At 66.2% G+C, this 230,686-nt stretch carries 198 protein-coding genes, 5 tRNA genes and 3 pseudogenes (1 of these 206 cut by a window edge); 86 read left to right on the top strand and 120 right to left on the bottom strand.

Annotated elements, in window-relative coordinates; all coding sequences use genetic code 11:
• The 3 genes in view from BXU08_RS01025 to BXU08_RS01015 are tightly spaced (each overlapping or abutting the next) and all read left to right on the top strand, a layout consistent with a single transcriptional unit that may run on beyond the window.
• Positions 1–457, top strand: partial view of an ABC transporter ATP-binding protein gene (locus tag BXU08_RS01025; protein ID WP_077511866.1) — the 3' portion only. Its footprint begins 251 nt before the window's first position; 457 of the gene's 708 nt are visible here — the last part of the coding sequence; the start codon falls outside the window, past its left edge; it ends in the stop codon at positions 455–457.
• Positions 454–1,614 carry an ABC transporter permease gene (locus BXU08_RS01020; RefSeq protein ID WP_077507809.1) on the top strand — a complete coding sequence of 387 codons (1,161 nt, stop codon included), beginning with the start codon at positions 454–456 and terminating at the stop codon, positions 1,612–1,614. Before BXU08_RS01025 ends, BXU08_RS01020 begins: the two co-directional genes overlap by 4 nt.
• Positions 1,614–2,795, top strand: coding sequence for an ABC transporter permease (locus BXU08_RS01015; protein WP_077507806.1), 1,182 nt, complete (start codon positions 1,614–1,616; stop codon positions 2,793–2,795). The genes BXU08_RS01020 and BXU08_RS01015 overlap by 1 nt, the downstream gene beginning before the upstream one ends.
• 24 nt (positions 2,796–2,819) lie before the next feature.
• On the opposite strand, the gene BXU08_RS01010 is transcribed toward BXU08_RS01015, so the two are convergent.
• Positions 2,820–2,909, bottom strand: a tRNA-Ser gene (locus tag BXU08_RS01010).
• Positions 2,910–3,044: 135 nt separating this feature from the next.
• Between BXU08_RS01010 and hspQ the strand changes: the two genes are divergently transcribed.
• The gene (gene hspQ, locus BXU08_RS01005) at positions 3,045–3,425 is read left to right on the top strand and encodes a heat shock protein HspQ (RefSeq protein WP_077507803.1); all 381 of its coding nucleotides are present in this window, start codon (positions 3,045–3,047) and stop codon (positions 3,423–3,425) included.
• A 336-nt stretch (positions 3,426–3,761) separates the two neighbouring features.
• On the opposite strand, the gene BXU08_RS01000 is transcribed toward hspQ, so the two are convergent.
• Entirely contained in the window at positions 3,762–6,347 is a 2,586-nt protein-coding gene (locus BXU08_RS01000; RefSeq protein ID WP_077507800.1) for a TonB-dependent siderophore receptor, read from the bottom strand.
• 258 nt (positions 6,348–6,605) lie between these two features.
• Between BXU08_RS01000 and rplU the strand changes: the two genes are divergently transcribed.
• The 4 genes from rplU (at position 6,606) to BXU08_RS00980 (ending at position 8,755) form a co-directional block, all read left to right on the top strand.
• Entirely contained in the window at positions 6,606–6,989 is a 384-nt protein-coding gene (gene rplU, locus BXU08_RS00995; RefSeq protein ID WP_077507797.1) for a 50S ribosomal protein L21, read from the top strand.
• Positions 6,990–7,014: 25 nt separating this feature from the next.
• Positions 7,015–7,284, top strand: coding sequence for a 50S ribosomal protein L27 (gene rpmA, locus BXU08_RS00990; protein ID WP_077507794.1), 270 nt, complete (start codon positions 7,015–7,017; stop codon positions 7,282–7,284).
• Between the two features lie 174 nt (positions 7,285–7,458).
• Positions 7,459–8,016, top strand: coding sequence for a GNAT family N-acetyltransferase (locus BXU08_RS00985; RefSeq protein ID WP_171982371.1), 558 nt, complete (start codon positions 7,459–7,461; stop codon positions 8,014–8,016).
• Between the two features lie 148 nt (positions 8,017–8,164).
• Entirely contained in the window at positions 8,165–8,755 is a 591-nt protein-coding gene (locus BXU08_RS00980; RefSeq protein WP_077507791.1) for a TetR/AcrR family transcriptional regulator, read from the top strand.
• Here the strand turns inward: BXU08_RS00980 and BXU08_RS00975 are convergent.
• The 9 genes from BXU08_RS00975 to BXU08_RS00930 form a co-directional block, all read right to left on the bottom strand.
• Positions 8,752–10,728, bottom strand: a complete 1,977-nt coding sequence (locus tag BXU08_RS00975) for an ATP-binding protein (RefSeq protein ID WP_077507788.1) — start codon at positions 10,726–10,728, stop codon at positions 8,752–8,754. The genes BXU08_RS00980 and BXU08_RS00975 overlap by 4 nt on opposite strands.
• Positions 10,729–10,778: 50 nt before the next feature.
• Positions 10,779–12,041, bottom strand: coding sequence for an aminotransferase class I/II-fold pyridoxal phosphate-dependent enzyme (locus BXU08_RS00970; RefSeq protein WP_077507785.1), 1,263 nt, complete (start codon positions 12,039–12,041; stop codon positions 10,779–10,781).
• 105 nt (positions 12,042–12,146) lie between these two features.
• A complete protein-coding gene (locus tag BXU08_RS00965) occupies positions 12,147–12,389 on the bottom strand; it encodes an acyl carrier protein (RefSeq protein ID WP_077507783.1) in 243 nt (80 codons plus the stop codon).
• 1,481 nt (positions 12,390–13,870) lie between these two features.
• Entirely contained in the window at positions 13,871–14,458 is a 588-nt protein-coding gene (locus BXU08_RS00955; protein WP_077507779.1) for a DUF4304 domain-containing protein, read from the bottom strand.
• Positions 14,459–14,526: 68 nt separating this feature from the next.
• Positions 14,527–14,603 (bottom strand) — tRNA-Arg (locus BXU08_RS00950).
• 34 nt (positions 14,604–14,637) lie between these two features.
• Positions 14,638–15,096, bottom strand: a complete 459-nt coding sequence (locus BXU08_RS00945) for a DUF1178 family protein (RefSeq protein ID WP_077507776.1) — start codon at positions 15,094–15,096, stop codon at positions 14,638–14,640.
• Entirely contained in the window at positions 15,093–15,935 is an 843-nt protein-coding gene (locus tag BXU08_RS00940; protein WP_077507773.1) for a carbon-nitrogen hydrolase family protein, read from the bottom strand. The genes BXU08_RS00945 and BXU08_RS00940 overlap by 4 nt, the downstream gene beginning before the upstream one ends.
• Positions 15,932–16,189 carry a glutaredoxin 3 gene (gene grxC, locus BXU08_RS00935; protein WP_077507771.1) on the bottom strand — a complete coding sequence of 86 codons (258 nt, stop codon included), beginning with the start codon at positions 16,187–16,189 and terminating at the stop codon, positions 15,932–15,934. The genes BXU08_RS00940 and grxC overlap by 4 nt, the downstream gene beginning before the upstream one ends.
• Positions 16,190–16,224: 35 nt before the next feature.
• Complete coding sequence (locus BXU08_RS00930; protein ID WP_077507768.1) at positions 16,225–16,956, bottom strand: ComF family protein; 732 nt, start codon at positions 16,954–16,956, stop codon at positions 16,225–16,227.
• A gap of 43 nt (positions 16,957–16,999) precedes the next feature.
• Here BXU08_RS00930 and BXU08_RS00925 point away from each other — a divergent pair, with 43 nt between their 5' ends.
• The gene (locus tag BXU08_RS00925) at positions 17,000–17,851 is read left to right on the top strand and encodes a class I SAM-dependent methyltransferase (protein ID WP_253190463.1); all 852 of its coding nucleotides are present in this window, start codon (positions 17,000–17,002) and stop codon (positions 17,849–17,851) included.
• Here BXU08_RS00925 and BXU08_RS00920 read toward each other — a convergent pair.
• On the bottom strand, positions 17,848–18,261 hold the full coding sequence (locus BXU08_RS00920) for a (deoxy)nucleoside triphosphate pyrophosphohydrolase (RefSeq protein WP_150125367.1): 414 nt from the start codon (positions 18,259–18,261) through the stop codon (positions 17,848–17,850). The genes BXU08_RS00925 and BXU08_RS00920 overlap by 4 nt on opposite strands.
• 56 nt (positions 18,262–18,317) lie before the next feature.
• Here BXU08_RS00920 and BXU08_RS00915 point away from each other — a divergent pair, with 56 nt between their 5' ends.
• Positions 18,318–18,500: a Flp family type IVb pilin gene (locus BXU08_RS00915; RefSeq protein ID WP_077507760.1), complete on the top strand. Its 183-nt coding sequence runs from the start codon at positions 18,318–18,320 to the stop codon at positions 18,498–18,500.
• Positions 18,501–18,632: 132 nt separating this feature from the next.
• Positions 18,633–18,800, top strand: a complete 168-nt coding sequence (locus tag BXU08_RS00910) for a Flp family type IVb pilin (RefSeq protein ID WP_077507757.1) — start codon at positions 18,633–18,635, stop codon at positions 18,798–18,800.
• A gap of 84 nt (positions 18,801–18,884) precedes the next feature.
• Here the strand turns inward: BXU08_RS00910 and BXU08_RS00905 are convergent, their stop codons facing one another.
• From BXU08_RS00905 to BXU08_RS19680, 4 genes and pseudogenes are all read right to left on the bottom strand, one after another.
• Entirely contained in the window at positions 18,885–19,832 is a 948-nt protein-coding gene (locus BXU08_RS00905) for an acetyl-CoA carboxylase carboxyltransferase subunit alpha (protein ID WP_077507754.1), read from the bottom strand.
• A gap of 174 nt (positions 19,833–20,006) precedes the next feature.
• A pseudogene (locus tag BXU08_RS00900) lies at positions 20,007–20,860 on the bottom strand (tyrosine-type recombinase/integrase).
• Between the two features lie 41 nt (positions 20,861–20,901).
• Positions 20,902–22,683 (bottom strand): hypothetical protein, encoded by a 1,782-nt coding sequence (locus tag BXU08_RS00895; RefSeq protein WP_253190462.1) that lies wholly within the window; start codon positions 22,681–22,683, stop codon positions 20,902–20,904.
• Entirely contained in the window at positions 22,664–22,801 is a 138-nt protein-coding gene (locus tag BXU08_RS19680) for a hypothetical protein (RefSeq protein WP_171982370.1), read from the bottom strand. Before BXU08_RS19680 ends, BXU08_RS00895 begins: the two co-directional genes overlap by 20 nt.
• Before the next feature lie 72 nt (positions 22,802–22,873).
• Between BXU08_RS19680 and BXU08_RS00890 the strand changes: the two genes are divergently transcribed.
• From BXU08_RS00890 to BXU08_RS00875, 4 genes are all read left to right on the top strand, one after another.
• Positions 22,874–23,413 (top strand): shikimate kinase, encoded by a 540-nt coding sequence (locus tag BXU08_RS00890; protein WP_077507748.1) that lies wholly within the window; start codon positions 22,874–22,876, stop codon positions 23,411–23,413.
• Positions 23,410–24,498, top strand: a complete 1,089-nt coding sequence (gene aroB / locus BXU08_RS00885; RefSeq protein ID WP_077507745.1) for a 3-dehydroquinate synthase — start codon at positions 23,410–23,412, stop codon at positions 24,496–24,498. The genes BXU08_RS00890 and aroB overlap by 4 nt, the downstream gene beginning before the upstream one ends.
• Before the next feature lie 129 nt (positions 24,499–24,627).
• Complete coding sequence (locus BXU08_RS00880) at positions 24,628–26,514, top strand: M1 family metallopeptidase (protein WP_077507742.1); 1,887 nt, start codon at positions 24,628–24,630, stop codon at positions 26,512–26,514.
• 74 nt (positions 26,515–26,588) lie between these two features.
• Positions 26,589–27,851: an EAL domain-containing protein gene (locus tag BXU08_RS00875; protein WP_077507739.1), complete on the top strand. Its 1,263-nt coding sequence runs from the start codon at positions 26,589–26,591 to the stop codon at positions 27,849–27,851.
• On the opposite strand, the gene BXU08_RS00870 is transcribed toward BXU08_RS00875, so the two are convergent.
• From BXU08_RS00870 to radA, 9 genes are all read right to left on the bottom strand, one after another.
• The gene (locus BXU08_RS00870; RefSeq protein WP_077507736.1) at positions 27,848–28,099 is read right to left on the bottom strand and encodes a DUF6894 family protein; all 252 of its coding nucleotides are present in this window, start codon (positions 28,097–28,099) and stop codon (positions 27,848–27,850) included. The genes BXU08_RS00875 and BXU08_RS00870 overlap by 4 nt on opposite strands.
• 134 nt (positions 28,100–28,233) lie before the next feature.
• Positions 28,234–28,566 carry a DUF423 domain-containing protein gene (locus tag BXU08_RS00865; RefSeq protein WP_376787783.1) on the bottom strand — a complete coding sequence of 111 codons (333 nt, stop codon included), beginning with the start codon at positions 28,564–28,566 and terminating at the stop codon, positions 28,234–28,236.
• 2 nt (positions 28,567–28,568) lie between these two features.
• Positions 28,569–28,946, bottom strand: coding sequence for a diacylglycerol kinase (locus BXU08_RS00860; RefSeq protein WP_216352890.1), 378 nt, complete (start codon positions 28,944–28,946; stop codon positions 28,569–28,571).
• Positions 28,943–30,724, bottom strand: a complete 1,782-nt coding sequence (locus BXU08_RS00855; RefSeq protein WP_077507727.1) for a cation:proton antiporter — start codon at positions 30,722–30,724, stop codon at positions 28,943–28,945. Before BXU08_RS00855 ends, BXU08_RS00860 begins: the two co-directional genes overlap by 4 nt.
• Positions 30,724–31,149 carry an iron-sulfur cluster assembly scaffold protein gene (locus BXU08_RS00850; protein WP_077507724.1) on the bottom strand — a complete coding sequence of 142 codons (426 nt, stop codon included), beginning with the start codon at positions 31,147–31,149 and terminating at the stop codon, positions 30,724–30,726. The genes BXU08_RS00855 and BXU08_RS00850 overlap by 1 nt, the downstream gene beginning before the upstream one ends.
• Positions 31,150–31,229: 80 nt before the next feature.
• Positions 31,230–31,796: a CvpA family protein gene (locus tag BXU08_RS00845; protein ID WP_077507722.1), complete on the bottom strand. Its 567-nt coding sequence runs from the start codon at positions 31,794–31,796 to the stop codon at positions 31,230–31,232.
• A gap of 94 nt (positions 31,797–31,890) precedes the next feature.
• Positions 31,891–32,454 (bottom strand): lipocalin family protein, encoded by a 564-nt coding sequence (locus tag BXU08_RS00840; RefSeq protein WP_077507720.1) that lies wholly within the window; start codon positions 32,452–32,454, stop codon positions 31,891–31,893.
• A 57-nt stretch (positions 32,455–32,511) separates the two neighbouring features.
• A complete protein-coding gene (locus BXU08_RS00835; RefSeq protein WP_077507718.1) occupies positions 32,512–32,859 on the bottom strand; it encodes a hypothetical protein in 348 nt (115 codons plus the stop codon).
• Positions 32,860–32,904: 45 nt separating this feature from the next.
• A complete protein-coding gene (radA, locus tag BXU08_RS00830; RefSeq protein WP_077507716.1) occupies positions 32,905–34,272 on the bottom strand; it encodes a DNA repair protein RadA in 1,368 nt (455 codons plus the stop codon).
• A gap of 43 nt (positions 34,273–34,315) precedes the next feature.
• Between radA and BXU08_RS00825 the strand changes: the two genes are divergently transcribed.
• From BXU08_RS00825 to BXU08_RS00815, 3 genes are all read left to right on the top strand, one after another.
• Positions 34,316–36,763, top strand: a complete 2,448-nt coding sequence (locus tag BXU08_RS00825) for an ATP-binding protein (protein WP_077507714.1) — start codon at positions 34,316–34,318, stop codon at positions 36,761–36,763.
• Between the two features lie 38 nt (positions 36,764–36,801).
• Positions 36,802–37,950 carry a glycosyltransferase family 1 protein gene (locus BXU08_RS00820; protein ID WP_077507712.1) on the top strand — a complete coding sequence of 383 codons (1,149 nt, stop codon included), beginning with the start codon at positions 36,802–36,804 and terminating at the stop codon, positions 37,948–37,950.
• A gap of 137 nt (positions 37,951–38,087) precedes the next feature.
• On the top strand, positions 38,088–41,315 hold the full coding sequence (locus BXU08_RS00815; RefSeq protein ID WP_077507710.1) for a DUF3857 domain-containing protein: 3,228 nt from the start codon (positions 38,088–38,090) through the stop codon (positions 41,313–41,315).
• 3 nt (positions 41,316–41,318) lie between these two features.
• Here BXU08_RS00815 and BXU08_RS00810 read toward each other — a convergent pair whose 3' ends face one another.
• From BXU08_RS00810 to ubiM, 3 genes are all read right to left on the bottom strand, one after another.
• Positions 41,319–41,642 (bottom strand): DUF2218 domain-containing protein, encoded by a 324-nt coding sequence (locus BXU08_RS00810; RefSeq protein ID WP_077511862.1) that lies wholly within the window; start codon positions 41,640–41,642, stop codon positions 41,319–41,321.
• A gap of 64 nt (positions 41,643–41,706) precedes the next feature.
• Positions 41,707–42,318 (bottom strand): PadR family transcriptional regulator, encoded by a 612-nt coding sequence (locus BXU08_RS00805; protein WP_077507708.1) that lies wholly within the window; start codon positions 42,316–42,318, stop codon positions 41,707–41,709.
• Positions 42,319–42,400: 82 nt separating this feature from the next.
• Positions 42,401–43,570: a 5-demethoxyubiquinol-8 5-hydroxylase UbiM gene (gene ubiM / locus BXU08_RS00800; protein WP_150125366.1), complete on the bottom strand. Its 1,170-nt coding sequence runs from the start codon at positions 43,568–43,570 to the stop codon at positions 42,401–42,403.
• A gap of 97 nt (positions 43,571–43,667) precedes the next feature.
• Here ubiM and BXU08_RS00795 point away from each other — a divergent pair, with 97 nt between their 5' ends.
• The 4 genes from BXU08_RS00795 (at position 43,668) to BXU08_RS00780 (ending at position 46,308) form a co-directional block, all read left to right on the top strand.
• Positions 43,668–44,987, top strand: a complete 1,320-nt coding sequence (locus BXU08_RS00795; protein ID WP_077507706.1) for a replication-associated recombination protein A — start codon at positions 43,668–43,670, stop codon at positions 44,985–44,987.
• The gene (locus tag BXU08_RS00790; protein WP_150125365.1) at positions 44,980–45,327 is read left to right on the top strand and encodes a hypothetical protein; all 348 of its coding nucleotides are present in this window, start codon (positions 44,980–44,982) and stop codon (positions 45,325–45,327) included. The genes BXU08_RS00795 and BXU08_RS00790 overlap by 8 nt, the downstream gene beginning before the upstream one ends.
• A 23-nt stretch (positions 45,328–45,350) precedes the next feature.
• A complete protein-coding gene (locus BXU08_RS00785) occupies positions 45,351–46,214 on the top strand; it encodes a hypothetical protein (RefSeq protein WP_077507702.1) in 864 nt (287 codons plus the stop codon).
• Positions 46,215–46,232: 18 nt separating this feature from the next.
• Positions 46,233–46,308, top strand: a tRNA-Thr gene (locus BXU08_RS00780).
• Here the strand turns inward: BXU08_RS00780 and BXU08_RS00775 are convergent.
• On the bottom strand, positions 46,309–46,638 hold the full coding sequence (locus tag BXU08_RS00775; RefSeq protein WP_077507700.1) for a DUF962 domain-containing protein: 330 nt from the start codon (positions 46,636–46,638) through the stop codon (positions 46,309–46,311). It abuts the tRNA gene before it with no gap.
• On the opposite strand from BXU08_RS00775, the gene BXU08_RS00770 reads away from it, so the two are divergent.
• Entirely contained in the window at positions 46,625–47,158 is a 534-nt protein-coding gene (locus BXU08_RS00770) for a DNA-deoxyinosine glycosylase (RefSeq protein WP_253190461.1), read from the top strand. The genes BXU08_RS00775 and BXU08_RS00770 overlap by 14 nt on opposite strands.
• Before the next feature lie 10 nt (positions 47,159–47,168).
• Here the strand turns inward: BXU08_RS00770 and BXU08_RS00765 are convergent, their stop codons facing one another.
• Entirely contained in the window at positions 47,169–47,648 is a 480-nt protein-coding gene (locus tag BXU08_RS00765; RefSeq protein WP_077507694.1) for a hypothetical protein, read from the bottom strand.
• Between the two features lie 203 nt (positions 47,649–47,851).
• Here BXU08_RS00765 and BXU08_RS00760 point away from each other — a divergent pair, with 203 nt between their 5' ends.
• From BXU08_RS00760 to aat, 4 genes are all read left to right on the top strand, one after another.
• Positions 47,852–49,141: a type VI secretion protein ImpB gene (locus BXU08_RS00760; RefSeq protein ID WP_077507691.1), complete on the top strand. Its 1,290-nt coding sequence runs from the start codon at positions 47,852–47,854 to the stop codon at positions 49,139–49,141.
• Between the two features lie 114 nt (positions 49,142–49,255).
• On the top strand, positions 49,256–49,639 hold the full coding sequence (locus BXU08_RS00755; protein ID WP_077507688.1) for a hypothetical protein: 384 nt from the start codon (positions 49,256–49,258) through the stop codon (positions 49,637–49,639).
• 86 nt (positions 49,640–49,725) lie between these two features.
• Positions 49,726–50,457 carry a ParA family protein gene (locus tag BXU08_RS00750; protein WP_077507686.1) on the top strand — a complete coding sequence of 244 codons (732 nt, stop codon included), beginning with the start codon at positions 49,726–49,728 and terminating at the stop codon, positions 50,455–50,457.
• 7 nt (positions 50,458–50,464) lie between these two features.
• Positions 50,465–51,211 carry a leucyl/phenylalanyl-tRNA--protein transferase gene (gene aat, locus BXU08_RS00745; RefSeq protein ID WP_077507683.1) on the top strand — a complete coding sequence of 249 codons (747 nt, stop codon included), beginning with the start codon at positions 50,465–50,467 and terminating at the stop codon, positions 51,209–51,211.
• A gap of 35 nt (positions 51,212–51,246) precedes the next feature.
• Here aat and BXU08_RS20245 read toward each other — a convergent pair.
• The 5 genes and pseudogenes from BXU08_RS20245 to BXU08_RS00720 all read right to left on the bottom strand — a co-directional run.
• A pseudogene (locus BXU08_RS20245) lies at positions 51,247–51,480 on the bottom strand (DUF2155 domain-containing protein); the annotation flags it as partial.
• Positions 51,481–51,668: 188 nt separating this feature from the next.
• Positions 51,669–52,061 carry an NADH:ubiquinone oxidoreductase subunit NDUFA12 gene (locus BXU08_RS00735; protein WP_077507680.1) on the bottom strand — a complete coding sequence of 131 codons (393 nt, stop codon included), beginning with the start codon at positions 52,059–52,061 and terminating at the stop codon, positions 51,669–51,671.
• A gap of 51 nt (positions 52,062–52,112) precedes the next feature.
• Entirely contained in the window at positions 52,113–52,616 is a 504-nt protein-coding gene (locus BXU08_RS00730; RefSeq protein ID WP_077507677.1) for a DUF192 domain-containing protein, read from the bottom strand.
• A gap of 4 nt (positions 52,617–52,620) precedes the next feature.
• Positions 52,621–53,205 (bottom strand): cold-shock protein, encoded by a 585-nt coding sequence (locus BXU08_RS00725; RefSeq protein ID WP_077507674.1) that lies wholly within the window; start codon positions 53,203–53,205, stop codon positions 52,621–52,623.
• Between the two features lie 85 nt (positions 53,206–53,290).
• The gene (locus BXU08_RS00720; protein ID WP_077507672.1) at positions 53,291–53,839 is read right to left on the bottom strand and encodes a regulatory protein RecX; all 549 of its coding nucleotides are present in this window, start codon (positions 53,837–53,839) and stop codon (positions 53,291–53,293) included.
• 122 nt (positions 53,840–53,961) lie between these two features.
• On the opposite strand from BXU08_RS00720, the gene BXU08_RS00715 reads away from it, so the two are divergent.
• A complete protein-coding gene (locus BXU08_RS00715) occupies positions 53,962–55,734 on the top strand; it encodes a fatty acyl-AMP ligase (RefSeq protein WP_077507669.1) in 1,773 nt (590 codons plus the stop codon).
• A 128-nt stretch (positions 55,735–55,862) separates the two neighbouring features.
• Positions 55,863–58,220: a bifunctional diguanylate cyclase/phosphodiesterase gene (locus tag BXU08_RS00710; protein ID WP_077507666.1), complete on the top strand. Its 2,358-nt coding sequence runs from the start codon at positions 55,863–55,865 to the stop codon at positions 58,218–58,220.
• Between the two features lie 52 nt (positions 58,221–58,272).
• Here the strand turns inward: BXU08_RS00710 and BXU08_RS00705 are convergent, their stop codons facing one another.
• The 3 genes from BXU08_RS00705 to BXU08_RS00695 form a co-directional block, all read right to left on the bottom strand.
• The gene (locus tag BXU08_RS00705; protein ID WP_171982369.1) at positions 58,273–59,220 is read right to left on the bottom strand and encodes a hypothetical protein; all 948 of its coding nucleotides are present in this window, start codon (positions 59,218–59,220) and stop codon (positions 58,273–58,275) included.
• 158 nt (positions 59,221–59,378) lie between these two features.
• A tRNA-Trp gene (locus BXU08_RS00700) sits at positions 59,379–59,455 on the bottom strand.
• A 172-nt stretch (positions 59,456–59,627) separates the two neighbouring features.
• Positions 59,628–60,953 (bottom strand): S8/S53 family peptidase, encoded by a 1,326-nt coding sequence (locus BXU08_RS00695; protein WP_171982368.1) that lies wholly within the window; start codon positions 60,951–60,953, stop codon positions 59,628–59,630.
• A 203-nt stretch (positions 60,954–61,156) separates the two neighbouring features.
• Here BXU08_RS00695 and BXU08_RS00690 point away from each other — a divergent pair, with 203 nt between their 5' ends.
• From BXU08_RS00690 to BXU08_RS00680, 3 genes are all read left to right on the top strand, one after another.
• The gene (locus BXU08_RS00690; RefSeq protein ID WP_077507658.1) at positions 61,157–62,830 is read left to right on the top strand and encodes a toll/interleukin-1 receptor domain-containing protein; all 1,674 of its coding nucleotides are present in this window, start codon (positions 61,157–61,159) and stop codon (positions 62,828–62,830) included.
• Complete coding sequence (locus BXU08_RS00685; protein WP_077507656.1) at positions 62,766–63,392, top strand: nucleotide synthetase; 627 nt, start codon at positions 62,766–62,768, stop codon at positions 63,390–63,392. Before BXU08_RS00690 ends, BXU08_RS00685 begins: the two co-directional genes overlap by 65 nt.
• Before the next feature lie 413 nt (positions 63,393–63,805).
• Positions 63,806–64,861 (top strand): matrixin family metalloprotease, encoded by a 1,056-nt coding sequence (locus tag BXU08_RS00680; RefSeq protein WP_077507653.1) that lies wholly within the window; start codon positions 63,806–63,808, stop codon positions 64,859–64,861.
• 84 nt (positions 64,862–64,945) lie between these two features.
• Here the strand turns inward: BXU08_RS00680 and BXU08_RS00675 are convergent, their stop codons facing one another.
• Together BXU08_RS00675 and BXU08_RS00670 are read right to left on the bottom strand one after the other, a co-directional pair.
• On the bottom strand, positions 64,946–65,320 hold the full coding sequence (locus tag BXU08_RS00675; RefSeq protein WP_077507644.1) for an ammonium transporter: 375 nt from the start codon (positions 65,318–65,320) through the stop codon (positions 64,946–64,948).
• Positions 65,317–65,613, bottom strand: coding sequence for an autorepressor SdpR family transcription factor (locus BXU08_RS00670; RefSeq protein WP_077507641.1), 297 nt, complete (start codon positions 65,611–65,613; stop codon positions 65,317–65,319). Before BXU08_RS00670 ends, BXU08_RS00675 begins: the two co-directional genes overlap by 4 nt.
• Positions 65,614–65,753: 140 nt before the next feature.
• Between BXU08_RS00670 and BXU08_RS00665 the strand changes: the two genes are divergently transcribed.
• The 5 genes from BXU08_RS00665 (at position 65,754) to BXU08_RS20430 (ending at position 70,906) form a co-directional block, all read left to right on the top strand.
• Positions 65,754–66,332 (top strand): YqaA family protein, encoded by a 579-nt coding sequence (locus BXU08_RS00665; RefSeq protein ID WP_077507638.1) that lies wholly within the window; start codon positions 65,754–65,756, stop codon positions 66,330–66,332.
• 95 nt (positions 66,333–66,427) lie between these two features.
• Positions 66,428–66,679, top strand: coding sequence for a hypothetical protein (locus BXU08_RS00660; protein ID WP_077507635.1), 252 nt, complete (start codon positions 66,428–66,430; stop codon positions 66,677–66,679).
• 256 nt (positions 66,680–66,935) lie between these two features.
• The gene (gene secE, locus BXU08_RS00655; protein WP_077507632.1) at positions 66,936–67,133 is read left to right on the top strand and encodes a preprotein translocase subunit SecE; all 198 of its coding nucleotides are present in this window, start codon (positions 66,936–66,938) and stop codon (positions 67,131–67,133) included.
• A gap of 13 nt (positions 67,134–67,146) precedes the next feature.
• Complete coding sequence (nusG, locus tag BXU08_RS00650; RefSeq protein ID WP_077507629.1) at positions 67,147–67,686, top strand: transcription termination/antitermination protein NusG; 540 nt, start codon at positions 67,147–67,149, stop codon at positions 67,684–67,686.
• A gap of 193 nt (positions 67,687–67,879) precedes the next feature.
• Entirely contained in the window at positions 67,880–70,906 is a 3,027-nt protein-coding gene (locus BXU08_RS20430; protein WP_077507626.1) for a calcium-binding protein, read from the top strand.
• A gap of 179 nt (positions 70,907–71,085) precedes the next feature.
• Here the strand turns inward: BXU08_RS20430 and BXU08_RS00640 are convergent, their stop codons facing one another.
• Complete coding sequence (locus BXU08_RS00640) at positions 71,086–71,355, bottom strand: hypothetical protein (protein ID WP_150125363.1); 270 nt, start codon at positions 71,353–71,355, stop codon at positions 71,086–71,088.
• A gap of 46 nt (positions 71,356–71,401) precedes the next feature.
• A complete protein-coding gene (locus BXU08_RS00635; protein WP_077507620.1) occupies positions 71,402–71,644 on the bottom strand; it encodes a hypothetical protein in 243 nt (80 codons plus the stop codon).
• Between the two features lie 256 nt (positions 71,645–71,900).
• Here BXU08_RS00635 and rplK point away from each other — a divergent pair, with 256 nt between their 5' ends.
• The 4 genes from rplK (at position 71,901) to BXU08_RS00615 (ending at position 74,748) form a co-directional block, all read left to right on the top strand.
• The gene (gene rplK, locus BXU08_RS00630) at positions 71,901–72,332 is read left to right on the top strand and encodes a 50S ribosomal protein L11 (protein WP_077507618.1); all 432 of its coding nucleotides are present in this window, start codon (positions 71,901–71,903) and stop codon (positions 72,330–72,332) included.
• A 4-nt stretch (positions 72,333–72,336) separates the two neighbouring features.
• On the top strand, positions 72,337–73,029 hold the full coding sequence (rplA, locus tag BXU08_RS00625; protein ID WP_077507615.1) for a 50S ribosomal protein L1: 693 nt from the start codon (positions 72,337–72,339) through the stop codon (positions 73,027–73,029).
• Between the two features lie 155 nt (positions 73,030–73,184).
• Positions 73,185–73,850 (top strand): PilZ domain-containing protein, encoded by a 666-nt coding sequence (locus BXU08_RS00620; RefSeq protein WP_077507612.1) that lies wholly within the window; start codon positions 73,185–73,187, stop codon positions 73,848–73,850.
• A 94-nt stretch (positions 73,851–73,944) separates the two neighbouring features.
• Entirely contained in the window at positions 73,945–74,748 is an 804-nt protein-coding gene (locus tag BXU08_RS00615) for a DUF1206 domain-containing protein (protein WP_077507609.1), read from the top strand.
• A 270-nt stretch (positions 74,749–75,018) separates the two neighbouring features.
• On the opposite strand, the gene BXU08_RS00610 is transcribed toward BXU08_RS00615, so the two are convergent.
• Positions 75,019–75,546 carry a L,D-transpeptidase family protein gene (locus BXU08_RS00610; RefSeq protein ID WP_077507606.1) on the bottom strand — a complete coding sequence of 176 codons (528 nt, stop codon included), beginning with the start codon at positions 75,544–75,546 and terminating at the stop codon, positions 75,019–75,021.
• Positions 75,547–75,679: 133 nt separating this feature from the next.
• Here BXU08_RS00610 and BXU08_RS00605 point away from each other — a divergent pair, with 133 nt between their 5' ends.
• The 5 genes from BXU08_RS00605 (at position 75,680) to BXU08_RS00585 (ending at position 79,707) form a co-directional block, all read left to right on the top strand.
• Positions 75,680–76,906 carry a polysaccharide lyase family 1 protein gene (locus tag BXU08_RS00605; RefSeq protein WP_150125362.1) on the top strand — a complete coding sequence of 409 codons (1,227 nt, stop codon included), beginning with the start codon at positions 75,680–75,682 and terminating at the stop codon, positions 76,904–76,906.
• A 72-nt stretch (positions 76,907–76,978) separates the two neighbouring features.
• Entirely contained in the window at positions 76,979–77,251 is a 273-nt protein-coding gene (locus BXU08_RS00600) for a hypothetical protein (RefSeq protein WP_077507603.1), read from the top strand.
• Between the two features lie 281 nt (positions 77,252–77,532).
• Positions 77,533–78,048, top strand: coding sequence for a 50S ribosomal protein L10 (rplJ, locus tag BXU08_RS00595; RefSeq protein WP_077507600.1), 516 nt, complete (start codon positions 77,533–77,535; stop codon positions 78,046–78,048).
• A 57-nt stretch (positions 78,049–78,105) separates the two neighbouring features.
• The gene (rplL, locus tag BXU08_RS00590; RefSeq protein ID WP_077507598.1) at positions 78,106–78,480 is read left to right on the top strand and encodes a 50S ribosomal protein L7/L12; all 375 of its coding nucleotides are present in this window, start codon (positions 78,106–78,108) and stop codon (positions 78,478–78,480) included.
• A gap of 294 nt (positions 78,481–78,774) precedes the next feature.
• Positions 78,775–79,707 carry a DUF808 domain-containing protein gene (locus tag BXU08_RS00585; protein WP_077507595.1) on the top strand — a complete coding sequence of 311 codons (933 nt, stop codon included), beginning with the start codon at positions 78,775–78,777 and terminating at the stop codon, positions 79,705–79,707.
• Between the two features lie 13 nt (positions 79,708–79,720).
• On the opposite strand, the gene BXU08_RS00580 is transcribed toward BXU08_RS00585, so the two are convergent.
• The 6 genes from BXU08_RS00580 to BXU08_RS00550 form a co-directional block, all read right to left on the bottom strand.
• Positions 79,721–80,842: a hypothetical protein gene (locus BXU08_RS00580; RefSeq protein WP_150125361.1), complete on the bottom strand. Its 1,122-nt coding sequence runs from the start codon at positions 80,840–80,842 to the stop codon at positions 79,721–79,723.
• Between the two features lie 187 nt (positions 80,843–81,029).
• A complete protein-coding gene (locus tag BXU08_RS00570) occupies positions 81,030–83,111 on the bottom strand; it encodes a TonB-dependent receptor domain-containing protein (RefSeq protein WP_150125597.1) in 2,082 nt (693 codons plus the stop codon).
• Between the two features lie 373 nt (positions 83,112–83,484).
• On the bottom strand, positions 83,485–84,894 hold the full coding sequence (locus BXU08_RS00565) for a pitrilysin family protein (protein WP_171982367.1): 1,410 nt from the start codon (positions 84,892–84,894) through the stop codon (positions 83,485–83,487).
• Between the two features lies 1 nt (position 84,895).
• Complete coding sequence (locus BXU08_RS00560) at positions 84,896–86,293, bottom strand: pitrilysin family protein (protein ID WP_077507583.1); 1,398 nt, start codon at positions 86,291–86,293, stop codon at positions 84,896–84,898.
• Between the two features lie 70 nt (positions 86,294–86,363).
• The gene (locus BXU08_RS19435; protein ID WP_216352889.1) at positions 86,364–87,245 is read right to left on the bottom strand and encodes an energy transducer TonB; all 882 of its coding nucleotides are present in this window, start codon (positions 87,243–87,245) and stop codon (positions 86,364–86,366) included.
• An 80-nt stretch (positions 87,246–87,325) separates the two neighbouring features.
• Positions 87,326–87,799 (bottom strand): nuclear transport factor 2 family protein, encoded by a 474-nt coding sequence (locus BXU08_RS00550; protein ID WP_171982366.1) that lies wholly within the window; start codon positions 87,797–87,799, stop codon positions 87,326–87,328.
• A 119-nt stretch (positions 87,800–87,918) separates the two neighbouring features.
• Between BXU08_RS00550 and BXU08_RS00545 the strand changes: the two genes are divergently transcribed.
• On the top strand, positions 87,919–88,608 hold the full coding sequence (locus BXU08_RS00545) for a hypothetical protein (RefSeq protein WP_077507577.1): 690 nt from the start codon (positions 87,919–87,921) through the stop codon (positions 88,606–88,608).
• A 44-nt stretch (positions 88,609–88,652) separates the two neighbouring features.
• Here BXU08_RS00545 and BXU08_RS00540 read toward each other — a convergent pair whose 3' ends face one another.
• The 13 genes and pseudogenes from BXU08_RS00540 to BXU08_RS00480 all read right to left on the bottom strand — a co-directional run bounded on the left by BXU08_RS00540 (position 88,653) and on the right by BXU08_RS00480 (position 106,749).
• Positions 88,653–89,159, bottom strand: coding sequence for a hypothetical protein (locus BXU08_RS00540; RefSeq protein WP_150125360.1), 507 nt, complete (start codon positions 89,157–89,159; stop codon positions 88,653–88,655).
• Between the two features lie 246 nt (positions 89,160–89,405).
• Entirely contained in the window at positions 89,406–90,695 is a 1,290-nt protein-coding gene (locus BXU08_RS19675; RefSeq protein WP_077507571.1) for a hypothetical protein, read from the bottom strand.
• Positions 90,696–90,812: 117 nt separating this feature from the next.
• The gene (locus BXU08_RS00530; RefSeq protein ID WP_077507569.1) at positions 90,813–91,775 is read right to left on the bottom strand and encodes an alpha/beta hydrolase; all 963 of its coding nucleotides are present in this window, start codon (positions 91,773–91,775) and stop codon (positions 90,813–90,815) included.
• Positions 91,776–91,779: 4 nt separating this feature from the next.
• Positions 91,780–93,120, bottom strand: coding sequence for a methyl-accepting chemotaxis protein (locus BXU08_RS00525; RefSeq protein WP_077507566.1), 1,341 nt, complete (start codon positions 93,118–93,120; stop codon positions 91,780–91,782).
• A 35-nt stretch (positions 93,121–93,155) separates the two neighbouring features.
• Complete coding sequence (locus BXU08_RS00520) at positions 93,156–94,163, bottom strand: sugar kinase (protein ID WP_077507563.1); 1,008 nt, start codon at positions 94,161–94,163, stop codon at positions 93,156–93,158.
• 157 nt (positions 94,164–94,320) lie between these two features.
• Complete coding sequence (gene kduD, locus BXU08_RS00515) at positions 94,321–95,076, bottom strand: 2-dehydro-3-deoxy-D-gluconate 5-dehydrogenase KduD (protein ID WP_077507560.1); 756 nt, start codon at positions 95,074–95,076, stop codon at positions 94,321–94,323.
• A gap of 160 nt (positions 95,077–95,236) precedes the next feature.
• Positions 95,237–96,076 carry a 5-dehydro-4-deoxy-D-glucuronate isomerase gene (kduI, locus tag BXU08_RS00510; protein WP_077507557.1) on the bottom strand — a complete coding sequence of 280 codons (840 nt, stop codon included), beginning with the start codon at positions 96,074–96,076 and terminating at the stop codon, positions 95,237–95,239.
• A gap of 22 nt (positions 96,077–96,098) precedes the next feature.
• Entirely contained in the window at positions 96,099–97,547 is a 1,449-nt protein-coding gene (gene uxaC, locus BXU08_RS00505; RefSeq protein WP_077507554.1) for a glucuronate isomerase, read from the bottom strand.
• 249 nt (positions 97,548–97,796) lie between these two features.
• Positions 97,797–99,110: pseudogene (locus BXU08_RS00500) on the bottom strand (MFS transporter); the annotation flags it as partial.
• 108 nt (positions 99,111–99,218) lie between these two features.
• The gene (locus BXU08_RS00495; protein ID WP_077507549.1) at positions 99,219–100,502 is read right to left on the bottom strand and encodes a DUF885 family protein; all 1,284 of its coding nucleotides are present in this window, start codon (positions 100,500–100,502) and stop codon (positions 99,219–99,221) included.
• Positions 100,499–104,278, bottom strand: a complete 3,780-nt coding sequence (locus BXU08_RS00490) for a LamG-like jellyroll fold domain-containing protein (RefSeq protein ID WP_077507546.1) — start codon at positions 104,276–104,278, stop codon at positions 100,499–100,501. The genes BXU08_RS00495 and BXU08_RS00490 overlap by 4 nt, the downstream gene beginning before the upstream one ends.
• Positions 104,279–104,362: 84 nt before the next feature.
• Positions 104,363–105,154 (bottom strand): 2-keto-4-pentenoate hydratase, encoded by a 792-nt coding sequence (locus BXU08_RS00485; protein ID WP_077507544.1) that lies wholly within the window; start codon positions 105,152–105,154, stop codon positions 104,363–104,365.
• A gap of 113 nt (positions 105,155–105,267) precedes the next feature.
• Complete coding sequence (locus tag BXU08_RS00480) at positions 105,268–106,749, bottom strand: UxaA family hydrolase (RefSeq protein WP_077507541.1); 1,482 nt, start codon at positions 106,747–106,749, stop codon at positions 105,268–105,270.
• 129 nt (positions 106,750–106,878) lie between these two features.
• Here BXU08_RS00480 and BXU08_RS00475 point away from each other — a divergent pair, with 129 nt between their 5' ends.
• Positions 106,879–108,426 (top strand): carboxylesterase/lipase family protein, encoded by a 1,548-nt coding sequence (locus tag BXU08_RS00475; protein ID WP_077507538.1) that lies wholly within the window; start codon positions 106,879–106,881, stop codon positions 108,424–108,426.
• A 25-nt stretch (positions 108,427–108,451) separates the two neighbouring features.
• Entirely contained in the window at positions 108,452–109,441 is a 990-nt protein-coding gene (locus BXU08_RS00470) for an alpha/beta hydrolase (RefSeq protein ID WP_077507535.1), read from the top strand.
• Positions 109,442–109,556: 115 nt separating this feature from the next.
• Here the strand turns inward: BXU08_RS00470 and BXU08_RS00465 are convergent, their stop codons facing one another.
• From BXU08_RS00465 to BXU08_RS00455, 3 genes are all read right to left on the bottom strand, one after another.
• Positions 109,557–112,466, bottom strand: coding sequence for a TonB-dependent receptor (locus BXU08_RS00465; RefSeq protein ID WP_216352888.1), 2,910 nt, complete (start codon positions 112,464–112,466; stop codon positions 109,557–109,559).
• 786 nt (positions 112,467–113,252) lie between these two features.
• On the bottom strand, positions 113,253–114,560 hold the full coding sequence (locus tag BXU08_RS00460) for a polysaccharide lyase family 1 protein (RefSeq protein WP_077507532.1): 1,308 nt from the start codon (positions 114,558–114,560) through the stop codon (positions 113,253–113,255).
• Positions 114,557–115,993, bottom strand: coding sequence for a glycoside hydrolase family 28 protein (locus BXU08_RS00455; RefSeq protein WP_077507530.1), 1,437 nt, complete (start codon positions 115,991–115,993; stop codon positions 114,557–114,559). The genes BXU08_RS00460 and BXU08_RS00455 overlap by 4 nt, the downstream gene beginning before the upstream one ends.
• Before the next feature lie 178 nt (positions 115,994–116,171).
• Here BXU08_RS00455 and BXU08_RS00450 point away from each other — a divergent pair, with 178 nt between their 5' ends.
• Complete coding sequence (locus BXU08_RS00450) at positions 116,172–117,200, top strand: LacI family DNA-binding transcriptional regulator (RefSeq protein ID WP_077507527.1); 1,029 nt, start codon at positions 116,172–116,174, stop codon at positions 117,198–117,200.
• Between the two features lie 131 nt (positions 117,201–117,331).
• Here BXU08_RS00450 and BXU08_RS00445 read toward each other — a convergent pair whose 3' ends face one another.
• Entirely contained in the window at positions 117,332–118,162 is an 831-nt protein-coding gene (locus tag BXU08_RS00445; RefSeq protein WP_077507524.1) for a hypothetical protein, read from the bottom strand.
• Positions 118,163–118,347: 185 nt separating this feature from the next.
• On the opposite strand from BXU08_RS00445, the gene galU reads away from it, so the two are divergent.
• The 3 genes from galU to BXU08_RS00430 all read left to right on the top strand — a co-directional run bounded on the left by galU (position 118,348) and on the right by BXU08_RS00430 (position 122,112).
• Complete coding sequence (galU, locus tag BXU08_RS00440; protein ID WP_077507521.1) at positions 118,348–119,241, top strand: UTP--glucose-1-phosphate uridylyltransferase GalU; 894 nt, start codon at positions 118,348–118,350, stop codon at positions 119,239–119,241.
• A 26-nt stretch (positions 119,242–119,267) separates the two neighbouring features.
• The gene (locus tag BXU08_RS00435; protein WP_077507518.1) at positions 119,268–120,611 is read left to right on the top strand and encodes a UDP-glucose/GDP-mannose dehydrogenase family protein; all 1,344 of its coding nucleotides are present in this window, start codon (positions 119,268–119,270) and stop codon (positions 120,609–120,611) included.
• A gap of 136 nt (positions 120,612–120,747) precedes the next feature.
• Entirely contained in the window at positions 120,748–122,112 is a 1,365-nt protein-coding gene (locus BXU08_RS00430; protein WP_171982365.1) for a family 16 glycosylhydrolase, read from the top strand.
• Here the strand turns inward: BXU08_RS00430 and BXU08_RS00425 are convergent.
• The 18 genes from BXU08_RS00425 to BXU08_RS00340 all read right to left on the bottom strand — a co-directional run bounded on the left by BXU08_RS00425 (position 122,084) and on the right by BXU08_RS00340 (position 140,398).
• Positions 122,084–123,019 (bottom strand): glycosyltransferase family 2 protein, encoded by a 936-nt coding sequence (locus tag BXU08_RS00425; RefSeq protein WP_077507515.1) that lies wholly within the window; start codon positions 123,017–123,019, stop codon positions 122,084–122,086. The two genes, BXU08_RS00430 and BXU08_RS00425, sit on opposite strands and share 29 nt — an antisense overlap.
• Positions 123,020–123,021: 2 nt before the next feature.
• Positions 123,022–124,110, bottom strand: coding sequence for an acyltransferase (locus tag BXU08_RS00420; RefSeq protein ID WP_077507512.1), 1,089 nt, complete (start codon positions 124,108–124,110; stop codon positions 123,022–123,024).
• Positions 124,107–125,267 carry an endo-1,4-beta-xylanase gene (locus BXU08_RS00415; RefSeq protein ID WP_077507509.1) on the bottom strand — a complete coding sequence of 387 codons (1,161 nt, stop codon included), beginning with the start codon at positions 125,265–125,267 and terminating at the stop codon, positions 124,107–124,109. The genes BXU08_RS00420 and BXU08_RS00415 overlap by 4 nt, the downstream gene beginning before the upstream one ends.
• Entirely contained in the window at positions 125,264–126,196 is a 933-nt protein-coding gene (locus tag BXU08_RS00410) for a glycosyltransferase family 2 protein (protein WP_253190457.1), read from the bottom strand. The genes BXU08_RS00415 and BXU08_RS00410 overlap by 4 nt, the downstream gene beginning before the upstream one ends.
• A gap of 27 nt (positions 126,197–126,223) precedes the next feature.
• Positions 126,224–127,171: a glycosyltransferase family 2 protein gene (locus tag BXU08_RS00405; RefSeq protein WP_077507504.1), complete on the bottom strand. Its 948-nt coding sequence runs from the start codon at positions 127,169–127,171 to the stop codon at positions 126,224–126,226.
• Complete coding sequence (locus tag BXU08_RS00400) at positions 127,168–128,094, bottom strand: glycosyltransferase family 2 protein (protein WP_077507501.1); 927 nt, start codon at positions 128,092–128,094, stop codon at positions 127,168–127,170. Before BXU08_RS00400 ends, BXU08_RS00405 begins: the two co-directional genes overlap by 4 nt.
• Complete coding sequence (locus BXU08_RS00395; RefSeq protein ID WP_376787766.1) at positions 128,091–129,482, bottom strand: O-antigen ligase family protein; 1,392 nt, start codon at positions 129,480–129,482, stop codon at positions 128,091–128,093. The genes BXU08_RS00400 and BXU08_RS00395 overlap by 4 nt, the downstream gene beginning before the upstream one ends.
• Positions 129,479–130,750 carry a polysaccharide biosynthesis protein gene (locus tag BXU08_RS00390; RefSeq protein WP_077507498.1) on the bottom strand — a complete coding sequence of 424 codons (1,272 nt, stop codon included), beginning with the start codon at positions 130,748–130,750 and terminating at the stop codon, positions 129,479–129,481. The genes BXU08_RS00395 and BXU08_RS00390 overlap by 4 nt, the downstream gene beginning before the upstream one ends.
• The gene (locus tag BXU08_RS00385) at positions 130,743–131,552 is read right to left on the bottom strand and encodes a WecB/TagA/CpsF family glycosyltransferase (protein WP_077507495.1); all 810 of its coding nucleotides are present in this window, start codon (positions 131,550–131,552) and stop codon (positions 130,743–130,745) included. Before BXU08_RS00385 ends, BXU08_RS00390 begins: the two co-directional genes overlap by 8 nt.
• Before the next feature lie 11 nt (positions 131,553–131,563).
• A complete protein-coding gene (locus BXU08_RS00380; RefSeq protein WP_077507493.1) occupies positions 131,564–132,313 on the bottom strand; it encodes a hypothetical protein in 750 nt (249 codons plus the stop codon).
• Positions 132,310–133,671 (bottom strand): GNVR domain-containing protein, encoded by a 1,362-nt coding sequence (locus tag BXU08_RS00375; RefSeq protein ID WP_077507490.1) that lies wholly within the window; start codon positions 133,669–133,671, stop codon positions 132,310–132,312. Before BXU08_RS00375 ends, BXU08_RS00380 begins: the two co-directional genes overlap by 4 nt.
• Complete coding sequence (locus BXU08_RS00370) at positions 133,668–134,996, bottom strand: ATP-binding protein (RefSeq protein WP_077507487.1); 1,329 nt, start codon at positions 134,994–134,996, stop codon at positions 133,668–133,670. The genes BXU08_RS00375 and BXU08_RS00370 overlap by 4 nt, the downstream gene beginning before the upstream one ends.
• A 26-nt stretch (positions 134,997–135,022) precedes the next feature.
• Positions 135,023–135,874 carry a polysaccharide biosynthesis/export family protein gene (locus BXU08_RS00365; RefSeq protein ID WP_077507484.1) on the bottom strand — a complete coding sequence of 284 codons (852 nt, stop codon included), beginning with the start codon at positions 135,872–135,874 and terminating at the stop codon, positions 135,023–135,025.
• A 4-nt stretch (positions 135,875–135,878) separates the two neighbouring features.
• Entirely contained in the window at positions 135,879–137,003 is a 1,125-nt protein-coding gene (locus BXU08_RS00360; RefSeq protein ID WP_253190456.1) for an outer membrane beta-barrel protein, read from the bottom strand.
• A 295-nt stretch (positions 137,004–137,298) separates the two neighbouring features.
• Complete coding sequence (locus BXU08_RS00355) at positions 137,299–137,493, bottom strand: hypothetical protein (protein ID WP_077507481.1); 195 nt, start codon at positions 137,491–137,493, stop codon at positions 137,299–137,301.
• Positions 137,494–137,598: 105 nt separating this feature from the next.
• Positions 137,599–138,990 carry a sugar transferase gene (locus tag BXU08_RS20425; RefSeq protein ID WP_077507478.1) on the bottom strand — a complete coding sequence of 464 codons (1,392 nt, stop codon included), beginning with the start codon at positions 138,988–138,990 and terminating at the stop codon, positions 137,599–137,601.
• 259 nt (positions 138,991–139,249) lie between these two features.
• Positions 139,250–139,471, bottom strand: a complete 222-nt coding sequence (locus BXU08_RS00345) for a hypothetical protein (protein ID WP_077507475.1) — start codon at positions 139,469–139,471, stop codon at positions 139,250–139,252.
• 174 nt (positions 139,472–139,645) lie between these two features.
• The gene (locus BXU08_RS00340) at positions 139,646–140,398 is read right to left on the bottom strand and encodes a TylF/MycF/NovP-related O-methyltransferase (protein ID WP_077507472.1); all 753 of its coding nucleotides are present in this window, start codon (positions 140,396–140,398) and stop codon (positions 139,646–139,648) included.
• A gap of 49 nt (positions 140,399–140,447) precedes the next feature.
• Between BXU08_RS00340 and BXU08_RS00335 the strand changes: the two genes are divergently transcribed.
• A complete protein-coding gene (locus tag BXU08_RS00335; RefSeq protein ID WP_077507470.1) occupies positions 140,448–141,314 on the top strand; it encodes a polysaccharide pyruvyl transferase family protein in 867 nt (288 codons plus the stop codon).
• On the opposite strand, the gene BXU08_RS00330 is transcribed toward BXU08_RS00335, so the two are convergent.
• A complete protein-coding gene (locus BXU08_RS00330; protein WP_077507467.1) occupies positions 141,292–142,065 on the bottom strand; it encodes a 2OG-Fe(II) oxygenase in 774 nt (257 codons plus the stop codon). The two genes, BXU08_RS00335 and BXU08_RS00330, sit on opposite strands and share 23 nt — an antisense overlap.
• 138 nt (positions 142,066–142,203) lie before the next feature.
• Between BXU08_RS00330 and BXU08_RS19670 the strand changes: the two genes are divergently transcribed.
• Genes BXU08_RS19670 through BXU08_RS00320 form a run of 3 tightly spaced genes read left to right on the top strand, consistent with a single transcriptional unit; the run spans position 142,204 to position 145,513 of the window.
• A complete protein-coding gene (locus BXU08_RS19670) occupies positions 142,204–143,001 on the top strand; it encodes a hypothetical protein (protein WP_171982364.1) in 798 nt (265 codons plus the stop codon).
• Complete coding sequence (locus tag BXU08_RS00325) at positions 143,001–144,038, top strand: glycosyltransferase family 2 protein (protein WP_171982363.1); 1,038 nt, start codon at positions 143,001–143,003, stop codon at positions 144,036–144,038. The genes BXU08_RS19670 and BXU08_RS00325 overlap by 1 nt, the downstream gene beginning before the upstream one ends.
• Positions 144,035–145,513 (top strand): lipopolysaccharide biosynthesis protein, encoded by a 1,479-nt coding sequence (locus tag BXU08_RS00320; RefSeq protein WP_171982362.1) that lies wholly within the window; start codon positions 144,035–144,037, stop codon positions 145,511–145,513. Before BXU08_RS00325 ends, BXU08_RS00320 begins: the two co-directional genes overlap by 4 nt.
• Before the next feature lie 57 nt (positions 145,514–145,570).
• Here the strand turns inward: BXU08_RS00320 and BXU08_RS00315 are convergent.
• Together BXU08_RS00315 and BXU08_RS00310 are read right to left on the bottom strand one after the other, a co-directional pair.
• A tRNA-Leu gene (locus tag BXU08_RS00315) sits at positions 145,571–145,657 on the bottom strand.
• Positions 145,658–145,834: 177 nt separating this feature from the next.
• A complete protein-coding gene (locus BXU08_RS00310) occupies positions 145,835–151,045 on the bottom strand; it encodes an autotransporter domain-containing protein (RefSeq protein ID WP_150125357.1) in 5,211 nt (1,736 codons plus the stop codon).
• Positions 151,046–151,324: 279 nt separating this feature from the next.
• Here BXU08_RS00310 and BXU08_RS00305 point away from each other — a divergent pair, with 279 nt between their 5' ends.
• On the top strand, positions 151,325–152,212 hold the full coding sequence (locus BXU08_RS00305; RefSeq protein WP_077507457.1) for a helix-turn-helix transcriptional regulator: 888 nt from the start codon (positions 151,325–151,327) through the stop codon (positions 152,210–152,212).
• Between the two features lie 53 nt (positions 152,213–152,265).
• Here the strand turns inward: BXU08_RS00305 and BXU08_RS00300 are convergent, their stop codons facing one another.
• The 3 genes from BXU08_RS00300 to BXU08_RS00290 all read right to left on the bottom strand — a co-directional run bounded on the left by BXU08_RS00300 (position 152,266) and on the right by BXU08_RS00290 (position 159,181).
• Positions 152,266–153,777 (bottom strand): chemotaxis protein CheW, encoded by a 1,512-nt coding sequence (locus tag BXU08_RS00300; protein ID WP_077507454.1) that lies wholly within the window; start codon positions 153,775–153,777, stop codon positions 152,266–152,268.
• Complete coding sequence (locus tag BXU08_RS00295; protein ID WP_077511844.1) at positions 153,774–156,236, bottom strand: PAS domain-containing methyl-accepting chemotaxis protein; 2,463 nt, start codon at positions 156,234–156,236, stop codon at positions 153,774–153,776. The genes BXU08_RS00300 and BXU08_RS00295 overlap by 4 nt, the downstream gene beginning before the upstream one ends.
• A 176-nt stretch (positions 156,237–156,412) precedes the next feature.
• A complete protein-coding gene (locus BXU08_RS00290) occupies positions 156,413–159,181 on the bottom strand; it encodes a TonB-dependent receptor (RefSeq protein WP_077507452.1) in 2,769 nt (922 codons plus the stop codon).
• A gap of 197 nt (positions 159,182–159,378) precedes the next feature.
• Between BXU08_RS00290 and BXU08_RS00285 the strand changes: the two genes are divergently transcribed.
• Complete coding sequence (locus tag BXU08_RS00285; protein WP_077507450.1) at positions 159,379–162,051, top strand: glycosyl hydrolase; 2,673 nt, start codon at positions 159,379–159,381, stop codon at positions 162,049–162,051.
• 117 nt (positions 162,052–162,168) lie between these two features.
• Entirely contained in the window at positions 162,169–163,500 is a 1,332-nt protein-coding gene (locus BXU08_RS00280) for a glycoside hydrolase family 105 protein (protein WP_216352887.1), read from the top strand.
• 3 nt (positions 163,501–163,503) lie between these two features.
• Here BXU08_RS00280 and BXU08_RS00275 read toward each other — a convergent pair whose 3' ends face one another.
• Complete coding sequence (locus BXU08_RS00275; protein ID WP_077507448.1) at positions 163,504–164,400, bottom strand: AraC family transcriptional regulator; 897 nt, start codon at positions 164,398–164,400, stop codon at positions 163,504–163,506.
• A 141-nt stretch (positions 164,401–164,541) separates the two neighbouring features.
• On the opposite strand from BXU08_RS00275, the gene BXU08_RS00270 reads away from it, so the two are divergent.
• Positions 164,542–165,267: an SDR family oxidoreductase gene (locus BXU08_RS00270; RefSeq protein WP_077507446.1), complete on the top strand. Its 726-nt coding sequence runs from the start codon at positions 164,542–164,544 to the stop codon at positions 165,265–165,267.
• Between the two features lie 7 nt (positions 165,268–165,274).
• Here BXU08_RS00270 and BXU08_RS00265 read toward each other — a convergent pair whose 3' ends face one another.
• The 5 genes from BXU08_RS00265 to BXU08_RS00245 form a co-directional block, all read right to left on the bottom strand.
• Positions 165,275–166,327, bottom strand: coding sequence for a fatty acid desaturase (locus BXU08_RS00265; RefSeq protein WP_077507444.1), 1,053 nt, complete (start codon positions 166,325–166,327; stop codon positions 165,275–165,277).
• 301 nt (positions 166,328–166,628) lie between these two features.
• A complete protein-coding gene (gene paoC / locus BXU08_RS00260; protein WP_077507442.1) occupies positions 166,629–168,824 on the bottom strand; it encodes an aldehyde oxidoreductase molybdenum-binding subunit PaoC in 2,196 nt (731 codons plus the stop codon).
• Positions 168,825–168,827: 3 nt separating this feature from the next.
• The gene (locus BXU08_RS00255) at positions 168,828–169,778 is read right to left on the bottom strand and encodes a xanthine dehydrogenase family protein subunit M (protein ID WP_077507440.1); all 951 of its coding nucleotides are present in this window, start codon (positions 169,776–169,778) and stop codon (positions 168,828–168,830) included.
• Positions 169,775–170,407, bottom strand: a complete 633-nt coding sequence (gene paoA, locus BXU08_RS00250) for an aldehyde dehydrogenase iron-sulfur subunit PaoA (RefSeq protein ID WP_077507438.1) — start codon at positions 170,405–170,407, stop codon at positions 169,775–169,777. The genes BXU08_RS00255 and paoA overlap by 4 nt, the downstream gene beginning before the upstream one ends.
• Before the next feature lie 194 nt (positions 170,408–170,601).
• Positions 170,602–173,424: a TonB-dependent receptor domain-containing protein gene (locus tag BXU08_RS00245; RefSeq protein ID WP_253190455.1), complete on the bottom strand. Its 2,823-nt coding sequence runs from the start codon at positions 173,422–173,424 to the stop codon at positions 170,602–170,604.
• Between the two features lie 426 nt (positions 173,425–173,850).
• Between BXU08_RS00245 and BXU08_RS00240 the strand changes: the two genes are divergently transcribed.
• The 3 genes from BXU08_RS00240 to BXU08_RS00230 all read left to right on the top strand — a co-directional run bounded on the left by BXU08_RS00240 (position 173,851) and on the right by BXU08_RS00230 (position 177,820).
• Complete coding sequence (locus BXU08_RS00240) at positions 173,851–176,625, top strand: TonB-dependent receptor (RefSeq protein WP_077507434.1); 2,775 nt, start codon at positions 173,851–173,853, stop codon at positions 176,623–176,625.
• Between the two features lie 80 nt (positions 176,626–176,705).
• A complete protein-coding gene (locus BXU08_RS00235) occupies positions 176,706–177,275 on the top strand; it encodes a hypothetical protein (protein WP_077507431.1) in 570 nt (189 codons plus the stop codon).
• Positions 177,272–177,820: a hypothetical protein gene (locus BXU08_RS00230; RefSeq protein WP_077507428.1), complete on the top strand. Its 549-nt coding sequence runs from the start codon at positions 177,272–177,274 to the stop codon at positions 177,818–177,820. Before BXU08_RS00235 ends, BXU08_RS00230 begins: the two co-directional genes overlap by 4 nt.
• 34 nt (positions 177,821–177,854) lie before the next feature.
• On the opposite strand, the gene BXU08_RS00225 is transcribed toward BXU08_RS00230, so the two are convergent.
• The 5 genes from BXU08_RS00225 to BXU08_RS00205 all read right to left on the bottom strand — a co-directional run bounded on the left by BXU08_RS00225 (position 177,855) and on the right by BXU08_RS00205 (position 183,491).
• Positions 177,855–179,366 (bottom strand): glycoside hydrolase family 27 protein, encoded by a 1,512-nt coding sequence (locus BXU08_RS00225; RefSeq protein WP_077507426.1) that lies wholly within the window; start codon positions 179,364–179,366, stop codon positions 177,855–177,857.
• 48 nt (positions 179,367–179,414) lie between these two features.
• Entirely contained in the window at positions 179,415–180,830 is a 1,416-nt protein-coding gene (locus tag BXU08_RS00220; protein ID WP_077507423.1) for an amino acid permease, read from the bottom strand.
• Between the two features lie 27 nt (positions 180,831–180,857).
• Positions 180,858–181,508: a GntR family transcriptional regulator gene (locus BXU08_RS00215; RefSeq protein ID WP_077507420.1), complete on the bottom strand. Its 651-nt coding sequence runs from the start codon at positions 181,506–181,508 to the stop codon at positions 180,858–180,860.
• Between the two features lie 61 nt (positions 181,509–181,569).
• Positions 181,570–182,568, bottom strand: coding sequence for a 4-hydroxyproline epimerase (locus tag BXU08_RS00210; RefSeq protein WP_077507418.1), 999 nt, complete (start codon positions 182,566–182,568; stop codon positions 181,570–181,572).
• 8 nt (positions 182,569–182,576) lie between these two features.
• Positions 182,577–183,491, bottom strand: coding sequence for a dihydrodipicolinate synthase family protein (locus BXU08_RS00205; RefSeq protein WP_077507415.1), 915 nt, complete (start codon positions 183,489–183,491; stop codon positions 182,577–182,579).
• A 70-nt stretch (positions 183,492–183,561) separates the two neighbouring features.
• On the opposite strand from BXU08_RS00205, the gene BXU08_RS00200 reads away from it, so the two are divergent.
• Genes BXU08_RS00200 through BXU08_RS00190 form a run of 3 tightly spaced genes read left to right on the top strand, consistent with a single transcriptional unit; the run spans position 183,562 to position 186,838 of the window.
• The gene (locus BXU08_RS00200) at positions 183,562–184,791 is read left to right on the top strand and encodes an FAD-binding oxidoreductase (protein ID WP_150125355.1); all 1,230 of its coding nucleotides are present in this window, start codon (positions 183,562–183,564) and stop codon (positions 184,789–184,791) included.
• The gene (locus BXU08_RS00195; protein WP_077507409.1) at positions 184,788–185,966 is read left to right on the top strand and encodes a Xaa-Pro peptidase family protein; all 1,179 of its coding nucleotides are present in this window, start codon (positions 184,788–184,790) and stop codon (positions 185,964–185,966) included. Before BXU08_RS00200 ends, BXU08_RS00195 begins: the two co-directional genes overlap by 4 nt.
• On the top strand, positions 185,963–186,838 hold the full coding sequence (locus tag BXU08_RS00190) for a glycoside hydrolase (protein WP_253190454.1): 876 nt from the start codon (positions 185,963–185,965) through the stop codon (positions 186,836–186,838). The genes BXU08_RS00195 and BXU08_RS00190 overlap by 4 nt, the downstream gene beginning before the upstream one ends.
• Before the next feature lie 43 nt (positions 186,839–186,881).
• Here BXU08_RS00190 and BXU08_RS00185 read toward each other — a convergent pair whose 3' ends face one another.
• From BXU08_RS00185 to BXU08_RS00160, 6 genes are all read right to left on the bottom strand, one after another.
• Positions 186,882–188,429: a family 43 glycosylhydrolase gene (locus BXU08_RS00185; RefSeq protein ID WP_077507406.1), complete on the bottom strand. Its 1,548-nt coding sequence runs from the start codon at positions 188,427–188,429 to the stop codon at positions 186,882–186,884.
• Between the two features lies 1 nt (position 188,430).
• Positions 188,431–190,197 carry a DUF885 family protein gene (locus tag BXU08_RS00180; RefSeq protein ID WP_077507403.1) on the bottom strand — a complete coding sequence of 589 codons (1,767 nt, stop codon included), beginning with the start codon at positions 190,195–190,197 and terminating at the stop codon, positions 188,431–188,433.
• Positions 190,198–190,199: 2 nt separating this feature from the next.
• A complete protein-coding gene (locus tag BXU08_RS00175) occupies positions 190,200–191,222 on the bottom strand; it encodes an Ldh family oxidoreductase (RefSeq protein WP_253190453.1) in 1,023 nt (340 codons plus the stop codon).
• Positions 191,219–193,603: a glycoside hydrolase family 127 protein gene (locus tag BXU08_RS00170; RefSeq protein WP_366926571.1), complete on the bottom strand. Its 2,385-nt coding sequence runs from the start codon at positions 193,601–193,603 to the stop codon at positions 191,219–191,221. Before BXU08_RS00170 ends, BXU08_RS00175 begins: the two co-directional genes overlap by 4 nt.
• A gap of 102 nt (positions 193,604–193,705) precedes the next feature.
• Positions 193,706–194,065, bottom strand: a complete 360-nt coding sequence (locus BXU08_RS00165; RefSeq protein WP_077507397.1) for a hypothetical protein — start codon at positions 194,063–194,065, stop codon at positions 193,706–193,708.
• Positions 194,062–194,793: a FadR/GntR family transcriptional regulator gene (locus BXU08_RS00160; protein WP_253190452.1), complete on the bottom strand. Its 732-nt coding sequence runs from the start codon at positions 194,791–194,793 to the stop codon at positions 194,062–194,064. The genes BXU08_RS00165 and BXU08_RS00160 overlap by 4 nt, the downstream gene beginning before the upstream one ends.
• Positions 194,794–194,959: 166 nt before the next feature.
• On the opposite strand from BXU08_RS00160, the gene BXU08_RS00155 reads away from it, so the two are divergent.
• The 4 genes from BXU08_RS00155 to BXU08_RS00140 are packed head-to-tail and all read left to right on the top strand — an operon-like array spanning position 194,960 to position 203,263.
• Positions 194,960–197,350 carry a DPP IV N-terminal domain-containing protein gene (locus tag BXU08_RS00155; protein ID WP_077507391.1) on the top strand — a complete coding sequence of 797 codons (2,391 nt, stop codon included), beginning with the start codon at positions 194,960–194,962 and terminating at the stop codon, positions 197,348–197,350.
• Between the two features lie 8 nt (positions 197,351–197,358).
• Positions 197,359–200,100 (top strand): DUF5695 domain-containing protein, encoded by a 2,742-nt coding sequence (locus BXU08_RS00150; RefSeq protein WP_077507388.1) that lies wholly within the window; start codon positions 197,359–197,361, stop codon positions 200,098–200,100.
• Positions 200,100–201,911 carry an Svx/AvrXca family virulence/avirulence protein gene (locus BXU08_RS00145; protein ID WP_077507385.1) on the top strand — a complete coding sequence of 604 codons (1,812 nt, stop codon included), beginning with the start codon at positions 200,100–200,102 and terminating at the stop codon, positions 201,909–201,911. The genes BXU08_RS00150 and BXU08_RS00145 overlap by 1 nt, the downstream gene beginning before the upstream one ends.
• A complete protein-coding gene (locus BXU08_RS00140; protein WP_171982361.1) occupies positions 201,908–203,263 on the top strand; it encodes a peptide MFS transporter in 1,356 nt (451 codons plus the stop codon). Before BXU08_RS00145 ends, BXU08_RS00140 begins: the two co-directional genes overlap by 4 nt.
• Before the next feature lie 12 nt (positions 203,264–203,275).
• Here BXU08_RS00140 and BXU08_RS00135 read toward each other — a convergent pair whose 3' ends face one another.
• Complete coding sequence (locus BXU08_RS00135; RefSeq protein ID WP_376787782.1) at positions 203,276–204,262, bottom strand: family 43 glycosylhydrolase; 987 nt, start codon at positions 204,260–204,262, stop codon at positions 203,276–203,278.
• 2 nt (positions 204,263–204,264) lie between these two features.
• Positions 204,265–205,263, bottom strand: coding sequence for a glycosyl hydrolase family 43 (locus BXU08_RS00130; protein WP_366926585.1), 999 nt, complete (start codon positions 205,261–205,263; stop codon positions 204,265–204,267).
• 299 nt (positions 205,264–205,562) lie between these two features.
• Between BXU08_RS00130 and BXU08_RS00125 the strand changes: the two genes are divergently transcribed.
• Positions 205,563–205,973 carry an endonuclease domain-containing protein gene (locus tag BXU08_RS00125; RefSeq protein ID WP_077507375.1) on the top strand — a complete coding sequence of 137 codons (411 nt, stop codon included), beginning with the start codon at positions 205,563–205,565 and terminating at the stop codon, positions 205,971–205,973.
• Positions 205,974–206,157: 184 nt separating this feature from the next.
• Here BXU08_RS00125 and BXU08_RS00120 read toward each other — a convergent pair whose 3' ends face one another.
• A complete protein-coding gene (locus BXU08_RS00120; protein WP_077507372.1) occupies positions 206,158–207,666 on the bottom strand; it encodes a YifB family Mg chelatase-like AAA ATPase in 1,509 nt (502 codons plus the stop codon).
• 122 nt (positions 207,667–207,788) lie between these two features.
• Between BXU08_RS00120 and BXU08_RS00115 the strand changes: the two genes are divergently transcribed.
• The 6 genes from BXU08_RS00115 to yihA all read left to right on the top strand — a co-directional run bounded on the left by BXU08_RS00115 (position 207,789) and on the right by yihA (position 211,266).
• A complete protein-coding gene (locus BXU08_RS00115; protein ID WP_077507369.1) occupies positions 207,789–208,115 on the top strand; it encodes a hypothetical protein in 327 nt (108 codons plus the stop codon).
• A gap of 87 nt (positions 208,116–208,202) precedes the next feature.
• Positions 208,203–208,337 (top strand): 50S ribosomal protein L34, encoded by a 135-nt coding sequence (gene rpmH / locus BXU08_RS00110; protein ID WP_029724273.1) that lies wholly within the window; start codon positions 208,203–208,205, stop codon positions 208,335–208,337.
• A 71-nt stretch (positions 208,338–208,408) separates the two neighbouring features.
• A complete protein-coding gene (gene rnpA, locus BXU08_RS00105) occupies positions 208,409–208,675 on the top strand; it encodes a ribonuclease P protein component (protein WP_253190451.1) in 267 nt (88 codons plus the stop codon).
• Positions 208,672–208,884 carry a membrane protein insertion efficiency factor YidD gene (gene yidD / locus BXU08_RS00100; protein ID WP_077511836.1) on the top strand — a complete coding sequence of 71 codons (213 nt, stop codon included), beginning with the start codon at positions 208,672–208,674 and terminating at the stop codon, positions 208,882–208,884. Before rnpA ends, yidD begins: the two co-directional genes overlap by 4 nt.
• A gap of 22 nt (positions 208,885–208,906) precedes the next feature.
• Positions 208,907–210,625, top strand: coding sequence for a membrane protein insertase YidC (gene yidC, locus BXU08_RS00095; RefSeq protein WP_150125353.1), 1,719 nt, complete (start codon positions 208,907–208,909; stop codon positions 210,623–210,625).
• Positions 210,622–211,266 (top strand): ribosome biogenesis GTP-binding protein YihA/YsxC, encoded by a 645-nt coding sequence (yihA, locus tag BXU08_RS00090; RefSeq protein WP_253190450.1) that lies wholly within the window; start codon positions 210,622–210,624, stop codon positions 211,264–211,266. The genes yidC and yihA overlap by 4 nt, the downstream gene beginning before the upstream one ends.
• Position 211,267: 1 nt before the next feature.
• On the opposite strand, the gene BXU08_RS00085 is transcribed toward yihA, so the two are convergent.
• A complete protein-coding gene (locus BXU08_RS00085; protein WP_150125352.1) occupies positions 211,268–211,834 on the bottom strand; it encodes a hypothetical protein in 567 nt (188 codons plus the stop codon).
• Positions 211,835–212,188: 354 nt separating this feature from the next.
• Here BXU08_RS00085 and BXU08_RS00080 point away from each other — a divergent pair, with 354 nt between their 5' ends.
• Positions 212,189–213,790: a methyl-accepting chemotaxis protein gene (locus BXU08_RS00080; RefSeq protein ID WP_077507358.1), complete on the top strand. Its 1,602-nt coding sequence runs from the start codon at positions 212,189–212,191 to the stop codon at positions 213,788–213,790.
• Positions 213,791–213,803: 13 nt separating this feature from the next.
• Here BXU08_RS00080 and BXU08_RS00075 read toward each other — a convergent pair whose 3' ends face one another.
• Positions 213,804–215,732, bottom strand: coding sequence for a S9 family peptidase (locus BXU08_RS00075; protein WP_077507355.1), 1,929 nt, complete (start codon positions 215,730–215,732; stop codon positions 213,804–213,806).
• A 106-nt stretch (positions 215,733–215,838) separates the two neighbouring features.
• On the opposite strand from BXU08_RS00075, the gene BXU08_RS00070 reads away from it, so the two are divergent.
• Positions 215,839–216,507: a glutathione S-transferase gene (locus BXU08_RS00070; protein ID WP_077511834.1), complete on the top strand. Its 669-nt coding sequence runs from the start codon at positions 215,839–215,841 to the stop codon at positions 216,505–216,507.
• A 4-nt stretch (positions 216,508–216,511) separates the two neighbouring features.
• Here BXU08_RS00070 and BXU08_RS19665 read toward each other — a convergent pair whose 3' ends face one another.
• On the bottom strand, positions 216,512–216,649 hold the full coding sequence (locus tag BXU08_RS19665) for a hypothetical protein (RefSeq protein ID WP_171982360.1): 138 nt from the start codon (positions 216,647–216,649) through the stop codon (positions 216,512–216,514).
• A 120-nt stretch (positions 216,650–216,769) separates the two neighbouring features.
• On the bottom strand, positions 216,770–217,231 hold the full coding sequence (locus tag BXU08_RS00065; protein ID WP_077507352.1) for a cupin domain-containing protein: 462 nt from the start codon (positions 217,229–217,231) through the stop codon (positions 216,770–216,772).
• Here BXU08_RS00065 and dapE point away from each other — a divergent pair.
• Positions 217,231–218,379, top strand: coding sequence for a succinyl-diaminopimelate desuccinylase (gene dapE, locus BXU08_RS00060; protein WP_077507349.1), 1,149 nt, complete (start codon positions 217,231–217,233; stop codon positions 218,377–218,379). The genes BXU08_RS00065 and dapE overlap by 1 nt on opposite strands.
• Here the strand turns inward: dapE and BXU08_RS00055 are convergent.
• From BXU08_RS00055 to BXU08_RS00040, 4 genes are read right to left on the bottom strand one after another with little or no spacing between them, the layout of a single operon-like run.
• Positions 218,376–220,049, bottom strand: a complete 1,674-nt coding sequence (locus BXU08_RS00055) for a bifunctional diguanylate cyclase/phosphodiesterase (RefSeq protein WP_077507347.1) — start codon at positions 220,047–220,049, stop codon at positions 218,376–218,378. The two genes, dapE and BXU08_RS00055, sit on opposite strands and share 4 nt — an antisense overlap.
• 54 nt (positions 220,050–220,103) lie before the next feature.
• The gene (locus BXU08_RS20565; protein ID WP_077507344.1) at positions 220,104–220,802 is read right to left on the bottom strand and encodes a Smr/MutS family protein; all 699 of its coding nucleotides are present in this window, start codon (positions 220,800–220,802) and stop codon (positions 220,104–220,106) included.
• On the bottom strand, positions 220,742–222,046 hold the full coding sequence (locus tag BXU08_RS00045) for a murein transglycosylase A (RefSeq protein WP_077507341.1): 1,305 nt from the start codon (positions 222,044–222,046) through the stop codon (positions 220,742–220,744). Before BXU08_RS00045 ends, BXU08_RS20565 begins: the two co-directional genes overlap by 61 nt.
• Before the next feature lie 10 nt (positions 222,047–222,056).
• Positions 222,057–222,701 carry a Tim44/TimA family putative adaptor protein gene (locus BXU08_RS00040; protein ID WP_150125351.1) on the bottom strand — a complete coding sequence of 215 codons (645 nt, stop codon included), beginning with the start codon at positions 222,699–222,701 and terminating at the stop codon, positions 222,057–222,059.
• Between the two features lie 166 nt (positions 222,702–222,867).
• Between BXU08_RS00040 and secB the strand changes: the two genes are divergently transcribed.
• Both secB and murJ read left to right on the top strand, forming a co-directional pair.
• Positions 222,868–223,377 (top strand): protein-export chaperone SecB, encoded by a 510-nt coding sequence (secB, locus tag BXU08_RS00035; protein ID WP_077507335.1) that lies wholly within the window; start codon positions 222,868–222,870, stop codon positions 223,375–223,377.
• A gap of 153 nt (positions 223,378–223,530) precedes the next feature.
• The gene (murJ, locus tag BXU08_RS00030) at positions 223,531–225,093 is read left to right on the top strand and encodes a murein biosynthesis integral membrane protein MurJ (protein WP_077507332.1); all 1,563 of its coding nucleotides are present in this window, start codon (positions 223,531–223,533) and stop codon (positions 225,091–225,093) included.
• On the opposite strand, the gene BXU08_RS00025 is transcribed toward murJ, so the two are convergent.
• Positions 225,090–225,497, bottom strand: a complete 408-nt coding sequence (locus BXU08_RS00025) for a hypothetical protein (RefSeq protein WP_171982359.1) — start codon at positions 225,495–225,497, stop codon at positions 225,090–225,092. The two genes, murJ and BXU08_RS00025, sit on opposite strands and share 4 nt — an antisense overlap.
• 231 nt (positions 225,498–225,728) lie before the next feature.
• On the opposite strand from BXU08_RS00025, the gene trpS reads away from it, so the two are divergent.
• The 3 genes from trpS (at position 225,729) to BXU08_RS00010 (ending at position 228,754) form a co-directional block, all read left to right on the top strand.
• Entirely contained in the window at positions 225,729–226,718 is a 990-nt protein-coding gene (gene trpS / locus BXU08_RS00020; protein WP_077507327.1) for a tryptophan--tRNA ligase, read from the top strand.
• A gap of 78 nt (positions 226,719–226,796) precedes the next feature.
• Entirely contained in the window at positions 226,797–227,618 is an 822-nt protein-coding gene (locus tag BXU08_RS00015; RefSeq protein WP_077507324.1) for a ThuA domain-containing protein, read from the top strand.
• Positions 227,619–227,716: 98 nt separating this feature from the next.
• Positions 227,717–228,754, top strand: a complete 1,038-nt coding sequence (locus BXU08_RS00010) for a CAP domain-containing protein (RefSeq protein ID WP_077507321.1) — start codon at positions 227,717–227,719, stop codon at positions 228,752–228,754.
• Between the two features lie 155 nt (positions 228,755–228,909).
• Here the strand turns inward: BXU08_RS00010 and dnaA are convergent, their stop codons facing one another.
• Positions 228,910–230,247, bottom strand: a complete 1,338-nt coding sequence (dnaA, locus tag BXU08_RS00005; RefSeq protein WP_216352917.1) for a chromosomal replication initiator protein DnaA — start codon at positions 230,245–230,247, stop codon at positions 228,910–228,912.
• Between the last annotated feature and the right edge of the window lie 439 nt (positions 230,248–230,686).

Here is a 230,686-nt window from a genome sequence, read left to right as displayed (position 1 = left end):
GACACTGACGCAGTGGCGGGCGAACACGCTTGGCTTCATCTTCCAGTTCTACAACCTGATGCCGATGCTCACCGCGGCGCAGAATGTCGAGCTGCCGCTGCTGCTTCACAAGATGAGCGCGAAGGAGCGCCGCCGCCGCGTCGAGACCGCCCTCGATGTCGTCGGTCTGGCCGACCGCGCCAAGCACCGCCCGCGCGAGCTTTCCGGCGGACAGCAGCAGCGCGTCGCAATTGCCCGCGCGCTGGTCGCCGATCCCAAGCTGATCCTCGCCGACGAGCCCACCGGCGACCTCGATCGGCCCAGCGCGGATTCGGTGCTCGAGATCCTGCGGCTGCTCGCCGACGAGCTCGGCAAGACGATCGTGATGGTCACCCACGATCCCGTCGCCGCGCGTGCCGCCGACACCGTGCTCCACCTCGAAAAGGGACGCTTCGTCGACGAAGCGATCGCGGCATGAGGGAGACCACGCTCGTCCGGCGCAACGCGCTGCGCAATCCGGTCCGCATGTTCCTGATGGTGGCATGCATCGCCATCGCCTTTCTGATCTTTGGCGTGCTGAGCGCGGTCGCCACCGCGTTCCGGCTGGAGGACCAGCCCGGCGCGCAGGAGCGGATGATGGTGGTCAACCGCAACGGTTTCCAGCAGACGCTGCCGATCGCCTATGCCCGCGACGTCGCCCGGCAGGCCAATGTCGCCACCTCGAGCCCGGTGCGCATGGCGCTCGTCTATTGGCGCGAGCCCAAGGACATCGTCTCGGCCGTGATGGTCGAACCCGAGACCTATCTGGGCATGTCGAAGGATGTGGTGACCGTCACCGACGAGGACCGCGCGCGCTTTGTCGGCACGCGGGACGGCCTGCTGGTCGGCCGCGCGCTGGCCGATCGCTATGGCTGGAAGCGCGGCGACCAGGTTACGCTGCAAAGTTTCAATGATTTGCGCGAAGACGGCACGCGGGCGTGGCGCTTCACGGTCGCCGCAATCTACACCTCCACCCAGCCCGGCGGCAGCGAACTCGGCATGGCGGGTCATTTCGCCTATTTCAACGAAGCGCTGCTCACCGGGCGCGACCGGATCAACTGGATCCTTGTCACGGGCCGCGACCTGACCGCCAACGATGCGATGGCGCGCACGATCGACGCCGGCTACGCCAATTCGGCGGCCGCGACGCGCACCCAGAGCGAAGCCGCGCTCGGCCGCGCCTTCCTGTCGCAGATCGGCGACCTGATGCTGATCGTCCGCCTGATCGTCGGCGCGGCGTTCGTCGTGATCCTGTGCGTCGTCGGCAACACGCTGATCTTTATGGTAGGCGAGCGGACCGGCGAAATCGGCGTGCTCAAGACGCTCGGCTTCTCGCGACTGCGCGTCGCGCGGATTTTCGCCGGCGAAGTCGCGCTGATCACCCTCGCCGGCGCCGTCGCCGGGATGAGCGCCGCCGCGTTGATCGTCTCCGCCATCGGCGTTGCACTCAAGGACATGCTGCCGGGACTTGCGATGGGCCCGGCGACCCTCGCCATGGCGGCGGGGCTTGCGGCGCTGCTGATCCTGCTGACCGGCATCCTACCGGTACTCAAGGCAAGCCGCGTCAACATCGTCGAAGCATTGGGGAGGAAGTGATGTTCAGCAGCGTCAAACAGATCGGCGCAGTGGCGCGCATCGCGCTGCTCGGGCTGCCGTCGCGTGCGCGCATGTCCTCCGCCACAGTGCTGAGCATCGCGCTCGCCACGCTGGTCCTGCTCGGCTTCCTGGCGATGGCATCGGGCTTCCGCTCAACGGTCGCGGGCACGGGATCGGACCAGAGCGCGATCATCCTTGCCGAAGGATCGGCGTCCGAGTTCAACAGCGCGATCGACACCGCACGGCTCGCCAGGCTCGACAACGCACCCGGGATCGCAGTCGACAAGAACGGGCCGCTGCTCTCGGCCGAGAGCTTCGCGATGATCAGCGCAGTCGAGGACGGTGGCAGCGAATCGAGCGTGACGCTGCGCGGCATGGGGCCACAGGGTCTGGCGGTGCGCCCGCTGGCCCGCCTGGCGAGCGGGCGCATGTTCGTGGCAGGACGCAACGAACTGGTGGTCGGCAGCGCGATCGCAGCGCGTTACCGCGACTTCAAGCCCGGCGCGAGCATCCGGGTGGCGGGTATGGACTGGCGCGTGGTCGGCGTGTTCGAAGCGGGCGGTTCGGCGATGGAATCCGAAGTCTGGGCCGATCGCAAGCTGGTCGGCCAGTTCTTCGGTTCCAGCGCCGCGGTGCAATCGGTGCGCGCGCGCCTGACCGATCCTTCCGCGCTCGCCGGTCTCCAAAGCTATATCGCCGCCGATACCAGCCTGAAGCTGGTGGCCCGCTCCGAGCGCGAATATTTCGCCCGCCAGGCCAAGAACATGGGCAAGCTCATCCTGTTCGTCGGCTGGCCGCTGGGCATCGCGATGGCTATCGGCGCGCTCGCCGGCGCGCTCAACACGATGTTCACGTCGGTATCGACGCGCTCCACCGAGATCGCGACCTTGCGCATCCTCGGCTTTCGCGGCCCTTCGATCTTCGTGAGCACAATGGCCGAGGCCGTGCTTCTGGTGCTGCTCGGCGCGGGGCTCGGCGTCGTACTGGCCGGCATCTTCCTGCAGGGCCGCAGCGCAAGCACGATCGGCGGCAACCTCACCCAGGTGATGTTCAAGTTCGATCTCACTGCGCACGACATCGTCCAGGCAGTGACGCTGGCTATGATCGTCGGGGTGCTGGGCGGCGCGGTGCCGGCATGGCGCGCGGCGCGGCGGCCGCTGGTCAATGCAGCAGCGGGATGAGCCGATGAGAAGCTGAAGGGTAAGTGGCGGAGAGGGTGGGATTCGAACCCACGGTACCCGTGAGGGCACGCCGCATTTCGAGTGCGGTACATTCGACCACTCTGCCACCTCTCCGCGAGGTCTTAAGATGCCGATAGTCGGGACGTCCCAACATCGGCACCGGTCGATGAGGGCGGGCCATTAGCGCAATGAATCGGGGGCTGCAAGCGCAGTGCTTGTACCTAGCCGCTTAAGCATTAGATTATCGATATGCCGCGTACCGCAGTTCCCCCGCTCCCCCTCGAAGCCGCTGTCCCGATGCCGCCGGTCTCCTCCGCGCGCTTTGCGATCGGCGAGGTGGTGCGCCATCGCATGTTCGATTTCCGCGGCGTGGTGTTCGACGTGGACCCCGTCTTCGCCAATTCGGACGAATGGTATGATTCGATCCCCGAGGACGTGCGCCCGCGCAAGGACCAGCCCTTCTACCATCTCCTCGCCGAAAACGACGAGTCGAGCTACATCGCCTATGTCAGCCAGCAGAACCTGGTCGTCGACGATAGCGACGAGCCGGTCGATCACCCGGCGATCGGCGGGCTGTTCGAGCGCTATGCCGGCGGCCGCTACAAGCTGAAGGCATCGCACCGGCACTGATATCCGGGCTGCGCTTTCTGCGCTCCCGTCTCGTTTCCGGGAACGGTCGGATCCTCGCCGCAGGCTTTGGCGCGCATTTTGCGAAGGCAGAGGTCACATTGTCGCCATGTTCCAGCGGCGACCGGGCCCTGCGGAAAATCGCAAAGGTTGAGCCAGCGCGAGTTTGCGTTCTGGTCGGGATCGACGCTTTCAAAGAGCCAACGGCCAAGTGCCCCGAGCGTCGGATCTCAGCGGTTTAAATCCTACATTCCAAGCGGTTTATCGGGCCGCAGTTAGGCGACCTCAGCCACCGGAAAAACGTAGCCCCCTCCCGCGAACGGGAGGGGGCTATTCGGATCAGAAGCTGAACGCGATCCGCGAATAGACGAAGCGTCCGTTGAAGCCGAACGGTGAGAAGGACGAGTACGGCAGGAAGTAATTGTTGTTGCCGTACACACCGCCGGCCGGCGCCTTGGTCGGATAGACGTCGAACAGATTGTCCGCGCCTACCGCCAGCGAGACGCCGGGCAGCGCCTGGACGCGCAGTTCGACATCGGTGATCCACTTGGGCTCGAGCCAATAGTCTGCGACGCCCTGCCCCGCCGGGATCGTCAGGTCGGTCGAGCTTCCGGTCGAGAGCACCCGGCCGTAGCGGTTGGTGCGGACGGTGAGGCCTACCGGCTCCAGATCCCAGTCGATCGACGCGTTGATCTTGTCGCGCGGCTGGCCGTCGGTGAGGCGCAGCGATTCAGAGCGGCCGAACACGATCAGCCCGGGCAGCGACGGCAGCGAGGCTCGCTCGAGGATCTTGGTGCTGTTGTGGTTGTAGCCGGCCGAAAGCGTGAACTTGCCCGCGCCGAAATCGGGAACGCGATAGCTGGCGATGACATCGACGCCTTCGGTCCGCGTATCGACGCCGTTCACGAAGAACCGCGCCGAAGTCGCGTTAGTGATTCCCGCCCCGGTGAGCAGTGCCACCACCGCCGCGCCGCTCAGCGATTCGCTCAGCACCACGCGGTCGCGAATCTTGATGTTGTAATAGTCGGCAGTGACCGTGAGCCCGGGAATGGCCGAAAACACCACGCCCGCACCCAAATTGGTCGATTTCTCGGGCTCGAGCGGCTTGGCGCCGAGCGCTTGGGATACCGGATCGGAAACCGCGAAGGTGCCCGTCTCGATCAGATTGCCGCCCGTAAACACCGTCGAGGTCGCCGTGAAATATTGCTGGGCCAGGCTCGGCGCGCGGAAGCCGGTCGACGCCGAACCGCGGATCGCGACGCCCTTCACCGGTTCGAGCCGCGCGGCGATCTTGCCGTTCCAGGTGTCGCCGAAGTCCGAATAATGCTCGTAGCGGCCTGCCGCCTGCAGCGAGAAGAAATCGGTCACATCGGCATCAGCTTCGACATAGCCTGCATAGCTGTCGCGCGAGACATCGGTGGCGTTGTTAGGACGGAATCCCGGAAACACCTGCGATCCCCCCGCCGCGTTAAACGGCGCGGCCGAGAACGGCCCGTTGATGTAGCTGGCGACGTCGCCGGCGACGATCTTGTAGTTCTCGTTGCGATATTCGCCGCCGAACGCGATGCCGAACGACTGCAACCCGGCAAAGTCGAACTTCCGGCTGAGATCGAGATTGACCACCGTCTGGCCCGAGCGGAGCCCGCCCGCGTCGAACGTGCGCGGGCTGTTCGCGCCGCCCAGCGAGACGTTGACGCTGTTGGTCACGCCGTAGTTGAGCTCGTTCGAGCCGTAGACCACCGACAAGTCGCCGGTGAACCCGCCGATATCGCCGCGCACGCCCACCGCGCCCGAAACGTCCTCGATCTCGGTGGTGATGTAGGGGAGATACCCGTCGGCATAGAGCGGCACGAACGTCGTGGTCGATGCCGACCAGTCGCGGTTGCGGACGTCGTTGGCGCGGCGATAGAAGCCGCCGCCCGATGCGTCGCGGATCCCATAGCTGCCGAACGCATAGAGCTCGAAGCCATTGCCCAGCTCGTAGCCGGCATTGGCAAAGAGATTGTAATCGATCGCCTCGCCATCGCCGTAGCGGTGCGTGAAGCGGTCGATCGAGAGTTCGCGCGGATCGCCGACGGAGAGATACTGGCGGCGCGGATCGGCGCCCGAGCGGTTGGTCGCATCACGGTCCCGGAACTGTGCGGTGAGGTTGAGATAGCCGCCCGCCCCCACCGGCAGGCCGAAATTGGTCGCCAGGGTCAGCGTGTCGCCGTCGTGACGCTCGCGCTCGCCGCCGGTGTTGAGCTGGAGAAGGTCGTTGGTCACGCCGCCCGGGGTCAGCACGGTCGGGATACCGCCGGTATTGGCGACGCCGGTCACGTCCGAAACGCCGTCCATCGACGTGACATACTTGCCGAAGGTCACGCTGGCGCGGGTGCCTTCGCTGCGCCGCAGCTGGAGGTTGATCACGCCGGCGATCGCGTCCGATCCATAGAGCGACGAGGCGCCGTCGCGCAGAATCTCGACTCGGTCGATCGCGATCGCGGGGATCTGGTTGAGATCGACAGCCGACGAGCCGCGGCCGACCGAACCGTTGAGGTTGAGCAATGCCGACTGGTGGCGGCGCTTGCCGTTGACCAGTACCAGTACCTGATCGGGCGCTAGGCCGCGCAAGGTCGCGGGACGCTGCGAATCGGTGCCGTCGACCAGCGAAGGCTGCGGAAAGTTGAACGACGGGACGAGATCGCGAAGCACCTTATTGGTTTCGGTCGCGCCAGACTTGGTCAGCGCATCGCCGCCGATCACATCGACGGGAACCGGGCTGCTGGCGACGCTGCGCTCGGCGACTCGCGAGCCGGTGACGACGATGTCCTCGGCGGCCACCTCTTCCACCGGGTCGACCGGATCGGCGGTCTGCGCCGCGGCGGAAGTTGCGAAGGCGACGAGGGAAACGCCGGCGAGAAATGGGGAAATCTTTGCAAACATGGGCTTCTCTCCTGGGAGCCTCAGGTACGTCCTGCCCTGATCTGCGAAGGATGCAGCCGAACCCGCCCGGAACGAAAGCGAAACCTCCTCTGGATCGGTATAGATTTCCTTCTTGCCGCGGGGTGGTCATATTCGACGCCCGGCGTGTCGAGAATCGCGCAACGGCGGTTGACTTCCGGGACGTCCTCCCTTAGCTGCGCCCTTCCTCCTGCCGAGGCGATCCTTGGCGGGCACATGCTTTTGTTAGAGAAGAGACCCATGTTCGCTATCGTGCGCACGGGCGGCAAGCAGTATCGCGTCGCCGCTGGAGACAAGATTGTCGTCGAGAAGCTCGATGGCGAAGCCGGTTCGTCGATCACGCTGGGCGACGTTCTGCTCGCCGGCGAGGGCAGCGAACTGAAGTCGGTGGAGGGCCTCACGGTCGCCGCCGAGATCGTCGCGCAGGCGAAGGGCGACAAGGTCATCGTCTTCAAGAAGCGCCGTCGGCATAACTATCGCCGTAAGAACGGCCATCGCCAGAACCATACCATCCTGAAGATCACCGCGATCGGTGCACAGGAAGAGAAGAAGAAGGCCGCGCCCAAGGCAAAGAAGGCCGACGCTGCTCCCGCCACGGCGGAAGCTCCGGCTGCCGAAGCCTGATCGCGAGACACGAGGAGTATAGCAAATGGCACATAAGAAAGCAGGCGGCTCTTCGCGCAACGGTCGCGATTCGGCAGGCCGTCGTCTCGGCGTCAAGAAGTTCGGCAGCGAAGCTGTGATCGCGGGCAACATCATCGTGCGCCAGCGCGGCACCAAGATCTATCCGGGCGTGAACGTGGGCATGGGCAAGGACCATACGCTTTTCGCGCTTACCGACGGCCGCGTGTCGTTCAAGGTCGGCAAGCTGGGCCGTAAATTCTGCTCGGTAGACCTTATTGCGGAAGCAGCCGAATAACATCGGGTAACCGGACGGGTTGCCCACCAGGGTGACCCGGGTCCGACAAACGGACCAGCTGAAAAGGGAGACGGGTCACCCCGGCTCCCTTTTTCTTTGCTCCCACGAAATGCGACTGCAAACTGACTGTCACATAGACACGTCAGGGGCACCGCAAGACCGAGGAGACTGGTCATGTTCGTGCGAACACAAAGACTGACGTTACGGCCCGCATGGCGCGAGGACGCCCCCGAGCTCGCCCGCGCCATCGGGCATGAATCCGTGGTGCGCAATCTCGCCCGCGCGCCCTGGCCCTATACCGATGAAGCCGCGGAGAGCTTTGCCGCCAGTTTCGAGGACCCTGCCGAGCTCAAGCTCCTGATGTTCGAGCACCAGGGCGGCGCGGTACGGCTGATCGGATGCATCGGCATAGGGCCGTTTCAGGACGAGCCGCACGACCTGGGCTATTGGCTCACGCCCGATGCCTGGGGACGCGGCTATGCCACCGAAGCCGGTGCGGCGGTGCTGCGCACGGCGCGGGCGATGGGCATCCGCCGCGTCGCCGCGGGACATTATCTCGACAACCCCGCTTCGGGCAGGGTGCTGCGCAAGCTCGGCTTCCGCCCCACCGGGCGCGTCGAGCCGGTTTATTCGCGCGGCCGCGGCGAAGCCGTCCCTTCCGCGCGCTTCGAGATCGACCTCAACGGGACCGAGACCGTCGATAATGATCCTCTAGCCCGAATGGCGGCGTGATTCGCACACGCCGCCATTCGCGCCGCCGTCCTGCATCCTTTCGCATCGGATAGTCCCGATCGCGGAAACCGTTACGCATTCGCCACTTCCGTAGCGGCGCGTCCTCCCCTAAGCCGGGCACTCCCCAGGCAAGAGTAACCTTCCGTCGATGTCAGCCACTGGCCGCAAGCGCCTGTCTCCCGAAGAATCGCGCGACGCCGCGCTTGAGGCTGCCCGCGCGCTGCTGCTCGAAACCGGGCCCCAGGCCGTCACGCTCAAGGCCGTCGCCGCGCGCATCGGCCGTACGCACGCCAATCTCCTCCATCATTTCGGCTCGGCCGCGGGGCTGCAAAAGGCGCTCGTCGCCAGCATCGCCGACACCGTCACTGCCGAGATCGGCGCCGCGGTGCTGCGCACCCGTACCCATGAGGACCATGATCCGCGCGAAGTGGTCGACCTGACGTTCGACGCCTTCGGCAAGGGCGGTGCCGGGGCGCTGGCAAGCTGGATGATCCTCAACGGCAATGAGGATGCGCTGGATCCGATCCTCGAGGCGATCCACCGGCTGGTCGATGAGATCAGCGTTGATGCGGAAGTCGATCCCCAGCTCCTGCGCGAGGAGACGCTGCAGCTCACCCTGATGGCGCTGGGCGACGCGTTGCTGGGTGGCCCGATGGCGCGGGCGATCGACTTGCCGCGCGACCGCGCCCGCGAGATTGCCGTCGCGCAACTGCGCCATTCGGTAGCGAAGACCGGCTAGGCGGCCTGCTGGGCGGTGCGGCGGGCCTCATATTCCACTGCTTCGTCCACTGCGCGAGCCAGCGACGCCATGGTGAAGGGCTTGCGCAGCACGGCGCGCCCCCCGAACAGCTCGGCATCGGCCTCTCCTGCAAAGCCGGTGACGAACAGCACTGCCACCCCGTCGAGCCGCTCGCCCAGTCCGGCGATCATCTCGGGACCGGTCTGCCCGGGCATCAGCACATCGGAAATGACCAAGTCGAGTGTCGGCATGGTGGAAACCTTTGCCGGCGCGGCGAGCGGATCGGGGCACGACGTCACCCGATGCCCCAATTCCTCCAGCGCCCCCACGGTAGCCCCCAGCACGCGCGGATCGTCCTCGACGACGAGGATGTCGAACGCGCGGGCTGGCGGCGCGACCTCGGCAGCCGCGGCAACCAGAGCCGGCGCTTCGGCCGCCGCGCTCCCGGGTTCGCCGATATGGCGCGGCAGATAGACCTTTACCGTGGTGCCCGCGCCCGGCGCGGTATCGATTGCGATCTCGCCGCCCGACTGGCGGACGAAGCCGAAGATCTGGCTGAGCCCCAGCCCGGTGCCCTTGCCCACCGGCTTGGTAGTGAAGAACGGCTCGAACACGCGATCGGCGACGTCCTGCGACATGCCGCAGCCGGTGTCGGTCACGCTGATCGTGACATAATCGCCTGCCGGACATTCGCCGACTTCGTTCTCGGCCAGCGTGGCGCCGCCGGTAGCAATGGTGAGCGTCCCCCGCCCTTCCATCGCGTCGCGCGCATTGACCGCGAGGTTGAGCAGCGCATTCTCGAGCTGATGGCGATCCACCCACACCGTCCATTTCTGGTCGGCATCCTGCGTGCGCACTTCGATCGTGTCGCCAAGCGTCCGGTCGAGCAGGTCGGACATTCCGCCGATCAGCCCGCCCGCTTCCACCGCTTCGGGAAGCAGCGGCTCGGAGCGCGAGAAGGCGAGCAGCCGCCTGGTCAGCGCGGCGGCGCGATTGGCGCCCTCCATCGCATTCTCGATATGCTGCTGCGCATCGGGGCCGCGAGTGTGCAGATGCCGCTTGGCGAGTTCGAGACCGCCGAGAACGACCGCCAGCATATTGTTGAAATCATGCGCGATGCCGCCGGTCAGCTGACCCACCGCTTCCATCTTCTGGACCTGGCGCAGCTGCGCTTCGGCCTGGGCGCGCTCATGCGCCTCGGCGCGCAGGTCCGCAGTCGCGGCATCGACCGCGAGCTGGAGCTCGGCCGCACGCTCGCGCTGCGCGGTGGCCTCGGCATCGGCGGCGGCGCGCTCGCCCTCCGCTGCGATCGCCAGCCAGCCGAGCAGCACTGCGCCGACCACGATCATCACGCCGAACACCGTCAGGATCCGCGACGCGAAGCTCGAATTGTCGATCAGCTCGCCTGCCGAACGCGTCCGGTCGCGCAGGAGCACGCGCTCGGCATCGACGATGCGCGTCAGCAGCGTCTCGACATTCTGCCGCGCAGCGCTCTGCCGCACGCGATAATAGCTGCCCCATGCGTCGTTATGGCGCTTGTAGGTCGAATACAGCGCCGTCTCGGCCAGCTCCTTGCCCCGCGCCTCGAATGCGCGCTGCAGCTGCGCGATCTGCGCCTGCTGGCGCGGACTGTCGCGCGTGAGCTGCTGGAGCCGGCTGAGCTGCTCGGTGGCGCGGCCCCATTGCGATGAATATTGCTGGCCCAGCGTCTTGTCGGCGCTGACGACATAGCGCCCCAGCGCGGCCTCGGCAGCGGAGACGGCGTTCGACAGCTGGTTGGCGCGGATCACGACTTCGAACGTGTGCTGCTGCAGCGCGACGGCGCGGTCACGCGCCTGATCGGTGCGCGCCTGGAGCACGATGATCGCAGTGAGCACGCCCAGTCCGAGCAGCGCCAGCATGCCGAGCAGCAGGAGGCGCCAGTTCGTCACCCGACGAACCCGCTCCAAGACGATACCCTGCCCCTCACTCATATATTGAATTTAGGGCGTCGGAGCGTCGGAAGGAAGCCGTTCCTTTCAGTTCAGCCGATCACGCCCACAGCTCGGCCCGCAGCCCGGAACATTTCGAGGATTTGGGCGATCTGCGCGGCCGTATGCTCTGCGCAAAGCGAGCAGCGCAGCAGGTACGTTCCCGCTGGCGTCGCCGGCGGACGGGCCATGTTGACGTAGAGTCCGCCGTCCAGCAGCGCCTGCCACATCGCCACGGCCTGGGTCTGGTCCTCCAGGATCACGGCGATGATCGCGCTGTCGGGATTCTCGGTGCCGAGACGGAAGCCCATCTCCTTGAGCCCGCCGTGCAGCGTCCGGGCATTTTCCCACAGATGCGCGCGCTTGTTGTGCGCAAACTGGAGCTTGCGGATCGACGCCGCCGCGGTGGCGACCACCGAAGGCGGCAGCGAGGCGGTGAAGATATAGGGACGGCACGCCAGCCGGATCGCTTCGAACTTGGGATGGTTCGAAACGCAGAAGCCGCCGACGGTGCCGACCGACTTGGAGAAGGTGCCGACGATGAAATCGACATCACCTTCGCAACCCTGCGCCTCATAGACGCCGCGGCCATTGGGGCCGAAAAAGCCCATCGAATGCGCCTCGTCGCTCAGCACCATCGCGCCGTGCTTCTTGGCGACTGCGACCATCTCCTTGAGCGGCGCGATGTCGCCGAGCATCGAATATACGCCCTCCAGCACGACCAGCTTGCCCGCTTCCCTGGGAAGCCGGCCCAGCCGCTTGTCGAGGTCCTCGATGTCGTTGTGGCGGAAGCGGACGATGTCGGCATAGCCCTGCTTGCAGCCGTCATAGATCGAGGCATGGCTGTCGGCGTCGAGGATGACGTAGTCGCCCTTCCCCGCCAGCGTGCTGATCATGCCGAGATTGGCCATATAGCCGGTCGAGAAGACGATCGCGCCCGACACGCCGTAGAAATCGCGCAGCGCCTGCTCGACTTCCATATGGTCGCGGAACGTGCCGTTGAGCATGCGGCTGCCGTTGGTGCCCGAGCCGAACTGGTCGAGCGCGTCCTTGCCGGCCTGGATCACGTCCGGATCGAAGGTCATGCCCATATAGTTGTAGGTGCCGAGCAGGATCGTGTCCTTGCCCGCGATCACCGCCTCGGTCGGCGACTTCACCTGTTCCATCACGATCGCGAACGGATCGGTGACGCCGCTGTCGAGCAGCGCCTGGCGCTCGGCGATGAGCCCGTCGAACTTGGACATCAAGTCGCGCTCGGGGGTGACGGCTTCCGGGTGCTCGGGGAGCGCATCGGCGGTCTGGGGGGCGTCGGTCATTTCATTGTGTCCCTAGGTCCGTTCGTGCCGACCCTGTCGAAGCACCGACCTTCTCTCGCAAAGGAAGGCGCCCTTCGACAGGTTCAGGGCGAACGGGGAAATAGCTCAGCCCTTCAGCTTCTGCACCGCATCGACGAGCTGGCCGATCGTCTCGATCTCGGCCTGCATGTTCATCGTGATGAGGATGTCGAACTCGTCCTCGATCGCCGCGACGAAATCCATCACGGTCAGGCTATCCCATTCGAGGTCGCCCGCGAAGGTCGTGGTCTCGGCCAGCGCCACGCCCTTCTTGTTGAAGGGCTCGATCTGGGCAGTGACGGTCTGGAAGATGTCGGCGCGGTCGCTCACGGTCGTTCCTCGGCAAGTGAAGCATGTCGCCTGCCAAGCAAATGCGGCGGGCGTGGGGCGCGCCTATAGCAGCCCTTGCGGACGTTGCCATGCCGGGATTGGCGGCAGGCGGCGGCGCGGTGGTGACCGGGGAGACCCCCCGCGCGAAATCTACGACAATCGCGTAGCTCGGCTACTGCCGGAAACCTCGCACGCATTCCTGCGTCGTCTCGCGCCTCTAGTCCAACCCGCACCGGGCGGGCATCCTGCCGCAACCTCTTAGATTGGGAACGTCCGCTATTGGGTGGGAAGCTGCCCGACGGGATCTGGGTACCGATCAGCGAATTGCTGCCCGTTACACGCAGAAATATCGCCGGCTCAAATCGTCGAATTGCGAAGATTCGGAAAGGATGCCAGCAACGGCCGATCGGGGGCGCAGCGGCGGCGTAAAAGCTGTCGGAGTGCCGGCATTGGAGGTGTGGCATGAAGCCAGCAGTTCTTTTAGCGTGCGCCACTATCCTGACGCTCATTCCAGAAAAACCACATGCACAAACGGCGCAGCAACTGCGTTCTGAAGGGGAGTTCGTTCGGACTCTGATTCGAGCGCAGGACGCTAATGACTGTCACTTAGCCCTTCGCCTAATCGATAAGCGCGAAATCGTTATTCGATCGCAGTTTAAAGAGTTTAGCCAAAAGAGTGATCGTCGCACCTTCGCATTGGACAGGGAGAGGATGTACTTACTTGAGCAAATTCGCGGCTTGGAAAACCGGCGAGCCGTTACGAGCAGAGAATGTGTATAGGCGCCCGCGTCCGCTTCCGGGTCTCGCGCTGGCCAACCTGATTGGCCGCAACTGGGGCGTTTCCCGCCAGTCAGCTTTCGCGCGCCGCTTAGTCGGTCGCGAATGTCCGAGAATGGGTGGTTAACGGACGTCACTGCAGTGCGACTTGATCATAATATCGACTGCGGGATCGAGGGCGACGCGCCTTGCCCTCGCTTGGGCCGGAATCGAGCATAGGAGGCCGTAGCTGATGTCATCGCCAATCACGCCATTGCCGGAACGATACGCTGGATCACCGCCCCAATAATGGTCGTCTAAAATCAGAACAGCTATTTTCCCGTCACGATATTCCGCGATAAAAGCGTTGGCTTCCCATCGGTTATCTCGCGGAACGACGGTTCCGAAAGGGAGGTCTTTCTGCTCTCGAAGGGGCTGAAGCACATCCGCATTAATCGCTTTGTCGTGCGAAGTTCGCGTCACATCCAAATAAAATAGGACCGCACCGGTCAGCAGCGCCCCGACCAAGAGCCAAGGGAGTAGTTTCCGAGCGAGTCGATACATCGCGCCAGCTAGCCGGCTCGCAGGTAAGTCCGCTAGTGGGGCGTTTCTGCCGGTCCGCTTTCGTACGCCGCTTAGTCGGTCGCGAATGTCCGAGAATGGGTGGGAAGCGGTCCGGCAGCTTTAAGGGCAGGAACATACGAGAGCGGACTAGGGATAGGTGGTCAGTTTGCGCCCTCTAGCAACGATAGGTTTCTAACGCGCTGTCCCTCGGTGAGGCCGGGTGAGTTACCTCTTTTCCACATAGCGATCAGGGCGTTGTCACTTTGGTGCTGGTCCAGGAACGGCACCGCGCAGGTTTCGATAAGGTTTGTGACCTCATTCTCGATAGCCGACACCGGCTCGTTTGATGTGACAGTCCACCACCGGTCTTCGCCATAGGCCAAGGTACCAATTCGTTCCCGAAGTGGAGCTTCCCAAACAGTTTGCTTCGATGGCAGCTTTTCGGGATCCCATCTGGACAAAAGCTTAGATGAAATCACTCCAAGGTTGATCGTGAATTTGAGAGCTTGGGCGGAATTGTCGGTGCTCTTCTGGAAGTCTATAATGGCGATATTGTCGTCATATTTCCGACGAAACGACGTTCCACGTTTGGTGAACCCAGCCGCCTTCAGAGTGGTCGACGTGGCAGCAAGGACCTGTTTAAATTTACTTTCCACATCTGACAAAGTCAAATTGTTCCACCGTAACGACCGCTTTCGAGCGTAATGCATTCTAGCTTGAACGTCCGCAAGGGGGGCGTTAGCGGACATGCCGCGCTGCTGATAATCAGATCGTCTAACCTAAGCCAGAAAATGGCCATTTTCCGCCAACGCGCTTGTGGTGACCCGGAGAGGATTCGAACCTCCGACCTCTCGATTAGGAATCGCTTGCTCTATCCTGCTGAGCTACCGGGCCACGCCGCCGCTGGTACTCAGCGCCGCGGACAGGGTCAATTGCACTGCTCGGGCGGCACGATCGGCACGAGCAGGGGCGCGACGGGTACGCCTTCTTCGGCGAGTTCTTCCGCCTGCTCGCGCGTGGCCTGGCCGTGGATCTGGACGACGGGTTCGTCGCCGAGATGCATCGCGCGGGCCTTGTCGGTGAACGCAGTGCCCACCCATTGCGAGGTTTCGAGCGCCTTGGCCTGCGCCGAGGCCAGCATCTCCATCGCGGCTTTTATCACTTCGGGCGGCGGCATGGTGCCCGGAGCGGCGGGCGCTGGAGCCTTGGCGCGCTGGTTGCCCTTGGCGGCCAGATTGGGCGCCATCACTGCCTTGGCGACATCGCCGTTCCCGCAGATCGGGCAAGCCACCAGCCCGGCCGCGCGCTGCGCTTCCCACGCGGCGCTCGATCCGAACCACGCCTCGAACACATGCCCGCCGCCGCATTTGAGATCGAAGACGATCACAGTGCTTCCACGGCGGGTATCGCGCGGCGATGGCGGAGCACCGGCACCCGGCTGCGTGCCGCGTCAAGCCGCTTGGGTTCGATCTCGGCGAAATCTACGCCGGCGGGATCGCCCATGTCGAGCAGCGTCTCGCCCCAGGGATCGACGACGAGCGAATGGCCATAGGTTGCGCGCCCGTCCTCGTGGGTGCCGGTCTGCGCCGCCGCAATGACGAACGCCGCCGCCTCGATCGCCCGCGCGCGCAGCAGCACATGCCAATGCGCCGCACCGGTCGGGCGGGTGAATGCCGCGGGCACTGCGAGGATCGTCGCTCCTGCATCGCTCAGCGAGCGGAACAGGTCGGGAAAGCGCAGGTCATAGCAGATCGCCAGCCCCAGCACGCCCAGCGGAGTCTGCACCGTCACGGCGCGCTCGCCGGGGGCATAGCTGTTCGATTCGCGCCAGCTCTCACCGGTCGGCAAGTCGACGTCGAACAAGTGCATCTTGTCGTAGCGCGCCCGGATGGTGCCCGAATCGTCGATCACGAAGCCGCGATTGGCGAGCTTGCCGTCCTCGCGCAGCACGCCGAGGCTTCCGAGATGCACCCAGATGCCGTGCTTCGCCGCGGCGTCGCGCACGCTCGCCAGCACGCGATCCTGGTCCTCATGCGCCAGCGATCCCGCCGCGCGATCGCGGTCGCGGTCCAGCAGGCCGGACATTTCGGGAGTGAACAGCATCGCCGCCCCGCCGGCCCTGGCCTTTGCGATGCCCTCTACCAGAGTGCGCGCATTGGCGGCGGGGTCGATCCCGCTGGTCATTTGGAGCAGCGCGGCTCTCTCGACGGAACTCGCGGGCCTCATGCGGCGAGCAATGGGTCCAGACCGCCCTGGCGATCGAGTGCCGCGAGATCGTCTGATCCGCCGATATGCTTGTCGTCGATGAAGACTTGCGGAACGGTGGTGCGGCCATTGGCGCGCTGAATCATCTCGGGCCGGCGCGGGCCGCCCATCGTGATGTCGATCTCCTCATACTCGGCTCCCTTGGAGTCGAGCAGCGCCTTGGCGCGGGTGCAATAGGGGCAGAATGCCTTGGTGTAGATTTCGATCTTGGCCATGTCGTCTCTCGGGTTGTGGGTCTCGCCCGCGCTTGTCAATCCAGCGTTTCGCCTTCCAGAACGCGCGCCCAGCACAGAAGGATCACTTTCGCCGCGCCGCCGCGCTTGAGCACCCGCGCGCAGGCCGCCGCGGTCGCGCCGCTGGTGTGGACGTCGTCGACCAGCACCACTGCCTTGCCGGCAAGCTTGGCCTTGGCGTTCCCGGTCAGCGCAAACGCGCCCGCGACGGCCTTGGCGCGGCCGCGTGGTCCCAGCCCGCGCAGCACCGGCGTCGCCTTCACGCGCCGCAGCAGCTCGGCGTCGAGCGCAACGCCCTGCGCCCGCGACAGCGCGCCCGCGATCACCGCCGCCTGGTTGAACCCGCGCGACCAGATCCGCCAGCGATGCAAAGGAACCGGGACCAGCAGCTCGGCATCGTCGGGCATCAGCCGCGTCATCGCGTGCGCCATGGTCTGCGCGCAGGCGAGCCGTCCCGAATATTTGAGCTTGAGCGCCACTTCGCGCGCGACATCGCCATAGGCCACCGCAGCGCGGACGCCGTCATGCGGCGGCGGCTTGGCAAGGCATTCGCCGCATAGCGCGCCCTCGCCGCGGTCATAGTCGAACGGCAGCTGGCATCCCGCGCACCAGGGCGGGCCGAGGAAGCGCAACCGTCCCCAGCACGCCGCGCAGAAGCGGTGGTCGGCCGCGGTCACTTCGCCGCAGCCGGGGCAGCGCGGCGGCAGCGCGAAGTCGGCCAGCCGGGCGAGGGAAGCGAGCGCAGCCATACGCATCCTTGTCGCGGGCGCAGCCACGCTGCACAAGCCGCGCGTGCCCGACTCCGAAAACGCCTCCGAAATCTTTGCGCGCGCCACGCGCCGCCGCCGCCGCGATCGCGCCGCGCCCGGCTATGCCGGCTTCGCGTTCCTGCGCGAACATATGCTCGACGGGCTGCTCGAACGGCTCGATGCCGTGAACCGCGAGTTCCGCGACGTGCTCGACCTGGGCAGCTTTACCGGCGATCTCGAAATCCCCGGGGCGCGCGTCGCGCATCTCGATGCCGGCTTCGGCTTCGCGCATGCAGCCGGCGGGGTGCAGGGCGACGAGGACCGCCTGCCCTTCGCCGATGCATCGTTCGACCTGGTGGTGTCGGTGGGCGTGCTCGACCAGGTCAACGACGTGCCCGGCGCGCTTGCGCTCGCCCGCCGCGTGCTGCGTCCCGACGGGCTGTTCCTCGCCGCATTCGCGGGCGCGGGCACGCTCGCCACGCTGCGCGGCTGCATGCGCGAAGCCGAGAGCGACCGCCCGGTCGCGCGCTTCCATCCCCAGATCGACGTCCGCGCCGGCGGCGATCTCCTCGCCCGCGCCGGCTTCGCGCTGCCCGTCGCCGATGTCGAGACGCTGGTGGTGCGCTATGCCGGCCTGCCCAATCTGCTGCGCGACCTGCGCGGCATGGCGGCAACCAATTTGCTGCCCGACCCCGCGCCGCTCACCCGCGATACGCTGGTCCGCGCCTCCGCCGCATTCGCCGATCGCGCCGAGCCTGACGGCCGCACCCCCGAACGCTTCGAGATCGTCTATCTCACCGGCTGGGCACCCGATCCCTCGCAGCCCAAGCCTGCCCGCCGCGGCAGCGCCACTGCCTCGCTCGCCGACGCGCTCAAGCCCAGGCGCCCGGACTAGAGCAGCCGCTCCAGCGCATCGACCAGCGGCACGTCCGCCGGCGGCATTGCCAGCGCGCGCATTTCGGCGGGCTTGACCCATTGCAAAGCGCTGGCGTGGCGCGGTTCGGGCACGCCGGCCCATTGGCGCGCGACGTACAACAGCAACAGCAGGTGCCGCCCGCCCAGCCCTTCGCTGGCGAACGCCGCAGGGACCAGCGCGTCTGGCGCAACCTCGATCCCCAGCTCCTCGCCAAGCTCGCGCACCAGCGCCGCTTCGGGCACTTCGCCCGGCTCGACCTTTCCGCCGGGAAACTCCCACAAATCCGCCATCGGCTTGCCCGGCGGGCGCTGCTGGACCAGCACCCGGCCCTCGCCATCGACCAGCGCGACGGCGACGACCAGCAATAGTCCGGAGTGGGCTTTCGACACTTCGTTAACTCTCCTTGGGTATCTCCGGCAAATCCTGTGGGGGAGAAGCCGGCATCATGCGAGGCCTTATGAAGTCGTTCCACCGCCTGCTTCGCGATTCGAAGGCGGCGACCGCAATCGAATATGGCCTGATCTGTGCGTTGATCGTGCTCGCCATCATGGCAGCACTGGTAGCGCTCGGAAGTGTGACCGCGGACATGTGGAACAATGTCAGCACCAAGGTCCAAGCCGCACGCTGATCAAGGTTAATAGCTAAGTAATACTACGATTTAGCCGTTTATTTACTTCCCTTCCGTAGGACTGTTGTTGCCGTACCGGGTAACCGGATCGGCCGGGTGAATGAAGTACTTCTTGAACGTTGGAGACCGGTTATGCAGAAGATTCGCAACTTCGTTAAGAATTCCAAGGGCGCCACCGCGATCGAGTACGGCCTGATTGCCGCTCTCATCGCCGTCGCCGCGATTGCCGCGATGCAGGGTCTGGGCAACCAGCTCAACAAGACCTTCGGCAACGTCACGTCGAACATGAAGGCGACCTAAGTCTCTTCGACTTAACGCTACGAGAAGGGCGGCGGAACCGAGGTTCCGCCGCCCTTTTTCGTTACTCGCCGGAACGGTGAGGTTTCAGATCCGGCCCATCGCGAGGAACTTGGCGCGCCGGGCCTGACGAAGCCCCTCGGGCGACAGGCCGTCGAGCCCGTCGAGCGCCGCTTCCACGGCATCGCCCAGCGCCTTCACCGCCGCAGCGGCATCGCGATGTGCGCCGCCCAGCGGCTCGGGAATGATCCCGTCGATCACCTTGAGCTCCTTGAGATGCTGCGCCGTGACCTTCATCGCCTCGGCGGCGTCGGGCGCCTTGTCGGCGGTGCGCCACAGGATCGACGCGCAACCTTCGGGGGAGATCACCGAATAGACTGCGTGCTCCATCATCAGCACCTGGTTGCCCGCCGCGAGCGCCACTGCGCCGCCCGAACCGCCTTCGCCCAGGATCGTCGCGACCAAAGGCACGCCGAGATTGAGGCACTGCTCGGTCGAGCGGGCGATCGCTTCGGCCTGGCCGCGCTCTTCGGCCTGCACGCCCGGGAATGCGCCCGAGGTGTCAACCAATGTCAGTACCGGAATCCGGAACTTGTCGGCCAGCCGCATCAGCCGGATCGCCTTGCGATAGCCCTCGGGCTTGCCCATCCCGAAATTATGCTTGAGCCGGCTCGCGGTGTCGTCGCCCTTTTCATGGCCGATCACCATCACCCGGCGGCCGCGAAAGCGCCCCAGCCCGCCGATGATCGCATTGTCGTCGGCAAAGGCACGGTCGCCGCCCAGCGGCATGAAATCCTCGATCAGGCCCGCGACATAATGCTTGAAGTGCGGCCGCTCGGGGTGCCGCGCGACCTGCGTCTTCTGCCACGGGGTAAGCTTGGCATAGGTGTCCAGCAGCAGCCGTTCGGCCTTGGCCTGGAGCGGCGTGATCTCCGCCTGGATATCCACCGATCCGCCCTCGGCGGTACGGCGCAGTTCGTCGATCCGGCTCTGCAGCTCGGCGATCGGTTTCTCGAAGTCGAGGAAGGTTGCCATCGGTGGCGGTTAGGACGCGCCGCGCTTTGCGTCAACGATCCCGGCGCATCCTCCCCCGCCAGGGGGAAGTGGCGCCGAAGGTGACGCAGGGGGAGGTAAGCGACCCACTAGCGCAGGACTTCCTCCCCCTCCCTCAGGCTATGCCTGCCACCCCCCCTGGCGGGGGAGGATCAGTCATTTTCGCAGCGCCTCCCCCAGGGGATGCCGCTGGTTGACCAGATCGACCAGGCGCTTGCTGTCGACATGCGTGTAGATCTCGGTCGTGGCGATGTCGGCATGCCCCAGCATCGCCTGCAGCGCGCGCAGGTCGGCTCCGCCTTCCAGCAGATGCGTGGCGAAGGCATGCCGCAAGACGTGCGGGCTCACGCGATCGGGGGGATCCCCGCCTCGGCCGCCAGCGCGCGGACCAGCTGGTAGAGCCGCATCCGGGACAGGTGCGCCTTGCCCGAAGGAAACAGCCAGGGCCGCCCGACCGCGACATGCTCGCGCCACGCCGCCACGGCCGCCCGTGCCCGGTCCGATATCGGCACCAGCCGCTCGCGCCCACCCTTGCCCTTGAGGATCAGATAGGGCCGGTCGGGCGCCACGGCGTTGCGCGGCAGCGACACCAGTTCGGTCGCACGCAGCCCCGAGCCGTAGAGCAGCTCGATCAGCGCCGCGAGCCGCAGGTCTAGCGGATCGGCGGGCACCCGCGCCTGCCGCGCCGCGATCACGGCGAACATCGCGTCGATATTCTCGATGCTCAGTACTTTGGGAAGCGCGCGTGCCGTGCCCGGCCGCGGCAGCGCCGCGCTCGGATCGTCGGCGCGCAATCCCTCGTCCGCCAGGAACGCGAAGAAGCGCCGCAGCGCCGCTGCCTTGCGCGCCACCGTCGATCGCGCCAGCGCCTGCCATTCGCCCGCCAGCCGCTGGATCTCGGCCGCGCCCGCTTCGCCCAGCGCGCCTTCCAGCATTTCGGAGGCGAGCCGCAGATCGGTGCCATAGGCCGCGATCGTGTTCGCCGCCGCGCCCGCTTCGGCCTGCATCATCTCCAGAAAGCGCTCGATCAGCGCGCGGTCGGCAAACCCGGTCAAGCCGCCCGCGTTACCGCCTCGACGGCGATCATCCGCGCATAATGGACCATTCCCGCCGCGCGCATCGCCGCGACGATATGGAACAGCGCCTCGGGCGCGACATAGTCCCAATTGGCCGATTGCATGCCTACGCCCGCGAGCAGCGCCACCGTCGCCGCGTCGCCGCGCTCGCCCGCGGCATCGATCGCCTGGGTCCACGCATTGATGCCACCGATCTGCACTTCAAGCGTCGCAGCGGCGCTCTGTGCCTCGCCTGCGCTCAACCGGCCGAGCCCCGCGAGCCCGGCGAGCAGCATCTGCGCCTTGCGCCGCGATCCGCTATCCGAAAAGCCGGTGACGTCGCCGGCGGCAACGCCGGCGCCCGCCGGATCGGCGAGCGCAAGCAGCGCCCATGCCTCGCTCCCGCGCGCGACCACCGGCCGCCATTCCAGCGCCGCCGCCTCATAGCCCGACGACAGCATCGACGCGATCAGCCGGTCGGCATCCTCGACCTTGTCGCTTGCCGGAATCCACGATGCCGCACGCGCGGTCAGGATCAGCCGGGCATAGCGCGTCCGCGGCGTGCTTGCGCCATCCCACAAGGTACGCAGCGCCTTGACCCGGCTGCCGACATTGCCGTCGGTATAGGCCGTGCGCAGGTCGCGTGCGATTGTCTGGCCGGGGCCCGAATCGCCGCTCTGCTCGATCTCCGAATAGAGATCGACCAGCCCGGCGTTGGAGAACACGCCCGCCGTCGCGGCAAGCTCGGCCGCGGCGGCACGCGCCGCCGGATCGATATTGGGTGCCAGCGCCTGCCAATAGCGCACCTGCGGCGCGGCGGTCTGGTACAGGTCGGCGGGCACTTCCACGCCGGTCGCGGTGGCAAGGCCCCAGCGCCACGCCGTCAGATGGCTCACCGGGTTCCACTCGATGGTTACCGCACGGCGCCCCTGCGCCCCCGTGCCGATCACCTTTTCGGCAAGCAGATTGTCGATATCCGACGGGCTCGTCCCCGAACGCGCCCGATCGAACAGCTGCCCGGCCTCATTGGGCTTGCCGGCAAGGCCCAGGCACATCGCCTGCGCCAGCGCCCAGCCGCGTTGCGTGACTATCGCAGCGCCTTTGTCGGCGATCGGGCAGAGCGCCGCGGGATCGCCGGTCGCCAGCGCAGTCTGCATCGCCACCTGGTAGAGCCAGGTCGTGTAATTGTCGGTATCGACGTCGTTGATCACCGCCCGCGCGGCATTGGCTTCGCCCATCCGCAGCAGCGCCCAGGCGCGCTCGGCGGCGAAGTCCGCGCCGTTGACGCCCGCCGGCGTATCGAGCGGCGACATCAGTGCGCGCCGCAGCACGATCGACGCCCAGCGCGACGCGATCGGCGCGCGCATCCGGCGCATCAGCACCTGCAGGAAGCGCCCGTCGGCAGCCCCGAACGAATCGGCCGGGAACGCCGCATTGCCCGATGCGACCACGCCGACCTTGTCGAGCGAATGCCTGGCGAATTCGGGTAGTTCGTATCTCGACAGGTCCACGGCGACCTGTTGCTGCACCTCGTCGGACACATTGCCGAGGGCCGCGTCGGCGGGAAGCGCCACGCCGTCTACCGGCGCAAGTGGCTCGGCCGCGCGCGTCGGCGCGGCGGACGGCCCGGGTGCCGGCGCGGGCGTCGGCGCGGGATCGTCGAACCCGGGCGGCAGCAGCGATTCGGGCGTGTCCTGCCCCAGCGCGGGCATTCCCACGCCGGCCAGCAGCAGCGCCGCGAACCCGATCCGCGAACGCTTAGTTCGTGAGGTTATCAAGCGGGACCACCTTTTCCATGCGGACCGGTTCCTGCTCGGTGCTGCGCGTCGAGAGGAGCACGATTCCCCCGATCAGCACGAGGACGACGACAATGATCACGACGAGAAAACGGGACATGGAAAGGTCCGTAAATGAGAAATGCGCGGGCCTTTTGCCCGAGACCCGCCCTCGCTGTATAGCCCCCCGACGATGTTGCAAGCGCACGCCCATGACTGGCCCTGGAAGGGCAAGCCGATCGTGCTCATCGGGTTGATGGGCGCCGGCAAGACCACTGTGGGCCGCCGCCTCGCCCAGCGCATGCGGCTGCCCTTCGTCGATGCCGATCACGAGATCGAGGCGGCGGCGGGCATGACCATCTCCGATATTTTCGAAAAGTTCGGCGAACCCTATTTTCGCGACGGGGAGCGCCGCGTCATCGCGCGGCTGATCGACGGCACGCCCAAGGTAATCGCGACCGGTGGCGGCGCGTTCCTCAACGAAGAGACGCGCGGGCTGATCCTCGACCAGGCGATCGCGATCTGGCTCGATGCCGAGCCCGCAGTGCTCGCCGACCGCGTTCGCCGGCGCGACACCCGCCCCTTGCTGCGCGGCCGCGACCCCGAGGACATCCTCACCGAATTGGCGGCGATTAGAAATCCTTTCTATGCCCTCGCGCCGATCCGGGTGCAGAGCATCGCGGCGCCGCACGACGCCACCGTCGACGAAATCCTGAAGGCTATCCGCACTTGAACACCGTCCCCGTCGCATTGGGCGACCGCAGCTACGACGTCCGCATCGAAGCCGGGCTGCTCGCCCGCGCCGGCGAAGCGCTCGCGCCCTTCGACAAGGGCCGCCGCTTCGTCATCGTCACCGACGAGAATTTGCGCGATCATCTGGCGACGCTCCAGGCGAGCCTCGGCGCGGCCAGCGAGGCGATCGTCTTGCCCGCGGGCGAATCGACCAAGAGCTGGGGCCAGCTCGAATCGCTCACCGATCGCCTGCTCGATCTCGGCGTCGAGCGCAGCGACCATGTCATTGCCCTTGGCGGCGGCGTGATCGGCGACCTCGTCGGCTTCGCCGCGTCGATCCTCAAGCGCGGCTGCAACTTCGTCCAGATTCCCACCACCCTGCTCGCGCAGGTCGACAGCTCGGTCGGCGGCAAGACCGCGATCAACAGTCGCGCTGGAAAGAACCTCGTCGGCGCCTTCCACCAGCCCAGCGTCGTGCTGATCGACCCGCAGGTGCTCGACACGCTGCCCGCCCGCCAGCTCCGCGCCGGCTATGCCGAGGTCGTCAAATACGGCCTGATCGACGATTTCGCCTTTTTCGAATGGTGTGAAGCGAACGCCGCCGCATTGCTCGCCGGCGACGCGCAGGCGCGGGAACATGCCATCGCCCATTCGGTCGCCGCCAAGGCGCGCATCGTCGGCGAGGACGAGCGCGAGACCACCGGCAAGCGCGCGCTGCTCAATCTGGGCCATACCTTCGGCCACGCGCTCGAAGCCGACACGGGCTTCTCGGACAAGCTGCTCCACGGCGAAGGCGTCGCCGCGGGCATGGCGCTGGCCTTCGCCTATTCGGCGCGCCGCGGCCTGTGCACCGCGCAGGATGCCGAGCGCGTCGCCGCGCATCTCCGCGCAGTCGGCCTCCCCGACGGCCTCGCCGCCGCCGGCATCACCGCATCTGGCGCCGCGCTGGTCGGGCACATGCTCCACGACAAGAAGATGGCTGCCGGCACCCTGCCCTTCCTCCTCGCCCGCGGCATCGGCCAGACCTTCCTCGACAAGACCGTCGACCTGAAGGATGTCGAGGCGTTCCTCGACGAGCAGCGCTAGAAGAACCTGCGCGCCGACCTTCGCCGGGGAACCGCCGTTCGACATGCCCGGATCAAATTCCAATCTCTCTGTTTCGGGTAGGAGCCCGACTCAGTTGCCGTTCAGCCGCGTTCGGCATAGCAGCGCGTCATGCGCATCCTCACCACTGCCCTCGCCACTGCTTCGCTGATGGCCCTCGCCGCCCCCGCTGCCGCGCAGCAGGCCAAGCCCGCCCCGATCCTGGCCACGCCCGAGGCGAAGGACGTGTGGACCCATGCCCGCCCCGAAATCGCGCGCGTGACGCATGTCAGCCTCGATCTCACGGCCGATTTCGCCGCCAAGACCATGGCCGGCAAGGCGACGCTCGACGTGCTCGCCGCCAAGGGCGCCCGGGAGATCGTCCTCGACGTCGATGACATCGCCGTCACCGCGATCACCGACGAACGCGGGCGGAAGCTCCCCTTCACCGTCGGCCCGCGCAATGCCGAACTCGGCTCGGCGCTCACCGTCCAGCTGAACGGCGCCAAGCGCATCACCGTCGCCTACGCCAGCAAGCCGGGCGCCAGCGCGCTGCAATGGCTCGCGCCCCAGCTCACCGCGGGCAAGGCCAAGCCCTATCTGTTCAGCCAGGGCCAGCCGATCAACAACCGCAGCTGGATCCCCACGCAGGACAGCCCCGGCATCCGCCAGACCTGGGACGCGAAGATCACCGTTCCCGCCGATCTGGTCGCCGTGATGAGCGGCGAGCGGCGCGACGGCGCCAAGGGCGTTCCGGCCGCGAACGGCATGCACAGCTTCCGCTTCGCGATGGACAAGCCGGTGCCGCCCTATCTGATCGCGCTCGCGGTCGGCGACCTCGCCTTCAAGGCCACCGGCCCGCGCTCGGGCGTGTGGACCGAACCCAGCATGCTCGAAGGCGCCGCCTATGAAGTCGGCGATGTCGAGAAGATGATCGACGCCGCGCAGGCACTCTACGGGCCCTATCGCTGGGGCCGCTACGACATGCTCGTATTGCCGCCCAGCTTCCCGTTCGGGGGGATGGAGAACCCGACCCTCACTTTCCTGACCCCGACGATCGTCACCGGCGACCGCTCGAACACCGATGTCGTCGCGCACGAGCTGGCGCATAGCTGGTCGGGCAACCTCGTCACCAATGCGACCTGGTCGGACAACTGGCTCAACGAAGGTTTCACCACCTATTTCGAGAACCGCATCATGGAGGCGGTGTACGGCGCCGAGCGCGCCGCGATGTACGCCGATCTCGACTGGGATGGCCTGAACAGCGACATCACCGATGCGGGCGGCCAGGCCGCGCCGACCACCCGGCTCCACGGCGATCCCGGCGCCACCGCGGGCCAGCTCGACTATTTCAAGGGCTCGACCTTCCTGCGCACGATCGAGCAGGCCGTCGGCCGCCCGGCGTTCGACGCCTATCTGCGCTCCTATTTCGATCGCCACGCCTTCCAGCCGCAGACCAGCGCGGGCTTCCTTGCCGATATCCGCAAGAATCTGATCAAGGGCGACAAGGCGCTCGAAGCGAAGCTCCAGCTGGATCGCTGGACCTACCAGCCCGGCCTCCCCGAAAACGCGGTTCACGTCACGTCGGCCACACTCGCGCGGGTCGATGCCCAGATCGCCGCGGTCAAGGCTGGCGGGCCGGTCTCGGCGGTCGATCCCAAGGGCTGGGCCACCCAGCAATGGCTCCGCTTCCTCAATGGCCTGCCGCGCCAGCAAACCCCGGCGCGCCTCAAGGAGCTCGACGAAACGCTCGGCCTGTCGGGCTCGACCAACGCCTATGTCCGCTCGGCCTGGGCTGAACTCGCTATCGCCAATCGCTACGATCCCGCGCTCCCCTCGATCCGCGCCTTCGTGTCGAGCATCGGCCGCGGCCTGCTCATCCGCCCGGTCTATGAGGGCCTGATGAAGCAAGGCGACTGGGGCCAGCCGATCGCGAAACGCTTCTTCGAGGAGGCGCGCCCGACCTATCACCCGGTCACCGCCGCGCAGGTCGCCAAGATCGTCGGTGCCGGCGGCTAGTCAAACGCAACCTCGATCAGACTATCTTTACCTCGCGCGTTCTAAAATGCTCCTGGGCATGGGGGCGACGAGCGATGACGATAGGCGGCGAACTGTCCGGGATTGCGGGCCCTTCCAGCTTCCGCGACCTGTTCGCGGCGGGCTGCGCGGTTGTCGAGGATGGCGTGGTCGCCCGCGCGCTTCAGGCAGTGCGCGAGCATCTCGGCCTCCAGGTCGCCTATGTCTCCGAATTCGTCGGCAACCAGTCGATCTTCCGCGTCGTCGATGCGCCGGGGCTGGAGGCGCTTGCCAAGCCCGGCGACTGCTATTCGCTCGATGACGTCTATTGCCGTCACATTCTGGCGGGCCGGCTGCCCGAGTTGATCCCCGACACCGCCGCGGAGCCGATCGCCATGGCGCTGCCGATGACCGCCGCGGTGCCGATCGGCGCGCATGTAAGCGTGCCGCTGCGCCTGTCGAACGGCGATGTCTATGGCATGTTCTGCTGCCTTGGACCTCAGGCCGATCCCAGCCTCAATGCCCGCGACCTCGGCATGATGAAGGCGTTCGCCGAGATCGCGGTGTTCGAGATCGAGCGCGACATGGTCGCCACTGCCGAGGCGCGCGCACGTCAGGCCCGGATCGAGCAGGTGCTCGCCCAGGACGATCTCAACATCGTCTACCAGCCGATCTGGAGCCTCAGCCGCAACACACCCGCCGGCTATGAAGCGCTCGCCCGATTCACCGCCGAGCCGCTCCGCGCGCCCGATATGTGGTTTGCCGAAGCCGCGCAGGCCGGCCTGGGCGTCGAGCTGGAAATCCTGGCGATCCGCCGCGCGCTGCCCGGCCTCGTCGCGTTTCCGCACGATGCCTATCTTTCCGTCAACGCCAGCCCTGCAACGGTGCTCAGCGGCCGGCTGGCCGATGTGTTCGCCGGCCATCCGATCCACCGTATCGTCCTCGAGATCACCGAGCATGATGCCATCACCGACATCGCGGCACTGCTCGAAATGCTCAAGCCGCTGCGCGCGCTTGGCCTGCGCCTTGCGGTCGACGATGCGGGCGCGGGCTATGCCGGGCTCCAGCAGATCCTCCAGATGCGGCCCGACCTGATCAAGCTCGACCGTTTCCTGATCCGCGACATCCAGAACGATCCCGGCCGCCGCGCGCTCGCCGCGGCGCTGGGCGCCTTCGCTCGCGAGACCGCCGCGCACCTCGTCGCCGAAGGTGTCGAGACCGAAGCCGAGCTGGCAATGCTCCGTGCGCTCGGCGTCGATCTCATCCAGGGCTATCTGCTCGGCCGCCCCCAGCCCCTCACGGCGCTGGACCTGACCGGGCTGTGCACCGCGCGTGCCTAGGCGCCCAGCTGCCGCCCCGCCGCGCTGACGCTTGCGAAGGCGAAGAGCTGGAACAGCAGCAGCCGGTCTGTGCTCAACACTTCGACGCGCACGTCATTCCCCGCCCAGATGCTCGCCGGGCTCCAGCGCAGCAAATCGGCCAACAACCCCATTGCTCGCTCGCGCGCGGCATCCAGGTCGGCAAGATCCTCGGTGGTCGGCGCGATGTCGTTCGCGCCGTCATGGATTTCGAAATAATAGAGCGGCATCGGATCTCACACAGGATACTCGCGCAAAGATGCGCACCCGTTCCTAAGACGTGCGAAAGTCCCCAATGCGACACTGAGCCGCTAAATAATCCGAATAATCGTACAATTTTATTGTGCGGACAGTCCGTCAGCGCTCAACCTTGCTTGCGCGCTGCCACCACCGCGAGCCACAGCCAGCCGAGGATCATTCCTACGCCCCCGATCGGGGTGACCGCACCCAGCCAGCGCGGCAGGCCAAGCGCCATCAGGTACAGCGTCCCGGCGAACACCGCCGCGCCGCCGACGAACAGCCAGGCCGGCCCCTTCGCGCCCATCCGCACCGCGACCAGCGCCGCCACCGCATGGATCAGCTGATACTGCCCGCCGGTGCGCAGCCATTCCGCCGCCTGCCCGTCCACGCCATGCGCCCCGAACGCGCCTGCCGCTACTGCCAATGCACCGGACAGCGCGGCAAAGATCGTCACCAGTCTCACAATCCGATCTCCGTCAGGAATCGCGGCCCGGTCTCCACCACCATCGCCACCGCCACCACGACCGCGGCGATGCTGATCGCCAGCACTGCACCGGCCAGCATGTCCTTCGCCACCTTGACCGCAGGATGAATGCCCGGGTGGAGCAAGTCGATCACGGCCTCCATCGCCGAATTGAGCAGCTCGAGCGCGAGCACCAGCGCACAGGTCACTGCGACGAGCCCCCACCAGACCGGTGCTGGCCTCAGCACGATCAGCGCCAGCAGCGCGCACCCCGCCAGCGCGGTCTGCGTGCGAAAGCTCGCCTCGCGCGCCCAGCCGGTGCGAATGCCTTCCAGCGCAAAGCCCATGCGGTCGCGGAAAGGCCGGTTCTTCACCGGTTTGCGAGATCCGCTTCGGTCGCCGCGGCCTGCGCCGCCTGGCTGAACATCCCGTCGATCCCCGCGCGCAGGTCGCCGGTCTCCTTCTGGACCTTGAGCCGCTCGTAATCGCGGCGGCGATATTCGGCCTCGGTCTTGTCGATCTCCTGCTCGTTGACGCCGATCGCGCCCATCGCCCGGCGCGCCATCACGATCGCGCTTTCCAGCAGCTCGCGCACTGCGCCGGCGATCGGCGCCCCCTTCATCCGCATCACCGAACGGCGATCATAGGCGCGCACGAAGATCGTCGCGTCGGGAAAGGCGTGGTGGATCGCCTCCAGCTGCTCTGTGTCCATGCCGTCGCCATCCTGGCAGAACAGCAGCAGCTCGGCATCGGCGGCACCGGCCAGCCGCAGCAGGTCCAGCCGCGTGCCGTCGCCATAATAGACCTTCATCCCGAAATCGCCGGCGGTCTGGATCATCTCGACATCGGTATCGATCAGCGTCACCGGCACGCCCTGCCCGATCAGCATCTGCGCCACGGTCTGACCGAACCGGCCATAGCCGACGACGACGGCATTGGCGCCGTCCTGGCGCGGCCCGTCGAGCCCGTCGGCGCTCAACGCGGGCTCGGCGCGCAGCCGTTGGGTGATCATCATCAGGAACGGCGTGGTCGCCATCGAAAGCGTGACGATCGCGCCGAACAGGCTCGCCGCCTCGGGCAGGATCAGTTGGGCGTTCTGCGCCTGGGCGAACAGCACGAAGCCGAATTCGCCGCCCTGGCTGAGCAACAGCCCGACTGCGAGCGCCTGCCGCCACGCCATGCGGAACATGCGGGCCAGCAGCGTGATGATCGCCGCCTTGGTCGCAACCAGCGCCAGCGCCATGCCGAGCACGAACAGCGGCCGCTCGGCGATCGCCGTCAAGTCGAGCGCCATGCCGACCGCGAGGAAGAACAGCCCGAGCAGGATTGATCGGAACGGCTCGACATCGGCTTCAATCTCATGGCGATATGGCGTGTCGGCCAGCATCACGCCGGCGATGAACGCGCCCAGCGCAGTCGAAAGCCCCAGCGTCTCCATCAACGCGGCGCTGGCGATCACGGCGAACAGCCCGGCGAAAACGAACATCTCGCGCTCGCCCAGATTGCCGATCAGCTTGAAAAGGGGCCGCAGCAGGAAGCGCCCGGCAAGGATCAGCCCGACCACCGCGACCACCGTATAGAGCCCCAGCAGCCAGCCCGGCGGGCCCGCGGCGTCCTCGGGATTGCGCGACAGCGCCGCGATGATCGTGATCAGCGGAACGATCGACAGGTCCTGGAACAGCAGGTTCGAAAAGGTCCGCTCGCCGATCGGTGTGCGCATCCGCCCCTGCGACTGCAGCATCGGCAGCACCTGCGCAGTCGACGACAGTGCCAGCGGCAGGCCGAGCGCGAGCGCCGCGGCGATGGTCGCATTGGTGGTCATCCCAACGATCAGCGCGATGGCGAGCCCGCACAACGTGACCTGCAGCAGGCCGAAGCCGAAAATGTCGTGCCGCATCCGCCACAGCCGGCTGGGGCTCAATTCGAGCCCGACCAGGAACAGCAGCAGCGCGATGCCGAATTCGGCGAAGCCCATCTTGCCCTCGGCATCGCCGACCAGCCCGAGCACCTGCGGCCCGACGATCGCCCCGGCGACAAGATAGCCCAGCGTCGCACCCAGCCCGAGCCGGCGGAAGATCAGCACGAAGACCAATGCGAAGCCGAGCAGGATCACGCCGTCGCGCAGCAGCGACAGGTCGCCATGGCCCTCCATCAGCGCGCCGCCCCGGCCGCGGCTTCCGCCGCCGCTTCGAACGCGAGCCGGATCGAGGCATGCCGCCCGCGATGCTCGAGGGCGGGCGCGAATATCTCCAGCCCCGGCCAGTCGGGCGGCGTCGGGCGCTCGCCCGCAAGCCAGGCGGCCAGCGCGTCGCGCGCCGCGGCGATCTCGTCCGCGCTGCGCCCGATCACATGCGCGCCCATCAGCGATGCCGATGCCTGGCCGAGCGCGCACGCCCGCACCAGCATCCCCACGGCCGAAACGCGGCCCGCGTCATCCAGGTCGATATCCACGGTCACACGGCTCCCGCACACCGGCGAACGCTTCTCGACCGACGCCATCGGCGCCACGAGCCGCTCGTGAAAGGGGATCTCGGCGGCGAGCCGCAGGATTTGCGTATTGTACAGGGGCGCGTTCATTTCGCCTCCGACTTAAGGGACCCACGCCAAGGATGCGACCCCTTCCGACAAAATCCGCACACGCGTACGCGCAGCAGCCGTTACCTGGCAGGCGCCCCGCTCGCATTCCGCACGGGTTCGCTCTCATTGCCGCCGAACACCGGCTCGCCCTTGCGCCGCCGGTCGACGAAATCCGCCACCGTCGCACTCGATTTGTCGAGCAGCGGATAGGTGGTCGAACGCGTGATCCAGTCGGGCCGCCCGGTCGGGCCGCCGCCGACCGTGTCGAACACCAGCACCAGCAGCAGGAAGCCGATGCTCACCAGCACCAGCCCCTTCAATGCCCCGAAGCCGAACCCCAGCGCGCGGTCGATCGGGCCCAGGAAGCTGTCGCGCATCCGCGAGCCGATCGTGTTCGCCACCAGTCGTCCGCCGAAATAGGTCACGCCCGAGAGGATCGCGAACGCCAGCACCGCGCCGCCCTGCGCAGTGCCGACTGCGCCGGACATCGCCTCGGCCAGCGGCGAATGGAACAGCTTGAGCGCCAGCACCACTGCGAGCCACGCGCCCAGCGCCAGCACCTCGGTCACGAACCCGCGGATGAACCCCAGCACCGCCGCCCCGCCGATCGCGAGCAGCACGACGATATCGAGTCCAGTCAAAGCCATGGAACGCGTCCCTCCCGCGGCCCTGATAATCGCCTGCCGAGCCCCGCGATAGGCACCAAATCCCGATCGGATGCCATGAGGTCAGTCCGCGGGATCACTCCTGCCGCGTCACCCGCAGCGCCCAGCGATCATAGCCCAACGCCTCGACGCGCCTGAGCAGCGCCTCGGCCACCGCGGGCGCCGGTTTCGCGTCGCGGCTCAGCAGCCAGAGATAGCGCCCGCTCGGCTCGCCGACGATCGACCAGTCATAGTCGTCACCATGGTCGAGCACCCAATAGTCCCCGGTGTAGAGCGGCCCGAAGAACGAGACCTTGAGCTTGGCGTTGGTCGCATCGTCGACGACGATCGCGCGGCCTTCGACGGCACTGCGCTCGCCTTGCGGCCCGCCCTGGCAGCCGCTGTTGAAGACGCCGATCTTGCCGTCTTCGCGCAGCGTATATTCCGCGGTGACGGCGTCGAGCCCCTTCTGGAAACGGTTCTCGTGCCGCGCCAGTTCATACCATTTGCCGAGATAGCGAGTGAGATCCACCGGCTTGGCCGGCTCGGGCACATCCGGATTGATCACCGGCGGCCGAGTGGCGCGCGAATAGAGGAACAGGCCACCCAAGGCGGCAGCGGCGACGCCGGTGGCGATCGAAAGCGCAGTCGATTGCTTCATGCCGCCATAGTGCGATGCCCGGCGCCGAATTGACAGCCCCTGCGCGCGCGACGCGTCTCAGCCCTTGTCCGCGGCAGCGATCCGATCGAGCCACGCCTGCGCCTGCTTGGGCTCGCCCACGGCCTGCGGGCTCGGCTTGCCGCGCGAGGCGAGGAATTGCTGTTGCAGCTCGAACGGCGGCAGGCCCAGCCGCTCCCTGGCGTCGTCGATCGCATCCCCGATCTCGCCAAGCGTCTCGATCACCGGTGCGATCGCGGCACGCATCTGCCGATCGCCATTGTGATCGAACAGGCCCCATTTGCCCGAGGCCGCGACGCGCAACGCATCGGTCAGCGCGGCTGTATATTCCGCTTCGAGTTCCACACGCCGCGCGTCGAGGCGTTCAAGTCGATCTGCTTTGGCCATCCGCCGATCTAACCCCGTCGTTTCCGCCGTCAATTATCGCGTCGATCACCGCCCGAGCAGATGGTCCACGAACGCCGCAAGGTTCTTGAACCCGGCGAGTTGCAGCCCGCCGGTATCGGCCTGCGCCGCCGGCGCCAGAGCGCGCCCGAACCCGAGCTTGGCCGCCTCGCGACAGCGCAGCGCGCCATGCGCGACTGGACGCACCTCGCCCGACAGCGCGATCTCGCCGAACGCCACGGCATCCGCCGCCAGCGGCCGCTCGGCCAGCGCCGAGACCAGCGCCGCCGCCACCGCGAGATCGGCCGCGGGATCCTGCACGCGATAGCCGCCCGAGACATTGAGATAGACTTCGCACGACGAGAAGCTGAGCCCGCAGCGCGCCTCCAGCACCGCCAGCACCATCGCCAGCCGCCCCGAATCCCAGCCGACCACCGCGCGCCGCGGCGTCGCCCCGCTCGCCAGCCGCACGGTCAGCGCCTGCACTTCGACCAGCACCGGCCGTGTCCCTTCCAGCGCCGGGAACACGATCGTGCCGGTCACGCTCTCGTCGCGCTGGGTGAGGAACAGCGACGAAGGATTGCCGACTTCACTCAGCCCTTCGGTCTGCATCGCGAACACGCCGATCTCGTCGGTCCCGCCGAAGCGGTTCTTCACTGCGCGCAGGATACGATATTGATGGCTGCGCTCGCCCTCGAACGCCAGCACGGTATCGACCATGTGCTCGAGCACGCGCGGCCCCGCGATGCTGCCGTCCTTGGTCACGTGGCCGACCAGCACCAGCGCCGTACCGCGCTCCTTGGCGAAGCGGATCAGTTCCTGCGAACTCGCGCGCACCTGGCTCACCGTCCCCGGCGCGCCTTCGATCAGGTCCGAATGCATCGTCTGGATCGAATCGATCACCAGCAGCGCCGGCGCCGGCCCCTCGCCAAGCGTCGTCAATATGTCGCGCACCGATGTCGCCGCGGCCAGCTGCACCGGCGCATTGCCCAGCCCCAGCCGACGCGCGCGCAGCCGCACCTGGTCCGCCGCTTCCTCGCCCGAGACATAGGCCACGCTCAGTCCGCGCAGCGCGATCTTGGCGGCCGCCTGGAGCAGCAGGGTCGATTTTCCGATCCCCGGATCGCCGCCGATCAGCGTTGCCGAGGCATGGACGAAACCGCCGCCGAGCGCCCGATCGAGCTCGGCGATCCCGGTCTCCATCCGCTCGGGCAGCGCGATGTCGGTATCGAGCCCGACCAGCTGGATCGCCCGCCCGCCCGACTGGAGATTATGCTTGGCCTGGAAGGGCGTCACCACCCCGCCGCCATCCTCGATCAGCGTGTTCCAGTCGCCGCAATCGGCGCATTGCCCCGCCCATTGCGAGGATACCGAACCACAGGCCTGACACACATATCGCTTCTTCGGCTTCGCCATGAAGGTGGTTTAGCGCGCAAGGAACAGAAAGGGAACCGCCCACTTGGGCCTGCACGCCCTCTATAATGTGCAGATGGTTTGGCGCGCGATCCGGATGGTCCTGCTCGCCGTGGGATTGATGCTCGCTCCCGCGGCGCTGGCGCGCGCCCCGGATACACCCGCCACCCTGATCGCCGCGGCCAAGCAGGATATGATGGTCAATCCGCGCGCCGCGTTGCGCGATGCCGACGGCGCCCGGCGACTACTCGCGGGCAGTAGCGGCGATGCAGCCGACCTTAGTCGTGCGACTGCCGATTGGCTGCGCGCCGAAGCGCTGTCGCGGCTCGACGAGAATGCCCGGGCCATGCCGATCGCGGCAGCCGCGCTCGACACCGTGGGCCAGCGCTGGCCGCATACCAAACTGCATGCCGATCTGTGGATGACCAGTGGCGGCATCGCCAAGGAGCAGAACCGGATGGGCGACGCGCTCGCCGCGTTCCAGCGTGCGCACAACCTCTTCCGCGACCTCGGCGAGGCGCGCAGCCAGACGATCGCGCTGCTGATGCTCGCCACGCTCTATCAGGACGGCAGCGACCAGCAGACGGCGCTGCGCTATTTCCGCGAGGCGATCGAAGCGCTGCACGACAAGGACCGCAATCTGCTGGTCTCGATCCGCAACAATGTCGGCAACACCTATGATGCGCTAAAACGCTATGACGATGCGGCGCGCGAATATGGCGAGGCGCTGAAGATCGCGCGCCTGATGCATTCGCCAGCCGTGATGGCGCCGGTGATGACCAACGTCGCGCGTATCAACATCGCGCAGGGCAAGCTCGCCGCCGCCGACCGCATGCTGGCCGAAGCCTTCGCCGTCGCGCGCGCCGGCCATGTAAGCGAGCGTTCGATACTCGTCGTCTCCGCCCGTCTGGCACTCGTGCGCCACGATCCGCACCGCGCCGCGGCTTTGCTCGACCGCGTATTCGCCGGCGTGGACGTCGCGACCACCCCGTCCGCGCTGGGCGAGGCGCATCGCGTCGCAACCGAAGCCTATCGGCAAGTCGGCCGCCTTGACGACGCACTCGCGCATCTCGCCGCGCTGAAGCGGATTGATGACAAGGCCGCGCAGCTCGCCACCGACACCGGCAACGCGCTGATGGCGGCGCGCTTCGATTCATCCAACAAGGCGCTTCAGATCGCCAAGCTGCGTGCCGACGAGGCGCAGCGCCGCGCCGAGCTTGCGCGCACCCGGTCCTTCCTGCTGGGAGGCGCCCTGTTCGTGGTAATTGCAGGCGCCGGGCTGCTTGGCTTCGGCCTTGTCCAGATCCGCCGCAGCCGCAATCAGGTCCGCGCCGCCAATGTGGATCTGGAAGCGTCCAACCTCGCGCTCGCCCGCGCGCTCAAGGCCAAATCCGATTTCCTCGCGACCACCAGCCACGAATTCCGCACCCCGCTGAACGGTATCCTCGGCATGACCCAGGTGCTGCTCGCCGATACCGACCTGCCCGAGCGCGCGCTCGGCCGCCTCGCGATCCTCCAGGATGCGGGCAAGGCGATGCAGACCCTGGTCGAGGACGTGCTCGACATCGCGATGCTCGATACCGGCAAGGTCCGCCTCGCCAACGCGCCGTTCGACTTGCGCGCGCTGCTGGGAACGCTCGCCGATCACTGGCAAGTCGAAGCCGATACGAAGCAGCTCGCCTTCGGGCGCGACCTCGCTTCATGCCCGGGCGTGATCGAAGGCGACGCCCACCGCATCGCGCAGGTCATCGGGCATCTGCTATCCAACGCCGTCAAGTTCACGCCCGCGGGCACCGTCTCGCTCGCCGTGCGGGCCGATGGCGACAAGATCGAGATCGCCGTTGCCGATACCGGGATCGGCATTCCGGCGGATCAGCACGCGCTGGTGTTCGAGAAATTCCATCAGGTCGATGCCGGCACTTCGCGGCGGTTCGGCGGAGTCGGCGTCGGCCTCACGGTCGCGCGCAACCTTGCCGCAGCTATGGACGGATCGATCGCACTCGAAAGCGCGCCGGGACGCGGCACGATCTTCCGTTTCCGCCTGCCGCTTCGCGAAGCCGCCGCGCCTTCGCGCGGGCCGGCAAACGGTGTCCGCCTCGCCGACGCGTCGCTGTTGCTGGTCGAGCCCAATCGCCTCGCACAGAGCGTCACGGTGCATGGCCTCAAGCCGCTTGCCGCGATGGTCGAGGCCGTTGCCGACCTCGCTGCCGCGCACGCGCGGCTTGCGCGAGGCGGCGTCCACCATCTCATCGTCCAGGCCGAATCCGCCACGCGGGCGCCCGATCCGCAGGAAGCGCTGCGAGCCCTTGCCGCCGCCGCCGCCCGCGCCGGCGCCACCACGACGATCCTGTTCGCCCCCGCCGACTTCGCCGAAGTCGCGTTGCAGGCCACCGGCGCCGCGCGGCTGCTTGCCAAGCCCGTCGCCATCCCCGCGCTCGCTGCCGCATTGGCGCCCGATGTCGCCGCGCCCGAACGAGCAGTGCGCGCCGCATAGTTGCCCGCTGCTCGCGCCGCGGCTAAGCCCGCCGCCTCATGCAACCTTTCAACCTCCGCGTCGCCATGTTCAGCGGCAATTACAATTACGTCCGCGACGGCGCGAACCAGGCGCTCAACATGCTCGCCGGCCATTTGCTGCGTCAGGGCGTCACGCTGCGGGTCTATTCGCCGACCACCGATACGCCTGCCTTCCCGCCCACCGGCGACCTGGTCAGCGTTCCCGCGCTTCCCGTCCCGGGCGGGCGTGCCGAATACAAGTTCGCCTGGCATCTGCCGCGCACGACGCGCGAAGACCTCGCCACCTTCAAGCCCAATCTCGTCCATGTCTCGGCACCCGAAGTGCTCGGCCACCGCGCCGTCAGCTGGGCGCGCGACAACGGCATCGCCACCGTCGCCTCGCTCCACACCCGCTTCGAGACCTATCCCGCCTATTACGGCATCGGCTTTCTCGCGCCGCTGATGATCAAGGGGCTGACCCGCTTCTACAACCGCGTCGATCAGGTCGTCACGCCCGGCGAGTCCACCGCCGAGCTCCTGCGCGAATGGGGCGTCACCAAGCCGATCCGCATCTGGTCGCGCGGTGTGGACCATGCCCGCTTCAACCCCGCGCGCCGCGATCTCGAATGGCGCCGCAGCCTCGGCATCGCCGATGATGAATTCGCTCTCGGCTTCCTCGGCCGGCTGGTGCTTGAGAAGGGCCTCGACATCTTCGCCGACGTTTGCGCCGCACTGCGCGAGCGCGGCGTCCGCCACCGGGTGCTGGTGATCGGCGACGGCCCCGCGCGCGACTGGTTCGCCGAGCGCGTTCCCGACGCGGCGTTCGCGGGCTTCCAGCGCGGCGACGATCTTGGCCGTGCCGTCGCCTCGATGGACGTGCTGTTCAATCCGTCGGTCACCGAGACCTTCGGCAATGTGACGCTGGAGGCAATGGCCTGCGGCGTGCCCGTCGTGGCGGCGCGCGCCACCGGCGCCGTCGATCTGATCGAGGACGGCGTAAACGGCTTCCTTGTCCCCCCTCGCGACTGCGAAGCCTATGCCGACGCGATCTCCCGTCTCGTCGCCGATCCCGCGCTTCACAAGGCGCAGGGAGCCGCCGGCTACGCCAAGGCGCAGGCCTACCAATGGGATGCAATCAACCAGAAAGTGCTCGACACCTATCTGGAGGTGATGGCGCGCCGCGGCTGAAGCCTGCGAACGGACGCCGGCGTGGTCGACACACGGACAACGATCTTTTGATGCAATGATCGAATCCCGCGGTTAAGCTCCCGCAAAACAGGGGGGAAATCGTGCGGAAGCTGCTCGTCGCATTTCTGGCGTCAACTATGATCACGCCTGCCGCATACGCAGGCGACAAGCCGGTGATCGGCCCGGTGCCCGCCTGGGTGAAACCGGTCGCCCTGCCGCCGGCGCCGGCCAAGCCCGACGATGCCGCGATCCGGATGCTGTTGTGGGACCAGCAGGTTACGCTGGAAGCCGGCCGCCAGACGATCTACTCCGAAGTCGCGGTCAAGATCCAGACGCCGCAGGGGCTCGCCGCGGGGAACATCTCCTTCCCCTGGCGGCCGGACACCGACGAGCTGACGGTGCACAAGCTGACGATCCGGCGCGGCGACAAGGTGATCGACGTGCTGGCATCGGGCCAGACGTTCACCGTGCTGCGGCGTGAAACCAACCTGGAAAGCGCGACGCTCGACGGCATGCTGACTGCCAACATCCAGCCCGAGGGGCTGCAGGTCGGCGACATCATCGAATTCGCGACGTCGCTCTCGTCGAGCGATCCCGTGCTGGACGGCCATGTCGAGCATCTCGTCGGCGGATGGAACGGCATGACCGTCGATCGGCTGCACCTGCGCATCGAGTGGCCATCCAGCCTGCCGCTGCAGCTGCGGCAGACCGCGGGCCTTCCCGCGCTCAAGCCCATCCAGTCGGGCAATCGCAAGACAGTGGAATTCTCCGTCGATGGGGTCCAGCCGGTCGAACCGCCCAAATACGCGCCGTCGCGCTATGCACTGGGCGCGACGGTCGAGACCACCGATTTCCGCTCCTGGGCGGACATGGGCGGGCTCTTGGCGCCGCTCTATCAAAAGGCCGCGGCCTTGCCGGCGCAAAGCCCGCTGCGGGCCGAGCTGGACCGTATCCTCGCCGCATCCCCGGATCCGAAGCGCCGCGCCGAAGCGGCACTTTCGCTGGTCCAGGACCGGGTCCGCTACGTCGCGCTGGCAATGGGCACCGGCGGACTGGTTCCGGCGGACGCGGATGTCACCTGGGGACGCCGCTACGGCGACTGCAAGGGCAAGACGGCGCTGCTCCTCGCGCTCCTGCGCGAAATGGGCATCGAGGCCGAGCCGGTCGCAGTCAGCACCACCTTCGGCGACGGGCTCGACGCGCGCCTGCCGATGGTCGGGCTGTTCAATCACGTGCTGGTTCGCACGGTAATCGGGGGCAAGACTTATTGGCTCGACGGAACCCGCACCGGCGATGCCAGCCTCGACCGCCTGGCGGTGCCCGATTTCGGCTGGGGCCTGCCGCTCACCGCGAAGGGCGCGGCGCTGGTCCGCATGCAGCCGCAGCCGCTCGACAAGCCCGGCCACGAGACCGTGATCCGCATCGACGCGCGCGCGGGCCTCACCGTCCCGGCGCCGACCACCATCGAAACGGTGATGCGCGGCGATTCGGCAACGGCCGCCAATCTCGGCCTCGCCAACCTGACCGGCGAGGCACGCGAGCGGGCACTGCGCGACTATTGGAAAGGCGAGTACGATTTCATCGAAGCCAGGACGGTGTCAGCGGCCTTCGATCCTGCGACCGGCGAGCAGCGCCTGTCGCTGACGGGCATGGCGCGAATGGACTGGAGCAGCGGCTGGTATCTGACCGACGGAACCTCGGTCGGCTACAAGGCCGATTTCAGCCGCGATCCGGGGCCGGACAGCGACGCGCCGTTCGCCGTCGCCTACCCCTATTATACCCGCGTCTCCGAAACTATCCTGCTGCCCCCCGGCTTCGACAAGGCCAAGGCGGGCACGCACGGCGACATCGACCAGACGGTCGCGGGAATCGAATATCGCCGCCACAGCAAGCTCGTCGACAACGCCTTCACGATCGAGAAGACCGAGCGGGCCATCGCGCCGGAATTCCCGGCCCGCGACGCCCCTGCCGCGCAAAAGACGTTGCGGGAGCTGGCCGGAAAGGCCGTCTATCTGCAGCGGCCCGCCCGGTATCGCCCGACTGACCAGGAAATCGCGCAGATGCTCGAAACCCTGCCCACCACGGCGCAGGGTTTTCTCGACCGCGGCGCCCTGCTGCTCGACCGCGAACGATTTGACGAAGCGATCGCCGATTTCGATCGTGCGCTGGCACTCGATCCGAAGAATGCCTGGGCGATGGCCGATCGCGGTATCGCGCGCGTCTGGAAAGAGGAATACCCGGCCGCGACCAAGGACATCGACGCCGCCTTCGCGCTGGATCCGCGCAATCCGGTCGCCTTACGCGCCCGCGGGTTGATGGCCGCTCGCAATGGCGCTGCCAAGGACGCAGTCGCGGCGTTCACCACTGCGCTCGACGTCGATCCCGGCGATGCCTTCTCGCTCGGCCACCGTTCCCTGGCACATCGTGCGGCGCACGACGACGAGGCGGCGTTGCGCGACTCCGCCGCGGCATTGAAGCTGATGCCGACCTGGTCGGAGCTCTATCTGATGCGCGCCAATATCTTTCGCGGCCAGGGGAAGCGCGAAGAAGCGTTGGCGGAGGCCACCGCAATCGTCGCGGCGCTTCCCAACGAACCCTGGGCGCATGTCGCGGCCGCCAATATCTACAATGCCTTCGACAAGCCCGACGATGCGATGCGCGCCTATGATCGCGCGCTGGCGATCAAGCCCGAAGCCTATGTCTATCTCAATCGCTCCGGCATCCGTCCCAAGGAAGACAAGGCAGGCCGCCAACAGGATATCGACGCCGCACTTCGGCTGGAGCCAGAAATGGTCGATGCGCTGGTCGGCAAGGCCGAGTTCCAGGCGGACAATGGCGATTATCCCGGCGCGATCGCGACCTATTCGAAGGCGCTCGCCAAGATGCCGGACAGCCCGGGTCTGCTGGCCCAGCGCGGGATCGCCTATATCCATGCCGGCGACAAGGTGCGCGCCGACAAGGATCTGGCTGCCGCCACCGCCAAGGCTACCAAGCCGGTGGAACTGAACAATTTGTGCTGGGCCAAGGCGACCGAGGGGCTGGTGCTGGAAAGCGCGCTGGCGGATTGCAATGCCGCGCTGGCAAAGGAACCCGACGCCGCCGGATTCCTCGACAGCCGCGCGCTGGTGTATCTGCGCCTGGGCCGCGTCGACGAGGCGATCGCCGACTACGATCGCGCATTGGCCAAGGTGCCGAGCCTGACGTCTTCGCTTTTTGGCCGGGCACTCGCCTGGTCGCGAAAAGGCGACAAGGCCAAGGCGGACGCCGACGCCGCCGCGGCAGTCCGCAACGAAGCCGGGGTCCGCGAGCGTTTCAAACGCTACGGGCTCGAGCTTCCGTCCGTCGGCACCGCCAACGCCAAATAGCGTTCAGCGCCAGTCGAACCCGAGCGGCGCCTCGCGGAAGGCGAAGCGGTCGAGGTGCCGGGCGACGGCGCCCTTCAGCCCTTCGAGCTGTTCGTCCGAGGAGGCGTCGATCCGCACGTCGAGCCCGGTCTCGGCGACGTTGAACGTCACCACTGCATCGCCGGGGTGATCGGCTCCGCGCGCATCCCTGGGGAAGATCACCGTCCCGTTCTCGGGAGTGAACTCCACCTGGAGGTTGTGCTCCCAGTGCTTGCAAAGCTGCTGGAGATATTTGCTGGCGCTCGCAGTGGGCACCAGCGCCGAAGCCGTCGCGGTCGTGATCGTCATATCCAGTTCCTTCCCCTGCGGCGCCAGTCCCAGCCGGCGCCGCAGCATCTCCAGTCGCGGCATGTCAGAGCCGCTCGATCTTCCGCGCCGCTTCGTCGAGGATCGCGGCGACTTCGTGCAACGTCTCGGGATCAACTTCCGAGCCGGCAAGTCGCTCCTGCAGCACGGCGCGCAAATTGCCCATCGCACGGCGAATCGGGCCGCCGCTGGTGCGGGCATGCTGCTCGCCGAGCTCGGCGAGCCGCTGGAACAGCGCCGCGACTTCTTCCGCCTTCCCGGCCAGTTCGGCCGAGCCGGCCTCGGTGATGGCGAACGCCTTGCGCGCGCCTTCGGCCCTGGCCTCGACCAGCGCCATGTCTTCGAGCATCGTCAGCGTCGGGTAGATTACCCCGGGGCTAGGCGCATAGGCTCCGCCCGAGCGCTCTTCGATCTCGCGGATCAGGTCGTAGCCGTGGCGCGGCTGCTCCTCGATCAGCTTGAGCAGGACGAGCCGAAGCTCGCCCCCGTCGAACATCCGCCGTCCGCGTCCGCCGCCCCGACCGCCTTCTCGACCGTCGTGCATGCCCCAACCGCCGCGACCGCCGCCAAAGCCGCGCCCCCAGCCACCGGGACGGCCATGGCGTCCGCCGCCACAATCACGCCCGCCGCGCGGGCCGTGGTGAAATCCAAATCGCATCTTAAATCCTTCTAGTGTGCGTTTCGATGGCTCTAAGATATATCTTGAAACAACACACGCAAGCCCCCGCGCCCAAGAAAATTCAGCGCGCCATCAGCACCCGCCGGATTCCGGGACGCACGAAGGGAAGCGTTGCCCCCAATCGCAGCCCGGCATGCCGCATCACTCGCGCCGGCATCGCCTCGTCGGTGTAGAGCCGCACCAGCAGATTGGTGCCGGCATAGAGCGGCCAGCACGCCGCGCGATGCTTGTGTTCATAGGCGCGCAGCAGCGGCGTCGCGCCCGGATCGCGCCCGCGCCGCGCCGCCTGGCGGACCAGCCGCGCCAGCAGGTCCTGCCCGCGCAGCCCAAGGTTGAAGCCATGCGCCGTCACCGGATGCATCCCCACCGCCGCATCGCCGATCAGCGCGGCGCGCGTTGCCGCGAAGTGCCGCGACCAGCTCGTCACCAGCGGATAGGCGGCCCGCGCACCCGCGACCTCTATCGGTCCCAGCGACCGCCCGAATCGCGCACCCAGCTCCCTGTCGAGCGCAGCGTCATCCATTGCCATCAGGCGGTCGATCGCCGCGCTGGGCAGCGTCAGCACCGCCGATGATATCCCCTCGCCCAGCGGCAGCATCGCCATCGTCTGGTGGTGATCGAACCATTCGGTGGCGATCCCGTCATGCGGGCGCGGATGCCGAACCCGGCACACCAGCATCGATCGCCCGAGCCGGTTGATCTCCGCCGGGATACCGAGCGCATCGCGCAGCGCCGACAGCCGCGAATCCGCCGCCACCAGCAACCGCGTCCGCAGCATCACGCCGTCGCTCAGCACCACCTCCGCCGCCGCGCGCCCGGTCCGCGCCTGCACGACGCCTACGCCTGTCAGGATGCGCAACCCCGCCTGCCCGCGCACCGCATCGAACAGTGCCGCGCGGATGCAATGATTGGGCACCAGCCAGCCCAGCGGCCCCTCGCCGTCCGCATCGAAGTCGAGCGCGAACGGCGAACCGCCGTTTAATACGCGCGCTGCCCGCAGCGGCGAGATCTCCGCCGCCGGGAGTCGCGCCCACGCGTCCAGTGCCTTGAGGATAGCCACCGACCCATGCGTCAGCGCAATCTCGCGTCCGTCGAAGCGCGGCTCGGTCAACGCCGCCAGCGGCTGGCGCTCGACCATGACGATATCGAGCCCGCAATCGCGAAGCGATCGCGCCAGCGCCAGTCCGGCCGGCCCAGCGCCCACGATCACCACGTCGCAATCCACGCGCATTCTCCTTCACGCGCATCTTGCACGCCGATGCTTCGGGCGTGTTGCGCACGGTCAAAGCGGGTGCAAATCGCCGCCCGACCGCCTATCTGGAAATGCCATGGCCGACCTTTTCGCCACCCACGAACAATCCGGCCCGGTCGAGGTGCCCACCAGCGGCCCGCTCGCCGATCGCCTGCGTCCCCAGCAACTCGACCAGGTCGTCGGCCAGGAGCATCTCACCGGTCCCGAAGGCGCGATCGGCCGGATGGTCGCAGCGGGCAAGTTGAGCTCGATCATCCTGTGGGGCCCGCCGGGCACCGGCAAGACCACGATCGCGCGGCTGCTCGCCGATGCCGTGGGCTTGCGTTTCGTCGCAATCTCGGCGGTGTTCTCGGGCGTCGCGGACTTGAAGAAGGTCTTTGCCGAGGCGCGCGAATATGCCCGGATGGGCCGCAAGACGCTGTTGTTCGTGGACGAGATCCATCGCTTCAACCGCGCCCAGCAGGACGGCTTCCTGCCCTATGTCGAGGACGGCACCGTCACCTTGGTCGGCGCGACCACCGAGAATCCGTCGTTCGAGCTAAACGCTGCATTGCTCAGCCGCGCACAGGTGCTCATCCTCCACCGCCTCGACCACAAGGCGCTGTGCAAGCTGCTCGATCGCGGCGAGGAACTCGAGGAACGTCCGCTCCCGCTTACGCCCGAGGCGCGCGACGCACTGGTCGCCAGCGCCGACGGCGACGGCCGCTTCCTGCTCAACCAGGCCGAGACTCTTTTCTCCGTGAGCTTCGAAGCGCCGCTCACCCCGGCCGCGCTCGGCGACTTCCTCCAGCGCCGCGTCGCAGTCTACGACAAGGACCGCGAGGGCCACTACAACCTCATCTCGGCGCTGCATAAATCGATCCGCGGCAGCGATCCGCAGGCGGCGCTTTACTATCTCGCGCGCATGCTCACCGCCGGCGAGGAGCCGCTCTACGTGCTGCGTCGCCTCACGCGCGCCGCGGTCGAGGATATCGGCCTCGCCGACCCGCAGGCGCTGGTCCAGTGCATTGCCGCCAAGGACACCTACGACTTTCTCGGCAGTCCGGAGGGCGAACTCGCCATCGCCCAGGCCTGCCTCTATCTCGCCACCGCACCCAAATCGAACGCGGCATACAAGGCGCAAAAGGCCGCATGGCGCAGCGCCAAGGAAACCGGCTCGCTGATGCCGCCCCAGAACATCCTCAATGCCCCCACCAAGCTGATGAAGCAGATCGGCTATGGCCAGGGCTATACCTATGATCACGATGCCGAGGGCGGCTTTTCGGGCGACAATTACTGGCCTGACGAGATGACCCCGCAGACCTTCTACACGCCCACCGAGCGCGGCATGGAAAAGCGCATCGCCGAGCGCATGGCGTGGTGGGACGAGATGCGCGAGAAGCGCCGCGATGGATGACTGGCAAGACGCCTGTGCCTTTGCCCGGACCTTGCCCGACGTGGCGATGGAAAGCTGGTGGGGCACGCCTTGTCCCAAGATCAACGCCAAGGGCCTGATGTCGCCGGGCCGCGAAAAAGGCAGCTTCGCGCTGATGGTCACGCAGCCGGAAAAAGAACTCCTGTTCGAAACCGACCCGGAGACTTTCTGGCAGACCGATCACTACGCCAATTATCCGATGCTCCTCGTCCGCTACGGCACCGGCAGCCGCGAACGCGTCGAGCTCTACATCCAGCGCGCCTGGTGGGACCGCGCCAAAAAGCCCCAGCGTGTGGCGGCGGGCATGGCAGAGCGGCCGTGAGCTTTCCTGGCGGGCGAGGAGAGATGCAGCCCTTCACCGATTTCATCGCGATCGACTGGTCGGGCCAGGCAGTCGAGCGGCCCGCCGGGCTCGCAGTCGCGCACGCCCGCGCCGGCATCACGGCACCCGAGCTCATCGATCGCCGCTGGTCGCGCCTCGACCTCCTCGTCTGGCTCGAGCAGCTCGCCGCCAACGGCACCCGCGCGCTGATCGGGCTCGACCTCTCCCCCGCTTTCCCCTTCCACGACGAAGGCGCCTATTTCCCCGGCTGGGAGGCCTCGCCGCCTGACGGTCCGGCATTGTGGAAGCTCGTCGACGCGATCTGCGCCGAAGACCCGCATCTCGCTGCGACCAGCTTCGTCAACCATGCGCAGGCCCGCCGCCATTTCCGCCAGCGCGGCGATTGCGGCGACCTGTTCCCGCCCGGCCGCGGCCGCTTCCGGGTCTGCGAGCACGGCCAGGAGGCGATGCGGCTCTCGCCCTATAGCTGCTTCAACCTCGTCGGCGCCTCGCAAGTCGGCAAATCGAGCCTTACCGGCATGCGCGTGCTCCACAAATTGCGCGGCAAGCTCGGTTTATGGCCCTTCGATCCCGTCCCCGACACCGGCCCCGTGCTCGTCGAAATCTACACCTCCCTAGCGGCACGCCGCGCCGGCATGCGCAAGGGCATTTCGAAGATCCGCGACGCGGCCACGCTCGATACGATGCTCGCCGCATTCGGCTCGGAACTGCATCAGCCCTTGCTGCGCTACGACGACCACGCCACCGACGCGATCCTCTCCGCCGCCTGGCTGCGCGTCGCCGCAGTGCAGCCCGAACTATGGTCGCCGGCACTGCTCACGCCCGAATTGGCACGCACCGAGGGCTGGACCTTCGGCGTGCCGTGAAGCTAAGGGAGCGGCGGAGCCGGCTTAGCTCAGTTGGTAGAGCGCCAGTTTTGTAAACTGGATGTCGCGGGTTCGATTCCTGCAGCCGGCACCATCATCCTCGCACTTCGGCGCGATCGAGATGAGGCCCCAGCCGGCCGCTCAGCCACAGGAAGAACATCCGGTAATCGGACCATAGCGACCATAGCGGATAAGTGAATGTCGCCGGCCGGTTCTTCTCGACCCCAAAATGCGCGCCCCACGCAAAGCCATACCCGGCAAGCGGCACCAGCAGCCACCACCAGCCGCCCCAGGCCAAAGCAAGCGCCACGAATACGAGGGTCAACGCGGTCCCGGCATAGTGTAGCCGGCGCGTCTCGGGCTTGGCGTGCTCGCGCAGGTAATGGGGCCAGAAATCGGCGTAGCGGGTGATGGTGCGCGCCATCCCGCCAAGCTATCGCACCACAATGGAGCCGCGCAAGCATTCCTTCCCGCCGGTAATCGACGGCCACGTCCGCCTGCTCGTGCTCGGCTCGCTGCCCGGCGAACGCTCGCTCGCCGAACGCCGCTATTATGCCCACCCGCAGAACCAGTTCTGGCGGCTGATTTCCCCCGCCGCCGGCCGCGATCTCGCCGCGCTGCCCTATGAAGAACGCCTGCGGTGCATCCTTTCCGCGCATATCGGGCTGTGGGATGTCGTCGCCAGCGCCACGCGTCCGGGTAGCACCGACGCGGCAATGCGCGATATCGAAGGGCACGACATCGCCGCGCTCGCCGCTACCCTGCCCGATCTCCGCGCGATCGCCTTTAACGGCGGCACCGCGCTTCGCCACGGTACGAAGCAGCTGGGCACGACCGCGGCTCGCTACAAAATCGTCGCGCTTCCCTCCAGCAGCCCGCTCCACACCATCGGCTTCGACGCCAAGCTGCCCGCCTGGGAGGCGCTGGCGCAATATCGCGCCTGAGCCCCGGGGCCTATCGCGCCGGATGATCCTTCGGCTTATCCTTCTGCCACGCCCAGGCGGTCTGCATCGCGCAGCCGGCCAGCGTGCGGGTGCCGATCTTCGCCTCGGCGCGCAGCGGCGCGGCCGCATTCCCGCTGCCGCAGCTTCCCTCGGTCAGCGTGATCGTGACCGGCTCGCCTTCGGGGGTCTGGGTGGTGAGCGTGGCGTGGTCGCCGTCGCGCTTGAGCGAGGCGGGATAGAGATCGATCGCGGCGCCCGGTTTCGCCGAAGCGGCATAGGTGATCGTGCCGGGCGCCAGATACAGGTCCCAATAGGGCGACGTGCCCCGCGCGCGGATGGGCTTGTTGAGATTGATTCCGCCCAGGCTCGGTGCGGGCGTCGGTGTCGGTGTCGGTGTCGCGACGATGTTGGCAACAGGTTCCTCGCCGCCGCACCCGGCCAGCGCCAATATCAGTCCCGCCATCACCAGCCGTTGCATGCGCTTTTCCATCGGCATGTCCTGCGGAACCTAAGCGGTGCTGGTCAAGTCGATTTCCTGCAGCGGCATGTTCTGCTATTGTTCTTTTTGTGAGTCGCAATAGTCCCATCGCCGCGCCCGGCGCCTTTTCACGCAACGCGACAATCGATCCGGACGCCACAACATTCGCTCAGGTTCGCCGCGAAAAAGGTGAAACCGGGCCAGGCATTTCCAACATGCTCGCCTTCCCGCCGCGGCCGCTGCGCTGGCTGTTCCTCGATCTCAACAGCTATTTCGCCAGCGTCGAGCAGCAGCTCGATCCGGCATTGCGCGGGCGTCCGGTCATCGTCGCGCCGGTCGACGCCGATACCACCGTCGCGATCGCCGCCTCGGTAGAGGCTAAGCGCTACGGCATCACCACCGGCACCCCGGTGTGGGAGGCGAAGCGCAAATGCCGCGACATTTTAATTGCTCCGGCGCGGCACGAAAAATATGTCGAGTTCCACGAGGCGATCGTCGCCGAGATCTGGAAGCATATCCCGGTCACCCATGTCTGCAGCATCGACGAAGTCGCCTGCCGGTTGCTCGATAACGAGAATTCGCCCGAAGCCGCGATGGCGCTGGCCAAGCGGATCAAGGCCGCGATCCGCGCCAATGTCGGCGAATGCCTGACCAGTTCGGTCGGCATCGCCCCCAACCGCCTGCTCGCCAAGCTCGCCTCGGACCTGCAAAAGCCCGACGGTCTGGTGGTGTTCATCGCCGACCAGTTGCCGCACGGCCTGTACGATCTTAAGCTGCGCGAGATCGCCGGGATCGGTGCCAAGATGGAACGGCGGCTCGCGCAGGATGGCGTCCTCGACATCCGCCAGCTCTGCGAGCGCCGCCCGCGCGACGCCGGCACTGCGTGGGGCGGCACCAATGGCGACCGGCTCTGGTATCTGCTCCACGGCGTCGAGCTTCCTGAAAAGCCCACACAGAGCCGGACGATCGGCCACAGCCATGTCCTCTCCCCAAGCAAGCGCGGGCTCGAGCCGACCAGGCTCACCGCACGCCGCCTTGCGCTCAAGGCGGCGAGCCGCTTGCGGCGCAAGGGCTATCGCAGCCGGCTGCTCGTGCTCCACGGCAAGTTCGAGGACGACAAGTCCAGCTGGCGCGCCGCGATCAAGCTGCCCAGCACGCAGGACAGCTTCGTCATCCTCGCGGCGCTCGATTCGCTCTTCCCGCGCCTTGCCGAGGCCGGGCGGCAGCGCGTCGGCGGGTTTCGTCTGCGCATGGTCGGGGTAACGCTGGGCGAGATCGAGACCGTCGAAGGCGAACAGGGATCGCTGTTCGCCGCGCTCAATCCGGACGATCCGCTGGCACGCGAGACCCGCACGCTCTCGCTCAGCCGAGCAATGGACCGGATCAACGAAAAGTTCGGGCGCCACGCCGTCAGCGTCGGGCCGCTGAACGGCGGCCGGATCGATGCAGTGGGCACCAAGATCGCCTTCGGGAGAATCCCTGATCTCGACGAGTTCCACGAATGAGGGTCACATGGGGGAAACATTCGGAGTGTTACGCTGCGGCGCAGCACAATAATGTGACCTTGTATCACGAATCGCTTGACGATTCTTGCCACCTGTTCGAAAGCACGACCCGCTATGAAGAACCCCTCCCTTATCGCCACCGCCGCCGTTGCGCTCCTGTCGCTCGCAGCATGTCAGAACAAGCCCGAGGAAGTCAGCAGCACCGCGCCGGACCCGATGGCGTCGCAGCTTGCCAATGCGGCCCCCGTCGAACTCCCGCCCGCGATCGCCGAAAGCGTTACGCTGCGTTGCGGCGACAACAGCCTCGTCTATCTCGATTTCTTCCAGGGCAACAAGCAGGTCCAGCTCAAGACCGAGAAGACCGGTCCCGCCACGATGCTCAAGGCTGCCGAAGCCGGCCAGCCTTTCGAAGCCGAAGGTGGCTACAAGCTGACCGGCACGTCGAAGAACGTCGACGTCACGCTTCCGGGCAAGCCTGCCAAGAACTGCCACGCCTGATCCGCGGCGATTTCCATTTCCAAGGGCCGGCGGGGCTTCCCCGCCGGCCCTTTTTCATGCCAGCCTGACCGCGCAACGGAGGATTCGTGACCACGATCGCGATCTACAGCCTCAAGGGCGGCGTCGGTAAGACGACGATGGCGGTCAACCTGGCATGGGCCGCGGCAGCCCTTTCGTCGCGCCGCACCCTGCTCTGGGATCTGGATCCCCAGGCGGCGGCGACCTTTCTGCTCGGCGGCGAAGACTCCAGCCGCCACGAAGCGCAGGCAGTCTTCACGCGCGATGTCGCCCCGGCCAAGCTCGCCCGGCATACCGGTTTCGATCGGCTCGATTTGATCGCCGCCGACGTCTCGCTGCGCGCGCTCGACCGCATTTTCCATGAACTCGACAAGAAAAAGCGCCTCGCCAAGCTGATCGAGGAGCTTGCCGCGTCCTATGACCGCGTGCTGCTTGATTGCCCGCCTGGACTCACCGAGACCAGCGAGCAGGTGATGCGCGCAGCCAACCTGATTGTCGTTCCCGTCATCCCGTCACCGCTCGCGATGCGCGCCTTCGCCGAAGTCGAGAGCCACCTCGCGCGGCGCGGCGGCAAGGCCCCGCTGATGCCGGTCTTTTCGATGGCCGATCGGCGCCGCAAGCTGCACGCCGATACGCTGGCCGCGCGCCCCGACTGGCCGGTGATCCCGATGGCCAGCATCGTCGAGGCGATGACCGAGCGCCGCGCGCCGCTCGGCGCCTTCGCATCGCGCCACCCCAGCGCGCGCGCCTTCGCAACTTTGTGGCAGGCGATCGAACGCCGGCTGGCTTCCGCGCGTTGAGGCGCCGATGAGCCATCCGCTTCCGCCCCAGCTGGATCTCGATCCCGATCTCGTCCTGCGCGCCTATGCGATGGGCGTGTTCCCGATGGCCGACCACCGGCTGGCGTCGAGCGTCTATTGGGTCGAGCCCAAGCTGCGCGGCATCCTGCCGCTCGACGCCTTCCATCTCTCGCGCTCGCTCCGTAAGACGCTGCTCGCGGATCGTTTCCGCGTGACCGTGGACACCGAGTTCGAGCGCATCGTCCAGCTATGCGCCGAATCCGCCGCGGATCGGCCGGACACTTGGATCAACGGCCCGATCGAGCGCGTATTCATAGAGCTTCACCGCCGTGGCTTCGCCCATTCGATCGAGTGCTGGGACGGCAATCGCCTGGCCGGCGGCCTTTACGGCCTCGCGCTGGGCCATGCCTTTTTCGGCGAGTCGATGGTCACGCGCGTGCGCGACGCATCGAAAGTGGCATTCGCCCATCTCGTCGCGCGCCTGAAAGCGGGGCGCTTCTCGCTGCTCGATTGCCAGTTCCAAACCGAACACCTCGCCACGCTCGGCGCAGTCGAAGTGTCGCGCGACGATTATGTCGCGTTGCTGGGTGCCGCGCTCGGCGATTCGACAGCGGGGCTCTCGGTCGGCGTGCCTTCCGTCGAAGGCGATTTCTTCGCGCTCGAACGCTCGCCCGAACCGGCGCTAGGCGCCGGCACGGTGTCGGGACCGCTGTCGCGGAAAGTCATTGCGCAGCTCTTGGGCCACACATCGTAGATCGGGTGCTGGACGACATTGAGCGCCGGCCGCTCCTTGTAGAGCCAGCCCGAAAATACTCGCCGCCAGCTCTTGTCGAGCTGCAGCACGTCGAGCTGCACGAACGCGCCGGTCAGCTGATCCGCTTCCCAGGGTGCGGTCTTGTCGCAGGCGCGCAGCCGGACGATGACGTCGCCGATCCGCGCCGCTTGGCCGGGCTTGAGCTTGAACTCGCGCGCCTCGCCGTTGCGCTTGTTGAGCAGGCCGAGCACTGCCTCGCGCTCGTTCATCGGCGTCGCCGCGGCATTGAGTACGCTGGTGTCGGGGCCCACCGCCACCACTTCCGCGCCACTCGATGCATTGGACGAATCGGTGGTGATGACGAGATCGTCGGCGCTGTTGTTGCCGGCCTCCCCGCCGCTTTTGCATGCGCCGAGCCCGAGCAGCAGCAATGCCGCCGCCGTTGCGGCGCCATGCCTCATGCTTCGGGGGTCCAGGCCTCGTAGTCGCCGGTGGAGCGGGCCCGCTGGCCGCCGGCCTCGAGCGCGCCGGGCGGCCGGTATGCCAGCGCCGTGCCGGTCTGGTTGGGCTCAGCCACCTTTTCCCACACGCGCGGCGCAGGCAGCGCCTGATCGGGCGCGGCGTCGATCTGATGATGCAGCCAACTGAACCATTCGGGCGGGACGCGGCTGGCGTCGTTCGAGCCGTTGTAGATCACCCAGCGGCGCGGGATGCCGTTGGGATCCTTGCCGCCTTCCCAATAGACATTGCCGAGCGAATCCTCGCCCAGCCTGGTCTTGCCGCGAAGGCCGAACCACGTGCCGAGGGTGGCGCCGTTCCACCAGGTGAAGGGATTGCGATTCAGGCTCATGCGCGCCCGATTAGCCCCGCCGACGGACGGAGGCAATCGAATCCGCGCTCCTCATCGGCCCCGGCCCGCCCAGCTGACCTTGTCGCCGGCGGCGATGCCCAGTTCGCGCGCCTTGCCGCCGTTGATCTCCAGCACCGCGTTGACCGGCTCGCCCGATTTCGACGATTCCTCCGAATAGGGTGAGGTATTCTCGGCGATCGCGGCGATCGTGCCGTCGGGGCGGATGAAGATGATGTCGAGCGTGGTGGGCGTGTTCTTCATCCAGAAGCTCGCCTCGCGTGGCCCGCCGCCTGCCGCCGGATAGGGCGTGAAGATCATCCCCCCGTCCGCCGGAATGTTGGTGCGGAACATCAGGCCGCGTTCCTGCTCCGCAGTTGTGCGGGCGACCTCGACATTGAACTGCCTGGGACCGCTTTTGGCGTGGACGGTCACCACCATCTTGGCCGGCACACTCTGTTCGGCCAGTGCGCTGGGACCTATGTCACCGTTGCAAGCACCCGAGACGAGCAACGCCGCTGCGGCGAATGCCGCGCGAACTTCACGCCGGAAAATCATCGTCTCAGTCGGTCCTTTCGACCGCCACTGCCAGCGGACCCTTGTCGCCTTCGACGATGCGCGCCTTGAGCGGCTGGCCCGGTTCGACTTCATCGATCTCGGCGCGGCGCAGCGTTTCCATATGGACGAATATATCCGCGGAGTCGGCGTCGCGCACCAGAAATCCATAGCCCTTGAGGCGATTGAACCATTTGACCGAAACCGATTCGAACGGGCCGGCATCATCGATCAGGCGAACCCTGTCGACGCGGTCGGCCGGGCGCTTCGGCGCCTCAATAGCCTCACTGAGGTCAATCGATCGAATTTCTTTGGCCTGGAGCCCGCGTTGGCGATTTACGGCAACGCATTCGACTCGCGCGCCTTCGGGAAGGCTCCGCCTTCCGTGCTCCTGCAGCACGGTGAAATGAATCAATATGTCGCCGGCCTCGCTGTCGTCAGCGACGAGAAACCCAAACCCCCGGGTTACGTCGAACCACTTTACGACACCGCAATAAACCTGGCCTTCAAACGCCGTTTCCGCCCTGAAACCCTCATCCCCCAGCGGTGCGACTGCATCGTCGCGAGGCGCAAGCTGTTGTTCAGCACGCATTATCCTAGTCCCCCAAGGGGCCGTATTTAACACAGCATTTTCTAAATGTGGAATTCCTTTGTTAGATTCGGTCTTTAAGGATTAATTATAACTGGTCCCACTCAGGGACGATCAGCGCCTCGGGGTCGTCGCCAGGAGCCATGCGGACGATCCTGCGCGCCAGATCAAGGGCGTGTCCAGCACGCAGCATCGCCGCGAGATGCTTCTCCTGAACCGGCCGCTCGGCGGTTTCGCGCGCGAAGGGGCCGATTCGCTTGCGCTTGGCAAAGGCGATCGCGCTGGCGACGGAGCCCGCCTTCACGCCGGGCGTCACAGCCTCCAAGTCCTCGGATTCGATCCCCGCATGCCGAAGCGCTTCGCCGATGCGCCGCGCGCCGAGCCCCCTGCGGCCCATGGCGTTCGCCTTGGATTCGGCAAACAGGCGATCGTCGATATAGCCTCGATCGGCCATGCGCTGCGCGAGATCTGCCAGGTCGGGCGTGGCGTCCCCGCTCCACCCGCGTTCACGGATTTTGCGCCTGAGATAATCGGCCAGCCGACCCCGCGTCGTTGCGTAGCGCTCGACATATCGCAGTGCGAAACGCTCCAGATCGGCAGGGCTCAAGGGGGTGGGCGGATGCCGGGGGCGGGTCATGCGCCATGATTGTGCCACACTGGCAACCGATTTTGAACGCCAGTGCGTAGCAGAGCCGTCCGCATTTAGTATGCGTTGTGGGGCACAACGGCCTGTCAGCTCACAGGGGCACGAGACAAAGAATGGTATTGGACGAAACGGGATCGCACGCGGGTATCATGGAGGCGGAAAAACCCGTCCCTACCCCGACCAATGATGATTTGCCGCGCCGCCTGGCCGATTTCGCCACCTTGGGCGACGCGCTGGACTATGCGGCACAAGGCGTTCGCGGGCTGAACTTTCACGATGCGCGGGGCAACCTGACGCAGCCCTATCCATTCGCCGAGCTGCGGCGAGACGCAATCTCGCAGGCCTATCGCCTGATCGCGGCCGGCGTGAAGCCCGAGGACCGCATCGCGCTGATCGCGGAGACGGGGGCCGAGTTCGCGTCGCTGTTCTTCGGCGTCGTCTATGCCGGCGCCTGGCCGGTGCCGCTGCCGCTGCCGACCAGCTTCGGCGGTGCCCAATCCTATATCGACCAGCTTCGCGTCCAGCTCGAAAGCTGCGACCCGACCATGCTGATCTACCCGCCCGAGATCGGCGCGATGTGCGCCGAAGCTGCGCGGATCACCAACGTGCAGGGAATCGACTGGTCCGAATTCGGCGAGCGCGCCGCGCCGGAGATCGCGCTTCCCGAGGCCGAGACCTCCGACATCGCATATCTCCAATATTCGAGCGGCTCGACACGCTTCCCGCACGGCGTTGCGATCACGCATCATGCGCTGCTCAACAATCTGTCGGCGCACAGCCATGGCATGCGACTGCAGGACAGCGACCGCTGCATCTCCTGGCTGCCCTGGTATCATGACATGGGTCTGGTCGGCTGCTTCCTGTCGGTCGTCGCCAATCAGGTCTCGACCGATTATCTGAAGACCGAGGATTTCGCGCGGCGCCCGCTGGCTTGGCTCGACCTCATCAGCCGCAACCAGGGCACCACCCTCTCCTATTCGCCGACCTTCGGCTACGACATATGCGCGCGCCGCATGTCGAGCCAGACCAAGGCGAGCGATCGTTTCGATCTGTCGCGCTGGCGCGTGGCGGGCAACGGTGCCGACATGATCCGCCCCGACGTGATGCAGTCGTTCGTCGATGCGTTCGCGGATGCCGGGTTCAAGGCCAGCGCGTTCCTGCCGAGCTATGGCCTTGCCGAAGCGACGCTGGCGGTTTCGATCATGCCCCCGGGCGAAGGCATCGTCGTCGAACTGGTCGAGGAGACCCAGCTTTCGGGCGGCGACGTCGCACGTGAGGACCGTCCACAGCGCTTCCGCGCGATCGTCAATTGCGGCAAGCCGGTGAAGGACATGGAAGTCCAGATCCGCGAGGAAGACGGCACGCCGCTCCCCGAAAAGGCAATTGGCAAGGTTTGGTGCCGCGGCCCATCGGTGATGGTCGGCTATTTCCGCGATCCCGAATCGACTGCCGCCTGCATGGCCGATGGCTGGCTCGACACCGGCGACATGGGATATTTGTCGGAAGGCTATGTCTATATCGTCGGTCGGGCGAAGGACATGATCATTGTCAACGGCCGCAATCACTGGCCGCAGGACATCGAATGGGCAGTCGAGCAGCTCCCGGGCTTCAAGCAGGGCGACATCGCCGCCTTCGCGATCACCACTCCGGGTGGCGAGGAGACGCCGGCGGTACTCGTCCAGTGCCGCACCTCGGACGAGAATGAGCGCATCCGCCTGCGTGACGAGATCCGCGAACGCGTGCGTTCGGTCACCGGCATGAACTGCGTGATCGAGCTCGTTCCGCCTCGCACGCTGCCGCGCACCAGCTCGGGCAAGCTGAGCCGGGCAAAAGCGCGCAACCTCTATCTGAACGGCGAGATCAAGCCCTACGACCTTGCTGCCTGAGACATTGCGGGCGGACCGGGCGATCCGGTCCACCCGCGCCCGGCCTGATCCGGCCGGCTGCGTAAATTTCGTCCGTTTCGGTCTCGGGCCTAACCACTCGCTAACCTCCCTTCGGCTATCCCGTCGGGGTGACCAGCCAGACGATTTCCCAATTTGCCAGGCCGCGCATCGACGCGCGCGCGCTTCTTGGCCTCTACGATCCGGCGGACGGCATCGACTGGGGCCCGATTCGCGCCGCGCAGCTGCATGCCGGCAGCCAGCTGGCATTGTTCATGCTCACCGCCAATGTCGTCGGCGCCTCGCTCGTCACGATGCTCCTCGCGCCGGCGGTGCCGCTCTGGCAGCTCGCCAGCTGGGGCGCGCTTGTCGCCGCCGTCGCATGCGCAGTCGCGTTCCGCCGGCTTTCGAAGCGCCACCGAGTCGCTGTCACTGCGCCACTCAAGGACGTCCGCGACACGATGCTCGACGGCATTTCGCTCGGCGCCGTCTGGTCGATCCCGCCCCTGGCGTTCGGCGCGGCCACCGATGCCAGTTCGGCGCTTGGCCTGTGGGTCATCCTGTCGCTGCTAATGACCGCGTCGGCGGTGGCCATGGCGGCGCTGCCGCTGGCGACCATTGCCTTTGTGACGATCGTCGGCGCGGCGATGTCGACGATGCTCGCGCTCTCCGGCCCGCCCGTGCTCGCGGCAAGCACCGGCCTGTTCACTGCGCTTCTGGTGATCGCGACCCTTGGCCGCGGCCGCGCGCTGGTCGTCATCCGCGCCAATGAGATGGCGCTCGCCGAGCGCGACGAGACGGTCAGCCTGTTGTTGCGCGAGTTTGAGGATTCGGGCTCCGACTGGCTGTGGGAAATCGATGCGCAACGCCGCGTTGCTCGCGCAAATCCGCGTTTCGCTGTGTCGCTGGGCGCCGATCCCAAGAGGATCAACGGGACGCCGTTCCTGCAACTCCTCGCCGGCCCAACATGGGAAGACGGCAATTTCGCACCCGGGCTGCGCAATCTTGCCGAGCGTCTCAAGGCGCGCGAAGCGTTCCGCGATTTGCTGCTGCCGGTCATCGTCAATCATGACGAGCGCTGGTGGGAGATGTCCGCCAGCCCCCGCTATGACGAGCGCGGCGCGTTCATCGGCTTCCGCGGTGTCGGTTCGGACGTGACCGAAGCGCGCAAATCGGCGGACAAGATCAACCAGATGGCGCGCTTCGACACGCTGACCGGGTTGCCCAACCGCCTGCTGATCAACGAGACCCTCGCGCGCGCAATGGCCGACGCGGACAAATGGGGCTCGCGTTGCGCATTCATGATGATTGATCTCGATCGCTTCAAGGCAGTCAACGATACGCTGGGCCATCCGGTCGGCGACCGTCTGCTCGGCCGCGTTTCCGAACGGCTCATGCTGCTGATGACCGAGAACGAGATGATCGGCCGGCTCGGCGGCGACGAGTTCGCGGTGGTCGTGCGCGACGCGACCGACACCCAGCGGACCGAACAGCTCGCCCAGACGATCATCGATGCACTCTCCCAGCCCTATGAGGTGGACCAGCACACGCTGTATATCGGCGCTTCGGTCGGCCTAGCGGTCGGCCCGCGCGACGGGCGCACTGCTGAAATGTTGATTCGCTCGGCAGACCTCGCGCTCTATCGTTCGAAGGATGCCGGCGGCGGCGTCTTCCACGCCTACGAGCCGCAGTTGCATGTCGCCGCCGAGGAACGGCGCGTGCTCGAAATCGCGCTGCGCAGCGCGGTGGAGAATCGCGAGATGCATCTGAACTACCAGCCGGTGGTTAGTGCTGCGACCGGCCAGCTGACCGGCTTCGAGGCGCTGCTGCGCTGGACGCATCCGCAATTCGGCAACATCTCACCGGCCAAGTTCGTGCCCCTGGCAGAGGAAGCGCGCTTGATCGCACCGATTGGCGAATGGGTGCTCCGCACTGCCTGCGACGAAGCCGCCCGTTGGGACATACCGGCGCGCATCGCCGTCAACGTCAGCCCAGAACAACTGCACAACCCTGCCTTTGTCAGCATCGTCGCACAGGCGCTCGCCCAATCCGGCCTGCCCCCCGCACGCCTCGAGCTCGAAGTGACCGAGAGCGTATTCATGCGAGAGGGCACAGTCGCGATCGAAGTGCTCGAGAAGATTCTCGACCTCGGCGTCCACCTCAGCCTCGACGATTTCGGGACCGGCTACTCGTCGCTCGGCTACCTCGCCCACACCCGGTTTAGTTCGATCAAGATCGACCGAAGCTTTGTCCAAGGCGCGTCGAAGGGCACCAAGGAAGCCATTGCAATCATTCGCGCGGTGGTGGCGCTTGCCGACAGCCTCGGCATGGCCACGACTGCAGAGGGCGTCGAAACCGAGGAAGAACACCAGATGATCCAGCAGCTCGGTTGCACCAAGGTCCAGGGCTATTATTTCGGACGCCCGCTTCCCGTCCACGAAGCGCGCGCGCTGGCGATGCGCACGATCGGCGGCAGCGTCGCCGCATGAGAATTCCGGACGCATCGCGAATGGAAAGGTTGGCGCTCGCCAGTCGGCCTAGTCAACAGGGGCGCAGCAGGTCCTTATCTTGCTGCAATCCCAGAGTTTCCAGCAAATAGCGGTCTGCCGCTACCTGGGCGTGCGGCGCTAGAGCGCAGACTGCATCCACCAATCGCTGCGCCGCTTCGATCTGCACCTTCGGAAAACGCTGCCGCCCGATGGTCGAACCACCTACATGCTTGAAAGCGAATCCTTCGCTTCTCTCGATAGTCGTGCCGCCACTATCATATAGCTTGAGGCCCCCGCCCCGCCCCTCGAGTCCGAAGGTCAATGGGCCCGCATTGACGATGCCGACTCGAACGACGCCGCCCGGCGCTGAATAGAGGTTGGCGACTTGGATATAGGCACCGTCCCGACGGACAAGCACAGTGCTGGTGGCCGCCCGAGCTACCGACTTTATTGTGGCGTCGTCCCATTTTTTGCGAGGCGCGAAGACCGCGACTATCTCGATTCGCGTTGGCAGCCCTGGAGTGATGAGCTTGGTTTCTGGTGCCCGAATCTCACCGAGAGCTCCGTCTATCTTGAGGAAGCCCTGCTCGAACGCGATCGACCCGGCCGAGTTGTTTGCCCGCCCGATCTCCTGGGCGAGGCGATCATATGCTCGTCGTGGAACGAATGCTCGATCCGCGCCGCTGCTCGCGCAAGCTCGAACACCGTCAACCTCGGCTCGATGATAAGCTTTGCTGGGATCGCTGATGAAGCCGATCTGCGAAAATCGGCATAGCATTCTCAACTGTTCGACCGGATCCTTGGTCGCATTCAGCGTGTATTTCAGGACTTCGAATTGGAATTTCTGTCGCTCCAGCCTGTTGGATGCGATCGCGTTGAGGCCCGCGCCGAGTATCAAGGTTATTACCGCTGTCGCAGCCGGTATCAACAACTCGAGTCTGATCTTTGACTTGGGGGGTGCGGGAGGATGCATTCGCCGCGCAGTGCGATAGAGGCCCATTCACTCCCCCAAAATGATCCACGTTGCGCGAAACCATAGAGCTGAAATGCGCCCCGCGCGAGCGGGCCCGCATCACCTCGACTGTGAGCGTAGTACCAATGGGATCGCGAGAGGCCTCGCCCGCAAGGGCGGAGGCACAAAATCGGAGATGTGCGAAATGGCAGGGGCGCTCGGATTCGAACCGAGGGCCTTCGGTTTTGGAGACCGACGCTCTAACCAACTGAGCTACGCCCCTGTGCGGTCCGCGCCTTTAGCGTGGTGCGTCAGACGGGGCAAGAGTGAACCCCCAGGCCACCGATTCGAAAGCCGAGGTGATCGCTGCGTGATCCGATGCGGAAGGCGATCCTGAAGTACACGAGAAGCGGCTTGGCGGACTCCACCACGCCGCCGATCGTGTGCACCTCAACCTAGACCCCGCAGGAAATCGCGAGCGCGTCCAGGTCCAGGATACCGAACCCATAGTCCGCGTTCCAACCCCGCGATCGCGTACCCGCACGCGCAGTGGCGCGGATGCGGGCGACAAGCTCGGCCGGCGGAATCTTCGCGGGCGAAATCCTGCTGCGAAGCGCGGCGATGCAGCCTGCGGCGACCGGACAGGCGGCCGAGGTTCCGGCATCGGGCGTGTCGACGCCGGTGACTTCCGAACCGCGAAAATGCGCGTAGCTCAGGACATCGGGCTTTTGCGGCGTCAGTCCCGCGATGGACGGACCTTGCGACGAATAGCGCAGGCGCATGTCATCGGTGTCGCAGGCGCCCACCGTGAGCACATCCCCGCTTGCATTTGCTCCCATGATGGAACCCTTGCTCCTGCCCTCGCAATAGGCGGAAGCGCAACCGGCACCGCAATTCCCGGCGGCGAAGACGATGTCCGCGCCGCATTTGGACAGCAGGGCGAGCTGGCGCAGGAAGGGGTGTTCGGGGTTGTCGACATAGCGTCCGGGATGTCCCTTGGAAAAATCGAGACGCGGATGGTGGACGCCCCAGCTGTTGCTGACGACGAGACCCGAATATTTGGGGAGATCGCCGGGCGCGAAGAGGATCGCCCATGAGGCGATCAGCTGGGCATAGGCCAGAAATCCCCGGTACAGGGTGCGGCCTCTACGAAGGTCCCCGGCCAGAATGGGAAAGTCCAGCAACGTCGCCTTGGGTGCCGCGATCAGGGCGTCATAGGCGCATGCCGTGCCGTGATCGACTGGAAAGGCTCCGGCGTGGCCCGCCAATCCCAGAGGCGTCCAGGAGTTCGCGGCATCGAACCCCACTTCGGCGAGCCTCGCTTGCAGATGTGGAAGGTTGGTGCCGCCGTCCAGGATCGCGATGGCCACGTTCGAACCATCCAGGCCCCGGTCTCGCAACGCCTTGAGGTTCAGCTTCGCCGCAATCTGGTCCGTATCGCCGACCGGCGGCCGGCCCGGGCAGGTGAGAAGCGGCCCGATCTGGGGATCCGAATAAATTGCGAGACCGCCGACCCTATCGGGAACGCGCGACAGATCCTCCACATCGACAAAGCCTCGGACCAGGAAGCGATCGGACGCCTCCACTTGAAGCGCTTCGACCGACGAGCTGCCAGCCCCTACTGCGCCGCTGGGGATCGCGGGGAAGCGTGGATCGATCGTGATCGCGGCGGGCAGACGCACGCTCCGCAACGCGCGCGAGCGCCGATTGGCGAAGGCCGCCGCGGCGGATCTCCTCAACCCGTGCTGCGACGGCAGTTCGACGAAGACCGGAAGCTGCATGTCCTGCTCCTTGGGTAGCTGATCCGCTGGCGGCCACCCGTCAGCCCTGACGGGATAGCAAGCCGATCGGCCATCGAGCGTGATCTTCGTCACGCCCGATCCAGTCCCCCCACTCGAACCGATCGGTTCCGGCCGAACCAGCCGTTGTCGCCAGACCCTGCTTGAGGCACGCTCCGCGGTGGGGAAACAAGGCACGGGAGGGGATGGCCATGACGATGGCGGAGCCACGGTACGCGGCATTCCTGAGCTATAGCCACGCCGACGCCGCGACGGCGCGCTGGCTGCACCGCAAGCTCGAAGGATATCGTGTACCCCGGCGTCTGATCGGAACGATCGGCGAGCGCGGACTGGTGCCGGCGCGCCTCATTCCGATATTCCGGGACCGCGAGGAATTGCCCGCGGCCGGCGATCTGAGTTCGACCGTGCGCGCCGCGCTGCAGGCATCCAGCTGCCTCATCGTGCTGTGCTCGCGCGATGCGGCTGCGTCGCAATGGGTCGGCCGCGAGATCGAGACCTTTCGAACGCTGCATCCCAATCGTCCGATCCTTGCCGTGCTCCTCGACGGTGCGCCCGGAGATTGTTTTCCTTCGGCGCTCCACACCAGCCGCGACGGCGCCGCGGTCGAGCCGCTCGCGGCGGATCTACGGCGCGGCGGCGACGGGCGGAGCCTCGGCTTTCTGAAGCTGGTGGCCGGGGTGACCGGCACCGGCGTCGATGCCCTGGTCCAGCGCGACGCGGCAAGAAAGCTTCGCCGCGTGACCGCCGTCACGCTCGTGGCGCTTGTGGCGACGCTAGTCATGGCGGTGCTGACGATCATCGCCCTCGACGCGCGGCGGGAAGCCGAGCGCCAGGGTGCCGAAGCCGAACGTCAACGCGCCGAAGCGGAGGGACTGGTGGAATTCATGCTGACCGATCTGCGCGAGAAGCTGAGCGGAGAAGTCCGCCTGAAGGTGCTCGGCGAAGTCAACCAGCGCGCATTCGATCATTATGCCGGCCAGGATCTTTCGGCGCTGGGTACCGACGAACTTGAGCGGCGCGCCCGGCTGCTGCACGCCATGGGCGAGGACGACGGAAAGCGCGGGATGGCGGATCGAGCTCTCGCGACCTTCGGCGAAGCCTATCGTACGACCGAGGCGCTGCTTGCCGCCGCGCCCAATGACGCCAGGCGCATCTTCGCGCACGCCCAAAGCGAATATTGGGTCGGATACAACGCATTCGAACGGCGCGATTTCGCAAACGCCAGGCGGGCGTGGGAGCGGTACGACGCGCTGGCCAAGCGGCTCGTCGCCATCGATCCATCGCGGCGCGAATGGCGCAAGGAAGCCGGCTTCGCGCAAGGCAATCTCTGCACGATCGCGCTGCAGAAACCGGTGAGCCCGGGGCTTGCGGTGTCGCACTGCTCGGTCTCGCTCGACCATATGAAGCGCGCCACTCACGCATCGGATGCGCCGGAGGACCTTCGCAGCCTGGCCAATCGCCACGGCTGGCTGGCCGACGCGCTCCAGGCCGCGGGCCGGCTGGAATCGGCGCTCGCCCACCGCGAAGAGCAGCACGCGATCGCCGAGCACCTGCTCGCGAAAGACCCACAAAATGCCAAGCTGCGCGCCAGTCGCCTGTGGGCGATCCGCGGCGTGGCGACGATGGAACTGGCGCTCGGCCGCACCGCCGCGGCGCGGCGAAAGCTCGCGTTCGTCGAAGCCGAGCTCATCAAACTGGTCCGGTTCGACCCGGACAATTCGGAATGGAAGGCGGAACTCCTGAAGATCCGCGCGACCCTGTCACAGCGTAACCACCTTCAATCGGGAGCGCATCATGGATTTCAGCGACGAAACCACCCTTCCCCCTCCGGATTTCTTCGAGCAGCATCGGCTGCCTGAGGACGGACCGCCCGGATACAGCCCGGAGTTCACCAAGACCTATTTCATCGTGGCGAAAGGAGCGGTGGAAGACGCCAGCGTCGGCCTGACCGGCCTGATCGATCTGCTGTTCCAGAGCGAAGTTAGCGTTACGCCCGATCCGCGCGGAATCCCTAACAGCCAAAAGGACTGGCGCGTCGTACTGGAAGAGGCCTTTTCAGCGCTCGGCGATAACGTAACCAATCCATTGAATATCGAGGTACAGGCGCCCTCGAGAGTCATTCTTCGGCTGATCGGCGATTTCTGGCAATTCTCGCGGACGATGGATCCGATCACCACCAAGGCGGATTTCGGACAGCAATATTTCGGGATGCAGAGCCATGGCTGGGATGGCGAGGTGATCGATTCGCCTCCCCCAGGAATTCCGATCTCCGCGATTTCATTTTCGACGCTCGCCCCCCATCCCGAGAGCGAAAATGTCGGGCACGGATTCAGCCTCAACGTCGAGTTCACGAGCCTCGACGGGAAATATATTCTCCCCATCACGATCGATCCGGACGTCGAGAACAAGGGCGGCGGCTGAGGCGGGCCCGGGATCGGCCGCGGCCCCGGGCGGCCTTCCCTTTCTGGTTCGACGCCAAACCGACTCTTTGCGAAATGCGATAGCGGGTCCCTGCTCCACGGCGGCTCCTCTCATGCGGTCGCGAAAACGTGGGATTTTTGAGACTTAGCCTCGTGCTTTCACAAGAACATCGAGAGACTAGATGCCAACGCAGGGCGGCGCGTGGCGCGCCTTCTCGAGCGGCCAGGCGTTGGCACGAACCCCGCCCACTCTCCGACTTTTCAGCGCGTGACGGGCATCACGCGAGTCGCGCGCAGGTGTCGGCTAGCCCGGGAGGCGCGGGGCCGGACGGACATGGCGGGGCCCGCCTCGAACCACGCCGACCCCGGCGCCATCGAGCTGTTGCGTGAACGCTGTCCAGATCAGGAGTCGACATGGCAACCCAGGCACCCACTCCCACCGTTCGGCCACTCTGTGCGCCGCGCGCGACCGTTCCAATCCCCCTGCCCCTCGGCATCTCGCCGTTCCGGGCAAGCTCGATAAGGCTTCTCGGCAAGAAGTGGGCGAACGGCACCACGCTTCGCTATCATTTCCTGACGGACGACAGCTGGCAGTGGCCCGACATCCAGAAGCAGGCGGTGCGAAAGGCCTTTGCGGTCTGGAAGGGCCTAAAGATCGGCCTCGAATTCAAGGAGACCGACGACGCCAGCGAGGCCGAAATCCGCATCGGGTTCGACCAACGTGAAGGCTCATGGTCGTTCGTGGGCATCGACTCGCTTCGCAATTCCGACCGCAACCGAACGATGAATTTCGGTTGGGACCTGACCGATGATTGGGGTGCCGCCACGGCCCTGCACGAGATCGGCCACGCCCTCGGCCTGGAGCACGAGGCGCAGAACTACAATGCCGGCATCGTGTGGAACGAGGCGCTCGTCTATTCGACATTCGGCGGGCCGCCCAACCACTGGGATCCCGAGACGATCTACCAAAACATCCTCGCTAAGCTCGAGCGCAAGGATACCCAGGCGACGCGCTGGGATCCGCAATCGATCATGCAATATCCCTTTCCGCCGCAACTGATCGCCGCGCCGCCGCCCTACAACCAGACCGGCATTCCCGAGAACACGGAGCTTTCCGCTGCCGACAAGGCGGCGATCTGCAAAATCTATCCGCAGCTCCGGCCGGCTGCGACGATCGGCGTGATGGACCTTCAGCGGCTTGCGCCGCAATGGGCAGCGCAGTCGAACTTCGTCTTCGAACCCACCGAAACCCGCAACTATACGATCCGCTCGATCGGCGAGGCCGATACCAAGCTGGTCCTCTTCACGGAGCGGGACGGCGAGCCGCGCTTCGTTACGGCGAAGGACGATTCGGGCAGCCCGGACAATGCCAAGATCGCCGTCAGGCTCGTGAAAGGCGAACGCTATATCGTGCGCGCCCGCACGCACTATGCCGAGGAGGGCAAGGATCTGGGGCTGGTCATCATCTGAGCGCGACGGAGCTGGTCGCCGGACGGCTGCTCCTCAAGGAGGACCATGCCGCCCGGCGCGCCGGCACTCGGCGAGCGACCGGGATCAGGCGGATTTCGCCTTTGCACGCAGCGACAGGCAATAGCCGATCGTCACCGCGATCCCGGCCAGGATCGCACCACACCCGCCGATCACGGCGACGTCGATCGGCGCGATGGCCCATAATCCGGCATAGACGAGCCCGCTTAGTACCAGCGACCAGCCGCCGATCCGGTGGACCTCGCGCGCGGCGATGCTCGGGACGAACGCCTTGGGCATGCGATTGCCGGTCCAGGCGATCATCAGCCCATTCAGGCCGATGACCACGCGCGTGAGCGTCTCATTGTCGATATAACCGAGGTGCCGCGCGAGGCTGCCGCCCAGCGCCACGGCTACGATGCCGCCAGCCCAGACGAAACTCCCGATCAGATCCTGGTTCATCGTGCAGCCTCTTTCTTGTCCCCCGGCACCTCCGCACCGAGAGCAAATGAATCGACGAAGCCGAGCAGCGCCTCTTCGAGCACCGAGAGCTTCAGGTGATAGATCACGGACTTGCCTGCCTTTTCGGTGCGCACCAGATCGGCCCCCTTCAGCACCGCGAAGTGCGCCGACATCGTCGGCTTGGAGACGTCGAACTGGCCGCTGAGCTCGCCCGCGCTCAGCGGCCCCTTGCACAGCAGCTGGAGCACCCGGCGCCGCGTGGGATCGGACAGCGCTTTGAAGACATGACTCATGATACGATGCTTAGCTAATCGTCTAATTGTATCAAGCGCAATGTCGGGCGAAGGGCGCTGCCATCTCCCGCACCGGCGCATTCCGGCTTCCGCCGCGACTGCGAATGCGGCAGGGACGGCGAAACAGTTCCGGAGTCCGCATGTTTCGCCCGATGTACGACTGGGTGCTGCGCATGGCGCACCATCGCCACGCGCTGCGCAGCCTCGCGCTCGTCTCCTTCGCGGAGAGCAGCTTCTTCCCGATCCCGCCAGACGTGATGATGGTGCCGATGGTGCTCGCACGGCGCGACAAGGCCTATACGATCGCCGCGGTGTGCACCCTCGCCTCGATCGTCGGCGGCATCTTCGGTTATGCGATCGGCTATTATCTGATGGAGAGCGTGGGCCAGTGGCTGATCCAGCTCTACCATATGGAGCATCGGATCGAGACGCTGCGCCACGGCTATGAACAATATGGCGCGGCCATCATCCTGCTCAAGGGACTGACGCCGATTCCGTTCAAGCTGGTCACCATCGCCAGCGGATTGTTCCACTTCAATTTTGCGCTGTTCGTTCTGCTTGCAACCATTACGCGCGCCGCGCGCTTCTTCCTGATCGCCGCGCTGCTCAAGCGGTTCGGCGAGCCGGTGCAGGCGTTCATCGAAAAGCGATTGAATTTGTTCGCCTGGGGTTTCCTGATCCTGCTCGTCACGGGCTTTGCCGCAGTGGCGATGCTCTGAGGCAGTGGTTAGCCAGTTCCGCGCGCGGCATCCGGTTCATCGAGGGTTAAAGGTCACCCGACCAGCCTGGTGAAGCAAATAGAAGGGGACGTAATATGCTGAAGAAACTGGTGGTCGTCATGGCCGCTTCCACGATGGTTCTTGGATCGACTGCCGCGATGGCGGATTCCGCATCGGCCACGCGTGTCGCAGAGACGCGCGCCGCCACTGCCGCGACCGGCGAGAGCCAGCTGCTCCCGGGCAGTCCGCTGTTTGCAATCCTTGGCCTGATCGGCGTTGCCGCGCTGCTCGAAGTGACCGGCGTCATCAACGTCTTCGGCGGCGACGACGAACCCGAAAGCCCGTAAGCACCGCGACTGTGCTGAAAATGCCGAGGGGCGCTCCGGTTCTGCCGGGGCGCCCTATGCTTTTGGGAAGGTAAGGCAGGCGGCTGCGGCGCGCGGAGTCGAACGGCGCGGCACCGCTTGCTTTTGCCCCCTGCCCTCGCTAGATACCCGTCCCAATCCGACAGCGTAATGGGAACACGCCGGTCCTTCCCCTGGAAGGAGCGGCAGCGGACCCATGCCCCGCTGAAGGCCAATTTTTTCTGACGAGGATGCCCCGGTGGCGAAGACCAATCCCCTCGAGTTCATGCGCCAGGTCGAAGCCGAGCGTAAGAAGGTCGCCTGGCCGACGCGCAAGGAGACCGTGATGACCGGCGTCATGGTGCTGATCATGGCGACTCTGCTCGGGCTGTTCTTCCTGGGCGTCGATTCGTTCTTCGATGCGGTCGTCCGCGCCCTCCTCAGTCTCGCGCAGTAAGGAACAACAAGACATGGCGCGCTGGTACATCATTCACGCCTATTCGGGTTTCGAGGGCAAGGTCCGCGACCAGATCCTCGCCGACGCGACCCGGCTCGGGCTCGACCAGCTGGTCGAATCGGTCGAGGTCCCGACCGAGACCGTCACCGAGGTTCGCCGCGGGAAGAAGATCCAGTCCGAGCGGAAGTTCTTCCCGGGCTATGTGCTCGCCAAGCTCGAGATGAACGACGACGTCTATCATCTCGTCAAGAACACTCCCAAGGTCACCGGCTTCCTTGGGTCGATGGGCAAGCCCCAGGCGATCAGCGAGGCCGAGGCTGCGCGCATCCTCAACACCAAGGAAGAGGCCGCTTCGGCAGCGCCCAAGGCGCGCGTCCATGTCGACTACGACATCGGCGACACGGTCAAGGTCACCAGCGGCAACTTCGCGACCTTCTCGGGCATCGTCGAGGAGCTCGATTTCGACAAGAGCCGCGTCAAGGTCTCGATCTCGATCTTCGGCCGCGCCACACCGCTGGAGCTCGGCTTCGAGGACGTCGAACGAGTCAAGTAAACGGCCCTGTTGCCAGGTTCTAGAAATACGGAAGGCCGGGGTGAAAGCTCCGGCCTTTTGCTTTGGCCCTCTGGTTTTTCCTGTCCCACGCGCTGCATCGCGAGCCGATCAAGGCCGGTTGACTGTCGCATCGATTGCCACGACCATCGGTTCCGTTGCGCAACTGCGTTGCCGCGTCGAAGCGGGGGGAACAATGGCCGTCATTACCGGAAACACGTTCGACAATAGCCTAGCCGGGACAGCAGCCGACGACGACATCAGCGCACTTGGCGGCAACGACATCGTTCGCGGCGGAGGCGGCAACGACCTGATCAATGGCGGCGAAGGCGCCGACGACCTGCAAGGCGAAGCGGGCAACGACATCGTCCATGGCGGCAACGGCGACGATTCCCTGGGCGAATATTATCAGGAAGGTGTCGGCGGCAGCGACGAGCTGTACGGCGACGCCGGCAACGACCAGATCATCTATTTCAACACATTGCCCAACAGCGCGACGCATTCGCTTCTCGACGGCGGGTCCGGCGAAGACGTTCTCCGTTTCGTCGGTAATATCACCTTGTTCGGCAGTGGAAGCGGATCAGTCGAGATGGTCGGCGGTGCCGACAATGACCGGTTCGTGACGAGCGGCGGCGCCGCGGTGACCATCGATGCGGGCACGGGCGACGATTTCGTCCAGCTGGCGCATTGGGGCACCCAGTATGAAATCGCCCTGGGCGCAGGATCGGACATAGTCTCGGTGGTGACCAGCGCGGCAATCAGCATTCCCGCCATCGTCATAACCGATTTTGCCGCCGGCGATGCCGGGGATGCGCTCGCCCTCTCCTCCTTTTTGTCGGAGCGATTCAATCTGGCGCCCAACGCCAATCCCTTCACCAACGGCAGGCTGAACCTGGTCCAGCGCGGCGCGGACGCAGTGCTGCAGGCGAACGGGCTCACCCAGAGCGGCGGACTCGTCGATTTCATCATCCTGAAAAACGTACTCGCGAGCACGCTTACCGCCCATAATCTCGGCGGATATAGTCAGGACGGGTCGGCGGCCGCGGTGGTCAGCTTCACGGGCACCGCCGCGGCGGACAATCGCAACGGGAACAGCGGCAACGACTTGCTGCAGGGCCTTGGCGGCGCGGACTGGCTCTATGGCGGCGCCGGCAACGACCGGATCGAAGGCGGCGACGGCAATGACAAGCTGGTCGGCGATCTGGGCGACGACCTGATCTACGGCGGCACCGGCGATGATGAGATCATCAGCCAGTATGGCGTCGACAAGATTTTCGGCGAAGGCGGACGCGATCATATCTCGGTCGAACTCAGCTGGTCGGCGATTCCCAATCTCGGCATCGAGGTCGATGGCGGCGACGACGACGATTTCCTCCATTTCTCAGATCTCATGGAGCTGAGTACGGCAACGATCGTCGGCGGATCCGGAAATGACGCGATCTCGACGAACGGCGGCCTCGCTGTCGAGATCGACGCGGGCAGCGGCGACGACATGGTTCAGGTGGTCATGTTCTCGGGAACCACGAACATCACGCTCGGCACGGGTGGCGACCGGCTCGACCTCCTCGGCAGCACCGGTTTCACCGGCCAGGAGAGGAGCTTCACGGTCGAGGATTTCGCCGTCGGCAATTCCGGCGACACCATGAAATTCTATTTCATGTACGCGATCGCGGACAATTGGAGCGACGGGGCGAACCCCTTCTCGGCCAAGTATCTTCGCCTGGCGCAGAGCGGCAACGATACGCTGCTGCTGCTCGATTCCCGCGGCGAGGGAAAGTTCTTCAGCCTGCTCGGTCGCTTCGAGAATGTCACCGCAAGCCAGCTCAACCTGTTCAACCTGGGCTTTGCGCCGGGGCAGATCGCAGTTGCGGGCGGCATCGGCGCCGACGCCATCTATGGCTCGTTCGGCGCCGACCAGCTGATGGGCATGGCCGGCAACGACACGCTGACCGGCGGCGGCGGCCTCGACCAGCTCTGGGGCGGCACCGGCGACGACACCTATTTCGTCGATGGCGACGATCTGGTGTTCGAGGGGGCGGGCGAAGGCTTCGACACCGTCTATACCAGCGCGAGTTTCAACCTGACCGCTGGCTCGCGCGTCGAGGTGGTCGGCACTGCCAACTGGCGGCTGACCGACGCGCTGCGCATCGCCGGCAACGAATTCAACAACGCGATCATCGCTAACAGCGGCAACAACACGCTGTACGGCGGCGGCGGCGACGATTCGATCCGCGGTCTCGACGGCAACGACTTCATCGATGGTCAGTCGGGCACCGACTTCCTGATCGGCGGCCTGGGCAACGACACGTACTTCGTCGACGGACTCGACACCGTCGAAGAGGCCGCGGGCGAGGGTTATGACACCGTCTACGCCCATACCAGCTACACGCTCGTCGCCTCGTCCGAAGTCGAGATGCTGGCGACCGTCGACTATCGGCTGACCACGACGATGAGCCTCAGCGGCAACCAGCTCAACAACAACATCGTCGGCAACAATGGCAACAACATCCTCGACGGGCGCGCAGGTGACGATTCGATACTCGGCCTGGCAGGCAACGACATCCTGATCGGTGGAGGCGGCGTCGACTATATGATCGGCGGCGAAGGCGATGACATCTATTACGTCACGTCGGGCGACACCGCGGAAGAGGCCGCCGGCCAGGGCTATGACGCCGCCTATGCCGAGACGAGCTTCGTGCTGACTGGCGGCTCCGCCGTGGAGCTGCTCGGGACGCTGGACTATCGCAAGACCGATGCGCTCGACTTGACCGGAAACGATCTCGACCAGTCGATCGTCGGCAATAACGGCGCAAATACGCTGCGTGGCCTGGGCGGCACGGATTCGCTCAACGGGCTGGATGGCGCCGACGTGATCGACGGTGGCGCAGGCCAGGACATGCTGACCGGCGGGGCCGGCGCCGACGTTTTCCGCTTCTCCGCCGCAGCCCATAGCAGCGCCGGCGCGGCCGACCGGATTGCCGATTTCGCCACGGGGCTGGACAAGATCGACTTGTCCGCGATCGACGCAAGGCCGGGGACCGCCGGAGACGACGCCTTTGCGTTCATCGGCAGCGAGGCCTTTAGCGGCGTAGCGGGCCAGTTGCGCGTGCATGTGAGCGGCGGCGACGCCCATATCTATGGCGACCTGGACGGCAACGGCGTCGCCGACTTCGAGATCGTGATAAACGGCTCGGCGCCGGCTGCTACGGACTTCTTCTTCTAGGCGGTGCAGCCGTTACGCGGATGACCGCTGACGCCGGATAGCGGAAGTTCTATCCGGACGGACACGCCCGCCCTCCATGCCGGCATGCAATTCCGCTATCCCGCCCTGGGCAAAAAAGCCGCCCGTTCGGAGACCCGCGCGGCGACAGCGCCGCACCGCGTCGGTGCCATTGCGGCCATCTAGCGTTTCCGCTCGAGAAGCTCATCCTCGAGGTACGGCGTGCTCGAGCGATAGATTTCCCGGGCGGAGATCAATCGGTCGACGATTACCTCGCTATCCGCCAAACCCATGTGGCCGTAACGACCTTGATAGGCAGTTCGGCGGCCAATGAAGTCGAGAAGGACAATACGGCTTCTCGGCGAAGGCGCCGGCGCCATGCTGTCCGGCCAGCTGAGCCATTCGAAACGCGATGTCTTGGTGTTCACATCACGCAGGATCTTCACCTTCACAGTCTCTGCGTTTTTCATGCCCTCGTAGAACGTCGAACCTTCGAACTCATCGATCCAGACGCCCGCGTCTGGCAGGCTGCATCTTGTAGCACTGATCGGTCGCGAGGCGCGCGACCACGTCGATACCATCCTCCTTCTGCCTGGACGCGCACGGGTAAACGCCGGCCAAGGCCAGCGGCAGAACGCTGGCCATTGCATCTTCGGGATGGCGATAGGCGCTAAGCGGGGCGGCGCGCTCGTCGCACGCAGCGAGCGTCAGACACAGCACAAGGAACAGCAGCCGCTGCATAGGGTCAACCTAAACTGGTGCCCCTATTCATCCAAGGATTTCGCGTATCGCTCGCCTGCGCGCCCGCCCGACGAATGCCACCCCCGCGTCTTCGTGGCTTATGGGAGGCCTCGCCAGTTGCGTCGGGCTCGGCTTTGCGCTAGGGGCCCCGGCTTCCAAAGCTATAGCAATGGAAACCCTGCGGGAGGATGCCTCGGCGTCCGTCTGAACCGCTAAACTTGATCGGAGCCCGCCACGGCTCCTGAAAGAGAGTGACATGGCAAAGAAGATTACCGGCTATATCAAGCTGCAGGTGCCCGCGGGCGCTGCGAATCCCTCGCCGCCGATCGGCCCTGCGCTGGGTCAGCGCGGCGTGAACATCATGGAATTCTGCAAGGCGTTCAACGCCTCGACCGGCGACGCGGAAAAGGGCACCCCCCTTCCCACCGTCATCACCGTCTATGCGGACCGTTCGTTCTCGTTCGAGACCAAGACGCCGCCGGCGACCTACCTCATCAAGAAGGCGATCAACCTCAAGTCGGGCTCGAAGGAGCCGGGCAAGTCGGTTGCCGGCAAGATCAAGCGCTCGCAGCTCAGCGAGATCGCGACGATCAAGATGAAGGACCTGAACGCCAACGACATCGAGGCAGCGACCAAGATTATCGAAGGCTCCGCCCGCGCGATGGGCCTCGAAGTGGTGGAGGGCTGAGATCATGGCAAAGCTGACCAAGAAGCAGAAGACCTGGACCGTCGAAGCCGACAAGCTCCACGGCGTCGATGAAGCCATCGGCATCGTCAAGGCGAACGCCACCAGCAAGTTCGACGAGACTGTCGAAATCGCTCTCAACTTGGGCGTTGATCCGCGTCACGCAGACCAGATGGTCCGCGGCGTCGTCACCCTGCCCAAGGGCACCGGCAAGGACGTCCGCGTTGGCGTCTTCGCCCGCGGTGCCAAGGCCGATGAAGCCACTGCAGCAGGCGCCGACGTGGTGGGTGCCGAGGATCTGATGGAAGCCATTCAGGGCGGCAAGATCGACTTCGATCGCTGCATCGCCACGCCCGACATGATGGGCTTGGTCGGCCGTCTCGGCAAGGTGCTGGGTCCCAAGGGCCTGATGCCGAACCCGAAGCTCGGCACCGTGACCATGAACGTCGGCGAGGCCGTCAAGGCCGCCAAGGGCGGTCAGGTCGAGTATCGCGTCGAGAAGGCTGGCATCATCCATTCTGGCATCGGCAAGGCGTCGTTCCCGGCGGAAGACCTCCGCGCGAACTTCGACGCGCTGGTCGATGCTGTGGTCAAGGCCAAGCCGGCCGGCGCCAAGGGCAAGTACCTCCGCAAGGTGGCGCTGAGCTCGTCAATGGGCCCGGGCGTCAAGGTCGATGTAGCGGAAGTCGCCACGGTCTGATCTGCGCGGACATGGACTAACGAAAGGGGCCGGAAGCAATTCCGGCCCCTTTTGCGTGGGCACCGATCGCGGCGTGCAACACCGGGACTCGCGTGGATTTCCGGAATGGCGCTCCTCCGATAATCATCCTATCCCGTCGCCGATGAAGGCCCGCGATGACCAGTGAGGACGCACAGGGCGGCGTCCGGGCGCGACCGCCGCGCAAGAACCTGATGCTCTCGGCGACGATCGAGTCCGCCGGAACGCGCGTCGCGGTGCGCATCCGCAATCTTTCCGAGACCGGCGCGATGCTGGACGGCACGGTGCTTCCCGATCCGGGCGCGTCGCTGGTGTTGTTTCGCGCGGAAATCCAGGTCGCGGCGACGGTCGTCTGGCGCCAGGGTGGGCGCTGCGGCGTCCATTTCGACAATGTCGCCGCGTCGGTGGACGAATGGGTGACCGGCAAACGCCCGCCCAGCTTCGAAGGCAAGCTGGGCCAGGCGCGGGTGGACGCCATCCAGACCGCAGTACGCAACGGCGCTGTGCTGCCCGCAGAGCCCGTGCCGGCCGCAGCCCCCGTGCTGGTCTCCGGCGAACTCGACCAGCGCCTTTCCGACGAGATCGTCCACGTCCAGCGGCTGATCGACACGCTGGGCGAGGCGCTGATCGAGGATCCCGAGATGCTGAAGCGGCATTTGCGCGTCCTCCAAAACCTCGATCGCGCCAGCCAGATCCTCGAGCATCTAGGCGCGGTGCTCGGCGCGCCCGACCGGATCAGCGCCGCCGAAGCCATTGCGATGCAGGACCTGCGCGAACGGCTGTTGCGCACGCCCGGTCTCTGACGCCGGCAACCGAAGCCGGCCTGCTCCGTTACGACTGCCGGCCCATCGGCCGACAGGGGAAGACGATGCGCACAGTCGAGTCACGAGCAGCCGCATGAAGGACAGGACGCATCGGGCCGCCACGCTGATCGCGCGGCTGGGTTTCGCCGCGCGGGGACTGGTCTATCTGCTGGTCGGCTGGTTCGCGATAGATGCGGCGCGGCGCGGCGATGCCCCCGCAGACAATCAGGAAGCGATGGGATCGCTGCTCCACCAGCCGCTCGGCCAAGTGCTGCTAGGCATCGTGACGCTGGGGCTGCTGGGATATGCGCTGTGGCGGTTCAGCGAAGCGGTGTTCGATCCCGAGCGGCGCGGCACTTCGCCCAAGGCGATCGCCGAGCGCGCCGGCTTCGGCTGGAGCGCGTTCGTCCATACCCTGCTCGCAGTATATGCAGGCAAGCTGGCGCTGCGCCTCGTGCGGCCGGAGACCAGCCCCGGCGATGAACGCGCGCAGGACTGGTCGGGCTGGCTGATGGCGCAGCCGGGCGGCGTGTGGTTGCTCGGCGGGATCGGGCTGCTGCTGGTGGGTGGCGCAGGCGCACAGGCGTGGAAGGCCTATCGCAACAAGTTTGCCAGCGAATTGAACAGCGACGTGCCGGTACCGCGCTATGTCTGTCTGGTCGGGCAGATCGGCTATGCGGCGCGGGCGCTGGTGTTCGCGCTGACCGGCTGGGCGCTACTCGCCGCCGCCTGGCACGCCCGGGCCGAGGAAGCCGGCGGCATGGGCCAGGCGCTGCGGACGCTGCGCGACGGGCCCCTTGGGCCGGTACTGCTGGGGATCGTTGCCGCGGGGCTTATGCTGTTCGGCGTGTACAGCCTGATCGAGGCGCGGTTTCGCCGGGTGCGGATCGGACAATAGGAAACGCAGCGGGAGCGAGTGCCTGCGCTTCGGCGTGACGTCGATCAGCTGTGGTTGAGCCGACGTTGCCGATGGACCGAATATGCGGTCCATAGAGTAGTAGCCAGCGCCACAAATGCCACGCCCAGTCCGGGCACCATCTGCCCAATCCCGAACGCAATCAGCGCAATGGCCATAGCAACGGCCAAATATGTCCAAATGGAAAACATCAAGCGTCTCCTGGCGAAGGCTCAAAGCTAATCCGCTCGCGCCGCCCCGTTTAGACGAATGTCACGCGCCGTAGAATTGCGGCAACCAGTTGCGCGTGACGGTCACGCGGTCGCCGAGTTTGGTGGCGCGAAACAGCAAGGCGGCGAACTCGTCGGGCAGGCCGATGCAGCCATGCGTGGCGTAGCGATTGTCCACTGTCTCGCCGCTGCCGTGAAGCGCGACGCCGCTCCAGGTGAGCCGCTGCATGTACGGCATCGGGGCGTTGTAGATATTCGAGATGTGATCCTTCTTCTTCTGAAGGATCGGGAAGGTGCCCAGCGGAGTCGGCTTTTCGTCGACCCCGTAGATCAGGATGGTGCGGCCGATCTCGATCCCGCCGCGATAGACGTAGAGCGTGTCGCGCGCGACATCGGCGACGATCTCGATCTTGCCCGCCGGCGCACGTTCGGGCTCCCACAGATATTCGCCTTCCTCAAGCGGCGCGTCGGGCGTCAGGATCGCCAGCACGATCGGGCCCTTGGCTGCGGTGGTCGCTGCGGCCGGCATGGCCAGCGACGCGAGTAGGAGGAGGAGTAGGCTCCGGAGCATGAGGCGAGTCGTCATGCGCGACGATATTGCTGGTGAAACGGCCGCTGGCTAGCATGGTTTTTGGACTGTTCCGCAGGGGCACAGCCGAGGCGTGCGTTAAGCATGCAGGCGAGGCGGCAAAGGGAGAGCGGATTTGCGACTGAACCGGCGGATATTCCTGGGTGCGGCGATCGCCGCCGGGCATGCCCCGTTGCTGGCGCACGCGCCTGCGCCTGCGCCGATCAGCGGCTGGACCAGGACCAGGGGCGGCGATGCCGGGCGCGTGCTGCGGGTGACCAGCCTCGCCTCCGAAGGGCCGGGAACGCTGCGCGCGGCATTGGCGGCGACCGGCCCGCGGCGGATCGTGTTCGCTGTGGGCGGTGTGATCGACCTGGCGCGCAAGAGCCTGTCGATCCGCGAGCCCCATGTCACGATCGATGGGGCAAGCGCCCCCTCCCCGGGCATCACGCTGATCCGCGGCGGGATCGGGGTCTCGACGCACGACGTGGTGATCCGCCATATCCGCGTGCGCGCCGGAGCCGATGGAGCGCCACCCAAAAGCGGCTGGGAAGTCGACGGCCTCTCGACCAGCGCGGCGCACGACGTGATCGTCGACCATTGCTCGTTCGCCTGGGCAACCGACGAGAACCTCTCCGCCTCGGGCCCGCGCTTCGCCGGAGGCGACACGGTGGAGGCGTGGCGTCAGCATACCTCGCGGCGGATCAGCTTCACGCAGAATATCGTCGCCGAGGGACTCGCGCATTCGAGCCACGCCAAGGGCGAGCATTCGAAGGGATCGCTGATCCACGACAACGTCACCGACGTGCTGATCGCGGGCAATCTCTATGCGCACAATTATGAGCGCAACCAGCTGTTCAAGGGCGGCTCGCACGCGCTGACCGCCAACAACCTGATCTACGATCCGGGCAATCGCTGCATGCATTATGCCCTGAACGAAGAGGAATGGGTCGGCCAACCCTGGACGGTCGGGCGGCTGGCGATCGTCGGCAATGTCGTGCGCGGCGGCGCGTCGACGCGCGCGGATCTGCCATTCCTGATCGTCGAGGGTCAGGGCGATCTCGAGCTGTTCGAGCGCGACAATGTCTATGCGCTCGCCGACGGGCGGCCGATGACGCGGCTCTGCATCCTTTCCAACCGCGATCCCAAAGTGATCCCCCTGCCCCGCGCGCCGTTTTGGCCCGCAGGCTTCGCGGCCCGCCCAGCGCGCGAGGTCGAAGCCTGGGTCCTCGCCGAAGCGGGGGCGCGGCCATGGGATCGCGACGCGATAGACAAGCGCATCGTCGCCGAGGTGCGCAGCGGTAAAGGCCGGGTGATCGACGACGAACGCGAGGTAGGCGGATATCCGACGACAACGACATGATCCGCGCGAACCCGTACGCCTTGCGGGTGATGCAGAACATGATACGCCTTCGCTGACTGGAGAACCGCCGCAATGTTCGAACGCTTGTATCGCGCCAGCATGGCACATGGCTCGCGCATCCTGTTCGGCATCGCGATCCTGGTGGTCCTCGCCGGGGTTTTGGGATCGCTTCTCGCAACTGGCGGGCTTGGGCCCGGGAATCAGTTTCAGGCCGACTGGTCGGTCATCATAAACCAACTCTTCTTCGCGTTCTCCGGCGCAGTGGCACCACTTATCGGCGCGCTGCTGATCCATCGATTCGACCGCTGGCTCGCTACGCTGCCGGCACGCGGCAATCCGGACTGACGGAGCCACCGAAAGCACGGCCGGTTGACTCATCCCCACATTCCGCTATGTGCGCGCCTTCGCAGATGGGGCTTGCCCTGCCTGCGTTCCGTCCGAGACAGCGAGTGACCGGGATTTGCCGGTCTTGATTTCTCGCCAAGACGGGGACAGATTTTTTACCGACACGGTCCGCTGCGGCGGAGCGTTCGGGTCTCGCCGGGGAAGCCCCTGGCCGTGACGATCGTGCCCCTCGGACAATTTGTAACCGGAGCCTTTCGGGGCTCCTTAACGAGGAGACCGGCATGGATCGTTCCCAGAAGGCTGATGCCGTTGCCGAGCTGAATCGCACCTTCAACGAGGTCGGCGTGGTGGTTGTCACCCGCAATCTCGGGATGACCGTCAAGCAATCGACGGACCTCCGCAACAAGATGCGCGCAGCCGGTGCGAGCTATAAGGTCTCGAAGAACAAGCTTGCCAAGATTGCCGCCGAGGGCACCGATTATTCGGTGATCGCGGACCTGCTGACGGGTCCGACGGCGCTCGCCACTTCCACCGATCCCGTGGCTGCGGCCAAGGTCATCGCGGAATTCGCCAAGACGAACGACAAGCTCGAAATCGTCGGCGGAGCAATGGGCGCGCAGCTGCTCGACGTCGAAGGCGTGAAGGCACTTGCGACGCTGCCGTCGCTGGATGAACTGCGTGCGAAGATCGTGGGGCTCATCGTGGCACCTGCGACCAAGATCGCGACGATCACCCAGGCACCGGCCGCGCAGATCGCGCGTGTTCTTTCGGCATATGCGGAGAAGGAAGCCGCGTAAGCGGCCCTTCTTTCGAGACCAATTCCCTAACCTATCTGATTTGATTGGAGTTTAATCATGGCTGACCTTAACGCACTCGTCGACCAGCTCTCCGAGCTGACCGTTCTCGAAGCCGCCGAGCTCTCGAAGCTTCTCGAAGAGAAGTGGGGCGTCTCGGCCGCTGCTGCAGTTGCAGCACCTGCCGCCGCCGGCGGCGCCGCTGCTCCGGCTGCCGAAGAGCAGACCGAGTTCGACGTGATCCTCACCGGCGACGGTGGCAAGAAGATCAACGTCATCAAGGAAGTCCGCGCGATCACCGGTCTCGGCCTGACCGAAGCCAAGACGCTCGTCGAGTCGGCTCCCAAGGCCGTCAAGGAAGGCGTCAACAAGGACGAAGCCGAGAAGATCAAGAAGCAGCTCGAAGAAGCCGGCGCGACCGTCGAGGTCAAGTAAGCTTCTTCTGCTTCACGGCAGAGAACGAAAGGGCGGTCCCGCTGGGGCCGCCCTTTTTTCGTTGTGCGTCAGAACGCCTGCGCGACCAGCAAGATATTCCCCGTTCGTCCCGAGCCTGTCGAAGAGCGGCTCCACGCACGCGTGAGCCGCAAGGCCCGGGGCGGCGCTTCGACAAGCGCGAACGGGCAGGATGGCGCACCGCGCGAACTGCATCGCAACCATTCCCTTGCCGCGGACGGAGCATCCGGGGATTAGGTGCGTTCCGAATCGCCTCCACGCCTGACAGGAAACCGCATGCCCTCCGGACTAGTAGCGCTGCTCGACGACGTTGCCGGCATCACCAAGCTCGCCGCGGCGTCGCTCGACGATATCGGGGCGGCCGCGGGCAAGGCTGGCACCAAAGCGATGGGCGTGGTGATCGACGATACCGCGGTGACGCCGCGCTATGTCGTCGGCCTCAGCCCCGAGCGTGAGCTGCCGATCATCTTCAAGATCGCGATGGGATCGCTGCGCAACAAGCTGTTCATCCTGCTGCCCGCGGCGCTGCTGCTCAGCGCCTTCGCGCCATGGGCGATCACGCCGTTGCTGATGCTGGGCGGCGCCTTCCTGTGCTTCGAGGGTGCCGAGAAAGTGCTCGAGGCGCTGGGCATCGGCGGGCATGCGGAAGTCGAGGAGACGCCGATGGAGGCGGCGCATCTGGAGCAATCCAAAGTCAGTGGCGCGATCCGTACCGACTTGATCCTGTCGGCGGAGATCATGGCGATCGCGCTGGCCGACGTCGAGAAATCGCCAATCTTCAACCAGGGCGTGATCCTCGGCGTGGTCGGGATCGGGATCACCGTCCTCGTCTATGGCGTGGTCGGGCTGATCGTGAAGATGGACGATATCGGGCTCCACCTCGCCCAGCGCAGGGCTGCGGTGACGCGCGCGCTGGGCCGCGGGCTGGTGAAGGGCATGCCGGTGCTGATGCAGTTCCTGTCGATCGTCGGCACCGCGGCGATGATCTGGGTCGGCGGCGGCATCCTCGTCCACGGGCTGAACGTGCTGGGCGTGCACGCGCCGGAGGAAATCATCCACCACGCCTCCGAGGTCGTGGCGCATGGCGCCGGCGGACTGGGCGGCTTCGCAGGCTGGCTGGTGACCGCGACCTTGTCCGGCGTGCTGGGGCTGGTCGTCGGCGGCATGATCGCCTTCTTGCTGCACCAGGTCCACAAGCTGCGGCACTGAGCCGAGCGCGGGTTCAGGCGGCGGCGGCCTGGCGTGGCAAGTAGCGCGTGGCGGCGAACTGGCTCGCCTGCTGGTTGCGATCGAGCCAGATCGGGCCGAGCTTGGCCCCCTGCCCCGCGACGCCGACCATGAAGTCGGCGCCGAAGCGGCGGATGCTGATCCCCGCGCGCCATTTGAGCTCGATCATCACCATCGGCACGAACATCGGCCTGCCATGGGCCTGGACGACATGGACCTGCTCGCGGGGAAGCGCCAGCCGCACCGGCATGCGCCCGCCCGCGCCCGCGGCAAGATCGAACGCATTCGCCGCGGGATCGACCATCGGATTGGCGTGATAGCCGGCGATGTTGCGGTCCTGATCGGGACTGGCGCTCATCATCGCCATCGCGACGCGAATATTCTCGGCAGCGGACGCCTGTAGGTTGCCGAGCAGCAGCTCGAAATCGAGCAGCACGTCGCGCTCGGTGACTTCGATGCGAGTCGGCTGGAGGAGAATCTCGAATGGTTCGCCCACGGGCGCGGCGGCGGGCGCGGCAGGAACCGGCGGCGCGGCGGGAGCGATGCCGGGCGGCGGCGCCACCGCGCGCGGCGGCGCAGGCGCGGCGATTGGCGCTTCAAAATCCTGTTCTTCGGACTGGCTGCGGTTGCGGCGGCGCTGCAGCGCCCAGACGCCGCCGAACGCGAGCGCGGTCGCGCCAGCGCCCGCCAGCGCCCATAGCCAGCCGGGCATGCCCGCGGGCTGCGGCGCCGGGACGGGCTGCGCGATGGCCTGCACCGGAACCGGCGCGACAGTGGCAACCGGGCTCGGCGCGGCGAGCGGCGTGGCGGAGGCTGCAGGAAGTGGTATCGGCCGGAGCGCGGGGGCTTGGGTGGCGGCAGGCGTGGGCGTGGGCGTCGCGCGTGCCGGAGCAGCTGCGCGAGGGCTGGCGATGGCGTTCGGCACGGCGGCGGGCGTCGGAGTCGGCGCGGGTGTCGGGGTCGGCGTCGCGACGGGACGGCCGAGCGTGAACCGCTCGGGCGTCACGCTGGGAAGGTAGATCGTCGTCGGCGTGCGGGTTGGCGCAGGCACCGGAGGTGCGGCCTCAGGCGACGTGGTCTGTGCAGCGGCACCAGACACGGCTCCACTGGCAGCCATTGCCGCTGCCGCGAGGCCAAACAGCCCGCCGATCCGATACCCTCCGCGCTTCACCAAATCGTCTTTAGCCGTTCCAACGTGAATTACAGCTGCATGCGACGCGTTTTAGCGACCGTCCGTCGCAGGTGAAGCAGATTTACGCCCGCCCGCGCCCCCGATTTGGGGCACAGGCGGACTTTTGGCGTCGCTAGAAATCCACGGTTGCCGAGAGCCAGAGCCGCCGGCCCTCCTGGTTGATCGAATAGGCCGGCGTGTAGACGGTGCTCGCGCCGCTCGGGTACGGCACATAGACCGCATAGTCGGTGTCGAGGATGTTGTAGACCGTCGCGGACAGGCGGAAGGCCGGATCGACCTGGTACGAGCCGCCGATGTGGAACACCTCGTATGCGCGGAAATCGCCGACGGCGACTTGCTGGGCATTGTTGCCGCGATACCGGCCCGATCGGACTTCGGCGCGCGTCCAGACGCCGGCCTTGTCGTCAAGCTTCCAGCGCAGATTGCCGTTGAACATGTGCTTGGGCATGCCGACCAGCGGCAGACCCTCTTCCGCGCCGCTCAGCTGCTCGGTCTCGGTATAGGTATAGTTGGCCGACAGCGAGACCGCCGGGCCGAAACGTACGCGGGCGGCCGCCTCGACGCCGCGAGTCCGCGCCTTGTCGATGTTGATCGACTGTCCGAACAGATCGACTGCGGGGAACGGACCGACATCGAGGCAGCCCGGACGGTTGAGATTGCCCGCGAACCGGCAATTGGGAATGCCGGGACCGCTGGCGATCTTGTCGGTGAAATCGTTGTTGAACAGCGTGACGTTACCGCTGACCGCGCCGCCGTCATAATAGATGCCGGCTTCGTAGCTGGTGCTGGTTTCCGGCGTCAGCCCCGGCGTGCCGATCAGCGGGACGCGGCCCTGGCTGCCGAAGCCGATGATGCCCTCCGCGATCTGTTCGACGCGCGGCGTCTTGAAGCCGCGGCTGGCGCCGCCCTTCAGAGTCAGCCGTTCGTTGATGTTCCACACCGCATAGGCGCGCGGCGACCATTTGTTGCCGAAGGTCGAATGGTCGTCATAGCGCACGCCGCCGGTGAGGTTAAAACCCTCGGTCACGGTCAGCGTCGCTTCGGCGAACCCGGCCCATTGAGTGAATTTGAACGGCGCGGGGGCGACGCCGTCGATCATCTGCGCGCGCCAATATTGGCCGCCGACGGTGAAGGCGATCGGTCCCGCCTTGCCGGCGAAGCGCGAGTCCAGGATGTCGTTGCGCGCCTCCAGCATGCGCGCACTGAGCGGGGTCTTGCCCGGCGTGCCGTTGGGGATCAGCCGGCCGATCGTCTCGGTCTCGCTGCGGGTCAGCGTGGTATCGAGCGTGCCGAAGCCCATCCGCCAGCTGTGCGCGAGAACGTAATTGGCGCGATTGAACTTTTGCTCGGGGCCATAGCCGCCGGTGCCCAGCGTGCCGAGCCGGCCCTCGCTGTTGTTGTAGCTCTGGTCGTTGCGATCGACTTCGAGCCAGACGTCGTGATCGGCGTGCGGAGTGAAGGTCAGGCGACCGCCATAATTGTAGACGTCCGAGCGGACCGGGTTGCGGCCGAGGGTCAGCGCGGGATCGCCCGGGATCGGGATGTCCGAACCTTCGCGGTGAAAGACGCTGCCGCGTAGCGTAAGCCCGACCAGATCCGCCACCAGCGGGCCCTGGGCGAAGGCATTGATCGACTGGATGTTGCCGAAGCGATCATCCTCCTGGATCGTGCTTTCGGCCGAGGCGGTGCCGACCCAGCGATCGCCAACCTTGCGCGTGATGATGTTGATCACGCCGCCCATCGCGTCCGATCCGTAGAGCGTGGACATCGGACCGCGCACGACTTCGATGCGATCGATTGCGGAGAAGGGCGGCAGGAAGCTGGTCGAGGTCTCGCCAAAGCCGTTGGGTGTGACGCCGCCCGGCGCGTTCTGGCGGCGGCCGTCGAGCAGGATGAGCGTATAGTCGCTCGGCATGCCGCGGATCGAGATGTTGAGCCCGCCGGTCTTGCCGGCCTCGCCGCCGACATCGATGCCCTGCACGTCCTGGAGCGCCTCGGCCAGACTGCCGAACCGCTTTTCCTCGAGTTCGGCGCGGTTGAGCACGGTAATGCTGGCGGGCGCCTCGACGATGTTCTGCTCATAGCCTGCGGCGGTTACGACGATCTCATCGCGCGACGCCGCCGCGTCGCCGGTGTCGCTGGTCCCGGCCTGCGCCTGGGCGGCGGCTGGCGTGGCGGCCAGGGCGACGCCCAGCGAGGCGGCGGCGACGCCCGCGCATGCGAGAGCCCGGAAGGCGATAGAATAGTCGATCACGGATCCCCCGATATTGCGAATGCGTAGCAATTGCGCCGCGAATGGGGAGATGTGGAAAGGAGGTCAATCACGCGACCGGCATCGGGCGCAGGAGCAACACTTTATAACAGGTGGGAAACGACGGCACGCATTTCAGCCACGGTTGCCCGGTGGCTGACGATTGGAGCGAACGAGCGCCAGTTTGCCCTGCCCTGCTCCGGTCTCGCGCGTTTCTATTCGTTCTCACCGGCCCCCGCCCTGGCCCCACAAAGGCCAGGGCAGCGGGGCCGCAGCTTAAGGCCGGCGTGGCGACGGAAGAATAGCCGCCCTCAACCTAGGGAACGCTCACCCGCTGGAACGGAATTTTGGCGAGCTCGGGAAGCGCCTTGAGCTGGGGTTCGACGGTCTTGAGGTCGCCGACCGCAACGAGCACCATCTTGTCGAGCGGGTAGCTCGCCTTGGCCGAGGCCAGCATCGCCGCGGGTTCGACGGCGAGCACCGCGGGGACATAGCGATCGGTCCAGTCGCCGGGCAGGCCCAGCGTGTCGCGCGTAGCCAGCGTGTTGACCAACGCCGGCGAAGTCGAGTTCTGGATCGCGAAAAGCCCGGCCATATAGGTGCGGATGCCCTTCGATTCCTCGATCGGCGCCGGCTCGGTCTGCATCCGGCGGATTTCCTTGAACACTTCGTTCAGCGCCGCACCGGTGACGTTGGTGGTGACGTCGGCGTCGAAGGTCCACAAGGCGTCGTCCGGGCTGAAAGCAACGCCCGAGCCCGGCGAATAGGTATACCCCTTGGTCTCCCGGATGTTGGTGGTGATGCGCGAGCTGAAGGCGCCGCCGAGCAGCGAATTGGTCACGCGCTGGGGGATATCGGCGTCGCTGCCCGCATTCGCGGCGTCGAACGACAGGCGCAGCGTGGTCTGCGGCGCATCGGGGCGGTCGATCAGAATCACGCGGGGGCCCGCCTGGTGCGGCGCGGCGAGCTTGAGCGGCTCGGGGCCCGCGGTCCAGCCGCCGAACGCCTTGGTGATCGCCGCCTTGACCGTGGTGGTATCGAACTTGCCGGCGACGTAGAGATGCGCGCGCCGGGCGCCGAACTGGTCGCGGTGGAAGGCCCTGACCTGATCGATCGTGTAGCCGGCAAGCTGCGCCTGGCTCGGCACGACGCGGCCATAGACGTGGTTCGGGCCGTAGACCGTCCGCGCGAGCGCGACATCGGCAAGCGTGCCGGGCTGCGACAGCGCGACCGAGAGCTGGCGGCCGAGATTGGCCTTTACCCGAGTGAGTTCGCTGGCCGGAAGATCGGGGCGGATCGCAACATGACCGATCAACTGGACCGCGGCGGGCGCGAATTCCGACAGCACGTTCATCGTGATCGCGGTGGCCTGCTGGCCTGCGCCGACATTGAGGTCGCCCCCCATGCTGGCCGCTGCGGTGGCGAGCTGGCCGGCGCTGCGACCGGCGGCGCCTTCCTTCATCATCGCGCCGGTAAGGTCCGCGAGCCAGGTCGCGTCGCCTTCGGTGACGTTACCGGCGCGGACGCGGAGCGACACCACCGCCTTGGGCGCGATGCCATAGGGGACGAGCGTGACCTGCATTCCATTGGGCAGGCTGAACGTCTCGGTCGCCGGCAGCGTGAACGGCTTGGGCTCGCCGACCGGTGGCGGCGGCGGGAAGTCCTGCGCCAGCGCAGGCGTCGCGGCGGAGAGCGCCAGCGAAATTGCGAACAGCGTGCGCTTCATCTCACTTGCCTCCCTGTGCGGCAGCGCCCTTGGCGCCGGGCTCGACGACATAGACCGAGCGGTTGGTCCTGCGCAGATACTCCTGCGCGGTCTTCTGGATCAGCGCCGGAGTCACCTTGGCGAAGCCCTCCTCGATGCGGTTGATCGCCTCCGGATCATTATCGAACAGCGCGTGCACCGCGAGCAGATCGACCAGCCCGATACGGCCGCCGCCGTCGATCTCGCCATACAGCTCCGAGCGCATCTTGGTCTTGGCGCGCGCGAGATCGTCGGCGCTGACCGGCGTGGTGCGCAGGCCCTCGATGACTTCGTCCACCGCCTTGGTGATCTGCGCGGGGGTGTGCGTCGGATCATGCGTGAAGCTGAAGCTCCACAGCATCGGCCCGCGATAATTGAACATGTTGCCGAGATCGCCATTGATCCCGCCGCCGATCTCGCCGGCAATACCGGTTTGCTGGACCAGCTTGGTGTAGAGCCGGCTGTCGTCGCCCTGGAGCAGGATCTGGTCGATCAGCCCCATCGCATACCATTCGGGGGTGCCGCGATCAGGCACGTGATAGCCCGCGGCGTATCCCGGCTTGGGGGCGAGCGCGTCGACGCGGCTCTTATACTTCTCGGCAGTCTGGCGCGGTTCGGAGATGTCGGGCTGGACCACCGCGGGCTTCCTGGCGATCGGGCCGAAATACTTCTCGATCGTCGCGCGGGTGGCCGCGTAGTCGAGGTCGCCGGCGATCACGAGCACGGCGTTGCTGGGGCGGTAGAAGTCTTCGAAGAACGACTTGGCATCGGGCACCGTCGCCGCCTCGATCTCCTTCAAGTCACCGTAGAAATTGTGGCTGTTGTACCAATTGGTATTGGCCAGCATCGGCAAGTCGATCCACGGCCAGGTGCTGTAGGGCTGGTTGAGGACGTTGACCTTTACTTCGTTGCCGACGACCCCCTGCTGGTTGGCGAGCACGGTCTGATCGATCACCGGGTTGGCCATGCGATCGGCTTCCAGCCACAGCATTCGATCGAGCGCGCTCGACGGCAGCACCTCGTAATAATTGGTGTAATCGAAGCGCGTCGAGCCGTTGTTGATCCCGCCCGAATTGGTGACGGTCTTGTCGAACTCGCCCTTAGGTGCGTGCTTCGATCCCTGGAACATCAGATGCTCGAACAGATGCGCGAAGCCGGTGCGCTCGCGCGGTTCGACGCGGAAGCCGATGCCGTAATAGACTGCGATCGTCACTGTCGGGGCGATCATGTCCTTGGCGAGGACGACCTTGAGGCCGTTGGGCAGCGTGAAATACTGCATATCGACATGCAGCTTCTGCGCCGCGGCCGGGGTCGGCTGCGCGAGTGCCGGCGCCGACAGGCTGGTCGCGGCGAGGGCGAGCGCGAAGCTCCATTTCTGCATGCGGAGAACTCCCGAGAATCGCTGTATTGGTGGATTACTACGGCATGGAGCGGCGCAGGCAAGGCCGGCGTCAGCCAGGCGTCTCGAAACGCGCTTTCGAGACGAAGTACCAGCGCACCGGCGTGCCTTTCTCGTCGAGCGCGGGCTCGAACATGCCGCGTTTCGTCAGCGCGCGGCAGAGGACTTCAGAGAATTCGTCCGGGTCCGTTCGGGCAAGAATGTAGCAGCCCTTCACCTTGCCTTCGGCATCGACATCAAGGCGGAACTGGACGAACCCGCCGCGTCCCATTGCGATCGCCGAGCGCGGATAGTCGCCGTTGAGGAGCCAGTTTCCGGGCGGCGTCGCCGGCTTTGGCGCGCGGCGCAGGTTCAGCTGGACCTGTCGATCATATCCCCAGCTTTCCATAAGATCGATCGCGCAATCGCGCAGTTGCGCGAACTGACGGGTGGCGGAACCGAATTGGAGGCGGAACGCGGGCTTGCCTGCCAGGGCAATCGTCACCCCGGCTACCTTGGCCTCCTGCTCCGTCGGGATCCGCGGCGGCGGATCGCCGGGCTTGTCGGCGCGCCAGCCGTCGAAGCGAAGGTTGGAGATGAAGGCGGCATGCCTGTCGCCGATCTTGCCGTTCATCGCGCCGAATTCGACCGGCGCTCCCTTCAACCCGAAGTCGATCTTGCCGTGAGCGTTGGTGTTGTAGGAATGCATGCGCTTGCCGACCAGCGCGAGATCGAAGGAGTCGTCCGGTTGGAAGCGCGTGAACTTGGCCGTCACCATGTGGTCACCCTCGCCAAACTGGCCAATCAGCTGGCAGGAGTCACGGTCGATGTTGAGCACCCATTTGCCGGTGCGAGTGAGCGTTTCGACCTCGCGCTGAGCAGAAGCGGGGACTGAGTGGACGAGCGTGGAAAGGGACAGCAACATGAGGGCGAGCATGCGGCTGTACTTGTTCATGCGGCAAAGGCCCCGGGGCAAGGAATCACGATGCACCGGGCGTATCACCCCGCTGATATGCGGGGAAGTGCCCCCTTGGCTCAGCGCACGGGACCATGGGCGTAGCTTAGCACGCGGCGCATCTTCCACCCGCTGCCGTCGCGGACCCATATGTTCGCGAAGCTGGCCTGTCCGTCGAGCTGCTCGGAGGCCGCGCCCTGCTTCGCGTAAAAGCGGTGCTCGCCGGTGAGGATCGCGCCGGTGCGCGGAACCGGATCGTAGCGCAACGTTCGGGCAACGCCCTCGCGGCGCACATGGAGGCCGGGCGTGCCGCAGGGGCCGTTGATCAGCGAGGCGACCACCACCGCGCGGCCCGCAGTGAGGCCGGTGCGGTCGTGGTAGAATTCGACGTCGTCGGTAAAGAACCGGTCCATCGTCTTGGCGTCGCAGGCGTTGAATGCGGCCCAGAAGCTGGTGTCGGCGGCGCGGACGGCAGCTTCGTCGGCAGGTGCCTGTTGTGCGGCGGCAGCGGCGGGAAGGCCCAACAGCGCGAGTGCCGAAATCCAGTGCTTCATCGCCGACTCCTTGTGTATTATTTTTATAATACACCCCTGCTCCGAAAAGCCAATGTCCGGATATGGCGCGCGTGCCCGTCTTGGCTTGCGGCAGGCATATCGCCTGGAGGGAGGAATCCATGCGTATCGATTATCCGCTGGCCGCGCTGTCCATCGCCGCCGCATTGTTCGCGACCGCGATGCCCGCAGCCGCCCAGCGCGGCGCGGCGCGCGGCACGATCAAGGCGATGCCGCTACGCGCAGTGGCGCCCTCCGAGGCCGCGCGGGGACAGACGGTGCGCCCGGGCGTGCCGCTGCGGATCACCAAGGCACTGCCCGACGGACGGCCGCTCAACCTTTCGGTCTCACTCGCCGCCCTGCCCTCCCCGAATTTGCGGATTGTCGGAGCCTCGTATTTGTCGGGCGCGCGGATGCTGATCGTCAATATCGAGAACAAGGGCACCGTCGCGTCCGAGGAAGCGACCCTGGCGGCCAGGGTGTTGTGGGGTGCCGATGTCGACAAGGACAAGCTGCTCAACAACGCCGTGGGCGGCAAAACCCAGGACGAGATACTGAAAAGCGTGCTCGACGACGCGTTCGAGAAGCTCGCACTGTCGATCAACCTGTGGGCGGCAGCGGTGAAGCCGCTGGCACCAGGCGCAAACACCATCGTCGCGATCGAGCTGCCCGACGTGACCGAGGAAATCGCGTTCTGCGGCTTCAAGGGCAAGAAGGCGGCAACCGACTGCGTCGATCCCGCAACCCAGAGCGTGCTCAGCGTGACGCTGTTGCCCAAGGCGATCTGGGCGCTGCCGGGCGCGCCCAAATAAGGATAGGGAGGCGCGGGGTGCGCCTCCCCTATCCTCTCTTGGCGTCAGGGCTTCTTGGTGCTGGCGCTGACGACAGCGCTGGTCTTGCCGTCCTCGACGCTGGTCTGGACGCTGAGCGTGCGGCCGGTCTTCTCGTCGCTGGCGACGAACATGCTGCCTTCGCCGCTTTCCATGTTCATCGTGCCGGTCAGGCCCGCGGCAGTGGCGCGTGCCTTGTAGAATTCGATGACCTTGGCGGGTGCGTCGGCGGTGTCGAAGGCCGCCATCGCGCTCTGCGTATCCTGCTGGTTGCCCGACATCGTCGTCGCGATCTTGCCGCCGGGATAGGCCGGCGCGAGCGTAGCCAGTGCGGCGGGCCAAGTGCCGCCGGTCTCGATCCGCGACTGGCTTCCGTCGGCTGCGGTGGTGGTGACGACCGATGCCTCGCCCGAGCCCGTCGTCTCCAGCTTCAAGTCACCGCCATCGGCAGTCTTGTAATGCTGCTCCTTCTTTCCGCAGCCGGCCAGCACCAGCATCGACGCGGCCCCCAAAATCCCCAACAGCTTCCGCACGAATATTTCCCCCTTTTACGCCCGCGCGCGGTCGCCTGCGCCCTTCCCCGCGTCAACTGCAGTGAAGTGGGGCACGCGACCAACCGGTGGGAAGGCGCGCCCGGTCATTCCGGCGACGATTTTGCTTCGCCATCGCCGACTGATCCAGCTGGACGTAGAGGAAGCAAAGAAACGGCGGACGAGGTGTGAACCTCGCCCGCCGTGCCCTTCCCCTGCCCCCCGATAGGGGCGGGTCTGGAGCGTTGGTTATGCGTGCTCGGGCGTGCCGAGCAGTTCGGCCTCGACATTATCGACCATGTGCGGGCGGCTGGCGCCGATCGGGCCCACGCCGTCCTCGACCTGGCTCGGGCGGCCGATCTTGAACGCTGCCGAGGTGCGGCCCTCGCTGCCGTCGGGAAGCGTATAGCGCGCTTCGGCCACGACGACGGGGTTGAACACTCGGCCCAGTTCGCCCTTGGGCACTGCGAGATGCGCGTCGACACGGGTGCCGTCACCCGGCGCGATCGTGACCGGGGGGACCGTGCTGTCGCCGCGATTGCCGGTGAGCAGGCCTTCCATCTCCGAACCTTCGGCATCGGCGAGCATGAAGGTCGAGATGCGAACGTCGCGGGCGGGCACGTCACCGGCATTGCCGACGGTCAGCTCGACATCGACCAGCGCTTCTTCCTCGCTGGTGCCGGCGCGGACCGGGCGGAGGCCGAATTCGAGCCACGGGCGGTTGGATACCGGCGCAGGCGCGTCGGTGACACCGGCGAGGTCGCTGGTCTCCGGCTCGGCAAGCTCAGCCTCGACATGCGCTTCGGTGGTTTCGGCGACTGCAACGGCAGCCGGGGTGGCGGCGATATACGGGCTGACCTCGGGCTCGTGGCGCGGCTCGATGACCGGGGCTGCGACGATCGGTGCGGCAGCGACCGGCGCCTGATAGGCGCGCGACGCAACGGGCTGTTCATAGACCGGCGTCTCGACGATCTCGGTCTCGGTCTCGTCGCTGCGGCGGCGCATCAGCAGCAGCGCGGCGACACCGGCGGCGAGCAGCAACAGGCCGCCGAGCAGCCATGGCCATGCGAAACTGGGGCCGGTGCTGGTTGCAGTCTGGGTAGTGGTCTCGGTGACCGGGGCAGGTGCGGCAGGTTCAGGTGCGACGGTTGCCGGTGCGGGTGCCTCCGCGACGGGTGCTGGCGCGGGTGCGGGTGCCGCTGCCGGGGGGGCGGCAGGCGCTGTGGCGGAAGCCGGTGCAGTCTGGCGAACCGGCGCGGCACGGCTGGCTGCGCGGACCGGCGCGGCGCGGGTCGCCGCCGGGCGCTCGGCGCGCGGCGCGGGTGCCGGGCCGGGCGGCGGCGCGGGCTGGACGATCGGCGCGGATGGCGCCATCTGGACCTGCGGCGTGGGCGCAGGCGCCTGTGCCGGGCTCACTAGGATCGGCGGCGGCGTGACGCTTTGCGGCGCGGGCGCTTCCTGCGCGAACGCGGGGGTGGCGAGGAGCGCGGCACCGATAAACAGCGCGGCGCGGGGGCGGATTGTGGGCGTCTTCATCATATCGCAGGTTCAATGAATGGAACCCGGGCACGGCCCCGCGACGTGCGCCGGTCCGTGGCGATTGCAGGACGAAATACCCGGTTCATTTGCCGTTCATCGCGCCGAGCCGGATTCGCCTTAAAGTTTAGCCGGACTCTTCTGCCAACCATGTCTCCCCGCGAATTCGGCAAACGAGTTGAGCCAGAGAAGCGGCTTGCCGTCGGCGCCGATCAGCGGGACGCCGTGGCCGCCTTTCTCGCCGATCATCAGTTCGGATGGGATACCGGCGGCCTGGAGCGCGGTGAACATCGCAAGGCTGTTGGCGGCCTTGACGGTCTTGTCGTCGGCGGCGTGGCAGACGAAGGTCGGCGGCATCGTCGCAGGCACGTTGAGCTCGACCGACCATTCGCGAGCGAGCGATTCGGACGGATTGGCGCCGAGTAGCTCGCGGCGCGACTGGTCGTGCGCGATCGGCGGGATCATCGAGACGACGGGGAAGAACATGCCGACCGCGATCGGACGCGCGGGCAGCCGGTCGGCGGCGTCGACAGGATCATAGACCGCCCGGTCCGCGCGGGTGCCGAGCTGTCCGACGACATGCCCGCCGGCGGAAAAACCGATCGCAGCGACGCGCGCGGGATCGATCGCCCATTTGGCAGCGCCTGCGCGGATCAACCGCATCGCGCGCTGCGCGTCCTGCAGCGGCGTCGCCGGCCCGCCGCGCCAGCCGTCGTGCGGCAGGCGATAGAGCAATTCGAACGCCGTGATCCCCTGTGCCGCGAAGAGTAGTGCCATCTTCGACGGAGTCCGCCGCACGGCGACACGCGTGAAGCCCCCGCCGGGGATGAGCAGAACTGCGGCGCCATTGGGTTTGGCAGCGCGCGCGACGCTCATCGCCGGCGTGGCGATATGCGGCCAGGCGATATCCTCAGGATCGCCGCCGGGCGAGCGCAGGATCGTCTCGTCCTTGACCGAAAGCCCCACGCCGCCCGGCGGAATGCCCGGCCAGAGCGCGATGCGCTCGGGCTGTGGCTCCGCCGCGCGCGCAGTGCCGGCAAGGCCGAGCGCGAGCCCGGAAGCGAGGACGGTACGACGATCCATGGGTTTACTCTCTGCCTGCCGACACGGCCATGAACTGGCCGACGGTCTCCTCGACCTGGTGAAGCGCATCGCCGGCCTGCGCGGCCTGCCGCCCCGCATCCTGCGCCGCGGCGGCGAGTTCGGAGACCCGCGCGCTGATCTGCGCGATCAGCGCCGCAATCTCGCGCGAGGACATCGCAGTCTCGTCGATCGAGGCGAGGATCGCGCCGACCGTCGCCACCTGGGTCTCCATCTCGGACGACAGCCCGCGGACACGCGCCATCAGCTCGCTGACGATCGCGAGGATCGCCTGGTTGGTATGCGCCATGATCTCGCTGGCATTCTGCGCCTGGCGGATCGTGATCGTGACGCCGCCCGTGGCATCGGCCGCCTGATCGGCGAGGCTGCGCACTTCCTGGGCGACCACGGCGAAGCCATGCCCGCTCTCCCCCGCACGCGCCGCCTCGATGCTCGCGTTGAGCGCGAGCAGCTTGGTCTTCTGGGCGATGCCGGCGATCAGCGTGAGCACCGACTCGATCTGCCCGGTATGCGAGGCGAGGTTCGCGGCGTTCTCCGCGCCCTGCAGCGCGATGGCATCGGCGCGTCCGGCGACCTCGGTTGCTGCCAGCGCCTCTTCCCGCGCGCGATCGAACGCCGAGATCAGCACCGCGGCGCTCTCCGCCGACTGGCCCATCGCAGTCGCCGACTGATCGGCAGCGGTCGCCACTTCGGCAGTCGGCTTGCTCAGCGCCTGCATCTCGGCAGCCGTGCGTTCGGTAAAGCCGGCGACATCGCGGCTGGCGCGGACGCTGGTGGTGATCGCCTCGCCGAGCTGCCGGCGGACCGCCGCGGCTTCGGCGCGGATCGCAGCCTGGTTGCGCGCGCGGGCGATCGCTCGCAGCCGGCTGGCGATGATTTCGAATTCGATGCCGGCGAGCTTTTGGGTGGATCGGGTCAGCCGTTCGAGCTGCGCGGGATCCTGGCTAAGCTCGAAGAACAGCGCGTGGATCCGCATCTGCGCGACCAGCATCGATGCCGCAACGACGGCGAAGTCGAGATCATGCTGCGCGATGCGATCGGCCTCGGCGATCACTGCGTCGAGCCAGCGCTGGTCGATCGGCCGGGCGAGCTTGGCGCGGGCATAGTCGACGCGCGACGCCACCAGGCCCTCCGAGACGGCACCGCCCGCGCGGCGCTCGAGCAAGTCCCGCGCAATGCCGGCGATATGCGGCTCGATGAAGCTCCACGCCTCGCGCAGCTCCGCTTCGAAGCCGTCGTCGATGGCGTAGCCGCGCCGCAGCGCCGCGGCGTCGGGCCGCGGCAATGCCGCTTCATCGCCGGCGGCGATCCTCTCCGTCGTCAACATCCACCCTCCCCCGGGCGCCTTGCGCGCCTCCGTCGTTATCGCCGAACGTCGAGCCCGCCTCCTTCGAACGCCGCGAGATCGGCGCGGGTAAACAGGCTGGCGTCGCCGGGCAGCGAATGCTTGAGCGCAGTGAGCGCCAGCCCGGCCTTCGCCGCAGCGCGCGCGTCGCCGCCGCTCTCGATCAGGCCGTGCAGCACGCCCGCTGCAAAGGCGTCGCCTGCACCGATCCGGTCAACGATGCCGGCGATCCGCAGTTCGTCGGTCTGGTGTGCGCCGCCGCGGGTATCGACGCGGGCCGAGACCCGGTGGCTGTCGGCATCGTCGACATGCCGGGCGGTCGAGGCAATCGTCTGGAGCTTGGGGAAGTGCGCGAACGCCGCTTCCGCCGCCTCGCGCCGCCGGTCCGAGCCTTCGCCGGAGAAGGGCTTGCCGAGCAGCAGCGAAACGTCGCGATGATTGCCGAACAGCACGTCGGCATGGCCTATCAGCTGCGTAAGCACGGCGCGCGGATCGCTGTCCCACGCCTCCCACAGCTTGGCGCGGTAGTTGCCGTCGAACGAGACCGGTATGCCCTTGGCCGACGCCGCCTCGGCAGCGGCGATCGCCGCTTGTGCGGTGTTGTGGCCGAGCGCAGGCGTGATCCCGGACAAATGCAGTCGGGTGGCGCCTTTGAGCAGGCGGTCCCAGTCCCAGCTGTCGGCCGGGCGCGTGGCGAACACCGAATGCGCGCGGTCGTAGACGACTTCGGAGGCGCGCAGCCCGGCACCCGGCGTGAGGAAATAGAGGCCGAGACGCCCCTCTTCGCTGACCATCGTCGACGTATCGACGCCGCGGCGGCGCAGCTCGCCGATCACGGCGCCGCCGAGCGGATTGTCGGCGACTGCGCTGATCATGCGGGTGGCATGGCCGAGACAGGCGAGACCAGTGGCGACATTCGCCTCTGCGCCGCCGACGATCACTTCGAGCTTCGGGGTCTGGAGTAGCAACTCGCGCCCGGGAGGCGAGAGGCGGAGCATCACCTCGCCGAAGAATGCGATGGTCACTGCATATCTCCCGTTCGCCCCGAGCTCAAATTCCGCGTTCGTGCTGAGCCTGTCGACGCACCGTTCTTCTCTTCGACCGTCGGGCTCAAGAAGTACCGCCCTTCGACAAGCTCAGGGCGAACGGTGTTGATGGTCTCAGCACGAACGGCAGTTGGGATCATCGCGCCAGCCATCCGCCGTCGACGGCGAGTACATGGCCCTGGACATAGTCCGAAGCCGAGGACGCAAGGAACACCGCGGCGCCGCCGAGGTCGCCCGGATCACCCCAGCGCCCGGCGGGAATGCGCTCGACGATCTGGCGATTGCGGTTCTCGTCGGACTGGAGCGCCGTCGTGTTGTTGGTGGCGATATAGCCCGGGGCGATCGCGTTGACGTTGATGCCCTTGGCCGCCCATTCGCAGGCGAGCAGCTTGGTGAGACCGGCAACGCCGGACTTGGACGCGGTATAGCTCGGCACGCGGATGCCGCCCTGGAAGCTCAGCATTGAGGCGATGTTGATGATCTTGCCGCGGCCCTGCGCCGCCATGTGGCGGCCGGCGGCCTGGCATAGGAAGAACACCGATTTGAGATTGGTGTCGATCACGGCGTCCCAGTCTTCCTCGGTGAAGTCGAGGCTGTCGTTGCGGCGGATGATCCCAGCATTGTTGACCAGGATGTCGAGCCCGCCGAGCTTTTCCACAGTTTCGTCCACAACTCGGCCCACAGGCTCGATCGACGAAAGGTCGGCGGAGATGATCTCGGCCTCCACGCCGAGCGCGCGGGCCTTTTCGACGGTCTCGGTCGCGGCCGATCGACCGACTGCGGCGATGCTGGCGCCTGCGCCGGCGAGCGCGAGCGCAATGCCCTGGCCGATGCCGGTGTTCGCGCCGGTGACGATGGCGACCTTGCCGGTCAGGTCGAAGGGATTGGTCATTTCTCAACTCCCCCCTCCCTTTCAGGGAGGGGCTGGGGGTGGGTAGCGGCGGCGGAGGCTCGATGCCTCCGTCGGCGCTTTTCAGGGATGGTGCAGGAAGGGCTCGCTTCGCTCGCACCCACCCCCAACCCCTCCCTTTCAGGGAGGGGGGTCGCGTCGTTTACGCCAGCTGGCAGATGTCCAGCACGTTCATGTCGGTATAATCCTGGTTCTCGCCGGCCATCGCCCAGATAAAGGCATAGGCCTTGGTGCCCGAGCCCATGTGGATCGACCAGGGGGGCGAGATCACCGCTTCCTCGTTGCCCATCACGATGTGCCGCATCGCTTCGCCTTCGCCCATGTAATGGAAGACGCGGTCGCTGGGGCCGTCGAGCTCGAAGTAGAAGTAGATTTCGCTGCGGCGCTCATGGATGTGCGGAGGCATCGTGTTCCACACCGAGCCCGGCTTGAGCACGGTGAGGCCCATCACCAGCTGCGCGCTGTCGCAAACGCCCGGGATGACGAGCTGAAAAATCGTGCGCTCGTTGGATTCTTCGAGGCTGCCGCGCTCGAGCGCATTGGCGTCGGCAATCGACAACTTGCGCGTCTGGAACGCCTTATGCGCGGGGCACGAAGCCAGATAGAAGCGCGCGCCGTCGCCCGAAAACTGGACGTCCTTCGCGCCCATGGTGACGTAGAGGCAGTCCTTGTTGCCCAGCGTGAAGGTCTCGCCGTCGACTGTGACGGTGCCTTCGACCGACGAGACGTTGACCACTGCCAGCTCGCGGCGCTCGAGGAAGGGATGGCCCGCGGCCGAGGCCGGCTCGGTCTGGTCGGGGAGCTTGACGCTGCCCGATGCCACCGCAACGCCGCCGATCACGAACCGGTCGGCATGGGTGTAGTTGAGCACGCACTCACCGTCGCGGAACAAGCCGTCGATCAGGTAGCGGTCGCGCAGTTCCTCGTTCGAGACGCATTCCATCATGTCGGGATGCGTGGCGTAATAGGTGCGGTCGAACATGGGATACTCCGTTGGTTTGATTTCAGGCTGCGGCGGCGACGGGCGCCGGCGCGGATTGGTCGAGCTTATAGGCTTTGCGCACGAGCCCGTTGGTCAGCTGATGGGCAAGGTCGAAGGCTTCCCAGTCGAGCAGCCGCCCTTCGGCGACGAGCTGTCCGAGAAAGCCGCAATCGATCCGGCGGGCGACGTCGTGGCGCGCGGGGATCGACAGGAAGGCACGCGTGTCGTCGTTGAAGCCGACGGTGTTGTAGAAGCCCGCAGTCTCGGTGACTTGCTCGCGGAAGCGGCGCATCCCCTCAGGGCTGTCGTGGAACCACCAGCTCGGGCCCAGCTTGAGGCACGGATAATGCCCGGCCAGCGGCGCGAGCTCGCGGGCGTAGACGGTCTCGTCTAGCGTGAAGAGGATGATCGAGAGATCGGTCGAGGTGCCGAAACGGTCGAGCAGCGGCTTCAATGCATGGACGTAGTCGGTCTGCATCGGGATGTCCGCGCCTTTGTCGCGGCCATGGCTATCGAACAGTCCGCCATTATGGTTGCGGAAGCTGCCGGGATGGATCTGCATGACCATCCCGTCCTCAACCGACATCGCCGCCATCTCGGTGAGCATCTGCGCGCGGAACAGCTCGGCATCCTGCGGGGTCCAGCTGTCCGACAGGATCGTGCGGAACAGCCGCTCGGCTTCGTCATGCGACAGGTTCGCGGTCTGCGCGGTGGGATGTCCGTGATCGGTCGCGGTGGCGCCCGCGGCGCGGAAATCGGCCCGGCGCTTGCGGTGCGCGGCGAGATAGCCGTCCCATGACCATACATCCTCGCCGGTCTTCTCCGCGAAGACCTTCATCGCGCCGGCGAACTGCTCGTGTTCGACGTCGATCACGGCGTCGGGGCGATAGGTGGTGACCACCCTGCCCTGCCATCCCGACTTGTGGATCGCGTGGTGCGGCGAGAGATCGTCCTGCGGGCCCTCGGTGGTCGCGAGAAACTCGATGCCGAATCGGTCGAACAGCGCGCGCGGCTTGAACGCGTCGCTTGCCAGCTTCTCGTTGATGCGGTCGTAATAGAGGTCGGCAGTCGAGGCATCCAGCGCAACGTCGAAGCCGAACACTTCGGAGAAGACATGGCCGAGCCACATGCTCGACGGCGTGCCGCGGAACAGATGTGTGTTCTCGGCGAAGGTCCGCCATGCCTTGCGCGGATCGGTGCCCGGCATGCCCGCCTTGCTCGGCACGCACAGATCGTCGAGCGCGACGCCCTGCGAATAAAGCATGCGGTAGATATAATGGTCGGGCGACAGCAGCAGCTCGGTGGCGTTCGACCAATTGGCATTGGTCGAGAACCAGGTCGGATCGGTGTGCCCGTGCGGGCTGATGATCGGCAGCCCGGCGACTTCCTTGTAGAGCGCACGCGCGATGTCACGTGTGCGCTCGTCGGACGGAAAAAGCCGGTCGGGATCGAGGTTGAGGGGCTTGGTCATTGCTCTCTCTTACGCTTGCGGCGCCTTCTCGCGGAACAGCGCGTTGGCGACAATCGCAAGGATCGCAATCGCCGCGCACACGCCCAGAATCGTCCAATAGGTGCCGGGCACGAAGCAGGGCGATGCTGGCCCCATCCATACCGGTACGCAGCCCGTGGTGTTCTTGCCCGAAGCGAGGAAGATCACCACGCCGATCAGGCCGACCACCACCGACACGATCACTGCCCAGGGCGTCGAAGGCTGGAAGCGCTCAACCCGGTCGAGCCGCGGCGACAGCAGATGCACCGACAGCACGGCGAGGAAATAGGCCGCGCCGGCGGCGATGAACATCGGCGCATAGCTGCCCACCCGATCGAGGATGTCGCCCGAATATTTGGAGAACAGCGCGCCGCCGATCGCACCCACCGTACCGCCGATGCCGATCACCGCGCCCACGGCGAAGCGCGGGAAGGTGTCCGAGGGCAGCGTGTAGAGATTGGCCGAGAAGCCCTGATGCGCCGCCGCGGCGATGCCGATCAGCAGGACGCTGACCCAGAGATTGTCGACCGAGGTGGCGAACACCACCGGCAGCACGAAGAAGGCGCAGATCAGCATGGTGAGCTTGCGTGCCCGGTTGACGCTCATCCCGCCCTTCATCAGCCGGCCCGAGAGCCAACCCCCGAAGATGCTGCCGACGTCGGAGATCAGATAGATCGCGCCGAGCGCCAGCGCCGCGGTGGGCGTCGACCAGGTCTTGAGGTCGAGGCCATATTGCGCGCCGAGGAAACCCGGCAGCCAGAACAGATAGAACCACCAGATCGGATCGATGAAGAACTTGCCCAGTGCGAACGCCCAGGTCTCGCGCGTGGCAAGCAGGCGGAGCCACAGGCCGGGCGTCTTCACGTCGGGATCGGCGGGATCCTGGGTGATGTGCGCCAGTTCGCTGCTGCTCACCTTGGGATGCGTTGCGGGATCGTCGCGATAGATCGCCAGCCAGGCGATCAGCCACAGCACGCCGAAGATGCCGGTCGAGATGAACACCGTCCGCCAGCTCATCTGGAGGTGCGAGATCATCACATAAACGATCAGCGGCGTCAGGATCGCGCCGACATTGGCGCCCGCGTTGAACAGCCCGATCGCATAGGCGCGTTCCTTTTGTGGGAACCACTGCGCGACCGACTTCACGCCGGCGGGGAAATTGCCCGATTCGCCGATGCCCAGGCTGAACCGCGCCAGCGCGAACTGAGTGACGCTATAGGCGCCGCCATGCGCGACATGCGCGATCGTCCAGACGACGACCGCGACGGCATAGCCGAGCCGCGCGCCGATCGCGTCGACCACCTTGCCGAAGCCGAGATAGCCGATCGCATAGGCGATCTGGAACCAAACCACGACGTCGGCATAGGTCCGCTCGTCCATGTGCAGCGCGGGATCTTCCATCATGATCGGCTTCAAGAGCCCGATCATCTGCCGGTCGATATAATTGATTGCCGTAGCAGCAAACAACAGACCGACAATGACCCAGCGATATCGGCCTATACGGTCAGCGGCGCCGGCTATGGTCGCCCCCCTCGCATCGCTCATTCAGCCTCTCCCAGTCCTGTTTGCCGCTTGAGCCCCGCCCGCGGCTTGGTTGATTGGTTAGCGTTAACCCCCGTCCGAGGGAAGCTTTGGGGTAAGAAGTTTCGCATTTTACGCGTCACTCCCAACATTCGAGACAAATCGCATCGGCTTGCGACCGCCTTCGAGTATCGCCTGATTGGCGTACACGGTGCCGTCGGTGCGGTCCCACAGGCGATCCGCGAGTTCGAGCCAGACCAGCGCCTCGGCAGCGCGGATCGCAGGCTCGCCCGCGATCCGGTCGAGATCCTGCTCGAACGATGCGAAATAGGCCGGCACGCCCTGGAGGCGATCGAGCTGCGCCCGCGCCTCGGCGATGCTCCAGCGGCGGTGGTGGATGCCGGTGTCGATCAGCCCGCGTACGGCGCGGAACAACAGCCAGTGGATATGCCCCAGCTCTTCGAGCGGCGCGTCCCGATAGACTCCGTGGTCGGCCATCAGCTGCTCGGCATGGATCGCCCAGCCCTCGGAGAAGGCGGGCAGATAGGCGATGCGTAGCGGGTGAGCGCCGGCTTCGGTCTCGATCGGCAGCTGGACCATGTGGCCGGGGAGCAGTTCGTGATGGACGACGCTGTGCAGGCTCCAGCGCGGGCGGCGGCGGATCTGCTTCAAATCGACGAAATAAGCACCCGACTGGCCGGCGGTCGGGATCTCGCGGTAGCCTCCCTTCCCCGCCGCCTCCTCGGCACGGGTCATGCGGCGGACGCTGACGTCGAGGCTGGTGCGCGGCACCGGGCCGACCAGCGCGGACAGCGCCCGGCGTGCGTTGTCGAGCCAGCGGTTCATGTCGGCGACTGCGGCATCGCGCCCGGCATCGTCGTCGGAATAGAGCCAGCGCGGATCGGCGAACATCGCCTTGAAGCGATCGCCGACGCTCCCTTTGCCGAAGCCTGCGGCGCGCATCAGCCGGTCGGCACGCGTGCCGAGGCGGGCGACGGTGCGCTCGAACCGGCGGTGCGCCGATTCCGGATCGGTGCGTTCGCCGACATTGCGTTCCAGCAGCAGCGCAAAGGCCTGGGCGCCATTGGCGTGGCGCCATAAACCCGGTTCGGCGGCGCGCGGCAGGCGATATGGGCCTTCCGACTTGCCGCCCGGAACGAGGCGAGTCAGTTGCGAATCTATCGCAATAGACTTGCGAATGGTTCGCAAATCTATGCGCGCCGACAGCGGCAGCGATGCGGCGTCGAAGGCTGCGAGCCGTGCAAGCTGCGCGTCATATCCGGAAATCGCCTCGAGCTCGTCGAGCGCTTCACGCAGCTTCGCCGCATCGCCGGGCCGGGCCGAGGTCGGCAGCGCAGCCAGCGTCGCCGATGCGGCCAGACCGCCCAGGATGCCGCGGCGGCCCAATACAGTCATTGGGTCACCGCAGACAGGGGCACGATGTTATTGCGCAGCGTGACTTCGCGTCGGCCATCGGCGAGCGCGACACGCAGCCGCAGCGTTGCGATCGCGGCACCCGCCGGCACCATGAGGCGCACCTTCGCCGTTTTGGGCATCAGATCCGTCGGTGCCGGGAGCGCCGCGATCTTCATGGAGGCCAGGGTGCGACCCGAGGGTTCCTCCAGGAATAGCGTGCCACCCGGCGCAGCGGCCGAGCCCAGGCTGTGCACTGTTACCGTTACCGCACGCCCCTTCAAGCTGACATCATCGACGCCGATGCCCAGATCGGGACGGATCGAGGGATCCTCGCCCGGTTGCTCGAGCGTGAAATCGAACACCGTCGTCGCGCGCGGGGCGAAGCTGAGTTCGGCAGTGGCGCTGCGTTCGAGCTCCAGCGGGCTGCCCGCGCCGAGGTCTGAACCGTCCGCCTTGGTGCCAGCGCGCGTCGTCCAGCGCCCGGCGGCGACGTTCCAGCTGCTCATCTCGGCGTGTTGGGCGCGATCGCTCATATTATAGGCAATGACGCGGAAATGCTCGCGAGTCGCACCGGGAACGAGGATTGCGACCTGCTCGGCGGCGCCCGGTTCGGCGAAACGCCAACTGACGGTGTGGCCCGGCCAGCTCTGGTTGCGTACCAGCGCGATGCCGCCCAGCCGTTCGCGCTGGAGCAGTTCCTGCGGCATCGACACGCGATCAGACCACCAATGGCCCTGCGTCATCATGTACATGCGGTTGGTCTTCTGGCCGATCGCATCGCGGTGGAGATGGGCAAGCGGCGCGGTGTCGCCATTCTCTTGCCACTGGACATAGCCGCCGAGATCGCCGCGGCCCTTGACCCGGGCAGCCCATTCCCTGCCCTCGGGAAGTGCCGTCAGCGCATTCTCGTTGAATTCGGCGAACAGCGTCGGCGCGCCGGCGACGCGCGACGTGATCGGCGTCAGATATTTGGCGTCGCCGGTGAAGCGCCAGGCCGCCCAGGCAGTCTGGAGTGGGACATTCGCGCCCCCGCCATCGCCCTTGCGCTCGACATCGGTCCGCCAGTTGATTTCATTGGGGAAGCTCCACTTGCCCGAAGCGTCCTGCTTTCCGTGCGCGATCCAGCCGCCGGCGAGCCCGGTTACCAGCCGCCGCGCAGTGGGATCGGCATTATAGAGCCCCATCAGGATCGGAGAGTGCGTGACGACCCAGCTATAGGGCTTCTGCCATTCCCACGGACCTTCGCGGTACATCTTGCGTGCGCCGTACCAGTTGCTGGCGAAGTGCATGTGCCCGGCGGCGTTCGGCAGGATGACGGTGTTCAGGCCCTTCACCGTCGCCAGCATACGCTCGACCGACCTCGGCTCGCCCCAGTTGAGGTAGAGCCGCGCGGCATCGGCGTTCATGCCTTCCTCATACGCGTGGAGCTCGTCGGTGGTGAGCACCCCTAGCCCGTTTTCCATCATGCCGTGCCTGTAGACCGCCTCGGTCAGCGCGCGCAGCGAGGCGTTGATCTTGTCGGGCTCGACTCCCATCAGCGCGAGGCCCGGCCATTGCTGGACGAGATCGACATCGTCCGAGAGCCCGCCGCCGAAATCGCCGAACGGCACCTGGCGATTGTCGATCCACCAGGTGATGAACTCGCGGACCTTGGCAAGATCCTGAAGCTGATACCACGCCCATTCGGGGACGCCCGCCGGCGGCGGCGCAACGGCCACCCGTGGCAGCTTCTCGGGGCTGTAGCCGATGTCCGCCCAGTACCGCCGCCCTTCGGCATGATCGGGATCGACGCGGAGCAGATCGCCGATATCGGCATGGAGACGGCGATACAGGCCCTCGCGATGCGAGGCGGTATGCTCCTCGACAAGGAAGCCCCAATTATCTTTCACCTGATTGAAGCGATCCACGACATGCTCGGCCCTGGCCGCTTCGCGCTCCTTGAAGATCAGGCGGACGTCCATCCCGTTCAGCGACTGCGCGTTGAAATCGGACGCGGCGGAGGCGATCGTCAGATAGAGATTGTCGTTGGTAAGGATACGGTCGCGCAGGTCTAGCCACAGCGTGCGCGCCTCGCCAGGCTTCACCGAGACCGAGACGTCGATCATGTCGCGGCCGGGCCAGATCGGGTCCTTGACGCGGATGTTGAGCGCGATCCTGCCGCTGGCGTCGGGCGCGGCCTTGAGCGCGGGGATGTCGATCGCGACGCCGTCGAGCCCGTCATGGCTGTTCTCCCAGCCATAGTTCCAGGCGCGGGCGATCGGCTTGCCCGGACCGGCAGGGCCGAAGCCTGAGGGGATCAGGACATGGACGATCGGCGCTTCGCTGCCGCTGCGCATTGCCGCACCGGTGGCGGCGGCACTGCCCGCGGCGGGCGCGGCGCTGCGTGCCCCCGCCGGCAGCGCGAGCACGGTGCTGCGCTCGTCGGCCGGATAGCGCCCCGCGATGAAGGCATTGAGATCCTTGAGCCCGGCGAGATCTGCTGCGGCGGAAGCATCGACGGTGTAGCTGAGCTTGTACGTCCCCTTGGGCTCGGCGCCGTCGGCAAAATTATACGCCCAGACCTCCTGGATCGGCTGTTCCTGCGCGATGTTGGTGAAGCGCAGCGTGCCGCCGGTACGGGGCGCGATCTGATCGACACTGCGGACGACGCCCTTGGGCCGCTTTGCCAGCGATACGAAGCGGTCGCCGTCGGCGCTCCAGGCGAGATCGCCATAGGCGGCACCGCGGATTTCCACGCGGTTGAACGGCTCGTCCGCGGGCAGGCGCAGGCTGTAGGTCTTGCCGCCGTCGACATAGACGTTCCAGTCGGGAAGGTCGAAATAGTCGCTGCGACCGGGGAGCCGCGAACGATTATAGACGCCGGGCCAGGTCGTCTCGGCGATGCCATCGACGCCTTTCCACATCCATTGCTTGAGATCCTTGGCGTCGGCGAACTCGAGCTTGCGGATGCTGGTGGATTGCGCGGCGAGCAAGGGCGGCGCGCCGCGGTCCCAGCCGAAGCGGTGGAGCCAGGCGGCGCGATCGAACTTTGTCGAGGCCTTTGCAGTGGGCTCGGCGCCGGCGGCGAGCTGGGCGACCGCGGCGGCATCGAGCAACTGGTCGTAGACGCGAACTTCGTCGAAATCGCTGCCGCGGGTGAAATTATAGCGGCTCTGGACCTGGTGCGGCGAGAGTACGCGCGCGGCAAGACCGAACTGATCGAGCCCGGCGTCGAGATCGGCACGCGTCTTGTCCTTGGCCACCAGCTTGCCGTCGACGAACAGGCGTACGCCGTCCGCTTCGTCCCAACCAAAGGCGATATGGTGCCAGGCGTCGGGCGGGGGAAGCGGGTCCATCCGCCACGACACCCGAATGCGCGACAGGTTCGCGTCGGTGACGAAGGCATCGAAGCCGTGACCGTTCCAGTCGATGCGCAGGAACGCCATGTCCCAGCTCGAATGGTCGGCAAAGGCAGTGCGGAACAGCACGAACGGCGCCTCGCCCACCGGCTCGCGGGCGCGCCAGAAGAAGGAAAGCGTGCCGCGCTGGGCAAGCATGTTTCCCGGCGCGGACCAGGCGAGATAGCCGTCGTCGGGCCAGCGGATCGCGCCGCCATGCGCGCCGTCCGGCACGATCGACATGCCGTTCTGGAAATTGGGCTCGGCATCGCCCTTGGCGACTTCGGCAGCAAAACCCTTGTCGCCACTCGCGCGGAACAACAATTCCTGCGCCGACGCCGCGGGAGTCAGCGCGCTGGCGGCCGCGAGCGCCAGCAGCGCGCACGTGCCTCTTTTCATGCGAACCCGGGGGTCGGCAGCGGCCGTTTTTGCCCCTGCACGCGCCTCAACCATGCTCTCTCCACTCGTATTTTTTCCGCCTTCTTACGAAGCGGTGATCGTGCACTTCACTTCGAAACCTTCGCCGAACCCGCATTCTACCTCGTCGCCCGGCGTGACCGGATGGACGCCGGTAACCGCGCCGCTGGACACCCATTGCCCCGCTTCGAGCGCGATGCCGCGCGCGGCCATCAGCTCGAGCAGGAAGCGCACTGCGCCGACCGGACCGTCGAGCATGGTCTCGGCCGTCGCCGCGCCGATCCGCTCGCCATTGATATCGAGCGTGACCGGCCAGGCGTTGATGTTGGCGGTGCGCCAGTCCTTGATCTCGGGGCCGATGACCAAGCCGTTATTATTGCCATAGTCGGAGATCGTCACGGTGGGGCCATACTCGTTGATCCCCTGAAACGGCGAGCTGGCGATCTCGATGCCGACATGGACCGCATCGACCAGGTCGGCGGCTTCCGCTTCGGTAAAGCTGGTCTTGCCCGCGGGCGGCGTCGTACGGATACGCAGCAGGAACTCGGCCTCGGCGGCGCCGAAGCCCTCACCGAAGATCGACATCTCCAGGCCCTCGCGCGCATCGACGATGCTGTCGCTGAAGATCGGGCCGGCAAGCCGATCGACGCCATCGCGCGGCGGATTGATCCGGCCGACCTTCCAGCCGCCGATCTTGCGGCCGTCGAACGCGATCGCATGGTCCTGCACGGCATAGGCATCGGCAAGCGCCTCGGGGATCGCACCGGGAAATTCTGAAAGCCCGCGGCTCTCGCGGCGCGCCTCGACGAACGTCTCCGCGATCCGGCGTGCTTCATCGGCAAATTGTACGGATCCCACCAGGCCCCTTCCTCTCACATACGCGTTTTGCGTGAAGTAGGGGAAACCGGTGTCAGTGGCAATCGTCTAAGCGGCGACACACGGTAATTTTACGTGAACAAGCCGGTTGCCGTTCAGAGCGTGACCCCACGCTTCCAGAAGGCGATCTCGCGTTCGCCGTTGCGCTCGGCGGCAGTCTCGGCACCCGAGGCGATCGCGACGATGCGGTCGATCAGCGCTTCTTCAGCGGCCTCGAACCCGTCGGTGAGCACCTGGCCAGCGTCGAAGTCGATCCAGTTGGGCTTGCGGGCGGCGAGATCGCTGTTCGAGGCGATCTTGACCGTCGGCACCGGGAAGCCGAGCGGAGTGCCGCGGCCGGTGGTGAACAGGATCACGGTGGCGCCCGCCGCGGCGAGCGCAGTCGAGGACACCGCGTCGTTGCCGGGCGCTTCGAGCAGGGTGAGGCCGGTACGCTCTATCCGCTCGCCATAGCGTTTGACGTCGGTGAGCAGCGCGTGGCCCGCTTTCTGAACCGCGCCGAGCGATTTTTCTTCCAGCGTGGTGATGCCGCCGGCGACGTTGCCGGGCGAGGGATTCTCGGAAACCGGCTCGCCATGGCTGAGGAAATAGGTCTTGAAGTCGTTGACCACGCCGACGACGCCGTCGAACACCTCGCGGGTTTCGGCACGGTCCATCAGCATCTGCTCGGCGCCGAATATCTCGGGGATTTCGGTGACGATCGCGCTGCCGCCCGCAGCGGTGACGACGTCGCTCATCCGGCCGACCAGCGGATTTGCGGTAAGGCCCGAGAAACCGTCCGAGCCGCCGCATTTCACCCCGAGCACGAGCTTGTCGAGGCCGACCGGCTGGCGCTTCGTCTTCGCGGCTTCAGCGGCGAGTTCGGCGACTGCGGCCAGGCCTTCCTCGAATTCGTCGGCCGAATTTTGCGCGACGATCGTGCGGATGCGCGCGCGATGGCTCTCGGGCAGTTCCTGGAGCAGGCGCGAGAGCTGGTTCGATTCGCAGCCCAGCCCGATCAGTAGCACGCCGCCGGCATTGGGATGCGCGGCGAGCGCGGCGAGCATGTTGCGGGTGGCGCTCAAATCGTCGCCGAGCTGCGAGCAGCCATAGGGATGCGCGAAGGCGTGGACGCCATCGACTTCGCCCGCATGGCGGGGGCTGGCTGCGGCGGCGATGCGCTCGGCGGTGCGGCCGACACAGCCGACGCTGGGCAATATCCAGATCTCGTTGCGCGTCCCGACCCGGCCGTCTTCGCGGACATAGCCGAGGAAGGTGCGTCCGCCCGACGTCGGCGCGCGCGGATCGGCATGGGGTTCGTAGCGATAGTCGAGCGTGCCCGAGAGGCCCGTCGCGAGATTGTGGCTGTGGACGTGATCGCCCGCCTGGATCGCCGCGGTGGCGCGGCCGATCGGGAAGCCGAACTTCACGATGTTCTCGCCCGCCGCGATATCGCGCAGCGCGATCTTGTGGCCCTTGGGAATATCGGCGCGCGCGACGATCGGGGCGCCGCCGGCATCGATCATGTCGCCCGCCGCAGCAGCTTCGAGCAGGGTGGCGACATGGTCGCTGGAATGGATTTTCAGGGCAGTGGTCATGCGCGTTCCGGGGCGCCCGTGCGCCGCTGGCTATGTGGGTCGAAACGACCGGCGACGCAACCGTCGTTGCCAACACATCTGACACCGGTTACCCGATCGACCGACGATAAAGGCGAGGGAGAGAGCGCGATGATCAACCGCCGCACGCTGATCGGTGCCGCGTCCGCAACCTTGATTCCAGGCCATGCGTGGGGGCAGTCCACTGCCCCGGTCCGCACGCCCGCGGGCGCGCTCCAGGGGACGACCGAAGGCGGTATGCGGGTGTTTCGCGGCATCTGCTACGGGCGCGCCGAACGCTTCAGGGCGCCGGTCCCCGTCCCTGCGCAGACTGGGATACAGCGCGCAGACGCGTTCGGTCCGGTCGCGCCGCAATCGGGCGGCCGCTATGGCGCGCAGTCCGAGGACTGCCTGTTCCTCAACATCTGGACCGCCGACGCCCGCCCGACCGCGCGCAAGCCGGTGATGCTCTACATCCATGGCGGCGCGTATTCTGGCGGCAGCGTCACCGATCCGCTCAACGACGGACAGGTGCTCGCGGCACGCGGCGACGTAGTGGTGGTGACGGTCAACCACCGGCTCAATGCGTTCGGCTATCTCTACCTCGCCCGGCTCGATCCGCGCTTCGCCGACAGCGGCAATCTCGGCCAGCTCGACCTGATCCTCGCGCTGCGCTGGGTGCGCGACAATATCGCGGCGTTCGGGGGCGATCCGAACCGAGTGATGGTGTTCGGCCAGTCCGGCGGCGGCGCCAAGATCGCGACGATGATGGGGATGCCCGCTGCCAAAGGCCTGTTCCACCGCGCGGCGACGATGAGCGGACAGCAAGTCACCGCGTCCGGCCCGCTTAACGCGACGGCACGGACACGCGCCTATCTCGGCAAGCTTGGAGTCAGGGAAAACGACCTCGACGCGCTGCTGGCGATGCCGCGGGAGAAACTGATCGAAGGCCTTGCGGCAGTCGATCCGATCCTGGGCGGCGGCGTCTATTTCGGGCCGGTGCTCGACATGAAGTGGCTGACTCGCCACCCCTTCTGGCCCGACGCCATTCCGCAGTCGAACGCCATCCCGATGCTGCTCGGCAACACGCATGACGAGACGCGCGCATTCGTCGCCCCCGGTTCGGCCAAGATGCGCGACCTGGGCTGGGACAATATTGCCGAGCGGATCGCGCCCGAATTGCGCATCGATATCCTGCCCGAATGGGTCATCGCCGAATATCGCGCGCGCTTCCCCAACTGGAGCCCCGAGCAGGTTTTTTACGACGCCACCACCTGCGGGCGGAGCTGGCGCGGCCAGGTGATCGAGGCCGAGGAGCGCGCCAAGGCCGGCGCACCCGGCTGGGTCTACCAACTCGATTTCGGCTCGCGCACCGATCCGCGGCGCGGCGCCTTCCACTCGCTCGACATCGCGCTCGTGTTCGGAACGCTCGGCGCCGAAGGCTCGCAGACCGGCACCGCTGCCGATGCGCGCGCGGCTTCGAAAGCGATGCAGGACGGCTTCGTCGCCTTTGCCAGGACCGGCGACCCCAATCACGCCGGCTTGCCACGCTGGCCGCGCTACGGCCTCGACAAGCGCGCGACGATGGTCTTCGATGTGCGCAGCCGCATCGAGAACGACCCGCGCAAATGGCAGCGCGAGCTGTTCGCGCGCGTGCCCTATATCCAGCCCGGCACCTGAAGCCGGCTTTCGAGAGGTTGCCCGGATGAAGTTCGATCGCCGTACCGCGTTGCTCGCAGCCCTTGCCACGCCGATCGCGGCAAGCGCGCAGACCGCGCCGCCCAGGGGGGACAAGCCGCTACCCGGCGGGCTCGCCGATCCGAGCGAGACGATCGACCTCTGGCCCAGGGGCGTGCCCGGCAAGCCCGCCAAGCCGCCGGTCGAGAAAGTGGACGAGCGCAGCACCAATGCGATGCTCACCGATCGTTCGGTGAGCGGCGTCGCCAATCCGCGGATGGCCGTGTTTCGCCCGCGCGTCGCCAATGGCGCGTCGGTGCTGATCATGCCCGGCGGCGGCTATTCGCGGATCGTGCTAGATCATGAAGGCTATGTGCTGGCGCGCTGGCTCGCGGCGCAGGGCTTCACGGCCTATGTGCTGTTCTATCGCCTGCCCGGCGACGGCTGGAAGGCGGGGCCGGACGTCGCGCTGTCCGACGCGCAGCGGGCGATGCGGCTGATCCGCGCGCGCGCGATCCGTGACGCGCTCGATCCCGAGCGGGTCGCGGCGATCGGCTTCTCGGCAGGCGGGCATCTCTGCGCCGACCTCGCGACGCGGCACGCCGCCAAGACCTATGACCCGGTCGACGCGGCCGACAGGCTCGGCACGCGGCCGTTCGTGGCTGCGCCGATCTATCCGGTGATCTCGATGAGCGCGCCCGACGCGCATATGGGCTCGCGCAAACAGCTGATCGGCGAGAATGCGAGCCCGGCGCTGGAGGCCGCGCACGCCCCGCACCGCAATGTCGACAAGACCACGCCGCCGATCTTCCTGGCCCATGCCGAGGACGACGATGTCGTGCCCGTGGAGAACAGCCTGTTGCTGCGCGCCGCACTCAAGGCGGCGGGCGTACCGGTGGAGACGCATCTGTTCACCCATGGCGGGCATGGCTTCGGGATGACGCGCGCGGTGGGCAAGCCGGCGGGGGAATGGCCCGAACTGTTCCTGACCTGGGCGCGCAGCCAGGGTCTGGCGTAACAACCGCCACCTCCCCCGTTCGTGCTGAGCTTGTCGAAGCACCGTTCTTCTTCACCCGATGGCGACAAGAACGGCCCTTCGACAGGCTCAGGGCGAACGGAAGAGAGGGCGCCCCTCAATAATTGAATCGTAGCCCGACCAGGAACTCGCGGCCGGTGTGGTGGTACACCGACAGCAGGTCACCCGGCTCGATATACTGGTCCTGATACTGGTCGGTCAGGTTCACCGCCTCCAGCGACAGCTTGAGGTTGTTCATCAGCGTGAACTGGATCGACGCGTCGAGATTGAACGTCTTGTGCGTGCCCTGCACCGTGGTGCCCAGCTCGGTGCCCGGCACCGTCGTGAGATAGTCGCTGCGATAGGCGGCCGAGACGCGCGCGCTCAGGAACTTGTCCTCATAATAGAGCGTCCCGTTCGCCGATTGCTTCGACAGGTTGAGCAAAGGCGCCGTCACCACCACCGCGCCCGCGCCGTTGAGGTAATTGATGTCCGAGGTGACGCGCGTGTAGTTGAGCAGCACGCCGCTGTTGCTCAGAAACCCCGGCAGGAAGCGCAGCGGCTGCTGGTAATTGATTTCGAAACCGCGCAGCCGGCCGCCCGGCGTGTTCGCCGGCGCGTTGAACGTCCAGTTGTTGCTCGCCGGGTTGCAGGTCGTGGGATAAAGCGAGCCGCAGGCGGCGATCGCCAGCGTATCAGGCAACCCGAACGGATTGCTGCTGAACGTACCGGTCGAGCTCAAGGTCTGGACGAAGGTCGAGATGTCCTTCTGGAACAGCGCCACCGACAGCAGCGCACCCCGCGCGAAATACCATTCGAAGGCCAGGTCGTAGGTCGCGGCGCGGAACGGCTCGAGCTGCGGATTGCCGACCGCTACGGTGCGGTTGGCGCCTGAGACGGTGATCGACACGCCCGGCGTGAGATTGCCGAGGTTTGGCCGCGCCATCACCTGCGCCGCCGCCGCGCGGATCACGAAATTGTCGGTCGGCTCGATGACGAGGTTGGCCGAGGGCAGCCAGTCCTCATATTTCTGGCTCGACACGACTTCGCGCACCGCCCCGCCGACAAAGCCGAACCCGGTCGATTTCTGGTCGGTCTCGACATAGCGCACGCCGACATTGCCGCGCACCATCACGCCATCGAAGTCATGCTTGAAGTCGGCCTGGAAATAGGCGCTCAGATCCTTCTCCCGGATCTGCGAATTGTTGCCGAGTGCAGGCTCGGGCCCGAGCCGGAAGGCGCCCCCATAGGCCGCGGGGTCGCGCAGGCTGAGTAGCGACTCCGCCACATGGTAATTCGGCGCGAGGAAGGACTGGCCCATGATCGCGATCGTCTGGCTGTAGCCGGCCAGCGGGATCGCAGCGATCGCCGCGGGGATCGTCGTCTCCTGGTTCGACGTGGTGCCGTTGGTGCGGCGAAGCTCGCTGGTCTCGAAGTCGTAGCGCTTCCAGGCGGCACCGACCTCCAGCTTGAACTCGTCGTTGACGTCCCATTTCAGCGCCGACTGCGCGGTGCGATATTCGTTCTTGGCGCTCGCCGCGCGCAGGCGGAGCTGGCTGAGCACCCAGCTGGTCGGGCTGGTCAAGTTGGCGGTTCCGAAATTGAAGGTCGGAGCGCGGCCGTCGGTATAGTCATACTGGTAATTATCGACGTTGAACTGATCGAAGGTGATCGTATTCTGCACCGGATTGGTGTGATCGGACACCGAATAGCCGCCCAGCACCGTCCATTCGACATTGCCGAATTTCTGGCTGGCGTTGAGCGTCAGCTGCTTGAACTTGGTGTCGAGCTCGTCGAAGCGATCCTCGACGCGCAGATCGACATCGTTGAACGTGCCCGCGACGAGGATGTTGTTCGCGATCGTCGCCGCCGTGACGTCGGTGTCGGCGATGCCGCAATTGGTGAGGCGCGAGGCCGCTGTGCAGGCGCCGGCCACGCTGAACGATGGGGCCTCGAGATAGAATTCCTCGCGCGTCGCCTTGAAGTCGGCATAGAGCGCATCGAGCGTGATCAGCGTGTCGGGGGTCGGCGCCCACTGCACCGCCGCGGTCGCGCCGAGGCGTTCGGTCTCGTTGATGTAATAGTCGTAGCGCGGGAAGCGCGGGTGAAGCGCGGCGTTGACCGTCGCGCAGCCCGCCGGGGCCGGGGTCACCACCGTGCCGCTCGCCCCGCCGGCGCCGACATTGATGCACGGCGTACCGAGATAGCTCTCGAACCCCGGCGCGAAGGCCGAGCCGCGCGCCCAGCGCACGGTGCTATAGCCCTCTTCGACGGTCTTGCGCTTGGTGAAAGCGAGCGAGGCGAGCACGCCGAAAGTCTCGTCGGCGTTGCGCCACGACCCCATCACCGCGCCGCGTGGGCTCACCTTTTCGGCAAGGTCGTTATAGCTCGCCTGCGCCGAGGCGGCGAAGGTGAAGCCTGGCTTGTAGTCGAACGGATGCGCCGTCTGGAGATCGACCGTGGCGCCGAGCGAGCCTTCTTCGGTCGAGGCCTCGGCGGTCTTGCGCACCGTGATCGAGTTGAAAAGGTCGGAGGCGAAGACGTTGAAGTCGAAGCCGCGACCGCGGTTGGTGCCGCCGCTGGCATCGGCACCGCCGGCAGTGGTCAGCGCTTCCATGCCGTTGATGCGGACGCGGGTGAACTGGGGGCCGAGGCCGCGCACCGAGATCGTCCGCCCCTCGCCGCCATCGCGGGCGAGCGCGACACCGGGCACGCGCTGGATCGACTCAGAGAGATTGAGATCGGGGAATTTGCCGATGTCCTCGGCGAGAATCATGTCGACCGAACCGGTCTCTTCTTTCTTGGCGTCGAGCGCTTTGGCCAGGCTGCCGCGAAAGCCCGTGACGACGATGTCGTCGCCGCTCTGGACGGGGTCTGCCGTCTCGTCCTGCGCAGCCGCCGGGTCGGCCGCGGGAATGCCGGCGCCGCTGGTCTGCGCGGAAGCGCCGCCCGCCATGACCAAAGCGATCGCGACAACTGCCACCGAGGCGCCGTTGCGCCACATCGAATGCGTGAGTCCCACCTTCATATTTGCCTCCTCTGCCTGATTCATCCGGACCACTCTGCGGAGGTTCCGGGCACACGGCATCGCAGCCCGAAAATGCGCATGAGCGCAGGACCGGGAATGCCGCTTGTCTACTGACGACTCACTACATCCAGCGAACGGAAACCGGTGTCAATAGATTGGCTGGGCCATCAGGATGACAACCATCAAGCCCTGTTGCTTGCCAGCAACACATGAATATCGGAAATAATATCTCATTATGTGGTATCTGCTACCCGAAGACAACGAGATGAATGGGTTACCGGTGTCAGAACGTCTCTTCTCCTGATCCGGTGCGATCCGGATCGAGAGCAAAATGACCTGTGCTTGAATCACGCACTTCGTCGTTCGGACTAAGCTTGTCGAAGGCCGCCTCTCTCCGGACGAACCGGCTTGCTGATCGCCGCGCTTCGACACGCTCAGGGCAAACGGGTGCGCTGTACCGCTCACATCCCGCTCTAGGTTCTGTGCTCCAATCGATCTGATCCGGTGGCTGGGCGCGAGCCGCTTTCAGGTGGCCGAGGGGCCTAGCTGCGGGCTGAAAAACCGCTTGAAATGCAGGATTTCGCCTGCTGAAATCAACGCTCGGGCCACTCGGCCCCCGCTCTTCGACAGCGCAGATCCGGCCCAAACGCAAATGCGCGTTGGCTGAACTTTTGAGATTTTACGCCTGGCCCCGCCCCCGCTGGAACATGCGCGACAGTATGACCCTGGTGTGACCTTTGCCCCGATAGCCAGGCTTCCATCGAGTCCGGCCCCTTGCCGGCGGCCTCAGCCCCTGCCCGCTGCGGCGTCCGCCAGCCATTCCTCTAGGTTGGTGTAGCCGTCGCGGTTGCGGTCGCCATTTCCATCTGCCTTGGCCGGGTTCAGCCCGCGCCGGCGCTCCCAGGCATCGGGCATGCCGTCGTCATCGCTGTCGCGCGGCGCGGGCAGGCTCTTGAGTTCGGGCCAGCCGCCCACGTCGCGCTGGCTGTCGATCTGCCTGCCCGTCCGGTCGCGGACTCCTGCGACGATCCGGGCATCGACGACGTCACGGGCTTTCGACGCGCCGGCGCTGTCGAGCACTTGCGCGTAGGCTGATGGCGCCGGATCGGGCTTCACCGGCGCGACATCGACCGGCGCGGCGAGGCGATAGCCCTCGGGCCGGATGCCGGTGACGAGGCTCCACGGATCGGCGGGGATCGTGCCGTTCATGCTGTTGCCGGCGAAATACGCCTTGGCGAGCGTATCGCCCTCGTCGAACGCGATCGGCTTCGCCGATTGCGGGCCGGCGACATAGGCATTGTCGACGAAATTATAGCGCGCGAGCGTCGCCTTGTCGGCGTTGTAGCCGGCGTGGTTACGGCCCCAATTGTAGAAGACGTTCGAACGGAAATCGAAGAACGCGCCGATCGGATCGACATCGGGACCGCTGTAATTGCCCGGCCGCGGCATCCGCGCCGAATGGCTCGCCCAGAGATTGTGGTGGAAGCTCGCCTTCGATCCCCGCCCGCCGCGGATCAGGCTGCCATAGCCGTGCTCGCCCTTGGCGTGGAGCGAGCGCGTGAGCGATTCCGCGATGATCGACCATTGGACGGTCACGTCATAGAAGCCCTGGTCCGGCGTGGTGTAATTTGCAGACACCGACAGCGTCTCGTCGACCGACCAGCTCGCCGAGACATGGTCGAGGATGATCCGGCGCCCCTTGGTGATGGTCAGCGCATCGGACTCGGTCTTCGATTCATCGCCGAGCCGCGAGCGGATATAGCGGACCACGACATCGTCGGCGGAGATCTGCATCATATGGTCGCGCAGCGTGATGCCGTCGCCGGGTGCCGACTGGCCCGCGATCGTCACCCGGCCTTCGCGAATCACCAGCGGCTTGAGCAACTGGATAGTCCCCGAGACGCGGAACAGGATGGTGCGCGGCCCCTTGGTCTCGACTGCGGCGCGCAGGCTGCCGGCGCCGCTGTCGTTCAGGTTGGTGACGAACAGCACTTGCCCGCCGCGCCCGCCGAGCGCGAGCCGCCCCGCCCCCTCGGCGCCGGGAAAGGCGAGCTGCGGCGCCGCCTGCAGCGCGAGAAACAATGCGAGCATCATGCGGCCGGAAGCTGGTCGAGCGCGCGAACGGTCTTGCCGTTGACGCGAACATTGGCGAGCGACACGCCCTCGGTATGGCGGATCACGCTCGGCGCGGTGACGCCGTCGAAGCTGCAGTCCCTAAGCGAAATGTCGGTCACCGGCGCGCCGGGGAGCCCCTGGCTGTCGAGCACGCGCGTTGCGTCGATCGCGCGCAGCCGGGTGATGTTGATGTGCCGCAGCACCGGCTTGAACCGGCCCTTGGCGCCTTCCTCATAGTTGAAGTCGCAGGCGATCGCGGTGCGGCTGACCTGCCCGACGCTGATGTCGCGATAGTGGAAATTCTCTAGAAGCCCGCCGCGGAGCGCATTGTTCTTGAAACGGATCGCGTACCAGAGATCGGGACTGTCGAGCTGACACTTCTCGGCGAACACCCAGCGCGCCCCGCCCGAGATCTGCGAGCCGACAGTGATCCCGCCATGGCCTTCCTTCATCCGGCAATTGCGGATCAGGATGTTCTGCGAGGGCACATTGAGCCGCCGGCCATCCTCGTTGCGGCCCGAATTGACTGCGATGCAATCGTCGCCGGTATCGAAGCTGCAATCCTCGATCAGCATCATATCGACCGATTCCGGGTCGGTGCCGTCGTTGTTCGGTCCGTGCCCGAAGATGTCTAGACCGCGCAGTATGACGTTGCGGCAGAGCACCGGATGGACGTTCCAGAACGGCGAGTTGCGGATCCGCACGCCTTCGATCAGCACATTCTCGCACAGATAGGGCTGGATGAATGGCGGGCGCAGATAATGTCCGTCGCCGAACACACGCTTCTCGACCGGCACGCGTTCCTCGGCCATCTGGAACAGCCGCGCGCGGGCCGGACGCTGGTTGGGCATCCCCTCGCGCCAGCCATATTCGACCGTACCGCCCCAAGGGCCCTTCCACGACCACCAATGTTGCGCGCTGCCCTGCCCGTCGAGCGTACCGGCCCCGGTGATCGCGATGTTCTTCGCCTTGTACGCATAGACGAGCGGCGAATAATTCATGAGCTCCACGCCCTCCCAGCGCGTGAACACGATCGGATAGTGCGCGGGATCGGTGCTGAAGCGCAGCGTGGCACCGGCGGCGACATGCAGCTCGACGTTCGATTTGAGATGCACCGCCCCGGTGAGGAAATCGCCGGCCGGAACCAGCACCCTGCCCCCGCCCGCCGCCGCACAGGCCGCGATCGCGTCGGCAATGGCAACGGTGTTCAGCGTGGTTCCGTCGCCCTTCGCGCCGAACCGCGTGATGTCGAAGATACGGCGCGCAAAGACCGGCGCACGCACCCTGCGGGCGATGTCGGCAGCGCGCAGCCACGGATCGGCTGCGGCGAAGGCATCAGCCGGGACCAGTGCGCCTGCGCCGGCGAGCGCGCCGTAACGCAAAAGATCGCGCCGCGAAGGTTGAATCAACATCGCCTCTCCTCTCACTCTCCGGCTCTGGTGGCCGATGAATGACACCGGTATCTGGAAATACGGTTGCGTAGCAACTGCCCTATCCCGTTCGCGCTGAATGCCGACGTAGAATTGGTGGCTCAGATGCAACGCACGACTGCATTTGGTGCAATCGCCTGTCCGGGTTATGCCCTCCGCAATGAAGCGCAGCAGTCAGCCTACGATCAACGACGTCGCCCGCATCGCCGGCGTCTCCAAGAAGACCGTCAGCCGGGTGATCAATCAGTCGCCCTTGCTCAACGGCGACACGCGGCGGCGTGTCGAGGAGGTCATCGCCGATCTAGGCTACGTGCCCAACCCGCAGGCGCGGGCGCTGGCGCTGCGCCGCAACTTCCTGATCGGGCTGATCCACGACAACCCCAATGCGCAGATGGTCCTCAACGTCCAGCAGGGCATGCTGGAGGTGCTGCGCGATACCGAGTTCGAGCTGATCGTCCACCCGGTCAATCGCGGTTCGCCGACGATGCTCGCGGACATCGGCCAGTTCCTCGAGCGCCAGCGCCCGTTCGGCGTGATGATCCTGCCACCGATTTCGGAGAACGACCAACTTGCCGCGCTCTGCGCCGAGCTGGGCGTCCGCTATGTCCGGATGGGATCGGCGCCGCTCGACGAGGCGCCGCACATGGTCGCCTCAAACGACCGCGAGGCGGTGCGCGGCGCAGTCGAGCATCTGATAGAATCCGGGCATCGCCGGATCGGGCTTGTGCTCGGGCCGCATGGCTTCCGCTCGGCGTTCGAGCGGCAAAAGGGCTATGAGGAAGCGATCGAAGCCGCAGGCCTGCCGCTCCAGCGCACCCTGATCGTCCAGGGCGATTACAAGTTCGAATCCGGCATGCGCGCCGCAGAACAGTTGCTCGATCTCGCCCCGCGCCCCACCGCGGTGTTCGCGTCGAACGACGAGATGGCGGCAGGCGTGCTTCATGTCGCGCGCCAGCGCGGGCTCAACGTGCCGCAGGACCTGTCGATCATTGGCTTCGACGACACCCCGATCGCCTCGCATCTCTGGCCCCCGCTCACCACGGTGCGCTGGCCGATCGCGACGATGGCACGCGCCGCCGCGCTCAAGCTGGTCAGCGGCGAAGGCGGCGCACCGGATGAGGACGGCGAAGCCTCGCTGTTCGTGTCGACACTGATCCGGCGCGCTTCGGTGGCGCCGGCGGCTGGCTAAGCGAACGCGGCGGGCCGAAGCGCGCAGTCCGATTCCTCCCTCGCTCCTCAGGATCGGAGGAGGTGGCGCGCGCAGCGCGACGGAGGGGTTTCGCCGCAAGCGAAGCGCTTGGCTAAGGACGCCCCCGCCCCTTAGCGGACCGAGCGGCAGTCCTTGAGCAGCAACAGGTGATCGGTGGCGCTGAACCGATCGAAGACGCCGCTGAGCTTGATGCTCTTGCCCGGCTTGAGCTGGAGCGTGAAAGCCGCCTGCCCCTTTGCCATTACGCAGGCGATGTCGGTCTTGAATGCCGCTTGGCCTGGGAGGCGCAACACCTGCTGATGCGGATGCGGGATCTTGTAGGTCACGATGAAGTCACCGCCGTCCTTCGTCGCGAACTCGACCATGCCGTCGATGATGAACGTCTTGCCCTGATAGCGCAGCGGGATAGCCGCGGCGTTGCGCTCGGTATCCTTCGAGACCTGCTGCGAAAGCGAAAGCGCGCTGATCGCAAGCGGCGCGGAATCGCTGACCGCCTTCATGCCCGCGCTTGCCGCGGCAAGGCCGGCCTTGCCGCCCTTGATTTGCCCCAGCATCGCGCACATTTCGGTCTTGGCCGCGTCCGAGCTGACTGTCTGGCCCGCGCGAAGCTTCGCCTCCATTTCCACCAGGCCGGTCTTGCCGCTGGTCGTTGCCGTGATGGTGATGGGGAATGCGCGCGCCTTGCCGGTCTGCGGCTGTTCGATCAGCATGCTGCCGTCCTCTGCCTCGGCAACGAGGATATCATAGCCCTTACCCGCCGCGACGCCGCGCATCTGGCCGATCGCGCTCGCCGGGGTTAGGTCGGCGACGGTGACGGACGCGCGGAATTTCATCCCGCTGATGAAGGAGCCTGCTTTGGTGAAGCTTTCCTCGCAGCCTGCGGCCTGAGCCGCTGCGGGGAAGCACAGCGCCACACCCATCATCCAATAAGCACCGCGCATCTCGCCTCCTTTGACTGTCAATCGTCAGCATTTATAATATAATTGCGCGTACCAATATCGTCGCGCCAGTCAACCCGAACGCCGAAAGTCTAAAACACCGACCACCGGTGCCATCGGGGCGACAGAACGAAATTGCCCCCTCGCGATCCCCTCTCTATGCTGCACCGCAGCGAAGGAGGCGGCGTATGACCCCGAAGCGTGTGCGTAAGGCAGTGTTCCCTGTTGGCGGGCTCGGTACCCGTTTTCTACCGGCGACGAAGGCTATCCCGAAGGAGATGCTTCCGATCGTCGATCGTCCCCTGATTCAATATGCCGTCGAGGAGGCCATCGAGGCCGGCATCGAACAGCTCATCTTCGTCACCGGCCGCGGCAAGGCCGCGATCGAGGACCATTTCGACATCGCGTTCGAACTCGAGACGACGATGTCCGGGCGCGGCAAGTCCCTGGAGATTCTGGATCGTACCCGGCTCAAGCCCGGCGCGGTCGCCTATGTACGGCAACAGGAGCCAATGGGCCTCGGCCATGCGGTGTGGTGCGCGCGCGACGTGGTGGGCAACGAGCCCTTCGCGGTGCTGCTTGCCGACGATTTCATGGTGGGGCGGCCCGGTTGCCTCAAGCAGATGATCGATGCCTATGAGCAGGTCGGCGGCAATGTGATCTGCGCCGAGACGGTGCCCGACGAGCAGACGCATCGCTATGGCATCATTACGCCCGGCACGCGCGACGGTGCGCTCACGCAAGTGAAGGGCCTGGTCGAGAAGCCTGCCCCGGGCACGGCGCCGTCGAACCTGTCGGTAATCGGGCGCTATATCCTGCAGCCCGAAGTGATGGGCGTGCTGGCAAGCCAGGAAAAGGGCGCGGGCGGCGAGATCCAGCTCACCGACGCGATGTCGCGGATGATCGGCGACCAGCCTTTCCACGGCCTTACTTTCGCCGGCACCCGCTATGATTGCGGTGACAAGGCCGGGTTCCTCCACGCCAATCTTGCGATGGCGCTGGAGCGCGAGGATCTTGCCGACGAAGTCGAATTGTTCGCGAGCCAGTTGCTCGCCGCCCGTCAGCCGCGCCGCGCGGCGTGAACGCGTACAGTCAAGGAGTATAAGCAATGCGCATCGTGATGATCGGATCGGGCTATGTGGGGCTCGTCTCGGGCGCCTGCTTCGCCGATTTCGGGCACCAGGTCATTTGCGTCGACAAGGACGAGAGCAAGATCGTGCGGCTGAACGCCGGACAGATCCCGATCTTCGAGCCGGGTCTGGACGATCTCGTCGCGCGCAATGTCGCGGCGGGGCGCCTGTCCTTCTCGACCGAGCTTGCCGCGCCCGTCGAGAATGCGGACGTAGTGTTCATCGCCGTCGGCACCCCGTCGCGCCGCGGTGACGGGCATGCCGACCTGTCCTATGTCCACGCCGCCGCTGCCGAGATGGCGCCGTGCCTCAAGGGCTTCACGGTGGTCGTCACCAAGTCGACCGTGCCGGTCGGCACCGGCGACGAAGTCGAGCGGATTATCGCCGAGGCCAATCCGGACGCGCAGTTCGCAGTGGCTTCGAACCCCGAATTCCTCCGCGAGGGCGCGGCGATCGAGGACTTCAAGCGCCCCGACCGCATCGTCATCGGCATCGAGGACGAGCGCGCGCGCCCGGTGATGGAGGAGGTGTATCGCCCGCTCTATCTCAACCAGGCGCCGATCCTGTTCACTGGGCGGCGGACGAGCGAGCTGATCAAATACGCCGCGAACGCGTTCCTCGCGGTCAAGATCACCTTCATCAACGAGATGGCGGACCTGTGCGAGGCAGTGGGCGGCGACGTCCAGCAAGTCGCGCGCGGCATCGGGCTCGACAACCGCATCGGCAGCAAGTTCCTCCATGCCGGCCCCGGCTATGGCGGGTCGTGCTTCCCCAAGGACACGCTGGCGCTGGTCAAGACCGCAGAGGACGCCGGAACCCCGGTGCGGATCGTCGAGGCGACCGTGTCGGTCAACGACAGCCGCAAGCGCGCGATGGGGCGCAAGATCATCGCGGCGTGCGGCGGATCGGTGCGCGGCAAGAAGATCGCAGTGCTGGGCCTGACCTTCAAGCCGAACACCGACGACATGCGCGATGCACCGAGTCTCGCGATCATCCAGGCGCTGGAAGATGGCGGCGCTAGCGTGAGTGCATTCGATCCAGAGGGCATGGCCGCCGCGCGGCCGATGCTGCCCAATGTCGAATTCGCGACATCGCCCTATGAAGCGGCCGACGGCGCAGCCGCACTGGTGATCGTTACCGAGTGGAACGCGTTCCGCGCGCTGGATCTGGAACAGCTTCATTCGCGGATGGAAGGCGATGCGCTGGTCGATCTGCGCAACATCTATCGTCCCGAAACTGTCGAGGCTGCTGGCTTCACTTATACTGGCGTCGGACGTGGACTTGCAGTTGCACCGGAAGCACTCGCGATTGCAGCAGAGTAATCCCGGTTATCGATCGACGGCCTTTTACCTTCAACTTAACGCAAATAGGGCGTCCGACACATGTCGGGCGCCCTTTTCTTCCTAAATACCCCTTTGACGGCACAGTTGTTGGCCGTCGACACCGGGGGGTGTTTTCATGCGTATCACCGTTTTGCGTCCGCTCGCGGGCGCCTTCTCTCTGTGCGCGCTCGCGGGATGCGGGGGCGACGACAATAGTTCTTCCCAGAAACCGGCCGGAACCGTCGTCATTGCGGATGCCACTCCGGCAGCTACTGCAGTAGCAGCGCCCGCACAGGTCGAGACCGCTGCGGCGGCCACCAATAGCTTCGCCACCTTCGATTATGCCAACGGCACCAGGCTGCCCGAAAAAGCGACCCTGTCGATCGGCGCGGCGGTGTTCCAGCCGGGCGCCTCGGCCGCCTATGTCCCCGTCACGCTCGATCGCGCGACACCCAACACGGTGATCGCGCGCGTGATCACCGTCAACGGATCGGGCACCAACAAGGCGATCTCGGGCTACCAGTACAAGGCGACCGACACGATCGTCGTGTTCCGCCCCGGCGATCCGCTGCGCAAGACTGTCGCTGTGCCGATCCTGTCTACGACCAACGGCCAGCAATTCTCCTTGAAGCTGCGCGAGGCGCCCTGGGGTGCCAACCAGGGCACCGCGTCCAACACGGTGACGGCAAATGCCGGCGCGACGCCCACCGCGGCCGCCACCAGCGGCTTCCGCAATCCGCGGACCTTCCGCACCTATGGCGCGCTCCAATATGAGATGACCAAGAGCACGATGCGCTGGTCCGATGCCGGCTGGTCGGATGCGTGGTCGAGCAAGCTCTCGCACGGTCGCGCCCAGGTCGCGAACGGCGAGACCGGCATCTATCTCGACGAGACGCTCTATCCCGGCGTCGAGGCTCCGCTGCGCTACACCGATGACGGGCTGGTGTTCCACACGCAAAAGCTCGCCACGCCGATCACCTATAACGGCGTTTCGTACGGATATGGCTCGGTCGTGCTGAGCGGGCACAATACGCCGGGCACCCAGATCGGCTATGGCCAATATGAGTGGATCGCCAAGATGCCCACCCGGCGCGGATCGTGGCCGGCCTTCTGGCTGATTTCGACTTCGGGCTGGCCGCCCGAGATCGATGTGTACGAGGGCTTTGGCTATCAGAGCTATTGGGACTTCGACCGGCATATCTCGGCGACGATCCACGGCGGCAATGGCGGCTGGCGGACCTTCCAGCGCGGCACCAACATCCAGGCCGAGCAGGCGTATGGACTGTCAGGCTTCTCGCAGGGCTATCACCGCTATGCCGTGGACATCGGGCCCGAATACATCACCTGGTTCGTCGACGGGCTCGAGACCTATCAGAGCGTCAACCCGTTCCGCGGCCACCGCTGGTATCCGATCATGAACGTCGCGGTGAAGACCAACAGCGCCTATACCGACGGCTCCGGCGACATGATCGTCAAGAGCTTCCGAGCCTGGGCGAACTGAGCGGGGCGGGAGCGGCGTAGATCGCGTCGCTCCCGCCTGCCACGGCATAGAGACGCGCGACCGCCTTTACCCACTGCCCGGCGATGTCGAGGCGATTGCGGTGCCACGCCAGCGCCGGCAGTGCGGCAGTACGCAGCCCGAGCAGCGCCAGCGAGCGCAGCGCCAGCGCGGGCCGGCTCGCCGACTTGCGCGCGACCATCGTGTCGGTGACGCCGATCCGCCACATCCGTCGTAGCACCCAGGACTTGCGCGCTCGCTCTGGCCCTACCCGCTCGCGCACCCGCGCTTCGGGCGCCCAGGCGAAGCCGATACCGCGCGCCTTGAGCCGGGTCAGGAAATCGAGATCCTCGCCGCCGCTGCGGTTGAAGACCGTGTCGAACCACGGCGCCGATAGAGCTTCCAGCGCAGTGCGAGTGACCAGCAGGTTGTTGCTGGCGTAGAGCATGTCGGCGGCACCCTCAGGCCTTTCCTCCGGGCGAAATACCAGAGTCTGCCCAGCCCAGCGCGGCGCGCCTTCTGCGAATACCGGGACCACCGGCCCGCCGACGACGCCGGCGCCGGTGCGCCGCTGAACGGCAAGCAGCGCCGCCAGCCAGCCCGGCTCGGGCCATTCATCGTCATCGATCATCGCCAGCTGCTGCATCGTCGGCAAAGCGAGAACGCGCGCAGCGATGGCATTGCGAACATGGCAAAGCCCGGGCTCGGGCACGCGGATCACGTCGATCGGGACAGGAAACCATGCGCGCGCCGCCTCGGCAACGGCGGCCCCCTCCCCGCCCGCGTCATTGTCGGCGACGAGCAGTGCGACATCGTCAAGACCGTCGAGCGCGGCGAGCTCCTCGAGTAGATACCGCAACTGATCGGGTCGCCGGAAGGTCGGCACCGCGACGATCGTCGTGGCGGCCATCGCTATTCGGCCGCCTGTCGGAAGGGCAATGGCGGGCGCGGCATTACGCGCCGCTCCAGCTTCTTGATCGCCCGATGCCCGGGAACCTCGATCAGCAGATAGCTCGCCCAACAGATCAGCCAGGTCGCGACCAGCAGCGCGAGCACGAACAACCAGTCGAAGCCTACCACCCCATGGCGATGCGCAATGCCCATCGCGCGCGCGAACACGTCACGGACCAGCGGATGCCAGAGATAGATCGAATAGCTGATCAGCCCGAGGTGGAAGGCCACCGGATTGGCGAGCAGCGCCCGCGCGGTCCGGCCGTTATAATAGCAGGCTAACACCAGCGGCACGAAGCACAGCGCCACCGCCACGTCACCGCGCGGGATCAGCAGTGCTGCGGCGATCAGCACGCAACTGCCGATGAAACCATGCTCGCCGCCCAGCACGCGCTCGCACCGGGCGCCCTGCGTCAGTCGATAGGCGATCACCCCCAGCGCGAAACCGGCGAGGCAGCGCAGAACCGGCAGGATGCTGTCAGCATCGTTGACGTCGAGCGGCCCCTGCGCGCCGTGCCCCAATGTCGCGACGAGGATCAGCAGCCCGACTGAACCGATCGCCTGCAGCCAGGCAAGTCTCGAAAAGGCGATCACCGCGACCAGCGGATAAGCGAGATAGGCGACGAGTTCGGTACTCACCGACCAGCTGTTGCCGGCCAGCGCCTGCGTCCCCCAGCCCCAGCTCTGGATCATCAGCAAATTGGTGGCGATATTCGCCGGCGTCAGCGCCACCGGTTGCTCGCCCGAGACGTTGAGCAGGATCCGCGCGCCAAACACCAGCGCCACGACGAAATGGAGCGGCCAGACGCGCGCCAGCCGGTTGAGCAGGAAATCGCCATAGCTGGCCCAGCTCGGCCGCTTCACGACGCGCTCATAATACCCGATCGAAATGACGAAGCCGCTCAGGATGAAGAACAGATCGACAGCGAGATAGGCGCGCGAGAACAGCAGCATGCCCCACTCCGCGAACGCCGGCGAATGCGGGATATGATAGAGCAGCACCGCGATCGCGGCGATGCCGCGAAGCCCGGTCAGCGGCGCGATTCTCATGCGGCTACTCCTTCGCTCGGATTGCTCGCCCTGCGCACCGGCGCCGCGTCGAACGCCGCCGCCATCGCCGCCCACAAGCGCTTGCGACCAAGATCGGCATCAAGCGGCAGTCCGCGCGAGGGCTTGCCGTCAGGCCAGCGATATTCGGGATAGGTCGATAGCCACGAATAGCGGTCCGACAGTCCCCAGGTCAGCACCGAGCTGGTCGCCGGATTGTCGAGCGCGACGTCGAGAAACGCCTTGCCGACCGCGGCGACCTGCGCGTCGCGTGGCTCGATTGCCTGGGGCCCGCCGCGATCGGCGATGTCCATTTCGGTAATCGCGATGCCGATCCCCATCCCGCGGACTTCGTCGAGGAAATTGGCGAAGGTCCGTTCGTCGAACGGTTCGCGGAACGGCTTCAAATGGCCCTGGATGCCGAGCGCGTCGATCGGCACGCGGCGCGCCAGCGCGCGCTCCAGCAGCCGGAGGATCGCCGCCCGACGCGCGGCGCAGCGCCGCGAGGCATGTTCGAGTCCGAAATCGGTGAGGAACAGCCGCGCGCGCGGATCGGCGGCGCGGGCGCTATGGAAGGCCAGGTCGATATAATTCTCGCCGAACGCCTGCCCCCAGATGTTCTGGCTTCGCATGCCGTCGGCGCGGCCCTGATTGGGCTCGACGGGCTCGTTGACCACGTCCCATTCGCCGATCCGCCCGGCATAGCGGCGCATCGCGGTCTCGATATAGCCGGTGAGCAGCCCTTCTTTGGCGCGGCCCCGCGTGGCTGGAAGTGCGGCCTGGAGCCAGGGCGGATTGTTCGAATACCAGACGAGCGTGTGCCCGCGAGCGGCGAGCCCGTGCTGCTGGGCGAAATCGACCAGTTTGTCGTTGCCGCTGAAATCGTACTTGCCCGGCTTTGGCTGGGTGACGTGGCGCTTGAGCTCATATTCTTGGACGATCGTCCCCGCCTCGCGCAGCACCGCGGCAGTGAAGGCCGGATCCTTTGCCAGCTGGCCCGATTTGATCGCACAGCCAAAGCGCCGGCCGCTGCGTCGCGCTCGCGCATCGAGCCCGGGTCCGTCGAAACCGGGCAGCGGCGGCACGAACGGCACCGCGCTGGTGGCGAGCGGGACACTGCATGCCGCCGCCGCGCCTGCCAGGAAAGTCCGGCGCCTCATATCCGAGCGCCACGCACCCGGCTGGTCAGCGCGATCCATCGATCGGCAGCCTTTCGATAATGATTATCAGGGATAATGATTTGCAATAGCACGATTGCCGCGACCCGCGGACGGAAGGCGCCGTGGCGCAGCGCGTCGAAATAATAGCGTAGCGCAGTGCGCCGGCTGGTCGGCCAGACGCTCTTGGCGGCATGCCAGCCCATATAGGCCGAATAGGCGCGCGCCGAGATGTGCGGACGCAGATCCTTGAGCCAGGCGAGGTTGCCGATATTGGCGCGAACCTGCGACAGCCGGTTCTCCGTACGACGATCGGCCCACAACACCGTCGCGCGCGGCGCCATCAGGAAGCGCGCGCCTGCCAGTGACAGCCGCACGGCGAAATCAGTATCGTCGCCGAAGCCGACATCCTCGCGATAACGCACCGTGTCGGCGAGGCTGCGGCGCAGCGCGAGGCTGCTGGTCTGGATGAAGCCCCGCTCGCACATCAGATAACGGTCGACACTCTCGCCGCTCAGGATCTCGCGATACGGCTTGAGGAAATGCCGCCCCGAGCCGCGATCGACGACCACTCGGCAATAAGCGACGACATCGTCGCTCTGCGCCAGCAGCGGCAACAGGTCGGCAAGGTGATCGGGGAAAAAGCGATCGTCGCTATCGAGAAACGCGACATAGCGGCCCCGTGCGTAGTCTATACCTCGGTTGCGCGCCGCCGCAGCCCCGCGATTGGGCTGGACGATGACGCGCAGCCGCTCGTCGCCGATCGCAGCGACCGCGCTGGCAGTTCCGTCCTTCGAGCCGTCGTCGATGACGATCACTTCGATGTCGCGAACGCTCTGGTCGAGCGCCGATTGCACCGCCTCGACCACCGCATCGCGCCGGTTGAAGGTGGGTATGACCACTGTGAACAGCGGAGCGTCGGCTGCGGGCATGGCGTCAGTCTGATCCCCCGGCACCATTCACTTGCCCGCCTTGCCAGCCAGCGCTTCGGGCTTGCCGAAACGATGGACGAACTGGTTCACCAGCGAGCGATAGAAGGATTTCGGAAGGTACGACCGCAGCAGCTGGCGCGCGAGGATGCGCGCCGGCACCCGGCCATAGAATAGCCCCCGCACCAGCTCGGGCAGCGCGGCCACCGGACGAACCGGCGCCATGTGATAGGCGAGAACGGTCGCGCGATAGCCGTGGCGTGCACGATTGGTGAGCAGATGCCCGCAGCGATCGAGCCAGTCGAGCGAAGTCTCGTAACCGCGTACGTAGGAGGTCCGCCCGACTTCGGTCGCATCGAGCCAGATCGTCAGCGGCTGCTCGATCATCCGGAACCGCGCGCCGGCAACCTGGAGGCGCACACTGAAATCGAGATCCTGGCCCTTCTTCAGCGCCGGATCGAAGCGCACCTGCTTGGCGAGCGCCGATGGCACCACCATCGTCGAAGTCTGCATGAACTGGTTGGCGCAGAACAGATATTCGCCGACATCCTCATCCTCGCGGATGCCGCGATCGGGGCGCACCCAATAACGGTCGACGCCGCGATCGACCTGCATCTGCGAGTAGAGCACGGTATCGTCCGCATCGGGCAACGCCGCCGCCATGATCGAGAGCTTGCCGGGCAGGAACTGATCATCGGAGTCGAGGAACGCGATATAGCGCCCCCGCGCCTCCTCGATGCCCAGGTTGCGCGCCGCGCCGCCGCCGGCATTGGCCTGGCGGACATAGCGGATGCGCGGGTCGCCGATCGCGGCGACCACCGGCTCGGGATTGTCCTTCGATCCGTCGTCGACGACGATGATCTCGAAGTCGCCGAAATCCTGGGTCAGCACCGATTGGATCGTCGTCGTGACGATGTCGGCGCGATTGTAGAGCGGGATCACCACCGAGAAGGTGGGCTGGCCGGTGTCGTTCTTCATGCGCCGTGCACCTTGCGATATTCCTCGTAACGATGGCCGGTAAGCGCGGCGACTTTGCCCGCCGCGCGATAGAGCTTGCCCAGCCGGATGATCCGCTTGCCGCGGTCGAGCGTCAGCGCGCCGAGCGATCCGACGACGAAGCCGCCGGCGATCCGCGCGGCCTCGGCAGTGGCGACCTTGAACGGCGTGCTGTGCGACATCGCCGTGATCGTGTCGGTCATGCCGATGCGGTAGCCGCGCATCAGCAGCCATTTGGACGTGATCCGGCTCGCCGGGATCAGCTCGGTCACGCGGGCATCCTCGGCCCAGGCGAAGCGGCGCCCGGCGCGCGCCATGCGGGTGAACAGCTGTTTGTCCGATCCGCCGGTGAGCGCCATCGCCTCGTCGAACGGCCTGTCGCCCAACGCGCGCAATGCCTCGGCGTCGATCAACACATTGGCGGTACTGTCGATCAGCTCGACGACTCCCGAAGCCCCGCGCGACTTGGGCTGGAGCAGCGGATGGCGCGCAGCCCAGGGCGCGACTTCGCCTTCCATTTCGCGCAGCACTGCGCCGCCGACGACATCGGCGCGCGTCGCTGCCTGGCAGGCCAGCATCGCATGCAGCCAGTGCGGGTCGGCCGCCTCGTCGTCGTCTAGCATCGCGACAAAGGCGATGCCGGGCAGCCGCAGCGCCGCCTGGACCAGCGCGTTGCGCACCTGGGGAATGCCCGGCTCGGCGACCGTCAGCAGTTCGAGCGGCCAGCGATAGCCCTCGGCGCGCAGCGTTTCGGCCGCGGCGATGCCTTCGCGCTTCACACCATCATTGTCGGCGACGATGATGGTCACGTCACGCTCGGTCGCCAATGCGGCGAGCGAGCGGAGCGTGCGGGTAATCCCCAGCGGGCGCTGGCGGGTGGCGATGCAGATGGCGATTTCGGTCATGCGGCACCTCCCGGAGCCAATGCAGGAGTGCGGCGGTGCCAGCGCGGCCGGTCGACAGCCTTGAACGACGCATGCGCGATCGCGATCGACGACAGGAAGATCACCCAGACCTGGCGATCCTTGTCGAAGAACGAGGTTTCGAGCAGGTTCTGGTAGAGCACGAAGCTCCAGATCGCGAAGGCGCTGGCCATCAGCGTGGCGTTCGCTTTGGTCGTGCCGGTAAGGAACCACCAGGCCGGCAGCACCACGAACGATACGAGCAGCAGGATCAGCCCGACCGGTCCAGTGGTGACGAGGATCTCGAGATAACCGTTGTGCGAATGTGCAGTGAGCAGCTGGAATTGCTGATTGAGATAGTCGTGCGCAGGCGAGAGATCGCCGACCTGCCAGAACCCGCCGAACCCCGAGCCCAGATAGGGATGGTCGGCGAGATAATCGATCGCGACCTTCCAGATCGAAACCCGCCCGGTAAACGCCTGAGGATCTGCGAACCACCGCTCGACCACCGGCTCGAACGCGATGTACAGCCCGAGGAACAACAGCATGCCCGTCCCGACCAGGAGCAGCAGTACCGCACGCTTAGAGACCGACTGGCTGAGCACCCGATACACAGAGCTCACGGCAAGGATCGCAAAGCACAGCGCCAGCGACGTCTTGCTCTTGGTGCCGATGACGAAGACGAACGCCATCACCGAGAACAGCGCATAATACCATTTGCGCGTCGTGAAGAACGCGTGCGCCGTCACCACGAAGGTCAGCGCCATCACCGCGCCGGCAATGTTCTTATGAAAGAAGAAGCCGCGCCATGCGCCGATCAGCGCCTTGTCGCTCTCGGTCGCCGGGTGGAAGGCGTGTGGGGTCAGCGGCAGCGATATCCAGCAGATCAGCAGCGAGGTCACCAGCGCCGCCATCAGCGTGCGGTAGATCCGCTCCGGCCCCAGCAAGGCGAGCGACAGGAAAGTGATGTAGATCACGATGACCTGCTGCATCGCGCGCTTGAACGACACGAACGGATCGACGCCCCACGCACAGCTGACCAGGAACCAGCCGAGCATCAGCAGCAGCGGCCAATAGGTGAAGCGATATTGCGGCTTGTAGCGCCGGACCACCTCCAGCATCGTCAGCAGCAGCGCGAAGCCGATGAAGAACGCCTGCTTGAAGATGTCCGAGCCGTCATTGTTCGCCGCCATCGCAACCAGCTGTTCCTGGTTGCGCGATGAGAAGGGCTGCTGCCCGATGAAGATCATCATCAGGAAGACGAAATAGACGAACTGCGCGACCGGGATCAGCGCCTCGGCCCGGCTGGCAAGCGCATGGCTGCGCGGCTGCGCGGCGCCGGTGGTGCGCAGCGTCATGCGGCCGCGATGCCAGGGGAGCGCCAGGCTCATTGCGCCATATCCCGCCGCGCACGCCGATCGAGCCGCCAGATGCCGATCATCATCACCAGCTGCGCGAGGACCACGCCGGCGATCGTGTACACCGAAGGCGCGAGCAGCGTGATCGCGATGACGGCGCCGACGCCGACGAAGCAGCTGCGCACGCTGGTCGCCGCCAGCGGCTTGAACGCGCCGCGCGCCTGGGTGAGCACGCTCATCGGCGCCTGGAGGCATTGCACCAGCGACAGCGCGGCGCAGAGCGCGACCGCGATCATCACCGTCTGCACCGAGAGCGTCGGCTTGATGATAACCTGCGGGAAGAACCACAGGATCAGCGCCGCGGTGATTGCCGTGGCGACCCAGATCACGACCAGCGCCGCGAGGAAGGCGCGGGCCGATCCGCGGGCAGACTTGTCGTCGCCCCTCCCAACCGCACGCGCCATGCGCGGCCGTTCGAGCTGAGTTAGCGCCGTGATGCAGACATTGACCGGGCGGAAGAACAGCATGCCGACTGCAATCGGCGCGAACGCCGCGGGTCCGGCGAAAAGCGTGACGATGTAGCTATGCGCGTTCGACGTCGCCTCGGTAGTGATGACCCCGATCAGCGTCCAGGCCGATTGCCGCTTCCACACCGGGCGGTAGGCGGCAAGGGCGCGGCCCAGGCCGACGGGCCGGTGCCGCGCGAGGAAGCCCGCACCGAACGGAATTAGCGCGAAGAGACCAGCGCCCGCGAGAACCGCGCCGAACAGCTCGATCCGCGCGCCGACCGCCAGCGTCGCGCCGACCCCGGCGATGACCAGCAAGGCATAGACCATGTCCGAGATCGCCGCGCCGCCGGGCGTGTGGTGGGCATAGGCATTGGCGCGCCCGAACCAGCGGAGCAGCGAGAAGACGCCCGCCAGCCCGAACGCCAGTGCCGCCCACGGCCCGACCATCGCCCAGCCGATCGCCGCGCAGAGCAGCCCCTGCGACAGCGCGAGCAGCAGATTCATCGGAAAGAAGAAGTCGAAACCTTGCTCGGCGCCATCCTCGCGCTGGTTGACTGCGATCGCATAGGGCGTCGAGACCAAGGCGTTGGACAAGCCGTAGCCGAACTGGATGATCACCAGCAGGAAGGCGAGCGTGCCGATCTCCGCCGCTTCCAGCCGACGCACCGCGACGAGCTGGACGAGCAGATGGCTGACCGACACTGCGGCCGAAGACATGCTTGCGAGCCCGAACCGGGCCAGCGTCGCGCGCAGCGGCTTCTTTTCAGGAGGCAAGGCAGCCGCCTCAGCCATTCCGGTGCTTCCAGATCAAGTAGAGCGCATGCGGATTAGTGGTGAGATAGCGCCACGCCAGATGGCGCGGATTGGTCGCCATGCGATGGAGCCATTCGAGCCCCGCCTGCTGCATCCACTGCGGCGCGCGCGGATAATCACCGGTAATATAGTTGAACAACCCGCCACAAGTGACGATCCAGCCGGCCTTGATCCGATCGCGGTTGCGCACGCAGAACGCCTGTTCGCGCGGCTTGCCGGTGCCGACCCACAGCACGTCGGGCGCGGCGGCATTGATTGCGTCGATCACCGCCGCTTCCTCGTCCGCCTTCCAGAAGCCGTTGCGGCGTCCGGCGAGTTCGAGCCCGGGAGTCGAGCTGGTGATGCTCTCGGCGCAGTCGGCATTCACCTGCTCGGTGCCGCCGAGCAGATAATAGCGCACCTTCCCCGCCGCGGCGCCGGGCAGGCTGTCGATGAACATGTCGGTGGTGCTCGAACGGTCGGCGATCTGCGGCCCGCCCACCCAATGCGACGCCTTGACGATCACCTGCCCGTCGGCGTGGATCAGATCGGCCTCGGCCAGATCCTTTGCGAAAGCCCTGTCGGTAGCGTTGAGCGACAGGCCATGGCCGTTGCAGTCGAACACCAGCCAGGGCCGCTCGGCGGCCGCCAGCCGCAGCGGCGCATCGCGCAGCATCTTGTCGATCAGTGCGCGGAGCGACAGCGTCGACACCGGCACCCCGCCGACATGGGCGTTCTCGAGCCGCCCGCTATCGCTTGCGCCGCTTCCGCCCAGTCCGAGCTCGATCGTGGTTCCGTGCATCCTGCGCCCCCTCAGCTGACCACCGAACCGGCGATAGGAATGTGATGCCGGTCGAGGTCGTCGATGACCCGGCGGATCTCCGAAACCGGCGTTACGCCGCGCCGCGCGACGATCACCACTGCGTCGAATTTCTCGAGGATGTTCCCAAACGCCGTGCCGCCGCGCGGTCGCTCGGCAAGATAGGCGAGCAGATTGGCCTCGGGCAGGTTCCAGCCCGCCGCGGCTTCGGCCAGCGAGCCCTTCTCGACCAGGGTCGCCGCGCCGCCTGCAGCCTGGCCGGCGGGCATCAGCCACAGCCGGTCGATCGCGGTCTGGAGCACCGGCAGGCGCAGCGCCATGCCGCCCAGCTGCTCGGCCAGGCCGATGCGGTTGGGCAGGCGCAGCAAGCGATCGAGCGAGGGCTGTTCGATATCGCCGTCGACCAGGATCGTCGGCCCGTCCATTTGCGCCATCACTGCGCCGAGATTGGCGGCGAGGATCGACGCCTCGTCCCCGCCCTGCAGCGACAGCACCGCCAGCCGCAATCGCCCGTCCGCGCCGCTGGCCTCGCGCGCCGTGGCGAGCAGCTTGGCGCGGATCTTCCGGACCTTGGCGACATAGGGATCGTCGGCGTCGAACGCCGCGGTGACCAGCGGATCGACGCGTTCATCGGCCGGATCGAGCAGCGCGAGCCCGCCCTGCCCTTGCGCTTCGGCATCCGCCGGCTGGAATGCGGATTCGGCGAACAGCGGGTTGGCGCCCGCAGTGGAACGGAGCCTCATGCTGCCTCCTGACGTGGCACGAACAGGCCGCCTACGGGCCTGGACTTGGGGGAAAGATCGGCGATCACTTCGACTTCGGTCGCGGAGGCGAGGCCGTTCACGGTGCGCACCCGCGGACGCAGGATTTCGCCCAGCACCACAGTGGCGACACCGGCAAGCAGCCCGAGCGCGATGCCGCCGACGAACCACAAGGGCAGGTTCGGCGTCGCCGGGAACAGCGGCACCGACGCCTCGTCGAGCGAGCTCGCATTGGGCTGCGAGATCTGGCTCTTGAGCGCGGCTTCATTGAAGCGCTGGCGGACCGTATCATAGGTCTGCCGTGCCGCCTCGACATCGCGCTGCATCACCATCAGCTGGTCCTGCACGCCCGACATGCGGATCATGCGATCCTCCTGCGCCGCCATCTCGCCGCGCAGTTCGGCCTCGCGGCTCGTCGCCGCACTGCTGTTGGCCGTCATCGACGACGCCTGGTTGGAGCGTGCGCCACGAAGGCTGCCCTGCAGCTCGCCCAGTTCGGCCCGGGCAGCGATCATCTGCGGGTGGTTCGGGCCCAGCGACTTGCCGAGCTGCGCGACCTTGCCCGCCTGCGTCGCGACCGCTTCCTCGATATTCTGGACGACCAGCGAACTCGCGACTTCGGGCACTGCGGCCGATCCCGACTTGGAATGCGCCGCGGCGGCATCCGCCTGGGCCTGGACGAGGTGGGCCGAGAGGTTCTTGAGCTTCTCGGCCTCCAGATCCATGCGGTTCATGCCGATGATGTCGTGCGCGCGCTGGAAGTCCGAGAGCTTCTTCTGCGCAACTTCGTAGCGGCGGCGGACATCGGCCGTTCGCGCTTCGAACCATTGCGCCGATCCCTGCGCAGTCGAGGCGCGCAGGGCGACCTGCTCGCGCATATAGATCGACGCGATGAGGTTCGCGACGCGCGCCGCAACCGCGGGATCGGCGTCGAGGAACTGGATCTGCAGCACGTTGCTCTGCCGCCCGGTCGAGACGTTGAGACCGCCGCGCACCCGCGCCGCCGCCTGTTGCAGCCGTGCCTCGGGGGGCAGGTCGGCCGGCGTCGCATCGACGAAGCCCGCGCGCTGCGCGACGATGTTGATCACCTTGGCGCTGCGGATCAGGTCGAGCTGCGTCGCGATGATCGAATCGGTTTCGACGCGGCCCTGCTGCTGCTGAACGCTGTCGGTCGGGTCGGTCTGCGACAAGTCGAGGAGCAGCGACGAGGTCGCCAGATATTGCCGCGGCTGCATCAGCGCCAGGCCCGCCACCAGCGCGAACAACGCCCCGGCGATCGCGGCGACCAGCAGCCACCGCGCCTTCAAAGCCTCGACCAGATCGGCTGGTTTGATCGTCATAGCCCGACTCCCTGGAGAAGTGCCCGCGCATCGAGCGTTTCGCGCGCCAGCGGCGTCGCGCGCGTGCGCGCCGCCCCGTTGGCTATCAGCACGAGGAATTGCGGCGACAGCGAATCGGCGAACTGGAGCTCACCGGGCATGCCGTCCTCGCTCAGCGCCGGGGCGATCAGTCCGATCGTACGATCAACCGCCGCGGACCCGCCCAGCTCGTCGCCGAACAGGTCGGTGCCCGCCGCCGCCATCCGTTCGAACGTGAGCACCGGCGCATGCGCCGCGAGCACGCCTGCCAGTGCGATCATCCCGCGCAGCGAGCCGGCCTGGCCCAGCGCCCGCTCGAACACGCCGAATACGTCGGGGGTCAGCTCGCTCCACTCGGCGAGCGCCTCGGCCAGCCCCTTCTGCGCGTCGCTGATGGTAATGCGATCGCGTCCTTCCGCTTCGGCGATCAGCGCTGCGTGCATCCCGAACAGTCGGGCGTGATAGGGCGATCCAATCGCAGCCGAGACGATCGACTGGAGCGCCTCTTCCTCGAATGCGAGCCCCGCTTGCTGCGCACAAAGCCGCAGCAAACCGGCCAGCTCCTCGCGATCGATCGGCGCGACCTGCTGGGCGAACAGGTGCCGCCGGAGCGAGGGGTGCGCCGCAAGCAGCCCATCCACATTGCCGGCGATGCCGACCAGGATGATCTGCACCGTCGAGTGCATGTCGGTGAGCAGCTTGAGCAGGGTCGCCACTTCGTGCCGGGTGCGTTCGGTGGCGACGCGATCGAACTCGTCGATGATCAGCAAGGTCCGCTGGTTCACGCCCTGCACGAACAGGTTGGCGAGCTGTTGGACGCCGATCGGCCGGTCCGCCGGGATCGTCGCAGCGATGCCGCGCTGGAGCGGCAATTCGTCGAGGAACGGGCGGAACAGCCCGTCCACATCCGCGCCCTCGCTCGCCGAGCCATATAGCGCGACGCATCCCGCCTCGTCGGCAAGATCGCCGAACACGCGCGCAAGCGAAGTCTTGCCCGATCCGCGCGCGCCGAAGATCAATGCATGCTTGCGCTGCTTGACCACGGCATCGATCAGCCGGGTGAGTTCCTGCTTGCGCCCCGCCAATCCGTGGCGGTCGCTCACCGGCACTGCGGTGTTGAACGCCGCGAACACCGCATTGCGCCGGAAGGCGATATTGGGCTGCGCGGCGGCCGAGATCGGCACGACGACCGAGTCTTCAACCGGCGTAGCGGCATATTCGAGCCGGGTGGGAATGCGCCTGCCACCGGCGGTGCCTCCGCCCAGCAGCCCTCGCAGCCAATGCTGCACTCGCTCGCTCCAGCGCATGCCGTGCCTCCAATTCTGTGTCGCGCTCAAAACAGCTTCTCGCGGATGACCAGCACGTCCTCGGGCTGGACCGCATCGTCGAGATCGATGTTCTCGACCTCCTTGCCCGCACGGCGCACCTTGATGCGCCTGGTCGAGCCGGCGAGCGTCGGTCCGCCGGCGAGCGCGAGCGCCTGACGGAAGGTCTGGCCGGGGACGAAGTTGAACGCGCCGGGCTCCTGCACCTGACCATAGACGTAGATCTTCTCGGCCGGCGGCACGAACAGGATGTCGCCCGGCGCTAGCGGGCGGCCCGCACCAGAATTCATGTCCGCAAGCGAAATGCGTACCGGGCCGCTGCCGTCCCCGGGCGTGAGGATCACGGCATTGGCGCCGGTCACGGTCGCCCCGCCCGCCTTCGCCAGCATCGCCGCGACGCTATACGGCCGATCGAGCGGGTAGTTGCCTGCCTGGGGCACGTTGCCGAGCACGGTGACGAAGCGGCTGACGAATTGCGACACCTCGACATTCACCGAAGGCCGCTCGAGATACCCGCCCTTGGCATAGCCGGCGGCGATCGCATCGGCGAGCTCTGCAGTGGTCTTGCCGCGTACATCGACGGTGCCGAGCATCGCCAGGCGGATCGATCCGTCCGCCTTTACGCGCGTGGTGACCGACAGATCGGGCTGACCATAGATGAACACCTTCACTTCGTCGTCAGGACCGAGGCGATAGCCATCGGCCGCGATGGCGGTGGCAGTGCTCGACGCGGCAGGCGCGGGCGGCGTCGAAGCTAGCGCGACGCCGACCCCATTGGTCTGCGCCATCGCAGGCGAGGCAAGGAAGGTCGATGCGGCAAGCGCTGCAGTCAGGGTGCGGGTCAGGAGTATGTTCCTCATAGGTTCAAAACCTCATGGTTGCGCCGAGCGAAACGCGGTTTGCCCGATAATTCGATACATTGCTGTTCGTGGCGCGATCGAGATGCGTGACCGACAAATCGAGGGCGAGAGCGTCGGTGATTTTGCGCCGCGCCATCAAACCGAATTGGTTCGTTCGATCGTGTGTGAAATTGAACGGACGAATCGCTGCGTCCTGGCGGAAGTCGCGCCGTGACAGCTCGCCGAAGGCGCCCAGCGTAGTCAGTTCGCTCAGCCCGACTTCGGCCGAGATCCGGTATGCCGTCCGCACTGCAAACCCCGTCGCGATCAGGCTGTCATTGACGATCGTCCGCTCGGTGGCGGCAGTCAGCTTGACCCGCGGGATCGCGATGGTCGAGAGGCGGACGTTCCAGCCGGGCCCGTCATAGCTGCCCACGGCAGCCGAGGTGCTGGTGACATGCATCCAGCGAACATCGGCGTCGATCGAAGTGATCGGCGAGACCGCACGCGAGAAGGAAAGGCCATAGGCATCGCTGCGATTCTCCACCGCAAGCTCGGGTCGGTCGCTGGTGACATGCTCGTAATAGGCGGTCAGCTTGCCTAGGCTCGGCCGCGCATAGCCGATCCCGGCGCGGTAGAGATTGCTGGTCTGGTCGGCATATTCGAAGCCGTCGCCGTTGCGGGTGGTATCGCGGCGCCAGGCGGCCACCGGGTAGAGGCCCGCGGCCCTTTCGCAATCCGCCGCCACGCCCAGCGTCGAGAATTTCTGGAGATTTTCCGAGGCGCTGTTGATGTCGCCATAATCGGCGCGCTGCTGGCGATAGCTCGCCGACGGCCGCACCCAGCATTGCGCGGCGACCAGGAACTTGCCCGCGCCTTCAAGCTCCAGTCGCGGCTTGCTCCGCCCGCTTTCGGACAGGAAGCGATCATAGCCGGCCAGCGCGCGCAAGCTGACTGCGCGGGTTCCGATATCGCGATCGAAGCGGACCTCGATTGCCGGCGTGACGATGACGTCGGCGACCGGATCGGTCGTGCCCGAATCGACGCGATAGACATTGTCATCATAGACTGCGGTGAGCGACGGCTCGATACGCAGGCCCTGGTCAGACTGCTCGCGCTTAGGCTTATCCTGCGCATGCGCGGAAGCCACCGGAAGGGCGCCAAAAAGCGCTCCACCGAGCAGTAGAATCGGCGTCCGCCGCAACGCGGCAACACTTCGGCGCACATCTCTGCAAGCGTTCGCAGTTGCGAGAGAATTTAGCCCAGATACTCTTTTGCCAGAGCAAAACACGCGCTCGTGACCTCGTTGCAATGCAGCAATTTGGTCATGCTAGAGCGTTCGAACGCCGCTGCCCACCGCATAAATTGCAGTTGGTCGCACCAACGGCACGGCTGGTTCGTTTCTGGGCAGCAATAATGCTGCCAAAGTCGTCAATCGGGTCGGCTCAGCCCAGAAGCCAGAGCCCCACGGCGCCCAGCGCGACGACGAAGCTGGCGATTCCCACCCAGCGCGAGCCGGCCTGAATCATGCGCTCCGAAATCGGCTCGCGAAAGTCGGCGGGCATCAGCCACATTGGCTCAGCCTGCACTCGATCGGCAGAGCCCGCATCGGCGTCCCTTGCCATCACCAGATTTTCCATCACCGCGCGACACCCTTATTGCCCAGCGCCGGCTATGACCGAAAATCATTTATGGGAGCTTTTTGACGATCGTTAACGCAACGTCACCAACCCTCTCCGCTTCGCTCAATATGCGTTCTTGTGCACCAGCACCTGCGCGGTCTTCGCCAGGATGCCGATGTCGCGCAACAGGCTCCAGCCTTGGAGATATTCCAGATCGGCCTCCAGCCGGTTGACGATGTCGCGGCGATGCTCGGTCGCTCCACGGAAGCCGCGGACCTGCGCCAGTCCCGTGATGCCCGGCTTGAGCGCATGGCGGTGCCAATATTGACGATCGACGCGCCAGAACAATTCATCGCCGGCGAGCGAGCCGAGCGCATGCGGCCGCGGGCCGACCAGACTCATCTCGCCGAACAGCACGTTGATCAGCTGCGGCAGCTCGTCGATGCTGGTCCGGCGGATCAGCTTGCCGACGCGCGTGATGCGATCGTCATGGCGACTCGCCGACTGCGTTCCATCCGAGTCGCTGGTCTCGACGCGCATGCTGCGGAACTTGAGGATATGGAAGATGCGGTTGCCGCGCCCCATCCGCTCCTGGCGGAAAAAGACCGGTCCCGGCGAATCGAGCCGAATCGCAATGGCCACCAGCACCAGCACCGGCAGCAGCCCGATCAGCACCGGCACGGTCATTGCGATGTCCAGGAAGCGCTTCTTGGCGCGATTGGGCAGGTTGAGCGGGCCGCGCGAGACCACCACGGTGGTCGCGCCGCCCAGCTGATGCACCGCGAGCGGCCCAAGCTCGCCGATTTCGGGGACGATGATCTCGCCCTGGATGTTGGCGCCCTTAAGCACCTGCGCCCATTCCACCTTGCGCTCGGGCACGCAGCTGATCACGACCCGGTCATAGTTGCGCAGCAGGATGCCCAGCCGATTAAGCATATAGGGGTCGTCGAGATCCGAGCGCAGCGACGCTACGCCGGCATCGATGATGTCACTGCCCAGATACGCATCTGGTACATTTCCACCATCAACGATCACCAATTCGGTGTGTAGGCGGCTGCCATAGGCACGGCGTACGAGATAGCAGAGCAGCAGCCGCTGGCTGACGATCAGGACGGCCGTTGAGACGATCCCAACCGACAGCGCGAACCGCGGCAGCCGCCCGGTAACCTTGAATGAGAACACCGCCAGCAGGAAAATCAACAGCGTCGCGGCGATCGACAACAGCGCCTGCCGCGTACTGCATGCAGCGCTGGTCAGGCATTTGGTGCTGTAGGCCTGGTTCTGGAACGAGATGCCGGCGTGGATCAGGAGCACTCCGGCCAGCGTCGTCCACACGTCGCCCGAGATCATGCCCGGCTGCTCGACGCGAAGGCCGATCGCAAAACCGATGATCAGCGCCAGCGCATCGGCGCCGATCAATGTCAGGCACAGCCAGACCCTGGCACTCCGCCTTGCCGCCGTGGCGAACGGCGTTCGGCTTGGATAGCCGTGGATCGCCAGGTCAATCTTTGACATGGGACACCCCGTAACTCCCTGACGCAACACACCCGAAAACAGGCCAGCAATCCCATGCACACGCATTTGCAAGGTTCTTGCTGCAATGCAGCAGGACACAGCCGAGCTACGAAGGCAAGTGTTGGTCGATGAATTTACCCGGTTTTCGGGACGACCCGTGCGGAGCGAGAGATTCGCCGATACGTGCAGAAATCAGCAGGTTCGCTGAGCGACCCGGGACGAACACCACACTATTCAGTCGGCTTTGCCGCAAAATCAGTTACTTGATCATCCACCATAGGATTCCGCCGATCGCCGCGAAGAAAACCATCGGCCCGGCGAATCGTGAAAGCAGTTCGATGCCGCGTTCGGCGCGTTCGGCGGGAAAGGCAGGAATGCGCTCGCGCGGCGCCTGCACCGGGATTTCGACGGCGGATTCGTGCGGCGGCGCGGTTACCCGCACTCCCGACGAGCGCAACGGCCTGCCCGATCCTTCCGACATCGCATCCTCTCACCACAGGTTATCCGAGCGAAAGCCCGCGTCCCGTGCGCCAGCACCGTACTGCATTGGGCAACGTCTTTCGAGTGCAATCGGCAGTACCCCGGGGAATAGGGGTGTCGATTAACGGGACACTGCGCCCGCCCTGCCCGTTCGCCGCCGCGCAACTGTCCGGGATCACTTGCGGATGATGTGGACGCGGGTCTTCCGTATCATCGAAAAACGCACCTGATTTTCTTGCATGAATGCATCGACCGCCAGCCTGCATCCCGATTTGAAGTCATAATCGTCCACGATCATCACGCCGCCCGCTACCAGTCGGGGGGCAATTCTGACGAGGCAGGTGTGCACCGACTCGAACCGGTCGCAGTCGATATGCGCGACCGCCACGGGCTGATCTCCGTCGAGCGTGTCCTGAAGCAGCCCCTGTACGAACACCACTTCGCTCCGCTCGGGCGGAATGCCGTAGCGCCGGAACGTCGCGGTGATCGCCTCCAGCAAGTCGTCGACATAACCGTAATAGGTGCGTGACCCGATGCCGGCCGATTTGCCGCTGGCGATCTCCTCCCACCGCCGATGGACGTCGGGACCGTCCTTTGCCGTCGGGCCGGGCGGCATGCCGAACACGTCGTACACCCGCAATTCCCTGCCCGGCGCCTTCGCCGCTGCCATGACCAGCGCGGAACCTCCCGTCCCGCAACCGGCTTCCAGCAGCACCCCCGGCAACCTTTCGCGATCGACTCGGCGAACCGCCTCATGCAGCTCGGTGAGAGTGCGGCCGCCGCTATAGCTGAGCTGATCCCACACCACGCGCCGCACCACGGCCGGCTCCCGCCACCCGCGCAACAACAGCCGGGCCCAGCGCCGCCCGGCAATCGGGATCAGCTCGCGAAATCGATGTAACACCTTGATCCTTTTCAGTTTGAGCACGAAAGCGGCGCGCGTCGGTCAAGCCGGCAGTGGCGCAGTTGGAGACGTGATGGAATTCGGAATCTTGCGGCACGACACCGATAATCTGGGCGACGAGATCCAAACGATCGCGGCTCGGCAGTTCATGCCGCGCGTGCATCACCTGGTGTCGCGCGAAATGGCGAATCGCTCGATTTCGGGCACCGGCCCGATCAAGGTGATCATGAACGGGTGGTTCATGCATCACCCGCGATCCTGGCCGCCGCATCCGCGGATCGATCCATTGTTCGTGTCCTTTCACGTCACCGCAGCCGGCGGCGTGCGGCGCCTGCTCACGCGCACGCGACCGCGCGACCTGATCCTCGGCCGCCACCTCGGCTATCTGAAGGCGCACGGGCCGGTGGGCGCGCGCGACCGGGACACCCTGTCGGCGCTCAGGGCCAAAGGCGTGGATTCCTATTATTCCGGGTGCCTCACGCTGACGTTGCCGCCGCGCCGGGCGCCCAGATCGGATCAGGTCGTTGCCGTCGATCTGTCCGGGCCGATGCTGGCGGAACTCGAGCGCAGGCTCGGGCGGAAACCGGTGATCGTCACGCATGCAATCGCGGCCGACGTCGCCCATGACGAGCGCGCGCGACAGGCCGAAGCACTGCTCGATCTATATGCCGGCGCGTCCTGCGTAGTCACGACGCGGCTCCATTGCGCGCTCCCCTGTCTCGCGCTGGGTACGCCGGTATTGTTCGTGAACAAGGGCGACGCGAATGCGCGCGTCGAGCCGGCGCTCGACCTGGCCTGGAATTGCACGCAAGCGCAGTTCCTCGCCGGCGAGGACGGCTATGATCCGTCGAACCCGCCGCCCAACCCGGAAACGTTTCGTCCGCTTGCCGCCGCGCTTCGGGCACGCTGCGAGGCCTTTATTTCCCCAGGCGATTCCTGACGAACTTCTCTGCGCGATCCTGCAGCACCTCCCATCGCGTCGGTTGCGGCCCGGACGAACCCTGCCACAGGTCCTTCACGCTCGAGACGGTCACCTGCACGAAATTGCGCGGTGCGCGCTGGCTGCGGATGGTCGATACCGAATGGACCGATTCCCGGTGGCAGGGAAACACCACCATCCGGTTGTGCCTCGGGCGGACGGCCATGGCCTCCCGTCCCTCGCCGTGCAGGACCAGATCGCCCCCGGCCATTTCGTTTTCGTCAGCGTCGCAAAAATAGATGAGAAGCGAGATCGCGCGACGGCGATGGTCCAGATGCGGCCGGCGGCGATATCCGGTGAGGCCCTGCATGATGTCCACGCGCACCCAGAGATCCTCGGCGTCGAGCGTGGAGCCGGTGATTTCAAGCTTCTGCTTGTCTTCCCGGCTTTCCTGATAGGGCACGTAGCGCGCGTCCGAGAGATCGACCACCGCCTCGTCGCGGAAGACCTCGGGAAACGCGGCGAGGCATGCCTGGATGAACGTATCGGAGTGAAACCGTTCGAACAGCGTTCGCCAATTCGCGTCCTCGCGGACCAGCCGGTCATATTCCGGATCGCCCCAGAACAGGGTGTAGCCGGTGGGGCCGGTGTTCGCAGGGCACGGCGGAAACGAGTCCCGCAAGCGCGCATACAAGTCTGCTTCGAGCCAGTCGTCGACGAGCATGTGCGTGAAGGGCTGCGGCCGCACCTGATTAAACCTGAAGTCGAACACGTTTGTGGCTCCGGATCGTGAAGAAACGTTAGCACGCCCTCAACTGCTTGAAGAACCGTGTCAATTCACCCTGACCGAGCTTGAGGCAATTCGGGCTTCGTGCAATGCGCGAACGACGTTTCCGCAAATGGAGTAAATGTGCCGGTCGATTGTGTCGCGCTGTGGGTGGGAGGAAAGCTGGGCGCCGTCGAGCGGGCATGCTTGCGATCAGCATTGCGGCACGGCCATTCGGTTACTCTGTACGCGTACGAACCCGTCACCGGCGTGCCGGAGGGAGTCGCGCTGCGCGATGCCGCCGCCGTGGTCCCCGCCGCGCGATTGATCCGCCATCAAAGCGGGAGCGTGGCGCTGTTCTCCGATCTGTTCCGATTTGAGGTGCAGCGGCAAGGTCTCGGCACGTGGATCGATTGCGACATGTATTTCGTCGGCACGCTGGATGCCGACTCACCCTATCTGTTCGGGCGGGAAGACGGCTATTTCATCAATACCGGTGTGCTCCGCCTCCCTGCGGGATCGCCGCTCCTCGCCGATTTGATCGGCATATTCGATCAGCGCGAAATTCCGTTCTGGCTGCCCGCTCGCCACCGCGCGCTCGCCTGGCTCCGACGGACGCTGACTGGGAGGACCGCAGTCGAAAGGATGCCATGGGGCGCCGCCGGCCCGAAAGCGCTGACTGCCCTGGCTGCGAAGCACGATGTGGCACAACTGGCGCGACCGCCGGAGGCGTTTTGCCCCGTCAATTACCGCGACGCCCGCTGGATCCTGGATCCGTCCATCGCGCTGGAAGACATGGTGGGCCGCGACACCGTGGCGGTTCACCTGTGGAACGATCGCATCGCGGCGTTCAAGGACAGCCCGGCGCCCGAGCGGAGCTTCCTTGCGCAACTGCAGGCCGAAGGGCGGCAGGAAGAGCGTGCGCGGGACGAGCCACGATAATGCCGCAGCCGACCGTCAGCGTGGTCATGCCCGTGCACAACGCGCTCCCCTATCTGGATGAGAGCGTCGAGAGCATTCTCCGGCAGAGCTTCACCGATTTCGAATTCGTGATCGGCGACAATGGCTCGATCGACGGAACGAGCGCACGATTGCAGCACTGGGCGCAGCGCGATTCTCGCATCAGGCTGCTGCACAATCCGCACCGGCTCGGCCCCGCGCGCAGTTCGAACTGGGTGGTGGAGCATGCGCGCTGCGACCTGATCGCGCGAATGGATGCCGATGACGTCGCGCATCCGGAGCGCCTGCTTCGGCAGGTTCGCGCCATGGCGCGCCAGCCCGATGCGAGCCTGATCGGGACTTTGTTCGATACCATCGACGAGACAGGCCGCCCGGTCCGGCCACCAGGATTTTTTCGGGTCGGACGCGTTTCTCCCACGCCGGCCTTTTGTCACCCCACGATCCTGTTGCGGCGAAGCGCTTTCGATCGCGCCGGCGGGTATCGAAGTGCCGCAGATTATTGGGAAGACACCGATCTCTACTGGCGGCTGGCGGAATCCGGGCGGCTCTTCGTCCTCCCGGAGAATCTGATGACGGTTCGCCACTCGACCAGCAGCAGCCGCGGGGACGAACGGCTCATTAGGGTCGACGAAGCGGTCGATGATTTCTGTCGATCGCTTTCCGCCTATCGATCGGGCTGCAGTCCGTTCGACCTTCCGCGCGCTGCGCAGCGCGCGGGCGGAAGCCGGCGCAAGCTATTGCCGCTGTCCTTCGCATACCGTGCCGCGTTGCCGGTATGGGCGGGAAAGCGTCCCGATGTGGCGAGGCGCATGTACGGCAGGATCGAGCCGCGTTTCGACATGCAGTCGCTGATGGCGGCCGCGTCCATCCTGTGGGGAACGCTGGCGCCCCGATCGATGCGCTGGTTCCTGCTGGCGATGATCAGACTGAGGAACGCGCGAATGGGCCCGGTCTCAAGCGAACTCGTCGAATGGCTGCCACGCCGCGTATCTGCCGCCCCGCATGGGAATCAGCCTTGAGCAACCGGCGGGCCGGAGACCGCTGGGCCGGTTCCCGCGCCATTCGCACCCTCGATCCCCGTGCATTGTTTCGCGCTTCGGCGCTGCCCTTTGCCATCGCAAACTCTACAGCCGCGGTCGCCGCGATCGGATCGGTCATTCTCTTCACGCGGCTACTGTCGCCGTCGAATTACGGCGTCTACGCGTCGGCCTTCGCTGCCGTGTTGCTGCTACAGAACCTGGCATTCTTCTGGCTCCAGAGCGCCGCGCTGCGCCTTCATGGCAAGGTCGATAGCGACGACCGTCACTTCAGCGCAGCGATGCGCGCGAGCTTTCTGATATCGGCCATATTCGCCTCGCTGGTCTGGGTCGGGGTGGCGGCCTGGCTCTTCGCCGCGTCCAGTGTCGCGGTGGTATTGCTTGGCTGGATGCTGCTGGTGCTTCGCGGCTGGCTGTCGCTGGTCAACGCGTGGAACCGCAGCCACGGCCACGTCTGGCGGTACGTCGCGACCGAGCTGGCGAGCTCGGCGGGCGCCCTGCTGTTCGGAGCCGGCGCAATCTGGATGCTGCCGAACGATGCGAGCGCGCCGTTACTGGGGGCAGTGGCGGCGGTAGTGCTTGCCACATTGCTTACGCCCGAGCTGCTGTTCGGCCCGGTCCGAATGCATACTTCCAGCGCACAGATGCGGGCATTCTGGCATTATGGCGCGCCGCTTGCCCTGGTATCGCTCGCGACGACGCTGCTCGCCTTGTCCGATCGGTTGCTGCTCGCCGGATTGCTCGGGCCGGTCGCCGTGGGGGGATACAGTGTCGGCTATGCGCTTGCCGAGCGCCCGCTGAACCTTGTGCTCCAGCCGATCGGCCTCGCTTCCAAGCCCGCGCTGTTCAAGGCATTCGAGACAGGGGGCATCGCCGCGGCCCGCCCCATTCTCGAGCGGGATGCAAATTGGCTGATGCTGCTCGGCTTCCCCGCCGCGGCGACTCTGATCGCGGTTCCGCATCGAATCGCCACGATACTCGTCGGGACGGACATGGCCGCAATGGCGGCCGAGGTGATGCCGTGGGTCGCGTTGGGGACGCTGTTTTCCTGCCTGGCCGTCCTCCATTTCGCGCTGGCGTTTCAGCTTTCGAAGAACACTGCGTGGGCGATCGCGGCGATCGCGCCCGCTGCCGCGGCCAACATCGTCGCCAATCTGTTGCTGATCCCGCGCTACGGATTCGTCGCGGCCGCCTGGTCGACGGCCGCGTGCTACGCACTGGTGCTCGTTCTCATGATCCTTATCGGCCGCCGGCACGTCCATGTCCCGCTGCCTGTCGGGGCCTTGCTGCGCGCCACGGCGTCGAGCCTCGCGCTTTTCGCGTTCCTCACGAGCTCGGGCTGGGAAGGCGTGTCCGGCCTGGTGCAGATGGTTGTCGGCGGTGCGGTGGTCTATTGCACGGCCTTGGCGCTGACCACCGCGATGGGATCTCGGTTGCCAAGGGCCGCAGCGGATTGACGCGCCCACCGCAGGAAGCGCTCGAAGGGGCCTGCGACTACGGCGCTGAAATCAAGTTGGTACGGGTGGTCGGACTCGAACCGACAATCTGTTGCCAGAGGCGGATTTTGAGTCCGCTGCGTCTACCAATTCCGCCACACCCGCATGCATAGCCCGCGATATTCGCGAAGCCGGCGATGCCTCGTGGGCGCCTATACGGCGGTGCGACGCGGAATGCCAGATGCCAGAATCGCTGCTGATCGATCTCAATCCCTCCGGGCGGCGGCGCCACCCGGAGGGCCGGACAGGTTCAGGAACGGACCTGCCCGCCGGTGCCGATCCTCAAAAGAGGATCTTGAAGACCCCGGTGATAGCGTGATCGGCAGTGCCGGATCCAAGGACCCCGTCATAGCCGACGCTCAGCGTGGCGTTCGGCGAGAGGCGATACCGCGCTTCCGCGTTGAACATCCCGGCATCCTTCGATCCGGCGGTGCCGAGAACGGTAAAGGGCGCGCCGCCGGCGAAGGCGTGGCGACCGACCGGGCCGAGATCATCCCAGCCATGGCGCCAGCCAGCGGTCCCGCGCAGCGAGAAGGCACCCGCCGGGCTGGTCTCGAATCGCACGCCTAGGGTCGAGCCCTTCGTCGTCTCGCGGATCGCCACGCCGGACAGCGCAGTCGGGCCGCCGGCTTCCGCAAATGCGTCGGTCCTGGCGCGAATGGCGGTCAGGCTGGCGAACGGCTCGACATGCCCTCCGCCCACCGGCAGCCGATACCCCGCCTCGACAAAACCCTGGACGACCGAGCCATCATACTCGGCAGTCGGTGCGGCGCTGACGCCCGCGAAGGCGATGCGGCGCACCGTCTCGGTGGAGGTACGGGCGTAGCCGACTCCGCCCCGCAGCCCGAGCGCACCGAACCTCGCCCCGGCATATACCATGCCGTACAGGCTCTCGATCGAGCCGCTGCTGTTACGGCGTGCGACGCGCAAATTGGTGTCGGCCCAGCCCCCGGCGATGCCGATCGTCACTGGACCGAGGCTGCGGTCCAGCCCGATCACGCCGCCCTTGGTGTCGCGATCGAGCCCCGCGGCGTTATAGTCGCCGTCGCTGACGCCCGAGGTGGCGAAGAGGCGGCCCCATAAGGCGCCTCCCGGTGCGTCGTCGGCGAGGCGATCGAGTACCGCGCCGCGGACCAGTCGGCTGTCCTCGACCATCGCATTGCGCGCCGAAGGATGGATCTCGCCCGAGAGCTGGTCGAACGCCGCCTGCGCCACCGCGTCATTCGGTAACAGCAGCAGCGCATCCTTGACTGCATTGCCGTTGGGCAGGCTGTCGGCGCCCGCGGCCGCCGCTTTCTGGTTGGGCGTGAGCCCGCCGCTCGCAAGCGGTTTGAGCTGGGTGAACTCCAGAAAGGCACTTGTCGGCGTGTAGCCGTCGCGCAAGCCGGCAAAGGCAGTCAGCAACTGATCCTCGAAGACGAACTGGCCGGTCAGCCCGCTGTCCGCCTGCACCACGACATGCTTGCCGTGAAGCACCAGCGGCTGGGTCGCGACCACCTGCAACCGGCTGCCTGCCTCAATCGTGACGGCGCCGGTGGTGCGAAGGCTGTCCGCGCCAGTGACCCCGGCAATGTCGACCGTGAACGCCGACCCGTTGGCGAAGACCGTGGCTGCCGACGTCTGGATGACGTCGCCCACGCCGCCATCCTGAAGCCGCAGCGTGCCGTTGTTCTGGAAGCGCTCGAGCCCCTGCCAGACGGTCGTTTCCGCCGTCGCGGCCAACACGCCCCCGACGATCGTGCCCGTACTGGTGTTGAGCAGCGTATCGTCCAGCGTCGCGAAGGTGCTGGTGCCGCCGGTGCTCCGCCAGTTGCCGGCGTTGAGCAGCAGGCTGCTGTCGCCGGCGATCTCGACCGTGCCGAGCAACGTGCCGGAATTGCCGATGGCGACGCCCCCGCCGCTCGCGCTGATCGCGCCGGCGGAACCCTGTCCCGAGCTATTCCGGATCGTGCCGTTGTTGACGATGACGACGCCCTGGTTACCATCGGCAAAGGCCTCGATTCCCCGGGTGCCTCCTTGCACCGTGCCGCCCGTGGTGATCCGGATGTCTCCGAGTCCGAAATTGGCAATCGAAATGCCGCTGGACCCGCCGGATACGTTGCTCGCCTCGACGGTGATGTCGCCCGCGAGCGCGCCGGTTGCGACGCGAAGCCCCGCCCCGTTCTGCGCAGTGACGGTTCCGGTAGCGACGACGCTGGTTTCGCCAGTGCCGAGATTTTCGGCGGTGATGGCGCTGCCAATTGCCTGGACGTCGGTGGCGCGGATCGTCAGATCGGTCGCGCTTTCGTCGTTCAGCGCGAGGATGCCGAAATCGCCGCCGGTGACGAGGCCCGTGGTGCGGACCGATGTCGCGCCGCTGCCCTCATTGTCGATGCGCAGGCCGGTCACGCCGCCGGATACGCGCGCGGCGAGGACGGTGACGTCGCCACTGTTCGCGCCGGCGCCCACGACGATCCCGACATCATCCACGCCATTGACCTCACCGGTGGCGATCACGCTGGTGCTGCCCGTCCCCAAATTCGTCGCCGCGATGCCATAGGCGCCGCTCTGTACCGCCGTTGCGCGGATCGTCAGGTCGGTCGAGGTGAATTCGGTCCGGGCATGGATGCCGAAATCATCGGCGGTGACGAGGCCCGTGGCGGTGATCGAGGCGGCGCCGAGCCCGTCATTCTGCGCGTCGATGCCGACGATGCCGCCAGAGACCGTGCCGGCCTCGACAATAAGGTCGCCAGCAGTTGCGCCCGCTCGCGCGCGGATGCCCGTCCCGGTCGCCGCCGAGACGGTCCCCGCGATCACGCTGGTGGCGCCACTGCCGAGATTCGCGACATTGATGCCGTCGCCACTGGCTTGCACCGCGCTCGCGCGAACGGTCAGGTCGTCCGCGCCGGCCCCGTTCCGCGCGAAAGCGCCGAATTCAGACCCCGACACCAGCCCCGTCGTGGCGATAAACGTGTCACCCGAACCGTCATTGACGGTGCTGATCCCGCGCGCACCGCCCGCGACGCCGATTGCGGCCACGCGGATGTCGGTCGTGCCGGTGCCGTTGGTAACGCCGATGCCGACCCCGTTGGCGGCAGTGCCGCTGACGGTTCCGGTCGCGATGATACCGGTCGCGCCTACCCCGAAATTGGTTACGACGATTCCAGCGCTTCCGGTGACGTTCGCGACGTCGACCGAAACGTCCTGCGCTGCCGTGAAGGTCTCGATCTCGATGCCGCTTCCGGTAATGCCGGTGACCGTGCCGGTTGCGCGCACGCTGGTGAGGCCCGTGCCGTCGTTCGAGAGGTTGATGCCCTTCTGCTGGCCTTCGACCGTATCGACATCGACCAGTATGTCGGTCGCCGTCGAAGCGTTTTGGAGGCGGATGCCGTCGAAGGTAAAGCCGACTATGTCGCTGGCCGAGGCGACCCCGGTCGATCCCGAGCCCAAATTGACTGCGACCACGCCATAGGCCCCGGCGACATCCGCGGTGGTGATCGAAATGGCATCTGCGGAAGAATCGTTGGAAGCGACGATGCCATAGCCCGCGCTGCTCGCGACCGTCCCCGTGGCGACGATCGACGTGTCGCCGGTGCCGCCGTTGACCACCGCGATCCCGGCGGTAGCGCCGTTGACCTGGTTCGCACGAACATCGACGTCCGTGGTATCGGCATCGGTTTCGACCGAGATACCCATCTCGCTCAGCCCGGTGACGACACCGCTGGCCTCGATGCTGAGAGACCCCGCGCCCATGTTGAAGACTTCAATGCCGGTGGTGCCGCCCGTCGCCTCGCCGATGCCGACATTGACTGCGCTGACCGCCTCTTCGGCATAGACCCGCACGGCAGCCTCGGTCTGGGCGGTCACCTTGTCGGCGAACACGGTCATCGTCCCCGACCCGTCACTCTCCGCAACGACGCCATATCGGCTTGACTGGACCTCGGCTGCGCGCAGGAAGAGATCGGTCGTCGTTCCCTCGCGATTCTGCGCGAGGATGCCATAGCCATAGGGGCTGGATTCGCTGGCCACGACGAGCCCGGTGACGGCGATGAAGGTCTCGCCGGTGCCTTCGTTGCGGGTATAGATGCCGAAATTGCCGCCGGTCACATTGACCGCGGTGACGCGGATATCGGTCGCCCCCAGGCCGGCCGCGACCGAGATGCCGGCGCCCAACGTGCCGACGAGGTTTCCGGTCGCGTTCACCTGCGCAAGCCCGATGCCTTCGTGCGTCAGGGTGATGGCGGTGGTGTCGCTGGTCACGTCGACGGCGTCGATCGATGCGCTCTGGCTCGCGGCGGTCGTGAGGATAGAAATGCCGGTCGATGCCGAGGTTACCTGCCCGCTGGCGCGCACGACCGTGTCGCCCGATCCAAGATTCTCGGCGCGAATGCCCCGGGTCGCACCCACGACGTCATGCACGTCGACCAGCACGTCGGTGGTGTTCACGTCGCCGACGACGTTGACACCATCATCGCCGAAGCCGCTGACCGTACCGGTCGCGATGACCGTAGTGGTGCCGACACCGCTATTGTACGTGCGAATGCCCGAATTCCCGATCACGTCGGTGGCGGTGACCGACAGGTCGCCGACGGGCCCCTGGCTGGATGCGAAGATGCCGCTCTCGCTTGCCCCGGCCACCAGACCGGTCGCGATGATGGACAGGTTCCCGCTGCCGAGGCTGCTGGCGGTGATGCCGCCGGTCGCGCCGTTCACCTGCGTGGCGCGAATATCGATTCCGAGCGTATCGGCACCGGCAGAAATGCGGATGCCATCGGCGCTCAGCCCGGTCACGATGCCGCCCGCATCGACTTTGACCACATCGGTGCCGGTGCTGTCGACGATGATGCCGAAGGTGCCGCCGGTTACCTCGCTCACGGTGAGGTCGACATCGTCCGATGCGTCGCCCGCTACGATCCGCACGCCCGCGCCGGTCTGACCGGATACCGGGCCGACCGCAGTGACCGTCGCCGATCCGTTCGCGCCATAGGCGATGCGGACGCCGTCGTCGCGCGCGCTCACGTCCTTGACGATCAGGCTCAGATCGCCCGCGCCGAAGGCGCTGCTGGAGAACACGCCGTCGCCGCCGATGTTCGAAATCGTTCCGAGCCAGCTGGTTACGGTGTCGCCGCCGCCGCTATTCTCCAGGCGAAGACCGCGCGTGCCATTGGCGAAGATGTCGGCGTTCGAGAAAATACTCAGTTCGCCGCCCGACAGGCCGCTGCTTCCCGTCGTCGCGAAGCGCACGCCGGCACCGGCAAAGGCTTCCCCTCCGGTATAGCTGATCAGCCCGTCGCCGCTCACGTCCAGAGCCGGCCCATTGCCGTTGCCGCTGGTATCGACTTCAAATCCGGAATCGGCGGTGACCGTGGCGTCGTCGACGGCGATGACCTGAGACGCGTCGGTCTGGCCCGAGCAAGTGAAAGTGGTCGGCGGCCCTTCGACGCACTGCGCAAAGGCCGGCGAGGCAATCGCCACAAGGCTGGCCGAGGCGGCAAGCGCCGCGAGCCGTGACATCTTCCGACGCTGCGCGGACGTGGTGCAGGGCCCGCGAGGCGCAGGCTTCCAGTCAAATGCGTTCATGATGCGGGTTCCACTGTTCCTGATTGGCGCCCCGCACCGGCTGGCCGACATCAACGGGGGGTCGATGCGGCAACCGATGCCGGGCAGCGGCTCGATGGAACCAACAGGCCGGTGCGATCAGGTGCATCGGCCGTCGCCGACCGTTGCCTCGGGATGCAACGGGTTGCATTCGGCGGCACCTCTGGTCAGGCTTGCGATCGGAGGGGTTGCGCAATGTCGGACGGCTTTGGAGATCGGCTCACGCTGGCGCTGAAGGCGCTGTCGATGAGCCGCGGACGGCTCGCCGCAGAGCTGGAGGTCGATAAGTCGCTGGTCGGGCGATGGGCGTCGGGCACCGTCCGTCCGTCGAGCCACAATCTCGAGCGGCTCACCCGGCTCCTCGCCGAAAAGCATCCCGGGCTGACCTTGCTCGACTGGGATCGCGAGCTTGCCGATTTCGCCGCCTTGTTCGGGATCGATCTGGTGAGTCCACCGCTCGATCGGCCGTCCGGGATCGAGCTTCCCGCCGAAACGCTCGACGCCGCCTATGGATCGACCAGACTGCGTGGCGATGCGTATGAGGGATTCTGGCGCGCGACCCACCCGGCGATCATCGCACCCGGCCGGTTCTTCCACGAACACGGCATGATCCGCCGAAGCGGATCAGGGTTCCTGCGGTTCGAGCTCGGCGGCCCCGATGTTCGCTATGTCGGATCGATATTGCCGATCGAGGGTCAGGTGTTCGTCATCGCCACCGATACCGTCCGGCATCTTCCCTGCTACATGATCTTCAATATCGTCACGATGCCCAAGATCGTGCTGATGGACGGCCTGTTGCTGACCGCGGGCAACGCGATGCGGAATCCATCGGCGTATCCGATCGTGATGGAGCGGATCGGCGATCTCTCCGGCAACGAAGAGGCCGACGACGCCCAGGCCGCGGCGCTGATGACCCGGCCGCAGTTCGTTCAGGACGAGGCGCTCGTCTCGCAAGACATGCGCGCGCATCTGATCCGCAATTTCGGCCCGGACGCAGCAAATTCCGGTGGCGACTTGCTCCTCACGGCCGCCGGGACCCCCGATCTGGCCAAAGTCGTGGCGGCACTCAACTATCCCGGCTGAGCATCACCCGACGGCCTGACGGCAGCAGCACCCGGCGGGCACCGCCGCGACGACTAGGCGAGCCGCACGGCCTCTTCGGCAAGATCGCACAGCGTGACCGCCTCCAGACGGTCGCCCAGCGTTGCATCGATGAAGAAGCTCGCCGCATCGTCACCCATCATTCCCGGGCGGCGGTGGACGGCCGAGCGGGAAAGCGTTTCGAGCCGATCGACTACCAGCCCGTTGAAGCCGCCATTCTTCTCCACCACCAGCACGACAGCATCGAGGCGGGGCTCGGACGCAGCGACTCCGGTGCCTAGATCGAACAGCGGCAGCGGGGCGCCGTTGTAGCTCGCGATGCCCTGAAGCCCCGAACCTTCGCGGTTCAGTCCGGTGCGGGCCTCAGGGAACGGGATGATCTGTCGGACCGACGCGAGCGCGGCGGCGCGACGGCGGTCGCCCGCGATGAACACGAGGAAGGGCTGGCGCTCTTCGGTCGTGGTGGCCCCCGCTGCGGCGCCGCGTGCAGGCGTCGCGCTCTCGCGGCTGAGCGCGCCGATCATGCGGAGTGCATCGCTGCACATCAGTGCTTCGCCGTCGAGCAGCAGATTCTGCCGGCCTTCATGATCGACGATCGCCCCGCGGAACAGCGTCAGCTGCTCGGCGAGCGCCTGCGGGAGCGGCCGGATCGAGCGTTCGGTGATCGGCAGGATCCGCTGGACGCGGTCGATCTTGAGCCCAAGCAGGCGCTTCTCGTCGAGGCGCAGGATGATGACAGCGCCGCCGGGCAGGTCGGATGCGCGTCCCGAAAGGCCGAACAAGGCGAGATCGTCGACGACAGGAACTTCCTGGCCGAGATATTCGACCACGCTTACCCATTTGCTCGACGGCGCCGGGCTCGGGCGAAGCTGGGCATTGGGGACCGTGGCGACCACCAGCCCGGCGTCGAGCGCCAGGTTGGCGCCCGCGACGGTGACCAGCACCACTGCACTGCGATTGCCGGCACCGGCTGCTTCGGGCGCGGGGCGCTGTTCGGCGGCATGCGGCACGCCGGGCAGCGCCAGCACCGCGGCGGGATCGATCAGCCCGACCAGCGCGTCGCCATGCGGAAAGCTGCTCGATACGATGCGGCGATCCTCGGCGACGTTGACGGCGAAAGGCTGGATCGAATCGCGGGCGATCCGGGCGAGGCCCGAGACCGAGTCCATGATGATCCCGATCAGCGCCTGTTCGTGGCGCAGGATGAGCACCACCCCGCCCTCGCCTTCGCGCGCATCGAAGCCGAGCTGGGCTGCGACGTCGAGGACCGGGATCACCCGCCCGCGGATTACGATCGAGCCGGTGGAGATGTCCGCGCCCGAGAAGCTGGGCTGCAGCTTGGCAGGCAGCGGCACGACTTCGCGAACGCTGTCTGCCGGAACGGCGAGTTCGCGGCCGCATAGCTGGACCAGGCCGACATCGATCTGGCCCGGCTCGGCATCCTCGAGCAGCGCGACGGCATCGGCCACGCCGATCGCGGTTGCCGCATCGGCTGCGTCGAACGCGATTATTTCGTCAGCCGCGTCGAACGCGGCGGGCGCGTTCATCCGTGGGCCTGCGTCGAGGAGGCAAGCTCGCCGATCATGTCGACGACCTTGAGCGTGACTTCTTCCTGCGTATCGGCAGATTCGGCGATCTGGTTGATCGAGCGCGCGGTCTTCTCGACGCTCTTCACAATGCCCTCGAACGCGTCGCGGGCGCTCTGCGAACGCTCGGTGCCATGGGTGACGCGCTCGCTCGATTCCTCGATCAGGCGCGAGATTTCGGTCGCGGCCTCGGCGCTCCGCTCGGCGAGCTTGCGGACTTCCTCGGCGACGACCGAGAAGCCGACGCCATGTTCGCCGGCGCGCGCCGCTTCGATCGCGGCGTTGAACGCGAGCAGGTTGGTCTGGCTGGCGAGTTCGCCGATCACGCCGACGATCTTGGCGATCTGGCCCGACGACTTGCTGATCAGTTCGATCGATTCGATTGCGTTGTTGATCGCGGCACTGCCCTGGGTAGCGGCGCTCTCGGTCTCGCCGGCAAGCGACGAAGCGCCCTGGGCACCTTCGGAGATGCTGGCGATCGACTTGGTCAGCTGGCTGACCATGCCGTGCATTTCCTGGCTCTTGGTGGCGATCTTTGTCTCCAGCTCGACCTGCGCCGAGATGTCATAGGCGTGCTTGATGACGCGGACCGGCTTGCCCGACAGATCGTAGACCGGGCTGTAGCTCGCCTGGATATGCACGTCGCGGCCGTATTTGCCGAGGCGGTGGAAGCGCCCGGTATGCGTCTCGCCCGCGTTCAGGCGGCGCCAGAAATCGCCATATTCCTTCGACTTGAGATAGTCGGGCATGCAGAACATGCTGTGGTGCTGGCCGACGATCTCGCGCAGCGAATAGCCCATCACCGCGAGGAAATTGCCGTTCGCGGTGAGCACGGTGCCGTCGAGGTCGAACTCGATCGTCGCCTGGCTGCGCTCGATTGCGTCGAGGCGGTTTTCCACTTCGATCGAGCGGAGCTTGTCCTCGGTCACGTCCATTGCATAGGTGACGAGCTTGTAGGGCTTGCCACAAGTATCCAGTATTGGATTCACGGTGGCGCGGATCCAGACCTCGCGACCACCCTTGGCGATCCGCTTGAATTCGCCCGAGAGGAACTCGCCCTGCGATACACCCTCGGCGCGCTGGCGATAGGCTTCGCTCGCCGCCACTTCGGGAGCGATCAGCATGCGCTGGTCCTTGCCACGGATCTCCTCGATCGAATAGCCGAGCACCTTGAGGAAGTTCTCGTTGGCGTAGAGCACGGTGCCGTCGAGGGCAGTCTCGAGCACGCACTCGGCGCGGCTGATCGCATCGACCTTGCCCTGGAATTCGAGCGCCTTCAATTTCGCGTCGGTCATGTCGCTGGCATATTCGACGACCTTCCACGGCTTGCCGTCGAGGTCGAGGATCGGGTTGAAGCTGGCATAGACCCAGATCTCGCGGCCGTCCTTGGTCACGCGGCGGAAGTCGCCGGACTCGGATTCGCCGCGGCCCATCTTGTACCAGAACTGGCGATAGTCCTGGTGGATGTGGCAGCCGGGGTGCGTGGTCTCTTCGTGGTGCAGGCCCTCGAGCTCTTCGCGGCGATAGCCGAACATCGCGCAGAACATCTCGTTGCCGTTGAGCAGTTTGCCCGACAGGTCATATTCGGCGACGCCGTGCTGGCGGCCGACCGCTTCGACCTTGCCTTCGGCCTCGGCCGCGGCGAGGCGCTGCGCCGTGACGTCCATCGCGTACTTGACGATCTTCACCGGGCGGCCACGCAGATCGAGGATCGGATTGTAGGTCGCCTGGATCCAGACTTCCTTGCCGCCCTTGGCGAGCCGCTTGAACGCACCCGAATGATATTCGCCGCGACTAAGCTTCTCCCAGAACTGGGCATATTCGGACGAGCGGCCCTGCTCCGCAGTGCAGAACATGCGGTGGTGCTGGCCCTCGATCTCGGCCAGCTTGTAGCCGGTGACGTTGAGGAAATTCTCGTTGGCGGTGAGCACGTTGCCGCCGAGATCGAACTCGATCACTGCCTGGGCGCGGCTGATCGCCGAGAGCAGGCCCTCGTGCAGGATGCTTTCCTGCTTGGTGTCGGTGACGTCCATCGCGATCTTGATGATGCGCACCACGGTCTCGCCTTCGAGCACCGGATAGTATTTGGCGCGGATCCAGACTTCGCGGCCGCCCTTGGCAACGCGCTTGAATTCGCCGTCCTTGGCGTTGCCGCTGCGCAAGCCGAGCCAGAACAGCTCATATTCCGGGCTGCCGGCGAAGGCGGTGTCGCAAAACAGGCTGTGATGCTGGCCGATCACTTCCTCGGGCGCATAGCCCATGAAGCTCAGGAACAGCTCGTTGGCGCGAAGCACGGTGCCGTCGGGCGAGAATTCGATTACCGCCTGCGACTGGTCGAGCATCATTCCGAGCTGGCGAAGCATGGCCTCGGCCGACTGGGCGACGGACTTGTCGACGGGCTGGTGCGCGTTTGCAGTCATGCGGGCGGTCATCCTCTACTCAGCGGTCCAGGATGGGTGCGCCTCGAACTATTCGAGTATTCGCAAGTATCTGACCGACCCCATATTATAGGCGGTAAGCGCTCTCCGATCGGTCGATAGGTAAACCTACGGAGAGCGCTCGACCTCACCTTGCGGGCCGGCGGTGTGACCTTCGTCTAGAAGCGGGCGCGCACCCCGCCATAGAAGCGCCGGCCATAGGTCTCGATGATCGTGCGGCGGTAGATGCTGTTGGCATTCTCGGCGCGGACCGCGTTGGTCAGGTTCACGCCTTCGAAGAACAGCGACACGTTCTGGTTGAGGTTGACGCCGGCCGAGGCATCCACCTGGCCGAATGCCTCGCCGAATTCGGGGTTGTTGCCGCGCCCGCGCGAGGTGATCAGATATTTGGACCGCCAATTGTACGACAGCCGCGCGCTGAACACGCTGTCCTCGTAAAAGCCCGACAGATTGTAGCTGTGCTTCGACAGCCCCGGGAAGGACAGCGCGCCGCCGGTAAAGGCATCGCGATCGGCGTACCCCGAATCCTTCGAGTACGTATAGTTGGCGATCACCCCGAGATTGCCGAGTGCGCCGGGCAGGAAGTCGAGTACATATTGCCCGCCGACTTCGGCGCCGTTGATCGTCACCTTGCTCGTTCCGTTGATCGGCACGGTGACGTTATAGGTAACACCCGTCGTCGGCTCGACATAGGCTTCGCTGCCGTTCTGAATGAACGATCCGATCTCCTTGCGGAAATAGGTTGCCGAGACATAGCCGGTGCTGGTGGGATAATATTCGATCCCGAGATCATATTGCCGCGCGCGATAGGGCTCGAGGCCGGGATTGCCGCGCGAGCCGGTGAGCCCGACGGCGTCGAGCGCAAAGCGCGGCGCGAGCTGCGCCGGCGAAGGGCGCGCCAGCACTTCGGTCGCCGTCGCCCGAACCTGAAGCTTGTTCGGGATCAGCTCGGCCTTGAGGTTCAGCGAGGGCAGGAACTCGGTATAATGCCCCTCGAACGACACCGGCGTAACCACGCCGGCCCGCACCTGGAAGCCATCCGAAGTCGTCCGCGTATCGACCACGCGGATACCCGCCACGCCGGTGATCCGCACGCCGCCCTCGATCGCGAACGCCGCCTGGCCATAGCCGGCGAGATTGTCGTCCTTCACTTCCCAGGTATCGAGCGGCACTGAATTGCCGAAGGGATCGGGAATGCCGACCGCGTCGGCGACGTCCATGCCCAAATTGAGCCAGCGCCGGATGCCGCCGTCATAGCCAAGATTGCCGTTGCCGAAAAAGTCGTGGTCGCCAAGCCCGGCATTGGCACTGACCAAGTCGCGGATCTGCTGGGTGAGCTGCGCCGAAGGCACGGTGGAGACCGTCACGTTCGAGCTGACGCCGGTGGCATAGCTGTTGGTGATCGTCTGGCCGTTATAGCCGTTCAGCGTGACCGACTTGTCGTAGAAACGGCTGTCGGCGGTCAGCACGCGCTTCTGGACCCCCGCCTTGAGCGAGGTGAAGAACCCGCCATCGGGCTTGAACTCGGCATCCAGCCGGCCGTCATATTCCTCCTGATCGTTGTAGCGCGGGCGGCGCAGCACGATCAGCTGGTTGAGCCCCGCCGTGGTGGTCTGGTCGAACGGCAGCGTGATGTTGGGCGCCTGCTGGTCATTGTCGTAATCGATCGTCAACGACGAGATGCCGAGCGCACCCGCGGTTGCGTTGATTTCGTTGTTGTACGCGCGCGACTTGGCATAGCCGCCGCGCGCCTGGAGCGTGAAGCGGCCCATCGTCCAGTCGAAGCCGGTCTGGCCGTTGAAGGTGTTGCGGTCCTGGGTGCCCAGGATGTTGCGATAGCTGACGCCTAGCCCGCCCGGGGCGGCGAGCGATCCGATGAAGGTGACGCTGGTCGCAGTGTCGTCAGGCCCGATCGTCGTACGCGAGCGATCGACGCCGCCGTCCACGACGTTCTGGACGGTGTTGAGCTGGAGGAACTGGCTGTCCAGCGTCATCCGCGACTTGGTATAGGTGCCTTCGATGAACGCGCGGAAATCGCTGTCCGGGCGCCATTCGAATACGCCGCTGATCGCGCCACGCTTGGTCGATTCGCGATTGATCACCGGACGCGGGATGTCCGGATAGAAATCGCCGCTGCCGTCGCCGTTGAGATCGAGCGCCTGCACGCCCGGGGTCGCCGGATCGCGATCGATCTGGCGCCAGCCGGTGGTGCGCATCTGATCGTACCACAGGCTGCGCTTTTCGAAGGTCGCCGAGACCAGGATGCCCATCGTGTCGTTGTTGAACAGCGTGCTGCCGATCAGCGCGACCTTGGGATCGACCTTGTCGGCCAGCGTCCCGTAAATGCCCTGAACCGAACCGGCGATGAAGGGCACCTTGCTGTCGAACGGCCGGCGCGTGATCACGCGCACGGTGCCGCCGAGACCGCCTTCGACCATGTCCGCGGTCGCCGACTTGACCACTTCGACGCGCGATACGAACTCCACCGGCAAATCGCGGAACTCGACGGCGCGGCCGCTGCCGACCACGGTCGAAAGCGCGGTCTGCCCGTTGATCTCGACGCGGTTGAGCGAAGGATCGGCGCCGCGGATCGAGACACTCTGCCCCTCGCCCGCAGCACGGGTGATCTGCACGCCGGTGACGCGCTGGAGCGCCTCGCCGATATTCTTGTCGGGAAACTTGCCGATATCCTCGGCCGAAATCGCATCGACCACCTGCGCGGAGTTGCGCTTGACGCTCTGCGCGTCGGCAAGGCTCTGGCGGATGCCGGTCACGACGATTTCGCCGCCCTCGTCCTCAGCCGGCGCCTCGGCATTCTCGGCCGGCGGCTGCGTCTCGGTCTGGGCGTAAGCCGTTGTGGAAAACGCCAATGCCCAGGTCAGCGCGGCAGCGCTCGTCATGGTGCGAGTCGAACGACGGAGCTTCATCAACCTCTCCTCTCGAGCGCCTGCTTTTGTACGCAGTGTCACTAACAGCGGCGGATTGCCGCGGGCAGACCGCTACATCATATGGGACGCACTAGCAATATTTGACATTCCAGCAATAAAGCCCAGCATGCCGGACAGCGGCGCATCGGCTGGCCACGCTAGCCAGACCGAGTGCCAGGCCACGCGGAGAGGACGGCATGGGATTGAGGATCGCAGCACGCTGGCTCGCCCTCGCGGCGATCGCCGCTCCGGTTGGCGTGCAGGCTCAGGCAAGCGACGACTCGCTGTGGCAATCCTTCCTGACACCGCCGCCCGAGGCGCGCCCGATGATGCGCTGGTGGTGGTTCGGTCCGTCGGTCAACGAGGCGGAAATCGACCGCGAGATTCGCGCGATGAAGGCTGGCGGGTTCGGCGGCTTCGAAGTCCAGCCGGTCTATCCGCTGAGCCCCGACGATGCGTCCACCGGCATACGCAACCTGCCCTGGCTTTCCGACGACTTCCTCGCCGCGCTCCGCCATGCCGCGCAGACCGCGCAGGTCGAAGGCATGCGGATCGACGTCACCGGCGGCAGCGGCTGGCCCTATGGCGGGCCGCACATACCCGTCACCCAGGCAGCGGCGAGCATCCGCATGATGCGCGTGCCCGTCCCCGCGGGCGCGACCGACTTCGCCGTACCGGCGCTGGGTCCGGGGGAGACACTGGTATCGGCGATGATCGGTCCCGACGATGCTTCCCAGCATTTGATCCCCATATACGGGCCTCGGGCGACGGTGCGTCCCGGCGCGGTGCCGCGCGAGGCCCTGTTGTTCGTCGCCGGACGGACCGGCCAGCAGGTCAAACGCGCTGCGGTCGGTGCCGAAGGCTATGTCCTCGATCATCTCGACTCCGCCGCGATCGCGAACCACCTGACCACTGTGGGCGACCGGCTGCTCTCGGCCTTCTCGGGCATGGCGCCGCCCTATGCCTTCTTCTCGGACAGCCTCGAATCCTATGGATCGAGCTGGACCGGCGACTTGCCCGCCGAGTTCGCCAGACGCCGCGGCTATGACTTGCTGCCGCATCTGCCGGCGCTGTTCCTCGACACGCCCGAGAGTGCCGCAGTGCGCTTCGACTGGGGTCGGACGCTCGCCGAACTGACCGGCGAACGCTATCTCGCTACGATCGACAGCTGGGCGAAGCAACGCGGCACGCGTTTCCGCGTCCAGGCGTATGGCACCCCGCCGACGCTGCTTTCGGGCAACGCGCTGGTCGCCTTGCCCGAGGGCGAAGGCGCGAACTGGCGCGAATTCAATTCGACGCGCTGGGCAACCTCGGGCGCGCATCTATACGGCAAGCCAGTGATCTCGTCCGAGACCTGGACCTGGCTGCATTCGCCTTCCTGGGCAGCGAGCCCGCTCGACATGAAGGTTGAGGCCGACCGCCATTTTCTGCAGGGCGTCAACCAGCTGATCGGCCATGGCTGGCCCTATTCCCCGCCGGGTGTGCCCGAGCCGGGCTGGGCATTCTACGCCGCCGCCGCGCTCAACGACCATAATCCCTGGTACGGCGCGATGCCCGAACTTACCCGCTATCTGCAGCGCGTGTCGCATCTGCTGCGGCTGGGCGAGCCGGCAAATGGCGTCGCGGTCTATTTGCCGACCGAGGATGTGCTTGCCGCGATGAAGCCGCAGGCGGCATCGGTGAACGACGCGATCGGGCACCGCCTTACCGAGACTGTGGTGACTCAGGTGCTGGATGCCGGCCATGGTTTCGACTTCGTCGATGCCGGGGCAATCGGCGCCCCCGGCTTCCGTCACCGCGTGCTGGTGCTCCCACGCCTCGATCGTATCGACCCTGCCGCCTATGCCGCGATCGAGCGCTGGGCGCGCCGGGGCGGAAAGCTCATCGCCATCGATCGCCTGCCCGACAATGCCGGTGGGCTGCGGGACGATGCCGCGCGCACGGCAGTGCGCCGGCTGTCGCAGCGCCTGCGCGGCCGCACGACGATCGTCGCCGTGTCGGATCTCGGCCGCGCCGTGACGCAGGCCGCGGCGCCGGATGTCGCGCTCGCCGCCCCCGCCCCCGATCTCGGCTTCGTCCACCGCACGCTGCCGCAGGGCGCGCTGTATTTCATCGCCAACACCGGCAACACGCCGATACGCACCAGCGCACGCTTCGCCGGTGACCGTGGCAACGGCAGCTGGTGGGATGCGATGACCGGCAAGCGCTGGGCGGCAGGCAGCGGCGACATCGCGATCGACTTGGCGCCCTACCAATCACGCTTCCTGATATTCACCGGCCAACAGTCCCGCGCCACACCGCTGGACGCGACGTCCAGTCAATCGCTGACCGGTACGTGGCGCATGACCATCGCGGGCCAGGCCGAGCGCAGTCTCGCCAGGCTCGGATCCTGGGCCGACGATCCCGAACTGCGCTTCTTCTCCGGCACCGCGACTTACCGCCTGCGCTTCGATGCCACCCCGACGACCGGCAAATGCTTCGCGCTGGACTTCGGCCCCGGAGTGCCGCGCGCGGCGTCGCCGGGCACGCGTTCGACACGTCCCTTCGCCGCGATCGATGCGCCGGTCCGCGATGCGGCGATCGTGCGGCTAAACGGACAGCCGGTCGGCACGGTGTTCGCGCCGCCCTATCGGCTCGATGTCAGCGATGCGCTGCGCAAGGGCGAGAATCTGCTCGAAGTCGCGGTTTCGAACACGATGGTCAATCAACTCGCCGGGCGTCCGCCGGCCGACTTCCGGCTGCTGAACGCACGCTATGGCGAACGCTTCCAGAATCAGGACCAAGGCAAGGTCGCGCCCGCCCCCTCCGGCCTGCTCGGTCCAGTCAGCTTGGTCGAGGCACACGCGTCGGAGCGGCCCTGCGGAGCGTGAGCCGGCATTTACGGCTTGCGTTGGCCCGGGCGAGTGCCATCATGTGGCACCAGATGCCACAGATTGAGCGCATCGGACGAGACCGGCGGGAATGCCGGCGGGCCAATGGAGGGGAAAATGCCACACCGCGCGATCTATATTGCCATGCTGCCGCTGACGGTCGTGCTCGCATCCGCGGCGCAGGCACAGCTCGCCGCGCCTTCGGGCGGGATGCACCGCGACGCAGTGACCGACGTCGCCGACGCCCCTACCCGTCTCAAGCCCGCCTATCCGGTCCCCTATGGCCGCCCGTCGGAAGCGGCGGTCAAGGCTGTGATGGACCGCGTGTTCGACTATGTCGAACGCGAGACTTCGACTGCGCTCGTCGACGCGGCCGGCAAGGAACGGCAATTCCGTTCGGCCTATCGCCTGACCAGCTATGAATGGGGCGTAACCTATTCCGGAGCGCTACTTTCCGGTGATGTCACCGGCGACACACGCTACACCCGCTACGTCGCCGACCGGCTCGGCACCGTGGTCGATACGGCAGCCCGCTATCGCAAGCAGAAGGTCGCGGCCGAGCGGACGCCGGTCCGCCAGATGCTGGCCCCGGACAGGCTCGATGATACCGGCGCGATGGCGGCGGCGCTGATCAAGGCGCAGCGCGCCGGCGTCGTTCCGCAGGGCCGCGGCCAGATCGACGTCTATCTCGACTGGATCGCCAACCGCCAGTTCCGCCTGTTCGACGGCACGCTCGCCCGGCAGGTTCCGATGCCGAGCAGCCTGTGGCTCGACGATCTCTACATGAGCGTGCCTGCGCTCGCGCAGATGGGCGCGCTCACCGGCGAGCGGCGCTATTTCGACGATGGCGTCCGCCAGATCCTGCAATTCTCGCAGCGCATGTTCGTCAAGGAACAGGGTCTCTACCGCCACGGCTGGGTCGACGGCATGGACCCGCACCCCAGCTTCTTTTGGGGACGGGCGAACGGCTGGGCGATCATGGCGACGGTCGAGCTGCTCGACGTGTTGCCTGCCGACCACCCCGGCCGGCCGGCGATCCTGGAATTGCTGCGCGCGCACGCCGCCGGGCTGGCGCGGCGCCAGTCGGGCACGGGGCTGTGGCACCAGCTGCTCGATCGCCCGGACAGCTATCTCGAAACCTCGGCCACGGCGATGTATGCCTTTGCGCTGGCCCGCGCGGTTAATCGCGGCTGGCTCGACCGGCGCGTCTATTCGCCGGTGGCGGTGCTCGCCTGGAACGCGGTCACGACCAAGGTCAACGCCGCGGGCGAAGTCGAGGACGTCTGCGTCGGCACCGGCATGGGCTTCGAACCGGCCTTTTATTATTACCGCCCGCGCCATGTGCGCGCGGCGCATGGCTATGGGCCGGTGCTGCTGGCGGGCGCGGAAGTCATCGCGCTGCTGCGCAAGGATCCTGCCGGGCCGCGCGAGAATCTCGTATTCCGCTGAGGATTACAGCGCGGCCATATAGTCCTGGCCACTGTGCAGGCGCTCCAGGTCCCGCCGGGGCGGGGCGCCGAAAAGCCGGTGATATTCGCGCGTGAATTGCGACTGGCTGTCATAGCCGACGGCGAAGCCCGCCGCGCCTGCCGCTACTCCTTCCGCCATCATCAGCCGCCGCGCTTCCTGCAGACGCAGCTGCTTTTGATATTCGAGCGGCGTCATCCGGGTGACCGCCTTGAAATGCGCGTGCAGCGATGACGGGCTCATTCCGGCCGCGGCGGCGATGTCGCCGATGCGCAGCTGTTCGTGAAAGCTCCCGCGAATCTTGGCGATTGCCCGGGTGACCTGGTTCAGGCGGCTGTCCGCCACTGCCATGTGGCGCAGCATCGCGCCATGCGGTCCGGTCAGCAGCCGATACAGGATCTCGCGCTCGATAAGCGGAGCCAGAACCGGAATATCCCAAGGCCGGTCCAACAACCCGACAAGGCGGCATGCCGCGTCGATCAGGTCGGGATCGCCCGGATACACCGCCAGCGCCGGCAATGCTGCGGCACCCGATCCGCCGGCATCGCCAAGGATCAGCTCGGCCAATGCCGCCTGATCGAAGTCGATCTTGCAGCACAGATAGGGAGCGTCGCGGCTCGCCTCGGTGACATGACCCACCAGCGGCAGGTCGACCGAGACCAGAAGATAGCGCGACGCGTCGTACACCACGCTGTGATCCCCGAGCGACACGCGCTTGGCACCTTGGGCGATCAGGCAAAGCGATGCCTCGTAGACCGAAGGCACCGGCACCGTCGGGCGATCCGCCCGGATCAGCGAAAGACGCGTCATGGCCGTACCGAACATGCCGGATTCCGGTACATGTTGCGCAATGCGTGCGGCGAGCTCGGCGATCCTGTCCATGCCGCCGGTTTCCACCAAGCGCGCCGATGCAGCAAGCCCCCGCCGGCAAATTCGGAGGATCGTGCAAATCGTTCGGCGGATCGCTCTAACGGTCGCACGTTCGGCCGCCCCATCTACGGCACAGCCAAGAAGGAGCAAATCATGACTGGAGTTACCGACAAGACCGTGCTGATCACCGGCGCCTCGAGCGGCATCGGCGAGGCGACCGTTCGCGAACTGGCCGCCGCCGGCGCCCGCCTGTTCATCGGCGCGCGACGCACCGACCGATTGCAGGCGCTGGCAGAGGAACTGGGCCCGCACGTGGCCTGGCAGGCGCTGGACGTCACCGATCCCGCCAGCTTCGACGCTTTCGCCGCTGCTGCCGAGGCGGCGTTCGGAGGCATCGATGTCCTGGTCAACAATGCCGGGATCATGCCGCTGTCGCCGCTGGCCGCGGGCAAGCGCGACGAGTGGACACGGATGATCGACGTCAACATCCACGGCGTGCTTAACGGCATCGCATCGGTGCTTCCCCGCTTCGTCGCGCAGAAGCACGGGCACATTGTCAACGTCGCCTCGATCGGCGCGCATCTGGTGGTGCCCACGGGTGCGGTCTATTGCGCAACCAAATATGCCGTCTGGGCGATCACCGAGGGGCTCCGGCAGGAGCATGACGACATCCGCGCGACGGTCATTTCCCCCGGCGTCGTCGAAACCGAACTGGGCAACGACATCACCGATGCGCAGGTCGCAGCCAGCCTCAAGGACTGGCGCAAGAAGTCGCTGACGCCGGACGCGATCGCCCGGGCCATCCGCTATGCGCTCGAACAGCCCGAAGGCGTCGATATCAACGAAGTGATCGTGCGCCCGACCGCAGCAAATATGTAGCCCTGGCCTAGGCCGACCGCGCCTCGCGGAAGGAGACCAGCCGTCCGGCATCCTCGTCCCACAGGACCAGCCGGACCAGCCTGAAGCTCTGCCCGAGCGTCAGGCGGTTGATCGCCGCGAGCTCGGGTCGGCTGCGGAGGACTGCGGGGAGGGTGTAGAATGGCACGGTGCTGCAAAGGTGGTGAATGTGGTGCAAACCGATATTCGCGGTGAACCAGCGCAGTACGGGCGGCAGCACATAATGCGAGCTGCCATACAGCGCCGCTTCGTGAAACTTCCAGCCCTCGTCCCCGCTCCAGTAGGTGTCCTCGAACTGGTGCTGGACATAGAACAGCCACACGCCGACCGACGCGGCGATCAGCGTGATCGGCACCTGGATCAGCAGGAACGGGCCAAGTCCCACGAGAAGGATCAGGCCCGTCCACAGCAGCAGGATCGCGGCATTGGTTCCCATCGTGCTGATCCACGGCCGCCAGCCGGCGCGCAGCATCCCGATCGGGAGCCGATGCTGCGCGAAGAACACGAAGACCGGCCCAAGTCCGAACAGGACGAACGGATTGCGGTACATCCGGTAGCGCAATCGTCCCCACGGCCCGAGACCGGCATATTCGCGCACCGTGAGCGTCGCCACGTCACCGATCCCGCGCCGATCGAGATTGCCGGTGCCGGCATGATGGATCGCATGCGTGCGGCGCCAATATTCATACGGGCTCAGCGTGAACATGCCGATGCAGCGCCCGACCCAGTCGTTCGCGCGCCGCCCCTTGAAGAACGCGCCATGCCCGCAATCATGCTGGATGAGGAACAGCCGCAAGAGGAAGCCGGCGGCGGGAACCGACAGCAGCAGCGTGATGGCATAATGGATGTCGAGCGACAGCCACATCAGCAGCCACAACGCCGCCAGCGGCACCGCGCTCACGGCCAGTTCCCACGACGCCCGGACATTGTCCGATGCGCGAAAGGCGGCGACGTGCCGCGAGACCTCCTTCAGATTGAGCGCCGCGTCCACCGGATCGCCGCCTGACGGCGCGACGCTCGGGGAGATTACACCTGTCAACATGGGGTCAGAAGCGCCTGGATTGGTGGAAAGGCTGAAACCGGAGCAGCGCGCCCTTTTGGGCCCGTCGCTCCGCGAACGAAGAAGGCCCTAAACGATTGCTGCGCCCCAAAAGTGCCTCCACATAGATATCAGGGACACTCGCACGGACGCGGGCGGCGTCCGCACTCGAAGCGCCGATCCGCGGCTGTATGGCGGATATTGGTAATATTGCCACCCTTCCCGATCGAGATTCCGCGATCGAACGCCGGCGAGCCGCCTGATATTCGCGATCCGGCCGGGGATGACGGGATTTGGGTTGCCGTCACGCCACCGCCGGCAGCCGATCGAGAAATTTATCGAGCGTGATCGGATAGTTGCGAACCCGCACGCCGGTGGCGTTGTATACCGAATTGGCCACCGCCGCGCCGACGCCGCAGATACCGAGCTCGCCGACGCCCTTGGCCTTCATCGGCGACGACATCGGATCGGTCTCGTCCAGGAAGACCACTTCCTGGTGCGGGATATCGGCGTGGACCGGCACTTCGTAGCCGGCAAGGTCGTGGTTGACGAAGAAGCCGAAGCGCTTGTCGATCGCCAGTTCCTCCATCAGCGCCGCGCCCGCGCCCATCGTCATCGCGCCGATCACCTGGCTGCGCGCCGACTTGGGATTGAGGATGCGGCCTGCCGCGCACACCGCGAGCATCCGGCGAATGCGGATCTCGCCGGTCCAGGCATCGACGGCGGTCTCGACGAAATGCCCGGCGAAGGTCGATTGCTGGGCTTTCTTCGCAAGGTCGCCGAACTCGATCATGTCCTCGACGACGATCTCGCCCCCGGCCGCGGCCTTGGCGAGCGGCGCGCTGCGATTGCCCGAACGCACCTTGCCGCCGGCGAAAACCGCATCCGCCGAATTGAAGCCGAGCTTCTGCGCCGCCGCCTCGCGCAGCTTGATACAGGCGGCATAGACGCCCGCGGTCGCGCTGTTGGCGCCCCACTGCCCGCCCGAGCCGGCCGAGACCGGGAAGCTCGAATCGCCGAGCTTCACGTCGATCCGGTCGAGTGGCAGGCCCATCATCTCGGCCGCGGTCTGGGCGATGATGGTATAAGTGCCCGTGCCGATATCGGTCATGTCGGTCTCGACCGTGACGCGACCGGCCGGGCTCAGCCGGACGCGCGCGGCCGACTTCATCGTCAGGTTGTTGCGGAAGCCCGCGGCGACGCCCATCCCGACCAGCCAGCGCCCGTCGCGCACCGCCGCCGGCTTCGCGTTGCGCCTGCTCCAGCCGAAGCGCTCCGCACCCAGGCGGAGACACTCGATCAGCTGGCGCTGCGAAAAGGGCCGTTCGGGCTTTTCGGGATCTACCTGGGTGTCGTTGAGGATGCGGAACTCGATCGGATCGATCCCGAGCTTTTCCGCCATCTCGTCGATCGCGATCTCCAGCGCCATCAATCCCGGCGCCTCGCCGGGCGCGCGCATCGCATTGCCTTCCGGCAAGTCGAGCACCGCCAGCCGCGCGGTGAGCAGCCGGTTGGGCCCGGCATAGAGCAGCCGGGTCTGCTGGATCGCATTCTCGATGCCGCCGCCGGGCAAGTCGCCCGACCAGTTCTCATGGCCGATCGCGGTGATCTTGCCGTCCCGCGTCGCGCCGATGCGGATGCGCTGGATCGTGGCAGGACGGTGCGTGGTGTTGTTGAACATCAGCGGCCGCGGCAGCGCGACCTTGACCGGACGCTTGGCCGCACGCGCACCGAGCGCGGCGAGGATCGCGTCGGCGCGGACGAACAACTTCCCGCCGAAGCCGCCGCCGATATAGGGCGAGATCAGCCGGACCTTGTCCTTGGCCAGGCCGAGCGTCTTGGCGACGTCGCCGACGCTCCAGGCGATCATCTGGTTCGAAGTCCAAAGCGTCAGGCTGTCGCCTTCCCATGCCGCGATAGAGGCATGCGGCTCCATCATCGCATGTGCGTGATCGGGCGTGGTGTAGGTCGCATCGTGCTGGACCGGCGCCGCGGCGAAGGCGCCCGCGAAATCGCCGACCTTGACGTCGGGCTGATCCTTGGTCGGCTCGGCGCCCTCCTTGCCTGCCGCAAGATCGAAGCGACCCTTGCTGCGCGCATAGTCCACGCGGACCAGCGCAGCCGCGGCGCGCGCCTGTTCGAAGCTCTCGGCAACCACCAGCGCGACTGCCTGGTGATAATGCTCGATCTCGGGGCCGCCGAGCAGCTTGGCGGTGTTGAAATTGCCCTTGCCCAGCTTGCCGGCAGTGTCGGCAGTAACGATCGCGAGCACGCCCGGCGCGGCCTTGGCTTCGGTGAGATCGATCGAGACGATTCGTCCCTTGGCGATCGCCGCGCCGACGACATGGCCATAGGCCGGGTCGGCGATCACATCGTGACGTTCATAGGCATAGGGCGCGAGGCCCGTGGTCTTGAGCGGCCCGTCGATCCGATCGGTGGGCTTGCCGATAACCTTGAGCTGGTCGATCGGATTGGTGCCGGCAGGCGTATCGAACTTCATGGCTCAGCCCCTCGCCTGCGCCATCACTGCGCCGAGCGTGCGCTCGACCAGCAGGAGCTTGAATGCATTGTCGTGAGTCGGCTTGGCGCCGGCGAGCAGCCCGGCGGCTACCGCCTTGGCTCCGCGCGGCATTTCGGCTTCGGCCGCCTCGACGCGCCAGGGCTTGTGCGCAACACCGCCGACGGCGACGCGCCCGGTGCCGTCGCGCTGAACGATCGCGCCGACCGAAACGAGCGCAAAGGCATAGGACGCGCGGTCGCGGACCTTTTGATAGATATGCGTGCCGCCGACCGGCTTGGGCAGAGTCACCGCGGTGATGAACTCGCCGGGCTCGAGCGCCGTTTCGATATGCGGGGTATCGCCGGGAAGCCGATGAAACTCGGCGATCGGAATCGTTCGCGTCGCGCCGTCGGGCCTGACCGTCTCGACCGTCGCGTCGAGCGCGCGCATCGCCACCGCCATGTCGCTCGGGTGCGTCGCGATGCACGCGTCGCTCACGCCGACGACGCCCAGCTGGCGGCTATAGCCGCCGATCGCGGCGCAGCCGGTGCCGGGCTTGCGCTTGTTGCACGGCTGATCGGTGTCGTAGAAATAAGGGCAGCGCGTCCGCTGGAGCAGATTGCCCGCAGTGGTCGCCTTGTTGCGCAGCTGGCCCGATGCGCCGGCGAGCAGCGCGCGCGACAGCAAGGCATAGTCCTTGCGCACCCGGCGATCGGCAGCGAGGTCGGTATTGCGCACCAGCGCGCCGATCCTGAGCCCGCCTTCGGATGTCTTCTCGATCGTGTCGAGGCCGACGCCGTTGACGTCGATCAGATGCGTCGGCGCTTCGATCTGGAGCTTCATCAGGTCGAGCAGATTGGTGCCGCCGGCGATGAAGCGGGCGCCCTGGACACGCGCGGCTGCGGAGGCCGCCGCGGCGGGGGTTGTCGCTCGCTCATAGGTGAAGGGTTTCATGCGCGCTTCCCCGCAATTTCGGTGATCGCATCGACGATGTTCGAATAGGCGCCGCAGCGGCAGATGTTGCCGCTCATCCGCTCACGCAGCTCGGCATTGGTCGCGCGGGGCCGCGCGTTGAGGGCGCCGCTCGCATGGCTCGGCACGCCGGCCTTGATCTCGTCGAGCACCGCGACCGCCGAGCATATCTGGCCCGGCGTGCAATAGCCGCACTGATAGCCGTCATGCTTGACGAAGGCCTTTTGCATCGGGTGCAGTTTCTCGGGAGTGCCGAGGCCTTCGATCGTGGTGATCCGGTCGCCGTCGTGCATCACCGCCAGGCTGAGGCAGGAATTGATCCGCCGGCCATCGACGATCACCGTGCACGCGCCGCACTGGCCGTGATCGCAGCCCTTCTTGGTCCCGGTAAGGTGGAGATGCTCGCGCAGCGCGTCGAGCAGCGTCGTGCGGGTATCGACCTCCAGCTCGCGCTTCGCGCCGTTGACCGTCATCGCGACTTTCATTGCACTGGGCCTCGCTTCCGGCAAAGGAGTCTGCGCCCGTGCCGGGGGCACCGTTGCGATCGCGATCGAAGCGCCGCCGCCTGCCAGCACGCCGCGCCGCGTGACGCTGAAATCGTCTTCCCTCATATCGTTCTGCTCCCGTCCTGCAGCAAACGTCTGCCGGGACCTGCCGGTTCAACTCCGATCCCATTGAATCAGAATGTTACCGCCGCCGCACGATACTGCGGCGCTCCGCGCAGGGCAAAGGCCAAAACGCAGCCGAGCCGCACCCGCCGCCGGTCAATTGACCCGCGGCGGGTGCGGCAGACGGGAAGCGGGGCTCAGAACTCCGCGTTGAGGCCGATGAAGAAGGTTCGCCCGGCCACGTCATAGACACCGGGATAGGTGTTGCCATTGCCGAAGCTGTACAGCAGGCCTTGCGCGATCGCCGGCGGGTCCTTGTCGAGCAGGTTGTTCACGCCCGCGCGGAAGGTAACGTTCTCGACCTTCGCAGTGAGGGCCAGGTCGAAATAGCTGTACGCCGGCAGGCTGGCGTTGAGCGTGTAGGCCGGGCCGGTGAGGAACGGATCGTCGGTGTTGTTGGTCAGCTTGGTCGGCCCGATATAGCGCCAGTTGAGCGAGACCGAGGCAATGTCGGTGGTGTCGGACCAGCTGATGCGTGCCTGGTGACGCCATTCGGGGCTCGGCTGGCCGCAGGTCGGGCCGAACAGGCCGACGCAATCATAGCTGCCCAGACCCGGCAGCGGCTCGGTGCGCAGCTCCTTGAGCCAGGTGCCGATGAACGACAGGCTGAACCCGCCGACGCCGGTATCGACGGCGTAGTTCGCGCCGATGTCGACGCCCGAGGTCTTGAGCGATCCGGTGTTCTGCGTGGTCGAGATGACATAGCCCTGTTCGCCGAACAGCACGCCGTTGCGCGGGTCGCGGTGGAAGAGCGAGCAGAAGAACGGGTCGCCGGTCTCGATGCACTGGCTGATCGTCAGCGATGCCGGGATCGACGAGATATAATCGCGCACCTTGATGTCGAAATAGTCGATCGAAAGCGAAAAACGCTTGAGGAAGCCAGGCGCGAGCACCACGCCCGCGGTGTACGTGTCAGCCTGTTCAGGACGAAGCGCCGGATTGCCCCCGCCCTGCGCCACACACACTTCACTCGGGCATTCGATGATGTTGCCATATTGCGCCGCGCTCACGCCGGTCGCCGCGCATTGCGCCGCAGTGGCAGTCGGCGAAGCGCCCGAGCACGGATCCTGCGCGGAGATGTTGCCCAGCCCCTGCGCCGCGAACAGCTCCGAGATGTTCGGTGCGCGGATCGCGCGATTGTATCCGGCGCGGAAGCGGATGTCGCGGATCGGCGCCCAGGCGATCTCGCCCTTGTAGGTCGATATGCCTTCGTCGCGGGTGCTGTACTTCGAATAGCGATAGCCGCCGGTCAGCGTCAGCTCTTGGGCGAAGGGACGGTTCTCGAACACCGGCACGCGCATTTCGGTGAAGAATTCGGTGACGTCGAACTTGCCGCGGCTCTCCAGCGTACCCTTTTGCTGCGCGAGCGCGTCGGCGTGGAAGACCAGGCTCTCGCGGCGATGCTCGACGCCGAACACCGCACCGATGCCCTGGTCGGCCCAGGGGCTCTGCACGCCATAGCTGGTCAGGTCGGCAGTGATCGTGCCGCTGAGCACGGTCTCCTTGTCCATCCCGCGGGTGAAGGTCGGCGAGTAGATATAGTCGAGCGACTCCGAGGAAAGCCCGGCGTACTGGAAGACGTTGAGCGGCACGCAATTCGCGTCGGTGCCGTCGATCACCGACTTGCAGGTCGGCACGCCGCCGACATTGACCACCTGGAGCCCGCGATTGGCGCGGACCGGATCGATGTCGTTCTGGTAATTCTCGTTGAACAGCACGCGTGAGAACAGGCCGTTCACGTCATAGCTGATGCCTTGCGCGATCTCGCCGCGCACGCCGCCGGTGACGCGGAAGTCGGTGTGGCGCAGATCGTCGCGGCGCGGCCGGGCCGGCGCCGCCACCGGGCGGTAGCCGATGAACAGGTCCTGCGAGGCCGCGGTGCCGTATGCCCCGCCGCACAGCAACTGGCCCTGCTGCGCGCTGAGCAGCGGATTGTCGCAATTGACCCTGAAGGTCGAGCCCTGGAACAATGCCGACGGGGCGACCTGCGAATTGGTGCGGTCGTCCATGAACATGAAGCTGGCGTAGAATTCGGCGGCGGGATCGGCCTCGAACCGGGCGAAAGCGCCGGCGGTGTAGCGCTTGTCGTTACGCTGGAAATAGACGAGCGGCGCGTAATTATAGCGGAAGCTGCTGTTGTACGGCACCCAGGTCTTGGCGCCGTCGCGGGTGTTGTTGAAGGCGGTTCCGGCGTTGGGGCCGGTCAGCGGCTGAAACAGGCCGAACTCGTTGTTCGACGATCCGCCGCAGGTGAAGGCCGTGTTGTTGTTGGTCGGATCGAGCGCGCAGGCCGATACGTCGCGATCGGCCTGGCTGATCGGCTGGACCTCGCGATAGCCGAAATAGGCCATGATGTTGCCGCGCCCGTCGGCGAAATTCTTGCCGACCGCGATGTTCGCATCGAAGCGCTGGCCGTCGATCGGCGACGACAACGCGTTCTGATAGCCGCTGGCACTGATCAGCGCGCGGCGGGCCTGATCGTCATTATGGTGGTTCGAGAAGCCGTACTGGACGTCCGCCAGCACGCCATCCAGATCCTTGCGCAGCACGAAGTTGATCACGCCGGAGATCGCGTCCGAGCCATAGACCGCCGAAGCGCCGCCGGTCATCACATCGACGCGATCGACCAGGAAAGAGGGCAGGAAGTTCACGTCGGTGGCCTGGATCGGCAACAGGCGCTGCCCGTTGACGAGGACCAGGTTCCGGTTGCTGCCGAGATTGCGCAGATTGACTCGCGCGGTGCCGTCCGAGCCGTTCGACACGTTCTCGTTCGCGTCCGCAGTGACCTGCGGCAGCCGGTTGAGCACATTCTCGATATTCGTCGCGCCCTGCAGGCGGATTTCGCCCGAGTCGATCGTGGTCACCGGGCTGGTGCTGATCAGGCCGGGCTGCTGGATCCGGGTGCCGGTAACGGTGATTTCGGACTGACTTTCCTGAGAAGAGAGGTCGTCTTCAGGCACTGTCGTCTGGGCAGACGCCGATGACGCGCAAGCGACCAACGCTGCCGCCAAGGCGGTTCCGACGAGCAATCCACGATGATTTCGCATGTCTCCGTCCCCTCTTGATATATTTCATATCGTGTACGGTATACAATATCAGCCGCTGTATGGTTTGCAACGGGATTGTAACGAAGCGGAAACAGTTCATCGCCAGGCGGCCACGCTCTGGCGATGCGCGACGTCCGCCCTCTAACGGAGTAGGGGCCACCCGCCCTCGGGCGCTTCAGGCGTGCTTCCTGGGGTGAGTCGTCCGATCATCCGCCTGCTTGCAGGCCGATCGACCCTTCATGCCTGCACGACCATTTCAGTCTCTTGACAGCCGAAATCTCGGTCATATGGTATACATTATATAGTATAGCCGATAACGGCAGAGGGGGAGACACGATAATGAATACTCGGGTTGGCATTGATTTTCGAAGCGTCGCACGGACCTTGGCACTAGCGACGGTGTCGGCAGGCGCATTGGTTGCCTCACAGGCAATGGCACAGGACACGTCGTCCGATACGCCGCAAGAACAGACCGGCACGGTGGCCGAGTCGGTGCAAGAAACGCCTACCGACATCCTGGTAGTCGGCATCCGCGGCAGCATCGACGCCGCGGCGGACATGAAACGCGACGCCAAGCAGATCGTCGACTCGGTCGTCTCCGAAGACGTCGGCAAGCTCCCCGACAACAACGTCCCCGAGGCGCTGTCCCGCGTCACCGGCGTTCAGATCGACCGCGCTCGTGGTCAGGGCCAGAGCGTCACGATCCGCGGCCTCAGCGAGATCCAGACCACGATCAACGGCAACCAGACCAATCTGGGTGAAGGCCGTTCGATGAACCTCGCCGACATCCCGGCCGAACTGCTCAAGTCGGTCGACGTCTACAAGACGCGCAGCGCCGATCAGGTCGAAGGCGGCATCGCGGGTACGGTGAACATCCAGCTTCGCCGTCCGCTTGACCTGAAAAAGGGTCTCACGCTCGCCGGCAGCGTCCGCGGCGTCTATGACGACATCGCCGAGAAGGTCAGCCCCTACGCCAGCATCCTGGTGGGCAGCCGGTTCGAAACCGGGATCGGCGAGATGGGCTTCCTGGTCAACGCATCGTGGACCAAGACCAATTATCTCGAGACCTATATCGAGAGTGAATCGCCCTCGGTTCCCTGTTGCGGAGGCGATGCGAATTCGCCCCTGGCTTCGCTGCCGGCGAACCTGCGGGACGTCGTGATCCCCTATCGCGCTTATTACGGCACCGAGAGCGGCTATAGCGAGCGCCCCTCGATCAACATTGTCGGCCAGTGGCGCGCCAGCGACAATCTCGATTTCGTCCTCGAGGGCGGATATCTCGGCTCTCGCGAGCGGCGCTCGATCGACCGCATGTACGTCCAGGCTCGCGAATATGGATCGACGCTGAGCAACGTCGTCGTCGGCGACGACGGCCGCACCATCAAATCGCTGACCGAGAACAATCCCAACGGCGTGCCGGCGGGCTTCGAGAGCATGCTGAATGCGTTCGACAACGATCTCTACACCAGCAACTTCGAGGCGCACTGGCGCAGCGAGCGGGCGCAGATCAATGCCAGCGTCCAGTATAACTGGTCGGACGCCAACGATTACAACGTCCAGCAGATCCTGCGCCTGCGCAACCAGACCTCGGTAAACGTCGACTTCGACTCGGATGACTATCCCCGCGGCGTTCCCCGGATCGACTTCGGGGCGACTGATCTCAATAACATCGCCAATTACGGCGTCGATCGCTTCCAGGATCGCGTAGGCAAGTCGCACAACAAGGAACTGGCCGGTCAGGTCGATCTGACCCTCAAGCTCAGCGACGCTTCGTTCCTGCGCTCGCTGCAGGTCGGCACGCGCTTCAACAAGCGCGATACCAGCCGCTATTACGGCTATCGCGACGGCTTCCCGCGCATCGGTGGCCAGATGGCGCCGCTGTCGAGCTTCCCGGGCGCTGATCAGGCGTCGCAAATCTCGGCGACGATCGGCGATGGCGGCGCGTCGTGGTTCCGGGTTCCCGGCACGGTGCTGCTCGATAACATCGACGCGATCCGCTCTTACATCCAGACCAACGATCCGGGTAATGCAGCACGCTTCGCCAGCGAATTGCCGCTCGGCGACCTTGGCCAGACCTGGGATTCGGTCGAGAACGTGTTCGCGACCTATGCGCAGGTCAATTACGCGTTCGACCTGGGCTTCCCTGTCGATGGCCTGGTCGGGGTGCGCTACAGCAACACGTGGGGCGAGATCGAAAGCTACGATTATCGGCCGGGCAACGCCGCCAACGGCAACCAGGACATCATCCAGCGTTCCTATGGCCGCGGCAATTATGTCGACGTGCTGCCGACCGCCACGGCGATCCTGCACTTCACGCCCAAGGTCCAGCTGCGGCTTTCGTACAGCACCAACGTGCAACGCCCGAGCTTCTACGATACGCGCCCGTTCGCCTTCGTCGAGACACGTGCCAACCCCGTCATAGTCTTCGCGGGCAACCCCGATCTGAAGGCGCAGGACGAACAGAGCTTCAACGCCAGCCTCGAGCATTATTTCGGGCGCGGCGGGCTCATCACGCTTGCGGGCTATTACAAGAAGGTCACCGGTTTCCTCTATTACAGCCGGGAGGAAGAGAGCCTGGCGCCCTATGGCCAGCCCGGCGTCGGCTTTGTCGAGCAGCTCCGCAACGCCGGCGACGGCACGTTCGCGGGCGTCGAGTTCGCGGCGCAGAGCTTCTTCGACTTCCTGCCCGGCTTCTGGCACAATTTCGGTGCCAGCGTGAACGCCAGCTATGTCGGCAAGGCGCGCGTCGAATATCCCTATCCGGAGGATTTCCCCGGCGCGTTCGACTCGCCCAACACCTCCAAATGGACCGCCAATGCGGCGCTCTATTACGACACGCCGACCTTCAGCGCGCGCGTCGCCTACAACTATCGCTCCAGCTATCGCATGGGCGTCTGGCAGGAGACGCCGGAATATTCGCCCTATCAGGACGCCACCCAGCGCCTCGACGCGGCGATCAACGTGACACCCTACAAGTTCCTGACGCTGTCGCTGGAAGGCGGCAACCTGCTCGGCAGCGACGTGTACCGCTATCACGGCCAGGGGGAACTCCTGCCGCTCGGCGTGCGCACGCTGGGCCGCACGGTGCAGGCAAGCGCCCGCTTCCGTTTCTAAGAGGCAAGAGCCACCCCGCTCTTAACTTCGGCGGGTCGCGGCATGTGCCGCGGCCCGCTTTTTCTTTGCAGAAAGGATCGATGGCGATGCGAATGCATGCGATCGCGCTGGCAGCACTGGCAGGCACCGTGTTGACGGCAGCGCCCGCCCAGGCGCGCGAAGTGACGGTGAAGGTTTCCGCCCGTGCAATGCCGTGGAGCCCCGCGGTCAACCGCAAGCTGCCGTTCGGGCGGCAGGACGGCGCGGCGCCGGCGATGGTGTTCGCGGGCAAGCTGTTCGAAGGCGTGCCGGTCAAATTCTCCGCGACCGGCACTACCAGCACCGCAGCCGGCGGCGAGCGCTTCGGCCCCGCTGGGCAGGCAGGCTTCGTCACCGACGCGACGCGCGGCAATTCGGGCAGCTGGTTCCCGAGCTATCATGCCGATCGCGCAGGCTATCCGGCGCATCTCAACCAGCTGATCGGCGCATTCGTCGATGCCGATGGCAAGGTCGTCGGCAAGCCGTTCCTGATCGGCGCGCGCGGCGAGGCCGTTCCGCCCGCCGGCGCAGTCGCGATCACGCTGGGGATCAACGACGACATCTATGCCGACAATGAAGGGGAGATCGTCGTGACGATCGACCTGCCCTCTCCACAGGTGACCATCCAATGAGCAGCATCAAGATCCGCTGGGCGTCGCTTCTCGGCCTGATGCTGCTGGCGCCGGCGCCGGCATCTGCCGAGGAACGACGAGTGACCGTAGACGCCAAGGCCGGCCCTTGGCTCAACGGCCCCAACAAGAAGATGCGCTATGGCCTGGGCGACGAGGCGCCGCCGATGACGATCACCGGCTTCATCAACGACGCCGACGCAAAGATCGAAATCTATCCCGTCGAGGGCGCGACGACGATGGTAGAGGGAAAGCCGGTCGGGCCCGAGGGGATCGACGGCACCGCCGTCAACGACGCGCCGGGGCCCAAGAAGAAATATTACCCCAGCCTCTACGCGCCCAAGATCCTCTATCCGACCAACGCGCACGCATTGATCGGCGCGTTCGTGGACGCAAACGGTGTCCTGATCGGCCGCCCCTTTGCGATCGGCAAGGGCGTCCGAGTGACCATCCCGGATCAGGCCGCGGCGCTGACGCTGGGGTTCAACGACGTGAAATTCGCCGGTAACAGTGGCGCACTGCCGGTCGTCGTCGTCCTGCCCGACTGATGCCGAAGGGGGCGTCCGCAGACGCCCCCTGCCCTCACTTGCCCTTGACGCGCAGCATGACCGCGCCGTGCGACGGCACGTCGAAGCTCAGCGCATCGGCGGCTACCGGTGCCTCGCGCCACAGGTCTCGCGCGTCGGTGATCGTGGCGAAGCCGGCATCCGCGGGGCGTGCGTCGATCTTCGCAGCAGTGTCGCCGCGATTGAACAGCGCCAGCGCAACGGCGCCGTCGCCAAGCGGCTTGGACCATATTTCGAGCGTGCCTTCCTTGCGCACCGCGGTGCCGTGGACACCCTTCTCGTCCTGGTCGACGGCGATGACTTCGCGGTTCTCGAGCAGCGCCAGCATCGCGGGCGGCGTCTGGCGCAAATCATGGCCCATCAGCAGCGGCGCAGCCGAGATCGCCCAGAGCGTCATGTGCGTGGTGTATTCGTCCAGCGACATGCCGCCATTGCCCACTTCGAGCATGTCGGGATCGTTGAAGCCATTCGGCCCGGCATAGGCCGCGTTGCCGTTCTTGTCGAAACCGATCCGCGCCATCGTCGGGTAATCGTCGGTGATGTCGCCGGTGGTGCGCCACAGATGGCCGCCGACCTGACGGCCCCAGGCGCCGACATCAAACCGGCCATATTCGCACAGCGAGTAGACGATCGGCCGCCCCGTCGCCTTGAGCGCAGCGCCCATCTCGGCATAGCTGCGCTTCACGGTGTCCGCATCGGCGTAGAAATACTCGCCCGAGCAGAGATCATATTTCAGATAGTCGATGCCCCAGTCGGCAAAGGTCTGCGCGTCCTGCTGGACATGGCCATAGCTTCCCTCGAACCCGGCGCAGGTGCGCGGGCCCTGCGAGCTGTAGATGCCGAGCTTGAGCCCCTTCGAATGGACATAGTCGGCCAGCGCCTTCATGTCCGGGAAGTTGGCGTTGGGGCGGATGCGGCCGTCGGGACCGCGCGTCCCCTGCCAGCCGTCGTCGATGTTGACATAGACATAGCCGGCGTCACGCAGCCCGGTGGAGACCATCGCATCGGCCATCGCGCGGATCGTCTTGTCGTCGATATTGGCAGCGAACTTGTTCCAGCTGCTCCAGCCCATCGGCGGCTTGGGCGCGAGCGGCGCCTGCTCGACCACGGCCCAGCCGGGAAGCGTCTGGAAGCGGAAGGCGCGCGCCTCGGCATCGCGGACCGTGCCGCGGCGGCCGCCGGCGTCGATCTTCGATTCCCAGAGCTGCCCGGCGAGCTGCACGCCCTTGGCGGTCCGTTTGACGGTCCAGGTCCGGGTCGGATGCTCGCGATCGTTGAGGTTGCGCACGTCGAAGGTGAGCACGCCATTGTCGAGCCGCGCATTCTGCATCGTCACCGGGCCGTACCACTGCGTCGTCACCGCGCCGGTGATGCGCGTCCCGTCGCTGGCGACCTGCAGCATGGTAACGCCGGGATTGGGCCCGGCATCGTCGAACAGCCAGACGCCGTCGAAGCGCGTCTGGGCGAGTGCCGCCCCGGCCGGAGTCAGCGATGTGGCGAGGGCAAGCGCAGTCAGCAGGTGGCGCACGGGGCTACTCCTTGTCGGTAGGTCGGAAACGGGAACTCGAAACTCAGGTCAGGCGGGCAGCGCCTGCCGCTTCACTTCGCTGTGCCGCCAGCCATAGGCGAAGTAGACGGCCAGCCCGATCAGGTTCCAGACGATGAAGCGCAGGATCGTCGCAGTCGGCAGGCTGAACAGCAGATAGATGCAGCCCAGGATCGCCAGCGTCCCGACGACATAGGGCGCAGGGCAGCGGAACAGCCGCGGCGCATCGGGCGCACGCTTGCGCAGCACCATCAGGCAGGCGCCGACCGCCACGAAGGCGAGCAGGGTGCCGGCATTGGCGAGCTCGGCGATTTCGTCCAGGCGGAAGAAGCCGGCAACGGCGGCGATCACCACGCCCGTGATCAGCGTGATCCGCGTCGGCGCGCCGGTGCGGGGGGAGACCTTGGCGAGGCTGCGCGGCAGCAGCCCGTCGCGCGCCATCACGAAGAAGATGCGGCTCTGGCCGTACATCATGACGAGGATCACCGAAGGGAGCGCGATCACCGCGGCAAGGGCGATCAAATGCCCCGCGACCGGCTGGCCCAGCGAGCGCAGCACCAGCGCCAACGGCTCGGGCGAATTGCCAAGCTGCTGGTACGGCAGCGCGCCGACGGCGGCGACTGCGACGAGCATATAGATGATCGTGCAGACCAGCATCGATCCGACGATGCCGATGGTCAGGTCGCGGCCCGGGCGCTTGGCTTCCTCGGCGGAGGTGGCGACGGCGTCGAAACCGTAAAAGGCGAAGAACACGATCGCGGCAGCCGCCATTACCCCGCGCTTTTCGCCACCGACTTCGGTCGAGCCGAAGCCATAGGGCATGAACGGCTCGAGGTTGCTGCCGTCGAATGCGGGCAGCGCGAACGCGACGAAAACGCCCAATGCGACGAGCTTGATGATGACTAGGACGATGTTGAGCGTCGCGCTCTCGCGCGTTCCGGCGACGAGCATCCCCATCACACCCAGCGCGACGAACACCGCAGGCAGGTTGATGATGCCCCCGGCATGCGGTCCGGCAAGCAGTTCGGCAGGCAGATGTATCCCCGCGGCCTGCAACCACCCGACCAGATAGCCCGACCACCCCACCGCGACGGTCGAGCAGGCGAGCGAATATTCGAGCACCAGGCTCCAGCCGACCACCCAGGCGACCTTCTCACCCAATGCGGCGTAGCTGAAGGTATAGGCACTGCCGGCGGCGGGGATCATCGTCGCTAGCTCGGCATAGGCCAAAGCGGCGCACGCACAGACCGCGCCGGCAATCGCGAAAGCGAGGATCACCGCCGGGCCCGCGCGCTCGGCGCCTACCCCCGTCAGCGTGTAGATGCCGGTGCCGACGATCGCGCCGACGCCGAGCGCGATAAGGTGCGGCCAGCTCAGCGTCTTGGCGAGTGCATGGCCCTCCGCGTGCTTCGTTACTGAATCGAGCGACTTGCGCGGACCGAACATGCAGTTTTCCCCCAAAAACCAGACGACTTAGGTCGTCGAACCGAATTGCTGACGCAGATCGTCGAGCGTGCCTTGAAGATGCTGCGTGAGCAGCGCAGTCAGCTTGACGCCGTCGCGCGCCAGCCATGCGTCGATCAGGTCCTGATGCTCGGTATGGGCGCGGGACTCGCGTCCTGCCGGCTGCAGGTGGGCGACGACATAGCGCTCCGAAAGGATCGACAGCCGCTCGACCAGCTGGGTAGTCAGCAGCCGGCCGCCGGGACGCACCAGTGCGGTATGGAAATCACGATTGCGCACGGCGACTTCGGCCAGATTGCTCGCGGCCGCGCCGTCCAGCTTGTGGAATGCGTCGACTGCGATGGCATGATCGGCCTCGGTCGCGCGCTCGGCGGCATAGACCGCGGCCGGCGGCTCGATCGCGAGGCGGAGCACATAGATCTCGTCGACCTGCTGCGCGGACATCGGTTGGACGAAATAGCCGCGATTGGCGTGGCTGGTCAGCAGCCCCTCCTGCTCCAACCGGGCGAGCGCCTCGCGCAACGGAATCTTGCTCACGCCAAGCTCGGTGGCCAGCGCATCCTGGCGGATCGGCAAGTTGTTGGGCAATTGCCCTGTAACGATCTGCTCACGCACGATCTCGAAGACACGTTCGGCCAGCGTACGTACGACGATGCTCATGATCGCCTCTCCTTGCAATGGGACCGCCAGTGTTCGGATGAACGGCGCGGAATCGGAAGCATTACTTGACCTGAAACCCTTCCCAGAATGGATCGGCGCGATCAATCCAGATCGTGTTGAAGCCGGTTGCGATTGCGGACCCCTCCACCGAAGGGATGATTGCCGGGTGATCGCCAAGGCGCGTCTCGGCTTCGACCCGGCCGATGAAGCGGCTGCCGATATAGCTTTCGTGGACGAAGCGGTCGCCCACCGCCAGCCTTCCCTGCGCGGCGAGATGCGCGAGCCGCGCCGAAGTGCCCGTGCCGCACGGGCTGCGATCGATCGCCTTGTCGCCATAGAACACCGCGTTGCGACCGTCGGCACCGTCCCCGCGCGGCTTGTCCGCCCACAATATGTGGCTGACGCCGCGAATGGTGGAATCGAGCGGATGCACCGGCTCGAACTTTTCGCGCACGGCTTCGCGGATACGCAGGCTCAGATCGATCAGCCGCGACGCGCCGAGATCGTCGAGCCCGGTATAGGCGCCCTGCGGCTCGATGATCGCATAATAGTTGCCGCCATAGGCGACGTCGATCGACAGCGGGCCGATACCCTCGACATCGACCTGGATGCCTCTGGCAGCAACATAGGCCGGCACGTTGGTAATGCGCACCGCGGTGACCTTGTCGCCCTCTTGCGTGTAGGCGATGTCGATCACCCCCGCGGGCACTTCGATCCGCAGCTTGCCGGGCTCGGCGGGCTGGATCAGCCCATGTTCGAGCCCGAAGGTGACCATCCCGATCGTGCCGTGGCCGCACATCGGCAGGCAGCCCGAAGTCTCGATGAACAGGATCCCGACGTCGACATCGGGCTGCGTCGGCGGATAAAGGAACCCGCCCGACATCATGTCGTGCCCGCGCGGCTCGAAGCACAGGCCGGTGCGGATCCAGTCGAAGCGCGCGAAGAAGTCCTGCCGCCTTTCCGACATCGACGCGCCCTTGAGCAACGGCGCCCCGCCGGCGACGAGCCGGACCGGATTGCCGGCCGTGTGGCCGTCGATGCAGAAAAAGGTGTGCCGCATTGCTGCGATCAGGCCGCCTGGGCGACGGTCAGCGTCGGCCGCGTCGCCGCCGCCTTCTCGACCATGGCGATCACTTCGGCACGGCGTGCGCCTTCCAGCGGATAGCGCGGCGGAAGCACGCGCTCGGACCCGCGGCCCATCACCTGCTCGGCGAGCTTGATCGACTGGACCAGGTCATGCTCGGCGTCGAGATGGAGCAGCGGCATGAACCAGCGATAGATTTCGAGTGCCTTGGCATGATCGCCACGCTCGAATGCCGCGACGAGTTCGACCGATTCCTTGGGGAACGCATTGGTAAGCCCCGAGACCCAGCCCTGCGCGCCTAGGAACAGGCCCTCCAGCGCGACATCGTCGAGGCCGGCGAACAGCACATAGCGGTCGCCGAACGAATTGCGCAGATCGGTGAAGCGGCGCGTATCGGGCGCCGATTCCTTGACTGCAACGATGTTGCTCACCGGGCGCAGCGCTTCGAGCACGTCGTTATCGATCACGCTGCGATAAGCCGGCGGATTGTTGTAGAGCATGATCGGCAAGCCGGTCTTCTCGGCAACGCCCTTGAAATGCGCGACCATCTCGTGCGGCTTGGGCACATAGACCATCGGGGGGAGCAGCATCAGGCCGTCGGCGCCGGCCTTCTCCGCTGCCTGGGCATAGCGCGCCGCGCGGCGCGTGTCATATTCGGAGACGCCGGTGATCACAGGAACCCGGCCATCGACCACTTCGACGATCGCGGAGAGCACGCTGACCTTCTCATCGAAATCCAGCGAGTTGTTCTCGCCCACCGTCCCCAGCGCGATCACGCCGGTAACGCCGTCACGGATCAAATCATCTACTACCCGCTGCGTGTCGGCCAGGTCGATCGACAGATCCCCCCTCAGCTGAGTCGTCACTGCGGGAAAAACGCCCTTCCAACCGATCGTCATTTGATACCCCGTTCTTGAAGTCGAATAACGTATACGATATGGTTTTTTGCGTTGCAATAGAGGAGTGGCGGTGAAGCAAATTACTATCATCGGCGGTGGCGTGATAGGTCTCAGCTCCGCCTCCGCGCTGTTGAGCGACGGCCATATGGTAACCGTGATCGAGGCGTCGTCGAACCGCGATGCAGCATCCTGGGGAAATGCCGGGCATATTGCTACCGAACAGGTCGCGCCGTTGGCATCGATGGCGAGCCTGCGATCGGCCTGGGGGCGGCGTTTTGCCGCGGGCGGCGCGCTCGACCTGCCGATGCACGGAGCCACCGCCTGGCTGCCTTTTGCGATGCGCTTCCTGGGTGCTGCGCGCGGTGATCGTTTCCGTGCCGGCAGCGATGCGCTGCGTGCGCTTCTGGCGGACTCGCTTCCTGCCTGGCAACGCGCGCCCTGGGCACCGGAACTGGTCAAGACCGACGGCCATTTCGTCGTGTGGGGAAATGCCGGCAAGGCCGCAGCCGGCAAGGCGGCATGGGCTGCCGCCGATATCGGCACCGCCAGCATCGGCGACGCCTCGCCACAGGACATCGCGCATATCCAGGCGGTGTCACGCGCACCGATCGCGGGAGCAATGCGCTTCGCCGGCACTGGCCAGGTCGCCGATCTTGGGCTGCTCGCCGACGCGCTGGAGCGTGATGTTATCCGCCGCGGCGGGAAGATCCTGCGCGAAACCGGCACGCTCAACGTCGAACATGGCTGGGCGCATGTCCCCGGCCACGACGCCGATCTCGTGCTCGTCGCCGCGGGCGTCGGCAGCAAGCCGCTGGTCGAGCGCGCCGGCCACCACGCGCCGATCATCGCCGAGCGCGGCTATCATATCCGTGCCGCCGCGGACTATTGGCCGGCCGACTTGCCGCCGATCGTGTTCGAGGACCGATCGATGATCGTCACCCGCTATGCCAACACCGTTCAGGCCGCGAGCTTCGTCGAGCTTGCCCGCCCGGATGCCCCGCCCGACCCGCGCAAATGGGAGCGGCTGGAGCGGCATGTCGCGCAATTGGGCCTAGCGATGCACCCGCCGTTCCGGCGCTGGATGGGCGCCCGCCCCACTCTGCCCGATTACCTGCCGGCAATCGGCCGTTCGCGCCGCGCGTCGAACCTTCTCTATGCCTTCGGGCACCAGCATCTGGGCCTCACGCTTGCGCCGATCACTGCCGAACTGGTGGCGGCGATGGCGGACGAGGGCACTCCAATCATCGATCTCACGCCGTTCGACCTTGAACGATTCGGCGGAAAAGGAGGACGCGCATGACTATCGGCGGCTCGACCATCGCAGCGGAACTGGCTGCACTGGAAAAATGGCCTTCGCCCGTACCCCCGATCGGCATTGACGAACGCAATGCCCGGCTGGAGCGCGCCCGCGCGCGGCTGGCCGCGATCGGTGCCGACGCGCTGCTGGTCAATGCCGGGCCGAGCCTGCGCTATTTCACCGGCGTTTCGTGGTCGCCGACCGAGCGGCTGGTGGCGATGCTGCTTCCAGTCAGCGGCAAGCCGTGGATCGTCTGCCCCGCGTTCGAGCGCGGCTCGCTGGAGGCCGAGCTGGCAATCGATGCCGAGCTGTTGCTGTGGGAGGAGGATGAAAGTCCGCTCGCGCTGATCGCCGACGTGCTCGCGCCCAACGCCGTGCTTGCGCTAGATCCGCTGCTGCCCTTCCTCTGGTCCGAGCCGCTGCGCGCGTCCTTCCGCCCGGTCTCCGGCGCGCCGGTGATCGACGGGCTGCGCATGGTCAAATCCGCGACAGAACTCGCGCTGATGCAGCAGGCCAAGGCGATGACGCTCGAAGTCCATCGCCGCGCCGCGCGCATCCTCGAACCCGGCATCCGCGCGAGTGCGGTCAAGCGCTTCATCGACGACGCGCACCGGGCGCTGGGCGCCGCGGGCTCGAGCTTCTGCGCCGTGCAGTTCGGCACCGCCACGGCCTATCCGCATGGGCTGCCGGGCGACCAGGCGCTGGAGGAGAACCAGCTGGTGCTGATCGACACGGGCTGTCTGGTCGACGGCTATCACTCGGACATCACCCGCACCTATGCGTTCGGCAACGTCGATCACGAAGTCCGCGCGACCTGGGATCTGGAGAAGGAGGCGCAGGCCGCCGCCTTCGCGGCCGTCGTGCCCGGCGCACCGTGCGAGAGCGTCGATGCCGCCGCGCGCCGCGTGCTCGAACGCGCGGGCCTTGGTCCCGATTATCGCCTCCCCGGCCTGCCCCACCGCACCGGGCATGGTATCGGGCTGGCGATCCACGAGCCCGCCTATCTGGTCCGCGGCGACCGCACCCCGCTGGCGCCCGGCATGTGCTTCTCGAACGAGCCGATGATCGTCGTGCCCGAGCGCTACGGTATCCGGCTGGAAGACCATATGTACGTGACGGATACCGGCGCGGCGTGGTTTACCGAGCCGCAGCATTCGATCGACCGGCCCTTCGCATGAGGCGTGCGCTTCCCCTGTTGCTCGGTGCCGCGGCGCTTGCGTCGTGCGCCGGCAAACCCGCGCCGATCGGCACGCCGCCCGCGGCGCTCAGGCTCGATCCCTTCTACGCCAAGTCGATAGATGCGAACGGCATCCCGGTCTCCGCCTCGCAGGCGGTTCCCGACGAAGCGCTGCAGATTGCGCGGCGGATGATGGTCGCGATGCTCGCGCGCCGTCCCGACATCGCCCGCGAGCTGGTCCGCGCGGGGCAGCGGGTGATGATCATGGGCGTCGACGAACTGACCACCGACGTGCCCGAGCAGCGCGACTGGAAGAAGCCGGCGCTCGACGATCCACGGCTCACCCGCTGCGAGCGCAAGCATTATGACGAACGGATCGGCCGACTCACCGACCGCGAATATTGGGGCAAGCGCGCCCGCGGCATGGGCGGGCTGCTGACCAGCGCCGCGACCGAGAATCTCCTCGGCGTGCCCGGCACCAAATATTATGGCGAGACGATCCTCGTCCACGAATTCTCGCACGCGATCCTCTATGCGGTGCAGGCGGTGGACCCCGCCCTCCATGCCCGCGTCGAAGCCGCTTATGCCGCGGCCAAGGACAAGGGGCTGTGGACCGGTGAATATGGCGCGACCACGGTCCAGGAATATTGGGCCGAGGGCACGCAGTTCTGGTTCAATTCGAACAAGCTCGCAGTGGTGGACGGGGTGCGGATCCTGTCCGACGCCGATCTGGCGCGGCACGATCCGGCGCTCGCCGCGCTGCTCCACGCAGTCTATGGCGAGCGGCATCGACTGCCGGGCGATCCCTTCTACAAGCACCCGGCGCGCGTGCCGCCCGGGCCGGTGCCGACGAGCACTGCCGAATTGTGTTGAGTCCTGCTGGATTCCCCTCCCTGCAAGCAGGGAGGGGCGTTCATCAGGCACAGCCCGCCACAGCCACGCTCGGCGCGGCCGTCGGCACCCTGGCCTCGGGCGCCAGCACTTCCCATTCCTGCACGCCCACGCCCGCATGCGGACCGTTGCCAGAAGCATCGAACACCGCGCGCAGGCACCGTGTCGTCACCGGCGCGAAGCGGACCTCCTGGAACGCGCCCGGCGTCGTGCCATAGCCGCTCGCGCTCGCCACCGGCTTCCACCCGCCATCCCAATATTCGAGGTGCCACGCCGCGGGCGGGGCGACGCCGATCCCCGAACCCGCCGGCTGGTCGGCGAAGAACTGGATCCGCGATCCGTCGATCGTCACCGGCTTGCGCCAGCGATATTCGACCCAGGGCTGCTTGGGATTGTTGCCGTTCCATGTGCCCCACATCTCGGGCGGCAGCGGATTGGCGCGCACCTTGCCGTCGTTGAGCGCGGCGATCCAATATTGCACCGGCACGACGTTGGACGAGACTGCCGAAGCCGCGCCGGCGATGTTGCGCGTCGGCGCGGGCGCTGGCTGGGGCGCGCGCGTCGGCACCACCGGGCGGATGCGCGCGGGCGAGACGCTGTCGTCCCATTCGATCTGGTCGATCGCGACGCTGCGACGGAAATGCCCGCCGCCCACTGCGTCGGCGGTGTGATAGGCCATGTACCAGCGGCCCTTGAACTCGACGACACCGGCATGCGACGTGGTCGAGGAGACCGGCTTGAGCGCGACGCCGCGATAGGTCCACGGGCCGAACGGAGAAGTCGCGGTGCCGTACGCCTGGCAGGCATGGTAGACGGCCGGGGTACAGTCGCTGTCGGGGCCCGCCTTGTTGCCGGCGTAGAGCATGTAATAGGTGCCCTTGCGCTTCAGGATCCAGGGCGCCTCGAAGAAACCGGTCAGCCCTTCGAACTTGCGCTCGGGCCCCTTGGGCGTGACCATGTCGCGCTCGAGCTCCATGCCGAGCATCCGCCCGAACGTGCCCCAATAGAGATACACCCGGCCATCGTCGTCGAGCAGCACGGTGGGATCGATATTCTGGATGTCGTTGGCGACCGGCACCTTCTGCGAGACGATCGGCCCCGAAGGATGCGCGTCCTTCCACGGCCCGGTCGGGCGATCCGCCACCGCCACGCCGATCGCGAACCGGTCTTTGGCGTCGCTGTTCTTCTCGAGCACCGGCGCATAGAAATAGAAGCGGCCATCCGCCCCCTTCACGATCTGCCCGGCATAGGCGCGTGCGGGCTCGGCCCAGGCGAAGACGTTCTCGGGGCGGATGAAGCCGGGCGTGTGCTGCCATTTGCGCGACGCGGGATCCTTGGTCGCGAGCAGCTGCCATTCGGGCATGATGAAGTCGTTGACCTCGGGCTCCGCCTCGTCGCGTCCGGTCAAGATGTAGAGCGTGTCGCCATCGACCAGCGGCGCCGGATCGGTGGTGTAATAGCGACCGTCGGCGAGGATCGGGTTGCCCTTCGACGTGATCGTCTCGGGCGCGGTCTGGGCGCAGGCAGCCGCGGGCATCGCCAGCAACGCGGCGAGGGCAGGCAATCGGGTCATGTCATTCCTCGTCGGGGTAAGGGCCCTTGCCGCCATCGGCGATGAGCTGGTCGATGCGGCGGTCGATCTCGGGGATGGGCACCGATCCAAGCGCGAGCACCGCGTCGTGAAAGGCGCGGATGTCGAACTTCGCACCGAGTGCCTTTTCGGCGCGCGCACGGGCGTTCAGGATCGCCAGCTCGCCGGTGTAATAGCTGAGCGCCTGACCCGGCCAGGCGATGTAGCGATCGACTTCGGTCTCGATCTCGTGCCTGGCGAGCGCAGTGTTGTCGATCAGGTATTGCTGCGCCTGCTCGCGCGTCCAGCCCTGGGTATGGATGCCGGTATCGACCACCAGCCGCGCGGCGCGCCACATCTGGTAGCTGAGCATGCCGAACACTTCATAGGGCGTCTGGTACATCCCCATCTCTTCGCCCAGCGCCTCGCAGTACAGCGCCCAACCCTCGCCATAGACCGACAGATAGGTGTCGCGGCGGAACGCCGGCAGGTCCTTGTTCTCGGCGGCGAGCGGCATCTGGAAGGCGTGGCCCGGCGCGCTCTCGTGCAGCGTCAGCGCCGGCAGCGAATAGAGCGGCCGCGCGGGCAGATTATAGGTGTTGATCAGGTACACGCCCGGTCCGCCGCGCCCGCCGGTGTAGAAGGGCGCGATGTCGTCGGGCACTGGAATGATCGCGAAGCGGCTGCGCGGCAGCCGGCCGAAATATTTGGACGCCTTGCCGTCGAAGGTCTTGGCGATCCAGGCGCCCCGGTCGAGCAAGGCCTGCGGGGTCTTGGCGTAGAATTGCGGATCGGTGCGCAGGAAGGTCAGGAAGGCGGCAAGGTCGCCCTTGAAGCCGACCTGCTGCATCACGTCGTGCATCCGCGCGCGGATCTTGGCGACTTCGGCAAGACCGACCGCGTGAACCTGCTCGGGCGTCTGATCGAGCGTGGTATATTCGGCGACCTTGGACCGGTAATAGGCTCGCCCGTCGGGCAGGTCGTTTGCCGCCAGCGCCGTACGTGCGCCGGGTATATATTCGTCGCGCAGGAAACGCTGCAGCTTGGCGTGTGCAGGAACCACTGCCTCGCGGATCGCCGCTTCGCCCTCGGCACGCAGCTTTGCCTGGGTCTCCACCGGCATGCCTGCTGGGAATTTGCCGAAGGGTGCGAAGAAGGGGGAATCCGCCGGAGTCTTCGCCTCGGCCACCTTGGCGACGCCGGCATCGCGGCCCTGAAGCGTGATCCGCGACGGGGTGAAACCGCGCGCCAGCCCCGCGCGCATGTTCACGATCTGCTGGTCGAAATAGCGCGGGATATCACGCAGCGTCGCGATGTAGCGGCGATAGTCTTCCTCGCGCGCGAAATCACCGCGCGCGGATTCGGCCAGATCGCCCCAGAAGCTCGTGTCCGAATTAAGCGGCTTCTCATACTCACGATATTTCTGCTCGTTCAGCAGCGCTTCGATCTGGCCCTTGTAGACCGCGTAGTTGACGCGCTCGGCCGGCGAAAGGTTGGCGGGATCGAGCTTGCTCAGCGCCGCTAGCGTCGCGGTCCAGCGCGCCAGCCGCGCGGCCTGCGCGGCGGGGCCGACATCGGGCAGGCCGCCCTGCTTCTGGTCCTTCGGGCTGTCCTCATTGGGCGCCTGCTGGCGCTGCCGCCACGCATATTCCTCGGTGTAGAGCTTGCGGAACTGCGCGTCGGACCCGGCTACCGGCGTGCCCGCCTCCGCCGCCGCGCTAAGCGTCGCCACCCCGGCGAGCAACATCGCCGCCTTGCGCCATGCCCGCATCTTCAAACTCCGATTGCCATGATGTCGGCATATAGCGCCGCGGGGATCGTCACGCCCTGCGCCAGGCTGCGCGCCCGGGCGGCATAGCGCCGCTGCGACGGCAGTCTTGCGCCCTGCCCCTCGATCGTCTCGAACAACGTCTCGGCTCGCAGCAGATGCGCCTGCACCGCATCGCCGAGGAACCCTGCCGGATCGATAGCGACGATCAGTTCGCCGCCGATCGGCGACCCGCCGCGCCCGCCATCGGCCGCAATCGATTCCGCGCTGGTCATGTCGGCGATCAGCGGCCCGGCGAGCAACTCGACCATCGCGGCGAGCGCCGAGCCCTTGTGCCCGCCAAAGGTCCGCATTGCGCCGTCAAGCGCTGCCTTGGCATCGGTGGTGCTGTCACCCTGCGCGTCATAGCCCCAGTCGTCGGGGATCGGCTTGCCCTCGCGCCGGTGCAGCTCGATTTCGCCCCGCGCGACTGCGCTGGTTGCGAAGTCGAACACGAACGGCTCGCGCCCCGGGCGCGGCCAACCGAACGCGATCGGATTGGTGCCGAAGACCGGCTTGGTGCCGCCCGCCGGCGCGACCCAGGCGTGGCTAGGCGTGAAAGCCAATGCGACAAGCCCCTGCTCCGCCAGCGCCTCGACCTCGGGCCACAGCGCGGCGAAATGAACGACGTTGTTGAGCGCCAGCGCGGCGATCCCGTTGGCACGCGCCTTAGCGACCAGAAGCGGCATGCCGCGCTCGAAGGCAAGCTGCGCAAAACCGCCGCCGCCGTCGACACGAACCAGTCCAGCCTTGGGTTCGGAAACCTTCGGCACTGCATCGGGCACGACTACCCCGGCCCGGATGCTGCGATCGGCAACCAGCAGCCGATAGATACCGTGACTGGCGCAACCGTCGCGCTCGCCGGAGACCATCGTCTCGGCCACCGCATCGGCATGATCGCCGCCCAGCCCCGCCGCGCGCAGCTTGGCGCGGGCGAGGTCGCGCAATTCGTCGAGCGTCAACACGACGCCGGCCACGGGCTCGCTCAAGTCGTCGCGCCCGGCTTTGCCGTGAACAGGCGCACGCCGAATACCGGACCCGCCGTGGTACGCTCATGCGGCACGATCCGAACGCGGACCTTCTGCTTGCCCTTGGTCAGTGCCTCGGGAACCGGATATTCGACGTCGAAGAACTTGCCCGGCTTGTCGTGCGCCAGCTTCTGCGTCGCGACCTTGGCGCCATCGATCAGGATGTCAAAGCTGCGCGGGCGCTCGTCGCCCCAATAGCTCGCCTGCAGCAGCAGCGGGCCCGGCTTCACCGCCATGTCGAACTCGATGAAGCCACCGGCGCGCGCATCGCGGCCCTGTCGCCCGCGATAGACCACGGGATAGCTGAGCTCGCTGGTCAAATTGTGATCGCGCTCGGGCTGCATCTCGCCCAGATGCATCACGTCGACCGAGCGCGCGGCGATGTCCTTCAGCCGCGCCTGCTCTGCGTTGTAGGCCGCTTCTTCGGTCTTCCACGCGGCTTCGCTGAAACGCTTGAAATAGACTGCGCTGCGACGGTTATACTGCCGATAGAAGGGGACGAAATCCAGGTCGGCCGGGCGCACCACACCCCGCGTGGCATACTGACCAGCCGCGGCGTTGGTCGCGCTGAAGCCGCCCAGCAGGTCGGCGCCGACCAGCGCGGGATCGGCCTGTTCCCACTTGGTCTCGCGCGGCCCCAGATCGGCGGCGAGCACCAACGGCCCGCGCAGCACTGCGATCGTATCGTCGTCGCCCGGCGTCGCTTCGATCCGCAAATCAAGCGGCAGCATGATTGCCACGCTGTCGCCGGCCTTCCAGCGGCGATCGACCACCGCATAGCCGCGCGCGAATACCGGCGTGACCGTTTCGCCGTTGACCGTGACGACGGCCTTGCCCTCGGCCCAGCCGGGCACGCGCAGCGCCACCGGGAACTTGCCCGCCTTCACCTTGGCGAAGGTCAGCTTCGATTCGGGCGTGTAGGGATAGCCGGTCTCGAGCGTCATCGTTGCGGCGCGCTTCTTCCAGGTCGCGTCGGCCGGGATGTAGAGGTTAACGGTCAGCCCGCCGGCATCGTCTTCCCAGAAGATCGACTCGCCATGCTTGGCATGGCTCTCCATGCCAGAGCCGACGCAGCACCAGAAGGCATCGTCGTCGGTGCTGGAAAAGCCGCGATCGGTGCCGCTCATCAGCGGCGTCATATAAGTGAAACCGCCGGTCGCCGGGTCCTGCGCCGACATCACATGGTTGAGGTGCGCGCGCTCGTAATAGTCGAACAGCGCGCCATCGGGCTCCCACGCCCAGAGCTGCCGCGTCAGCTTGAGCATATTGTAGGTGTTGCAATGCTCGCAGGTGACTTCGGTGATGTGCCGCGCGATCGTGTCGGGCTCGAAGAAATATTCGCGGTCGGCGTTGCCGCCGATCACATAGCTGTGGTGGTGGACGACGCGGTCCCAGAAGAAGGTCGGCGCGGTCTTGTCCGCCGGATCGCCGGCAAGGTCGTGCAGCCGGGCGAGGCCGATCAGCTTGGGCACCTGCGTATTGGCGTGGAAATTGGCGAGCTTGTCCTCGCGCGCCTTGAGCGGATCGAGCACGCGATTGTCGTAGAAGGTCCGCGCCATCTTGAGCCAGCGCTGGTTGCCGGTGCGCGCATAGAGTTCGGCGAAGCTCTCGTTGATCCCGCCATATTCGCAGGCGAGCACATTCTGCACCTGCTCGGGAGTCAGCGGGGCGAACACCTGCTCGAAATAGCCGGCCAAGCCAGTGGCGACGGTCAGCGCCTTGGGATTGCCCCAGGCGGCGTGGATGTCGAGCAGCCCGGCGAACAGCTTGTGCACTGTGTAGAACGGCGCCCAGGAGCCGTTGAGATCGAACCCGCCGGACTTGATCTCGCCCTTCCTGATCTCGGCAAAAATCTCCTCGCCATCGACCGTGGTGCCGTCCTTGCGCTTGCGCCCGAGCCCGCCGACATAGCCGGTGCCGCGCTTGGCCTGCGCCTCGACGAGTTGGTCGACGATATAGTCGGCGCGGGTGCGCATCTCGGCGTCGCCGGTCTGCTGCCAGGTCAGCACCAGCGCCGTCATGTAGTGGCCCAAAGTATGGCCGGCGATCGTGTCGCTCTCCCACCCGCCATAGATTTCTGCCTTGGGCTCGAGCCCGGCATATTTGCGGAAATTATGCAGCAGCCGGTCCGGGCTCAGCCGATGGAGATACTTGCGGTTGACCTCGACGGCGGTGGCATAGTCCGAAGGCCGCAGGCGGACCGACGCGAGCGGCAATGGCTTCAGCCCCTTGGCCACGACTGCCCCGGCGGCCGCGGCGCGCGCGATCCCCGCCTGTGCCGTCACCGCCAGCGCGGCGGCTCCGAACATCAACTCACGGCGGGAAGCGCGCATCGTCTGCATCTCGATCTCCTGAATACCGTATACGATTACTGTCGAGGAGTTGGAGCGTCAATCCTCGAATGAAGGATGCCGGCTTTGGGAATGCAGGTGCGGCGGCGCGGGTCAATCGTCGACGTCACCCGCGAACGGCTCGAGATGGTCGATCACGCAGACAGGCCCGGGAATATTGCTGTGCGGATTGAGCGCACGCACCTTGTCGCCTTCGCAATAGCCCGATCCGCTGGCTTCGATCGACACGGTCGAGAAGCGGTTGAGGCTTGGACAACGCCCCCCCTTGAACACTGCGATGTACGAGTATTTCGGATTGGGCTGGCCGCGGAAATAAAGGCGATTGTCGTCGCGGACGACCGGCGATGCCAATCCCGTCGCGGGCACGCATGGCTCGCGTTTCGCCGCTTTCTGCGGCGGCGCGGCGGACAGCAGCGGGAGTGCGAGCGGGAGCAGGAAGATAATGCGAGTCATAGCTGGCTTCCTTTCGTGGCGTCGTCGTCAAGCAGCGAAATCTCGGTGTCGGCAAGCGCAAGACGGACCAGCTCGGTCATTGCCGCACGCGCGCCCTCTATGTCGCTGGCCGCGATCGCATCGAGCAGGGCGCGATGCTCGGGGATCGGGTCCCGCGGCAACGCGCGCTTGCGCTGCTTGTAGATCGTCGTCCAGGCGATCGCCGCGAGGATCGAACTCGCCAGTGCGATCATCGCGTCGTTGTGCGTCGCTTCCATCATGATCATGTGGAAGCGCTGGTCGGCGAAGCGCCCCTTGTCGGTGGCGAGCCCGTGCAGCGCCATCATGTCGAGTGCCTCGCGCATCGCTGCCAGTTGCGCCTCGCTGCGCCGCTCGGCGGCGAACGCGGCGGCATTGGGCTCGACCACCATGCGAAGCTCGAACAGGTCGAACACGAATTTGAGGCTCGGCTTTGCTTCGAACTGCCAGGCGAGCAGATCGGGATCGAGCAGACTCCATTGCCGCCGCGACGCGACGCGCGTCCCCGCCTTGGGCCGGCTCTCGACCAGTCCCTTTGCGGCGAGCATCCGGAATGCCTCGCGCAACGCCGCGCGCGACATGCCGACCTGTTCGGCGTAATCGAGCTCGCTGGGGAATACATGGCCCTCGGGCAGTTCGCCCGACAGGATCATCACTGCAAGCTGCTGCGCGAACGAGCCCTGCAGCCGCTGCGCACTGACGCTCTGCAATAGCGCGCCTCTCCGGATATTGGTGCTGTAACCGCCCAAACGCATGCTCTCCTGCCTGAACGCTACCGGGTTCGAAGCGAAATGCAACGCCGTCATACCATATACCGTATAATTTCGGTTGAGCTGAGGGGTTCGCGTCGATATGCCGGGGCAAGGGAGGCATGCAATGCACAGTGATCGAGTTCGAGGGCGCCCGTATCTGGCAGTCGCGCTGCTGCCCGGAGCGCTGCTCTTGCTGGCCAATGCCGACCCGACGCCGACGCCGAGCATTGCCGACCCGACGCCGACGCCGAGCATTGCCGACCGCTATGCCCGCGCCGACCGCTATCTGCGCCCCGAACTCGACAAGCTGATCGTCAATGCCAGCCTCGGCGCGGTCTTCACGCGCGACGGCACCGGCATCCTCTATCGGCGGGGCAGCCTCGGCAAGCGCGACATCGTCTATTACGACCTGGCCAGCGGCCAGAACCGCACGATCGTCAACGAGGCTCAGCTGGCGGCGCTGATCAGCCGGATGGCCGGCAGGGAACTCGACGCGGCGACGCTGCGGCTGGAAGACCCCGATTATAGCGCCAGGGACAATGTACTGACCTTCACGCTCGACGAGCGGCGGCTGACGCTGGACGCCGCCGGCGTGCTGGCCGAAGCGAAAAAGGGAGATCCCGAAGGTGAAGGCGCGGTGTCGCCCGACGGGCGGTTCGAGATCGTCGCGCGCGACTTCAACCTGTTCGCACGCGATCGCAAGTCCGGCCGCGACGTGGCGCTCACCCGCGACGGCACCCGCGAGCAGCCCTATGGCCGCTCGATCCCGCAGCTCGCCGACATCCTCAAGGCGGGCACCGAAGAGCCCAAGATGCCGGTCTCGGTGCAATGGTCGCCCGACAGCCGCCAGATCCTGACGTGGCGGCTCGACACGCGCGGGGTCGAGAAGCTGTCGATCACGCAGGAAAATCCGCCGGGCAGCTTCTATCCGCGCAGCTTCCAATATGTGTACCCGCTCGCCGGCGCGGCGAAGCTGCCCCAGGCGACGCGCTTCACGGTCGATGTCGAGGATGCGCTCAAGCGCAAGCGCGCCACCCTCGTGCCGCTCGACATCCCTTCGGAATCGATCCTCTACCCCTCCCCACCCGACATGGGCTGGTCGGGCGGCAAGGTGCGCGTCCAGTGGACCGAGCGCGGCTACAAGCAGCTCGTCGTCTACGAAGCCGATCCGAAGACCGGCAAGGCGACGGTCACCGCGCGCGAAGCCGTGAAGCCGATCGTCACGGTGACCTCCAGCAATCTGCGTCCCGCGGCCGAGCTGGGGGGCGAGCTCGCAATCTCCGAGCGCTCGGGCTGGGCGCAGCTTTATCTCGTTCAGCCCGGCGCGCCGGATGGCGGCATCCCGCTTACCCGCGGTGACTGGGAAGTGCTCGACGTCGCGCATCTCGATGCGAAGGAGCGCACCCTGCTCGTCAGTGGCGTCGGTCGCGAGCGTGACCGCAATCCCTATTATCGCGCGCTCTATCGCGTGACGCTGGACGGCCAGCAGCCGCTACTGCTCACCCCCGAGCCGCTCGATCACGAGATCGAAGTGTCGTCCGACGGCAAATACGTCATCGATGCGATGTCGAGCCCGACCACGCCGACCCGCACGGTGGTGCGCGACGCCCGCGACGGCCGCATCCTCACAGAACTCGCCAAGGCCGATGGCAGTGCGCTGCTGGCCAGCGGATACACCCCGCCCGAGCCCTTCACCGGCTTCGCCGCCGACGGCAAGACCCCGCTCTACGGAATGATCTGGCGCCCGGCCAATTTCGATCCAATGGCGCGCTATCCGATCATCGACGCAGTCTATACCGGGCCGACCACCACCAATGTGCCGACCAGCTGGAACGGCGCAGTGACCGCGGGCGCAAACAGCGTCGCGCAATTGGGCGCGATCGTCGTCACCATCGACGGCACCGGCACGTCGCGCCGCGGCCAGGCCTTCCGCCTCCCCGCTTACCAGAATCTCGGCGAAGTCGGCCTGGACGATCATATCGCGATGATCCGCCAGATCGCCGCCAAATACCCGTACATCGATGCCACCCGCGTCGGGGTCTATGGCGGCTCGGCCGGCGGCTATGACGCCGCGCGCTTCGTGCTGCGCCGGCCCGAATTCTTCAAGGTCGCGGTCGCCTCGTCGGGCAATCACGATCTGCGGCTCGACAAAGCGTGGTGGCCCGAAGTCTCGATGGGCAATCCCGACGAAGCGGTGTGGGAGCGCAACTCCAACATGTCGGTCGCGAAGAACCTGCAGGGCAAGCTGCTGCTGATCCATGGCGACATCGACGATAATGTGCCGGTGACCGAGAGCATGCGCCTCGCCAACGCCCTGATCACCGCGGGCCGCGACGTCGACGTCGTGATCCTGCCCAACACCACCCACCGCGTCGCCCAGCCCTTCTTCTGGCGCAAGCTGCGCGACTATTTCACGCGTCATCTGCTCGACGAGAAACCGCCGGTGCTGCCGCTCCCCAAACCGGCCCCCGCGCCCGCCCCTGCAATGCCGGCGATCGGCGCAACCACGAAATGAGAGACATCATGCGCACTGCCAAGATTCTCGGCCCCGCGGCCCTCCTCCTCGCCGGCATTTCCTCGGCGGTCTTCGTCCCGGCGCTGATGGCGCAGGAGCAGCCCAAGCCGGTCTATGCGCCGATCCAGACGACGCAGCACAAGGTCGGCAGCTTCCAGGTCCAGTTGCGCGGCGATACCCAGACGCTCGCCCGCCTCTCGCCCGTTGCCGAGCCCGCCTTCAGCTTCGTCCCCACTGCGCGCGAGCCCGAGCGTGCCGGTGACGGCTACAACCATATCGGCGACCTCAATCTGCGCGTCCGCGCGCCCGGCGGCGAATGGCGCGACTTCGCCTCGGCGCAGGCGCGCAAGCCGATCCGGCTGCTGCCCAAGACCGGCAAGGTGATCGCCGCGGCGGACATCACCGCGAGCATGGGCGCCGACGCACCGTTCAAGGTCGAGCGCCGCTGGGTCGACGAGGCCGGGCTGCTCGGCCTGCGCTTCCGCATCACCAACAGCTCGGGCGCCCCGCTCGAGATCGGCGCGCTCGGCATGCCGATGGTGTTCGACAACATCATCACCGATCGCAATCTCGATCAGGCACATGCCGAAGCGAGCTTCGTCGATCCCTATATCGGCCGCGACGCCGGCTATCTCCAGGTCACCCGCCTCAACGGCGCGGGCCCGGCGCTGCTTGTGCTCCCCGAAAAGGGCAGCCCGCTCGAAGCCTATGCTCCGCTCAAGAACCCGCGCGAGGCCAAGGGCTCGATCTTCACCGACAAGAGCCAGCGCGGCCAAACCTCCGAAGGCTTTTACGACTGGACCGTACACAGCATCGGCTATGCCGACCGCGAGTGGAAGGACGCCGGCGAGCAGTGGAACGCGCCCACCGGCCGCACCCTGGCCCCGGGCCAGACGATCGAAGTCGGCGTCCGCATGACGCAGACGCCGTCGATCCGCGACATCGAGACCACGCTGATCGCCAACAAGCGCCCGGTCGCCATCGGCATCCCCGGCTATGTCGTCCCCGCCGACCAGACCGCCACCTTGTTCGTCAAGGCGCCGAGCGCGATCCGCAAGATCGAGGCATGGCCGGCCGGCGCAGTCGAGGCGACCCCGGCGGGCAACCAGAAGGGCTGGGCCAAGCTCACCGTCCGCGGCAAACAATGGGGCCAGGCGCGCCTCACCCTCACCTATGCCGACGGCCAGGTGCAGACGGTCAGCTATTTCGTCACCAAGCCGCTCGATCAGACCATGGCCGATCTCGGTCGCTTCTCGACGACCAAGCAGTGGTTCGAAGGCAAGGGCGATCCGTTCGGCCGCTCGCCGGCGATCCTCACCTACGACAACGAAACCAAGAAGATCGTCGATTCCGATCCGCGCGTGTGGGTCGCCGGGATGAGCGACGAGGGCGGCGGCGGCTCATGGGTTGCGGCGATGATGAAGCAGCTCGACAACCCCGACACCACCGAAGTCGCCAAGCTCGAGCGCCTAGTGACCGAAACCGTCGTCGGCGACCTCCAGGTCGCCAGCGGCCCGCAGGAAGGCGCGGTCAAGAAGAGCCTGTTCTATTACGACCCGGTCAAGTTCCCCAACCTCTATCCCGATCCCGACAAGTGGAAGTCGTGGACGTCGTGGAAGGAGAAGGACGCCAACGATCTCGGCCGTGCCTATAACTATCCGCACGTCGCGATCGGCCATTGGGTGCTCTATCGCACCGCACGCAACCATCCCGGGCTGGTCAAGACGCACGACTGGCGCTGGTATCTGACCAAGGCCTACGTCACCACCGTCGCGATGATGCGCGATGCGCCTTATTACGCCGAGTTCGGGCTGATGGAGGGCGACATCTTCGTCGATGTCCTCAAGGACCTGAAGCGCGAAGGGATGACCGCCGAGGCCACCGAGATGGAGCGGCTGATGAAGAAGCGCGCCGATCACTGGCGCACGCTCAAATTCCCGTTCGGGTCGGAAATGCCGTGGGATTCGACCGGCCAGCCCGAAGTCTATGCGTGGATGCGCTATTTCGGCTACCAGCCGCAGGCCGACGTCACCAAGGAAGTGATCCTCGGCTATGATCCGACGATCCCGAGCTGGGGCTATAACGGCAATGCCCGCCGCTATTGGGACTTCCTCTATGGCGGCAAATATTCGCGGATCGAGCGCCAGATCCACCATTACGGCTCGGCGCTCAACGCCGTCCCGCTGTTCGATGCCTATCGCGCGAACCCCAAGGACATCCATCTGCTGCGTGTCGCTTATGGCGGGATGATGGGCGGCATCACCAACATCGACCAGACCGGGTTCAGCTCCGCGGCCTTCCACGCCTGGCCCGACATGATGAAATGGGATCCGATCAGCGGCGACTATGGCATGGGCTTTTACGGCCATGCGCTGACCGCGGCGACCTATCTCGTCAACGATCCGACCTTTGGCTGGCTCGGATTTGGCGGCGACGTGACGCTGGGCAAGGACGGAGTGCAGGTGCAGCCCAAGGACGGCGCACGCTCGCGCGTATTCGTCGCACCGGCAGGGGCGTGGATCACGCTCGACGCGGGCAAGATCGCCAATGTCGTCTACACGCCGGTCAACGGCGCGATCAACGTGACGCTCGATGCGGCCACGCCGACGACGCCGACGGCGCGGCTTCGTATCGAAACGACCACGGCCGGCGCCAAGGCGCTCACACCCTCCACCGGTACGCTCGAACGCGATGCCTATACGATCCAGCTCGGCACTGCGCCGACGATCGTCAAGCTCAGCGCGCGCTGATGCGAACCGCTCTCCTCCTCGCCCTCGCCGGCACTGCGATCGCATCTCCGGCCTGGGCGGGGGAGAATGCCAGATGCGTCGCCGGCGCGTGGAAGCCGGTCGCCACCAGTCCGGCGGATCCCAATTCCAAGCTGCCACTTCGCTACGAAACGCAGCACTTCGCCTTTCACTGGCAGGGCGACCTCGTCTCTTCAGATGTCGCCAAATCGGCGGGCGAGCATCTCGAATATGTCTGGTCCTATTTCCTCGGCACGCTCGACTTTCCCGAGCCCGACTGCGCCAACGCTACGAAGCGCAAGGCGAACGTCTTCATCGACGCCAGCTATGGCCTGACCGGCGGCGTCGACGATGCGGGCAATATCGGCATGTGGATCGGGCCGGGCGGATTGAAGGACCGCTTCGGCCTTGCGCACGAACTCACCCATTCGCTCCAGGGCGGCACCGGATCGTTCCGCGATACGCCTTATGGTGGCTGGCTGTGGGAGAGCCACGCCAACTGGATGACCACCCAGCTCCCCGAGTTCCGCAGCAACGTCCATTGCTCGGTGCTGTCGGTGAACTATCCGCATCTCTATTACGGCTCCAGCCGGGTGCGTTACTGCAACTGGCAGTTCCTCGAATATCTCAAGGACCGCTTCGGCTACCAGGCCGTCAACGACATCTGGCGCAAGGCTCCCAAGCGCGGCGAGGCCGGCGCCGACCAGGCCGATCCCATGGAAGTGCTGATGCGCAACCGCGGCTGGACGCTTGCGCAGCTCAACGACGCGTTCGGCGACTGGGCGATGCACAACGCCCATTGGGACTATACCAACCCGGACGGGTCGGATCAGGGCGCCGTCTATCGCCGCGAATATGGCGGGTACGAGCCGCAGGCCAACGACCGATTGCTGCGCACGACCGTGCTCGATCCACTGGACCTGAAGCAGCGCCACTTCGCCGTGCCCGCCGCCTGGGCGCCGCAGCGCTGGGGCTATAACATCGTCAGGCTCCACCCAGATGCCGGCACGGCCAGCGTCACCGCCACTTTCCGCGGCGTGATCCAGAGCGCCTCGGCAACTGCAAAGCTGCCCGGCCTCGCCGACGAACCCGACGCGATCCCTGCCCCTGCTTCGGACTGGCGTTGGGGGCTGGTCGCCGTCGATGCCGCGGGCAAGAGCCGCTATTCGCCGCTCCAGCGCGGCGCCGACGGCGCGGCGACGCTCGCGGTGCGGCCCGACGATCAGGGCCTCTACATGATCGTCGTCGGCACCCCGACGCAGTTCCATCACATCCGCTGGGAACAGCCCTGGCATTCGATCTACCGCTATCCGTGGATGGTGCAGTTCGCCGGCGCGATGCCCGCGATCACCCCGCCGATCGCCGGCGGCCGTCGCCACGCCAATGGCGGCGGCTGGGTAGCGGCGGATGCGAAGGTCGACGCGAGCGCCTATGTCGGCCCCTATGCCCGGGTGCTGTCAGGCGCGGTGCGCGGCACGGCCCGGGTCGAGGATCATGCCGTGGTCTATGGCGGCCAGCTGCTGGATCGGGCGCGCGCCTCGGCGATGTCGGTGATCCGCGGCAACACGATCGTCAAAGACGATGCCCGCGTCGCGACCACCTTCCTCGGCATCGGCGAATATGAACAGAACATCGTGCTTTCGGGCACTGCGCAGCATATCGGCGATGTCGAGCAGCGCGGCGGTTCCTTCGCCCGCGGCGTCTATTCGGGCTTCGTCGATCAGGCAGCGGCTAACGATCCCAAGCGCGGTGCAAACCTGACCGCCCCGCCTGCCGAAGTCACCGCCAAACCGACCTATACGTGGCGGAAGTGAGCGCCTCTGCCCGGGAGGGCCTGCGTGCCCATCCCAAGGGCCTCGCCTATCTTGCCGCGACCGAACTGGCCGAGCGCTTCTCCTATTACGGCATGACCGCGCTGCTCGCGCTCTACCTCGTCAAGCAGCTGCTGCTGCCCGATCATGCCGGAAGCGTCCTCGGCCTTGCGCAGCTGCGCGCGCTGTTCGAGTTTCGCGGACCGATATCGGACCAGGCCTTCGCCTCGCTGATCTTCGGCTGGTATAGCGGACTCGTCTATTTCACGCCGATCCTGGGCGGCCTCCTCGCCGATCGCTGGCTCGGCCCGCGGCGCACCGTGATCCTCGGCGCGCTGCTCATGGCGGGCGGCCATATCGCGATGTCGTTCGACGCGAGCTTCCTCACCGCATTGGTGATGCTGATCCTCGGCTCGGGCTGCCTCAAGGGCAATATCGCGGCGCAGGTCGGCGCGCTCTATCCCCCGGCTGCGGAATCGCTGCGCGCCCGCGGCTTCACGATCTATGCGACCGGCATCAACATCGGCGCGGTCCTCGGCCCGCTGGCGACGGGGAGCGTCGCCGCGCTCTATGGATGGCATGCCGGCTTCGCACTCGCCGCCGCGCTGATGCTGGTGGCACTGTGCATCTATCTCGCCGGCCAGCGCCACTTCGCCGACACCGGGCCCAGGCGCCTCGATCGCCTCACTCTGCCCCCGCTGACGCCCGAGGAGCGGCGCCGGACCTGGGCGCTGATCGGCCTGATCGCGCTGACCATCCCGGCGAACATCGCCTATCCGATGATCTGGAACATCGGCATCGTCTGGATCGACCAGCATGTCGACTTGCTGTCGCCCTTCGGCGCGGTTCCGGCGAGCTGGTTCAACTCGGTCGAGAGCTTTTCCAGCATCGCCATCGCGGCGCCGCTGGTCGCGCTGTGGACCTGGCAGGCACGACGTGGGCGCGAGCCGGGCAGCATCGCCAAGATCGGCATCGGGTCGGCGATCGTCGGCGCGGCGGCGTTGCTGTTCGCGCTGGGGTGCCTCACCGCTGGCGCGGACGGCCGCGTTTCGGTGCTCTGGGCACTCGCCGGCTTCATCGGCATGGGCGTGGCGTTCATGTGGTTCTGGCCGATCCTCCTCGCGCTGATCTCGCAGGCGGCGCCGGCAAAGCTCAACGCAACGCTGATGGGCGCTGCCTATCTGTCGCTGTTCGTCGGCTCGACGCTGATGGGCTGGGTCGGCAGCTTCTACGACCAGATGAGCAACGCCGCGTTCTGGACGCTCGACGCGACGATCGCACTTGGCGGCGCCGCGCTGATCTTCGTGTTCCGCAAGTCCCTGCAACGCGTGCTCGACCCGGTCGCGCCGCGCTGAGCCGGACGCCCGTCACCGCCGCGAGCCGCCGAGCGTACCGCTCGCCACGGGGTCGCCGAACACCGGATTGCCGTCGCGCCCGAAGCTGACCCGGCGGATGCGCGGCGCGCGCTTGGGGCTGCACTTCATGTCGGGCCCCGGATTGGCGTGGTAGACGATCCAGTGCTGCCCGTCGGGCGACGTGAAGAAGCCGTTATGCCCGGGCGCATACACCCCGTGCGCAGGTGACTTGGCGATCACCGGCCTGGGCGCCTTGGTCCAGGCGGCGGCATCGAGCGGGTCGGCCCCTGCCCGCGCACGCAGCAGCCCGATCGCATAATCGTCGGACCAGCACGCGCTGCCCGAATAGCTCAGGAACAGCTCGCCCTTGGGCCCGCGGAGGAATTCGGGTCCTTCGAGGATCTGCCGCCCACCCTGGCGTTCCCAGCTCTGGTCCGGCCGCGCGATGATCGTCTCGGGGCCCTTGAGCGTCCACGGATCGGCCATCTCGACGATGGCGAGATCGCTGTCGGGCCCGACATAGGGCGAATAGACGAAATAGCGCTTGCCGCGATAGGCGAAGGTCGTGCCGTCGATGCCGGTATGCGCGGTCTTCAATTGCCCGCGATCGACCCATTCGCCGGTCAGCGGATCGGCGCCGCTGTTCTCCAGCACGAAGATTCCGCGATGCGCGTCGTCGTCATGCCCCGCGGCCGCGGCGGTGTAATAGAGATACCATTTGCCGTCGATGCGATGCAGCTCCGGCGCCCAGACCGACTGGGCATTGGGCCCGGTCTTCGGCGCGCGCCACACGGTGACTTCGGGCGCATCGGCCAGCTTGCCCAGATCGCGCGTCTTGCGGATCGCGATGCGGTTGCCCAGCGTGTTGAGGTAATAATAATCCTGCCCGTCGCGCATGATCCACGGATCGGGGCCCGAGGGGAGCAGCGGATTGGTGAAGCGCTGCGGCGCATCCGCCGATCCGCCGAGCACGACCGCCAATGCTGCAAAGGCAAACAGCTTCACTTCACCTCTCCCGGAAACGCCGCGACGATCGCGTCATATTGCGTGCGGCTGATCTCGATCATCGAGCCGTGGCGCGCGCCCGCAGGCATCGAATAGCGGTTCCATTCGCTCACGCCGCTGTTGCCCGAGACCTGATACCACGGCCCTTCCAGCCGCGGCGCGCGCGACAGGCCATAGCTCGTCCCGGCATATTGCTCGTAATAGAGCAGCCAGTCGTTGCTGACCGGCGCGCGGACCAGCGTCGGCGCCTCGCGAAAATTCGGGCTGAGCGGCGGCCCCGGCTCGGGATAGGGCCCGAGCAGCGTCGCGGCGCAGCTGATCCGCACCGTCTTGCCGGTGGTCCAGTTGTACGACGGATAGCGCTCGTCCTTGATCACCGCGCAATAGCCCCCCGCCGGGTTGGGCTGCACGACCGTGTCGATCGTCGCCATGTCCCACGCGAACAGCCGCTTGGGCCTTGCCGGCAGCCTGGCGAGGTCCTTGCCAGTCACATACAGCGTGCGCTGGCTCGCCCAATAGCGTTCGGGATCCTCCTTTGCGCCGGGCACGCTTGGTGTGTGCCAGCTGAGCAGGAACGCGCCCGACGGCTTGTCGAAGAACAGCTTGGGCGCCCCGATCCGCTGCAGCGCATTGGCGTGGCCGGGAATGTTGGCGAGATCGGGCCGATAGGTGCCGAACGGCGTCCAGCGGACCAGATCTTCCGAGACCCAGAAGCGGATCAGCGGATCCTCGTCGCTGTTGTTGCCGACCAGATAATAGCGCCCGTCAGGCCCCTGCGCGATCGAGGCGTGGCCGTGATAGTCGCTCGACACCGGATCGCCGCGATTGATCCGCGTCCAGTGCAGCCCGTCCAGACTGACCGAATAATAGAGCACGCCGTAGCGCTCCTTCGTCATGTGCGCGAACAGATAGGCGCGGTTCGGATCGATCGCCGGGGTTTCGGGCGCGCCCGGGGGCACGGACTGCGCCGAAGCGCCGGCGGGAATGCCGAGCATCAGCGCCGCCGAGAACAGCACGTTTCCGATGCCGCGCTGCCCCTTTCCCCGCACGCGCGTCGGTGTCCCGCACTCCAATGCCTCGCCCATGCTCTCTCCGTTTCTCTTATTTATCATACATAAGCTGGAGAACTCGAATTGCGCAACCGTCCATGTCCGCCCCCACGAGGCGACTTTCTCCGTCCACTGATGCACGAATGTCCGAGATTGGGTGGTTTGCTGCCGTTCAATTCCCCTCCCTGAAAGGGAGGGGTTAGGGGTGGGTTGGCGAGCGCAGCGAAGCCACCTACGCTCGCCGCATGCGACGCCGGATCGATCCGAAGCTGACCGCCCGAGCGCGCGTGCTACGCAGCAATCCCACGCCGGCCGAACTTGTCATATGGCACCGCATCTCACGCTATCGCCCAGCCTTCACACGACAATGTATCGAACCACCCTACATCATCGATCTCGCCTGCCGGACCGCACGCCTGGCAGTGGAATTCGATGGCAGCCAGCATCTGGAAGCGATCGACTATGATGCGCGGCGGACGGCTTGCCTGGAAGCGAATGGTTGGCGGGTGATCCGCCTGTGGAACTCGGAGGTACTCGCCAATCCGGACGGGGCCGTGCTTCACATTCTGGAGAATGCCGCCGAGTGCCTCGGCGGCACCCACCCCCATCCCCTCCCTTCCAGGGAGGGGCGTGCCCGGACGCCAAGGTCTCGCTGAATGTCCGCAATTGGGCGTTAGCGGACATCTCTACCCGCAGTCACCCGGCCTCGAACGAGATCCACGATGCGGTATTGGAAGTCCTCCCACCTCCTGCCTGTCGCTGCAGCCCGATGCCCCCGGGAACAAGTCCGGGGTGACGAAAGAAAGCTTGAGGCTCTTTGCCACGAGCGGGCTACCGACCCTAATTCCTCGGCGACCGTCGCCGATAGCTCAGCGCCTCGGCAACGTGGATGCGCCCTACCCCTTCCGCGCCGGACAGGTCGGCGATCGTGCGCGCCACCCGCAGCACCCGGGTATAGCCGCGCGCCGAAAGCCGCATCGCCTCGGCCGCCTGGGCAAGCAGCGTGCGGCCCGGCTCGTCGGGCGTGGCGAATTCGGCCAGGACCTCGCCATCGGCCTCGGCATTGGTCCGTGCCGCCACGTCGCGATAGCGCCCCGCCTGCAGCGTCCGAGCCGCGGCCACCCGCGCGCCGACTTCGGCCGAGCCCTCGGCCGGTGGCGGCAGGATGAGGTCCGCCGCGCTCACCGGCTGGACCTCGACATGCAAGTCGATGCGGTCGAGCAGCGGTCCCGAGACCTTGGCCTGATAATCGGCGGCGCACCTGGGTGCCCGCGCGCACGCCAGCGAAGGGTCGCCGAGATGCCCGCAGCGGCACGGGTTCATCGCCGCGATCAGCTGGACGCGCGCAGGAAAGGTGACATGCGCATTGGCTCGCGCGACGCTGACCACGCCGGCCTCGAGCGGCTGGCGCAGCGAATCGAGCACCGCGCGCTGGAATTCGGGCAGCTCGTCGAGGAACAGCACGCCGAGATGCGCGAGGCTGACTTCGCCCGGCTTGACTCGCAGCCCGCCGCCGGTGAGCGCCGCCATCGACGCCGAGTGGTGCGGACTCCGGAACGGCCGCGTGCGGGTGAGCCGCCCGCCCGACAGCGTCCCGGCGACCGACGCGACCATCGAGACTTCCAGCGCCTCGGCGGCGTCGAGCGGCGGCAATATCCCCGGCAGGCACGACGCGAGCAGCGATTTGCCCGCGCCGGGCGGCCCGACCATGATCATGTTGTGCCCACCCGCCGCGGCGATCTCGAGCGCGCGCTTGGCGGTTTCCTGGCCTTTCACCTGCGCCAGGTCGGGGCCGCAGCCGGGTTCATCCATCTCGCCTGCCGCCACCGCCGCGAGAAGCTGGTTGCCCTTGAAGTGGTTGAGCAGCGCGATCAGGTCGGGCGCCGCGACGACTTCCACCGTCCCTGCCCACGCAGCTTCGGGTCCCTGCGCGACCGGACAGACCAGCCCCTTGCTCTGTTCCGACGCATGCAGCGCCGCGAGCAGCACGCCGGGCGACGGCGCGATCCGCCCGTCGAGGCCGAGCTCGCCGACCACGACATAGCCCGACAGCGTCTCGGCATCCGCGACGCCCATTGCCGCGAGCAGCGCCAGCGCGATCGGCAAGTCGAAATGCGAGCCTTCCTTGGGCAGGTCGGCCGGCGAGAGATTGAGGATGATCCGCTTGGGTGGCAGCGCCAGCCCGATCGCGGCGATCGCGGCACGCACCCGCTCGCGGCTCTCGGCCACCGCCTTGTCGGGCAGCCCGACCACGACGAAGCTCGGCAATCCGGCGACTAGGTTGCACTGCACCTCCACGCCGCGCGCTTCCAGCCCTAGATACGCCACCGTCGATACGCTCGCGATCATCCGGTTTCCCCCTTTGATGGGACAATAGTGGCTTTTCGCCGTTGTGGAACGGATCGTCGCCGAAATGGAGCTACCCCGTGCCTGTCTTGCACGAACAACACACACATCCCACATCCACGTCCATGCCCCGTTCGCGCAAGAGCCCGGTCGTCCGTATCGCCCTGTTGGTGACCGGCTTCCTGTTGATTGCCGCGACTCCGCTGGTGGGCATCATCCCGGGCCCCGGCGGCATCTTCGTGTTCGCGGCGGGACTGGTGCTGGTGCTCCAGAACGCGCGATGGGCGCGGCGCCGGTTCGCGAAGCTGAAGCGGCGCTGGCCGCGATTCGGCCATTACAGCGACATGGCGCTGCGCCGCCGCAGCTTTCGCCGACGCCAGCAGCGCATAAAGGACGAGGCGATTGCCCGCGCCGAGGCGGAGACGCTCGGTTTTCCGGCAGAGCCACGTTGACTTGGGCGACTCACCCCAGTATGGGCACCCGACACGCGGCCGCTCCTGTAGCGGCCCTTTTACGTTCTAGATTACCGAGGATGAGCGATGAAGCGGACCTTTCAGCCGAGCAACCTGGTGCGTGCGCGCCGGCACGGCTTCCGCAGCCGGATGGCGACCGTCGGTGGCCGCAACGTGATCCGTGCTCGCCGCGCGCGCGGCCGCAAGAAGCTGTCGGCCTAACCGCCGTACCGCTCGCGCGGCTCACCGAGCGCAAGCACTATCTCGCCGCCAATGCGGGGAAGCGGGCGCCCATGCCCGGCTTCGTCCTGCTGGTGCGCGCGCGCGACGATGCCGATCCCACGATGCGGATCGGCATTACCGTATCCAAGAAAGTCGGCAACGCCGTCGTGCGCAATCGCATGAAGCGCCGCTTTCGTGCGCTTGCCCGCGAAGTGCTGCCCGAATCGGGCATTCCGGGCGCCGATCATGTGCTGATCGGCCGCGGTGGCGGGATCGAGCGCGATTACGCCCTGCTCCAGGCCGAACTGGCCAAGGCATGCGCGAAGCTGGGCCGGTGATCGCCCGCATTCTCATCCTGATCGCGCGCTTCTGGCAGCTGGGGCCGTCGCGCATCCTGCCGCCCAGCTGTCGCTACGCGCCGAGCTGTTCGGCCTATGCAATCGAGGCGCTTGGCCGCTATGGGGCGGTCAAGGGCAGTTGGCTTGCCTTGCGGCGCATCCTGCGCTGCCATCCATGGGGCGGGCACGGCTACGATCCCGTGCCATGACGGACCTTTCCGGGGAACATCGGTGAAACACGACCAAAAGAATTTCGTGATCTTCGCAGTGCTGGCCGCGCTCATCCTGTTCGGCTGGCCGCAGATCGCGCACTGGATCTTCCCGCAGCAGCAGCCCGCGCCGGTCCGGATCGAAGGCGGCAAGACCAAGCCCGTGGCCGCGCCCGGCGCCGATCCGGCAGCCGATTCGCCCAGGGCGCTGCGCGACCGCCAGATCGTGCTCGGCGAAACGCCGCGCGTGGCGATCGAAACGCCCAAGGTCCGCGGCTCGATCAACCTCAAGGGCGCACGGATCGACGATCTCGTGCTCGTCCAATATGCCGAGACCGTCGCGAAGAATTCGCCGCCGATCCGCCTGCTCTCGCCGGGCGGCACCACCGACGCCTATTTCGCGCAGTTCGGCTGGCAGGGTGCCGGCGTCCAGGCACCGGGTCCCGACACAGTGTGGCAGGCGAGCGGCACCAAGCTCACGCCCACTACCCCCGTCACGCTGAGCGCACAGAGCGCCACCGGCCAGGTGTTCCGCATCGAACTGTCGGTCGACGCAAACTACATGTTCGCCGTCCGCCAGACCGTCGCCAATCTCGGCACCACGCCCGTGTCGGTCACGCCCTATGCGCTGGTCTCGCGCGCCAACAAGTCGACCGACGTCGATCAGTGGGCGGCGCATGTCGGCCCGATCGCAGTGTACAATGGCGCCGCCGACTATATCGACTACAAGGAAGTCGATACCGCGCAGCAGAGCTTCGCCACCACCGGCGGCTGGGCGGGCTATACCGACCATTACTGGCTGACCGCCGTCATCCCCGACCAGCGCGTCGCCGTGCAACTCCAGCAGCGCCCGACCCCGACCAAGGGCTTCCAGGCCGATTACCAGGTCGCCGCCCCGCTCAATGTCGAGCCCGGCAAGAAGCTGACCTATTCGAGCCACTTCTTCGCCGGCGCGAAGGAAGTGAAGCTGCTCGAGGAGTATCAGGACACGCTCGGCATCGTGCAGTTCGATCGTGCGATCGACTGGGGCTGGTTCGGCGTGATCGAGCTGCCGATCTTCTATTATCTCGACTGGCTGTACCGCCTGGTCGGCAATTTCGGCGTCGCGATCATCCTGCTGACGCTCACGATCCGCGGCCTGCTCTTCCCGATCGCCCAGCGCCAGTTCGCCTCGATGGCGTCGATGCGCGCGGTGCAGCCCAAGATGAAGGCGCTGCAGGAACGCTACAAGGACGACAAGCAGCGCCAGCAGCAGGAGATCATGAAGCTGTACAAGGAAGAGAAGGTAAACCCGCTCGCGGGCTGCCTGCCGATCCTGCTGCAGATCCCGATCATGTTCGCGCTCTACAAGGTGCTGCTGCTGACGATCGAAATGCGTCACGAGCCGTTCATCGGCTGGATCAGGGATCTTTCGGCGCCCGATCCGCTGCTGATCCTCAACCTGTTCGGACTGCTCAACTTCACCCCGCCCTCGTTCCTTGCGATCGGCGTGTTCCCGATCCTGCTGGGCGTATCGATGTACTTCCAGTTCAAGCTCAACCCGGCGCCGATGGACGATATGCAGAAGCAGATCTTCTCGATCATGCCGTGGATGCTGATGTTCCTGATGGCGCCGTTCGCGGTCGGCCTGCAGGTCTACTGGATCACTTCGAACGTCCTGACGATGGCGCAGCAATGGCTGCTCTATCGCCAGCACCCGGCGCTCAAGGAACCGGTGAAGAAGGAAGTGAAGGCCAAGTGACCGAGCCGGCTTTCACCGAAGACCAGATCGAGGCCGCGCGGAAGATCTTCGCCGGCCCGATCGCCTTCCTCAAATCGGCGCCCAAGCTCGAGCACCTCCCCAATCCGGTGGTGCCCGAAGTGGCGTTCGCCGGCCGCTCGAACGTCGGCAAGTCGTCGCTGCTCAATGCGCTGGCGAACCGCAACGCGCTCGCCCGCACTTCGAACACCCCCGGCCGGACGCAGGAGCTCAACTTCTTCGATGTCGGCGAGCCGCTCAAATTCCGCCTCGTCGACATGCCCGGCTATGGCTTCGCCAAGGCGCCCAAGGACCTGCAGCGCCAGTGGCGCTATCTGGTCAACGACTTCCTGCGCGGCCGCGACGTGCTCAAGCGCGCGCTGGTGCTGATCGATTCGCGCCACGGCATCAAGGACGTCGACAACGAGATCCTCGACATGCTCGATGGTGCCGCAGTCAGCTATCGCATCGTCCTGACCAAGACCGACAAGATCAAGGCGACCGAACTCGCCGAAGTCCGCGCCCGCACCGAGACCGAGGCCCGCAAGCGCCCCGCCGCGCATCCCGACATCATCGTGACGTCGAGCGAAAAAGGCATGGGCCTCCCCGAACTCCGCGCCGCCGTGATCGAGGCGCTCGGCTGACCTATTTCGTGCTGAGCTCCAGCGCGTTGGTCAGCAGATCCAGCAGGAAGTGTTTGGCGCGAAGCCCGTCCGGCGTGATCGCGACGCTGTCACTGCATCCAGTGGGCTGTGTCTCGACCGGCTCTGCCGTGAAGATACCCGCCTCGATCATTCCCCGGTACGCGCGTGCGTCCTCGATGCGTCCGCGCACATAATCATCGGTGAGGCGCCCCCAACGGGGATCGCCGAGCGGCGCCGGGTTCAGGCAGAACTGGACGGACAGCGCATTCTCGTTCCAGTTTATCAACTCCTCGACCTGCGCGCTGTCGAGCCCCGCCACCATCTTCGCAATCGCCGGCGCGGGCGCACGCAGTTTCTCCGCCGCTGCCGAAAGCTTGACCTGCAACGGCCCCATGTTGAGCTCGTTGAGTGTCGCTTTGTCTGCGGTATTGCGCAGGATGCCCGAAATCGGCGTGAAGAAGATCGCGACCGCGATCAAAGCAAAAACCGGCCAGATCGCGGCCTTCATCACGTCGGGCCACCCTGTCGTGCTGACGCGCGCGGCGGCGCCTTCGCTCTCTTCGGTCATCGACATCCCCCCTCGGTCACAGTCGCGCTTGAGGGTGCCGCATAGCCCACCCGCCTGCCAAGCCCCGACGATCCTCGCGGGAATGAAATACGCAGGGTTCGTGCCCTCGGCTCACCGGTCTCGGCATCCTCACCCGGGGCTGGCCGTCGCCGGCATGAGGCTTCGCGAACTTCAACGCCGCGATTCCCGATCCTTACGCCGCATCCTTCCTATTCACGCTGATCGCATCGGGCATCCCTCGCCACGCTGCTGCCCCCGCGGCGGTGGGACCGATCCAGATTCCAGCCTAAGATCAACTACCTATACGTACGCGGAAATCCACGTAGCTGCGCATCTTTCCACTAAAATGGATCAGTGAACCAAGCGCCGCGCTCCTTCGTCTCCCGCCTGTCCACGGCCGTCTACGGCCGCTGGGTAGTGCTGCCGGAGGAACTGGTGCGCACCCAGATCATGTCGGTGTCGCGCGGCTTCCCGTTTACCTTCGCGATGGCGGTGGTGGTCAGCATCGGCATGATGACGATGTACCGCGACGCCGGGCACCTGCCGATCCGCATCGCCGCGCTGACGGTCCATCTCGGCATCCTCGGCGGGTTCCTGTGGCGCTATGTCCGCCAGCAGAAACGCGACTGGCGCGTGGAGAATTCGCGCCACGCGATCAACATGTCGGTCCTCCAGGGCGGCCTCGCCGCCTTTGGCTGGATGGCCTTCCTCGGCACCTGCGGGCTCGGCGCCAGCGATCACGAGCTGATCGTCATCGTCTCGGTGATCGCCGGCGTCACCGCGATCGGTGCGCTGCGCTATGCCGCGCTGCCGCCCGCCAGCGTCGCCTTCCTGTTCACGGCCAATCTGGTGAACCTGTTCTTCGCAATCCTGTGGGGCATGCCGGCGGGGATGACGATCTTCCTCGCCGTCTTCGTGCTGATGCTCGGCCGCTTCGTGCTGGAGCAGTCCGAGCTCGTCGCCAGCCAATATGAACTGGGCCAGGCCCGCGCCACCGCCGAGCACGAGCGCGACCTGCTGATCGCCGAGGCGCAGCGCGAGGAGTGGAAGCGCCACGCCGCATCCGCCGAATCGCGCACCCGCATGGAAGCCGAGAGCCGCCGCGCCCGCGACGAGGAAGTGCGCCGGATCGCCGGGCAGTTCGAAAACATCTTCATGCGCAACATCACCGATCTTGCCGCCGCGGCGGACCAGACGCGGGAATCCGCCCAGTCGCTGGCCCAGAGCGCCCGCGTCTCGCAGGACCAGGTCCGCGGCGTGGTCGGCCATGTCGGCGAGGCCGATATCGGCGCCGCGGTGCTGCTCGAGGAATCGGCCAATCTCGGCCGTACCCGCGACGCGATGGAGACCAGCATCGCCGCGCAGGAAGCCACCACGCTGCACCTCCACGCGCTGTCGCGCGCCGCCGACGATCGCTTCGCCACCCTGGTCGGCTATGCCAGCAGCGCAGGTACCATCGCCGATCTGATCGCCGAGGTTGCCGCGCGCACCAATCTGCTCGCGCTCAACGCCTCGATCGAGGCCGCGCGCGCTGGCGAGGCGGGCCGCGGATTCGCCGTCGTCGCACAGGAAGTGAAGGCGCTCGCCGCGCAGACTTCGCTCGCAACCAAGGACATTCGCGGTCAGCTCGAGCGGATCACCGAAGCCGTCAATTCCACCGCGACGATCGTCAGCGACATGCGCGACAGCTTCGGCCGGATCAACGAAGTCGCCGGCGCGGTCGAACAGGCGATGGCGCGCCAGGGCAACGTCATCCATTCGATCCAGCAATATGCCGGCTCGGCCGCCTTGCTCACCTCCAGCCTCCACGGCAGCGCCGCGATCGCCGAGCATGCCGCAAACAACGCCGCGGGCGTCACCGAGGATCTCGGCATTGTCACGACCGACCTGGTCGACAAGACGCAGTTGCTGATGCGCGAGATGCGCAGCTTCGTCGCGACGCTCGACGCCGCCTGATCCCGTCGGGGTCTCAGGCCGGGTTATGCTTGGCCAGGAACGCCTCCAGCGCCTTCAGGAATTGCAGCCGGTCCTCGCTCCGCGTGAAGTGATGATCCGCCTCGGGCTGCTCGATATAGAGCACGTCCTTCCCCGCCGATTTCAGCTTCTGCGACATCGTCCGCGAATGGACCGGCGGCACCACCCGGTCCTTCTTGCCATGGACCAGCAGCACCGGGATCGTGAAGTCGCCGGGATGATGGATCGGGGATACGCTCTTGAGGTCGGGCGCCTGCATCTTGAGCCAGTCCTTGCGCGCGCCCGATCCCAGGAAGTTGCGGTCGTGGCTGATCATCCGGTTGAGATCCGACACGCCGGCATAGGCGACTGCGCAGCGGTACAGCGCGCCGTCGCGCTGCGCCGCCCGCAGCGCGGCATAGCCGCCATACGAAGCGCCGACCATGCACACACGCCTGGGATCGGCGATGCCGAGCTTGGCAAGCTCGGTGACGACGTCGTTGAGGTCGTCCTGCATCGCCAGCCCCCATTGGCCGAGGCCCTTGGCAGTGAACATCGTGCCATAGCCCGACGAGCCGCGGTAATTGGGCTGCACCACGGCATAGCCGCGCTCGGCGAGGAACTGTGTCCACCAGTCCCATTCCTCGGTATCACGTGCAAACGGCCCGCCATGCGGCATCACGATCAGCGGCAGCTTGCTCTTCTTGCCGAAGGGCAAGGTGAGCACCGCCGCGATCTCCAGCCCGTCCCGCGCCTTGTAACGGATCGTACGCACCGGATTGAGGCGCTTGAGCCCGAGCGTGCCGTTGTTCATCTTGAGGAACAGCATCGCATCGTCGGCCGCGCGGTAGATGAAATAGGCGCCCGGGGCATTGGGGCCGCCGACATGGACGATCGCCGCCGAACGATCGCGGCTCAGCGACACGATCCGCGGCTCGCCGCCCTTGATCTTGCCCGCCACTGCCTTGTGCATCGCCTCGATCGCCGGGTCGGTCCAGCGGATGCCGGGGCGGTTCTCGTTCACCCGCACGCCAAGATAGTTGAAGCCGCTGGCATCTGGCACCAGCCCGCCAATGTCATAGCCCTTGGTCGCGAACAGCTGCTTGCCGGCCGCAAGCGTCTCCAGGTCGAGTTCGTAGAGTGCCGAATAGCCGCCTTCGTCGTCGGCGATCATCACTGCCTTGCCCGGCTCCTTCAGGAACATCGCAGGCACGGTCAGCGCGTCGCGATGGGTGCGGGCGCGGTCGATCGTCTTGAAGCCGCCCTTGCCGCCGGCACGATAGATCACCCGGCGCGTGCGGCCGTCCAGCGACATGCCATAGCCCATCCGCACCGCGCCGCTGCCGTCGGCATACCAGTTGAAGATCCCCTCGACTCCCTGGACGACCGTCTTGCGCTTGCCGGTCGATACGTCGATCTCGTCGACCTTGGGCCAGAACCCGGCTTCGCTGGTGTAAACCGACGTCTGCGATGCCATCAGGATGCGCGCGGTGCCGTCGCTGGCGCTCCAGATCAGGTCGTCGGCGTCCTGTGCTGCGTTCTTCCCCGACAGATTGACCGATTTGCCGCTGAGCGCGTTCACGCTCACCGCGCGGCTGACATAGATGTCGTCGCCCTGGAACGGCACCAGCTGGCCGATGCCGATCACCAGCCAGTCGTCATTGACCCATTGCCACCAGTTGAGGTCGGCGTCGCCCAGCCCCACCAGCACCGGCTTGCCGCCGTCGAGCGGAACAATCGCGAAATATTGGACCCCCTCGATCGCCACCTTGGCGGCGATCGCCTTGCCGCTGGGGGACATTTCGGGCGCTTCCAGCGAGGGCACTTCGGCGAAAACCGCAGTGTCCAGCGGCACCGCGGCCTGTTCGGCCGACTGCGCCACCGCTACGGCAGTCGACGCGGCCAGACTGCCCGCGACCAACAGGCGCAAACCCCAGCGCAGCATTCTTTTCCCCCGTTCAATTGCCCCACCCCGGATGCTGTCGCGTTTCCCGCGCAATCGCAAGCGGGTCAAGGTTGCCCGCACCCGCCCGGATGGCTATCCCGCCGCCATGCTCAAGCTCATCATCGGCAACAAGGCCTATAGCTCCTGGTCGCTCCGCGGCTGGCTCGCATGCAAGCAGTCCGGGCTGCCGTTCGACGAAGTGGTCGTGCCGCTGTACGACGCCGATTGGGACAAGCGCCGCGCCGGCGACGAATTCGCGCCGTCCTCGGGCAAGGTGCCGATCCTGTGGGACGGCGATGCGGTGGTGTGGGACAGCCTGGCGATCGTCGAGTATCTCAACGACAAGACCGGCGGGACGAAGTTCTGGCCTCAGGATCCCGCCGCACGCGCGATGGCGCGATCGATGGCGGCGGAGATGCATTCGGGCTTCGCGTCGCTCCGCCGCAAGCACGGCATGAACATCCGCCAGGTCTATCCCCCACAAAAGCCCGATGAAGACGTGGCGCAGGAGCTCGGCCGGATCATGGAGCTATGGGCGCAGGCCCGCGCGCGCTTCGGCGGCGGCGGCGAATTCCTGTTCGGCGAATTCGGCGCGGTCGATATCATGTTCGCGCCGGTGGTGACGCGGATCGTGACCTATTCGCTGCCCGTCCCGCGTTTTGCGCAAAGCTATATGCTCGCCGTGCTCCAGCATCCCTTCATGCAGGACTGGATCGCCGGAGCGCAGGAGGAAGACTGGGTGATCGAGCAGTTCGAGATGCCGGCCAGCGGCTGACCGGTCAAACCGGGGTGCGCGAATACTCGTCCGCCTTGACGCGGATCGTGTCGACCTGCTCGCGCGCGACATTGCCGATGCCGAGCAGGTGCGCGCCCGAAAACGCCACCACATCGGCGACGCTGATCAGGGCTACGGACAAGAGAAGCATCCAACGCATGGTCGCTATATGCGCCACCATTGGTGAAGCATCGCTGAACCGCGTTGTACGGAGAAGCCCGGAGCGGGATTTTGCGGGCCCCGCCGCGCCCCGCCGCGAAGTCTAGGGTAGCCGCTTGGTCTCGTAGCGGGTGCCGTTCTTGTGGAAATAGCCCTCCGGCGTGAATTGCATGTCGATATCGGGATAGTCGCCACTGCCGCGCGGACCCGCGCTGACCGCAACGAACATGCAATCCGTAGTGCCGCGGTTCTGCAGATGATGCCCATTCTGGATGCCCTTGGGAAAGGCAGCGCAGTCGCCGGCGCGTAACAGCGTCTCGCCCCCATCCTCGACGAGCACGGCCTCGCCTGCCAACATGACGACGAACTCGTCTTCGTCGGCGTGCCAGTGACGCTGCGACGACCAGGCTCCGGGCTTCAGGGTGACATGGCTGACGCCCATCTCCGTCAGGCTACTCGGGGGTGCCAGTCGCCGATACCAGCGGTCCTGCACGGCATCGGCATAGGGCGCTGGATAGCCGGTGGCGTTGGTCTGCGGGATTGTATCGAGATCGAGCTTGGGCAATGTCGTCTCCGTTGATTGTGGAGACCCTTTTGCCCGACGTCGTCGAACTCACCAAGGCGCTGATCGCGGCGCAAAGCATAACCCCGGCAACCGGCGCGGTGTTCGACGTGCTCGAGGCGGCACTGGTCCCGCTGGGCTTCGCCGTCGAGCGCTTCGTCGAGGGCGAGGCGCCCGACGGCCCGGTCGAGAATCTGCTCGCTACCCGGGGCACCGCGGGCCCCCATTTCGCCTTTGCCGGCCATCTCGACGTGGTGCCCCCCGGCCCCGGCTGGACCGCCGACGCCTTTTCGCCCGAGATTCGCGGCGATCTGCTCTACGGCCGCGGCGCAGTGGACATGAAAGGCGCGATCGCCGCCTTCGTTGCCGCCGCCGCACGCGTACCCGCGAACCGGAAGCTAAGCCTGATCATCACCGGCGACGAAGAAGGCCCCGCCACCTTCGGCACGCCGAAGCTGATCGAGCGCATGGCCGAGCGCGGCGTGAAGCCCGATCTCTGCCTGGTCGGCGAACCGACCTCGGCGCATCGATTGGGTGACACGATCAAGATCGGCCGGCGCGGTTCGTCCGTCATCTGGATCGACGTGCCCGGCAGGCAGGGCCATGTCGCCTATCCCCACCTCGCCGACAATCCGATCCCGAAGCTGGTCGCCGCGCTCGCCGAGATCGATGCGATCCCGCTCGACCAGGGCAATGACTGGTTCCAGGCGTCGAACATCGAAGCCACCGACATCTCCACCGGCAATCCGGCGACGAACGTCATTCCCGGCAACGCGACGGCGCGACTGTCGGTACGTTTCAACGACATGCAGAACGGGCCCGAGCTGATCGCGCGGATCGAGGCGATCGTACAGCGCCACGCCCCCGGCGCGCAGGTCAGGGGCAATGTCTATGGCGAGGCGTTCCTGACGCAGCCCGGCGAACTCTCGGCGCTGGTCGCCGGAGCGATCGAGGCGACGCTGCGGATCACCCCCGAGCTTTCGACCAGCGGCGGCACGTCGGACGCGCGCTATCTGGTCAAGCTTTGCCCGGTGGTCGAATTCGGCCTGATCAACGCGACGATGCACAAACTCGACGAAGCAGTCGCGCTGACGGATCTGATGGGATTGGCGGACGTGTACGAAGAAGTGCTGCGGCGCGTCGGCGCCTAGCTGGCGATCCGGCGCGGCTCGATGTCGCGTGCCCAGGCGAGGAATTCCTCCTCGGCCATCGGCGTCGCCACGGCATAGCCCTGCAATATGTCGCAGCCGATCACGCGCAGCACTGCGGCCTGTGCCTCGCTCTCGATTCCCTCGGCGACTGCTTCGCAGCCGAGCCCATGGACCAGCCCGATCACAGCCTGTGCGATCGTCCGCGCCTCCGGCTGATCGGCGACATGCTCGACCAGGCTGCGGTCGAGCTTGACTCGATCGACCGGCAGCTGGCGCAGCCGGGCGAGGTTCGAATAGCCGGTGCCGAAATCGTCGATCGCGACGCTCGCGCCGTCCGCGCGGAGTGCCGAAATCGCATCGAGCACTTCGTTCGAGCAATGCATCGCCAGAGTCTCGGTGATTTCGAGCTCGAGCAGGCTGGCCGGTGCGCGTGCCGCGTGCATCGCGGCGCGCAGGCGGCGGAAGAACTCGGCATGGTCGATCTGGCGCTGGCTGATGTTGACCGCCAGCCGCTGCTGGATGCCCATCTTGCCCCAGCGCGAGATCGTCTCGGCGACGCTCTTGACCACCCATTCGCCGATCTCGACGATGAGCCCGGTCTCCTCGGCGCGCTGGATGAACGCGCCGGGCAGCTTGAGTCCGTCCGGATGCTTCCAGCGCAGCAATGCCTCGGCGCCGACGATACGGCCGTCGGCGGCGCTCACCTGCGGCTGGAAGACCAGCGCGAACTGGTCCTTGTCGACTGCGGTGCGCAGGTCGCTCTCCAACTGCGCGCGCTCGGCGATCTGCGCGGCGAGGAACTCGGTGAAATGCTCGGCACGGCCGCGGCCCAAAGACTTGGCGTGGTACATCGCCGCGTCGGCAGCACGCATCAGATCGTGCAGCGTCGTGCCGTGATCGGGGCGCATCGCTACGCCGATCGACGCGCCGATCGAGATTTCCTGGTCGGCGAGGTCGAACGGCTCCGACAGCGCGAACAACACGCCGCGCCCGATCCGGTCGGCGTCGCGCAGCGTGCCGATCTCGGGGAAGAACATCGTGAACTCGTCGCCGGCGAGCCGGCCGATCAGCGGCGCCGCGACGCTGCCGTCCGCGGCAAAGCGATCGGCCACGGCGCGCAGCCGGTTGGCGACCATGCCGAGCAGCACGTCGCCGGTGGCATGGCCAAGGGTATCGTTGACCGTCTTGAAGCGATCGAGATCGATGAAATAGAGCACCGCATTGGCATTCTGCGGCAGTTCGGCGAGCATGCGCTCGGCGGTCCGCCGGAAATTGGTGCGGTTGGCGAGCCCCGTCACCGGATCGAACATCGCGAGCCGCTGGACGCTTTCGAGATTGTCGTGGAGCTGGCGGAACAGCCCGTCCATCGCCTGTGCCAGCGGCGGCACGCAATCGCGCACCTCCTGGGGAATTTCGCTCTGCAGGTCGCCATTGGCGGCGCTGGCGAGACGCTCGATCGCCGAATCGATCGCGCCCGCCGTCGAAGCGATGCTGCGCTCGGCCGAGGCCCAGCACATAACGCCGCAGATGATCGCGGCGATCAGCGCGCGACCTGCGGATTCGACGGTGACGGTGCCTTCGGACGCGGCGGCAACGGCGAGGATGAACGCCACGGCCCCGGCGCACATCGCGAACGCGATGGCTCGGCTCTTTAGCGAAAACCCTTCCACTTCGGCCGCTCAAACCCCCTTGCTGTCTCTGAGGCTTAATCTTGCAGACAGAAGTTAAGATTTTCGTGGCGGCTCCATCTTCGGGCGACGTAAAATTATGTAGAGCGCGCCGCTGCCGCCGTGGCGCGGATGCGCGGTCCGCACCGCCGCGATCCGATCGGAATGGCGCGAGGATGCCAGCCAGTCACCCACCGCCGCGCGGATCGCGCCACGCGCATGCGGCCGCTCGGATTCGGCCCGCGGCGGCTTGCCGGTAATCAACAGCAGCACCCGGTCGCCCTGCCGGATCGCCTGTTCGAGCCCATGGTCGAGCCGGTCATAGGCAGCGGACAAGCTGTGCCCGTGAAGATCGATCGAGGATTCGGGCGCGATTATCCCGCGCGACAGCTTGCGGTCCCACGAGCCGTCGAGCGTGTTGCCACTCCCTTCCCTGCTCGCAGCGAGGGGCTGGGGGTGGGTGCGCGCGTCTGCGCGCGCAAGAGACACTGGAGGCTTGACCGGCTTGGCAGGTTTAGAAGCAGCGGGCACCGGACCCGCCGCTGCAACCAGCCTACCCCCGGCCCCACTCTTTGCAGGAAGAGGAGAAGCAGGGAGAATGGCAGCCACGGGCTTAGCCTTGCCCGGCTTCAACGGCGTTACCGTCGCGATCACGCGTTTCCACAGCGCCGCTTCTTCGGGCGCCAGAGTCCGTTTCACGGAATGATCTTGGGCGCCGTCAGCCGCGCGACCACGGCCTTGGGGAGCAGCAGCCATGCCGTCCCCCGCGCCGACATGCCGCCGGCGATCGCGCGCGCGTCGTCGCCCGCGCCCCAGAACGTGTCGAAGCGGTTGGCGCCCTTGATCGCCCCGCCGGTATCCTGCGCCACCCACAGCCCCGTCGCGTCGGTGCGGTCCATCGACAGGAACGCCGGCACGCCCAGCGGCACGAATTTGGGATCGACCGCGGCGCTGGCCCAGCCGGTGACCGGTAGTCCCATAGCGCCGAGCGGTCCCGCGCCGGTCAGTTCCTTGAAGAACACGAAGCTCTTGTTCTCGCGCATGATCGCGCGGCCTTCTTCCGGGTTCTGGCGCAGATACGCCATGATCCCCTGCATCGAGGTCTGGCCAGGGCCGAGCAGCCCGCGGTCCTTCATCAGCTTGCCGATGCCGGTATAATCTCGGCCGTTCTGCCCGGCATAGCCGATCCGCATCACGCCGCCGTCGGGCAACCGCAGCCGGCCCGAGCCCTGGACCTGGAGGAAGAAAATCTCGACGGGATCATTGGCGTAGGCGATCACCGGCGCGCGGCCCTGCAGCTTGCCCTGCTCGATGGCGGTGCGGTCAAAATAGGGCACGAAATTCTTGCCCTCGACGCGCCCGCGGATCTTCTTGCCCTTGAGATCGTCCGAGAACAGCCCGAGATCGACGTCGATCAGGTCGGTCGGCACGCCGTAGACCGGCACGTCGCAGCCCGAACGGCGCTCGCGGCAGCCATGGATTTCGGGTTCGTAATAGCCGGTTGCAAAGGCCTTGCCGTCGCCGATCTGGGCCGTGTCGAAATAGCGGACGAAAAACGCCCGCGCATCCCGCGCCGGCCAATTCGCCGCGGCGCGGCACGATTCGGCCCAATCGACACCCTGGGTCAGCCCGGCGGTGTCAGCGGTGCGCCGCTGGAGCGACGAACAGCTGAGCTTGTAGGCAGCCAGTGCGCGCTCGGCGCCTTCCTGGGTGATCGGCAATGTGTTCAGCGGCGGGCCGGCAACAACGCCTGCAGCTGCGGCGGTGGTCGCCCCGGTCGGCGCGAGTGGGGCAGGCATCGCGGCAAGCGGGATCGCCGCCGTCGGCTGGCGCGCAGGCAGGTGAACAGGCGTCTCGGGCAAGTCGCGCGGCCGCGACGCCTCACGCGACGGTGCGGGTAAAGGTGCAGGTGCCCGGCCCACCCCAGCTTCGGGCGGAACGATTCCGCCCGAACAGGCGCTCAACAGAGCCGCGGACGCGACTGCCCCCCACAGACGCATATTCGGTTCCTTACGCTTCGTCGGTCTCGACCAGCTTCCAGTTCGGATCGTCGCTGCGCAGGTTGCGTGCGAAGGTCCAGATGTCGTGGGTCTCGACAGCGTCGGTGAGCGAGCCGGCGACGACATTGCCGTCCTGATCGCGCGTCACCGCCGCGATGTCGGCATCGAAGCGCACCGTGATCCGCGCGACCTTGCCCTCGACCGAAGCGTCGGAAATCATCGCACGCTCGATCACGACCAGCCGGTTGTCGAGCACATGGCCCGCGGCCTTGCGCTCGGCGATCGCCTCGGCGAAGCCACCGCGAACCTCGTCCTCGACCAGCCAGCCGAGCGTCTCCTCGTCGCCCTTCCAAAAGGCTTCGAGGATCATGCGGTACGCGGCCTTGGAACCCTCGACGAACTGGGCGACATCGAAGCTCGAATCGGCGGAGACGACTGCGCGCAGCCCGGTCTCGGCGCCAGCCTCGATCGGGCGGCCCGGGCCTTCGCGGACTTCGGGAGTCATGTCGATGGTACGCGCGACCGGCTGTGCGCCGATGCGCTCCTCGGCGGGCTTGGGCAGCGCCTGCTCATGCCCGGTGCGCTTGCCGAGCACCGAGTAGAGCCTGAGTGCCAGAAAACCGGCGATCATCGCGAACAGGATAACGTAAAACACTGAGCCTCCGAGCCTCGTCACCGAGTTACATAGGCCTTCGCGTCGCGGGATACAAACGCCCGCGAAAACGCCGCCCGATTGAAGTCCTTTCGCGCCCCTGCTAGGCGCGCTGGCTGAACAAACGCGTCACGGACGCGAAACTTTCCGACCAATAGAGGAATCTTCGATGGCAGAGAACGACACCATCGCCGAATTCGGCGAGCCCGCAGCCAATGGCGCCGATACCGCGCCTGTCGCGGGGGTGCTGTCGCAATATGTGAAGGACTTCTCGTTCGAGAATCCGAATTCGCCGCAGGTCTATCAGTCGCAGGCCGCGCCGGCGATCGACGTCCAGTTCAACATCGGCTCGGGCCAGGTCGGCGAGGACGTCTATGAGGTCGTGCTCAAGATCGACGTCAAGGCGCAGGCCGAGGACCAGACCGCGTTCGTCGTCGACTTGTCCTATGCCGGCCTGTTCGCGATCCGCAACGTGCCAGCGGAGCAGATGGAGCCCTTCCTGCTCGGCGAGGCCCCGCGCATCCTGTTCCCCTTCGCGCGCCGCGTGATCGCCGATGCCGTCCGCGACGGTGGCTTCCCGCCGCTGATGCTCGAGCCGATCGACTTCACCGGCATCTACCTGCAGCAGCGCGCCCAGGCCGGCGACGTCGCGCAGGGCGAGATCGCAGGCAACGCCTGAGACCCGGGCGGGGGAGCGTACAAAGGTGATGCCGCTCCCCCTCCCCGTTCGGGCTGAGCATGTCGAAGCCCCGTCCTTCTTTCGCCGGACAGTGAGGAAGAACGGCACTTCGACAAGCTCAGTGCGAACGGATTTTGGTCCGGTCGTCGAAGTATGAAGCTCGCGCGCAGCCTCGGCTCGGTCGGCGGGCTCACTCTCGCCAGCCGCGCGCTCGCGCTGGTTCGCGACTCGCTCCAGGCGACTTTCGTTGGCGCCAGCTTCGCGTCGGACGCGTTCCTCGTCGCGTTCCGCCTGCCCAACATGTTCCGCGCCTTCTTCGCCGAAGGCGCCTTCTCCGCCGCGTTCATCCCGATGTTCAACCGCAAGGTCGGCGAGAACGATGGCGAACTCGCCCCGGCGCTCGCCTTTGCCGAGCGCGCACTGGCAGTATTGTTCGTCTTCCTGACGATAATGACCGCGGCAATGCTCGCTGCCGCCTGGCCGCTGACCTGGGGTCTCGCCGGCGGCTTCAGCAAACAGCATCCGACTCCCAACCAGTTCGCCTTCGCCGTCGAGCTCAGCCGGATCACCATCCCCTATCTGATGCTGATCAGCCTCGCCTCGCTGCTCGGCGGCATCCTCAATTCGCTCGACAAATTCTGGGTCAACGCCGCCGCGCCGATCCTGCTCAACATCGCGATGGTCACTGCGCTGCTGGTCTTCCACGGCGATCCGTACGAGACCGCGCGCGCGCAGGCGATCGCGATCCCCGTAGGCGGGCTGCTCCAGCTCGGCTGGCTGTGGTTCGCCTGCCGCCGCGCCGGCGTATCGCTCAAGCTGCGTCGCCCACGGCTCGATCCCGAGATCAAGCGGCTGATGAAGCTGATCCTGCCCGCCGCGCTCGGTGCCGGCGCAGTGCAGATCAACCTGATCGTCTCGACGGCGCTCGCCGGCGCGCTGCTCGCCGAGGGCTCGATCTCGTACATCTATTATGCCGACCGACTGAACCAGCTGCCGCTCGGGCTGATCGGCATCGGGCTGGGCACGATCCTGCTGCCTACCGTTTCGCGGCTGCTCGGCGCCGGACGCGATGCCGAAGCGATGGAGACGCAGAATCGCGGGATCGAGCTCGCGCTGTTCCTCACCCTCCCCGCCACGGTCGCCTTCCTCGTCGCCGCCGAGCCGATCGTCCGCGGCCTCTTCCAGCACGGCCAGTTCAGTGCCGAGGACACGGTGCGCTGCGCCTGGGCGCTCTCGGCCTTCTCGATCGGCCTGCCGGCCTATGTGCTGATCAAGGTGCTCACCCCCGGCTTCTATGCCCGCGAGGACACGCGCACCCCGGTGCGTTTCGCGACGATCTCGGTGGGCGTGAATCTGATCCTCAACCTCGCGCTGATCCCGACGCTCAAGCATGTCGGCCCGCCGCTCGCCACCGCGATCGCGTCGACCGTCAATGTCGCGATGCTCTACCACACGCTGCGCAAGCGCGGGCATTTCGCGGCCGACAGCCAGCTCAAGCGCCGCCTGCCCCGCCTCGCGCTCGCCGCGCTGCTGATGGGCGCGGCACTGTTCGCCGGCGAACGGCTGCTCGATCCCTACCTCACCGGCAATCTGTGGATGCGCTTCGCGGCGCTGAGCATATTGGTCGGCGCGGGCGGCGTGATCTACATCGTCGCCTGCTTCGTCACCCGCGCCTATCGGGTGAGCGACCTCACCGCGTTGATGCGACGGCGCTAACCGTCCATCGCCATCATGCCGACTGCCAGGATGAAGAGCAGCAGCAGATAGATTAGCCAGCCGCCGACGATGGCGCCACGTGCATCGCCGGCCATCCTGCGATACCCCATCGCATACAGGACCAGCGCGGCCGGTATCGAGACAATCAGGATCGGGGCCGTCAGCATGAATGCGACCCACCCGCCTTTGCCAAGCGGCTGCTCGGCGCGCTCGCTGTCCTCCGTCTCGAGCTCGGCGATCCGGGACTGAAGCTGCGGACGTTCGTCCTCCGATATCCCGCGCTTGCCGATTTCCGCGCGTGCGGCGGCGATGGCTTCCGCTTCGAATTCGTCGCCGGCATCGGGATATGCGATCCGCAACAATTCCTCGTCCGGAAGCCGCGCCATTGTTTTCGAAAAGTCCATGATGCCCCCTCGCCCATGCCCGCTGGAATCGGTGACCGTCCGCCCCGAAGATGTCAAATCGGTCTGAAAGCGCGGCGCATCGATCGCACGACACTTTGCTTTGCTTGACGCGTCCCCCCTCGCTACAGCCCGCCCATCCTGGACATCTCAGCGCGGCTAGCGCCCCCGCCGTCCCGGATCCGCGGCCCGTCCAACGGCCGAGCGGTAACCGGGGCGCGGAGTGACTGATACATGCGCGTCGTTTCCGGCATCCAGACCACCGGCAATCTGCACCTCGGCAATTATCTCGGGGCGATCCGGCAATGGGTCGCGATGCAGGAGCAGGGCGAGTGCCTGTTCTTCCTCGCCGATCTCCACGCGCTGACCGGCAATGTCAGCCCGCAGGAACTCGCCAATTCGACGATCGAGATGGCCGCGACGCTGATGGCCGCGGGGATCGACGACCGCGCGATCCTGTTCAACCAGAGCCGCGTCCCCGCGCATGCCGAGCTTTGCTGGATCCTCCAGGGCACCGCGCGGATGGGCTGGCTCAACCGCATGACCCAGTGGAAGGACAAGGCGGGCAAGAACCGCGAAGGCGCCAGCGTCGGGCTGTTCACCTATCCGGTGCTCCAGGCCGCCGACGTGCTCGTCTACAGGGCGACGCACGTGCCGGTGGGCGAGGACCAGAAGCAGCATCTCGAGCTGGCGCGCGACGTCGCGACCAAGTTCAACACCGATTTCGGCGTCGATCTGTTTCCGCTGCCCGAGCCGCTGATCTCGAAGGCCGCGCCGCGTATCATGAGCTTGCGCGACGGCAGCGCCAAGATGTCCAAGTCCGATCCCTCGGACATGAGCCGGATCAACCTGATCGATGATGACGACACGATCGCCGCGAAGATCAGGAAGTCCAAGTCGGACGCCGATCTGCTGCCCGAAAGCGTCGATGGCCTCGCCGAGCGCCCCGAGGCGAAGAACCTCGTGACGATCTACGCCGCGCTCGCCGAGCGTGAACCACAGGCGGTGGTCGAGGAATTCGCGGGCAAGGGCTTCGGCGCGTTCAAGCCCGCGCTGGCCGATCTCGCGGTGTCGGTGCTCGCGCCGATGCGTGATCGCCTGGTCCAGTTGCTCGACGATCGCGCCGCGGTCGGTGCGCAGCTGGCGAAGGGCGCCGAACGCGCCAACGCACTCGCCGCGCCGACGCTCAAGGCGGCGCAGCAGGCCGTGGGATTGCAGGTATAAAGCTTGCCGCCTCCCCCTTCCCACGCGCTTCGCGGGCGGGAGGGTGGGGGTGAGCGGGACAACAGAGGAGAGTGATCGATGCTGCTACTCAAGCTGGCCGCCATTCCGGCCTTGCTCGGACTCGTCGCGCTTCCCCAAACCGCCCCCAGCCCCAATCGCCCGGCTCCGACCTTCGACACCATTGCCCCGACGCTCCCCGCGCTCAAGCGCCCGGCCGTCCTCATCTTCAGCAAGACCAACGCCTTCCGCCACGATTCGATTCCCGCCGCCACCGCCGCGATCGACAAGCTGGTCCGCGCCCGCGGTTGGAGCGCCTATGCCACCGAGAATGCGGCGATATTCAATCCTGCCCAGCTGGCGAAATTCGACCTGGTGGTGTTCGCCAGCGCGACCGGCGACCTGTTCACGCCTGACCAGCGCGCCGCCTTCCAGGGCTATATCGCCAGCGGCCGGGGTTTCGTCGGCCTGCACGGTGCGGGCGACGGCAGCCATCCCGACTGGTATCAGGCGATGCTCGGATACAGCGGCTATACCGGCCATCCCGGCGGCGCGGACCACTTCCAGCAGGGCGAGTTGATCCTGCTCGACCGCACCCACCCCGCAACGCGGCATCTGCCCGCGCGCTGGCGCTGGACCGAGGAATATTACGCGTACGGCGCTCCGCCGCGCGCCGACGTACATGTCCTCGCCCGGCTCGACGAAACCGGCATGCGGCTCGAGCCCAGGCACCGCATGGGCGAGAAGCACGCGCTGGTCTGGTGGCGCTGCGAGGGCAAGGCACGGATCTTTACCTCCGTGCTCGGCCACCAGCCCGAGGCCTGGACCGATCCGGCGCACCTCGAGCTGGTCGATGGCGCGATCGGCTGGGCCGCGCGCAAGGCCGGCAAGGGCTGCGATTGACGACTCGCTAACCACGCTTCGAGGAAACGCAACCGCGCCAACCGCGTTGTTTCCTTGCCCAGGAGCGTGATCCCGCGCCCCTGTATGAGGGCACCGCGATGCGTAAACAGCTGACGCTGCTGATGATCCCCCTCCTCGCCCTCGCCGCGTGCGGCGGTGGCGGCAGCGACGGCGGCGGCACCGTCGTTCCCCCGCCGATCGACACGCCCGGACCGACGCCGAGCCCCACGACCACCCCGGTGCCCTTCCCGACGCCCACCCCGGCGCCCGGCGACTTCCTCACCGCCGCCGCGTCGCTCTATGCCACCCTGCCCGACATCGCCGCGTGCCAGCCGGGCGTGCTCAAGCCCGCGGTGACCCAGCAATTGCTCCAGACGCTCAACGCCGTCCGCGCGCTCCACCGGCTGCCCCCGGCGACCTATTCGGCCGCCGACGAGCCCGGCGCGCAGCAATCGGCGCTGATGCAGGCCGCCAACGCCCAGCTCAGCCATACCCCGCCGACCAGCTGGCGCTGCTACACCGCGGCCGGTGCCGCCGCCTCGGGATCGAGCAACCTCTATGGCGGCACCGGTGCGGGACTGGGCTTCTACACCGACGAGCAGATCGTCGCGGGCTGGCTCACCGAAGTGCAGAACATCGTCGCCGAAAATGTCGGGCATCGCCGCTGGCTGCTCGATCCCTTCCTCGGCTCGGTCGCTTATGGCCGCGTCGCCGGCCGCTACCAGACGAGCAGCCGCGCCGATGCCGCCGCGATCAAGGTGTTCGACACCGCCGGCCCGGCAGGCCCCACCGGCCCGCTGCCCGATTATGTCGCCTATCCGTTCGAGGACTATCCCGCCCGCCTGTTCGACCCCAGCGCGCTGCTCTCATTCGGGGTAATCTCGAACAAGACCAGCAAATGGGGCAATAGCAATGTCGATTTCTCCGGTGCCGCGATCACCGTGCGCGCCCGCGGCGGCGCGATGCTGACCGTCTCGCGCATCACCTACGATACCCAGGGCTATGGCCTGCCCAACAACCTCCAGTTCGCAGTGAGCGGACTGCAGGCGAACACCGTCTACGACGTGACGATCGACCGCGTGAACGTCGGCGGCACCCAGCGCAGCTACAACTACTTCTTCCGCATCGTGCCGTGAGGAGCAGAAATTCCTCCCTCGCGCAGCGGGGGCGGAATTTCTATTTAGGACAATCGGGGTGGAGGCGTGACCATAGCGTTTGCCCCGCTCTCATCTCCTCCACCCCGCCCCCACCCCTGAGGGTGGGAAACCGCCTCGCCTGGGAGGCGGGAAACTCAGCCTTCGAGCGCGCGCATCAGCGTGCGCACCGCGCCGTCGATCTCGACATCCTTGCCGCGCAGATCCTCGATCCGCCGCACTGCATGGATCACCGTCGAATGGTCGCGATTGCCGAACTTGCGGCCGATCTCGGGCAGCGAGCGCGTGGTGAGCCGCTTGGCGAGATACATCGCAATCTGGCGCGGGCGCGCGATCGCAACGGCGCGGCGCTCCGAGATCAGGTCGATCTGCTTGACTTCGAAATGCGACGACACCGCGCGCTGGATCTCGTCGATCGTGATCCGCCGCTGGGCGCTGCGCAGCACTTCGCCGAGCGTGGTGACTGCGAAATCGATGCTGATCGTCTCGTTGGAGAGATTGGCATAGGCGACCAGCCGGTTGAGCGCGCCTTCGAGCTCGCGGACGTTCGAGGTGATCCGCGCCGCGAGCAGATCGACGACCTCTTCGGGCATGTCGACCGCAGGCATGTCCTCAAGCTTGCGCGCGACGATCGCGCGGCGCAGCTCGAGCTCGGCAGGCTTGATGTCGGCGACGAGGCCCGAGCCGAGCCGGCCGGCCAGCCGCGGCTCGAAGCCTTCGAGCGCCTGGGGCGCGCGATCGGCGGCGATCACCAGCCGCTTGCCCGACGACATGAACTCGTTGACCGTGTGGAAGAACTCTTCCTGCGTCGCGTCCTTGCCGCCGATGAACTGGAGATCGTCGATCATCAGCAGGTCGACCGAGCGCAGCCGGGTCTTGAACGCGTGCGTGTCGCGGTTGCGCAGCGCCTGGACGAATTCGAACATGAAGCGCTCGGCGGTGACGTAGATCGCCGTCGCCTCGGGGTTCGCCTCGAGGAACGCCTGGCCCAGCGCGTGCATCAGGTGCGTCTTGCCCTGGCCGGTGCCCGAATGGAGATAGAGCGGGCTGAACTGCGGCATGCCCGGCTGTGCCACTGCCTTGGCGGCGTTGAACGCAACGCGGTTGGCCGAATCGACGACGAAGCGATCGAAGCAGAAGCGCGGGTCGAAAATCGGGCGCTCGCCCGGCACCGCGACCACCGCCGCGACTTCGGGCTCGGCCTTGAGCACGCGCAGCGGCTCTTCGGCCATCGTCTCGATGGTGACGCTGAGCACGTCGGGCAGCACCGCACGGAATTCGAGCAGCAGGCGTTCGGAATAGTGATTCTTGACCCACTGAGTCATGAATGCCGACGGCAGGCCGAGGCGCACCGCTGCGCTGGTCGAACCGTCCACCAGGACCACCGGCTTCAGCCACTGGTCGAACAGGCGCTGGCCGGCCGAGCGCCGCAGATTACCACGTACGTGGCTCCACGCTTTGCTGACTGCCTCCATGTCACCCCGCTCCAGTGTCTGCACTTGAGTCACACGCACCCCTCCCCAACGGAAAGCAGACCCTTTCCGCGAACAAACTCGTTTCGATCACAAGGCTCCCCGCAGCCGGTCATGCCCCCAGGCTGGCGCGGTGAGCTTCACAAGCCCCGGCATCGAAACGCGCCGGGGAAGTCTGTTTTAGGAACCGAAATTCGAGTCGAGCAAGGGCTGCGGGTGCAAAGAAAGTGAAATAGTTTTGTTGACTCGTCCGAACCCACGGATTTGCGTCATGTCACATGTTTTCATGAATAATATCAAATGCTTACGCGAATATTCATAAAATTGAAGCATGCGAATCGCGGGATTTCCGCCACTTAGGCCGTCCCGTTCGCGTATTGCCGCCAAGCCCTTTGCTGCACACGCGAAAAACCCCGCCGGAGCAGCTCCGGCGGGGTCATCG

The sequence above is a fragment of the Sphingomonas sp. LM7 genome (assembly GCF_002002925.1).
Classification (GTDB): domain Bacteria; phylum Pseudomonadota; class Alphaproteobacteria; order Sphingomonadales; family Sphingomonadaceae; genus Sphingomonas.
This window is presented reverse-complemented; position numbering and strand designations above follow the sequence as displayed.

Excerpts from the sequence above, each read along its gene's own strand:
- BXU08_RS00695 (WP_171982368.1), bottom strand. The coding sequence starts at position 60,953 with ATGCAGCTTCCGGTCTTCGTCGAACTGCCGTCGCAGCACGGGTTGAGG.
- BXU08_RS00730 (WP_077507677.1), bottom strand. The coding sequence starts at position 52,616 with ATGATTTTCCGGCGTGAAGTTCGCGCGGCATTCGCCGCAGCGGCGTTG.
- kduI (WP_077507557.1), bottom strand. The coding sequence starts at position 96,076 with ATGTTCGACCGCACCTATTACGCCACGCATCCCGACATGATGGAATGC.
- BXU08_RS00125 (WP_077507375.1), top strand. The coding sequence starts at position 205,563 with ATGCGACGCCGGATCGATCCGAAGCTGACCGCCCGAGCGCGCGTGCTA.
- BXU08_RS00070 (WP_077511834.1), top strand. The coding sequence starts at position 215,839 with ATGCTCAAGCTCATCATCGGCAACAAGGCCTATAGCTCCTGGTCGCTC.
- BXU08_RS00785 (WP_077507702.1), top strand. The coding sequence starts at position 45,351 with ATGCAGCCCTTCACCGATTTCATCGCGATCGACTGGTCGGGCCAGGCA.
- rpmA (WP_077507794.1), top strand. The coding sequence starts at position 7,015 with ATGGCACATAAGAAAGCAGGCGGCTCTTCGCGCAACGGTCGCGATTCG.
- BXU08_RS00325 (WP_171982363.1), top strand. The coding sequence starts at position 143,001 with ATGCCGCAGCCGACCGTCAGCGTGGTCATGCCCGTGCACAACGCGCTC.
- uxaC (WP_077507554.1), bottom strand. The coding sequence starts at position 97,547 with ATGACCAAGCCCCTCAACCTCGATCCCGACCGGCTTTTTCCGTCCGAC.
- BXU08_RS00930 (WP_077507768.1), bottom strand. The coding sequence starts at position 16,956 with ATGGCTGCGCTCGCTTCCCTCGCCCGGCTGGCCGACTTCGCGCTGCCG.
- rplA (WP_077507615.1), top strand. The coding sequence starts at position 72,337 with ATGGCAAAGCTGACCAAGAAGCAGAAGACCTGGACCGTCGAAGCCGAC.
- BXU08_RS01000 (WP_077507800.1), bottom strand. The coding sequence starts at position 6,347 with ATGTTTGCAAAGATTTCCCCATTTCTCGCCGGCGTTTCCCTCGTCGCC.
- BXU08_RS00430 (WP_171982365.1), top strand. The coding sequence starts at position 120,748 with ATGCGTATCACCGTTTTGCGTCCGCTCGCGGGCGCCTTCTCTCTGTGC.
- BXU08_RS00465 (WP_216352888.1), bottom strand. The coding sequence starts at position 112,466 with ATGAAGGTGGGACTCACGCATTCGATGTGGCGCAACGGCGCCTCGGTG.
- BXU08_RS00530 (WP_077507569.1), bottom strand. The coding sequence starts at position 91,775 with ATGGATCGTCGTACCGTCCTCGCTTCCGGGCTCGCGCTCGGCCTTGCC.
- BXU08_RS00165 (WP_077507397.1), bottom strand. The coding sequence starts at position 194,065 with ATGACTCGCATTATCTTCCTGCTCCCGCTCGCACTCCCGCTGCTGTCC.
- BXU08_RS00405 (WP_077507504.1), bottom strand. The coding sequence starts at position 127,171 with ATGAAGAACGACACCGGCCAGCCCACCTTCTCGGTGGTGATCCCGCTC.
- BXU08_RS00335 (WP_077507470.1), top strand. The coding sequence starts at position 140,448 with ATGGAATTCGGAATCTTGCGGCACGACACCGATAATCTGGGCGACGAG.
- BXU08_RS00715 (WP_077507669.1), top strand. The coding sequence starts at position 53,962 with ATGGTATTGGACGAAACGGGATCGCACGCGGGTATCATGGAGGCGGAA.
- BXU08_RS00670 (WP_077507641.1), bottom strand. The coding sequence starts at position 65,613 with ATGAGTCATGTCTTCAAAGCGCTGTCCGATCCCACGCGGCGCCGGGTG.
- BXU08_RS00775 (WP_077507700.1), bottom strand. The coding sequence starts at position 46,638 with ATGGCGCGCACCATCACCCGCTACGCCGATTTCTGGCCCCATTACCTG.
- BXU08_RS00760 (WP_077507691.1), top strand. The coding sequence starts at position 47,852 with ATGCTCGCCTTCCCGCCGCGGCCGCTGCGCTGGCTGTTCCTCGATCTC.
- BXU08_RS00610 (WP_077507606.1), bottom strand. The coding sequence starts at position 75,546 with ATGCTCCGGAGCCTACTCCTCCTCCTACTCGCGTCGCTGGCCATGCCG.
- BXU08_RS19675 (WP_077507571.1), bottom strand. The coding sequence starts at position 90,695 with ATGATGAAGACGCCCACAATCCGCCCCCGCGCCGCGCTGTTTATCGGT.
- BXU08_RS00365 (WP_077507484.1), bottom strand. The coding sequence starts at position 135,874 with ATGAGGAACATACTCCTGACCCGCACCCTGACTGCAGCGCTTGCCGCA.
- BXU08_RS00985 (WP_171982371.1), top strand. The coding sequence starts at position 7,459 with ATGTTCGTGCGAACACAAAGACTGACGTTACGGCCCGCATGGCGCGAG.
- BXU08_RS00870 (WP_077507736.1), bottom strand. The coding sequence starts at position 28,099 with ATGCCGCTCTATTATTTCGAAATCCATGACGGCGCGAACGACATCGCG.
- BXU08_RS00890 (WP_077507748.1), top strand. The coding sequence starts at position 22,874 with ATGTTGCAAGCGCACGCCCATGACTGGCCCTGGAAGGGCAAGCCGATC.
- BXU08_RS00680 (WP_077507653.1), top strand. The coding sequence starts at position 63,806 with ATGGCAACCCAGGCACCCACTCCCACCGTTCGGCCACTCTGTGCGCCG.
- BXU08_RS00235 (WP_077507431.1), top strand. The coding sequence starts at position 176,706 with ATGGCGATGCGAATGCATGCGATCGCGCTGGCAGCACTGGCAGGCACC.
- BXU08_RS00085 (WP_150125352.1), bottom strand. The coding sequence starts at position 211,834 with ATGACCGAAGAGAGCGAAGGCGCCGCCGCGCGCGTCAGCACGACAGGG.
- BXU08_RS00130 (WP_366926585.1), bottom strand. The coding sequence starts at position 205,263 with ATGCTCGGCATTCCCGCCGGCGCTTCGGCGCAGTCCGTGCCCCCGGGC.
- BXU08_RS00275 (WP_077507448.1), bottom strand. The coding sequence starts at position 164,400 with ATGGACAGGATCGCCGAGCTCGCCGCACGCATTGCGCAACATGTACCG.
- BXU08_RS00880 (WP_077507742.1), top strand. The coding sequence starts at position 24,628 with ATGCGCATCCTCACCACTGCCCTCGCCACTGCTTCGCTGATGGCCCTC.
- kduD (WP_077507560.1), bottom strand. The coding sequence starts at position 95,076 with ATGACCAATCCCTTCGACCTGACCGGCAAGGTCGCCATCGTCACCGGC.
- BXU08_RS00120 (WP_077507372.1), bottom strand. The coding sequence starts at position 207,666 with ATGATCGCGAGCGTATCGACGGTGGCGTATCTAGGGCTGGAAGCGCGC.
- BXU08_RS00525 (WP_077507566.1), bottom strand. The coding sequence starts at position 93,120 with ATGTTGACGACGGAGAGGATCGCCGCCGGCGATGAAGCGGCATTGCCG.
- BXU08_RS20425 (WP_077507478.1), bottom strand. The coding sequence starts at position 138,990 with ATGTCAAAGATTGACCTGGCGATCCACGGCTATCCAAGCCGAACGCCG.
- trpS (WP_077507327.1), top strand. The coding sequence starts at position 225,729 with ATGCGCGTCGTTTCCGGCATCCAGACCACCGGCAATCTGCACCTCGGC.
- BXU08_RS00355 (WP_077507481.1), bottom strand. The coding sequence starts at position 137,493 with ATGGAAAATCTGGTGATGGCAAGGGACGCCGATGCGGGCTCTGCCGAT.
- BXU08_RS00480 (WP_077507541.1), bottom strand. The coding sequence starts at position 106,749 with ATGACCACTGCCCTGAAAATCCATTCCAGCGACCATGTCGCCACCCTG.
- BXU08_RS00580 (WP_150125361.1), bottom strand. The coding sequence starts at position 80,842 with ATGGCTGCCAGTGGAGCCGTGTCTGGTGCCGCTGCACAGACCACGTCG.
- rplU (WP_077507797.1), top strand. The coding sequence starts at position 6,606 with ATGTTCGCTATCGTGCGCACGGGCGGCAAGCAGTATCGCGTCGCCGCT.
- BXU08_RS00170 (WP_366926571.1), bottom strand. The coding sequence starts at position 193,603 with ATGCAGACGATGCGCGCTTCCCGCCGTGAGTTGATGTTCGGAGCCGCC.
- BXU08_RS00850 (WP_077507724.1), bottom strand. The coding sequence starts at position 31,149 with ATGAACGCGCCCCTGTACAATACGCAAATCCTGCGGCTCGCCGCCGAG.
- BXU08_RS00155 (WP_077507391.1), top strand. The coding sequence starts at position 194,960 with ATGCACAGTGATCGAGTTCGAGGGCGCCCGTATCTGGCAGTCGCGCTG.
- BXU08_RS00145 (WP_077507385.1), top strand. The coding sequence starts at position 200,100 with ATGCGAACCGCTCTCCTCCTCGCCCTCGCCGGCACTGCGATCGCATCT.
- BXU08_RS00685 (WP_077507656.1), top strand. The coding sequence starts at position 62,766 with ATGGATTTCAGCGACGAAACCACCCTTCCCCCTCCGGATTTCTTCGAG.
- BXU08_RS00180 (WP_077507403.1), bottom strand. The coding sequence starts at position 190,197 with ATGCGGGCATGGCGCAAGGCGGCGATGTTGCTCGCCGGGGTGGCGACG.
- BXU08_RS00550 (WP_171982366.1), bottom strand. The coding sequence starts at position 87,799 with ATGAAGCACTGGATTTCGGCACTCGCGCTGTTGGGCCTTCCCGCCGCT.
- BXU08_RS00270 (WP_077507446.1), top strand. The coding sequence starts at position 164,542 with ATGACTGGAGTTACCGACAAGACCGTGCTGATCACCGGCGCCTCGAGC.
- BXU08_RS00660 (WP_077507635.1), top strand. The coding sequence starts at position 66,428 with ATGCTGAAGAAACTGGTGGTCGTCATGGCCGCTTCCACGATGGTTCTT.
- BXU08_RS00185 (WP_077507406.1), bottom strand. The coding sequence starts at position 188,429 with ATGACCCGATTGCCTGCCCTCGCCGCGTTGCTGGCGATGCCCGCGGCT.
- BXU08_RS00345 (WP_077507475.1), bottom strand. The coding sequence starts at position 139,471 with ATGTCGGAAGGATCGGGCAGGCCGTTGCGCTCGTCGGGAGTGCGGGTA.
- BXU08_RS00810 (WP_077511862.1), bottom strand. The coding sequence starts at position 41,642 with ATGACGATCACGACCGCGACGGCTTCGGCGCTGGTGCCCACTGCGAGC.
- BXU08_RS00230 (WP_077507428.1), top strand. The coding sequence starts at position 177,272 with ATGAGCAGCATCAAGATCCGCTGGGCGTCGCTTCTCGGCCTGATGCTG.
- BXU08_RS00460 (WP_077507532.1), bottom strand. The coding sequence starts at position 114,560 with ATGATGCTCGCATTGTTTCTCGCGCTGCAGGCGGCGCCGCAGCTCGCC.
- BXU08_RS00220 (WP_077507423.1), bottom strand. The coding sequence starts at position 180,830 with ATGTTCGGTCCGCGCAAGTCGCTCGATTCAGTAACGAAGCACGCGGAG.
- BXU08_RS00380 (WP_077507493.1), bottom strand. The coding sequence starts at position 132,313 with ATGAGGCTCCGTTCCACTGCGGGCGCCAACCCGCTGTTCGCCGAATCC.
- BXU08_RS00815 (WP_077507710.1), top strand. The coding sequence starts at position 38,088 with ATGATCACGCCTGCCGCATACGCAGGCGACAAGCCGGTGATCGGCCCG.
- dapE (WP_077507349.1), top strand. The coding sequence starts at position 217,231 with ATGTCGTCTCCGTTGATTGTGGAGACCCTTTTGCCCGACGTCGTCGAA.
- BXU08_RS00280 (WP_216352887.1), top strand. The coding sequence starts at position 162,169 with ATGCCACACCGCGCGATCTATATTGCCATGCTGCCGCTGACGGTCGTG.
- BXU08_RS20430 (WP_077507626.1), top strand. The coding sequence starts at position 67,880 with ATGGCCGTCATTACCGGAAACACGTTCGACAATAGCCTAGCCGGGACA.
- BXU08_RS00210 (WP_077507418.1), bottom strand. The coding sequence starts at position 182,568 with ATGCGGCACACCTTTTTCTGCATCGACGGCCACACGGCCGGCAATCCG.
- BXU08_RS00770 (WP_253190461.1), top strand. The coding sequence starts at position 46,625 with ATGGTGCGCGCCATCCCGCCAAGCTATCGCACCACAATGGAGCCGCGC.
- BXU08_RS00970 (WP_077507785.1), bottom strand. The coding sequence starts at position 12,041 with ATGACCGACGCCCCCCAGACCGCCGATGCGCTCCCCGAGCACCCGGAA.
- BXU08_RS00560 (WP_077507583.1), bottom strand. The coding sequence starts at position 86,293 with ATGCAGAAATGGAGCTTCGCGCTCGCCCTCGCCGCGACCAGCCTGTCG.
- paoA (WP_077507438.1), bottom strand. The coding sequence starts at position 170,407 with ATGAGGGAAGACGATTTCAGCGTCACGCGGCGCGGCGTGCTGGCAGGC.
- rpmH (WP_029724273.1), top strand. The coding sequence starts at position 208,203 with ATGAAGCGGACCTTTCAGCCGAGCAACCTGGTGCGTGCGCGCCGGCAC.
- BXU08_RS19435 (WP_216352889.1), bottom strand. The coding sequence starts at position 87,245 with ATGAACAAGTACAGCCGCATGCTCGCCCTCATGTTGCTGTCCCTTTCC.
- BXU08_RS00240 (WP_077507434.1), top strand. The coding sequence starts at position 173,851 with ATGAATACTCGGGTTGGCATTGATTTTCGAAGCGTCGCACGGACCTTG.
- BXU08_RS00205 (WP_077507415.1), bottom strand. The coding sequence starts at position 183,491 with ATGACGATCGGTTGGAAGGGCGTTTTTCCCGCAGTGACGACTCAGCTG.
- BXU08_RS00565 (WP_171982367.1), bottom strand. The coding sequence starts at position 84,894 with ATGAAGCGCACGCTGTTCGCAATTTCGCTGGCGCTCTCCGCCGCGACG.
- BXU08_RS00980 (WP_077507791.1), top strand. The coding sequence starts at position 8,165 with ATGTCAGCCACTGGCCGCAAGCGCCTGTCTCCCGAAGAATCGCGCGAC.
- BXU08_RS00305 (WP_077507457.1), top strand. The coding sequence starts at position 151,325 with ATGTCGGACGGCTTTGGAGATCGGCTCACGCTGGCGCTGAAGGCGCTG.
- rplK (WP_077507618.1), top strand. The coding sequence starts at position 71,901 with ATGGCAAAGAAGATTACCGGCTATATCAAGCTGCAGGTGCCCGCGGGC.
- BXU08_RS00300 (WP_077507454.1), bottom strand. The coding sequence starts at position 153,777 with ATGAACGCGCCCGCCGCGTTCGACGCGGCTGACGAAATAATCGCGTTC.
- BXU08_RS00495 (WP_077507549.1), bottom strand. The coding sequence starts at position 100,502 with ATGACTGTATTGGGCCGCCGCGGCATCCTGGGCGGTCTGGCCGCATCG.
- BXU08_RS20565 (WP_077507344.1), bottom strand. The coding sequence starts at position 220,802 with ATGGCTGCTGCTCCCCAAGGCCGTGGTCGCGCGGCTGACGGCGCCCAA.
- BXU08_RS00600 (WP_077507603.1), top strand. The coding sequence starts at position 76,979 with ATGTTCGAACGCTTGTATCGCGCCAGCATGGCACATGGCTCGCGCATC.
- BXU08_RS00620 (WP_077507612.1), top strand. The coding sequence starts at position 73,185 with ATGACCAGTGAGGACGCACAGGGCGGCGTCCGGGCGCGACCGCCGCGC.
- BXU08_RS00705 (WP_171982369.1), bottom strand. The coding sequence starts at position 59,220 with ATGGGCCTCTATCGCACTGCGCGGCGAATGCATCCTCCCGCACCCCCC.
- BXU08_RS00835 (WP_077507718.1), bottom strand. The coding sequence starts at position 32,859 with ATGGCCAAAGCAGATCGACTTGAACGCCTCGACGCGCGGCGTGTGGAA.
- BXU08_RS00075 (WP_077507355.1), bottom strand. The coding sequence starts at position 215,732 with ATGCTGCGCTGGGGTTTGCGCCTGTTGGTCGCGGGCAGTCTGGCCGCG.
- BXU08_RS00045 (WP_077507341.1), bottom strand. The coding sequence starts at position 222,046 with ATGCGTCTGTGGGGGGCAGTCGCGTCCGCGGCTCTGTTGAGCGCCTGT.
- BXU08_RS00490 (WP_077507546.1), bottom strand. The coding sequence starts at position 104,278 with ATGAAAAGAGGCACGTGCGCGCTGCTGGCGCTCGCGGCCGCCAGCGCG.
- BXU08_RS00795 (WP_077507706.1), top strand. The coding sequence starts at position 43,668 with ATGGCCGACCTTTTCGCCACCCACGAACAATCCGGCCCGGTCGAGGTG.
- BXU08_RS00285 (WP_077507450.1), top strand. The coding sequence starts at position 159,379 with ATGGGATTGAGGATCGCAGCACGCTGGCTCGCCCTCGCGGCGATCGCC.
- BXU08_RS00420 (WP_077507512.1), bottom strand. The coding sequence starts at position 124,110 with ATGAGAATCGCGCCGCTGACCGGGCTTCGCGGCATCGCCGCGATCGCG.
- hspQ (WP_077507803.1), top strand. The coding sequence starts at position 3,045 with ATGCCGCGTACCGCAGTTCCCCCGCTCCCCCTCGAAGCCGCTGTCCCG.
- BXU08_RS00310 (WP_150125357.1), bottom strand. The coding sequence starts at position 151,045 with ATGTCACGGCTCGCGGCGCTTGCCGCCTCGGCCAGCCTTGTGGCGATT.
- BXU08_RS00115 (WP_077507369.1), top strand. The coding sequence starts at position 207,789 with ATGCCCCGTTCGCGCAAGAGCCCGGTCGTCCGTATCGCCCTGTTGGTG.
- BXU08_RS00390 (WP_077507498.1), bottom strand. The coding sequence starts at position 130,750 with ATGGCTGAGGCGGCTGCCTTGCCTCCTGAAAAGAAGCCGCTGCGCGCG.
- BXU08_RS00790 (WP_150125365.1), top strand. The coding sequence starts at position 44,980 with ATGGATGACTGGCAAGACGCCTGTGCCTTTGCCCGGACCTTGCCCGAC.
- BXU08_RS00615 (WP_077507609.1), top strand. The coding sequence starts at position 73,945 with ATGAAGGACAGGACGCATCGGGCCGCCACGCTGATCGCGCGGCTGGGT.
- BXU08_RS19680 (WP_171982370.1), bottom strand. The coding sequence starts at position 22,801 with ATGTCCCGTTTTCTCGTCGTGATCATTGTCGTCGTCCTCGTGCTGATC.
- BXU08_RS00735 (WP_077507680.1), bottom strand. The coding sequence starts at position 52,061 with ATGAGCCTGAATCGCAATCCCTTCACCTGGTGGAACGGCGCCACCCTC.
- ubiM (WP_150125366.1), bottom strand. The coding sequence starts at position 43,570 with ATGCGCGTGGATTGCGACGTGGTGATCGTGGGCGCTGGGCCGGCCGGA.
- BXU08_RS00190 (WP_253190454.1), top strand. The coding sequence starts at position 185,963 with ATGAGGCGTGCGCTTCCCCTGTTGCTCGGTGCCGCGGCGCTTGCGTCG.
- BXU08_RS00450 (WP_077507527.1), top strand. The coding sequence starts at position 116,172 with ATGAAGCGCAGCAGTCAGCCTACGATCAACGACGTCGCCCGCATCGCC.
- BXU08_RS00370 (WP_077507487.1), bottom strand. The coding sequence starts at position 134,996 with ATGCGCTGGAGCGAGCGAGTGCAGCATTGGCTGCGAGGGCTGCTGGGC.
- rplL (WP_077507598.1), top strand. The coding sequence starts at position 78,106 with ATGGCTGACCTTAACGCACTCGTCGACCAGCTCTCCGAGCTGACCGTT.
- BXU08_RS01015 (WP_077507806.1), top strand. The coding sequence starts at position 1,614 with ATGTTCAGCAGCGTCAAACAGATCGGCGCAGTGGCGCGCATCGCGCTG.
- BXU08_RS00665 (WP_077507638.1), top strand. The coding sequence starts at position 65,754 with ATGTTTCGCCCGATGTACGACTGGGTGCTGCGCATGGCGCACCATCGC.
- BXU08_RS00435 (WP_077507518.1), top strand. The coding sequence starts at position 119,268 with ATGCGCATCGTGATGATCGGATCGGGCTATGTGGGGCTCGTCTCGGGC.
- murJ (WP_077507332.1), top strand. The coding sequence starts at position 223,531 with ATGAAGCTCGCGCGCAGCCTCGGCTCGGTCGGCGGGCTCACTCTCGCC.
- grxC (WP_077507771.1), bottom strand. The coding sequence starts at position 16,189 with ATGGCCAAGATCGAAATCTACACCAAGGCATTCTGCCCCTATTGCACC.
- BXU08_RS00395 (WP_376787766.1), bottom strand. The coding sequence starts at position 129,482 with ATGAGCCTGGCGCTCCCCTGGCATCGCGGCCGCATGACGCTGCGCACC.
- BXU08_RS00415 (WP_077507509.1), bottom strand. The coding sequence starts at position 125,267 with ATGAGGCGCCGGACTTTCCTGGCAGGCGCGGCGGCGGCATGCAGTGTC.
- BXU08_RS00755 (WP_077507688.1), top strand. The coding sequence starts at position 49,256 with ATGAAGAACCCCTCCCTTATCGCCACCGCCGCCGTTGCGCTCCTGTCG.
- dnaA (WP_216352917.1), bottom strand. The coding sequence starts at position 230,247 with ATGGAGGCAGTCAGCAAAGCGTGGAGCCACGTACGTGGTAATCTGCGG.
- BXU08_RS00455 (WP_077507530.1), bottom strand. The coding sequence starts at position 115,993 with ATGTTGATTCAACCTTCGCGGCGCGATCTTTTGCGTTACGGCGCGCTC.
- BXU08_RS00975 (WP_077507788.1), bottom strand. The coding sequence starts at position 10,728 with ATGAGTGAGGGGCAGGGTATCGTCTTGGAGCGGGTTCGTCGGGTGACG.
- rnpA (WP_253190451.1), top strand. The coding sequence starts at position 208,409 with ATGCCCGGCTTCGTCCTGCTGGTGCGCGCGCGCGACGATGCCGATCCC.
- BXU08_RS00875 (WP_077507739.1), top strand. The coding sequence starts at position 26,589 with ATGACGATAGGCGGCGAACTGTCCGGGATTGCGGGCCCTTCCAGCTTC.
- BXU08_RS00955 (WP_077507779.1), bottom strand. The coding sequence starts at position 14,458 with ATGTCCGCTAACGCCCCCCTTGCGGACGTTCAAGCTAGAATGCATTAC.
- BXU08_RS00725 (WP_077507674.1), bottom strand. The coding sequence starts at position 53,205 with ATGCGTGCTGAACAACAGCTTGCGCCTCGCGACGATGCAGTCGCACCG.
- BXU08_RS00400 (WP_077507501.1), bottom strand. The coding sequence starts at position 128,094 with ATGACCGAAATCGCCATCTGCATCGCCACCCGCCAGCGCCCGCTGGGG.
- BXU08_RS00425 (WP_077507515.1), bottom strand. The coding sequence starts at position 123,019 with ATGGCCGCCACGACGATCGTCGCGGTGCCGACCTTCCGGCGACCCGAT.
- BXU08_RS00410 (WP_253190457.1), bottom strand. The coding sequence starts at position 126,196 with ATGCCCGCAGCCGACGCTCCGCTGTTCACAGTGGTCATACCCACCTTC.
- BXU08_RS00385 (WP_077507495.1), bottom strand. The coding sequence starts at position 131,552 with ATGCACGGAACCACGATCGAGCTCGGACTGGGCGGAAGCGGCGCAAGC.
- radA (WP_077507716.1), bottom strand. The coding sequence starts at position 34,272 with ATGGCGAAGCCGAAGAAGCGATATGTGTGTCAGGCCTGTGGTTCGGTA.
- paoC (WP_077507442.1), bottom strand. The coding sequence starts at position 168,824 with ATGAAGTTCGATACGCCTGCCGGCACCAATCCGATCGACCAGCTCAAG.
- BXU08_RS00150 (WP_077507388.1), top strand. The coding sequence starts at position 197,359 with ATGCGCACTGCCAAGATTCTCGGCCCCGCGGCCCTCCTCCTCGCCGGC.
- BXU08_RS00845 (WP_077507722.1), bottom strand. The coding sequence starts at position 31,796 with ATGGCTTTGACTGGACTCGATATCGTCGTGCTGCTCGCGATCGGCGGG.
- BXU08_RS00025 (WP_171982359.1), bottom strand. The coding sequence starts at position 225,497 with ATGGACTTTTCGAAAACAATGGCGCGGCTTCCGGACGAGGAATTGTTG.
- BXU08_RS00720 (WP_077507672.1), bottom strand. The coding sequence starts at position 53,839 with ATGACCCGCCCCCGGCATCCGCCCACCCCCTTGAGCCCTGCCGATCTG.
- BXU08_RS00840 (WP_077507720.1), bottom strand. The coding sequence starts at position 32,454 with ATGAAGCAATCGACTGCGCTTTCGATCGCCACCGGCGTCGCCGCTGCC.
- BXU08_RS00585 (WP_077507595.1), top strand. The coding sequence starts at position 78,775 with ATGCCCTCCGGACTAGTAGCGCTGCTCGACGACGTTGCCGGCATCACC.
- BXU08_RS00690 (WP_077507658.1), top strand. The coding sequence starts at position 61,157 with ATGGCCATGACGATGGCGGAGCCACGGTACGCGGCATTCCTGAGCTAT.
- BXU08_RS00855 (WP_077507727.1), bottom strand. The coding sequence starts at position 30,724 with ATGGAGGGCCATGGCGACCTGTCGCTGCTGCGCGACGGCGTGATCCTG.
- BXU08_RS00195 (WP_077507409.1), top strand. The coding sequence starts at position 184,788 with ATGACTATCGGCGGCTCGACCATCGCAGCGGAACTGGCTGCACTGGAA.
- BXU08_RS00545 (WP_077507577.1), top strand. The coding sequence starts at position 87,919 with ATGCGTATCGATTATCCGCTGGCCGCGCTGTCCATCGCCGCCGCATTG.
- BXU08_RS00290 (WP_077507452.1), bottom strand. The coding sequence starts at position 159,181 with ATGAAGCTCCGTCGTTCGACTCGCACCATGACGAGCGCTGCCGCGCTG.
- BXU08_RS00010 (WP_077507321.1), top strand. The coding sequence starts at position 227,717 with ATGCGTAAACAGCTGACGCTGCTGATGATCCCCCTCCTCGCCCTCGCC.
- BXU08_RS00015 (WP_077507324.1), top strand. The coding sequence starts at position 226,797 with ATGCTGCTACTCAAGCTGGCCGCCATTCCGGCCTTGCTCGGACTCGTC.
- BXU08_RS00940 (WP_077507773.1), bottom strand. The coding sequence starts at position 15,935 with ATGAGGCCCGCGAGTTCCGTCGAGAGAGCCGCGCTGCTCCAAATGACC.
- aat (WP_077507683.1), top strand. The coding sequence starts at position 50,465 with ATGAGCCATCCGCTTCCGCCCCAGCTGGATCTCGATCCCGATCTCGTC.
- secB (WP_077507335.1), top strand. The coding sequence starts at position 222,868 with ATGGCAGAGAACGACACCATCGCCGAATTCGGCGAGCCCGCAGCCAAT.
- BXU08_RS00905 (WP_077507754.1), bottom strand. The coding sequence starts at position 19,832 with ATGGCAACCTTCCTCGACTTCGAGAAACCGATCGCCGAGCTGCAGAGC.
- nusG (WP_077507629.1), top strand. The coding sequence starts at position 67,147 with ATGGCGCGCTGGTACATCATTCACGCCTATTCGGGTTTCGAGGGCAAG.
- BXU08_RS00475 (WP_077507538.1), top strand. The coding sequence starts at position 106,879 with ATGATCAACCGCCGCACGCTGATCGGTGCCGCGTCCGCAACCTTGATT.
- BXU08_RS00445 (WP_077507524.1), bottom strand. The coding sequence starts at position 118,162 with ATGCGCGGTGCTTATTGGATGATGGGTGTGGCGCTGTGCTTCCCCGCA.
- BXU08_RS00470 (WP_077507535.1), top strand. The coding sequence starts at position 108,452 with ATGAAGTTCGATCGCCGTACCGCGTTGCTCGCAGCCCTTGCCACGCCG.
- BXU08_RS00255 (WP_077507440.1), bottom strand. The coding sequence starts at position 169,778 with ATGAAACCCTTCACCTATGAGCGAGCGACAACCCCCGCCGCGGCGGCC.
- rplJ (WP_077507600.1), top strand. The coding sequence starts at position 77,533 with ATGGATCGTTCCCAGAAGGCTGATGCCGTTGCCGAGCTGAATCGCACC.
- BXU08_RS00910 (WP_077507757.1), top strand. The coding sequence starts at position 18,633 with ATGCAGAAGATTCGCAACTTCGTTAAGAATTCCAAGGGCGCCACCGCG.
- BXU08_RS00915 (WP_077507760.1), top strand. The coding sequence starts at position 18,318 with ATGCGAGGCCTTATGAAGTCGTTCCACCGCCTGCTTCGCGATTCGAAG.
- BXU08_RS00805 (WP_077507708.1), bottom strand. The coding sequence starts at position 42,318 with ATGCGATTTGGATTTCACCACGGCCCGCGCGGCGGGCGTGATTGTGGC.
- BXU08_RS00635 (WP_077507620.1), bottom strand. The coding sequence starts at position 71,644 with ATGCAGCGGCTGCTGTTCCTTGTGCTGTGTCTGACGCTCGCTGCGTGC.
- BXU08_RS00295 (WP_077511844.1), bottom strand. The coding sequence starts at position 156,236 with ATGACTGCAAACGCGCACCAGCCCGTCGACAAGTCCGTCGCCCAGTCG.
- BXU08_RS00820 (WP_077507712.1), top strand. The coding sequence starts at position 36,802 with ATGCAACCTTTCAACCTCCGCGTCGCCATGTTCAGCGGCAATTACAAT.
- BXU08_RS00215 (WP_077507420.1), bottom strand. The coding sequence starts at position 181,508 with ATGAGCATCGTCGTACGTACGCTGGCCGAACGTGTCTTCGAGATCGTG.
- BXU08_RS01020 (WP_077507809.1), top strand. The coding sequence starts at position 454 with ATGAGGGAGACCACGCTCGTCCGGCGCAACGCGCTGCGCAATCCGGTC.
- BXU08_RS00765 (WP_077507694.1), bottom strand. The coding sequence starts at position 47,648 with ATGGAAAAGCGCATGCAACGGCTGGTGATGGCGGGACTGATATTGGCG.
- BXU08_RS00265 (WP_077507444.1), bottom strand. The coding sequence starts at position 166,327 with ATGTTGACAGGTGTAATCTCCCCGAGCGTCGCGCCGTCAGGCGGCGAT.
- galU (WP_077507521.1), top strand. The coding sequence starts at position 118,348 with ATGACCCCGAAGCGTGTGCGTAAGGCAGTGTTCCCTGTTGGCGGGCTC.
- BXU08_RS00375 (WP_077507490.1), bottom strand. The coding sequence starts at position 133,671 with ATGACGATCAAACCAGCCGATCTGGTCGAGGCTTTGAAGGCGCGGTGG.
- BXU08_RS00675 (WP_077507644.1), bottom strand. The coding sequence starts at position 65,320 with ATGAACCAGGATCTGATCGGGAGTTTCGTCTGGGCTGGCGGCATCGTA.